At 69.5% G+C, this 229,000-nt stretch carries 189 protein-coding genes, 2 rRNA genes and 2 CRISPR repeat arrays (2 of these 193 only partly in view); of the genes, 83 read left to right on the forward strand and 108 right to left on the reverse strand.

Going from position 1 to position 229,000, the window contains the following annotated elements:
- Nucleotides 1-473, forward strand: the end of a protein-coding gene (locus BHS09_RS36785; protein ID WP_140796002.1) for an ATPase domain-containing protein. Its footprint begins 1,072 nt before the window's first position; the window shows 473 of its 1,545 coding nt (coding positions 1,073-1,545); its start codon lies off the left edge, out of view; it ends in the stop codon at nt 471-473.
- Nucleotides 470-838 (forward strand): response regulator, encoded by a 369-nt coding sequence (locus tag BHS09_RS36790; RefSeq protein WP_140796003.1) that lies wholly within the window; start codon nt 470-472, stop codon nt 836-838. The genes BHS09_RS36785 and BHS09_RS36790 overlap by 4 nt, the downstream gene beginning before the upstream one ends.
- Here BHS09_RS36790 and orn read toward each other — a convergent pair.
- Genes orn through BHS09_RS39075 form a run of 5 tightly spaced genes read right to left on the reverse strand, consistent with a single transcriptional unit; the run spans nt 835 to nt 4,519 of the window.
- The gene (gene orn / locus BHS09_RS36795) at nt 835-1,386 is read right to left on the reverse strand and encodes an oligoribonuclease (RefSeq protein ID WP_140796004.1); all 552 of its coding nucleotides are present in this window, start codon (nt 1,384-1,386) and stop codon (nt 835-837) included. The genes BHS09_RS36790 and orn overlap by 4 nt on opposite strands.
- A 39-nt stretch (nt 1,387-1,425) precedes the next feature.
- Nucleotides 1,426-2,622, reverse strand: a complete 1,197-nt coding sequence (locus BHS09_RS36800; protein WP_140796005.1) for a bifunctional alpha/beta hydrolase/OsmC family protein — start codon at nt 2,620-2,622, stop codon at nt 1,426-1,428.
- 3 nt (nt 2,623-2,625) lie between these two features.
- Nucleotides 2,626-3,078 (reverse strand): archease, encoded by a 453-nt coding sequence (locus tag BHS09_RS36805; RefSeq protein WP_237077825.1) that lies wholly within the window; start codon nt 3,076-3,078, stop codon nt 2,626-2,628.
- A 35-nt stretch (nt 3,079-3,113) separates the two neighbouring features.
- A complete protein-coding gene (locus BHS09_RS39070) occupies nt 3,114-3,806 on the reverse strand; it encodes a dienelactone hydrolase family protein (protein ID WP_140796007.1) in 693 nt (230 codons plus the stop codon).
- A 29-nt stretch (nt 3,807-3,835) separates the two neighbouring features.
- The gene (locus BHS09_RS39075; protein WP_140796008.1) at nt 3,836-4,519 is read right to left on the reverse strand and encodes a phosphoribosyltransferase; all 684 of its coding nucleotides are present in this window, start codon (nt 4,517-4,519) and stop codon (nt 3,836-3,838) included.
- Between the two features lie 135 nt (nt 4,520-4,654).
- On the opposite strand from BHS09_RS39075, the gene BHS09_RS36820 reads away from it, so the two are divergent.
- Together BHS09_RS36820 and BHS09_RS36825 are read left to right on the forward strand one after the other, a co-directional pair.
- Complete coding sequence (locus tag BHS09_RS36820) at nt 4,655-5,560, forward strand: ribose-phosphate diphosphokinase (RefSeq protein WP_140800403.1); 906 nt, start codon at nt 4,655-4,657, stop codon at nt 5,558-5,560.
- 135 nt (nt 5,561-5,695) lie between these two features.
- Entirely contained in the window at nt 5,696-6,448 is a 753-nt protein-coding gene (locus BHS09_RS36825) for an enoyl-CoA hydratase (protein ID WP_140800404.1), read from the forward strand.
- 66 nt (nt 6,449-6,514) lie between these two features.
- Here the strand turns inward: BHS09_RS36825 and BHS09_RS36830 are convergent, their stop codons facing one another.
- A complete protein-coding gene (locus BHS09_RS36830; RefSeq protein WP_140800405.1) occupies nt 6,515-9,268 on the reverse strand; it encodes a M1 family metallopeptidase in 2,754 nt (917 codons plus the stop codon).
- Nucleotides 9,269-9,363: 95 nt separating this feature from the next.
- Here BHS09_RS36830 and BHS09_RS36835 point away from each other — a divergent pair, with 95 nt between their 5' ends.
- On the forward strand, nt 9,364-10,407 hold the full coding sequence (locus tag BHS09_RS36835; protein WP_174259389.1) for a lysophospholipid acyltransferase family protein: 1,044 nt from the start codon (nt 9,364-9,366) through the stop codon (nt 10,405-10,407).
- Here BHS09_RS36835 and alr read toward each other — a convergent pair.
- On the reverse strand, nt 10,364-11,596 hold the full coding sequence (gene alr, locus BHS09_RS36840; RefSeq protein WP_140800407.1) for an alanine racemase: 1,233 nt from the start codon (nt 11,594-11,596) through the stop codon (nt 10,364-10,366). The genes BHS09_RS36835 and alr overlap by 44 nt on opposite strands.
- Nucleotides 11,597-11,801: 205 nt before the next feature.
- Here alr and BHS09_RS36845 point away from each other — a divergent pair, with 205 nt between their 5' ends.
- From BHS09_RS36845 to BHS09_RS36855, 3 genes are read left to right on the forward strand one after another with little or no spacing between them, the layout of a single operon-like run.
- Nucleotides 11,802-12,695, forward strand: a complete 894-nt coding sequence (locus BHS09_RS36845) for a sigma-70 family RNA polymerase sigma factor (protein WP_140800408.1) — start codon at nt 11,802-11,804, stop codon at nt 12,693-12,695.
- A 12-nt stretch (nt 12,696-12,707) separates the two neighbouring features.
- The gene (locus tag BHS09_RS36850) at nt 12,708-15,686 is read left to right on the forward strand and encodes a tetratricopeptide repeat protein (RefSeq protein ID WP_140796015.1); all 2,979 of its coding nucleotides are present in this window, start codon (nt 12,708-12,710) and stop codon (nt 15,684-15,686) included.
- A gap of 60 nt (nt 15,687-15,746) precedes the next feature.
- Complete coding sequence (locus BHS09_RS36855) at nt 15,747-16,412, forward strand: metallophosphoesterase (protein WP_140796016.1); 666 nt, start codon at nt 15,747-15,749, stop codon at nt 16,410-16,412.
- A 25-nt stretch (nt 16,413-16,437) separates the two neighbouring features.
- Here BHS09_RS36855 and BHS09_RS36860 read toward each other — a convergent pair whose 3' ends face one another.
- Nucleotides 16,438-17,730: a universal stress protein gene (locus BHS09_RS36860; RefSeq protein WP_140796017.1), complete on the reverse strand. Its 1,293-nt coding sequence runs from the start codon at nt 17,728-17,730 to the stop codon at nt 16,438-16,440.
- A 36-nt stretch (nt 17,731-17,766) separates the two neighbouring features.
- Nucleotides 17,767-18,783 (reverse strand): 2-hydroxyacid dehydrogenase, encoded by a 1,017-nt coding sequence (locus tag BHS09_RS36865; protein WP_140796018.1) that lies wholly within the window; start codon nt 18,781-18,783, stop codon nt 17,767-17,769.
- Between the two features lie 257 nt (nt 18,784-19,040).
- Here BHS09_RS36865 and BHS09_RS36870 point away from each other — a divergent pair, with 257 nt between their 5' ends.
- The 3 genes from BHS09_RS36870 (at nt 19,041) to BHS09_RS36880 (ending at nt 22,836) form a co-directional block, all read left to right on the forward strand.
- Nucleotides 19,041-20,387, forward strand: a complete 1,347-nt coding sequence (locus tag BHS09_RS36870; RefSeq protein ID WP_140796019.1) for a nicotinate phosphoribosyltransferase — start codon at nt 19,041-19,043, stop codon at nt 20,385-20,387.
- A gap of 65 nt (nt 20,388-20,452) precedes the next feature.
- Nucleotides 20,453-21,601, forward strand: a complete 1,149-nt coding sequence (locus tag BHS09_RS39800; RefSeq protein WP_237077826.1) for a leucine-rich repeat domain-containing protein — start codon at nt 20,453-20,455, stop codon at nt 21,599-21,601.
- Nucleotides 21,577-22,836, forward strand: coding sequence for a hypothetical protein (locus BHS09_RS36880; RefSeq protein ID WP_140796020.1), 1,260 nt, complete (start codon nt 21,577-21,579; stop codon nt 22,834-22,836). Before BHS09_RS39800 ends, BHS09_RS36880 begins: the two co-directional genes overlap by 25 nt.
- A gap of 15 nt (nt 22,837-22,851) precedes the next feature.
- Here BHS09_RS36880 and BHS09_RS36885 read toward each other — a convergent pair whose 3' ends face one another.
- Nucleotides 22,852-23,622, reverse strand: coding sequence for a YIP1 family protein (locus BHS09_RS36885; protein ID WP_237077827.1), 771 nt, complete (start codon nt 23,620-23,622; stop codon nt 22,852-22,854).
- Nucleotides 23,623-23,833: 211 nt separating this feature from the next.
- Here BHS09_RS36885 and BHS09_RS36890 point away from each other — a divergent pair, with 211 nt between their 5' ends.
- Nucleotides 23,834-24,265, forward strand: a complete 432-nt coding sequence (locus BHS09_RS36890) for an energy transducer TonB (RefSeq protein ID WP_237077828.1) — start codon at nt 23,834-23,836, stop codon at nt 24,263-24,265.
- Nucleotides 24,266-24,303: 38 nt separating this feature from the next.
- On the opposite strand, the gene BHS09_RS36895 is transcribed toward BHS09_RS36890, so the two are convergent.
- A complete protein-coding gene (locus BHS09_RS36895) occupies nt 24,304-26,529 on the reverse strand; it encodes a serine hydrolase domain-containing protein (RefSeq protein WP_140800409.1) in 2,226 nt (741 codons plus the stop codon).
- A complete protein-coding gene (locus BHS09_RS36900; RefSeq protein ID WP_140796024.1) occupies nt 26,526-28,007 on the reverse strand; it encodes a GDSL-type esterase/lipase family protein in 1,482 nt (493 codons plus the stop codon). The genes BHS09_RS36895 and BHS09_RS36900 overlap by 4 nt, the downstream gene beginning before the upstream one ends.
- Before the next feature lie 298 nt (nt 28,008-28,305).
- On the opposite strand from BHS09_RS36900, the gene BHS09_RS36905 reads away from it, so the two are divergent.
- The 5 genes from BHS09_RS36905 to BHS09_RS36925 all read left to right on the forward strand — a co-directional run bounded on the left by BHS09_RS36905 (nt 28,306) and on the right by BHS09_RS36925 (nt 31,721).
- Nucleotides 28,306-28,596, forward strand: coding sequence for a helix-turn-helix domain-containing protein (locus tag BHS09_RS36905; protein WP_328285490.1), 291 nt, complete (start codon nt 28,306-28,308; stop codon nt 28,594-28,596).
- A gap of 101 nt (nt 28,597-28,697) precedes the next feature.
- Entirely contained in the window at nt 28,698-28,994 is a 297-nt protein-coding gene (locus BHS09_RS36910) for a hypothetical protein (RefSeq protein ID WP_140796026.1), read from the forward strand.
- A gap of 134 nt (nt 28,995-29,128) precedes the next feature.
- Nucleotides 29,129-30,652, forward strand: coding sequence for a GspE/PulE family protein (locus BHS09_RS36915; RefSeq protein WP_237077830.1), 1,524 nt, complete (start codon nt 29,129-29,131; stop codon nt 30,650-30,652).
- Nucleotides 30,653-30,678: 26 nt separating this feature from the next.
- Nucleotides 30,679-31,359 carry a PEGA domain-containing protein gene (locus BHS09_RS36920; protein WP_140796028.1) on the forward strand — a complete coding sequence of 227 codons (681 nt, stop codon included), beginning with the start codon at nt 30,679-30,681 and terminating at the stop codon, nt 31,357-31,359.
- Nucleotides 31,356-31,721 carry a response regulator gene (locus tag BHS09_RS36925; RefSeq protein ID WP_140800410.1) on the forward strand — a complete coding sequence of 122 codons (366 nt, stop codon included), beginning with the start codon at nt 31,356-31,358 and terminating at the stop codon, nt 31,719-31,721. Before BHS09_RS36920 ends, BHS09_RS36925 begins: the two co-directional genes overlap by 4 nt.
- A 13-nt stretch (nt 31,722-31,734) precedes the next feature.
- On the opposite strand, the gene BHS09_RS36930 is transcribed toward BHS09_RS36925, so the two are convergent.
- Nucleotides 31,735-32,340 (reverse strand): hypothetical protein, encoded by a 606-nt coding sequence (locus tag BHS09_RS36930; protein ID WP_140796030.1) that lies wholly within the window; start codon nt 32,338-32,340, stop codon nt 31,735-31,737.
- A gap of 121 nt (nt 32,341-32,461) precedes the next feature.
- Entirely contained in the window at nt 32,462-33,922 is a 1,461-nt protein-coding gene (locus tag BHS09_RS36935) for a HAMP domain-containing sensor histidine kinase (protein WP_140800411.1), read from the reverse strand.
- A 274-nt stretch (nt 33,923-34,196) separates the two neighbouring features.
- On the opposite strand from BHS09_RS36935, the gene BHS09_RS36940 reads away from it, so the two are divergent.
- Entirely contained in the window at nt 34,197-34,580 is a 384-nt protein-coding gene (locus tag BHS09_RS36940) for a serine/threonine protein kinase (RefSeq protein ID WP_163783216.1), read from the forward strand.
- Here BHS09_RS36940 and BHS09_RS36945 read toward each other — a convergent pair.
- From BHS09_RS36945 to BHS09_RS36960, 4 genes are read right to left on the reverse strand one after another with little or no spacing between them, the layout of a single operon-like run.
- On the reverse strand, nt 34,570-35,628 hold the full coding sequence (locus tag BHS09_RS36945; protein ID WP_140796033.1) for a hypothetical protein: 1,059 nt from the start codon (nt 35,626-35,628) through the stop codon (nt 34,570-34,572). The two genes, BHS09_RS36940 and BHS09_RS36945, sit on opposite strands and share 11 nt — an antisense overlap.
- Nucleotides 35,628-35,987 carry a hypothetical protein gene (locus tag BHS09_RS36950; protein WP_140796034.1) on the reverse strand — a complete coding sequence of 120 codons (360 nt, stop codon included), beginning with the start codon at nt 35,985-35,987 and terminating at the stop codon, nt 35,628-35,630. The genes BHS09_RS36945 and BHS09_RS36950 overlap by 1 nt, the downstream gene beginning before the upstream one ends.
- Nucleotides 35,984-36,682, reverse strand: a complete 699-nt coding sequence (locus tag BHS09_RS36955; protein ID WP_140800412.1) for a hypothetical protein — start codon at nt 36,680-36,682, stop codon at nt 35,984-35,986. Before BHS09_RS36955 ends, BHS09_RS36950 begins: the two co-directional genes overlap by 4 nt.
- Complete coding sequence (locus BHS09_RS36960; RefSeq protein WP_237077832.1) at nt 36,679-37,593, reverse strand: hypothetical protein; 915 nt, start codon at nt 37,591-37,593, stop codon at nt 36,679-36,681. Before BHS09_RS36960 ends, BHS09_RS36955 begins: the two co-directional genes overlap by 4 nt.
- 113 nt (nt 37,594-37,706) lie before the next feature.
- On the opposite strand from BHS09_RS36960, the gene BHS09_RS36965 reads away from it, so the two are divergent.
- The gene (locus tag BHS09_RS36965; RefSeq protein WP_140800413.1) at nt 37,707-38,948 is read left to right on the forward strand and encodes a glycosyltransferase family 4 protein; all 1,242 of its coding nucleotides are present in this window, start codon (nt 37,707-37,709) and stop codon (nt 38,946-38,948) included.
- Here BHS09_RS36965 and BHS09_RS36970 read toward each other — a convergent pair.
- The 9 genes from BHS09_RS36970 to BHS09_RS37010 all read right to left on the reverse strand — a co-directional run bounded on the left by BHS09_RS36970 (nt 38,879) and on the right by BHS09_RS37010 (nt 47,982).
- Entirely contained in the window at nt 38,879-40,072 is a 1,194-nt protein-coding gene (locus tag BHS09_RS36970; RefSeq protein WP_140800414.1) for a glycosyltransferase, read from the reverse strand. The genes BHS09_RS36965 and BHS09_RS36970 overlap by 70 nt on opposite strands.
- 21 nt (nt 40,073-40,093) lie before the next feature.
- Nucleotides 40,094-40,183, reverse strand: a complete 90-nt coding sequence (locus BHS09_RS40405; protein WP_140800415.1) for a hypothetical protein — start codon at nt 40,181-40,183, stop codon at nt 40,094-40,096.
- A 21-nt stretch (nt 40,184-40,204) separates the two neighbouring features.
- Nucleotides 40,205-41,002 carry a hypothetical protein gene (locus BHS09_RS36980; protein WP_171410186.1) on the reverse strand — a complete coding sequence of 266 codons (798 nt, stop codon included), beginning with the start codon at nt 41,000-41,002 and terminating at the stop codon, nt 40,205-40,207.
- Between the two features lie 107 nt (nt 41,003-41,109).
- Nucleotides 41,110-42,174 (reverse strand): cysteine hydrolase family protein, encoded by a 1,065-nt coding sequence (locus BHS09_RS36985; protein ID WP_140796040.1) that lies wholly within the window; start codon nt 42,172-42,174, stop codon nt 41,110-41,112.
- 58 nt (nt 42,175-42,232) lie between these two features.
- A complete protein-coding gene (locus tag BHS09_RS36990) occupies nt 42,233-44,110 on the reverse strand; it encodes a hypothetical protein (RefSeq protein WP_174260621.1) in 1,878 nt (625 codons plus the stop codon).
- Between the two features lie 4 nt (nt 44,111-44,114).
- The gene (locus tag BHS09_RS36995) at nt 44,115-44,918 is read right to left on the reverse strand and encodes a protein phosphatase 2C domain-containing protein (protein WP_140800417.1); all 804 of its coding nucleotides are present in this window, start codon (nt 44,916-44,918) and stop codon (nt 44,115-44,117) included.
- A 207-nt stretch (nt 44,919-45,125) separates the two neighbouring features.
- Entirely contained in the window at nt 45,126-45,827 is a 702-nt protein-coding gene (locus BHS09_RS37000) for an NUDIX hydrolase (protein WP_335929638.1), read from the reverse strand.
- A gap of 59 nt (nt 45,828-45,886) precedes the next feature.
- A complete protein-coding gene (locus tag BHS09_RS37005) occupies nt 45,887-46,894 on the reverse strand; it encodes a diacylglycerol/lipid kinase family protein (RefSeq protein ID WP_140800418.1) in 1,008 nt (335 codons plus the stop codon).
- A gap of 83 nt (nt 46,895-46,977) precedes the next feature.
- Nucleotides 46,978-47,982 (reverse strand): SDR family NAD(P)-dependent oxidoreductase, encoded by a 1,005-nt coding sequence (locus BHS09_RS37010; RefSeq protein ID WP_140800419.1) that lies wholly within the window; start codon nt 47,980-47,982, stop codon nt 46,978-46,980.
- A 364-nt stretch (nt 47,983-48,346) separates the two neighbouring features.
- Between BHS09_RS37010 and BHS09_RS37015 the strand changes: the two genes are divergently transcribed.
- The 5 genes from BHS09_RS37015 to BHS09_RS37035 all read left to right on the forward strand — a co-directional run bounded on the left by BHS09_RS37015 (nt 48,347) and on the right by BHS09_RS37035 (nt 58,556).
- Nucleotides 48,347-50,149 carry an Ig-like domain-containing protein gene (locus BHS09_RS37015; RefSeq protein WP_237077833.1) on the forward strand — a complete coding sequence of 601 codons (1,803 nt, stop codon included), beginning with the start codon at nt 48,347-48,349 and terminating at the stop codon, nt 50,147-50,149.
- A gap of 49 nt (nt 50,150-50,198) precedes the next feature.
- Nucleotides 50,199-51,716 (forward strand): PEGA domain-containing protein, encoded by a 1,518-nt coding sequence (locus tag BHS09_RS37020; protein ID WP_418763974.1) that lies wholly within the window; start codon nt 50,199-50,201, stop codon nt 51,714-51,716.
- 156 nt (nt 51,717-51,872) lie between these two features.
- A complete protein-coding gene (locus tag BHS09_RS37025; RefSeq protein ID WP_174260129.1) occupies nt 51,873-53,291 on the forward strand; it encodes an IgA Peptidase M64 in 1,419 nt (472 codons plus the stop codon).
- A gap of 119 nt (nt 53,292-53,410) precedes the next feature.
- Nucleotides 53,411-55,375, forward strand: coding sequence for an Ig-like domain-containing domain (locus BHS09_RS37030; protein ID WP_140796049.1), 1,965 nt, complete (start codon nt 53,411-53,413; stop codon nt 55,373-55,375).
- A gap of 163 nt (nt 55,376-55,538) precedes the next feature.
- On the forward strand, nt 55,539-58,556 hold the full coding sequence (locus BHS09_RS37035) for a putative Ig domain-containing protein (RefSeq protein ID WP_140800420.1): 3,018 nt from the start codon (nt 55,539-55,541) through the stop codon (nt 58,554-58,556).
- 34 nt (nt 58,557-58,590) lie between these two features.
- Here BHS09_RS37035 and BHS09_RS37040 read toward each other — a convergent pair whose 3' ends face one another.
- The gene (locus BHS09_RS37040; RefSeq protein WP_140800421.1) at nt 58,591-59,121 is read right to left on the reverse strand and encodes a hypothetical protein; all 531 of its coding nucleotides are present in this window, start codon (nt 59,119-59,121) and stop codon (nt 58,591-58,593) included.
- Nucleotides 59,122-59,645: 524 nt separating this feature from the next.
- On the opposite strand from BHS09_RS37040, the gene BHS09_RS37045 reads away from it, so the two are divergent.
- Entirely contained in the window at nt 59,646-61,541 is a 1,896-nt protein-coding gene (locus tag BHS09_RS37045) for a hybrid sensor histidine kinase/response regulator (protein WP_174259010.1), read from the forward strand.
- A gap of 64 nt (nt 61,542-61,605) precedes the next feature.
- Here the strand turns inward: BHS09_RS37045 and BHS09_RS37050 are convergent, their stop codons facing one another.
- Nucleotides 61,606-62,352, reverse strand: coding sequence for an SIMPL domain-containing protein (locus BHS09_RS37050; protein ID WP_140796053.1), 747 nt, complete (start codon nt 62,350-62,352; stop codon nt 61,606-61,608).
- A gap of 169 nt (nt 62,353-62,521) precedes the next feature.
- Nucleotides 62,522-63,157 (reverse strand): hemerythrin domain-containing protein, encoded by a 636-nt coding sequence (locus tag BHS09_RS37055; protein ID WP_140800423.1) that lies wholly within the window; start codon nt 63,155-63,157, stop codon nt 62,522-62,524.
- Between the two features lie 279 nt (nt 63,158-63,436).
- Here BHS09_RS37055 and BHS09_RS37060 point away from each other — a divergent pair, with 279 nt between their 5' ends.
- Nucleotides 63,437-64,408 carry a PDR/VanB family oxidoreductase gene (locus BHS09_RS37060; RefSeq protein ID WP_140800852.1) on the forward strand — a complete coding sequence of 324 codons (972 nt, stop codon included), beginning with the start codon at nt 63,437-63,439 and terminating at the stop codon, nt 64,406-64,408.
- A 17-nt stretch (nt 64,409-64,425) separates the two neighbouring features.
- Here the strand turns inward: BHS09_RS37060 and BHS09_RS37065 are convergent, their stop codons facing one another.
- Nucleotides 64,426-68,550, reverse strand: coding sequence for a two-component regulator propeller domain-containing protein (locus tag BHS09_RS37065; protein ID WP_237080059.1), 4,125 nt, complete (start codon nt 68,548-68,550; stop codon nt 64,426-64,428).
- 411 nt (nt 68,551-68,961) lie between these two features.
- Between BHS09_RS37065 and BHS09_RS37070 the strand changes: the two genes are divergently transcribed.
- On the forward strand, nt 68,962-69,633 hold the full coding sequence (locus BHS09_RS37070) for a hypothetical protein (RefSeq protein ID WP_237077836.1): 672 nt from the start codon (nt 68,962-68,964) through the stop codon (nt 69,631-69,633).
- A gap of 31 nt (nt 69,634-69,664) precedes the next feature.
- Here BHS09_RS37070 and BHS09_RS37075 read toward each other — a convergent pair whose 3' ends face one another.
- Nucleotides 69,665-71,974 (reverse strand): serine/threonine-protein kinase, encoded by a 2,310-nt coding sequence (locus BHS09_RS37075; protein ID WP_140796057.1) that lies wholly within the window; start codon nt 71,972-71,974, stop codon nt 69,665-69,667.
- 349 nt (nt 71,975-72,323) lie between these two features.
- Between BHS09_RS37075 and BHS09_RS37080 the strand changes: the two genes are divergently transcribed.
- The gene (locus BHS09_RS37080; protein WP_237080060.1) at nt 72,324-74,057 is read left to right on the forward strand and encodes a S8 family serine peptidase; all 1,734 of its coding nucleotides are present in this window, start codon (nt 72,324-72,326) and stop codon (nt 74,055-74,057) included.
- A gap of 110 nt (nt 74,058-74,167) precedes the next feature.
- A complete protein-coding gene (locus BHS09_RS37085; protein WP_237080061.1) occupies nt 74,168-74,845 on the forward strand; it encodes a hypothetical protein in 678 nt (225 codons plus the stop codon).
- 59 nt (nt 74,846-74,904) lie between these two features.
- On the opposite strand, the gene BHS09_RS37090 is transcribed toward BHS09_RS37085, so the two are convergent.
- Nucleotides 74,905-75,363, reverse strand: coding sequence for a DUF2267 domain-containing protein (locus tag BHS09_RS37090; protein WP_140796060.1), 459 nt, complete (start codon nt 75,361-75,363; stop codon nt 74,905-74,907).
- A gap of 424 nt (nt 75,364-75,787) precedes the next feature.
- On the opposite strand from BHS09_RS37090, the gene BHS09_RS37095 reads away from it, so the two are divergent.
- From BHS09_RS37095 to BHS09_RS37120, 6 genes are all read left to right on the forward strand, one after another.
- On the forward strand, nt 75,788-76,198 hold the full coding sequence (locus tag BHS09_RS37095; protein WP_174259011.1) for a hypothetical protein: 411 nt from the start codon (nt 75,788-75,790) through the stop codon (nt 76,196-76,198).
- A gap of 173 nt (nt 76,199-76,371) precedes the next feature.
- Nucleotides 76,372-77,535, forward strand: a complete 1,164-nt coding sequence (locus BHS09_RS37100; RefSeq protein WP_140796062.1) for a cytochrome-c peroxidase — start codon at nt 76,372-76,374, stop codon at nt 77,533-77,535.
- A gap of 60 nt (nt 77,536-77,595) precedes the next feature.
- Nucleotides 77,596-78,126 carry an RNA polymerase sigma factor gene (locus BHS09_RS37105; protein WP_140800428.1) on the forward strand — a complete coding sequence of 177 codons (531 nt, stop codon included), beginning with the start codon at nt 77,596-77,598 and terminating at the stop codon, nt 78,124-78,126.
- Nucleotides 78,123-78,887 carry a hypothetical protein gene (locus BHS09_RS37110; RefSeq protein ID WP_140800429.1) on the forward strand — a complete coding sequence of 255 codons (765 nt, stop codon included), beginning with the start codon at nt 78,123-78,125 and terminating at the stop codon, nt 78,885-78,887. The genes BHS09_RS37105 and BHS09_RS37110 overlap by 4 nt, the downstream gene beginning before the upstream one ends.
- Nucleotides 78,884-80,416 carry a caspase family protein gene (locus BHS09_RS37115; protein WP_140800430.1) on the forward strand — a complete coding sequence of 511 codons (1,533 nt, stop codon included), beginning with the start codon at nt 78,884-78,886 and terminating at the stop codon, nt 80,414-80,416. The genes BHS09_RS37110 and BHS09_RS37115 overlap by 4 nt, the downstream gene beginning before the upstream one ends.
- A gap of 64 nt (nt 80,417-80,480) precedes the next feature.
- On the forward strand, nt 80,481-82,289 hold the full coding sequence (locus BHS09_RS37120) for an Ig-like domain-containing domain (protein ID WP_237080062.1): 1,809 nt from the start codon (nt 80,481-80,483) through the stop codon (nt 82,287-82,289).
- Nucleotides 82,290-82,343: 54 nt separating this feature from the next.
- Here BHS09_RS37120 and BHS09_RS37125 read toward each other — a convergent pair whose 3' ends face one another.
- From BHS09_RS37125 to BHS09_RS37140, 4 genes are all read right to left on the reverse strand, one after another.
- A complete protein-coding gene (locus BHS09_RS37125) occupies nt 82,344-83,750 on the reverse strand; it encodes a M24 family metallopeptidase (protein WP_140800431.1) in 1,407 nt (468 codons plus the stop codon).
- A gap of 121 nt (nt 83,751-83,871) precedes the next feature.
- Complete coding sequence (locus BHS09_RS37130; RefSeq protein ID WP_140796067.1) at nt 83,872-84,246, reverse strand: hypothetical protein; 375 nt, start codon at nt 84,244-84,246, stop codon at nt 83,872-83,874.
- A 122-nt stretch (nt 84,247-84,368) separates the two neighbouring features.
- Nucleotides 84,369-85,442: a Kelch repeat-containing protein gene (locus tag BHS09_RS37135; protein ID WP_237080063.1), complete on the reverse strand. Its 1,074-nt coding sequence runs from the start codon at nt 85,440-85,442 to the stop codon at nt 84,369-84,371.
- Nucleotides 85,443-85,738: 296 nt separating this feature from the next.
- Nucleotides 85,739-86,044, reverse strand: coding sequence for a DUF2171 domain-containing protein (locus BHS09_RS37140; protein WP_140796069.1), 306 nt, complete (start codon nt 86,042-86,044; stop codon nt 85,739-85,741).
- A 273-nt stretch (nt 86,045-86,317) separates the two neighbouring features.
- Here BHS09_RS37140 and BHS09_RS37145 point away from each other — a divergent pair, with 273 nt between their 5' ends.
- Nucleotides 86,318-86,515 (forward strand): hypothetical protein, encoded by a 198-nt coding sequence (locus tag BHS09_RS37145; RefSeq protein WP_140796070.1) that lies wholly within the window; start codon nt 86,318-86,320, stop codon nt 86,513-86,515.
- A 6-nt stretch (nt 86,516-86,521) separates the two neighbouring features.
- On the opposite strand, the gene BHS09_RS37150 is transcribed toward BHS09_RS37145, so the two are convergent.
- On the reverse strand, nt 86,522-87,535 hold the full coding sequence (locus tag BHS09_RS37150; RefSeq protein ID WP_140800433.1) for an ABC transporter ATP-binding protein: 1,014 nt from the start codon (nt 87,533-87,535) through the stop codon (nt 86,522-86,524).
- Between the two features lie 241 nt (nt 87,536-87,776).
- Between BHS09_RS37150 and BHS09_RS37155 the strand changes: the two genes are divergently transcribed.
- The 5 genes from BHS09_RS37155 to BHS09_RS37175 all read left to right on the forward strand — a co-directional run bounded on the left by BHS09_RS37155 (nt 87,777) and on the right by BHS09_RS37175 (nt 92,793).
- A complete protein-coding gene (locus BHS09_RS37155) occupies nt 87,777-88,574 on the forward strand; it encodes an ABC transporter ATP-binding protein (protein WP_140796072.1) in 798 nt (265 codons plus the stop codon).
- 70 nt (nt 88,575-88,644) lie between these two features.
- Nucleotides 88,645-89,418: a DUF3142 domain-containing protein gene (locus BHS09_RS37160; RefSeq protein ID WP_140800434.1), complete on the forward strand. Its 774-nt coding sequence runs from the start codon at nt 88,645-88,647 to the stop codon at nt 89,416-89,418.
- Entirely contained in the window at nt 89,415-91,649 is a 2,235-nt protein-coding gene (locus BHS09_RS37165) for a hypothetical protein (protein WP_140800435.1), read from the forward strand. The genes BHS09_RS37160 and BHS09_RS37165 overlap by 4 nt, the downstream gene beginning before the upstream one ends.
- Before the next feature lie 155 nt (nt 91,650-91,804).
- Nucleotides 91,805-91,996: a hypothetical protein gene (locus tag BHS09_RS37170; RefSeq protein WP_140800436.1), complete on the forward strand. Its 192-nt coding sequence runs from the start codon at nt 91,805-91,807 to the stop codon at nt 91,994-91,996.
- Nucleotides 91,996-92,793: a sterol desaturase family protein gene (locus BHS09_RS37175; RefSeq protein WP_237077841.1), complete on the forward strand. Its 798-nt coding sequence runs from the start codon at nt 91,996-91,998 to the stop codon at nt 92,791-92,793. Before BHS09_RS37170 ends, BHS09_RS37175 begins: the two co-directional genes overlap by 1 nt.
- Before the next feature lie 32 nt (nt 92,794-92,825).
- On the opposite strand, the gene BHS09_RS37180 is transcribed toward BHS09_RS37175, so the two are convergent.
- Together BHS09_RS37180 and BHS09_RS37185 are read right to left on the reverse strand one after the other, a co-directional pair.
- Complete coding sequence (locus tag BHS09_RS37180) at nt 92,826-93,653, reverse strand: alpha/beta fold hydrolase (RefSeq protein ID WP_140796077.1); 828 nt, start codon at nt 93,651-93,653, stop codon at nt 92,826-92,828.
- Between the two features lie 117 nt (nt 93,654-93,770).
- Nucleotides 93,771-95,012 (reverse strand): AAA family ATPase, encoded by a 1,242-nt coding sequence (locus BHS09_RS37185; protein WP_140800437.1) that lies wholly within the window; start codon nt 95,010-95,012, stop codon nt 93,771-93,773.
- 458 nt (nt 95,013-95,470) lie between these two features.
- Between BHS09_RS37185 and BHS09_RS37190 the strand changes: the two genes are divergently transcribed.
- The 8 genes from BHS09_RS37190 to BHS09_RS37225 all read left to right on the forward strand — a co-directional run bounded on the left by BHS09_RS37190 (nt 95,471) and on the right by BHS09_RS37225 (nt 110,361).
- Nucleotides 95,471-99,445, forward strand: coding sequence for a hypothetical protein (locus BHS09_RS37190; RefSeq protein ID WP_237080064.1), 3,975 nt, complete (start codon nt 95,471-95,473; stop codon nt 99,443-99,445).
- Between the two features lie 630 nt (nt 99,446-100,075).
- Nucleotides 100,076-101,557, forward strand: a complete 1,482-nt coding sequence (locus BHS09_RS37195; protein ID WP_140800438.1) for a TolC family protein — start codon at nt 100,076-100,078, stop codon at nt 101,555-101,557.
- Complete coding sequence (locus BHS09_RS37200) at nt 101,545-102,702, forward strand: efflux RND transporter periplasmic adaptor subunit (protein WP_140796081.1); 1,158 nt, start codon at nt 101,545-101,547, stop codon at nt 102,700-102,702. The genes BHS09_RS37195 and BHS09_RS37200 overlap by 13 nt, the downstream gene beginning before the upstream one ends.
- Before the next feature lie 9 nt (nt 102,703-102,711).
- Nucleotides 102,712-105,873 (forward strand): efflux RND transporter permease subunit, encoded by a 3,162-nt coding sequence (locus BHS09_RS37205; protein ID WP_140800439.1) that lies wholly within the window; start codon nt 102,712-102,714, stop codon nt 105,871-105,873.
- 69 nt (nt 105,874-105,942) lie between these two features.
- Nucleotides 105,943-107,805: a patatin-like phospholipase family protein gene (locus BHS09_RS37210; RefSeq protein WP_237080065.1), complete on the forward strand. Its 1,863-nt coding sequence runs from the start codon at nt 105,943-105,945 to the stop codon at nt 107,803-107,805.
- Complete coding sequence (locus BHS09_RS37215; protein ID WP_140796084.1) at nt 107,802-108,770, forward strand: 3-oxoacyl-ACP synthase III family protein; 969 nt, start codon at nt 107,802-107,804, stop codon at nt 108,768-108,770. Before BHS09_RS37210 ends, BHS09_RS37215 begins: the two co-directional genes overlap by 4 nt.
- Nucleotides 108,767-109,537 (forward strand): lysophospholipid acyltransferase family protein, encoded by a 771-nt coding sequence (locus BHS09_RS37220; protein ID WP_140796085.1) that lies wholly within the window; start codon nt 108,767-108,769, stop codon nt 109,535-109,537. The genes BHS09_RS37215 and BHS09_RS37220 overlap by 4 nt, the downstream gene beginning before the upstream one ends.
- Nucleotides 109,534-110,361 carry an SDR family NAD(P)-dependent oxidoreductase gene (locus tag BHS09_RS37225; protein WP_140796086.1) on the forward strand — a complete coding sequence of 276 codons (828 nt, stop codon included), beginning with the start codon at nt 109,534-109,536 and terminating at the stop codon, nt 110,359-110,361. The genes BHS09_RS37220 and BHS09_RS37225 overlap by 4 nt, the downstream gene beginning before the upstream one ends.
- A 70-nt stretch (nt 110,362-110,431) precedes the next feature.
- Here BHS09_RS37225 and BHS09_RS37230 read toward each other — a convergent pair whose 3' ends face one another.
- From BHS09_RS37230 to BHS09_RS37245, 4 genes are read right to left on the reverse strand one after another with little or no spacing between them, the layout of a single operon-like run.
- Nucleotides 110,432-111,304: a methyltransferase domain-containing protein gene (locus tag BHS09_RS37230; protein ID WP_140796087.1), complete on the reverse strand. Its 873-nt coding sequence runs from the start codon at nt 111,302-111,304 to the stop codon at nt 110,432-110,434.
- Nucleotides 111,301-114,927, reverse strand: a complete 3,627-nt coding sequence (locus tag BHS09_RS37235; RefSeq protein ID WP_140800441.1) for a serine/threonine-protein kinase — start codon at nt 114,925-114,927, stop codon at nt 111,301-111,303. The genes BHS09_RS37230 and BHS09_RS37235 overlap by 4 nt, the downstream gene beginning before the upstream one ends.
- 53 nt (nt 114,928-114,980) lie before the next feature.
- On the reverse strand, nt 114,981-115,649 hold the full coding sequence (locus BHS09_RS37240) for an exopolysaccharide biosynthesis protein (RefSeq protein ID WP_140796089.1): 669 nt from the start codon (nt 115,647-115,649) through the stop codon (nt 114,981-114,983).
- Between the two features lie 36 nt (nt 115,650-115,685).
- Nucleotides 115,686-116,228 carry a DUF2378 family protein gene (locus BHS09_RS37245; RefSeq protein WP_140800442.1) on the reverse strand — a complete coding sequence of 181 codons (543 nt, stop codon included), beginning with the start codon at nt 116,226-116,228 and terminating at the stop codon, nt 115,686-115,688.
- Between the two features lie 222 nt (nt 116,229-116,450).
- On the opposite strand from BHS09_RS37245, the gene BHS09_RS37250 reads away from it, so the two are divergent.
- Nucleotides 116,451-117,107, forward strand: coding sequence for an SDR family oxidoreductase (locus BHS09_RS37250; RefSeq protein ID WP_140800443.1), 657 nt, complete (start codon nt 116,451-116,453; stop codon nt 117,105-117,107).
- Nucleotides 117,108-117,143: 36 nt separating this feature from the next.
- On the opposite strand, the gene BHS09_RS38705 is transcribed toward BHS09_RS37250, so the two are convergent.
- Nucleotides 117,144-117,320 (reverse strand): hypothetical protein, encoded by a 177-nt coding sequence (locus BHS09_RS38705; RefSeq protein WP_161604948.1) that lies wholly within the window; start codon nt 117,318-117,320, stop codon nt 117,144-117,146.
- 122 nt (nt 117,321-117,442) lie between these two features.
- Here BHS09_RS38705 and BHS09_RS37255 point away from each other — a divergent pair, with 122 nt between their 5' ends.
- From BHS09_RS37255 to BHS09_RS37265, 3 genes are all read left to right on the forward strand, one after another.
- Nucleotides 117,443-117,664 (forward strand): double-CXXCG motif protein, encoded by a 222-nt coding sequence (locus BHS09_RS37255; protein ID WP_140796092.1) that lies wholly within the window; start codon nt 117,443-117,445, stop codon nt 117,662-117,664.
- A 129-nt stretch (nt 117,665-117,793) separates the two neighbouring features.
- Entirely contained in the window at nt 117,794-119,014 is a 1,221-nt protein-coding gene (locus BHS09_RS37260) for a hypothetical protein (RefSeq protein WP_140800855.1), read from the forward strand.
- Nucleotides 119,015-119,028: 14 nt separating this feature from the next.
- Nucleotides 119,029-120,642 (forward strand): hypothetical protein, encoded by a 1,614-nt coding sequence (locus tag BHS09_RS37265; protein ID WP_140800444.1) that lies wholly within the window; start codon nt 119,029-119,031, stop codon nt 120,640-120,642.
- Nucleotides 120,643-120,812: 170 nt separating this feature from the next.
- A CRISPR array of direct repeats spans nt 120,813-123,861; the repeat unit is 36 nt; unit sequence GTGCTCAACGCCTTTCGGCATCACGGCGAGCGGGAC.
- Between the two features lie 250 nt (nt 123,862-124,111).
- On the opposite strand, the gene cas2 is transcribed toward BHS09_RS37265, so the two are convergent.
- From cas2 to BHS09_RS37305, 8 genes are all read right to left on the reverse strand, one after another.
- On the reverse strand, nt 124,112-124,405 hold the full coding sequence (cas2, locus tag BHS09_RS37270; protein ID WP_140800445.1) for a CRISPR-associated endonuclease Cas2: 294 nt from the start codon (nt 124,403-124,405) through the stop codon (nt 124,112-124,114).
- A gap of 3 nt (nt 124,406-124,408) precedes the next feature.
- Entirely contained in the window at nt 124,409-126,070 is a 1,662-nt protein-coding gene (locus tag BHS09_RS37275; protein WP_140800446.1) for a type I-MYXAN CRISPR-associated endonuclease Cas4/Cas1, read from the reverse strand.
- 45 nt (nt 126,071-126,115) lie between these two features.
- Nucleotides 126,116-126,760 carry a type I-MYXAN CRISPR-associated protein Cas5/Cmx5/DevS gene (cas5, locus tag BHS09_RS37280; RefSeq protein WP_140800447.1) on the reverse strand — a complete coding sequence of 215 codons (645 nt, stop codon included), beginning with the start codon at nt 126,758-126,760 and terminating at the stop codon, nt 126,116-126,118.
- Complete coding sequence (gene cas7i / locus BHS09_RS37285; protein WP_140800448.1) at nt 126,757-127,665, reverse strand: type I-B CRISPR-associated protein Cas7/Cst2/DevR; 909 nt, start codon at nt 127,663-127,665, stop codon at nt 126,757-126,759. The genes cas5 and cas7i overlap by 4 nt, the downstream gene beginning before the upstream one ends.
- A gap of 31 nt (nt 127,666-127,696) precedes the next feature.
- On the reverse strand, nt 127,697-129,310 hold the full coding sequence (gene cas8a1 / locus BHS09_RS37290; RefSeq protein WP_237080067.1) for a type I-MYXAN CRISPR-associated Cas8a1/Cmx1: 1,614 nt from the start codon (nt 129,308-129,310) through the stop codon (nt 127,697-127,699).
- Entirely contained in the window at nt 129,307-131,547 is a 2,241-nt protein-coding gene (gene cas3, locus BHS09_RS37295; RefSeq protein WP_140800450.1) for a CRISPR-associated helicase Cas3', read from the reverse strand. Before cas3 ends, cas8a1 begins: the two co-directional genes overlap by 4 nt.
- Entirely contained in the window at nt 131,544-132,155 is a 612-nt protein-coding gene (gene cas6, locus BHS09_RS37300) for a type I-MYXAN CRISPR-associated protein Cas6/Cmx6 (protein WP_140800451.1), read from the reverse strand. The genes cas3 and cas6 overlap by 4 nt, the downstream gene beginning before the upstream one ends.
- A gap of 87 nt (nt 132,156-132,242) precedes the next feature.
- Nucleotides 132,243-133,712, reverse strand: coding sequence for an SAVED domain-containing protein (locus tag BHS09_RS37305; protein WP_140800452.1), 1,470 nt, complete (start codon nt 133,710-133,712; stop codon nt 132,243-132,245).
- 324 nt (nt 133,713-134,036) lie between these two features.
- Here BHS09_RS37305 and BHS09_RS37310 point away from each other — a divergent pair, with 324 nt between their 5' ends.
- Both BHS09_RS37310 and BHS09_RS37315 read left to right on the forward strand, forming a co-directional pair.
- Complete coding sequence (locus tag BHS09_RS37310; RefSeq protein ID WP_140800453.1) at nt 134,037-134,960, forward strand: DUF2381 family protein; 924 nt, start codon at nt 134,037-134,039, stop codon at nt 134,958-134,960.
- Between the two features lie 30 nt (nt 134,961-134,990).
- Nucleotides 134,991-136,847: a serine/threonine protein kinase gene (locus BHS09_RS37315; RefSeq protein WP_140800454.1), complete on the forward strand. Its 1,857-nt coding sequence runs from the start codon at nt 134,991-134,993 to the stop codon at nt 136,845-136,847.
- 12 nt (nt 136,848-136,859) lie between these two features.
- Here BHS09_RS37315 and BHS09_RS37320 read toward each other — a convergent pair whose 3' ends face one another.
- From BHS09_RS37320 to BHS09_RS39805, 3 genes are all read right to left on the reverse strand, one after another.
- A complete protein-coding gene (locus tag BHS09_RS37320; protein ID WP_237077848.1) occupies nt 136,860-137,948 on the reverse strand; it encodes an AI-2E family transporter in 1,089 nt (362 codons plus the stop codon).
- A gap of 149 nt (nt 137,949-138,097) precedes the next feature.
- Nucleotides 138,098-139,015, reverse strand: coding sequence for a hypothetical protein (locus BHS09_RS37325; protein WP_140800455.1), 918 nt, complete (start codon nt 139,013-139,015; stop codon nt 138,098-138,100).
- A 113-nt stretch (nt 139,016-139,128) separates the two neighbouring features.
- Nucleotides 139,129-139,449, reverse strand: a complete 321-nt coding sequence (locus BHS09_RS39805) for a MarR family transcriptional regulator (RefSeq protein WP_237080068.1) — start codon at nt 139,447-139,449, stop codon at nt 139,129-139,131.
- Between the two features lie 31 nt (nt 139,450-139,480).
- Here BHS09_RS39805 and BHS09_RS37335 point away from each other — a divergent pair, with 31 nt between their 5' ends.
- The gene (locus BHS09_RS37335) at nt 139,481-140,566 is read left to right on the forward strand and encodes an aldo/keto reductase (protein WP_140796109.1); all 1,086 of its coding nucleotides are present in this window, start codon (nt 139,481-139,483) and stop codon (nt 140,564-140,566) included.
- Here BHS09_RS37335 and BHS09_RS37340 read toward each other — a convergent pair.
- The 3 genes from BHS09_RS37340 to BHS09_RS37350 form a co-directional block, all read right to left on the reverse strand.
- Nucleotides 140,560-140,832, reverse strand: coding sequence for a hypothetical protein (locus BHS09_RS37340; RefSeq protein WP_237080069.1), 273 nt, complete (start codon nt 140,830-140,832; stop codon nt 140,560-140,562). The genes BHS09_RS37335 and BHS09_RS37340 overlap by 7 nt on opposite strands.
- A 114-nt stretch (nt 140,833-140,946) precedes the next feature.
- The gene (locus BHS09_RS37345) at nt 140,947-141,945 is read right to left on the reverse strand and encodes an SWIM zinc finger family protein (RefSeq protein ID WP_140796111.1); all 999 of its coding nucleotides are present in this window, start codon (nt 141,943-141,945) and stop codon (nt 140,947-140,949) included.
- Nucleotides 141,942-144,920, reverse strand: a complete 2,979-nt coding sequence (locus BHS09_RS37350) for a DEAD/DEAH box helicase (protein WP_140800457.1) — start codon at nt 144,918-144,920, stop codon at nt 141,942-141,944. Before BHS09_RS37350 ends, BHS09_RS37345 begins: the two co-directional genes overlap by 4 nt.
- Before the next feature lie 399 nt (nt 144,921-145,319).
- On the opposite strand from BHS09_RS37350, the gene BHS09_RS37355 reads away from it, so the two are divergent.
- Nucleotides 145,320-146,306 (forward strand): CHAP domain-containing protein, encoded by a 987-nt coding sequence (locus BHS09_RS37355; RefSeq protein WP_140801120.1) that lies wholly within the window; start codon nt 145,320-145,322, stop codon nt 146,304-146,306.
- Between the two features lie 75 nt (nt 146,307-146,381).
- On the opposite strand, the gene BHS09_RS39810 is transcribed toward BHS09_RS37355, so the two are convergent.
- The 18 genes from BHS09_RS39810 to BHS09_RS37440 all read right to left on the reverse strand — a co-directional run bounded on the left by BHS09_RS39810 (nt 146,382) and on the right by BHS09_RS37440 (nt 170,915).
- On the reverse strand, nt 146,382-146,717 hold the full coding sequence (locus tag BHS09_RS39810) for a hypothetical protein (protein ID WP_237080070.1): 336 nt from the start codon (nt 146,715-146,717) through the stop codon (nt 146,382-146,384).
- Nucleotides 146,693-147,907 (reverse strand): VWA domain-containing protein, encoded by a 1,215-nt coding sequence (locus BHS09_RS37360; protein WP_237080071.1) that lies wholly within the window; start codon nt 147,905-147,907, stop codon nt 146,693-146,695. The genes BHS09_RS39810 and BHS09_RS37360 overlap by 25 nt, the downstream gene beginning before the upstream one ends.
- Nucleotides 147,904-149,523: an AAA family ATPase gene (locus tag BHS09_RS37365; protein ID WP_140800459.1), complete on the reverse strand. Its 1,620-nt coding sequence runs from the start codon at nt 149,521-149,523 to the stop codon at nt 147,904-147,906. The genes BHS09_RS37360 and BHS09_RS37365 overlap by 4 nt, the downstream gene beginning before the upstream one ends.
- 120 nt (nt 149,524-149,643) lie before the next feature.
- Nucleotides 149,644-150,213: an imm11 family protein gene (locus BHS09_RS37370; protein WP_140800460.1), complete on the reverse strand. Its 570-nt coding sequence runs from the start codon at nt 150,211-150,213 to the stop codon at nt 149,644-149,646.
- Nucleotides 150,214-150,216: 3 nt separating this feature from the next.
- Nucleotides 150,217-151,533 carry an AHH domain-containing protein gene (locus BHS09_RS37375; RefSeq protein ID WP_140800461.1) on the reverse strand — a complete coding sequence of 439 codons (1,317 nt, stop codon included), beginning with the start codon at nt 151,531-151,533 and terminating at the stop codon, nt 150,217-150,219.
- A gap of 344 nt (nt 151,534-151,877) precedes the next feature.
- Nucleotides 151,878-152,177, reverse strand: a complete 300-nt coding sequence (locus tag BHS09_RS37380; RefSeq protein ID WP_140800462.1) for a hypothetical protein — start codon at nt 152,175-152,177, stop codon at nt 151,878-151,880.
- Nucleotides 152,178-152,586: 409 nt separating this feature from the next.
- Nucleotides 152,587-155,440: direct repeats of the CRISPR family, unit length 36 nt; unit sequence GTGCTCAACGCCTTCCGGCATCACGGCGAGCGGGAC.
- A gap of 398 nt (nt 155,441-155,838) precedes the next feature.
- Nucleotides 155,839-156,009 carry a hypothetical protein gene (locus BHS09_RS37385; RefSeq protein WP_237080072.1) on the reverse strand — a complete coding sequence of 57 codons (171 nt, stop codon included), beginning with the start codon at nt 156,007-156,009 and terminating at the stop codon, nt 155,839-155,841.
- Nucleotides 156,006-157,082 carry a type III-B CRISPR module RAMP protein Cmr6 gene (gene cmr6 / locus BHS09_RS37390; protein WP_140800463.1) on the reverse strand — a complete coding sequence of 359 codons (1,077 nt, stop codon included), beginning with the start codon at nt 157,080-157,082 and terminating at the stop codon, nt 156,006-156,008. Before cmr6 ends, BHS09_RS37385 begins: the two co-directional genes overlap by 4 nt.
- On the reverse strand, nt 157,075-157,482 hold the full coding sequence (cmr5, locus tag BHS09_RS37395) for a type III-B CRISPR module-associated protein Cmr5 (protein ID WP_140800464.1): 408 nt from the start codon (nt 157,480-157,482) through the stop codon (nt 157,075-157,077). The genes cmr6 and cmr5 overlap by 8 nt, the downstream gene beginning before the upstream one ends.
- Nucleotides 157,479-158,423 carry a type III-B CRISPR module RAMP protein Cmr4 gene (cmr4, locus tag BHS09_RS37400; protein ID WP_140800465.1) on the reverse strand — a complete coding sequence of 315 codons (945 nt, stop codon included), beginning with the start codon at nt 158,421-158,423 and terminating at the stop codon, nt 157,479-157,481. The genes cmr5 and cmr4 overlap by 4 nt, the downstream gene beginning before the upstream one ends.
- Before the next feature lie 2 nt (nt 158,424-158,425).
- A complete protein-coding gene (locus tag BHS09_RS37405; protein ID WP_140800466.1) occupies nt 158,426-159,634 on the reverse strand; it encodes a type III-B CRISPR module-associated Cmr3 family protein in 1,209 nt (402 codons plus the stop codon).
- Nucleotides 159,631-161,415: a type III-B CRISPR-associated protein Cas10/Cmr2 gene (gene cas10 / locus BHS09_RS37410; protein ID WP_140800467.1), complete on the reverse strand. Its 1,785-nt coding sequence runs from the start codon at nt 161,413-161,415 to the stop codon at nt 159,631-159,633. The genes BHS09_RS37405 and cas10 overlap by 4 nt, the downstream gene beginning before the upstream one ends.
- A 4-nt stretch (nt 161,416-161,419) precedes the next feature.
- A complete protein-coding gene (locus tag BHS09_RS37415) occupies nt 161,420-162,898 on the reverse strand; it encodes an RAMP superfamily CRISPR-associated protein (RefSeq protein WP_140800468.1) in 1,479 nt (492 codons plus the stop codon).
- A gap of 95 nt (nt 162,899-162,993) precedes the next feature.
- Nucleotides 162,994-164,823, reverse strand: a complete 1,830-nt coding sequence (locus BHS09_RS37420; RefSeq protein ID WP_140800469.1) for an SAVED domain-containing protein — start codon at nt 164,821-164,823, stop codon at nt 162,994-162,996.
- Between the two features lie 100 nt (nt 164,824-164,923).
- Nucleotides 164,924-165,787, reverse strand: coding sequence for a nucleotidyltransferase domain-containing protein (locus BHS09_RS37425; RefSeq protein WP_140800470.1), 864 nt, complete (start codon nt 165,785-165,787; stop codon nt 164,924-164,926).
- Nucleotides 165,788-165,877: 90 nt separating this feature from the next.
- Nucleotides 165,878-166,726: a serine/threonine-protein kinase gene (locus BHS09_RS37430; RefSeq protein ID WP_140800471.1), complete on the reverse strand. Its 849-nt coding sequence runs from the start codon at nt 166,724-166,726 to the stop codon at nt 165,878-165,880.
- Nucleotides 166,727-166,741: 15 nt separating this feature from the next.
- Nucleotides 166,742-167,518 (reverse strand): RNA polymerase sigma factor, encoded by a 777-nt coding sequence (locus BHS09_RS37435; RefSeq protein WP_140800472.1) that lies wholly within the window; start codon nt 167,516-167,518, stop codon nt 166,742-166,744.
- A 13-nt stretch (nt 167,519-167,531) separates the two neighbouring features.
- The gene (locus BHS09_RS37440) at nt 167,532-170,915 is read right to left on the reverse strand and encodes a serine/threonine-protein kinase (protein WP_237080073.1); all 3,384 of its coding nucleotides are present in this window, start codon (nt 170,913-170,915) and stop codon (nt 167,532-167,534) included.
- A gap of 180 nt (nt 170,916-171,095) precedes the next feature.
- Here BHS09_RS37440 and BHS09_RS37445 point away from each other — a divergent pair, with 180 nt between their 5' ends.
- Nucleotides 171,096-171,947 (forward strand): RpnC/YadD family protein, encoded by an 852-nt coding sequence (locus BHS09_RS37445; protein WP_174260622.1) that lies wholly within the window; start codon nt 171,096-171,098, stop codon nt 171,945-171,947.
- A 9-nt stretch (nt 171,948-171,956) separates the two neighbouring features.
- Here the strand turns inward: BHS09_RS37445 and BHS09_RS37450 are convergent, their stop codons facing one another.
- The 3 genes from BHS09_RS37450 to BHS09_RS37460 all read right to left on the reverse strand — a co-directional run bounded on the left by BHS09_RS37450 (nt 171,957) and on the right by BHS09_RS37460 (nt 175,040).
- The gene (locus BHS09_RS37450; protein WP_090495615.1) at nt 171,957-172,766 is read right to left on the reverse strand and encodes a carbohydrate ABC transporter permease; all 810 of its coding nucleotides are present in this window, start codon (nt 172,764-172,766) and stop codon (nt 171,957-171,959) included.
- Entirely contained in the window at nt 172,766-173,641 is an 876-nt protein-coding gene (locus tag BHS09_RS37455; RefSeq protein WP_140800473.1) for a carbohydrate ABC transporter permease, read from the reverse strand. Before BHS09_RS37455 ends, BHS09_RS37450 begins: the two co-directional genes overlap by 1 nt.
- Nucleotides 173,642-173,759: 118 nt before the next feature.
- Nucleotides 173,760-175,040 carry an ABC transporter substrate-binding protein gene (locus BHS09_RS37460; RefSeq protein WP_140796115.1) on the reverse strand — a complete coding sequence of 427 codons (1,281 nt, stop codon included), beginning with the start codon at nt 175,038-175,040 and terminating at the stop codon, nt 173,760-173,762.
- Between the two features lie 243 nt (nt 175,041-175,283).
- Here BHS09_RS37460 and BHS09_RS37465 point away from each other — a divergent pair, with 243 nt between their 5' ends.
- The 4 genes from BHS09_RS37465 (at nt 175,284) to BHS09_RS37480 (ending at nt 179,245) form a co-directional block, all read left to right on the forward strand.
- Nucleotides 175,284-175,703, forward strand: coding sequence for a SpoIIAA family protein (locus BHS09_RS37465; RefSeq protein WP_140796116.1), 420 nt, complete (start codon nt 175,284-175,286; stop codon nt 175,701-175,703).
- 94 nt (nt 175,704-175,797) lie between these two features.
- Nucleotides 175,798-176,211, forward strand: coding sequence for an STAS/SEC14 domain-containing protein (locus tag BHS09_RS37470; protein ID WP_171410306.1), 414 nt, complete (start codon nt 175,798-175,800; stop codon nt 176,209-176,211).
- 381 nt (nt 176,212-176,592) lie between these two features.
- Nucleotides 176,593-177,882, forward strand: a complete 1,290-nt coding sequence (locus tag BHS09_RS37475; RefSeq protein WP_140800474.1) for a cytochrome P450 — start codon at nt 176,593-176,595, stop codon at nt 177,880-177,882.
- 310 nt (nt 177,883-178,192) lie between these two features.
- Nucleotides 178,193-179,245: a fatty acid desaturase family protein gene (locus BHS09_RS37480; RefSeq protein ID WP_140796119.1), complete on the forward strand. Its 1,053-nt coding sequence runs from the start codon at nt 178,193-178,195 to the stop codon at nt 179,243-179,245.
- An 89-nt stretch (nt 179,246-179,334) separates the two neighbouring features.
- Here the strand turns inward: BHS09_RS37480 and BHS09_RS37485 are convergent, their stop codons facing one another.
- Nucleotides 179,335-180,351 (reverse strand): DUF4846 domain-containing protein, encoded by a 1,017-nt coding sequence (locus BHS09_RS37485; protein ID WP_140800475.1) that lies wholly within the window; start codon nt 180,349-180,351, stop codon nt 179,335-179,337.
- A gap of 117 nt (nt 180,352-180,468) precedes the next feature.
- On the opposite strand from BHS09_RS37485, the gene BHS09_RS37490 reads away from it, so the two are divergent.
- Entirely contained in the window at nt 180,469-181,068 is a 600-nt protein-coding gene (locus tag BHS09_RS37490; RefSeq protein WP_140796121.1) for a CDP-alcohol phosphatidyltransferase family protein, read from the forward strand.
- Nucleotides 181,069-181,079: 11 nt separating this feature from the next.
- Here the strand turns inward: BHS09_RS37490 and BHS09_RS37495 are convergent, their stop codons facing one another.
- Together BHS09_RS37495 and BHS09_RS37500 are read right to left on the reverse strand one after the other, a co-directional pair.
- Entirely contained in the window at nt 181,080-181,301 is a 222-nt protein-coding gene (locus tag BHS09_RS37495; protein ID WP_237077852.1) for a hypothetical protein, read from the reverse strand.
- A gap of 69 nt (nt 181,302-181,370) precedes the next feature.
- Nucleotides 181,371-182,009 carry a hypothetical protein gene (locus BHS09_RS37500; protein WP_140800476.1) on the reverse strand — a complete coding sequence of 213 codons (639 nt, stop codon included), beginning with the start codon at nt 182,007-182,009 and terminating at the stop codon, nt 181,371-181,373.
- A 273-nt stretch (nt 182,010-182,282) separates the two neighbouring features.
- Here BHS09_RS37500 and BHS09_RS37505 point away from each other — a divergent pair, with 273 nt between their 5' ends.
- The gene (locus tag BHS09_RS37505) at nt 182,283-183,602 is read left to right on the forward strand and encodes a DsbA family protein (RefSeq protein ID WP_140800477.1); all 1,320 of its coding nucleotides are present in this window, start codon (nt 182,283-182,285) and stop codon (nt 183,600-183,602) included.
- A 12-nt stretch (nt 183,603-183,614) separates the two neighbouring features.
- On the opposite strand, the gene BHS09_RS37510 is transcribed toward BHS09_RS37505, so the two are convergent.
- The 3 genes from BHS09_RS37510 to BHS09_RS37520 all read right to left on the reverse strand — a co-directional run bounded on the left by BHS09_RS37510 (nt 183,615) and on the right by BHS09_RS37520 (nt 186,769).
- A complete protein-coding gene (locus tag BHS09_RS37510) occupies nt 183,615-185,195 on the reverse strand; it encodes a carboxypeptidase-like regulatory domain-containing protein (RefSeq protein ID WP_140800478.1) in 1,581 nt (526 codons plus the stop codon).
- Between the two features lie 73 nt (nt 185,196-185,268).
- Entirely contained in the window at nt 185,269-185,637 is a 369-nt protein-coding gene (locus BHS09_RS37515) for a DUF2845 domain-containing protein (protein WP_140796125.1), read from the reverse strand.
- Nucleotides 185,638-185,677: 40 nt separating this feature from the next.
- A complete protein-coding gene (locus BHS09_RS37520) occupies nt 185,678-186,769 on the reverse strand; it encodes a 2-oxoglutarate and iron-dependent oxygenase domain-containing protein (protein ID WP_140800479.1) in 1,092 nt (363 codons plus the stop codon).
- A 275-nt stretch (nt 186,770-187,044) separates the two neighbouring features.
- On the opposite strand from BHS09_RS37520, the gene BHS09_RS37525 reads away from it, so the two are divergent.
- The gene (locus tag BHS09_RS37525; protein WP_237080074.1) at nt 187,045-187,200 is read left to right on the forward strand and encodes a hypothetical protein; all 156 of its coding nucleotides are present in this window, start codon (nt 187,045-187,047) and stop codon (nt 187,198-187,200) included.
- On the opposite strand, the gene mltA is transcribed toward BHS09_RS37525, so the two are convergent.
- From mltA to BHS09_RS38970, 3 genes are read right to left on the reverse strand one after another with little or no spacing between them, the layout of a single operon-like run.
- Nucleotides 187,184-188,419, reverse strand: coding sequence for a murein transglycosylase A (gene mltA / locus BHS09_RS37530; protein WP_140800480.1), 1,236 nt, complete (start codon nt 188,417-188,419; stop codon nt 187,184-187,186). The genes BHS09_RS37525 and mltA overlap by 17 nt on opposite strands.
- Before the next feature lie 9 nt (nt 188,420-188,428).
- Nucleotides 188,429-189,061 carry a HEAT repeat domain-containing protein gene (locus BHS09_RS39815; protein WP_237080075.1) on the reverse strand — a complete coding sequence of 211 codons (633 nt, stop codon included), beginning with the start codon at nt 189,059-189,061 and terminating at the stop codon, nt 188,429-188,431.
- Nucleotides 189,019-189,426 (reverse strand): hypothetical protein, encoded by a 408-nt coding sequence (locus tag BHS09_RS38970; protein WP_174260623.1) that lies wholly within the window; start codon nt 189,424-189,426, stop codon nt 189,019-189,021. The genes BHS09_RS39815 and BHS09_RS38970 overlap by 43 nt, the downstream gene beginning before the upstream one ends.
- A 312-nt stretch (nt 189,427-189,738) precedes the next feature.
- Here BHS09_RS38970 and BHS09_RS37540 point away from each other — a divergent pair, with 312 nt between their 5' ends.
- Nucleotides 189,739-192,426: a TonB-dependent receptor domain-containing protein gene (locus BHS09_RS37540; RefSeq protein ID WP_161605196.1), complete on the forward strand. Its 2,688-nt coding sequence runs from the start codon at nt 189,739-189,741 to the stop codon at nt 192,424-192,426.
- A 2-nt stretch (nt 192,427-192,428) separates the two neighbouring features.
- Nucleotides 192,429-193,622 (forward strand): hypothetical protein, encoded by a 1,194-nt coding sequence (locus BHS09_RS37545; protein WP_140800482.1) that lies wholly within the window; start codon nt 192,429-192,431, stop codon nt 193,620-193,622.
- 9 nt (nt 193,623-193,631) lie between these two features.
- Here the strand turns inward: BHS09_RS37545 and BHS09_RS37550 are convergent, their stop codons facing one another.
- The 4 genes from BHS09_RS37550 to BHS09_RS37565 all read right to left on the reverse strand — a co-directional run bounded on the left by BHS09_RS37550 (nt 193,632) and on the right by BHS09_RS37565 (nt 198,052).
- On the reverse strand, nt 193,632-194,396 hold the full coding sequence (locus tag BHS09_RS37550) for a hypothetical protein (protein ID WP_140796130.1): 765 nt from the start codon (nt 194,394-194,396) through the stop codon (nt 193,632-193,634).
- A 114-nt stretch (nt 194,397-194,510) separates the two neighbouring features.
- Nucleotides 194,511-195,332 (reverse strand): SDR family oxidoreductase, encoded by an 822-nt coding sequence (locus BHS09_RS37555; protein WP_140796131.1) that lies wholly within the window; start codon nt 195,330-195,332, stop codon nt 194,511-194,513.
- A gap of 64 nt (nt 195,333-195,396) precedes the next feature.
- Nucleotides 195,397-197,073 carry an isovaleryl-CoA dehydrogenase gene (locus BHS09_RS37560; RefSeq protein WP_140800483.1) on the reverse strand — a complete coding sequence of 559 codons (1,677 nt, stop codon included), beginning with the start codon at nt 197,071-197,073 and terminating at the stop codon, nt 195,397-195,399.
- Between the two features lie 94 nt (nt 197,074-197,167).
- Nucleotides 197,168-198,052 carry a LysR family transcriptional regulator gene (locus BHS09_RS37565; protein WP_140800484.1) on the reverse strand — a complete coding sequence of 295 codons (885 nt, stop codon included), beginning with the start codon at nt 198,050-198,052 and terminating at the stop codon, nt 197,168-197,170.
- Between the two features lie 88 nt (nt 198,053-198,140).
- Between BHS09_RS37565 and BHS09_RS37570 the strand changes: the two genes are divergently transcribed.
- A complete protein-coding gene (locus tag BHS09_RS37570) occupies nt 198,141-199,082 on the forward strand; it encodes an MBL fold metallo-hydrolase (RefSeq protein WP_140800485.1) in 942 nt (313 codons plus the stop codon).
- A 12-nt stretch (nt 199,083-199,094) separates the two neighbouring features.
- Here BHS09_RS37570 and BHS09_RS37575 read toward each other — a convergent pair whose 3' ends face one another.
- Nucleotides 199,095-200,081 carry an extracellular catalytic domain type 1 short-chain-length polyhydroxyalkanoate depolymerase gene (locus tag BHS09_RS37575; RefSeq protein WP_140796134.1) on the reverse strand — a complete coding sequence of 329 codons (987 nt, stop codon included), beginning with the start codon at nt 200,079-200,081 and terminating at the stop codon, nt 199,095-199,097.
- 32 nt (nt 200,082-200,113) lie between these two features.
- Nucleotides 200,114-200,929, reverse strand: coding sequence for an alpha/beta fold hydrolase (locus tag BHS09_RS37580; protein ID WP_140796135.1), 816 nt, complete (start codon nt 200,927-200,929; stop codon nt 200,114-200,116).
- 86 nt (nt 200,930-201,015) lie between these two features.
- Here BHS09_RS37580 and BHS09_RS37585 point away from each other — a divergent pair, with 86 nt between their 5' ends.
- Nucleotides 201,016-201,666, forward strand: a complete 651-nt coding sequence (locus BHS09_RS37585; RefSeq protein WP_140800486.1) for a TetR/AcrR family transcriptional regulator — start codon at nt 201,016-201,018, stop codon at nt 201,664-201,666.
- A 10-nt stretch (nt 201,667-201,676) separates the two neighbouring features.
- Here BHS09_RS37585 and BHS09_RS38710 read toward each other — a convergent pair whose 3' ends face one another.
- Entirely contained in the window at nt 201,677-201,850 is a 174-nt protein-coding gene (locus BHS09_RS38710) for a hypothetical protein (RefSeq protein ID WP_161604949.1), read from the reverse strand.
- A gap of 167 nt (nt 201,851-202,017) precedes the next feature.
- Here BHS09_RS38710 and BHS09_RS37590 point away from each other — a divergent pair, with 167 nt between their 5' ends.
- Nucleotides 202,018-202,779: an outer membrane beta-barrel protein gene (locus tag BHS09_RS37590; protein WP_140800487.1), complete on the forward strand. Its 762-nt coding sequence runs from the start codon at nt 202,018-202,020 to the stop codon at nt 202,777-202,779.
- 19 nt (nt 202,780-202,798) lie between these two features.
- On the opposite strand, the gene BHS09_RS37595 is transcribed toward BHS09_RS37590, so the two are convergent.
- The 3 genes from BHS09_RS37595 to mhpA all read right to left on the reverse strand — a co-directional run bounded on the left by BHS09_RS37595 (nt 202,799) and on the right by mhpA (nt 206,481).
- Nucleotides 202,799-204,415, reverse strand: a complete 1,617-nt coding sequence (locus BHS09_RS37595; protein ID WP_140800488.1) for a transglycosylase SLT domain-containing protein — start codon at nt 204,413-204,415, stop codon at nt 202,799-202,801.
- Nucleotides 204,412-204,813 carry a BlaI/MecI/CopY family transcriptional regulator gene (locus BHS09_RS37600; protein ID WP_140796139.1) on the reverse strand — a complete coding sequence of 134 codons (402 nt, stop codon included), beginning with the start codon at nt 204,811-204,813 and terminating at the stop codon, nt 204,412-204,414. The genes BHS09_RS37595 and BHS09_RS37600 overlap by 4 nt, the downstream gene beginning before the upstream one ends.
- A gap of 87 nt (nt 204,814-204,900) precedes the next feature.
- Nucleotides 204,901-206,481 carry a bifunctional 3-(3-hydroxy-phenyl)propionate/3-hydroxycinnamic acid hydroxylase MhpA gene (mhpA, locus tag BHS09_RS37605; RefSeq protein ID WP_140800489.1) on the reverse strand — a complete coding sequence of 527 codons (1,581 nt, stop codon included), beginning with the start codon at nt 206,479-206,481 and terminating at the stop codon, nt 204,901-204,903.
- A 228-nt stretch (nt 206,482-206,709) separates the two neighbouring features.
- Here mhpA and BHS09_RS37610 point away from each other — a divergent pair, with 228 nt between their 5' ends.
- Nucleotides 206,710-208,782, forward strand: a complete 2,073-nt coding sequence (locus BHS09_RS37610; protein ID WP_140796141.1) for a BTAD domain-containing putative transcriptional regulator — start codon at nt 206,710-206,712, stop codon at nt 208,780-208,782.
- Nucleotides 208,783-208,797: 15 nt separating this feature from the next.
- Here BHS09_RS37610 and BHS09_RS37615 read toward each other — a convergent pair whose 3' ends face one another.
- The gene (locus tag BHS09_RS37615) at nt 208,798-209,703 is read right to left on the reverse strand and encodes a LysR family transcriptional regulator (RefSeq protein ID WP_140800490.1); all 906 of its coding nucleotides are present in this window, start codon (nt 209,701-209,703) and stop codon (nt 208,798-208,800) included.
- Nucleotides 209,704-209,821: 118 nt separating this feature from the next.
- Here BHS09_RS37615 and BHS09_RS37620 point away from each other — a divergent pair, with 118 nt between their 5' ends.
- Together BHS09_RS37620 and BHS09_RS37625 are read left to right on the forward strand one after the other, a co-directional pair.
- Nucleotides 209,822-210,871: an NAD(P)-dependent alcohol dehydrogenase gene (locus BHS09_RS37620; RefSeq protein ID WP_140800491.1), complete on the forward strand. Its 1,050-nt coding sequence runs from the start codon at nt 209,822-209,824 to the stop codon at nt 210,869-210,871.
- 177 nt (nt 210,872-211,048) lie between these two features.
- On the forward strand, nt 211,049-211,342 hold the full coding sequence (locus BHS09_RS37625) for a FruA-associating protein, FapA (protein ID WP_090495641.1): 294 nt from the start codon (nt 211,049-211,051) through the stop codon (nt 211,340-211,342).
- A gap of 54 nt (nt 211,343-211,396) precedes the next feature.
- On the opposite strand, the gene BHS09_RS37630 is transcribed toward BHS09_RS37625, so the two are convergent.
- Complete coding sequence (locus BHS09_RS37630) at nt 211,397-212,647, reverse strand: acyltransferase family protein (protein WP_140800492.1); 1,251 nt, start codon at nt 212,645-212,647, stop codon at nt 211,397-211,399.
- 159 nt (nt 212,648-212,806) lie between these two features.
- Here BHS09_RS37630 and BHS09_RS37635 point away from each other — a divergent pair, with 159 nt between their 5' ends.
- Both BHS09_RS37635 and BHS09_RS37640 read left to right on the forward strand, forming a co-directional pair.
- Nucleotides 212,807-213,421, forward strand: a complete 615-nt coding sequence (locus tag BHS09_RS37635; protein WP_090495643.1) for an RNA polymerase sigma factor — start codon at nt 212,807-212,809, stop codon at nt 213,419-213,421.
- Nucleotides 213,418-213,906 (forward strand): anti-sigma factor family protein, encoded by a 489-nt coding sequence (locus BHS09_RS37640; protein WP_140800493.1) that lies wholly within the window; start codon nt 213,418-213,420, stop codon nt 213,904-213,906. The genes BHS09_RS37635 and BHS09_RS37640 overlap by 4 nt, the downstream gene beginning before the upstream one ends.
- A 16-nt stretch (nt 213,907-213,922) precedes the next feature.
- Here the strand turns inward: BHS09_RS37640 and BHS09_RS37645 are convergent, their stop codons facing one another.
- The gene (locus tag BHS09_RS37645) at nt 213,923-215,728 is read right to left on the reverse strand and encodes a S8 family serine peptidase (RefSeq protein WP_140800494.1); all 1,806 of its coding nucleotides are present in this window, start codon (nt 215,726-215,728) and stop codon (nt 213,923-213,925) included.
- A 234-nt stretch (nt 215,729-215,962) separates the two neighbouring features.
- The gene (gene glpD / locus BHS09_RS37650) at nt 215,963-217,660 is read right to left on the reverse strand and encodes a glycerol-3-phosphate dehydrogenase (protein WP_140800495.1); all 1,698 of its coding nucleotides are present in this window, start codon (nt 217,658-217,660) and stop codon (nt 215,963-215,965) included.
- Nucleotides 217,661-217,846: 186 nt separating this feature from the next.
- On the opposite strand from glpD, the gene BHS09_RS37655 reads away from it, so the two are divergent.
- The 4 genes from BHS09_RS37655 to BHS09_RS37670 all read left to right on the forward strand — a co-directional run bounded on the left by BHS09_RS37655 (nt 217,847) and on the right by BHS09_RS37670 (nt 222,611).
- A complete protein-coding gene (locus BHS09_RS37655; RefSeq protein WP_237080076.1) occupies nt 217,847-218,260 on the forward strand; it encodes a hypothetical protein in 414 nt (137 codons plus the stop codon).
- Nucleotides 218,261-218,779: 519 nt separating this feature from the next.
- Entirely contained in the window at nt 218,780-221,020 is a 2,241-nt protein-coding gene (locus BHS09_RS37660) for a TonB-dependent receptor (protein WP_335929646.1), read from the forward strand.
- Nucleotides 221,017-221,775, forward strand: a complete 759-nt coding sequence (locus tag BHS09_RS37665; RefSeq protein WP_140800496.1) for a hypothetical protein — start codon at nt 221,017-221,019, stop codon at nt 221,773-221,775. Before BHS09_RS37660 ends, BHS09_RS37665 begins: the two co-directional genes overlap by 4 nt.
- Nucleotides 221,772-222,611 (forward strand): hypothetical protein, encoded by an 840-nt coding sequence (locus BHS09_RS37670; RefSeq protein ID WP_140800497.1) that lies wholly within the window; start codon nt 221,772-221,774, stop codon nt 222,609-222,611. The genes BHS09_RS37665 and BHS09_RS37670 overlap by 4 nt, the downstream gene beginning before the upstream one ends.
- A 111-nt stretch (nt 222,612-222,722) precedes the next feature.
- On the opposite strand, the gene BHS09_RS37675 is transcribed toward BHS09_RS37670, so the two are convergent.
- Nucleotides 222,723-222,950 (reverse strand): hypothetical protein, encoded by a 228-nt coding sequence (locus tag BHS09_RS37675; protein WP_140796150.1) that lies wholly within the window; start codon nt 222,948-222,950, stop codon nt 222,723-222,725.
- A gap of 211 nt (nt 222,951-223,161) precedes the next feature.
- On the opposite strand from BHS09_RS37675, the gene BHS09_RS37680 reads away from it, so the two are divergent.
- The 3 genes from BHS09_RS37680 to BHS09_RS37690 all read left to right on the forward strand — a co-directional run bounded on the left by BHS09_RS37680 (nt 223,162) and on the right by BHS09_RS37690 (nt 225,054).
- Entirely contained in the window at nt 223,162-223,587 is a 426-nt protein-coding gene (locus BHS09_RS37680; RefSeq protein ID WP_140796151.1) for a hypothetical protein, read from the forward strand.
- A 118-nt stretch (nt 223,588-223,705) separates the two neighbouring features.
- Entirely contained in the window at nt 223,706-224,050 is a 345-nt protein-coding gene (locus tag BHS09_RS40150; protein ID WP_140796152.1) for a putative signal transducing protein, read from the forward strand.
- 47 nt (nt 224,051-224,097) lie between these two features.
- Nucleotides 224,098-225,054, forward strand: coding sequence for a tetratricopeptide repeat protein (locus tag BHS09_RS37690; RefSeq protein ID WP_174260624.1), 957 nt, complete (start codon nt 224,098-224,100; stop codon nt 225,052-225,054).
- Between the two features lie 18 nt (nt 225,055-225,072).
- Here the strand turns inward: BHS09_RS37690 and BHS09_RS37695 are convergent, their stop codons facing one another.
- Nucleotides 225,073-225,375: a hypothetical protein gene (locus BHS09_RS37695; RefSeq protein WP_140796154.1), complete on the reverse strand. Its 303-nt coding sequence runs from the start codon at nt 225,373-225,375 to the stop codon at nt 225,073-225,075.
- A gap of 70 nt (nt 225,376-225,445) precedes the next feature.
- On the opposite strand from BHS09_RS37695, the gene BHS09_RS37700 reads away from it, so the two are divergent.
- A complete protein-coding gene (locus BHS09_RS37700; protein ID WP_002640911.1) occupies nt 225,446-225,646 on the forward strand; it encodes a SlyX family protein in 201 nt (66 codons plus the stop codon).
- A gap of 3 nt (nt 225,647-225,649) precedes the next feature.
- Here BHS09_RS37700 and BHS09_RS37705 read toward each other — a convergent pair whose 3' ends face one another.
- The 3 genes from BHS09_RS37705 to BHS09_RS37720 form a co-directional block, all read right to left on the reverse strand.
- Entirely contained in the window at nt 225,650-226,093 is a 444-nt protein-coding gene (locus BHS09_RS37705; protein WP_026114287.1) for a hypothetical protein, read from the reverse strand.
- Nucleotides 226,094-226,483: 390 nt separating this feature from the next.
- Nucleotides 226,484-226,600: ribosomal RNA gene (rrf, locus tag BHS09_RS37715) — 5S ribosomal RNA — on the reverse strand.
- A gap of 160 nt (nt 226,601-226,760) precedes the next feature.
- Nucleotides 226,761-229,000: ribosomal RNA gene (locus BHS09_RS37720) — 23S ribosomal RNA — on the reverse strand (it continues 723 nt past the right edge of the window).

Consider the following 229,000-nt stretch of genomic DNA (forward strand, 5'->3'; position numbering starts at 1 on the left):
GCATCCAGCGGCTGGTGCTGGACGGACTGGAGTCCTTCTGTCAGGAACTCACGGACTCCGAGCGCACGCCCCGCTTCCTCGCCGCCCTCATGCACGAACTGCTCAACCTGGGCGTCACCTCGCTGGTCCTCCAACAGACGCGCGCGCTCGCCGCACCGGAGGCGGACGCGCGGCTGGACGTGGAGGCGCTCGTCGACAACGTCCTGGTGCTGCGGATGGTGGCGCTGCGCTCGCGGCACTACCGCGTGCTCTCCGTGCTGAAGGCGCGGGAGAGCGAGCATGACACGGCCCAGCGCCTGTTCTCCATGACGCCTCGGGGCATCGAAGTCGCGGCGGACAGTGAGGGCGCGGAGGCCCTCTTCAACGGGCAGGCCCCGTCTCACGCGGCGCCCCCGCGGAAGCCGAAACGCAAGACAGGGAGCAAACCGGTCCGGCGCGGCAAGCCGTCCCGGCGTGGGGGGCGTGGCGTATGAAGCGGCTTCTCATCGTGGACGACGAGCTGGCCATCGTCGAGGCCCTCCAGGACATCCTGTCCGTGGAGGGCTACGACATCGACACCGCCTTCAACGGCGCCGAAGGCCTGCACCGCATGGCGGACGCGAAGCCGGACCTGGTGCTGCTGGACTTGATGATGCCCGTCATGGACGGCCGGGAGATGCTGCGCCGCATGCGCGAGGACGCCGGCCTGCGAGGCATCCCCGTGGTGGTGATGAGCGCCGGCCGCATCTCCGACGAGGAGCGCCGCTCCAGCGCGCGCTTCCTCGCCAAGCCCTTCGAGCTGGACGTGCTGCTCGACACCATCGCCGAGCTGCTCGTCGAGCCCCAGCCCAACGCCTAGGCCGGCGTCCCGCGGAAGAGGGTGTCGCGGTAGTACTGCAGCTCAGAGATGCTGGCGCGCACGTCCGCCAGGGCGGTGTGCCCGCTGGGCGCCTTGCGCGGCTCCACCAGGTTCGGATACCAGGCGCGCGTCAACACCTTGAGGCTCGTCACGTCCACCATGCGGTAGTGCAGATAGCGCTCCAGCAGCGGCATGTAGCGAATCAGGAAGCGCCGGTCGGTGTGGATGGAGTTGCCGGCGAGGATGCCCTCGCCCAGGGCGCAGTGCTCGGTGACGAGCGCCATCACGTCCCGCTCCGCCACGCGCAGCGAGGTGTTGGAGGCACGCACCTTCTCCAGGAGCCCGTTGCGGGTGTGCATCTCCCGGACGACGGGCTCCATGCGAAGGAGCGACTCCTCCGGCTGCCAGATGACGCGCTCAATCTCCGCGAGGGGCCGCAAATCCGGACCGGTGATGATGACGCCCACCTCGATGATGGAACACGTCTCCGGGTCCAACCCGGTCATCTCCAGGTCCAGCCACACGAAGCGCTGCTCACTCGAAATCATGCGTCGGACCCTACCAGCCCGCGCGTATGCCCGGGGCGTTCATTGCTCCATGTCCGTGTGGACATCCACATCCGAAGCCAGTGTCCGGTGCACCGGGCAGCGGTCCGCGATGGCCACCAGCGCCGCGCGCTGCGCGTCCGTCAGCGGGCCCTCCAGCCTCACCGTGCGTTGCAGCCGGTCCATCTTCCCGTCCTTCGTCTCGCACTCCTCGCACGCCTTCGCGTGCACCTTCTCGTGGCTCAGCCGCACGTGGACATGCTCCAGCGGCCAGCCCTTGCGCGCCGCGTAGAGCCGCAGCGTCATCGCGGTGCACGCCCCCAGCGCGGCCGTCAGCAGTCCGTAGGGCGTGGGGCCGGTGTCCTCGCCGCCCACCGACAGCGGCTCATCCGAGCGCAGCCGGTGCGCCCCCACGCGGATGTCCTGGGCGAAGCGACCCTCACCCGCCTCGTGGACCTCCACCACGCCCGGGGGCAGGGGCGCCTCACGCTCCCGCACCGGTGTCACCTGCCGCGCGGCCCACACCCCCAGCACGTCGGCGGCATGGCCCGCGTCCGCGTCGTGGGACAGGAAGTGGTCCGCGCCCTCCAGCAGCATCAGGCTGGCCGGACGGCGGGCCATGGCCATCCACCGCCGGGCGTGCTCGAGCGGCACGTACCGGTCCGCCGGCGAATGCAGCACCAGCAGCTCGCCCGGAAAGGCGTTCAGCGCCCGCCGCAGGTGCGCCGCGTCGATGCCCTGGAGGAAGCGGCGCGTGAGGCGCAGACGGCCCGGCCCGAAGTCGAGCTCGCCCTCACCCGCCTCCCGCGCGGTGGAAGACAGCCGTTCGAGCAACGGTCCACCGCCCACCGGCGCATTCACCAGCGCCAGCGCGGCCACCTCCGAAAGCCGGGGCAGCGCCGCGGCCGCCGCCGTGCCGCCCAGGCTGTGCCCCACCAGCAGGCGCACCGGCGGGTAGCGCTCCCGCAGCCACGCCGCCGCGGCCTCCACCGCCTCCACCGAGGGCACCGTGTCCGGCCGCGTCCCGGCAGCCGCGGGCGCGGTGAAGTCCAGCGACAGCACCGCGAAGCCGCGGGCCACCAGCGCGTGGGCCAGCCGGGAAGGTGCCGGTGATGGCCCCAGGCACGCGAAGCACCCCACCCGCACCGCGCTGGCCACGGGCCTGCCGGGGGGTAGGTCCAGCCGCGCCGTCACCACCGAGCCCTCCGCGCCTCGCAGCGCCACGTCCCGCGCGCCCATGCGTCACAGCTCCACTTCGCACTCAGCCGTCCACAGGCCATCCGCGCCCTGGGACACACGCGTGTCCACCAGCGACACGCCCCGCACGTCTCGCGCGAAGGGGTGGCGCTCCCGGTCCAACGGCTCACCGAAGGCGTGGCCGAAGAGGCGCGTGCCGTCCATGCGCACCGCGAAGCACCGGAAACACAGGCGGCGCGCCGCCATCTTTTGGACGATGGCGCGCAGCCAGTCCGCCAGCAGCCGCTCCGGCGCCGTCGCCTCGCACACCAGCTCCACCTCCTCGCGCACCTCCACCGAGGCGGGGTCCACCACCAGCGCGCACAACGCCACCGCGGCCTGCTCGAAGGCCTCTTCCAGCGAGCGCCCCCGTCCCCGCACCACGCGCTCCGAGCCGCGGGTGAGGTGCTCCCACCGAGGCATCGCCTCGCGCGCCGCCGACGCCTGCCCCGTCTCCATGACACCTCCTTCGTTGGTATGTCCCGACGCCAGACTCACGCGCGCGCCTCCGCGCCGACGCCGCCGAGGAAGCGGAGGAACCACGCGGCGGCCTGCCGGGCCACCTGCTCCAGCGCGCCGGGCTCCTCGAAGAGGTGCGTGGCCCCCGGGATGATTTGGATGCCCTTCAGGCCCTCCAGCCGCGCGAGCGACGCCTCGTTCAGCTCCAGCACGCCCACGTCCTGCCCGCCGACGAGCAGCAGCGTGGGCGCCTGCACGCGGGGCAACACCGGTCCGGCCAGGTCGGGCCGCCCGCCACGCGACACCACGGCGTGGATGAGGTCCGGATGCAGGGCCGCCGCGACGAGCGCCGCCGCGGCGCCGGTGCTGGAGCCGAAGTAGCCCATGCGCAGCACGGCCAGCGCCGGCTGCCGCTGCGCCCATTCCGTCACCGCCGCCAACCGCCGGGCGAGGAACGGGATGTCGAAGCGCAGCTCCCCGGTGCGCGCGTCCCCCACCTCCTCCGCTTCGCTCAGCAGGTCGAACAGCAGCGTGGCCAGCCCCTGCGCGCGCAGCGCACGCGCCACCGCGCGGTTGCGGGGACTGAAGCGGCTGCTGCCGCTGCCATGGGCGAAGATGACCAGGCCTCGCGCGCCGTCCGGGATGCCCAGGCTGCCCCCCAGCAACACGTCGCCCACCTGGACCTGCACCTCCCGGACATCCGGGTCCGTATTTCCTCCCTGCCACATGTCGTCCGTGCCTCCTTGTCTGTCTCGCGTCACATCCAGAAGCCGCCCAGGTCCGTGGACTCGAGGACCTCGCGCGGCTGCACGGGCTCCCGGGCGCGCACGAGCAGCTGCCGCAGCTCCACGTCCGGCAACGGCCGGAAGTCGTCGTAGGCCTCCGACACGTCGCGCATCGCGGGCAGCACCTCCACGCAGTGCACCGCGTCCGCTTCCGGGCGCACCCGGGCCAGCCCGTGCGGGGTCCCCACAGGGACGCCCAGCACCAACCGGGCCGGGTGTTGCCGCCGCAGCACCTGGAGCGCGGCCATGGCCGTGGCGCCCGACACCAGCCCGTCATCCACCAGCAGCACCGTGCTGCCGCTCATCGAGGGCTCCGAAGTACCCCGCAGCCGCTGGACCTGATTGTCCACTTCCGAAGCCTCCGCCCGCGCCAGGCTCCGGGCCTCCACCTCCGGCAGACCCAGGCCCCGCAGCGCGTCCTGGTCCAGGTAGATGCCGCCCCCTTCCGACACCGCGCCCAGCACCGTCATCCGGCCCGGCACGTCAATGCGGCGGGAGACCCAGACGTCCAGTGGCGCCTCCATCGCGTGGGCCACCTCGTACGCCACGCGGAGCCCGCCTCGCGCCAGGCCCAGCACACGCACCTCGCCGCCCCGGTAGGGCAACAGCCGCGCCGCCAGCCGGCGGCCCGCATCTGCTCGGTCCCGAAAGCGCATTGCGTTCTTCCTCCTTCCCACAAAGAAGTCACGAGGCCCGCGACTGGCGGCGGAGGGCCATGCGGGGGCCGTCCCGGAGGGATGCTCGCGGGGGGACCGCCGGGGACGCGCCGTCCGACCGGCAGGCGCGCTAGGGTGCGGTCCATGGACCCTGTCCTCCTTGTTGGCACGGCGAGCCCCCACCTGGGGCGCGCGCTCGGGCAAGCCCTGGGCGTAGCGCCCGCTGACTGCCACTTCGAGCGTTTCCCCGACGGGGAAATGCACGTCGAGGTGCCCGAGCGGGTGCGCGGCCGCACCGTCATCCTGGTGCAGTCCACGACGCCACCCGCGGGCGAGCACCTGCTGGAGTTGCTGCTGATGGCGGACGCGTGCTGGCGCATGGGGGCCGCCCGCCTGGAAGCCGTGGTGCCCTACCTGGGCTACGCGCGGCAGGACCGGCGCGCCAGGCCAGGGGAGGCCCTGGGCGGCCGGCTGGTGGCAGACCTGCTGTCACAGGGCCGCTTCGCGCGCGTGCTGGTGGTGGACCTGCACAGCCCCGCGCTGGAAGGCTGCTTCGGCGCGCCGCTGGAGCACCTCACCTCGCTGCCCCTGCTGGCGGACGCGCTGCGCGAACATGTCACCGACACCTCCGTGGTGGTGGCGCCGGACCTGGGCGCGGTGAAGCGCGCGGAGGCCCTGGCGCGGCTGCTGAACCGGCCGTGGGCGGTGATTCACAAGGTGCGGCTGAGCGGAGACGAGGTCCACGCCAGCGGGCTGATGGGCGAGGTGCGGGGACGCCGCCCGATTCTGGTGGATGACATGGTGTCCACCGGTGGCACCCTGGCCGCCGCCGCGGGCACCCTGCGCGACGCGGGCTGCACGGAGGACTTCACGGTGGCGACGACCCACGCCCTGCTGGTGGGCCCCGCCGTGGAGCGCCTGCGCAACCTGCCACTCACCCGGCTGGTGAGCACCGACAGCGTGGAGCCTGTCCTGGGGCTGCCGTTCCAGCACCAGGTGGTGACGCTCGCGCCCCTGGTGGCCCGGGCTCTGCGGCCCTGACGGCCAGCGGACACTTCCCGCGCCCAGGCCCTGCCCGCCCGAGGGGGCCTGGACTGCTCGACAGCACCGATAGCCAGGGTGTGGGGTGCCATTCTCCCGCCCCAACGCACGGAGTCGGTTAGGCTCCCCGGCACCATGTCTGACACGCTGCTGACGAAGCTCGACTCGGGGGTCCTCACCCTCACCTTCAACCGGCCCGAGAAGAAGAACGCCTTCACGCATGCCATGTACGAGGCGGCCACCCGCGCGCTGAAGGACGCGGAGGGCAACGTCGACGTGCGCGCGGTGCTGCTCACCGGTGCGGGCAACGTCTTCACCGCCGGCAACGACATTGGCGACTTCATGGAGCACCCGCCCGCGGGCGAGGACAGCGCCGTGTTCCGCTTCCTGCGCGCGCTGGTGGACGCGGACAAGCCGGTTCTGGCGGCGGTGGACGGCCCGGCGGTGGGCATCGGCACGACGATGCTGCTGCACTGTGACTACGTGGTGGCCAGCGAGCGCGCGCGCTTCCACATGCCCTTCGTCCAGCTGGGGCTGTGCGCGGAGGGCGCCAGCAGCCTGCTCATCCCCAGGACGGCGGGCTTCGCGGTGGCCAGCGAGCTGCTGCTCTTCGGCGAGCCCTTCGACGCGGCCACAGCGCTGCGCGCGGGCATCATCAACAAGGTGGTGCCGGACGCCAGCCTCCAGCAGGTGGCCACCGAGCGCGCCACCACGCTGGCCTCCCGCCCCGCCGAGGCGGTGCGCGTGACGAAGCGGCTGATTCGCGAGCCCCTGCGCGCCCAGATTCGCGAGACGCTGGCCCGAGAGGGCGGCGAGTTCATCCAGCGCCTCCAGTCCGCCGAGGCGCAGGAAGCCTTCATGTCCTTCATGTCCCGCGGCCGGAAGTAGGGCCTAGCGGAACATCCGGGCCCGGACACCCCCCATAAGGGATGCCGGGCCCGGCCGCCCGCGCGACTACCGCGACGTGGGTGCCTGCGGCGGACGTGGCGGGGTGCCCTTCGCGAGGAAGGATTCGACGCTGGCCGCCTGCGTCTTCTTCAGCGCGATGCACTGGTCCACGATCTCCAGCACCTGCGCCAGCAGCCGGGGGCCACCCGGCGCCTTCGCGCTGCGCGCGGAGAAGAAGTCCTCCACCTGCTGACGCTTGCCCGCATCGCAGAAGTTGCTGCCGATGTAGGCCATGCGTCCGGCGACATCGAGGGGCAGCAGCGCCTCGGGTGAGTCCCCCACCAGCCGGTCGTAGTTCTCCTTCACGAAGTCGAAGGCCACGTCCTGGGTGCGCAGGCCCTGCGAGGCCGCGAACGCCATCCACACCGTCTCACGCGGGTCCAAGCCCTTCTCGAACACCAAGGCCAGGTTCTGCTTCACCAGCGCCGGGTCCGTGAAGCTGCTCAGCGCGCCGATGAGGTGCTGGCGCGTGCGCCGCTCCTTCTCCGAGCGCACCTCCGCGACGAGCTGCTCCCGGAAGGCCGCGTCGTTCTCGGTGGCGGCGAGGGCGAGCACCACGTCCACCATCTCCGGCGCCACCGCGCGCTTGTCCTTCATCCACTTGTTCGCGAGGGCACGCGCCTCCGCGAGCAGCTTCGGGTCCCTGCCGTCCCGTCCCGCCAGCCGCACCAGCCGGGGCCGGAGCAGGCGCGTGTCCTCGCTCTCGCCCTTGCGCGGGGCGAAGCCGAGTTGCCGCGCCCGGGGGCCGTAGGTCTCACGCAGGAAGCGGGCCCGGTCCTTCAGCTTCTCGTCCGGAAGCAGCCGCGAGCTGACCAACTCCAGCAGGTCCAGCGAGGCCAGGGTGACGACGCGGTCCGGCTCATTCGCCAGGCGGCTCGTCAGGGCCAGGGCCTCGGCGGCGGGAATTGCTCCGGCCAGGGCCAGCGCGCGCACGTCCGTCAGGAACGTCACCTGCTCGGTGCGCGACAGCCGCTTCATCCCGGACTTCGCCAGCTTCGCCGCCGCGTCCCCATCGAGCTGAACCCGGAAGTAGCCAGCGCCCTCCGCGTTGGGGAACACCCAGTCCGGGCACGTCTTCGCCTCGCTCAGGGCCACCTCCGCGCGCTCGCCCTCCAGCAGCGTGCAGGTCCGGGCCTCCTTGCCGCCCGCCGCGTACTCCACGCACACCGGCACCTTCCACGTCTGCGGGCCCGGCGACGCGGCCCCCAGTCGCAGGTAGCGCTGCTGCGTGAGCACCACCTTCGCGCCGTCCGCGCCGCACGCCAGCGACGCGGTGACGAGCGGCGCCCCGCTCTGGTCCAGGAAGGTCCCCAGCATGCCCGTCACGTCCTTGCCCGCCTCGGCGGACACGGCGTCCAGGAAGTCCTTCGCGGTGGCGTTTCCACCCGCGTGCTTGCGGAAGTAGCGCTGGATGCCGCGTTGGAAGACCTCCCGGCCCAGCCACTCCTCCGTCATGCTGAGCACCGCGGAGCCCTTGCCGTAGGTGATGCCATCAAAGGCGTTGTGAATGTCGTTGGCGCTCTCGATGGGCTGGCGGATGCGGCGCGCCGACAGGAGGCTGTCCGCGTCCAGGGCCCGGGCGCGGTCGTGCACACGCTCGACGGGGGCGTCCCAGGCGGGGCGCCACGTTTCGACGATGCGCGGAGTCATCCACGAAGCGAAGGCCTCGTTGAGCCACAGGTCATCCCACCACTGCATGGTGACCAGGTTGCCGAACCACTGGTGCGCCAGCTCGTGCACCTGCGTGTCGGAGAAGGCACGCTGGCGGCCCAGCGAGTCTTCCTCCGGCTTCGCGAGAATGAGGCGCGAGTTGAACGTCACCAGGCCCGGGTGCTCCATGGCGCCGCCCAGCAGCGGCACCGCCAGCACGTCCAGCTTCTCGTACGGGTACGGGATGCCGAAGTAGTCCTCCAGCGCGGCGAGGATTTCCGGCGTCACCTGCGCGGCGTAGGCGCCCTCCGCCGTGCGGCCGCGCGGGGTGATGATGCGCGTCTTCACCTTCTTCTGACCCGCGTCCGCGGCGGGGAGGAAGTCGAAGGGCCCCACGCCGAAGGCGATGAGGTAGCTGGGCAGCGGCTGCGTGCGCGCGAAGCGGTAGGTGCGGCCACCGTCCGGGCGCACCTCCTCCGACTCCTGCGGCGTGTTGGTGACGGCCACGACGCCCGCGGGCACGTGGAAGGTGAGCTGCCACGGCACCTTGAAGCCGGGCTCGTCGAAGGAGGGGAACACGCGGCGCGCGTCCACCGGCTCGAACTGGGTATAGATGTACCAGTCCCCGCCTTCATTGACGCGGAAGGCGCCGTCCGTCTCCTTCTCCGACGCGACGCCTTCATAGTTGATGACCAGTCTCGCCCGGCCGGCGGCCAGCGGCTTCGCCATAGAGAAGCCGAGGAAGTCCTCCTCGCCCTTCACGGGCGTCCCGATGAAGGCCGAACCGTTCTGGATGAACACGGCCCCCGTCACGTTGAGGCTCTTGGCGTGCAGCCACACCACGGACGTGGGCTTCGTCACGTCGAGCGTGATGTCCATCGCGCCCTGGAACGAGGACACCTTCGGGTCCAGCGTGAGAGCCACCTTGTAGCCGGTGGGGCGCACCTCCGTGGGCAGGCGCAGCTTCGGTGACGGCGGCGTGGCGGAGACGGCCTGTCGTGACGCCTGGGCCGAAGGGGGTTCAGCGGTGGCGGGAGGGTTCTGCCGGGCACCGCACGCACTGAGGAGGGCGACAGCGGCAAGTGCCGCTGGACGGAGCAGGTTGGGCATGGCGCGCAGTGTGTCCCATGCCGGGCGAGCAAGGTAGCGCGCAACAAGCAGGTGTGGCCTTGCCGTCATCTCCACTTCGAGGTGGAGTGCGTCACGTGTCCCAGATTGCGCCTGCATCCCCGCCCCCTGACTCACCCGCCGTGACGCAGAAGCTCCCGGCAGAGCACCTGCGCCGCATCGTCGGCACGCCACCCGGACGGGTGGTGGGATTCCTCACGCGCTTTGTCTGGGCGTTCTTGACGTGGCTGTCTCCGGAGTCGCGTGACGCGCTCGCTCGCTTCGTGGGCAACCTCGCATACAGGCTGGGTATCCGTCGTCGCGTGGCGTTGGAAAACCTGGCCATGGCGATGCCGGAGAAAAGTGACGCGGAGCGCCGGGAGATTGCGCGCGGCGCCTACATCAACATGTCGCGCGTGGTGCTGGAGTCGCTGCCCTCCGGCGACCGGCTGCCGCTGGACTGGGCCGAACAGGGCGTGGAAGGCGATGCGGCCTGGCAGGCGCTGAAGGCGCGCGTGGCCACGGGCAAGGGCGCGCTGATGGTGACGGCGCACTTCGGCAACTGGGAGCTGCTGGGGGACATGCTCATCCGCCATGGCATCCCGCTCGATGCACTGGTGCGTCCGCTGAAGGGCGCGCTCAACACGCGCATCGCGGAGAACCGCGTGAGAATCGGCGCGGGCCTCATCTATCCGCGAGGCGCCATCCAGGAAATCATCGACGCGGTGAATCGCGGCGAGTCCCCCTTCATGCTGCTGGACCAGGCGCTGCCGGCGAAGGGGGCGGCCTTCGTGCCCTTCTTCGGCAAGCTGGCCTCCACCACGCCGGCCATGGCGGTGGCGGCGGCGCGCACGGACGCCCCGGTGTTCGTGGTGATGAGCGTACGCAACGGCCGAGGCGGCGCCCGCTTCCGCATCGAAGTGGAAGGCCCCATCCTCCCGCCCGCGCCGGGTGAGTGCGCCGACCCGATTACGGAGCACACCGCGCGCGTGACGGCCGCGATGGAGCGCTGCATCCGCAAGTACCCGGACCAGTGGATGTGGCTGCACCGCCGCTGGAAGGTGCAGCCGCCACCGGAGGCCGCCCTGCCCGCCGGGACTACGCCACCACCGTCCGCTTCAGGTGCGCCCCCAGCCGGGTGACGACCTCGTAGTGAATCGTCTGGGCCCAGCCGGCCAGTGACTCGGCGGGCACGGACTCCTCGCCGTCGCGGCCCATCAGGGTGGCCGTCACGGGGCGCTCGTCGGACGTGGCGCGTGTCACGTCCACGATGAGGTGATTCATCATCACCCGTCCCAGCACCGGACACCGGCGGCCATTCACCAACACGTGCGCCTTGCCCGACGCGAGGCGCGGGTAGCCGTCGTAGTACCCCACCGGCAGCACCGCGATGCGCGTGGGCTCCGGACACCGGTACGTGCAGCCGTAGCCCACGTAGCTGCCCGCGGGCAGCCACTTCACCACCTGGCTGCGGCACCGCCACGACAGCACCGGCTTGAGCACCGGAACCTCGCCCAGCACCAGCCGCGCCGACAGCCGCGTCTCCGGCGACGGCCACAGCCCGTAGAGCGAAATCCCCACGCGCAGCGCCTCATAGCGGGCGCGGGGCAACACCAGCGTCGCGGCGCTCGCGGCGATGTGCCTTTGCAGCGGCCGGGCCGGCGCCAGTTGCTCGGAGAGGAACGCCAGCCCCTTCTCGAAGGCGTCCACCTGCGCCAATGCGTAGCCCTGCTCCGTCACGTCCTCCGTGTTGGCGAAGTGGCTGAGCGCGCCCACCACCTCCAGCACGTCGCGGGACTCCGAGAGGAAACGGGACTCCGTGGGCAGCCCCTCCAGCGTGAAGCCCTCGCGCCCCAGGCCGGTGTCGAGGTGGACGTGGACCCGCAGGGGGCGCTCCAGCTTCGCCGCGCGCAACACCGCCGCCGCGTCCGCCCAGCCACGGTCCGCCACCACCGCGTCCACGCCCTCGCGCGCCAGCACCACCGCCTCATCCGGCGCCACCGCGCCCAGGACGAGCACCTGCCGTGGCGCCAGTCCCCGTGCCCGCTCGTACTCCCGCACCTTCAGCGCGTCCTGCGGGGCAATGACATAGAGGAGGTCCACCTCGCCGTGGACCACGGGCAGCACCTGCGCCAGCCCGTGCCCATACGCGTTGCCCTTGAGCACCACTCCCAGGGCGCGCGGCGCCGCCCCCTGCCCCTCCAGGGCCCGGAACACGGCGACGTTGTGCCGCAGAGCGGACGCACTCAACTCCAGCCACGAGGAATGGACCGCGTCTCCTGGGCCACTGCCGATTGACTCCACGTTCACCTCCACCACGCTCGCAGCCATACCAGCAATGTGCGGGCCATGCGCCAGGCGCGGCCCGTATGCCACACCCGCCCGCGCGCGGAGCAGGCGGACGGCGGTGGCAACACCCCGGGTCCATGCCGCCTCGTTGCTGGAAGAGCCGCTGGGGAAGCATTGTCGGCCTTGACGGTTGAACCGCCCGGAGCGGTTTTCCGGAGGCAGTGCCATCGACTCGCGCGTGTCCCCCATGGACTTATCCCTGGCCCAGGCCTTCGTCGCGGCACGCGGTGGCACGGAGGCGTCTTCACCGGAGTCGCTGGCCCCACTCCAAGCACGGCTGGCCCAGGCCCTGGACATGGCGCGCGCGCCCTGGCCCGGGGTGGACCTGGAAGGCCGCCACTTCGTCAGTCACCTCGCCCGGCTGCTCCCCGGTGACGGCACTGCAGTGGAGACACTGAGCCTGCCGGACGTCTACCTCGCTCGCGCGGCGGCGGACGGGCTGCCCTCGGCGCTCTCCGCGTTCGAGGCGCGCTACCTCCCGGAGGTGAATCTCGCGGTGGCCCGGCTGAAGCTGCCGCCCTCGGGCCTGGACGAGGTACGCCAGCTCTTGCGTCAGCGCATGCTCGTGGGCAGCGCGGAGACACCGGCCCGGCTGGCGGCCTATCCGGGCACGGGCCCACTGAGTGGCTGGGTGCGCGCGGCGGCGCTGTGGCTCGCCCTAGACTGGCAGCGGCAGCGCGGCGGACCGGCGGACTCCACGGACGACGGCGACCTGTCGATGCTGGTGTCTCCCGAGGACGACCCCGAGCTGGCCTACCTCAAGCGCACGTACCGCGCCGAGTTCAGCGACTGCTTCTCCACCGCGCTCCTCGCGCTGGAGCCGCGCCAGCGCAACGTGCTGCGCCTCAAGTACCTGGACGGCCTGAGCATCGACCAGCTCGCCGCGCTGTATGGCGTGCACCGCTCCACCACGGCGCGCTGGGTGCTGGACGCGCAGGAATCCCTGCTCCAGCGGACGCGGCAACGGCTCACCGAGCGCCTGCGCCTCACGTCCTCCCAGCTCGACAGCGTGCTGCGCCTCATCTCCAGTCAGCTCGATGTGAGCCTCAGCCGCCTGCTGCGCTCGCGGATGAACGACTGACGCGCGCGTCCCATGGCCTGCTTGGATGAAAACACGTTCGTGGCGCTGCTGATGGGGGGCCTGCCTCCCGCGCGCGCGACGGAGGTGGATGCGCACCTGGATACCTGCTCCGCCTGCCGCCGCATGGTGGCCGAGGCCCTGCGGGCGCAGGCCCCCGACGACCACCCGCCCGGGGCCACCACCGTGCTGACGAACTCCCGGCCGCCCTCGGGAAAAGGGCCCTCGCTGGAGCGAGGCACCGCGGTGGGCCGCTACCTGGTGTTGGAGCGGCTGGCCTCCGGAGGCATGGGCGTCGTCTACAGCGCCTACGACCCGGAGCTGGACCGGCGCGTGGCGCTCAAGCTGCTGCGCGTCGCGGCCCTGGGCCTGGAGGCGGAGCAGGGCCGCGCACACCTGCTGCACGAAGCGCAGGCCATGGCGCGCGTCTCCCATCCGCACGTGGTGCCCGTCTACGACGTGGGCACCTTCGGGCCGCAGGTGTTCCTCACCATGGAGTTGGTGGACGCGCGGACGCTGCGCCCCTGGCTGAAGGACGCGCCTCGGACGTGGCGACAGGTGTTGGCGCTGTTCCTGGACGCGGGCCGGGGACTCGCGGCGGCGCACGCGGCGGGCGTGGTCCACGGGGACTTCAAGCCGGAGAACCTGCTGGTGGGCCAGGACGGCCGCGTGCGCGTCACTGACTTCGGGCTCGCGCGCAACGCCAATCCATTGGACGACGTGTCACCCCTGGCGGGAGGCACGCCCGCGTACATGGCCCCCGAGCAGATGGAGGCCCACGCGCCCGCGGATGCCCGAAGCGACCAGTTCGCCTTCTGCGTCACGCTGTACGAAGCCCTCTACGGCGAGCGCCCCTTCGCCGCCACCACCCCGCACGAACTGCTGACCGAGGTCCGCGCCGGCAAGGTGCGGCCCGCGCCCCGGGGCACACACGTCCCGCCCTGGCTGCGGCGCGTGCTGCTGCGGGGGCTGTCCGCCAGTGCCATGGGCCGGTACACGGACCTGAATGCCCTGCTGGTCGCGCTTCAGCACGACCCGGCCTCGCGCTGGAAGCGCTGGTTGCCCGCGGTGGGCGGCGTGGCGCTGCTGCTGCTGGCGGTGGGCCTTACCCACGCGGTGCACGCCAGCCGGGCACGGGCATGCCAGAGCGCCGACGAGGCCATGGCCTCGGTGTGGGGGCCGGAAGCGCAGCAGACCATCGAGTCCGCTTTCCTCGCGACGGGCAAGCCCTTCGCGCCCGCCGCATGGCTCCGCGTGCGGCGCACGTTGGATGCGTACACCGCGGAGTGGGCGTCGATGCGAACCTCCGCTTGCGAGGCCACGCGCGTGCGGGGTGAGCAATCCGAGCAGGTGCTCGCGCGGCGCATGCATTGCCTGGATGGACGGCTGGCGGAAGTGGCCGCCCTCACGCAGCTCTTCACCCGGGCGGACGCGGGCACCGTGGAGCTGGCCGCGCGCGCCGCGGAGGCCCTGCCGCCGCTGGGCAGGTGCTCGGACCTGGCGGCACTGGCGGCGCGTGAGCCCCAACCCACGGACGGCGCCTCTCTTGAACGGGCACGAGCGCTGGTGCGGGTGCGAGCAATGAAGGCCGCGGGCAAGTACACGGAGGCGGTGGCGCTGCTGGAGCCCGTGGTGAAGGCGGCGAAGGACGCGGATGACCGCCACGGCGGCGCGGACGCCCTGCTGCTGATGGGACAACTGCGGGAGGAGACGGGGCAGCCGCGCGACGCGGAGACCACCTACTTCGACGCCGTGTGGAACGCGGAGGCCGGACGCAACGACGTGACGGCCGCGCGCGCCTGGACGCGGCTGGTACATGCCTCCGGCTATGTGCTGAACCAGCACGCCCTGGGACACCGGTGGCGTGAGCGCGCGGAGGCCGCCATTGAACGGCTGGGCGGTGACGGCGTGCTGCGCGCGCAGCTCCAGGCCCGGGTTGGCGCGCTCCTCTTCGCGCAGGGGCGCTACACGGAGGCGGCCGAGCAGCAGGAGTCCGCCCTCTCGCGATTGGAAGCCACCTATGGGCCCGACAGCCTGGAGGTCACCGACGTCCGGCTGGAGCTGGGTGCCACGCGCATGGCGCAACTGCGCGCCGACGAGGCGATGCGGCTCTTCGAACAGGCGCTGAGCACGCGCCGCGCGGCCCTGGGGCCCAGCCATCCGGACGTGGCACGTGCCCAGCTGGAGCTGGCCTATGCGCACTGGCGCAGGTCTGACGTCGAACAGGTGGAAACCCTGGCCCGCGGCGCGCTGGAGGTCTTCGAGCGCGCGCTCGGCCCCGAGCACCCGGATGTCGCCTCCGCCATCAATCCCCTGGCCGCGGCCCTCCAACGGATGAACCGCTCCGATGAGGCGCTGCGGCTCCAGGAGCGCGCGCTGGACATCGCGCTCAAGGTCGAAGGCGCGGACGGCGCGGGGGCGCTCATCACCCTGGGCAACCTGGCCACGTTGATGGCGCGTGCCGGCCGCTCCGAAGAGGCCCTGACCCGCTTCCACACCATGCTCGCGCCGCTGGAGCAGCGGCTGGGCGCCCAGCATCCCTACGTGGCCCAGACGCTGCGGGCCACGGGCAAGCTTTTGATGATGGACCAGCGCTACACCGAAGCCCTGCCCTACCTCGAGCGCGCCCGCGCCATCCTCGATGCGCGCGAGGACGATGCCTACGGCTACCGGACGGGGACGCTGATGGACCTGGGCCGCACGCTGCTGGCGCTGCACCGGCCGCTTCAAGCCGCCGAACTCCTGGAGCGGGTGGTGGCCAGCGGAGCCCGGTCGCCGCAGGCGCCCAGCGAGCAGGCACGCGCGCGTTTCCTTCTGGCACAAGCGCTCTGGGACGCGAAGCGGGACCGGCCCCGCGCGCTTCAGTTGGCGGACGAAGCCCGTGAGTCATTGGTGACGCTGGGGACGTCAGGGCAGGAGGCGCTGGAGGAAGTGGATGCCTGGCGGGCACGCCTGCCCAGGCCCACACACATTCCCGCCGCGCGAGCCCCCTGAATGCCTGACATCCGACAGAGGGTTTCCGGATAGATGCAAAGCGCATTAAAGGGAGGGCGGATGCGAACGCTCTTCATTGGAGACGTGCACGGGTGCGCGGAGGAGCTGGACGCGCTGCTGACGCAGTGCGCCTGGCGGCCGGACGACCGCGTGGTGCTGGTGGGAGACCTGGTGGCGAAGGGCCCGGACTCCGCCGGTGTGGTGCGCCGTGCGCGTGAGAAGGGCTTCCTGGCGGTGCGGGGCAACCATGACGCCCACGTGTTGCGATGGCACGCCGGCCGGGGGCCGCGCGGCAAGAAGCTGAAGCCCGAGCATCAGCAGGTGCTGGACACCCTGACGCCCGAGGACTGGGCGTGGCTGGAGTCCCAGCCGCTGTACCGCTTCTTCCCTGAACTGAACGTGGTCGCCGTGCACGGCGGGTTGGTGCCAGGCGTACCGCTGGAGGCACAGAAGGAAGACGAGCTGCTCAACCTGCGCAGCATCCTGCCGGATGGGACGCCGTCGAAGCGCGTGGACGCGGGCGCGCCCTGGGCCAGCCTGTGGCAGGGGCCAGAGCTGGTCATCTTCGGCCACGACGCCATGCGGGGCATCCAACGGCACCCGCATGCGGTGGGGCTGGACTCCGGCTGCGTGTACGGCGGCAAGCTCTCCGCCTACGTGATGCCGGAGGGCCGCCTCGTGTCCGTCCTGGCGAAGCGCGCCTACGTGGACGTGGACGCCTCCTAGAAGAAGGAAGCGTCCACGCGCGTCATCACGTCGCCGGGGGCCGCACCACCAGCACGGGCCGGTCCGTGCGCAGCAGCAGGGACTGCGTCACCGAGCCCAGTACGGCGCGCTTCCAGCCCGACCGCCCATGCGTGCCCATGACGATGGCGCTCGCGCCCAGCCGCTCGGCCGTCTGCGCCAGCGTGGCCACCACGTCCTTGCTGCCGGGGATGATGTTCAGCCGCGCGTTCCGGTCATTCGCGCTCTTGGGGACGAGCGCCGAGAGTTGCTCGCGCATCTGGGCCTCCTCCTCGAGTGACGGCTTCGATTCCGTGGCGTGCACCAGGTGCACCGTGCCGCCCGGAGCCGTCAACGCGAAGGCATGGGCCACCGCGCGGTTGCCCGTCTCCGAGAAGTCCGTGGCCACCATCACCTCACGGTACTCCGGCAGCGGTGTGTCCGTGCCCACCGTCATCGCCTGCGCGGGCACGCACACCACGGACATCCGCGCCAGCCGCAGCGCATGGCGCGATACACTCCACAGCCGCCCCAGCGCGCGCCGGTGGTGCGTGCCCACCACCAACAGGTCCGCGTGCTCCTGCTCGGCCAGGTCCACCAGGTGGTCGGCGATGCGTCCCACGCCCACCTCCACGCGAGAGCGCACGGGCGTTCCGCCCTGGGCCAGCGGAGCCAGCAACTCCGCGCTCTCCCGCTCCAGCACCTGCTGCAGCTCGGGGAGGGCCTCACCGTAGGCCAAGGCATGCCGCAGCCCCAGGCGGCGGGCTTCCTCCTCGGGCCAGTAGACGCGTCCGCCCATCACGTCCACCCGGCCACCCTTGCTCAACGTCAGCACCCAGTCGCGCGCCGCCTCGAAGGGCAGCGAGCGGTCCACGCCGAGGAACACCTTCAGGGGCCGCTCGCCCCGGACCCACGCCTCCAGCGGTGCAGGGTCGCGCATGACGAGCAGGGGCACCGTCAGCGACTGCGCCATCCGGTCCACCGTGCCACCCTCGCCCCCGAAGGGCGATTCGTCCGCGGCTCGCGATGCCACCACCAGCGAGGCACCCTGCTCCCGGCAGAACCCCTCCAGCATCACCGCCGGCTCGCCGGTGAGGAGCACGGGCTCCACCTTCACACCCAGCTGCTCCAGACGCTTCGTCTCGTCGCTCAGCACCGCCTCGGCGGACCCCAACAGGGCCTTGCCGAAGGCGCGCACGGAGTCGGGGTTGAGGACATGAACCAGCCACAGGGACGTACCGGCCTTGCGAGCCAGCTCCGCGGCCAGCGTGGAGGCCCGCCGCGCGGTGTCGGAGAAGTTGGTGGCGCAGACAATGGACATGACAGCTCCAGGTTCGAGTGGGGCGTGGAGTGGAAATCAACGCGCGCGGAGCACCTGCTCGGCGCGCACCTCGTTCACCAGGGGCTCGCCACGTTCGAAGGCCTGGAGGCTCGCCAGCGTCGTCTCGGCGATGTTGGCGAGCGCCTCATGGGTGAGGAAGGCCTGATGCGACGTGACGAGCACGTTCGGAAAGGTGAGCAGCCGCGCCAGCACGTCATCCTGGAGCACCTGCCCGGAGAGGTCCTGGAAGAAGACGCCCTCCTCTTCTTCATACACATCCAGTCCGGCCCCGCCGATGTGGCCGGACTTGAGCGCGGCGACCAACGCCTTGCTGTCGATGAGCGCGCCGCGGCCGGTGTTGACGAGCATCACGCCCCGCTTCATCCGCGCCAGCGCCGCCGCGTCCACCAGGTGTCGCGTGCCCGGCGTCAGCGGGACATGCAGCGTGAGGATGTCCGACTCGGCGAAGAGCGTGTCGAGCGGTGCGTAGCGCACGCCCAGCTCGCGCTCGAAGGCCGCGTCCGGCGCCACGTCGTAGCAGAGCACGTTGCAACCAAAGCCCTTGAAGATGCGCGCCGCCACGCGGCCGATGCGGCCCGTGCCCACCACGCCCACCGTCTTGCCGGCGAGGTCGAAGCCCACCAGCCCGTCGAGCGAGAAGTTCCAATCACGCACGCGTAAGAAGGCGCGCGGGATGTGGCGGTTGAGGGACATCACCAATGCCACCGCGTGCTCGGCCACCGCGTGGGGTGAGTACTCCGGCACGCGCGTGACACGCATGCCCAGCCGCCGCGCCGCTTCGAGGTCCACGTGGTTGTAGCCCGCGGAGCGCGCCGCCACGAGCCGCACCCCGCCCGCGTGCAGCACCTCCAGCGTGGCCGCATCCACCTTGTCGTTGACGAAGGAGCACACGGCGGGAAAGCCCTCCGCCAGCGGCGCCGTCTGGAGCGTCAGCCGTGGCTCGAAGTAGGTAAGCGCATGTCCGAAACGTGCGTTGGCGGCCTCCAGCGCGTCCCGGTCGTATCGGTGTGTGTCGAAGACAGCCACCCGCATGCCTGCTCCCCTGCTCGGCGAGTCTATTTTCGCCGCGTACCGCCAGCGTCAATGCAAGGCCTGCTCCATGCAGCCCCCAGGCCGTGGGCCCTCGACAGCCGCGCAAAAGATGCGCAGCCAGGGGGCGCGCGGCAAAAGCTGCACGAACGGCGGACGCCCGCTCGCCCGGCAGCGGACTCGCGGGAGCGCGCGTCGAGGCCAGGGCCTAGCTTGAGTCTGAGGCGCCAGTGCCCCCCCTTTCGAGCGGAGCCCCCGACATGAACTGGCCGGAAGACACCGCGCTGCTGACGGACCTCTACCAACTGACGATGACGGAGGCCTATCTCGAGGAGGGAATGTGGGACGAGGCCGTGTTCAGCCTCTTCGCGCGCAAGCTCCCGCCCCGGCGTAACTACCTGCTGGCGGCGGGGCTCGACGATGCGCTGAGGTACCTGGAGCAGCTGCGCTTCGGCGCGGAGGCGCTGGACTGGCTGGCGTCTCAAGGCCGCTTCTCAAATCGGCTGCTCGGGTGGCTCGAACGCTTCCGCTTCAGTGGTGACGTGGACGCCGTCGCGGAGGGCACGCCGGTGTTCGCCGCGGAGCCCCTGCTGGAGGTCCGCGCGCCCCTGCCGGAGGCGCAACTGGTGGAGACGTACCTCCTCAACCAGGTGCACTTCCAGACGACCGTGGCCTCGAAGGCCGCGCGTGTGGTGACCGCCGCCGCGGGGCGCCACGTCATGGAGTTCGGCTTGCGGCGCTACCACGGCACGGACGCCGGGCTGAAGGTGGCGCGCGCGGCGTACGTGGCGGGCGTGGACTCCACCTCCAACGTGCTGGCGGGGAAGGTGTATGGGATTCCGCTCGCCGGCACCATGGCGCACAGCTACGTGCAGGCGCACGACGACGAACTCAAGGCGTTCCGCGCCTTCGTTGGCGTCTATCCAAACGCCACGCTGTTGGTGGACACCTACGACACGCTGCGCGGCGTGCAGCACGTCATCCGGCTGGCGCGGGAGCTGGGCGAGGACTTCCAGGTGCGCTCCATCCGCCTGGACTCGGGAGATTTGCTCGCGTTGTCGAAGGCGGCGCGGGAGATGCTCGACGAGGCCGGCCTGGAGCAGGTGCGCGTGTACGCGAGCGGCGGGCTGGACGAAGACGCCGTGGCGAGACTGGTGGCACGCGGAGCGCCCATCGACAGCTTCGGCGTGGGCACGGCCATGGGCGTTTCGTCGGACGCGCCCGCGCTGGACATGGCCTACAAGCTGGTGGCGTACGCGGGGCGGCCCCGCGTGAAGCTGTCATCGGGGAAGCTGCTGCTCCCGGGCGCGAAGCAAGTCTACCGGCGGGAGGTGGACGGCGTGGCGCGCGGCGACGTGCTCACGTGCAGGCAGGACGCGGCGCCCGGAAGGCCATTGCTCCAACCGGTGATGCGCGGAGGACAGCGGTTGCCCGAGGCCTCACCGACGCTCGAGGACATCCGCGAATACACACGACGCGAAGTCTCACGGCTGCCGCCCGAGATTCGCGCCCTGTCGCCTGCCCAGCCGCCCTACCCGGTGGAGCTGGGACAGGCGCTGCTGCGGGCCCGCGAGCACGAAGTGGAGCTGTGGTCCGCGGCGACGTGAGCCGCGGTGATGCGCACGGGCACGGAGTCCCTTGTCGGCATTTCTCCAAGGCGGTAGGCAACGCCATGGCGACCAAGAAGACCGCTCCACCACGAGCCTCCGCGGCGAAAGCGAAGAAGCCAGGCAAGGCGCCGCCTGTCTCCATTGAGACCGCGTGGCAGGACCTGGAAGCGAAGCTGCGGAACACCTTGGGACAGAACGCCGCGGGCCAGCACCCGGCGGACCTGGAACCCATGCACATGACCTTCGAGCATGCGCCCGACCTGAGCTCGCTCCTTCCGGAGAACTATCAGCGCTTCGTCGAGGCCTTGGGCTACCGCTGGGTGTCCACCGGAAAGAAGGGCCTGTCCTTCCTGCCCCCGCGCTGGCGCCTCCAGGCCTCACAAGGCATGGGCGACCCAGGCCGGCAGTGGACGACCGTCCGGGAAGAGCGTGAGGCGGGACAGCACACCTACCGCTTCGTGATGTTCGCGTCCGAGGACCTCAATGACGTCAACGGCTACTGCTTCGGCAGGAGCGCGCACGACGACGCGCTGGTCGTCTGGTCCGTGGAAGACAGCCTGCCCACGCTCGAACTGGGGCCCTTCTCACCATGGCTCACCAAGAAGCTCGCGGCGCTGAGCAAGGGCGCCTCCACGAAACCGAGCGGCAAGAAGGTCCCTTCGCTGGGCGATCCGCTGGGCCTGATGCAGGAGTCTCTCGGTGAAGCCACCGCGAAGGCCCGCGACCAGGGAGCCGCGGCCATCCTGGGCACCTTCCCCCGGGACACGAAGGACATCTTCCTCATGGGGCGGAAGCTCGGCGTCGTCCCGGAGCTGATCGGCGAGTTCTCCGAGCTGGAGCGCCTGACACTGAAGCACGCACAACTGACGCAGGTGTCCGGCGCGCTGAGCCGGCTCACGAAGCTGAAACAACTCGACCTCGCCTGGAACCCGAAGCTGGAGACGCTTCCCCCCGAGCTCGGACAGTTGGAGGGACTGGAATCCCTCAACCTGGACAACACCGGCGTCCGCGCGCTCCCGGAGGCGGTGGGCCAGCTCACGCGCTTGAGGTACCTGGGCCTCAAGGCCACGCCCATGACGACCCTGCCGCCATGGCTGTCCCGGATGAGCAGCCTCAAGAACCTGGACCTCTACCAGACCTCCCTTCCGCCAGAGGAAGTCGAGGCCCTGAGACAGGCGCTCCCCGAATGCAACGTGGGCTTCCGGACTTGAAGTGCGAACCCACCAGGAAGGCAAGCGAGGAGGTCCAAATGACCCCGGTGCGCCTTTCGGGTACTCCTGGGGTGGCTTCCTCTGAGGCCCAACCATCTGCCATGGTGGAGGGCCGTTTTTTCTCGCTGGAGCGCAACATGAGTCTCCGTCTCGGCCCTGCCGTCATCCTTGGCTCGGCGCTGCTTCTGGGCAGCGCCTGCAAGAAGTCTGAGGACCCCGCCCCCGAGGCTCCCGCCACTCCACCTCCGGCCCCCACCGAGCCCGCGCCTGGCTACACGCTGTCCTTCCTCGAAGCCGCGTCGCCCTCGGGCTGTACCTGGATTCGCCATGAGTCGTCGGGCACACGCAAGCCGCTCGCCACCGTGGACGCGGTGTGCGAGCGGCTCAAGCTGGCCTGGGGGCCGCGTGGCCGACAGGGCCTGGTGGTGGACCGGGGCAACGGCGAGCTGCCCCCGCGCGCCTGGCAGGTGGACTTCGAATCCGGCCAGAGCACCCGGCTCTTGCTGCCCGAGCTCGGCCACACCGACACGCTGGGCTTCGACGAAGCGGGCCACGTCGTCGCGCTGGTGTCGCAGCTGGAGGACCTGCCGCGGAAGATGGAGAGCGGCCGTGAGTACTTCCTCTTCGACGGCAAGCGCTTCCTCCTCCCGGAGGCGGAAGGCAGCCCGGGCCTGGCGCACGCGTATCGCCACGAGGCCGGCCAGTGGAAGCACCTGGAGACGGTGGCCACGCTGTACGAGATGGACGGCGCCCTGGGCACGGAAGCCCTGGCCACGGCCAGCCGGCTGACGTCCTCCACCTTCAGCCAGGACGCGGACCGGCTCTCCGAGTCGGAGTTGGAGGAAGGCAACGAAGACGCGGCCCGGCTGGACGCGGTGGTGAAGGACCGGGGCCACACGGCCTACGGCATGTGGGTCTCCATGGAGACACACCAGGGTCCGCTCTACGCCTGGGAAGCCGCGGGCGAGCTGCCCACGCTCATGCTCCCGCTGCGCTGGGAGGTGAACGACCGGCTGGTGGAGCCTGAGCAACTGGCGCTCGCGCCCACGTCGGCCGTGGCGCTGCGGATGCGCGGACGCCTGCTGCTGGTCTCCGCCGAGCAGGCCGCCCGCGTCTACGACGCGAAGACGAAGAAGCGCATCGCCGCGTTGGAGAACATCCACGGCACGCGCTTCTGGCCCCAGCAGCGAACCGTCACCGCCTCGGCGCCCGCCAGCACGGTGACGGAGCCGTAGCGCCCGCGCGGCGCACTACCCGCCGATACCGGCGGCCGCGCCCACGACCGCCATCACCGCGTAGGCGGCGAAGAACAGGCCACAGGAGAGCAGCGGCGCCGCCAGGGCACCCACCGCCGCGGTGCCCCAGCTCGTGCGGTGCATGCTCCGGTACGCGAAGATGCGCAGCCCTAGAGCCCACAGGGGCGCGCCGTACATGCCACAGAAGGGAATCAGGCCCATCAGGTAGGGCGACAGCGACAGGGCGTTGGCGCGCAGGGTGACCTCGAAGGGCTGACCGGTGCCGTCCATCCGGAACACGAGGTGGTCCAGCGCGGAGTTGATGAGCGCGACGAGCATGCCCATGACGGGCGCCATCACCATCATCGCTCCGAACATCCCGACCCCGACCAGCCGGAACCCGCGCGGGGAGACGTTGTCGCCCTCCATCATCTCACGCGGGATGGCGAAGATGAGGGCCAGGTAGAAAAGCGCCGTGGTGAAGGAGGCGGCCAGGTTGGACAGCGCCGCGAAGCCCAGGGAGCTGCCCACCGAACCCTCCGGCCGCGCGCGCTCGAAGGTGGCCGTGGGACGCAGCATCACCGCCACACACGTCTGCCAGTACGCCCGCAGCGTCCCCAGCTCATCGCGCCGGTCCCACGGCAGGGCATCCGCGGGCACGCGGTCATGACACGCGGCGCACAGGGGCTCGTCCCGTGGCCCCTTCCGCAGGCACTGCGCGCACGCGAAGCTGCCGCACCGGCCACACGCATGCAGGCTGAGCAGCTCCGGGTGGACGGCACACACGGGGTCGGAAGAGCCTGGCGTGGCCTCCTGCAGAAGAGACGCGCCGCACCACGCGCAGCTCTGCGCGCCTGGGACGACGAAGGCCTGACAACGGGGACACGGGATGCGCATACGTGCCCCCATTCTCGCACGGGTGCCCACCGGGAAGCCCGGGGGTCGGCGTCATGCTTTCGCCCCACCCCACTCACGCTTAAGAGGAGAGCCCATGCACATGCCCGGACTTGTCTCCCTCCTCCTGCTGTCCGCGCCCGCCCTGGCCGCCGAGCCCACGACGCAGGACAAGGCAGCAGTCGAAGCCGAATTCCAGCGCAACCTGGAGGCCGTCGAGAAGAACATGGACCGCGGCACGCCCATCCCCTGCGGCAACCCGCCGATGCGCCCCGAGCGAATCAAGGGAGAGGACCTCCAGTTCGCCCCCTCGCCGCTCACCCGCACCAAGGCGACCACCTATCAGATCAGGTGCACCTTCAATCTCGACGGGACGGCCACCGACTGCCTGATGCTCACGCCCGGAGTGGGCCTGGACGCGAAGAACCGGGAGACCATCAAGCAGTGGCGCTTCAAGCCGGCCCTCTACAAGGACAAGCCCATCGCGACGACCTGCACCGTGTTCGGCAAGCTGACGCCACGTCCCGCGAACTGAGCCGCCTCCGCCGGAGTCACGGGCTCCGGCGGTGACGCTCACTTCCCCGCGGGAACCAGCCCGTGGTCATCCGGCACGGGGCCGCTGGCGCCCGGCACCTCGGGGACGGAGGGCGCCGGCGCGGCTTCCGGCCTGGGCGCCTCGCGCGCCCGCTTCGCCTCACGCAGGGCCGCGGTGGCCGCCGCCTTCCGGCCCAGGGACTGCTCCCGCTTCGCCAACGCCTCCCAGAGCTCCGGCGCCTCCGGGTGCAGCGCCACGCCCGCGCGCAGCAGGCCCGCCGCCACCGCGGTGGACTCCGCGGTGAAGAGGCGCTTCAGGAAGTTCCGGGGCGCGAGCGCCAGTGCGCCCTGCGGCGAGGCCACGGCCTCGCGCAGATGCGGCAGCACGTCCTCCTCCGGGTTCGCCGCGAGCAACGCCTCGGACAGGGCCCAGCGCGCATCCAGGCCCCGGGGCTGCAACTCCACCGCCCGCTCCAACCAACGCCGCCGCGACGCGGGCTGCTTGCGCCAGGCGAAGCCCTCCGCGATGCGCAGCAGCTCGTCCGAGTAATCCGGATGGAACCCCGGCGACGCGGTGACGGACTTGCGCAGCGCGGCCCAGTGCGCCTCCGGGTTCTTCTCCTCGTCCAGGCGCAGACGTTGGAGCGCCGGCAACTGCGCGCGCTTCCAGCTCGCGGCCAGTCGGAGCACGTCCGCGCGCAGCGGCTCGCCGATGCGCGCCGCTTCGGGCACCTGCTTCGCGTCACAAGCGGACAGGTAATCCTCGAAGAACGCCAACGGTCCTTCGACGGTGTAGGCCTTCATCCGTTCCGCGCCGTGGACCTTCTCCAACGTGCGGGCCATGTGCGCGCCCACTCGGATGAAGAGGGCGCGCAGACGTGGGTCATGCCCGCTTCGGACGCGCTCCAGCGCCGCCCGTGCGTCCCGGCCAATCTCCTTCCGGCTCAGCATCGCCGACACCTGGGCGAAGGCGCCGGGCAGGTCCGTCTCCTCCGGCAGCACGCCCGGGCCTCGCGTGGCCCACTGGTGATAGGATAGCCCATAGCTGGCGACGCGGCTGAGCCCTTCGTGCACCACCGCGTCCACCGGGTCCGCGACATAGGCTTCGCGGCGGGTGTTGCCCTCTTCCAGCACCTGCTCCATCAAACGGATGGACAGCCGGCGCATGCGCCGCGCCTCGCCCTCCACGTTGGAGGCCAGGGCAATCACCGTGTCCTCGGCGGGGAGCAGCATCAGCAGCGTGGTCGTCTCGGGCTGTCCGCCCGCGTGCGCCACCACGTAGTGGCCGCGCAGCGGATACGTCGCGAAGCCCATGCCGTAGTCGGTGAGGCGCCCGTCGATGGTGGCCATGGACGTCTGCATGCGGCCCATCGTCTCGCGCGACACCAGGGTGTGCGACAGCACGGCGCGGCCGAAGCCCAGCATGTCCCCCACGGTGGCGCGGGTGCCACCACCGGCGAAGCGGCTGGACACGTCGAGGAAGCGCGACGGCTTCAGCGCCGCACCCTGGATGCGGTAGCCCTTGGCCTGGTGCTCATCGCGCGTGGCGGTGATGTCCAGGTCCGCGTTCGGCATGCCCGCGGGCTTGAAGATGTGCTCGCGCAGGTAGTCGCGGTAGGACTGACCCGAAGCCGTCTCCACCGCCGCGCCCAGCAGGTTGTAGCCCCACGTCGTGTACAGGTAGCGGGTGCGCGGCTCGAAGGCGAGCGGCTTGCCCGCGAAGGCGGCGATGGCCGCCTCCGTGCTCACCGCCTTCGCGTTGCGGGTGGACGCCACCCCGTCATAGGTGGGCACGCCGCTCACGTGGCCCAGCAGGTCCCGCACGGTGACGGGCCACTGCTTGGCCGGATAGCTCGGCACCAGGGTGGAGATGTCCGCGTCCAGGCTCAGCTTCCCCTGCTCCACCAACTGGAGCACCGCCACCGCCGTGAAGGACTTGGTGACGGACGCCATGCGGTACGTGGTGCGCGGCGTCGCGGGCAGCTTGCGGCCCACGTCGCGAAGGCCATAGGCACACACCCAGCGCTCCGCGCCGCGTGTCACGCCCACGGACAGGCCTGCGACAGGCCCCTGTGACAGCTCGGCGCGGACAACCGTGTCCAGCGCCGCGCGCACCTCCGTGGGAAAGGCTCGCGGTGTGACCTCGTCGTCGAGGCTGGCGGGCTCGCACGTCATCCCCAGTGCGGCCCGAGGCGCCGCCAGCGACACGGGCCCCGCGAGCCCCAGGAGCACCGCGGCCCCATACCGTACGAACGCAAGTCTCATGGCGTGGCCTCCGCGCTGGGCTCGGACACCCCGGAAGGCGCGGCTCCCGTCCCCGAGGGCGTGGGCATCACCGCCGCGACGCCCCGCGCGGGCGGCGGCGTCTCCACATAGGCGCGCAGCAGCGCGTCTGTGACCAGGTGGCCCAGCACGTCCAGCCCCGCGCCGCGCGGGTGCACCAGGTCGTCATGCATGAAGCCGGACGCGTGGAAGCGCGCGAGCGCCCCCTTTCCACCCATGGCGGCGTAGAAGTCGAAGAAGGCACACCCTTCGGCGAGCGCGATCTCCCGCTCGGCGGCGTTGACCGCCTCCAGCGAGGGACGTTGCGTCAGCGCCTGGGCCTTCGCGTCTGGCCCCTTCACCGCGTCCATGGGCCCCACCAGCAGGCACGCGCTCCCGGGCGCGGCCTCACGCGCGCGGAGCAGCAGCGCCCGCAGGTCCGCGCGCAGCTTCTCCATGTCCAGGCGCTTCCATTCGATGCGCTTGGATTCATTGCCGCCCAGGAAGAAGACGAGTAGCCGGGGCGCGCGCTCCGCGAGTTGGGACTTCAGCGTGGCGCCGTCGATGCGCCCATAGAGACTGGCATCCGAGGAAGGCACGCCCAAGGTGTCCAGGACGATGCCGGGCCGCGCGTGTTGCAACACCACGCCCTGCACCACCGCGCCCTGTCCCTCGGCCACCACCTCCAGCGTCTGCGCGTCCTCGGGCAGCTCGAAGTGGGTGGCGCGCGATACGCCGCTTCCCGTGGGCTCGGTCTTCGCCAGCACCGTGCCACCACTGGAGATGGTGAGCGCGCCCGCGTCCGGCACGTCCAGCCACCACAGCGTGCCGCGGGGCTCACCGTCCAACGTGAACCGGCTGCGCGCCCTGGCGCGGGTGGCCACGTGGTACACGCCCGTGATGCCGAAGGCATGCGGCGGCGCGCGCAGCTCGCCCAGCGTGCGCGGCTCCCAACCACTGCTGCTGGCGCTGGTGCGGCCTCGCCCGCCGTAGGGGGCCATGCGGTCCACCAGCAACACGCCACGGCCCGCGCTCCCGAACGCGGTGGACAGGTCATCCCGCAGGACGTCCACGATGCGGTCCCCGGCAATCAACGAATTGCCGAAGGCCTCGATGACCACGGGGCCCGGCTCGGTGCCCGTGGCCAGCGCATCCAGCGACGCGAAGAAGGGCGCCAGCGCCGTGCGCGCGCAGCCGTTGTCCACGGGCGCCACGCAGGGGTCTTCCACGTTCGCACCGGGCGCTTCCAGCTTCTCCGCCAGGGCCTGCACCTCCGCGGTCCTCGCGGGGCGGACGGGCATCTCCCGTCGGAACACAGGCGCGGATGTGGGCGCGGGCGGCGCTACGGGTGCCGTTCGCTCGGGAGCAGGGGGTGTGGCGGCGCGAAGCGGGGACCCGATGTCACAGGCGGTCAACAAGCCGCCGAGCAGGACCGGAAACCAGGTCCGCCGGCCGCCCCGCCCGACTTCCGAATGCGTCATGTAGGCGGCAGCGTAGACGAAAGCCCCTGGGCGCGCATGTTCCCGGCCGGCGTCTCCCCGCTTGCTGGAGGAGCGGCCCCACCACACACACTCCGCGTTCCTGGCCGCGGTGGAGTGGATGCCCGTGAGTCAACGGAAGTTGTTGGAGAAACAGCCCGGCGCAAATGCAAGGTCAAGCCCCGAACATCCTCCCTTCACTTGCGACCGAGATACCCCAAATTATCCGCTCCCTCTTATGGAGAAACGGAACAACAGGGTCGCCAACTGGACGCGCTTGCACCGACGGTTCGGCGACCACGTGCGCAAGCTTCGGACGACCCGGGAGCTCACGCAGGAAGCCCTCGCGGAACGCAGCGACCTGTCCGTGGATGCCATCCGCCGGATTGAGCGCGGTTCCTTTTCTCCCTCCCTGGACACCCTCGGAAAGCTCTCGAAGGGACTCGACGTCTCGCTGAAGACGCTCTTCCAGGGCTTCGAGCGCGAACGCTCCAACGCCGTGGCGGAGATTTGCGACTTCCTCTCCCTGCGCTCGGGCCGCGAGGTCGAGCTCGCCTGGCGCGTCATCCAGGCCATGTTCGAGGACCGCTGAGGCCCGCGCGGGCCTGTCACGCTCCCATCACCCTGTGTCGGTACACCTGGATTCGCGGCTCATGGAGAGCCGCGACGTGGCTGTCTTCCACAGGAGCAATCATGAACACGCTGACGAAGTTCCTCGCGGGCACCGCCTTCCTGTTCTCGCTCACCTTTGCCCCTGGCGCGCAGGCGCAGGAATGCTACGAGGCCTGCGGCTGCAACGTGCCCTGCAACAGGGTCTGCACGGATAACGGCCGGCCCTCCCGGTGTGGGCTCGCGGGCGCTACGTGCATCGGTGACTGCGCGAAGAACGACCCGCAGGCCTCCGCGAGCGACAAGAAGGCGTCCGACAAGGCCGCTCCCGCGTGCGGCCAGCAGCAGACGGACAAGGCCTCGGAAGAAGCCGAGAGCTGAGCCCTTCACGGGGTTTCCAGGGGGTCAGGACGCTCCCACCCGTCCTGACCTCCGCGGTCCGACATCATCCTCACAGGTCGTTTTGAGGGTGCGCCAACCCCAGTGGTAGCGTGCGGCGCCTGATGACTCCGCTGATGAATCGAGTCGCGAGCCTGCTGTGGACCCTCGCCATCATCGCGGTGCTCGGCGGTGCGGGCGTGTGGGCCTACCGGCACTCCTCACTGGAGGCCGCCACGCTGCTCCAGGAAGGCGGGCGCTACCTTCAAGCCGCGATGTCGCCGCTGCTCGCCGGGAGCGTGGCCCTGGCCTTCGGGCTGAGCTACGCCTCCGGCGTGGTGGCCCGCCGCGCGCGGCACCGCCCGGCGCCGTCGAAGCCACCGCCGGCGGGCCCCAGCCTCTCCCCGCTGGAGGTCCTCACCCCCGACACGGCCACCGCCGTCAGGACGCTGCTCGTGGACCTGGGGCAGCGGCTGCGCCGCATCGCCGCGAAGCCAGACCCGGACATCATCGGATTCAAGAACCTGTTGATGGATGGCGCCATCCGCCTGGGCGCCAGCGACATCCACATCCACCCCCTGGAGGCGGGGACGCGCATCGCCTTCCGCATGCACGGCGTGTTGGAGGAGGTCCTCTCCTTCCCACGCGAGCACCACTCGCGCCTCATCAACCGCGTAAAGGTGCTCGCGAAGCTACCGCTGTACGACCTGGACAAGCCCCAGGACGGGCACTTCCCCTGGACCACGCAGGACGGGCCCGCGGACATCCGCGTCTCCATCCTGCCCACCAACCACGGCCCCGCGGTGGCGCTGCGCATCGCCCGCACCGGCGTGCGGCTGCCCCAGCTTCCGGCGCTCGGCTTCCCCGAAGCGCTGCTCACGAAGTACCAGGAGCTGCTCGCGCTGCCGCAGGGCCTCATCCTGGTGGCGGGCGCCACTGGCAGCGGCAAGACGACGTCGCTGTATGCCTCGCTGGGCCACATCCAGCAGTCGCGCGGCGAGCTCACGCGCATCGCCACCATCGAGGACCCCATCGAGTTCGACGTCCCGCTCTTCGCGCAGACGCAGGTCAACGCCGCGCAGGGCTTCAACTTCGCGCACGGCCTGCGCGCGGTGCTGCGGCAGGACCCCAACGTCATCATGGTGGGCGAGATTCGCGACTCGGAGACGGCGCGCACCGCCATCCAGGCGGGGCTCAGCGGCCACCTGCTGCTTAGCACCATCCACGCCAACTCCGCCGCGGGCGCGTTCAACCGCCTCATCGACATGGGCGTGGAGCCCTTCCTCCTCGCCTCCGCGACGGCCGCCACCCTCTCCCAGCGCCTGGTGCGCAGCCTCTGTCCGCACTGCCGCGCGCCGCAGCCGCTGACGCCCGAGGAGGCGGTGCGGCTGGACGCGGCCGGGATTGCGCGCGGGAACTTCTTCGGCCCCGTGGGGTGCGAGCGCTGCGAGGGCAGCGGCTACCTGGGGCGCACCGCGCTCTACGAGATGCTCGTCATCTCCCAGGCCATCCGCGACGCCGTCAACGCCAAGGTGCCCAGCACCCGCATCCAGGAGATTGCCGTCCAGGAGGGCATGGTGCCCCTGCTGGCCGCGGGCGTCGAACGCGCGCGGGCGGGCGACACGTCCCTGCGTGAAGTGTTCCGCGTCGTTGGCGGCTGAGCGCTCTTCCCAAGGAAGCGACCCACGTGAACACCCCTCCCCATCCCCGCGGCACGCTCCCAGATGCGTCCTCGGAGCCCGATGCCTGGTCCCAGTCCCTGATGGGACGCACGGAGGAGCTGGCCCACCTCCAGGCGCAGACGCCTCGGGATGCCGACCCCCACGAGGCGCCCCGGGCCCAGCCCCGACTCGACGTGGCGGAGACGCCCCGCAGACGGCACGTGCCCGCCCCACCACCGCCGCCTCCGCCCAGTCCGCTGGCCGCCGTCCTCCGGCTCTGCGGCGCGGCCGCGGGCCTGCTCGCCGCCAGCATCCTCGTGCTCCCCGCGCTGAGGGACGCCGGTCAGCCGCCCCTCACGAAGGAGGAGCGGGTCACCACCCGCCCCGAGACGACGCTGGCCCCGAACTTCGACCCGCCGTCGGACGTCCAACCGGGCGAGGTCCGTGAGCAGCGCGCGTTCATGGAAGGCGCCAGCCTGCTCATGGTCGATTCCGAACCTTCCGGGGCGTCCGTGTCCGTGAATGGCCGGGCCGAAGGCACCACACCGCTGTCCGTCTCACTGGACTGCGTGACAGACGCGCCGGTTACGGTGAAGCTCACGCGCCGGGGCTACAGCCCCCTGGAACACACCCTCTCATGCCGGCAAGACACCATGACCCAGCTCTTCGGAAAGCTGCGCAAGGGGAAGAGCAGCGCGAAGCCGTGAGCATCGCGACCAACATCGTCCTGGTCGTGGATGACGACGCCGACATCCGCGAGGCCGTGCAGGACATCCTGTCCTTTGAAGGCTACGCCGTGACCCAGGCAGCCAACGGCCAGGAGGCCCTGGCGCTGCTGACCGGACCGAACGCGCTGCGGCCCTGCCTCATCCTGTTGGACTTGATGATGCCCGTCATGGACGGCGAGGAGTTCGTCGGCCGCATCCAGCAGGAGCAGCGTTTGACCGAGCTGCCCATCATCCTCGTCACGGCGAGCGGGCGCGGCCAGGTGCCCGGCGTGCGGGCCGTCCTCAAGAAGCCCTTCGACATGGACGTGCTGCTGAGCACGGTGGGCGAACACCGCCACTGACACAGCGCCCCGCTCAGGAGCGCCGCTCTCCCGTCAACATCGCGGCCACCTGCGGGTCCAACTGGAAGGACTCGAAGAAGCGGTCCGCGTCCTGGGGCGGCTTGCCCTCCGGGTGCAGCAGCAACTGCTGGTAGAGCCGGGGCCCCACCAGGAAGAAGCGTCCGCGCAGGTGGCGCGGGCCGGACACGCCCTCCACCTCCCAGCCCGGGAAACCACTCAGCACCAGCGGACGCGCGGACAGCCCGGTGGCGCCCAGTGCCTCCAGCGCCCCGTGGCTGGCCCGGGCCACCACGTCACGCGGGTCCGCCTGGGACACCGCGGCCGCGGGGAAGTCCGTGTAGGAGACGTAGTAGGCGGTATCCACCTCCGGCCGCACGGCGATGAAGGTGTGGAGTGTCACCGCGCCGACATCCGTCTCCTGCGAACGGCGCTCCTCGCTCACCGGCCCGGGAATCGCGACGGAGAAGCCCCCTTCCGTGGACTGGACGACAGGCTCGGCGGCCCGCGGGGCTTCGGGCTTCGCGGCGGCGGTCGGCGCCTGCTGGCGGGAGGCACACGCCCCCAGCCCTCCCAGGGCCAGGAGGGCGGCGAGCGGCGCGGCGCGGCGCGGGGTCTTCATAAGGGCAGGCGACTCCTGAAGGTTGGACCCCGAAGGTACGTCGGGCCTTGCGTGAACGCATCCGCCGTCTACGCGCGGACGCGTGCCATGCGACGCTTCGCGCCAACCTGGGGGCAGCCCCTCAGTGCAGGGGGTCTTGAGGGGCCGTCAGCCCCGCGTCCTCTTCGGTATGCCGCGCGGCCTCGGTGGCGATGGCCAGCCGCACGCAGAAGACGGAGCCATGGCCGGGCTGGCTCGTCACGTCGATGCTGCCCCCATGCCCCTCGACGATGCGCCGGGCCACCGACAGGCCCAGGCCCACTCCCGGGGCGCGCTGACGGGCGTTGCCGGCGCGCTGGAAGGGCGCGAAGAGCAGGCGCATCTCGTCTTCGGAGATGCCGATGCCCTGGTCCGTCACGCACAGGACAGCCGTGTCCTGTTCGCGGCGCACGGACACCTCCACGGTGCTGCCCGCTGGCGAGTACTTCAGCGCGTTGCTGACGAGGTTGTGGAGCACCTGCTCCAGCCGGGCCGGGTCCGCGCGAACCGGCACGGACACGTCCGGCAAGCTGAGACGGAGGCCATGGCCGGTGTCGCCGGAGCGGTAGAGCTCCACCACCTCGCGGGCCAGCTCACGCGCGTCCCGCACCTCCGGGCGCAGCTCCAACCTGCCGGCTTCGATGCGGGTGGCGTCGAGCAGGTCGCCCACCATCCGGTCCAGCCGCTCCACCTGCCGCCCTACCAGGGACAGGGTGCGGTCCATGCGCTCGGGCGTGAGCTGGGCGCGGCTGCGGTCCGACAGGCCTGTGGACAACTTGAGGGCGGACAGCGGATTGCGCAGTTCGTGCGCCACGCCCGCGAGGAACGCGAGCTGCTGCTCCTGCTGGTGGGCCAGGCTGTTGGCCATCTCGTTGAACGTGCGGGCCATGTCCCGTAGCTCGGTGGGCCCGGCCTCCGGGGCCCGGGTGCACTTGCTGCCCGCGCCGAAGCGGCGCATGGACTGGCTGATGTCCCGCAGCGGCTGGAGCGCCACGCGCCGCAGCAGCACGCTCACGACGAGCACCCCCAACAGCAGCAAGCCGCAGAGCACCACGCCCACGGAGTCCGCCATGTTGTTCCACCGCTCCGCTTCCGAACGGGCCTCGTGCGCGCGCTCCACGTTGATGGAGATGACCTGCTCCAGGCCATTCAACGCGGCGTCCAGCGCCGGGCCCGCCTCCCGCTCCGCGCGCACCAGGTCACGCTGGGCGGAGAAGTAGACGTCCACGTCCTCGCGGACCTCGTCGAGCCGCTCGCGCTCCGCATCCGTCGAGGCGATGCGCCGCAGCTCCCCAATCTGCCGGTACAGCGAGGCCTCCAGCTCGAACCGAGACAGCCCGCCCGGGCCACGGGGCACCCTGACGGGACCTTCCCGGACCATCCGGTCGTGCGCCAGCAGGCCCACCTCCAGCTCCTCGGACACCCGGATGCCCCCGACGGCGACACCCAAGGTCGCGGCCGAACGGTCGAGCACGCTCGTCAGGACGATGAGCAGGGTGGCGGCCGCCAACGTCACCAACGTCAGCACCCCCATGGTGGCGGCGAGCCAGGAGCGCAGGCTCATGGACCCGCCCCGGGCGGAACGAGGGCCATCTGGAACACGGGGTAGACCCGAAGAGACCTTCACGCACGCTCCTCACGGGGTTCCCAGACACGAGGGCCACCCCCATTCCTGAGAGGAGCAACACAGCCAATGCCCACGGGATTCGCGGACCGGACAGCAAGAGGGCACGCCTGACCCGTTCCCTGAAAGGGGACATCACCGGATGGCGCCAGCCGTGCTAGGGAGGGGCGATACGTGGCCGGCAAGCGCCCTGGCCGACGAGCGAGAGGTCTCCATGGACATCATCTCCCAGCCGGTACGCACCTTGAAATTCGATGGCTTCTGGCGCTGGCTCCAGGAGCACACGCACTGCATCCTGCGGTGCGGCTCCGTGGACGCCATGCTGTATGACCACGACGACTTCCACTGGGCCCTCCTGGAAGAGGAGCGCCAGCACATCGTCCAGGTCCTCAAGGGAAAGGTGCTGGTGGGCGAGCTGGTCATCCCCGGCCGCGAGGTGACGGAGGTGAACGTCGCCCCCGACCCGGACACGGGCGCCCAGGGCCACTTCCTGGTGGAGCTCATGGGCGGGCCGAAGGAAGACCCGCAGGCGCTCTACCACTTCATCATGGCGCACGGCATCGACCCGGCGCCGGGACACAAGGACCTCAAGCATTGAGGACGGTGCGCTCGATGAGCGTCACCGCGTCGTCCGTCCCATTGACGTAGGGCCTCGTGCTCCGAGCCGGTCGGGCACGAGCGAGCCCGGCAGCACGCGTCACCAGCGCCTCCACGGAGCCCGCCCGCTCATCGGGGCGCAGCCGCAGGGCCTGCCTGTCGTAGAGCCGGGGCCGCGCGAGCGCCACGAAGGGTGTTCCGGTGACGCGGGCCTCCTGCACGGTGTTGTACCCGCCCGCACCGACGAGCACGTCCACGCCGGGGAGCACCGCCAGCGCGGGCCACGTGGGCATGCGCAGGACCAGGCCCTCCTCCAGGGAAGCCCCGGCCAGTCTGCCCTGCTTCGCGCGCGGCGCGGGCGCATCCATCACATCTCCGGGCGGCACCAGCCACCGGACCACGGCCTCTGGCCCCAGCATCGCGTCCAGCCGGGCGGAGATATGCCCCGCCTCCCCTACTTCCTCGGGGGTGCCACAGCCCATCACCGCCACCAGGGCGCGCGTGTCCTCCGCGGGCACGCCCAGCCGCGCGCGGGCCTTGTCACGGGGCAGCAGCTCGCTGGCTCGCAGGAGCAGCCAGGGCGCGGTCCTCACGGCGCGAGGATGATTCGCGAAGGGCGCGGCCTCGCCCGGGACGAGCAGCAGGTCGAACGCGTCCACCGCCCGCGCCAGGCCGTACTGCTTCACGTACGTGGGATTCACGTCGCGGTGAATCAGCACCTTGCGCGCGCGCACGGAGGGCAGCAGCGGCGCCAGCTCGCCACCGAGCCCCCGGGGAAAGGTGTCCACGACGAACAGGTCAGGGCGCACGTCCGCCAGGCACTGCTCCACCACTTCGCCCACGGCCTCGCGCCCCAGTGCGGGGTTGAGCCGGAACACCTCGACACCGGTGCCCAGCACGTCCTCCAGCGGGAGCCCGCTCGCGAACGGGCTGTTGGTGAGCAGGACGACGGAGTGCCCGCGGCGAGAGGCCGCACGCGCCAGCGCGGAGGCACGGGTCAGGTGCCCCATGCCGCCTCCCAGCGCATAGACGAGCCAACGGCCAGCCATCAGCTCCCGCCCATGTCCTCCTCGAAGGAGGCGTCGTCCTCGTGGCGGAGGCTCTCGCCGTCAGCCTCGGTGAAATCGTTGGTGTCGTGGGCCCTGCCGCTCCCCGACGAGGCGGCGGCGCCGTAGTACCCGTAGTTGTCGTAGTAGTAGCTCGGGTGGTCCTCGTCCACGCCGTTCCGGTCCCCCGTGTAGTCCTCGTGTTGCCGCGCGCACGTCGCGCAGAGCATCTCCGCGCCCATGGACGTCACGTGCTGCTCACACAGCGGCATCGCGCACCGCATGCACGTCATGGCAGCGGGGTTCCCGCAGCCATGGGAGAAGAGGAATCCCACGTTCTCCTGGCAGACCAATCCACTCATGGCTGGGCCAGCTCCTGGGACGGCGGCGCCTGGAGGTGGAAGAGCAGCGCCATGCGCAGCGGCAGCTCCAGCGCCTCGAAAGCGAGACACGCGGCGGCCTCCGCCGCCAGCAGCGACTTGGTGGCGAGCAACGTGCGCCCCTGCGCATCACGCAGGGACACCTTGCCCTCGCGCACCTTCACGCGGGCCACGTCCGCGCCAGCGCCGTCCTGGATGCGAGCACCGTCGTCCTCCGGCCACACGGAGTATAGGAGCGTGCCCTTCATGTCGTTGAGGCGCCAGCCCGGCCCCTGCCGCGCGAGCGTGAACAGCACCTGCCGCTGCTCACCGTCCCGCACGGTGAGCGCCCCGCCCGCGGAGCCGACGACATATCCCAGCGCCACGTCATCCGGGCCAGAGACCTTCAGCGACGCGCCCTTCCACTTGTAACGCGCCAGCTCGCGCTCCTCGCCATCCACCAGCTTGGCGCCGTCATCCTTCGGCTTGAGGGAGAAGCGCTCGCGGTCGGCGTCGTCCTTGAACTTGAGCTTGCCCTCGAGGCCCTTCACGTCCGCGGCGGCGACGGGGGCGCCAACGGCCTCCTGAGCGCGGACGGCTTGCGGCGCCTCGGCGTCACCGGACTTGGAGCACCCGGCGGCGCCCGTGAGCGCGACCAGGGAACAACAGAGAAGGAACCGGCCCATGCCCATCATCACGAAGCCTTCGCCTGCTGACGCAGTTGTCTGGAGGAGTTGAGGACCTGGTAGAGGCTCAGCAGCATCATCACCACCGTCTTCGGCGCATCCACCGCGTTCCCCTGGACGTTGGGCCCGGCATCCCAGTCCTTCTCCACGAGGGTGCGCAGGAACATCCGGTCCTCGCCCAACTGAAGCTTGTCCACGGCGACGTCCTCCGGCAGGCGCATCGCCTGACGGGCCTCCGGCTCGAGCAGCGCCAGTCCCTGATGACGCTCCGCCTTCACGCGCAATTGGACCTGGAGCAGCGCCCAGCTGTCCTGCCGGTGCTTCGTCTTGTACTTGCCGCTGATGCTGCGCCGGGTACGCGACCGCTTCATGAGCCGCTGCACCATGGCGATGCGCAGGTGCGTGCCGTCCAGCAGCCGCGTCCGGAGGGTGAACCACGGGTCACCGAAGTTCTCCGCGTTCCAGCCGCTGGGCGTGGTGTGCTTGCCGAGCAGCTTCTCCGGGCTGTCCACGGGCGTGAAGTCGAGCTCCAGCCTCACCGGCGCGTCAGGGCCGATGTCACGACGCAGCCGATGGATGACCTGAGCGGCCAGCGTGTACCGCCGGTTCTCCAGGTCCAGGCGCCGGAAGCGAAGGTACACGACGAAGCACCCCACGGTCCCCGCGAGCAGCACGAGGCCCAACCACAGGGTGAGCCGCAGCGCGAGTGCGTCCTCGAGCCCCTCATGCAGCGTCATCCGGTAGATGAAGACGACGACGGTGGCGGCCAGACACACCCAGGCCGACTGCCGCCAGTTCCGCCGCGACTGCTCCACATCCATGTCCAGGAGGCGCAGCCGCTCGAGGTCGTCCCGCAGCTCCCGGATGGGTCCGCTGCACCTGTAGACGCGTTCCTTGCGGAAGCGGTCGATGTTGAATGCCACGGCGAGTCGCGCCCCCTCGGCGGAACGAAAGAAGGGGAAGCGTAAGGGGCCGTGCCGTAGGGGTCAAACCCTCCTGTTTGCCGGCCCGGCCGAGCCGCGATAGCAACGCGAGTGTGTCTCCCCCTCCCGGCACCGGCATCGTCTACGCGTCGTTCGACCGCTTCCCTTCGCCCAAGGGCGCCGCGGTGCACATCCGGGCCTTCGTGGAGTCACTGGGCGCGGCCTTTGGCCGAGTCGACCTGGTCGCGCTCCGGGACAACTCCGCCGCGCCCACCGGGCCGCTCGCGCTGGCGGAGGGCGTGACGTACCACCCGCTGGAATCACGCGGGAAGGACCTGATGGCCCAGGCCCTGTCGTTCCGCTCGCACCTGGCGGCATGGTGGCGCGACAGGCCGCGAGCCTCCGTCGTGCACGTGCGCTCCATCTTCGAAGGCTACCCCGTCGCCTGCCGGAAGGAAGCGCTGACGGACGCGCTCGTCTTCGAGGTGAACGGCCTGCCCTCCATCGAGCTGAAGTATCACTACCCGGACGTGGCGGATGACGCGGAGCTCTTGCGCAAGCTGGTGGCGCAGGAGGACGTCTGTCTCTCGCGCGCGGACCTGGTGGTGACCCCGAGCGAGGTGACGGCGGAGTACCTCGTGACGACACGAGGCGTGGATGCCTCCCGGGTGCGGGTGATTCCGAACGGCGCCGACCTGGAGGTGTTCCGGTACGCGCCGCCGCGCCCGATGGAGCCCGGGCGCCCCGTGCGACTGCTGTACAGCGGGACGATGACGTCCTGGCAGGGTGTGCACCATGCCATCGAGGCCTGCCGGTTGCTGCGGCGGGACATGCCCACGGTGCTGACGCTGGTGGGCCCGCTGCGCCGGCACACGCGACGGGCGCTGATGGACCGGTGCGGTGACCTGCTGCTGGAGGGCGCCGTGGAGTTGCTGGAGCCCCTGCCCCAGGCGGAGCTGGCGGCGCTGCACCATGCCTGCGACGTGGTGCTGGTGCCCCTGCCCTTCAACGACCGCAACTGTGTGCAGGGCTGCTGCCCACTGAAGCTGCTGGAGGCCATGGCCACCGGGACGCCCGTGGTGGCCAGCAACCTCCCCGTGGTGAGCACCCTGGCCGCGCCGGACGAGGTGATGCTGATACGGCCGGGCTCGGCGAAGGCGATTGCTGAAGCGGTGAGGGTCCTGCGGGAGGACCCCACCCTGGGCCGCGCGATGAGCGCGAAGGCACGGGCGCGAGTGGAGCGCGACTTCCCATGGAGCCGCGCGGGCGAAGCCCTGGTGAGCGCCTACGAAGAGCGGCTCGGGATGGCGCGGGCCAGCACGCGACGGAGCACCTCTGCCTCCGCGTGCGCCTGAAAGCGCTCCTCGATGCGCTGACGGGCGGCGGCGCCCATCGCGGCGCGCTGTTCGAGCGGCAGGGAGAGCACGTCCAGGCACGCCTGCCCCAGGTGATTGAGCAGGGCCTTGGAGACGAGGAAGCCGTTGCGTCCGGCGTCCACGGCCTCGGGGATGCCGCCAGCGTCGCTGGCGATGACGGGCCGGGCGCAGGCCATGGCCTCCAGCAAGGCGTTGGGCATGCCCTCCCATAGCGACGGCTGGAGGTAGACGTCACACAGGCGCAGGTGCGCGGCGATGGCCTGCGGTGTGTCCAGCGGTCCGGAGATGAGGATGCGCGCGGCGTCCTCGGGATGCTCGGCGCGGAAGGCGACCAGGTGCTCGGCGTCGCGCGGCCGCACCTCGCCGATGACGAGCAGGCACGCGGGCCGGACGCGGCGCACCTCGGTGAGGGCGGAGAGCAGGAAGGGCAGGCCCTTCTTGTGCCGGAGCTCACCGGAGAAGCCGAGCACGGCTTCGTCGGGCGCGATGCCCAACCGCTCTCGGAGCGCCGGGTCCGCGGGACCGGGGGAGAAGATGCCGGTGTCGACGGCGTTGGGGATGACCTCCACGGTTTCGTCCCGTCCCAGGAGCATGCACATCTTCCGGCCCAGGTCCGCGGAGGCCGCGGTGAGGACGCGGGCACGCTGCAGCGTCCACAGCAGACGCGCGAAGTCGCCCGGGGGGAACATGAGCTGGTCCACGTCGTTGCCCCGGGCGCTGACGGTGGAGGCAATGCCCACGGACTCGGCGAAGGCGACGGCGAGGAACCCGGGCGGAGACAGGTAGTGACCCCACACCAGGTCATAGCGTTGCTTCGCGTGCAGGTAGCCGAGCACGTCGAGCGTGTGCTGCATGGACAGGTCCGTGCTGCCGAACAGCCCCAGCCGGTGGAGCGTCACACCCCGCGCGAAGGGTGAGACGTCCCCGGCGTCCTCCACCGTCTGGAGCGCGCCTGGCGCCGCCGTGCGCGTCCAGGCCAGCACGTCCACCCGGGCGCCCAGCTTCACCAGCGAGCCCGCGGTGCGCGCGCCACTGCGGGCCAGGCCGCCGATGTCGGGAGGAAAGCGTTCAGCGATGAGGAGGACGCGCGGGCTGGCGGACATGGCCGAGCAACGCTACCTCCATCACGCGCCATCGCCACCCGCAACCTGGGCCTGGAGCCGGCCCAACAGGCGCGCGGCTGTCTTGCGTGAGGCGCCCAGGAGCACGGCCACCGCCCCCCTGGGGGTGTCCCCTCACTGCCCGAAGCCCCCTAGCGCCGTACGGCTGAAGCTCGCGGCACCCTGACTCACCCGCGCGGCGGACTGGCTGAACACCTGGAACGCCGCGCGAATCTCCTGTGCGCTTTGTCCCGGCGTGAGAATCCACTTGTCGTCGATGCCCATCTCGCGGAACACGCGCCGGAAGTCCGTGCTCCCGTCGTTGATGCCCATCGCCGCGACGATGTGATTCTCCGCGCGCTTCAGGTCATTCACCAGCGCCGCCACGTCCTTTGCCTTCGCCGACGTCGAGTGCTGGTCCGAGCCATCCGTAATCAACAGCGTCACTGTCCGCACCGGCACGCCGTTGGCGCTGAACTCCTGCGCCTTCGCCAGCACCGTGCCCAGCAGCACCACCGACTGGTCGTACAGCGGCGTGCCATGGTCCGCCCGGTAGTTCCTGGCATGCATCCGCACCACGTCCTCCACCGGCCGGTACGGGTTCAGCACGAACCCGTTGAGGTAGCGCGTGTGGAAGAGGACGCCGTCCTTCTGCTTGCTCGCCAGCAGCGCGTCCAGCACCAGGTTGTGCCCGTCACACACCGTCTTCGAATGCCCGGAGTAGTCGATGCTCCCCGAGTCATCCGGCATCACCGTCACCAGCACCACCTCGCTGGACTGCACGTCCTCCACGCAGACGCCGAGCCCCGCCTGAATCTGCGCGCCCAGGTCCACCACCGTCAGTGCCTGCAGCCCCGCCGGGCTCAGCACACCCTCCGCGTGTGCGTCATCGAAGAGCTTCCGGATGCCACTGCCATTCGCCTTGCTGCTCATGTCCCGTGCTCCTTCTCCCTCTCTCGAGGGCAGGGCTCCGCCTGTCCCGCGCGTGCGAGCGCAGGCGAAGCGATTGCGGTGTGTCGTCACGCCTCGCGCCGCGAGGCTCAGGCGATGCGCAGGTCCGGCCAGCTCGCCAGCGGGTCCGTGGACTTCACCAAGTGCATCCCCGCGTCCGCGAAGCGCTTCAGCGACGCCTCCGCCTGTGGGGTGAAGTCCGCCGCGAAGCCGCCCTTGCCGTCCGGCACCGTCACCGACGACATGCAGTCCGTCAGCAGGTACACCTTGCGAGCCAGCGCCGCGTCCTGCGCGACAATCTCCCCGAGCAGGTCGTCGATGGAGCTCTTCACGCAGTGGCTCGCCGCCTGCCCTGCGATCACCACCGCGTCCGCGGTGAGCAGCGTCTTGAGGAACTGGGTATTGCGCTGCGCCAAGGGCTGACCGTCATGCCGCCCCAGCACCTCCGGGCGCAGCACCGAGTAATTCTCCGTCAGCGGATTGCCGCCCTTCACCTCCGCCCACGACTGCATGCCACGCGCGAAGGAGTGGAACAGCCGCGCCTCCTGCACCACACCCGCCAGCGCGTGTCCGTCGCTTCCCAGCAGGCAGTGCGGCGGCCACAGGTACAGCGTGTACTTGCCCGCCCGCTCCAACTCCTCGCAGTAGTACTTCACCTGCTTGAGCAGCCAGGGGTAGTTGCCACCGCACAGCCACTTCGCCATCGCGGGGTTGGGCCGCGCCTGCCCACGCTCAATCTGCTCGCGCGTCACCTCGCGGTAAGGCGTCAGCGGCTGGTCGTCCTGGTCCACCCAGAAGGACGGGAAGAAAATCTGGTACGCGAAGTGGGTATCGAGCGTCGCCGTCACGTTCGTCAGCGAGCCCAGGTTGCGGTAGATGAACTCCGCGATGCGACGGCTGTCATCCACCGCGCCGCGCCCGCTGCGGCCCGCCACGAAGAGCGAGCCCTCCGGGAAGCAGAAGTCCTTCTGCACGTCGATGAGCAACAGGTGCAGGTTGAACGCGTCCGTCGCCGACATGGAGACGTCATTCGCCGCGCGCCAGCGCTGGGCCTCCACCTGGAGCTTCCCCGCGTCAGGGCTGTATCCGAACTGCCCGGCATGGGCCGCGTCGTAGAACCTCGGAAGCGGAAGCGCCTTCACTTGCGTCTTCATCGTCCTACCTCCTGTGAGGCGTGGAGGCACCCGCTCCACGCGGTTGTGAGAAGTCCCTTCAGTTCATTCGCAGCACGGTGATGTCCTGCCGCCCCACCACCGCCAGCCCCTGCCGCACGAGGAAGAGCGAGCAACCCGCGTCCACGAAGGGCTCGGCATCCGGGAACTCGCGCGCCGCCTCCAGGCGGCCCTGCCGAAGCTCCACACGGGTGAGCCCCGCATCGGTGGCGCAGAACAGCGCGTCGCCCGCCGCGCACCGTCCACGCGGCGCGTTGCCCAGCCACGAGCCGTCACCGGCCTCCGCCACCGCGCTCGCACGCACGGCCCCGTCAGCGCCCACCACCACGCAGTGATGCAGCGTGCGCCCACCGGCTTCCTCCACCAGGAACAGCCACGCGGAGGACCCATCGAAGACACAGTCCACGTCCACGAGCTTTCCCATGGGCCAGGGGAGCGACAGTCCATCCTTCAAGCCCAGGCGTTCCGCATCGAAGACGAAGGCGCCGCGCAGGCCACCCGCGCGATGGAAGCCCAACCCGAAGCGTGGCCCCACGAAGAGCCGCGTCTGTCCTTCGAGCACCGCGCCCACGTGCTCCGGCCCATACGCACCGTCCCGCCACAGCCCGCCGCCCACGGCCCAGTACCGGTGCCGCGCGTTGGTGGCGAAAGCGGACTGGCCCTCCGGCGCATCCACGCCCATGCGGTCCGGAGGCCGGCCGGGCGCCAGCACCGCCACCTCACCGCCCCGGCCCACCAGCGTCACGTCCCCTTGCAATGCCCAGCGCAGCGACGGGTCCAGCGCCCCGCGCAACACGACGCGTCCGTCCTCGCGCCGGTACGCGCCATCCGCGTGGTAGAGCCAGCGAAGGACGCCCGCCTCGTTGCTCGCGTGCACCAGCACGCCTCGCGTGGAGAACAACCGCGTCGCCGTCACCTGGCCTCGGACCGACGACACCGGCGTGGCGGCCGCGGTGGCGTGAGGCTGGCACGTCGGGCAGGCCGCTCGCGCATGCTCCACGCCGCACGACGCGCAGGAGGTGAAGCGCAGTCCTTCCAGCAGCGGATGCGGAAAGGCCCCGCGAAGGTCCTCCACGAAGACGCGGTGCAGGTGGTGCAGCACGTCGTCCGGCAAGGTCGCCAATGGCAGCGCGGGCTTCGGATACTGCACTTCTGGATGGAACACGGTGATGCGCTGGAGCACCCGGCCCGCGGAGGTCGTCCGCGCGGCCGCGCTCTTGGGCTTGTAGACGCCTCCGTGCGGCCCCACGCACAGCAGCGACTGCATCACCGCGACGGCATAGGCATACCAATCACTCTCAATGGACGCTGGCCGGCTGGGAACCAGCCCTTGCGTTCCCGTGCTCCCGAGCCGCAGCGGGTCGAGGAAACGCTCCGTGAACACCGGACAGAGGAACCCTCCGAACTGGAAGCTGTCCGCGTCGATGAGGTACGCCTCCGACACCCCCGCCACGAGCACGTTGAGGTCGTTGAAGTCCCCCACCACCACGCCCGACGCGTGCACCGCGTCGAGCGTCCGATGCAGCTCGCGCAGCATGTCCACCACCCGCCCCGACGCCGCGCCTGCCCTGCGGAACGACGGCTCTCCGAAGCGCCGCAAGGGCTCCACGCCGTCCAGCTTGCGCATGGCGTAGCCCAGGACCTCGCGCGCCTTCTTGTCCGTCGCCAAGGCCTGGGGCACCACCACGCGGCCGGGAAGTCCTGCCGGGAAGACGCGCAGCTTGCGCTGGTGCTCGTCCAACCGGACGCGCGCCGCGGCCTGCTCCGCGGGCAGGCCCGTGTAGTCGGGGTGCTCGGGTGGCTTGAACACCTTGAGGGCGCGGCCATCTCCCAGGTCGAATACGTCCGCCTCGCCGCCCTTGCCCAGCGCTCGGGCGGGGTTCAGCCGCACCTTCTTGCCTTCGAGCCAGACGTCCATGGCCTCACGCCCTCCCCATGCGGCGGCGCAGCACCACCAGCGTGGTGTCATCCGGCAGCAGGCCCGGAGTTCGCGACAGTTGCTGGGAGGCGAAGTCCGCGCGCACGGCTTCTCGGTTGAGCAAGGCCAACCGGCGGCGCAGGGCATCCGGGTTGGCGAAGTACCGGTCCTCCGTCCAGAGCCGCGACAGCGGCCCGACGAGTTCGTCCCGCGCTGGCATGCGTGTGGTGGCCAGCCGCTCCAGGTCCGCTACACCGTCGGTGCCCAGCAGCAGCGCGTGGACGTCCTCCGTGGGCACCAGGGCCCGCGGGGTCAGCGCGACGTCCTCTCCGTGCATCAACGCATAGGCGAGATACGGCGGCGCGTTCCCCGGAAATGGCCCGAGTGGATGCACCTCGCCATTGAGCGCCCACACGCCGTCTCCCGCGGAGAAGACGAGCGTCAGCGAGGGCGTCACCACCGCGCCCACCACGGTGAAGAGGAAGTCCCCCATCACCTCCCGCCCCAGGTCCGCCCGGAGCTCACTGAGCAGACACAACACGTCCTCACGAAGTCCTGGCAGGAAGGTGGGCTCATCCACGCGCTCACCGTCCGCGAGCCGCACCAGCGCGGCCCGCGCCAATCTGCGCGCGCCCAGCTGTGCGCCCAGCTCACTGCAGGGCTGGCTGCCACAGCCGTCCGTCACCACGGCCACCAGGCCATGCTCACTGGCGCGGATGCACAGCGCATCCTGGTTGTTGCGACCCGCTCGGGCGTGCTCCCGGCCCAGCACCGAGGCAGCGGCGATGTCGAAGGGCAGTGCGGACATGGCTCTCCCGTGGCCTTGAAAGGGCACGTGCGGCGAGACAGGCGGCGATACGGCGGCACACTTCGACCCGTGGACACCCCACGGGCAGCGGCCCCTCACGAACCTGGGTTGAGCCCATGTTCGTGTCTCAGTGACACCAACATAGTGTCCAAATGACACGATGTCAATGTCACGAGGTCCCGGGGCGTCCCTGGAGCCCGCAATGGGTCAGAGCTCGAAGTTGAAGCCCGCCTTCTCCAGCTGCTTGTACTTCTTGTGGTCGAACCGGTAGAGGCGCGCGGCCCGGTGGGAGACGTCCTGCTCCACCTCGTCCAGTTCCTCGAGCAGATCCATGGCGAGGATCTTCTTGCGGAAGTTCCGCTTGTCGAGCTCCCGCTCCAGGATGACCTCGTACAGCCGCTGGAGCTGCGTCAGCGTGAACTTGGGAGGCAGCAGCTCGAAGCCGATGGGCTGATAGCGGACCTTGCCCTTGAGCCGCTGCAGCGCCGTGCCGAGCACGTCCGCGTGGTCGAAGGCCAGCTTCGGCGTATCCCAGACGGAGAACCACGCCGCGTCCCGCGCGTCCGTCGCCGCATGCGGCACGTGGTCACTGAGCTTCACCAGCGCGAAGTACGCCACCGTGACGACGCGCCCGCGTGGATCTCTCCCCGGCGTGCCGAACGTGTAGAGCTGCTCCAGGTGGTTCGGCCGGATGCCCGCCTCCTCATCCAGCTCCCGGCGCGCGGCGTCGTCGAGCGACTCCTCCATCCGCACGAAGCCGCCCGGCAACGCCCACCGCCCCGCGAAGGGTTCCACCCCGCGGCGGATGAGCAGCACCTTCAGGTCCTCGTCATCCAGACCGAAGACGACACAGTCCACCGTCAGCGCCGGCCTCGGGTACTCATAGGTGTAGCTCACGAGTCCCGGCATAGTGTCCGGAACACACCCGGGTCAAGTCGTGGACGGAGTGGCCGCCGGGCCCACGCGGCCTAGGTCCGGACCATGCGCGACAGCTGGCGCCAGTCGACGAGCTGAACGCTCTCCTCGGCCAGGTCGAACTCCAGCGAGCGCCGCATGCCGATGACGTCGCCGCCCATCTGGAAGGGCACTTCCCGGTCGAAGTCCATGCGCAGGCGCTGGACGAACCAGTCATGCATGTGGGGCATCGGGTGCTCGCCGCGCCAGAGGCGGAACATGTTCCGGGTGGCCTCGATCACGCCGGCACCATAGACGCGCACGGACAGCCGGTGGGGCACCGCCTCCGCGAAGGGGAAGGCCTTGAAGCCGAAGCCCCACTCGGGCGTGGTGGCCGCGCCGGCGACGCCCGCGGGCCCCCGGTACAGGAGCGCGCCCTTGTCCCCATGCGGCACGGGCTGCACGGAGCCCCGCGCGTCCACCGTGAGGGCGGGGTCGCCCAGGTTGTAGACAGACACCATGGGGTTGCCCTCGCCGAAGACGTGGCGAGGCACCGTCCGGGTGAACATGGCGCCCAGGTAGCCGCGCAGGCCGGCCTGGGTGCTGCGCAGCGGACCGGAGGCGGCGAGCTGGTTCTTGAAATCCTGAATCATCTCCGCGTCCCAGCCGGTGCCGGCGAAGGGGGCCACCTTGCCCTCCACGCGGACCAGGGCGAAGGGGCGCAGGGGCGGCAGGCGCTCGCCCACGGCGGCAATCTGCTTCAAGGCCTCCGCGGGCCGGGGCGCGCCGGTGACGCGGGCCCAGGCGTTGCCGGTACCCATGGGGAGGACGCCAATGGCCGGCAGGGCCACCCCCGCGGTGCGCAGCTCGTTGAGCAGCCCGGTAATCGTCCCGTCACCACCGCCCGCCAGGAGGAGGGAGGGCGGATTGGGCCGGAGCGTGTCCGAAATCCAGGCACGGGCCTCCTCGAGCGAACGGGTGAGCGCCACGCGAGCCCGGGGCAGGAAGCGCTGGACCAGCCCCCCCATACCTTCGGAGCCCCGGCGTGCACGCAGGTTGACGAGGACGGCGATGTCATTCATGGCGAGCGGGACTCTCTCCACGCTTTGTCATGGCCCGGTCACGGCGCAGCAACCGGTGACGCGTCGTGACGCAATAATGACCCTCATACTCCCAGTGCATGGGCGAAACGGGCCTTCAGCCCCCGTGCCTCCCGCTTCTTTCCGAGAGAGAACGCCGCCGCGGCCACGCCCCCGGCGACCAGCAGTCGGCGCAGCCATTGCTTGCCCGCCGCGTGGTGGCCCCCCGAGGTCCCCGTTCCCTCCACCATCGGACGGAAGAGCGTCCCAGAGGTGTGGCCCTGGCGCTCCTTCTCGAAGTGATGGGCCTCGGTGACGCCGTTCATGGTGCGCTCGAAGGTGCGGGGCAGCAGGCCGTGCATGGCGGCGAAGCTCCGAGCGGCGGGGCCGACGAAGACCTCGTGCTTGGGGCTGCGGAGGACACGAAGGATGGCCCGCGCGACGCGCTCCGGCGTGTAGACGGGCTCCACGGGACGGATGCGCCAGCCGGTGTAGTTGGCGGTGTGTTGCCACAGCGGCGTGTCGATGGCCGCGGGGAGCACGGTACACACATCGATGCCGGTGCCGAGAAACTCCTGGCGGACAGACGCCGAGAAGCCGCGCACGGCGTGCTTCGAGGCCACGTAGGCGCTGACATACGGCGCGGCGACCGTCCCGAAGGTCGAGGAGACGTTGACCAGTGTGCCGTAGCCCTGCCGACGGAACTGGGCCACGGCGGCGCGGGCGCCGCTGACGGTGCCGAAGAAGTTCGTCTCCATCACCTGTCGGAAGGCGTCATCCGGCGTCTCTTCGAGACGGCCCATGAGGTAGACGCCCGCGTTGTTGATCCACGCATCGAAGTGGCCGAAGACCCTGCGCGCCTCGTCCGCCAGGTGCTGCACGGCGGCCGCGTCGGACACGTCCGTGGGCACGACGTGGGCATGGACGCCGAGCGCCTGACACTCGCGAGCCAGGTCCTCCAGCGGTTCCTCGCGCCGGGCGGCCAGGACGACGTGGGCCCCCTTGTTCGCCAGGGCCAGCGCGGTGGCGCGACCGATGCCACTGGACGCGCCGGTGACGACGACGACTTGGTTCTTCCAGGCTCGCTTCATGTCCGCGTTCTCCTTACCGGGCCGAGCCCCAGCGCATGGCCTGAGTCCCCTCGCGAAGATGGCGATTGCACACAGCGACGCACCGGGTCATCGAACACCTGGCTGGAGGGCAGGCGGCAGAGCGGCGCGAGGGTCCACGTCGCAGACCGCCGCCGGGGATGGGGGTCCACTGCTGGGACGGGGGCTGGGCGCGAAGCGGTGCGTCCACACGGGACGTGGAGGCGGGGTTCCACGCGGGTAAGGGGTGGAGATGGCTCGGCTTTTCGCGGAGCACGGGCGGGTTGGAGGAAGCGAAGCGGGCTTGGTATGTGCGAGCGACTGTCGGGCAGGAAACGGAACGCAACCTGCACTCGGCCCGCGAGCCATGAACATCTCCGAACGCTTCCTTCCGCCGCCCTGGACGGCGGCCGTCGTCCTCCTGTGCGCGTCCGCGTGCATCAACGTGCCAGCCGTCGAGCCCGCACAGGCAGAGGTGCGAATCACCGCGCCGGCGGGAACGGCCTACACGAATGGTGTGGTCGAGGTCCGACTCGACGTGACGGGCCATACGCCGGACCGAGTGGAACTGCTCAAGGACGGCGAAGTGATGGCGGAGTTGGCGCCGCCATACACGTACACCTGGGACACGGCGGGAGAAGCGGAAGGGACGTACCGGCTGGAGGCACGCGCGGCCCTGGGAGACCTCGCGTATGTGAGCGCGAGCCGCGAGGTGGTGGTGGACCGGACGCCGCCGCGGGTGGTGTCCCGTGTTCCGGAGCAGGGCGCCCAGGAGGTCTGGGTGCAGAGCCCCATCCGCGCCGAATTCTCCGAGCCCGTGAAGCGAAGCACCGTGACGACGGAGTCCGTGCACCTGACAGTGGGCGACGTGGCCATGGCGCACACTGTGTCCCTGTCGGAGGACGGGAAGACGGTGACGGTGGTGCCCGTGACACAGATGACCGCGCCGAGCGCCGTGGCGCTGGCCTTCTCTGGGACAGTGACGGACCTGGCTGGGAATGCCGCTGTGAATCTGGGGGAGGCGTGGAGCTGGGCTGTTCCTGAGTTCGTGCCGTATCCGGTGCATTCCAGGACACCACCCGGGCCCTATTCATGGACGACGGCCTACATCCAGCTAGACCCGAACGGGCACCCCATAGTCTTGACACCCGTATTCGATGGCCAGGACCATCTATTCGTGAGCCGCTGGGCGGGCAATGCCTGGGAGCAACTTGGGGCTGATCTCAAAACCAGTACAAGCGACTATGCACTTCATTCCCCAAACATCCAGCTAGCCTCAGACGGAACGCCCGTCGTTGCGTGGCAAGAAGACCTAGGCGCCGAATTCAACAACTATGTCCACGTCGCCCGCTGGACTGGACACACCTGGGAGCGCCTCGGGGGAGAACAAGGAATTCTTCCAGAGCGGCCGCATGCATGGGAAATCTCCCTACAACTCACCAGTCGAGACCACCCTCTTGTAGCCATCAAAATGGACCCAGAAGATCCCGAAGGCGGAACCATCCATGTATACCAATTATCCGAAAATCATTGGCAGCGCATCGGCCCTCCTGTTTCCGGCCCAGTGACCTCCGCACCAGGAAAACCAACACTTGCGACTGATCGCCTAGACAACCCCATTATTGCCTTCAGCCACGAGGACTCCAGCCCACAACTCTTTTCAAAGAGATGGACCGGAAGCACTTGGGAGTCACTAGGCAGCACCGTCAACCCAAGCAATATCCCTCACAGTGGCAGGGGGGACAGCCTCATCACTTTCACTCCAGACAACCGCCCCACAATCCTCTGGTCTGGCCGCAGCAACACATCAACAACGAACGACTTCTTCTCCAGCCAATGGAACAACAACGAATGGGTCTCTCTTGGCTCCCCACCCAAGCGGTCTGAGTTGAACCACAGAGGAATCTATGGCGCGCACATCACCTCTCAGGGGGAATTAATCACTGCCTCGCTGGAGAACGAAGACGGGAAATTCACTCTGAGCATCAATCGCCACAAGGGCGACTCCTGGGAGGAACTCTGGAATACGCGTGACGCCTTCAATGGAACGCGGCCTGACATCCAATACGCAAGCATGGCCGCGGACTCCCACGGGAACATTGCCATTGCATGGCTTGAGCAAAGAGGCGACCCGCGCCGAGAGGTCGTCATATATCGCCGCAACAGGTAGCCGCGCTCGCCCTTGCCCTATCAGCCATCTGTATCAAAGAGAGTCAACGATGAGGATCGCACCAGTAATCGCCACATGCCTTATATCAACACTGGCGTACTCAGCGCCCCGCCGCACGGTGGTGGCCAGCGGCGACTGCAAGGACGCGGAACTGAGCGGGCAAGCCAAGGCATTCCTGGGAGCCCTCGCCTCGCGCCCCGAGCAGGACACCCTCACCGCCAACCAGTTCAGCGACCGGCTCTTCCCGCAGCCCACCAAGAGCTATGAGGACCTCCAGCGGCAGCTCGAAGCTGCACAGGACCAGTTCTACGAAGGCCGCAACGCGAGGACGCTCCAGGCCGTCGACGAAGCCCTGCAGCAGATCACTCGGCTCCCCGCGGGAGACGCCCGCTGGAAGCTCTACGTCGAAGCCCAACTCCTCCACGGCCTTAACTACCGCGCCATGGGCAAGCCAAAGGAGAGCGACACCGCGTTCCGCAACGTGCTGCGGCTCCAGCCTGAGTACCAGCTCAACCCGGACTACTTCGCTCCGTCCGTCCGGCAGAACTTCGACAAGCTCCGGAAAGAACTCGAACAGACGCGCAAGGTGAAGCTGTCCGTGAAGTCCACGCGGCCCGCCGCGGACGTGTATCTCGATGGGCTCAAGCTGGGCCAGACGCCGCTGTCGCTTGATGCGGTCCCGGGCACCTACCACTTGACCCTCGTCAAGGGCACCACCACGAGCTTCCCACGGCACGTCCAGGTGCAGGGCGCTGAGACGCCGTTGCTCGTCGACGTGGCCTATGAAGGATCTGTCTCCGCGACCCCCTTCCCCTGCCTCGCCACCTCGGACGGCAACGACGAGCGCATGCTGAGCCATGCGGTCCGGCTGGGCGGCACGCTCGGCGTGGAGGAAGTCATCGTCGTCCGGCTCGAGCGCCCGAGCAGCGGGCCCAAGTGGTTCGCGGCCACCGTTCTCAATGTCGAAGGAGGCCAGAAGCTTCGCGAAGGCGGATTCAAGACCCAGGGCACGGACGCTCCGGACGAGGCACTCGCGGCGCTGGTCGACTTCGTCACCACCGGCCGATCACCCTCCAACCTCGTGGTGATGAACGCCAATGGAAAGGCCCCATGGGACGCGCCCGGAGGCGTGGGCCGGAACGGGAGCGCGTCAGCAGGCGGTATGGACCTGACGGCCCCCAACCTCATGTCAGAGGGCGACGCGTCCAGGACACGTTCCACCTCCGGACTTCGCACGGCCTCATATGTAGCGCTGGGAACGGGAGTGGCCGCATTCGGTGGCGCGGGCATCGTCCGCTTTCTTGCCCAGAAAGATGTGAACGCACTGGAGAAGCGGCTCGACAACGGCCGGATTCTGTCCAGTGACAAGGAGGCGATGGGGCTTCGCGACTCGCTGGTTCAGAAGAGCAACGTCCTCAATGGGTTGCTCATCAGTGGAGGCGCGGCGGTTGTCACGGGCGCGGTGCTCTACCTCCTGTCTCCTGATTCGAGCTCGGCACCGCCCGTCTCGGTCGGGCTCTCCGCGGACAGCCACGGCGCGGCGGCCTCACTGTCTGGTTCGTTCTGACGCACTATTCACGAATCCAAGGACACGCATTCCGCGAGAGGTGGACCATCCGAGTCAGTCCACCTCCTGAGCAGGCAAGCAGACACGTCGAGTGCTGGATGGGAAAGGCGCGTCAACACACACCCGCAGGCGACCACGGCGCATAGAGTGCCGCCCATGATGCGAGCCCTCTTCGTCCTGCTGCTGGCCACGAGCGCCTCCGCGGCCTCTCCCCGAACCCTCCGGGTCGACTACTTCCACACCGGGAACGCCACCGAGGAACGGTTCAGCCTCGACAAGGTCGTCGTCGAGCCGTTGCCCTGGCCCGGCCACCCGGAACGCGCCATCGACGAGACGAACCTCGGCAAGTACCTCTTCGAGGTGCGGGACCGGGAGAACAACCGGCTCCTGTTCTCGCGAGGCTTCGCGTCCATCTACGGCGAATGGGAGGTCACGAACGAGGCGCGCAGCAACAACCGCACCTTCCATGAGTCGCTCCGCTTCCCCGCGCCTGAGCGCCCCGTGCAGGTGCTCCTCAAGAAGCGGGATGCCCAGAATGCCTTCCGCGAAGTGTGGTCGCTGATTGTCGACCCGAAGGACATGTTCGTCGACGCCTCGTCACCTCCCGCGCCCGGGCCGCTGCTGAAACTGCTGGAGAACGGGCCGTCAGCGCAGAAGGTCGACTTGCTCATCCTGGGGGACGGCTACACGAAGGCCGAGCACGCCAAGTTCGAGAAGGATGCCCGGCACATGGTGGACATCCTCTTCACCTTCTCTCCCTTCAAGGAGCGCAAGTCGGACTTCAACGTGTGGGGGCTCGTCCCCGCCGCGGCCCAGTCCGGCATCTCTCGCCCTTCGACAGGAGTCCACCGGCGCTCTCCCATCGGTGCCACCTACGATGCCTTTGGCAGTGAGCGCTATGTGCTCACCTTCGACAACAAGGCCTTCCGCGAGGCAGCGGCCTTCGCGCCCTACGAGTTCGTGGAGATCCTGGTCAACGGCAACACCTACGGCGGCGGCGGCATCTTCGGGCTCTACGGCACCGTCGCCTCGGACAGCCTGTGGGCGCCCTACGTCTTCGTGCACGAGTTCGGCCACCACTTCGCCGGGCTGGCGGACGAGTACTACACCTCTGAATCCGTCTATGCGCCCGCCGCGGACCGCCTGGAGCCCTGGGAGAAGAACGTCACCGCGCTCCACTCCCCGGAAGACCTGAAGTGGAAGCACCTGGTGTCACCAGGAACACCCCTGCCTACCCCCTGGAACAAGGAGGGGTACGAAAAGCATGCCACCGCCGTGCAGAAGCAGCGCGGCCAGATTCGGGCCCAGCGAAAGCCCGAGTCAGACATGGACAAGCTCTTCCTGGCCCAGCGGGACTGGGAGGAAAAGTTCCTTTCCTCTCAGAAGTATTCAGGCCGGGTCGGGGCCTTCGAGGGGGCCATGTACGAGTCGAAGGGCTACTACCGGCCACAGGTCGACTGCGTGATGTTCACTCGGGATCGCGTCCCATTCTGCGCGGTGTGTCAGAGCGCCATCTCCGAAGTCATCGACCTGTATTCCGGCCCTCCGGCCAGGTCTCCTCAGGCCAGTCCCTGAACGCCTGAAAATCCGGGCACCTCTTGTGTGAAATGCCCATGTCACCAGGAGCGGACATTGGATTGCCCTCCGGTTCAGGTGTAAGGGGGACGCAACCTGCTTCCCATGGAGGGGAACTCATGCAGAGACGATTTTGGCTCCCGGCGGTCGTCACGGCCGTGATGGTCACGATGGGCACGGGATGTGGCGACGAGTGCGTTGACCTGTATGACTGCCGCACTGACAAGGGCCCGCCGGCCGCCGGCAAGCAGTGGACCTGTAACTCTGGCACGTGCGAGCAGCGCGACATCACCCAGGGCCCGGATGCGGGCACCGAGGAAGACGCGGGCACCGAGCCGGATGCCGGCGAAGGTGACGCGGGCACCGACCCGGACGCCGGCACGGAGGGCTGCACCAGCAACGCGACCTGCGGCCTGACCGAGACCTGCAACACCACGACGAGCACGTGCGAAGACTCGGGCTTTGTCACGCCGGTGGCGACGACCAGCACGCAGATCCAGGCGGTCCGGGATGCGGCGGATGGCGCGCTCGACCCCGCGCTGCCCATCGAGGGGGCGTTCGTCACGTTCATCAAGCCTGCCGTCACGGGCAGCAGCGAACTCCCCGGCTTCTTCGTCCAGGCCGAGGCCCAGGGCCCCGCCCTGTTCGTGTCCGACGCGACGGCGCTGGCCGCGGTCGCCGTGGGTGACCGGGTCAGCTTCTCCGTGTCGTCGAAGGCGACCACCGGCGGCCTGCGCTCCGCGGCCACCGTCACCGGGACCACGGTCATCAGCCAGGGCCACCCAGTTCAGACCCAGTCGACGGCCACCCCGGCCGGCCTCGCCGTGAACCGCTCCGCGGACACGTCGGACACGCTGGTGACCGGTCTGGACTCCGTGGAGTCCGAGCTCACCTACCTGACGGGCACGATTGCCGCGGCCGGCAGTGGCATTGGCGCCGGCTACACTGGATTCCAGATCACCACCGAGGGTGTCACCGCTGGCGCCGCCAACTTCCGGCTCCGCGTGCCCGCGACGCTCGCCACCGAGCTCGACATCACCCAGGGCTGCACGTTCACGCTGAACGCGGGCCCCATCTGGCGGTTCGATGCCAACGCCCAGCCGTCCGCGTTCACGGCTTCCGAGCTCACCCTGTCGGGCTGCACGGCCCCGGCGTTCGAGTCCGCCGCGGCGACTTCGCTGACGGAGCTCGTCCTGAACTTCAGCCGCAACATCTCCGCGGCGAGCATCACCAACGCGCAGGAGCAGTTCACGTTCACCGAGGGGCTGACGGTCTCCTCGGCCCGCGTTGAAGGCAAGCAGGTCTTCCTGACCACGAGCGAGCAGACACCGGGCACCAACTACTCTGTCACCGTTGCGAACACCGTGACGGACCTGGCGGGTGGCGTTGTGGCCGCCGAGGGCAGCACGCAGGCGTTCCGCGGCTTCCGTACTGCCGCGGTGCTCCGCATCTCCGAGGTGCAGCCGAACATGGCTGATGCCCGGGACTTGGTCGAGCTCGAGGTCGTCACGGGCGGTACGACTGCTGGCATCATCCTCCAGCAGGATGTGAACTCGTCCCTGGTACTTGCCGAGTTCGCGGATGTGACCGTTGCGACGGGCGACATCATCGTCGTCCACCTCAATCCAGCTGCGGGCTTCATTGCGGAGACTCAGGCAAAGAACGAAGTCCCCCAGAGCACTGCCTCGACTCACTACGACACGGCGTGGGACTTCCGAGGTAAGGACGCCAACGCCATTACGTTCTCCAGCCGAATCCTGCTGGTGAAGGATGTCGCCGGAAACATCCAGGACGCGGTGCCTTTTGCCAGGACGACGGGCACCCCGCCCGCGGCGTTCATCGGCAACATCCAGGCGGTTCAGGCTGCGGGCCACTGGCTCCCCGCGGACTGCGGTGGAGCGCCCTGCACGACGACCTCCACCCCGACCGCCGCGGCGGTCGCGGCGGACTGGACGGCCATTCCCGCGTCGGCCGGCAGCGTTACGCGCACGACCAATACCATCCGCCGCATCAGCGCGACGGACACCAACATGAAGGAAGACTGGGCGGTGGGTGCTCCTTCGTGGGGCGTGCCCAACCTGTAGTCTGACGGTTTCCACATGAAGCCTTCGGGCCGCGGCTCCTTGTGAGCCGCGGCCCTTTTCTTTGCCCTGGGTTCGGTGGGACCCTGTGCGCCGTCGTCACGGCTGCCTCTACAGTGCCGACACTTCATCCGTGGGCCCGACTCCTTCGCGGGCCGGAGTCTTCGTGCGCGCCCATCACGCCCTGCTCCCCATCCTCGCGCTGCTGCTGACCGCATGTTCTGACTCCGCGCCTCCCCGCACTGACGACACCGGACCGGGACTGGCCATCACCACGGAGGCGCTCCCCGTCGCATCTGTCGCGCAGGCCTATCGCAGCTCCCTCACCGCTTCGGGTGGCACCCCTGCCTATTCGTGGCGCGTCGCGCAGGGCGCACTGCCCACCGGACTCAGCCTCTCCACCCTGGGCGAAATCACCGGGACGCCCCAAGCCGCTGGCACCTCATCCTTCGACGCGGAGGTCCGTGATTCCCGCGGACGGACTGTTCGCGCCACGTTCGAGCTCAAGGTGCTCAACGCCGGCCTCCAGGTCGCGTCGTCCACGCTCCCCGATGCATACGTCGGCGACAACTACGCCGCGCAACTCGACGCTTCGGGCGGCACGGCGCCGTACACCTGGACGCTTGCGGAGGGCCCTCTCCCGTCGGGCATGCGCCTCGACGCACAGGGGAGCATCTCCGGCGTTCCCGCCAGCTCCGGCACCTTCTCCGTCACCGTCCACGTGCAGGACGCCACCGGGCTTTCGAGCCAGCGCGTCCTCTCGTTCTCCGCCTTCACGGCGCCCTATCTCGCGGGCGGCACGCTCCCCTTCGCCTCGCTCGGAGCGGCCTACTCCACGGAGCTTCACGCCGTTGGCGGGCGACCACCGCTCACGTTCCGCATCACCTCGGGTGCATTGCCCACGGGCCTCCAACTGGATGCCAGCCTTGTCCGAGGGACGCCCAGCGCTCCAGGAGCCGACTCCTTCACCGTCGAGGTCCAGGACGCCAATCGCCGTGCGGCGTCCGCCACGTTCAACCTCACCGTCCAGGGCGGCATCACCATCACCCCCAGCGCGCTACCGGATGCCTATACCGATGCCGCGTATCGACAAGGCCTGTTGGTGATGGGTGGACGCGCGCCTTATGCCTGGGCGCTCAGCGCGGGTTCACTTCCCGCCGGAATCCGGCTCACCAGCGCCGGCCTGCTCGAAGGCACCGCGTCAACGACGGGTACCTTCTCCTTCTCCGTCCAAGTCACCGACGCCGACGCACGCGTCGCCACCCGGGCGCTCGACCTTGTCGTGTACCGGCCTCCGTCCGCGAACGGACCGGCGCTTCAGCTCGACGGGTATGTCTCGCAGTCCTTCAGCGCTACGCACACCGTCACCGGCGGAAAGGCGCCGTATTCGTTCGCTCCAGCCAGCCCCCTTCCCTCCTGGCTGCAGCTGTCCTCCTCCGGACAGCTTTCGGGCACACCGCCCGCTCCTGGAACCACCAGCGGACAGGCCGTCGTCACCGACGCGAACGGACGGACGGGCACACGGGACTTCACCCTCACGGTCTACGAACTCCCCACCGTCGTCACCACGTCGCTGCCCGATGCGCGCAAGGACGTGCCTTACTCCACCCAACTGCAAGCATCCGGCGGCAAGGCGCCGCTTTCCTGGCACATCGTGTCGGGGATGCCGCCTTCGGGGCTCACGCTCTCAACATCAGGAACCCTCACCGGCACCCTCTCGGAGCTCGGGTACTCAGCATTCACAGTCACAGTGACGGATGCCACGGGCCAGCAGGGTTGGCACGCGATGGTCCTCCACGTGCGCACCGCGGGCACGTCCCTCACGGTGGGCCATTGGAACCTCGAGTGGTTCGGTGCCACCACCCAAGGCCCTCCGGACTCCACCTCGGAGGGCGGAACGCCGGACGACCTTCAGATTGCCCACGCGCGCGACATCATTCGCGACTCGGGCGCCAACGTGTGGGGCCTCGTGGAGATGGTGGACGCCGCGGACTTCGCCACCCTCAAGGCGCAGCTCCCCGGCTTCAATGGCTTCCTCGCCAATGACACGTCCTTCGTCCCCAACGGAACGGCCTACTACAGCAATAGCGAGCAGAAGCCCGGCATCCTCTACGACAGCACCCTCACGATTCAGGAGGCGCAGCTCATCCTCACCGCGAACGCCGCGGACTTCGGTGGTCGGCCGCCGCTGCGCGTGAACTTCACCACCACCGTCCAGGGCGTGAGCACCCAACTGGTCGTCATCGTCGTTCACCTGAAGGCGTTCGACAACGAGACCGCCTACGGACAACGGCAACGCTCCAGCGCGGCGCTCAAGTCGTATCTCGACACATCCCTGCCCACCGAACGCGTGCTCGTCATTGGCGACTGGAATGATGACGTCGACCAGTCCATCACCCGAGGCAGCGACGGCGACTATCTGCCCACTCCCTTCGCGCCGTTCGTGGCCGACACGCAGCGCTACACCTTCATCACCGAGCCCCTATCCCGGCTCGGCCAGCGCACCACCGTCGAATATCGCGACGCCATCGACCACACGCTCGCCTCCAACGAGATGGCCACGGACTACCTGCCCGGCTCCGTCGAAATCCTGCGGCCGGACGGGTGGATTCCCAACTACGGCAACATCGTCAGCGACCACTATCCCGTCATCAGCCGCTACGACCTGGGAGACTCCGATGGCGGCACGGCCCCAGAGCCCTTGTCCAACCTCATCATCAACGAGGTCCTGCCCAATGAGCCCATCCCGCCCGGGCAGACCGTGTCGGACACCCATTACGAATTCATCGAGGTGTACAACGCGGGGACCTCCACCGCGGACCTGTCCCGCTGGAGCCTGTCGGACTCCGCATCCGTGCGGCATGTCTTCGCTCCTGGCACCACGCTCGCTCCCGGCCGGGTCTTCGTCGTCTTTGGTGGCGCTCGAGGCTTCCCGGCCGGTACGCCCGCTACCGTGGCCGCATCCTCGGGCGGCCTGGGCCTCAACAACGATGGCGACATCGTCAGGCTCCTCGCGCCCGATGGGAGCAACGTCAATGAGATGTCCTACGGAGGCACCTTCGACAACATCTCCTTCAACCGGTCGCCCGACGCCACGCCCGACGCGGCGTTCGACTACCACCACCTGATATCCCCGGGTCTCAGCTCATCCCCGGGCCTCCGCGTGGATGGCCGCGCGTTCTGACCCGCTCCCGCGAAAGGCGCCTCCGACCTCGATTTCAGCGAAGTGAATCGAGCGGCGAGCCTGGGCCCGTGGTGTCCTCGCGTGGGGCTGACTCTTGCTGACGCGGTGGTTCGGCACCGGGCCCCGGCATCCCATCCACGAGGTGCGCCACCAGCCCTCCGGGACCATCGCCATAGGTGACGCGAACCTCGTCTCCCTCGTGATACTCCCGCAGGCCCGTGACGGGCTCGCCCTTCATGTAGAGGCGAGTCTGCTCATCCACTCCGACGTCGTACTCCACGCCGTCGTTGCCGCGGATGAGCAGCTCATTGTCACCCACCCACTCCACGCGGCCATGGAGCAGGTCCGTGGGCGCTGGCCGTCCCGAACCGCCCTGACCCGCCCCCAGCGTTCCCACGGGAACCGAGCCGGAGCCAGGCGCCCCGGATTCCGGGGGCCGCTCGCGTGAGGCCATGAGGCCGCGAAGAACATCCGAGCGGCCTTCTCGCTCGCTCGCGGACGGAGGCCCTCGGTTCTCGCTCCGCTGGCCGCAACCGAGCCACGCGGCGAACAGCCCGAATGCCATCAGCCTCCAACCGCGCGTTGCCCTCATCCGCTCGTGCCCCCGCGTGTGGAAGTTCATCGCGACGGCCGGCCCGCACCCGGACGCCTCCTGTCTCTTCCTCAACATGCGGATGGCCCTGTCGGGCGAGAACCCAGTGCTTCCCAAGGCGCGCCTTGATGGCGACCAGGAAAGCGGTAGAACGCTCCGTCGCACGGCCCCTCTGCCTGCGTGGACGCCCTGACCTCGAACGCAGCCGCCGGCCGTCCCGAACCAGCGCGCCCCAAGCGCCGCGGAACTCCGCATCAAGCCTGCCAGTGAAGGGCCTCCCGCCATGGGCGCCATCCATCCTCCTTTCGCGCTCCCAGGAAGAGCGGGATGGAGAGCAGACGCCCCTGCTTGAGAACTCGACGTACCTGCCGGGCCCTGCCTAATTTCTCGTCTGGCAGCACCCCTTGAGCACAACGGTCCCCGTACTCGTGAGCAAGACAGCAGCCTCCCTCCCAGTCTTGAAGGCTGGCCCGGAACATTCCGCGCCTTCATCATGCGTGTGGCTGGTCGATGACAGTCCCACGCAACTGGCGCAGGCCCGCGAACTGCTGTCGAAGCACTACGCGATTGAGACCTTCAGCAACGCCGAGCAGATGCTGGAGCGGCTGTCCCTGGGGCAGCCTCCCGAGGTGCTCCTCTTGGACTGGCAGTTGCCGGGCATCTCGGGGCTGGACGCGTGCCGCTACGTCCGCGAGCACTACGATGATGTCACCCTCCCCATCCTGATGCTCTCCACCTGGGGAACTCACGACGACTTCACGGAAGGGTTGCGGGCGGGAGCCAACGACTACATCGCCAAGCCCTTGCACGGCGCGGAGCTGCTCGCCCGAGTCGCCAGCCTCCTGCGCATCCATGCTCAGGGCGAACGGCTGAGAGAACGCGAAGCGTACCTGTCCACGACGCTCTCCAGCATCGGTGACGCCGTCATCACCACGGACCGCGCCGGACACGTCGTCCTCCTCAATCCCGCCGCCGAGCGCATCACCGGCTGGCGCACCACGGATGCCCGGCAGCGGCCCATGGCAGAGGTCTTTCGCATCATCGACGCCGCCAGCCGCCAGCCCATCGAGCTGGCGCCCGTTCTGGATACGGAGACGGGGTACGCGGGGCCGACGCTGCTCATCCGCCAGGACGGGACAGAAGTCCCCATCGAGGGCAGCGCCGCGCCGATTCGCACGGGGCCACATGAATTCGCCGGCGCCGTGCTCATCTTCCGCGACGTCACCGAACAGACCCAGGTGCGTCAGCGCAACGAAGCCCTCACGGAGCGACTGCGCGCCAGTGAGGCGGAGCAGGCCATGCTGCTCGATGCAATCCCCGTCCTGGTCTCGTTCGTCAGCGCGGACGAGCGTTACGGTCGCGTCAACAAAGCGTATGAGGACTGGTTCGGGCTTTCGCAGGAGCAACTCCGGAACCAGAAGATTCGAGACATCATCGGAGAGGCGGCCTACGCCGTGCTGAGCCCCTTCGTGAAGCGGGGGTTGGCGGGAGAGAGCATCTCCTTCGAGCAGCATGACGTGCCCTATCGGTTCGGAGGCAAACGGGACGTGAAGGTGTCCTTCATCGCGCACCGCGAGCCGGGGCAACCCGGGGCCGGCTACGTCGCGCTCCTCCAGGACATCACGGTGCAACGGAAACTGGAGCAGGAGCGGGAGCTGCACGCGCGAAGGCTCCAGGAGCAGGCGGAGTTCGAACAGCAGCTCATCGGCATCGTGAGCCACGACCTGCGCAATCCCCTGGGCGCCATCCTCCTGGGAACGGAACGGCTGAAGCGCTCAGAGGAACTGGATCCAAACGCCCTCAAGACCGTGGACCGCATCCACGCGTCGGCCTCCCGTGCCGTGCGGATGGTGAAGGAGCTCCTCGACTTCACCCAGGCCCGGCTGGGCGGCGGCATCCGGCTCGAGCGCAACCCCGTCGACATCCATGCGCTCGTCCGGACCGCCGTGCAGGAAGTGGAAGAAGCCCACCCTTCCGCCCACGTGAAGGTGGTGACGAGCGGCGATGGACAGGGCGCGTGGGACGCGGACCGGCTCTCCCAGGTGATTCAGAACCTGGTGACGAACGCCGTGAAGTACGGCCAGCCCGAGGCCCCCATCGAGGTGACGCTCAAGGGCGACGGCGACCAGGTGACCCTGCGCGTCCACAACGAAGGTCCCCCCATCCCGCCCGAGCGCCTTCCGAACCTCTTCCAGCCGCTCCAGCGAGGCACCGATGACGTGGACGTCGCGAGCCGCAGCGTGGGGCTGGGCCTCTTCATCGTGAAGGCGGTCGTCGACGCGCACCAGGGGCACATCGACGTGAGCTCCGCGCCAGGAGAAGGGACCACCTTCACCGTCACGCTGCCACGGCGGGCGGCGGTGAGCCCGGAACAGGCGGGGCACACCCGCTGAGCGGAGCCCCTCGACGCGCGCACTCCCATCGGGGGCACCGGTCAGCCCCCGACGGTCCTCGGAACTACTCGATGGCAAAGATGAGCGTCACCTTCGCCTGCACCGTCTGCTCCTCGGGCTGGATGGGCGTCGCCATCGCGCGGGCATCCGCTGCCTCGGCCATCGCGAAGCGCGCCGGGTAGAGCTGCGGCGGCTCCGTCACCGTGCTCGCGTCGAGCACCGCGCCCAGCTTCACGTTCAGCGACGCGGCCAGCACCTCCGCCGACTTGCGAGCCCGCGCCACCGCCTGCCGCAGGGCCTCGCCCTGCACCGCCTCCTGGCGGCTCAGCCCGAAGCGCACCGAGTCCACCCGGTTCGCGCCCGCCGCCAGGGCCTGGTCCAGCAGGTTCCCCACCCGCGACAGGTCCTTCACGTGGACGCTCACCAGGTTGCTCACCCGGTAGCCCTTCAGCTTCGGCTCCGTCTGGTTCGGCAGCGGCGGCGCGTACTCCGGGTACACCGAGTAGTTACGCGTCTGGATGTCCCGCCGCGCGATGCCCGCGGACGTCAGCGCCGCAATCACCTTCTCCATCCGCTTCGCGTTCTGCTCGCCCGCCGCCTTCGCGTTCGGCGCCAGCGTCTCCACCGCCACGTCGATGAAGGCCTCGTCGGGCTGCGCCTTCACCTCACCGGTGCCTTCCACGCGAATCGTCCGCACGCCCGCCGGGGCCTGCGCACGCGGCGCGGAAACGGGCTGGGGCTGCGCGAAGGCCGTCAGGCCAGTGAGCAACATCGCTGTCAGCAACAGGGGTCGAACAGGTTGAGCGAACATGGTGCCTCCTCAGGAATGGGCCGCTGCGGGTCGTACTGCAACGTCCTTACCCCTTGGAACGGCCGTCAGCGGGTGACATTCATATTTCTCGTGCCCGTGCCCGGGGCGCTCCTTCCCCCTCCTTGAAGAAGGAGCGCCGGACTGGCCGGAATCTGGTCCCGGCGGAATGTCACGGACTGGCGGCTTCGGCGCCGGCCATCTCCCGCATCACCTGACTGGGGCCCCGGCTCGCCACCGAACGCACCTTCGTGGTGGCCTTGCGCCGCGCGGCCCTCAGCGCATCCCGGCCCATGTCCATCACCGCCGACACCGCGCCGGCGACCAGGTTGGCGGGCGGCGTGTCGGGCGCCATCGGGTGCGGCCGCGTGGGCGCCGCCTTCCGCGACATCTCCAGGACGTCGCCCATCGTCCGAAGTTCCTGCGGACGGAAGACCTTCTTCAGCGCCGGGAAGAGCTCGCTCTCCTCCTGCAGGACGTGCGCGCGCACGTTCTCCATCAGCACCTGCACCTTCGCATCGAAGCGCTCCGCTTCCGGAGACATGCCGTCCAGCTCCGCCAGCAGCAACTTCACCACGTGGTGCTCCTCCAGCGAGCGCAGCACGTTCGGCCCCAACTCCTCCGAGCGTGAACGAACCGCGGGGTAGAACACCTGCTCCTCGATGGTGGCGTGCACGGACAGCTCGGTGACCATCTGGTCCACCAGCCGACGCTTCAACTTGTGGGCATTGGGGCCCGCCTTCTCGAACTTCCGGAACAGCTGCTCCACCGTCTTGTGGTCCGCCTTCAGCAACGCGATGGCATCCATGGGCTCACCTCCCTGAGAGTTCGTTGGCCGCCGGCTTCCTGGCGCAGTGCGGCATGCCGTGGATGGTGGGGATGACGCCGCTTGGATGCGCGGGCGGTGAACGGACGGCCTGGCCGCACGGCTGCTCAACGGGCAACCCGCCGCGCCGCTGGGGATGCGACGGGCTCCGAGACTCCCGGGCAATCACCCGTGGGCGTTTCGCGGGCCAATGTCCGTGCCACCGTACCTCGGGAGGATGGGGTGCGCCGCTGGTGGGACTGGGGAAGGGAGAGCACCGTGATGAATGACATCCTGCGCGTCCGGGTCGCGCGAGTGACTCGCGAGGCCGAGGACATCCTGTCGTATGAGCTGGTCGCGACGGAGGGAGGCACCCTGCCCCCCTTCGAGGCCGGCGCCCACCTGGAGGTCCGCGTCCCAGGTCCGGGAGACTTCCTGCGCTCGTATTCACTCTGCAACGACCCGGAGGAGACCCACCGCTACGTCATCGCCGTGGCCCGCGACGCCAAGGGCCGCGGGGGCTCGACTGCCATGCACGAGCGGGTGCACGAGGGCGACGTGCTGGAGGTGAAGCCTCCTCGCAACAACTTCCCCCTGCTGTTCGCGCGCAGCTACGTGCTGGTGGCGGGAGGCATCGGCATCACCCCCATGCTGTCCATGGCGCGCGCGCTCCAGCGCACCGGCGCGGACTACACGCTGCACTACTGCGCGCGCGAGCCCGGCCGCGCCGCATTTCACGAACTGCTCTCCCAGGCGCCCTTCGCCGAGCGCGTGCGCTTCTCCTTCGACGGAGGAGACCCGGCCCGGGGCCTGGACGTGAAGGGACTGCTGGCCACGCGACTGCCGGGGGCCCGGCTGTACTGCTGCGGTCCCACGGGGCTGATGAAAGCCGTGCGCGACGCGGCCACCCTGCACCGCTGGCCTTGGGAGAAGGTGCACTTCGAGTCCTTCACCGCCGAGGGCACCAGCGCCGCCACGGGCCGGGAGGAGCAGGGCTTCGAGGTGACCATCCGCAGCACGGGCCAGGTGCTGCAGGTGCCCGCTGGCCAGTCGGTGCTCAACGTGCTGCGCCGCAACGGGGTGCGCATCCCCAGTGACTGCGAGGCCGGGACGTGCGGCACCTGCGTCACACGGGTCTGCGCTGGCCAGCCCGACCACCGCGACAGCTTCTTCCAGGCGGAGCCCGCGGGTGACCAGCGCATGCTCGTCTGCGTGTCACGCGCCCGCTCCAAGCGGCTGGTGCTGGACCTCTGACACGGCCGGGCCGGGAGCTATGCCGCCCGGCCCGACGCCTCCCGGCGAGCACGCGCCACTTCGGACCGGACGAGCTGACGCAGGGCTTCCGGGTCGAAGGGCTTCTCCACGCGTGGGTTGCCCACGCGCTCCAGGAACGTCCGCGCGGTGGCAGTGAAGGCGCCGCCGGTGATGAACACGATGCGTTCCGCCGCTCGCGAGTCCACCTGCGCGAGCGCGTCGTACAGGTCCATCCCGGTCATCTCCGGCATCATCAGGTCGCAGAGCACCACGTCGTAACGGGCCTCTGTCCCGGTCAGCTTCTCCAAGGCTCGCCGCGCGCTCACCAACACATCCACGTCGTTCTCTCGCGCGAGGGTGCGGCGGATGGCGCCACTCACCAGGGCATCGTCGTCCACCACCAGCACGCGGCCTCGCGTTGCCGCCTCGGTAGGTGCTGGAGCCGGAGCGGACTGGGCGGAGAACCGTCCACCCTCGCCCACGCTGTCTGGAGGCGGCCCGTCCGCGCTCGCGTGGGTGGACGACGGCGCTCCCAGGTGCGAGCCCACGGTGCCCGCATCCGGTGACCGTGACATGCCGGATGTGACGCTGGCGTCCTGCTCGGCCATCCACCCTCCGTTCTCCTGGCTTGCCGCCAGGGCGTCGGAATCCGCTGCCCGGCCGTCCGTGGACTTCGCCTGTGGCGGAGTGACGCTCCCCCCAGCGTCTTGCGCCCGCTCCGGAGCAGAGGCCCGCGGCGTCGAGTCCAGTTCGGCACGCGGGGCTGCCTCGCCACGCAGGCGCATCGTGGTCGCGTCGCTCGCCGCCACACCGTGCTCGACAGACACGTCGGGCGTCGCTGCGATGTGTCCCGAAGACGCTGGAGTCTCGGGCGCCGCGGACGACGCCACGCCTCGCTCCGACGTCGCGGGAGTCTCCACCGAGGCCCCGTCCCCTCCAACCCGCTGCGCCTCCGCCGCGGCCCTCAGCGTCACGCGGAACACCGAGCCCCGCCCGGCCTCGCTGTCCACGGCGATGGTGCCGCCCATGGCCGTCAGGTAGGCGTGGCACAGCGACAACCCCAGCCCCGTGCCCACGCCCACCGGCTTCGTCGTGTAGAAGGGGTCGAAGATGCGGCCGAGCAACTCCGGCGAAATCCCGCTGCCCGTGTCGCGCACCTCCGCCACCACCCGCCCATCCAGGCCCCTGCGCGTGACGAGCCGCACCTCGTTCGACTCCGCCTGTCCCTCCGGCAGCGCCTGCGCCGCGTTGATGAGCAGGTTGAGGAACACCTGTGCCAGGCGCGCCTCGTTGCCCTCCACGCGCGGCACGTCGCCGTAGTCGCGCACCAGCTTCGCGCGTGGGCGCAGCTCGCCCATGGCAATCTTCACCGCCGAGTCGAGCACCGCGTGCAACTCCACCGGCCCCTGCTTCTCGTCATCCGGCCGGGAGAACATCTTCAAGTCCTGGACGATGCGCCGCACGCGGTCCGCGCCCAGCAGCGCGTCACGCAGTGCCTGATTCACATCCTTCAAGCGAGCGCCCACGTCGCGCGTCCCGTCCAGCTCCCGCGCGAGCGCGTCCGCCTCCTCGCTGGCGTGCTCCAGGTTCGACACGATGTACGCTAGCGGGTTGTTGATTTCGTGCCCCACGCCCGCCGCGAGCTGTCCCACCGCCGCCAGCCGCCCGGTCTGCACGAGCTGCGCCTGCGCCTGCCGGAGCGTGCGCATGTTCGCCTCCAGCTCCGCGTTGGCCCGCGCCAGCGCCTGCGTGCGGTCCTTCACCCGCTCCGCCAGCCACCGCTCGCGGTCCTTCAACTGCCCCACGCGCAGCAGGTACACGCTGACGCCCAGAATCCCCACGCCCAGCACGCACAGCAGCCAGAAGCCCGTGCGCTGCCACAGCTTCGGCTCCAACACGACGTCCAGGGCCACCGGCTCGGTCCACCCGCCGTCCCGGCCCTTCGCCTGGACCTCGAAGCGGTAGCTGCCCGGCCGCAGGCCGTTGTACAGCGCCCGCCGCGCCTCCGCGTGCACCCACGTGTCGTCGTGGCCCGCCAGCCGGTAGCGGAAGGGCAGCCGCGCCGTGTCCACTGGCGTGAAGGCCGTGAAGCGAATCTCCAGCCGCGAGGCCCCGGGCTCCAGCTCCACCGGCCCCTCCACCGGCACCGGCGTGCCCTGGACGCGCACTTCTTCAATCCGCACCTCGGGCGGCTGCCGGCTCGCACGCACCCGCACCGGGTCCACCACGATGGCGCCGCGCAGGTTGGTGAACCACAGCCGCCCGTCCTGCCCCCGCCACGCCGACGGCTGCGTGTTGCCGTTGCACTCCGCGCTGCGCATGCCGTCACGCGTGTCGAAGTCCAGCGTCGTCAGTCGTGGGCGCACGCCGTCCGCCACGTCATCCAGGTCGCGCCGGGACACGCGAGACACGCCCTTGTTGCTGCTCATCCACAGCGAGCCGTCCCCGTCCGACACCAGGCTGAACACCGCGTCGTCGTACAGGCCCTGCGCGACGGTGAAGCGCGCCCAGGTGTCCTCGCGCCACCGGCCCAGCCCCGTCTCCGTGCCCACCCACACCGTACCGTCAGGGTCCGCGTGCAGCGCCAGCACCAGGTCGCCCGGCAACCCGTCCTGCTGCGTGAAGCGCTGGAAGCCCTTCTGCTCGCCGTCCCAGCGCACCAGCCCCGTGTCCGAGCCGAACCACACCCGGCCGCGCGAGTCCTCCACCATGACGATGATGGGGTTGGTGAAGCCGTGCTTCGGGCCGTACACCGTCACGCCGCCGCCATGCATCCGCGCCACGCCCGCTTGCGTGCCCAGCCACGTGTCCCCCCGCGAGTCGACCAGGATGGCCGTCACCACGTCGTGCGGCAGCCCCTGCGCGCGCGACACCCGCGTGAAGCGCTGGCCGTCATACCGGTATGCGCCAGTGAGGGTGCCCACCCACAGCGTCCCGTCAGGCGCCTCGTGCATCGCGGGGATGACGCTCTCCGGAAGCCCCTGCTCGGCGCCCACGTGATGGAACGTGCTGTTCTCGTACCGGAACAGGCCGCTGGTGGTCCCCAGCCACAGCGTGCCGCGGCGGTCCTCCAGCACGGCGCTGACCGTCTCGTCGGCCAGGCCCTCGGGGATGCCATATGTGGCGAAGGGACCGTCACGCAGGCGCATCAGGCCCGAATAGGTGCCCACCCAGAGGTGGCCGTCCCGGTCCTCCAGCAGCGACAGCACCGCGGACTCCGCCATCCACTCCATGCCGGGCACCGGCTCGCTGAAGCCCTTCGTGTTGTGCCGCGTCAGACCGCCACGATGCGTGCCCACCCAGAGGTTGCCGTCACCGTCGGCGTACAGCGCGTTGACGGACAGGGACGGCAGTCCTTCATCGGTCGTGAAGCGCCAGGCCACCACGCCATTCCACGAATAGAGGCCCGCTTTCGTCCCCAGCCAGAGCACGCCCGTCGCATCGCGACGCAGCGCCATCACATAGGGCCGGGACTCCGGCCCGGGGAAGGGGAACGGCGCCGGCTCCACGCGCCCATCCACCCAGCGGGCCAGCCCCTCCGGCGTGCCCACCCAGAGCGACGTGCCCTCACCGGGCGTCAGCGCCGTGATGTGGGAGGCAGGCAGGCCATCCGCCACCGTGTACTGGCGCGCCACGCCCTCGCCCAGCGGCACCTGCCAGAGGCCCGTCGTCGTCCCCACCCAGAGCACGCCATCCGCCGCCACCAGCGTCTCCACCCGCGCGGAGTCCAGCGGCGCGGCGGCGCCCGGCGCGCGCTCGAAGTGGCCCTTGCGGTACGCCACCAGCCCCTGGCCCGTGCCCACCCACAGCGTGCCCGACGCATCCTCCGCGAGCGCCTTGATGGTGTGGTTGCGCAGCTCCGGCGCGTTGCGCTTGTCGAACACGGTGAAGCGCGCGCCGTCGAAACGGGCCAGCCCCTCCCACGTGCCCAGCCAGAGGTAGCCGTCGCGCGTCTGCACCATGGACAGCAGGCTGTTCTGCGGCAGCCCGTCGTCGCTGCGCCACATGTCCTGGCTGTACTGCGAGACACGGCGCTGGGGGTCCAGGGCCATGCCCGGCGTTGCCAGGACGAGTCCCACGACGAAGAACCACCCGATGAACCCCCGCCCGAGAGCGCGGGCTCGCTGCCCCGGAGTGCGCATGTCGCCCGCAGTGTCCGGCAGAAACGGCCCAGAGGCCACACGCCGCCGAATTCACCGGAGGTGGAACGTTCAGTGAACGGTCTTGGCGGCAGCGGCGAGGGACCGGCCTCCTCCCCCTGTACAGCCCCACCGACTTCCCCCCGCCGCTGCCGCCGCGTCCGCCACCACCTGTGAAGCCGGGAACCGCACCCCCGGCTCCATCATGGCCTTGGCCATTGCGCGTCCGGCGAGGAGGCCCCGGTGGTGGCGGAGGCCTCCGACGCGTCGCGCAGTGGTGAAGATGCGAGCCACGCCCCCACCGCGCCACTGCGGGAATGCGACACCCTGGGTGTCCCCCGGTCGAACCCAGTGGAGCCATGAGGCGCACGTCCTCCTGTCCGGTCTATGCTCCGCGCGCCGAAAAGAGGGTGGATGAGCAACGGGTCGTTGTTTGCGACGGACCAGGTGACCACGCAGGCGCGGTACCAGTGGCACCTGTGGGTGGCGGATGTGCTGGACCTGGGGACGTCCGTCCTCGTGGGCTGGGGCGCGTTGCGCGCGCTGGAGCAGGACCGGACCCCGCTATCGATGCCCCTGGCCATGGCCCTGGCGTGGCTCACCGCGTCCGCCGTGGGCGGGGTGACGGGCCGGACCTTCTGGCGACAGGTGGCCGGGGTGAAGCTGGTGCACGCGGAGCGCACGCCCGGGTTGCTCCGCGGCCTGGCCCGCGCCTTCACCACGCCGCTGGACCTGCTGCTGAACGGGGTGCTGATGCGCCGTCCCCTGGACACGCTGCTCGGGCTCCACGCGGAGCCCGTCGTTCCCGGCGCGGGCCCCCGCCTCAAGGGCGTGGCGCTCCAGTTGCCCTGGCTGGCGGTGCTGGCGGGCGCGGTGTGGCTGCTCGTCACCCCCACCAAGGCGGAGATGCTCCAGTACCTGGGCCGCACGCTGACGGGCTGGCACTGCTGCCACGGCACGCGCGAGGTGACGTGGCAGTGCCGCACGTCCCTGGACCGCGCGGTGCGCAATGCCCGGAGTGGGGACGCCGAGGTGAAGACGCTCGTCGCCGACTGCCCCGTCGCCGGCGCGCGGCTGGGGCCATGAGCCTTCCGCGCCCGTCACGACGCGGAGCGCCTCAGCGAACCTTCACCCGCAGCTCGCCTTCCTTGCAGATGACACCCAGGTAGCCGGAGCCCACGTCGAAGTTCGGGTTGTGGCGAAAACGGCTGGCCGTCTTCCGGTCCCCGGCCTTCACGACGCCCAGCCACGCCGCTTTGCGGATGTCCTTCACCACGTAGCAGTCAGACCAGTCGATGGACTCGTTGTTCTGGACCTCCACACCCGGGTCCAGGAAGCCGCCCACCCCGCCCTGCACGCTCACGTGCCCGCGCAGCGTGCGCTTCGCGGGGGCCGCGGCCACGACGGCCTCCACCTCGCCCTTGTCGGGCTCGGCGACCTGCGCCTGGGACTCCTCGGTCGCCGACGCGCCGGCGGGGGCGTCATCCCGTCCAGGCGCCGCCACGAAGAGGTCCACCGAAGCCGCCAGGGCACGGTCATCCAGTTCGATGAACGCCCGCGTGGGCCGCATCGCGACGCCGCGTCCCGGCCGCACCACCCGGGCCCGCCCCAGCACCTCGCGCTTGCCGTTCTTCAACGGCCCCAGCACGTCCATCTCCGCGCCCGGGAGGAAGCCCCGCCCGATGATGCCCCGGTCGACATAGTTGCGCCCGTTCGCGCTCTGAATCGGGAGCACCTTCGCCGGCGTGGCATAGACGACGGCGGGCTCGACGGGGACCGCCGGCTTCTTCGCGGGCGTCTTCACCGACGCGGGGCGCGGCGCCCGAGCCCGCTCGGGCTCCGCCTTGTCGTTCTCGGCGGCACCCGGCCCGCCCGCGGCAACCACCGCCGCACCGGCGTCAGCGCCCGTGCCCGCGTCGGACAAGGGCGCGGCTTCCGCGGTCGCCCCCTGCCGCGCGGCGGCGCCGGGCGCCTCCACCCCCTTGTCCGAGGCCAGGGGCGGCGCGACCTGCCCTGAAGCGCCGGCCACGGGCCCGGTGGCCACCGGCGCCACACCCGACGACTGGACGAAGAGCGCGGTGACGGCGGAGGTGGCAATCACCAGCAACACGGCAATGGCGGCATAGAGCCCCACCGGCCGCTTCCGGGACGCCCGTTCCTCCAGCGCCACCGCGGACACGACGGTGGGCGCGACGAAGGACTGGGACGCGGCGGGCTCGCCACCCGAAGCCACCACGACGCTGGAGGACGAGCCGGAAGGCGGCCGCACCGAGGTGGTCCCGGTGCCCAGGTCATCGCCGTCCGCATAGATGGCGCCGGGACGGGCCACGCCTCCCGAGCCGAACCCGGGCTGCGCCGCCGGGCCGCGCATCAGCGTGGGCTCGAAGCCCGCGGCCTGCTGCGGCCCGGTGCCATAACCCGGCGCGGGGGTGCGGCGGTGGTTGGAGGACGAAGACACCTTGGAGATGAGCTTGCGCTGGGCGTCGAACGCCTCCGGGCACAGCCCGCGCACGAAGTACCCCACCTCCTCGGCGCCCATCGAGGCACCCGAGCGCACCAACTCCGTGTTGAGCGCGCGCGCCAGCTCGTCCGAACGCATGTAGCGGTCATCCGGACGGGCCGTCAGCGCGCGGCGCACGACGGCGTCCAGCGCGGCGTCCACGTCCGGCCGCAGCTCGCTCAGCGACGGCACCACCGGCTGCGACATGGCCGCCATCATCTCGCCCACCGTCCCGTGGGGGATGAGCGAGCGGCCGGCCAGCATCTCCCACACCACGACGCCACATGAATAGATGTCGCTGCGGTGGTCCAGGGGCTCGGCGCGCACCTGCTCGGGGGACATGTACCCCAGCTTCCCCATCACCGTGGAAGGCAGCGTGTACTTGCTGCGCGCCGCGGACTTGGCGAGGCCGAAGTCGATGACCTTCACCTCGCCCTCGTAGGACACCATGACGTTGTGCGGGGACACGTCGCGGTGGACGATGCCCAGCGGCGAGCCGTCCGGCCCTGTCTTGCGGTGCGCGTAGCCCAGGCCCTCCGCGATGCGCTGACCCAGGAACAACGCCACCGGCACCGGCACCGCCACGCCCTGCGAGCGTGCCTGCTCCAACAGGTAGGCCAGATCCACGCCGGCCACATACTCCAACGCCATGAAGTACGTGCCGTCCGCCTCACCCATGTCGTAGACCTGGGCAATGGACGAGTGCACCAGGTGCACCAGCACCTTGGCCTCGTGGTGGAACCGGTCCAGGAACTGACGGTCCTTCAGCAGCGCCGGCAGAATCGTCTTCACGATGCACGGCTTCTCGAAGCCGGCCGCGCCGCTGATTTTCGCCAGGTACACCTCCCCCATGCCCCCCTGGCCCAGGGGGTGGACGAGCTCATAGCGCCCAAGGAAGCGGGAGGACTCTGTAGGGACGGTACTCATGGCGTCTGGCGGCAGCGAAGCACCCGAAAGCGGACGGAATCAAGCAGCGGGCGACTTCCTTCCCTCAGACACCGCCAGGGCCTTGGACGGAAACTCGCCCTCCGACAGTGCGCCCGCCGCGTACCCGTCGGGCAGGGTGGGTGTTCAGGAGAGCGGCGAATGCCGGGTGCGTGCGTGAAGGCAACCCCGACTTGGGCCGCGATTCCGCCGCTCAACACATGCGGTGTGAACCGCCGCACCTCAGGCAGGGGGGCGCCCCCCAGTCCGTTGCCACGCTTTCGCGAAATGCGCTCCCTGGTGGATGCGCGCCCGGTGTCTCCGCCGGGCGCCGTTCGAGAAGGAGCGGCTCATGAAGCGGTGGGGACTCATGGGGCTGTTGGTACTCGCGGCATGTGGGCCGGACGACTCCTCGGACAAGGGAGCCCAGAGCCAGGTCTGCCCGAACATCATCGCGGGCTCCCTGTCCGAACCCGTGGAGACACGGCACGTCCAGGCCCCCCTGACGGATGACGACGGCCGGCAGCGGGTCATCATCCGTTATCGGAATCAGGGGGTGATGGCCACCGCCCGCGTGCATCAGGTGGGTGGACAGGTGACAACCACCTTCCGCTCCACGCCCGCGGTGGCGGCGCGCATGTCGCTCCAGGAACAGCGAGCGCTCCTGGCCGAAGACCCGACAGTGGAGAGCATCGAGCTGGACCAGGAGTGGCGCGCCCTGGCCCCCGCCACCGTGCCGATTCATCCCGTCCTGGCCTCGGTGGCGCGGGGCGCCACGCCACGCGAGTTCACCCCCGGGCTGCGCAAGGTCCAGGCGCACGAGGTGTGGGACGTGGACGGGGACGGACTGCCGGACCCGGACCGGCCCACTGGCGCGGGCGTGCGGCTGTGTGTCATCGACAGCGGCCTGGATTTGGAGCACCCGGAGCTGCGCGACGCGGTCGTCGCCGGCCGCGACCTGCTGGAGAACGATGACGACCCCTCCGACTTCAGCAGCGGCCACGGCTGGGGCACCGGCCACGGCACACACGTGGCGGGCATCATCGCGGCGCGGCCAGGCCACGGCGGGCGCGGCTCACCCCAGCTGCCGGACACCGGGGTGATGGGTGTGGCACCGGGCGTGGAGTTGGTCATCGCCCGGGTGCTGGACATCCACGGCCTCACGCACATGAGCTTCGTCCTGGCGGCGGTGGAGTACTGCGCGGAGCAGGGCGCCAAGGTCATCTCCCTGTCGCTGGGCGGCGGCGTGCCCTCCAAGACGACGTTCGAGGTCTTCGAGGCGGCCCACGCGCAGGGCATCCTGGTGGTGGCCGCGTCGGGCAACAGCAACGCCCAGCGGGTGGACTACCCCGCGTCGGACCCGCACGTGCTGGCGGTGGGCGCGGTGGACGCCCTGGACCAGCGGGCCACCTTCTCCTCCGGCGGAAGCCAGCTGGCGCTGGTGGCCCCGGGCGTGGACGTGCTGTCCACCTTCCCGCGCGGACAGGGCGCGTTCTCCACGGTGGACGTGCGGGACACCCAGCCGCTGTCGCGCTCACTGCTGTATGCCCCCATCGAGAACAAGTGGGGCAAGCTGGTGGACTGCGGGGGCGGCGCGACGCTGGACTCGTGCCAGGGCAGCACGTGCAACGGCTTCGTCGCGTACGTGCGGCACGGCGAGGTGCCCACCGACATGGCCATGGTCAACGTGATGAAGCAGGGCGCGCGCGCCGTCATCTTCGGCAACTCGAGCTGGGAGGGCGGCGTGGACATCCTCGCCATGCCTCGGCGAGGGCAGTGGGTGCCCGCCGTCACCATCACCCAGGCGGGGGGCACCGTGCTGCACCGGATGCTGGGAGAGCTGGCCCGCATCAGCATGAGCCCGGCGGACTACGCCTATATGTCCGGCACCTCCATGGCCACGCCCTACGTGAGCGGCGTGGCCGCGCTGCTCTTCAGCGCCCGTCCCTCCGCCACGCCGGACCAGGTCAAACACGCCCTGTTGTCCTCGGCGAAGGACCTGGGGCCTTCCGGCCATGACGAGGACTTTGGCCATGGGCTGGTGCAGGCCCGCGGCGCGCTGGAGGTCCTCACCCAACTGCCCTGAGGGGTGGGAAGGACAGCCGCACCAGGTGCCCCACGGCCCGCGTGGGCCTGATTGCCAGGCCCTCCCGCGCGGACCACGTTGCCTTTCGGACGCGAACAAAGGAGTCCGTCATGAAGGCACTCGTACGTGGCGCGTTGTGCGCGGCGGCGCTCTGGGGCGGCGCCGCGCTGGCCCAGGCGGAGGACCGCCCCATCGCGGAGCCGCGCATGCGGTCCGCGGAGACGGTGGAGTTCAGCGACAGCGGGCGGAAGCGGGCCGACACCGGCATCTATGCCCAGCTGGGCGGCGGCCTGGAGGGCTACACCGGTCAGCTCGCCCCGGAGGTCACGCCGGGCTTCTCCTATGGCGCCGCGCTGGGCTACCGGCCGCACGCATTCTTCGCCGTCGAGCTGGGCTACAGCGGCGGCCTGAGCGACATCGACAGCCGCATGGGGCTGCTCGACGACGGCGAGGGCGGACCGGACATCGTCCGCAACGCCGGACAGGCCGTCGTCGTGGGCAGCTTCACCGACACCCGGCTCCAGCCCTACGTCCTGACGGGCATCGGCCTGGACCGCTACAACGTCCGCAACGACGCCCGGGGCGCCGTCCGCGGCTTCTCCGATGACACCAGCGGCTACGTGCCCGCCGGCGCGGGCCTGCGCTACCAGATGGGCAACCTCATCACCGCCGACGCCCGGGTGAACTACAACTTCCTGTTCGACCAGGACTTCGCCCCGGGCGGCCGGGCTCCCGGCGCGCTGGACGGCCGCTACTCGGCGATGCTCTCGCTGGGCGGAACCTACTGACGGCGGCGGCGGAAGCGTCCGGGGCCTTCTCCCCCGGGTGCCCCGCCCCTTGCACGGCCTCAGTAGGGCCGGTCGACATGCATCCGCGCGGCGGCCCACGTCCCCTGGAGCCAGGCGGGGAGCTGCTGCTCCAACTTCTTCGCCTCCCCTTCGGTGATTTGGGCATGAAGCGCGGAGAACACGCCGTGGAGTACCAGCCGCACGTTCTCCGGTTCGGCGTTCAGGTGGTTGGCCACCATCAAGTAGAAGTCGTCGCGGTCCAGCTTCGCGGGCGCCTCGCCGCGGTGCCTGTGACAACCGCGCAACAGCTCGCGCACGTCCGGCGAGAGCTGCTCGCGCAGGTGCTCCACCCACGAACCGGACAGGCGCTCCGACAACGCACAGAACACCGCCTCGGCGGCCTTGTCCGCCTCGTAATCCGGAATCTGGGAGGATATTGCGTCCAGAAACGATTTGCGGTCCGTCCCCACGCCCAGTCCCGTCCACGAAGGCGTGCGCTCCTGCTTTTGTATCGACATGGTGTCGTCTCCTCTCCCTGCCCTTCACCGTGGGGGTGCGCGGGAGCGCTGACAGCAGACCGCGCGGCGGAGGCAGGGCCGGCCGTCACGTGGGAAGATCCTCCGCGCGCCAAGACCAGACATGCCCGGATTCGGGATTTACGTGTCCGTCATTGGGACCGAGGTGGCAGCCAAACGCGTCAAGCGTTTGTGTTTGATTCGACCGATGATTCCATCTGATGGAGCGCCACGCGGCGTGCTTCGCCGGAAACACATGGCGTTCAAAACTGCCCGGAACTCCTGGGGAACTGTTCAAATCCCGGCCCCGCGAAGAATGCGAGGGGTGGCTGGAATGAATTCCCATCGCAATTGTCTTGGTCGCGCATCGTAGACCGCTTGCACGGCGACCTTGCCGCCATCTCAACCATCAAGAATTGAGGATTTCATGTATCGCATTGCCGTAGCCGCCCTGGTCCTTGCCGCGTCCGGTTGCGCCACCACGGGCGGTGGCGGTGGCCGTGAGGGCAACGCCACCATCGCCGGCGTCATCCGCCTGCCGGAGAGCGGGCTGCGTGCCGATGACGCTTGCGGGCAGCTCCAGGTCATCGTGGCCTCGCCGGACGCGCCCACCAACGGGCTGGGCCGGGCGATGGTGAAGCCGAGCCGCGGCAACCGCTGCTCCTTCACGGTGTCGGGCGTCCCCAGCAACACCGACCTCCAGGTCGGGCTCGCGGCGGGCGGCGGCCTGAAGTGCGAGACGGGCGCCACGCCGACCATCACCCCGGAGCCTTCCACGGTGAAGGTGAACGATTACGGCACCGCCACGCGCGACTTCGCCCTGAGCTGCGGCGCCTGAGGTCCTGAAGCACGCCTGTGACGCCGCCCGTCCAGCCCTCCCCATGGGGCAGGCTTGGCGGCGTCACGCCATCAGCACGAACTCGTCCGGCGGGCAAGGGGCCCTTGTGGATTGATTCGCGTCGAAGGGGACGCGAAGCTTCCCGGGTCCTTCGCAGAAAGACGAGTTGGGTGATGAATCCGTACCGCTTGCGCGCCGTGACGCTCGCCCTGGCCCTGGGCGGGTCGGGCATGGCGTGTGAATCCGAAGAGCCGTTCCCCAACCTCGACGAGTTGGACCAGCTCCGCAGCCTGCACAGCCTGGGGCGGCAGCCGCCGAAGGACAGCACCAACCGGATGGACGGGCTCGCTCGCGCCGAGGCGCTGGGCGACGTGCTGTTCCACGACAGCGGCCTGTCACGCTGCGGCACGGTGTCCTGCGCGAGCTGCCATGGCGGCGAGGGCCTGACGGTGCCCACCGCCAAGGCGAAGGGCTGCGACGGGCACCTGTCCGAGCGCAATCCCCCCACCCTGCTGAACGTGGCCTACAACCGCTGGTTCATGTGGGACGGACGGGCGGACCGGCTCTGGAGCCAGGCCATCCTGCCGCTGCTCAACCCGGTGGAGATGAACACGGACGCGCAGGTGGTGCGCGCCCGGCTCACCGCGGTGGAGTCGTACACCACGGAGTACCAGGCCCTCTTCGGCAAGGCGCCCGCGGACGAGACGGACCCGGCGCTGCTGGCCAACGTGGGCAAGGTGATGGCGGCCTACCAGCGGACGCTGGTGCGCATCGACGCGCCCTTCGACGCGGACGTGCGGCGCTTCATCACGGCGGCGGAGGCCGGCCAGGCGGATGCGGACCCGGCGTACCTGGGGCTGAAGACGTTCCTGCGCAAGGGCCAGTGCATCGTCTGCCACAAGGGGCCGGCGCTCACCGACGACCTGTTCCACAACATCGGCGTGCAGGACAGCAGCCCGGGCGCGGGAGGGCAGTGGAGCGTGCTGACGCCGCTGCTGGACTGGGAGTTCAACGCCGCCAGCCGCTACAGCGACGCGCCCACCGGCACCATCGCGGCGCGGCTCCAGACGCTGCGCACCCAGGCGGACCGGGTGACGCTGGAGGGCGCGTTCCGCACGCCGTCGCTGCGCAACGTGGCCCTGACGGCGCCGTACATGCACACCGGCGCCCAGGCCACGCTGGAGGAGGTCATCGACTTCTACAACGAGGGCGGCGATGCGGCCGGCAGCTTCGTGGGTCAGAAGACGGTGACCATCGTGCCGCTGGAGCTGACGAACGAGGAGAAGCGCGCGCTGGTGACGCTGCTCCAGTCCATGACGGGCACATCGCACCACTGACGGTGACGCGGGGCCCCGGCACCTTTTCACACGGGAAATGTCCCAGTTGTCCCGGCCCCCGTGTCCAAGGTGGCGAAGATGCCGCCAGGGTTGAGCGCCAGGGAGCTCCAGGACCTGTACGACCGGTATGCCCCTGGCATGTACCGGAGGGCCTTCGCCTTGCTTCAGCGGGAGGCAGACGCCTGGGACGCGGTGCAGGAGTCCTGCATCCGCGTCCTCCAATCCGCCGCCGCATTCCGGCGGGAGGCCCGGCCGATGACGTTCATCTACCGGGTGACGACCAACGTCTGCCTCAACATGCTCCGCACCCGGGCCCTGCGGGATGTCGCCCTGGAGGATGCCGGAAGCGAAGGCGCTGTGGACGCGCTCGCCGCCACCGAGTGCCGCGACTTCCTGATGAAGCTGGCGCGCGAGTTGGACGAGCGGGCCCTCACGGTGGCGACGCTGCACTACCTGGACGGGATGTCCCAGGAGGAGATTGCCCAGGCCCTGGGGCTCTCGCGGAAGACCATCGTCCGCGACGTCCAGCGCATTGGCGCCCTGGCCCGCGCGTTGGGCGAGCCCGAGGGGATTCGAAGAGGTGCTGGATGAGTGAACACCTGTCGGACCTCGTCTTGGACGAGGTGGTCGCGGGCGGCGCACAGCCGCCACACCTGACGCACTGCGCCACCTGCCGTGCGCGGCTGGAGCAACTGCGGACGCACGCGGAGGAGGTTCGGACCCGGGCGCACTTCTCCCGCGTCCGGGCCCACGTCCTGTCCGAGGCGGCGGCCCTCCCTCAGGAGCGCGCCACGCCGTGGTTCGCCCGGTGGATGCTCGTCCCCATCCTGGCCACGCTGGCGACGGTGGTGGTCGTCCGAGGCTCGATGACGGAGGTCCCCGAGACCACTCCCGCCGGCCCCGAGACGCCGCCTCCCCTCCTGGGCATGCGGGTGAAGGGACCTCCCCACGTAGAGCTGCTCCGGCTGAAGGACGGCGCGGTGAATCCCCTGCTCCAGGAGGGCGACGAGGTGGCGCTCCGACTCAGGAGCGGAGGCCAGCGCTATGCGCTGGTCGTCGTCATGGACGGCGGGAAACAGGTGGAGGCACTCTGGCCACAAGCGGGCCTGCAGAGCGGCGAGTTGGCCACCGCTCAGCCCGCCCCGTTGTTCCAGGTCACCCAGGGGGATTTCGTGGTGCACGCGCTGTATTCGGAGACACCGCTGCGGCTCGACACGGTTCGGGACTGGTTGAGCACGCTGCGTCCGGAGTGCCGCGCCGCGCCGATGTCCGCGGCCTGTCTGTCACTCACCAGCACCCCGCCGGGCGTGGCGCATGCGGCCGTGTCGCTCCAGGTAGAGGCCCGTCCATGACGCTCGCACTGCTCCTGGCGGCGGTGGTGGCGGCGCAACCCACGGCGGCGGACGCGGATGGAAATCCGCGCCGGTTCGCCCTGGCGGTGGGCAACAACCGGGGCTCCAGCGCGGACGCGGTGCTGCGTTACGCGGAGCGCGACGCGCGCACGGTGATGGACGTGTTGTACGAGGTGGGCGGCGTGCGGCGGGACGACGCAGTGCTCGTCCTGGGCCATGACGCGGACACGGTGCGCCAGGCGGTGGCCCGCTTCGAGCGCCACCTCCAAACACAGGCACGGAAGGGCGACCAGCTCTTCGTCTACGTCTCCAGCCACGCGGACGCGGGCGAGCTGCACCTGTCCGGCACGAACCTGCCCCTGCACGAGCTGGTGCGCTTCATCGAGCGCGCGCCCGTGAGCGTCGCGCTCCTCGTGGTGGACTCGTGTCAGTCCGGTGAGGCGGTGCGACTCAAGGGGCTGAAGCCCATCCCCGGCGTCCTGGTCAGCGTGGAGCGGCCGGAGCTGGCGGGACGGGTCATCATCACCGCCTCCGCCGCGGATGAAGCCGCGCAGGAGTCGGACGCGCTCGGAGGCTCCGTCTTCACGCACCACCTGGTCGCGGCGCTGCGAGGAGCAGCGGACGTCTCCGGGGATGGTCGCGTCACGCTCGCGGAGGCCTATACCTACTCCTACGCGCGGACGGTGGAGTCCTCGCTGATGTCCCGCGCGGGCGCGCAGCACCCCAGCTTCCACTTCGACCTCCAGGGAAAGGGAGACCTGGTCCTCTCCTCCCCCGCCCTGGCCACGTCGCTGTTGACGCTCGCCATCGACGAGCCCGGAGACTGGACCGTGTTCACGCTGGCGGGAGAGCCCTTCCTGGGCAACCTGCGCAAGGGCGCGGGCGCGGCCACGCTCGCACTCCCGGCGGGTGGCTACATCGTCACCACCCGCGGCGAACACTCCGCGATGACGGCGCGCGTGCAGGTGCCCGACGCCGGGCGCGCCCAGCTCACACGGGCCCAGCTCCGCCCTCAGCAGTTGGAGGTGAACGCGCTCAAGGGCGAGGCGTCTCCGGCGTGGCGGGTGCATGTGGGGCCCAGCATCGGCAAGCCGCTCGTCCCATCCTTCGGCGCCATGGTGGGTGGCACCGCCGCGATCCACTACCAATGGACCGCGCCCTGGGCGAACCTGCTGACCGCTGGGGTGGACGTGCGGCATGGGCGGCACCCTTCCGGCAACCTCCGGCAGAACGACCACACGCTGCGGCTGGGCGTGGGACATGACGCACGCGTCTGGCGGAACCTGCGGCTTCACGGCGCGGTGGAGGTCGGCGCCACCCTGTCCCAGCAGTGGCAGCCCAGCAATGGGGAGAAGGCGCTCGCCCTGCAGCCCACCGTGGGCGCAGTGGGAGGTGCGTGGCTCCCTGTGTACGGAGCCTTCGGGATGTCGCTGCTCGTGAACGCGGGACACACCTGGGTGCGTGAGGAGGCGGGCACCGCGTCCGCGCTGTCGCTTGGGGGCAGTCTCGGAATCGGCTTCATGCGCTGAGTCCCAACTCAGAGGCTTCGCGTGTCCAAGGCATGACTCGCGAAAATCCTCCGAGAGGTTTCTCATGCCCCCCCGCAGCACTCGCGTCCGCTGGGCGATCCCGTTGCTCTACCTGGCCCTGGGAACCGCCGCTTGTGACACCCTGAAGTCAGAGCCCAAACCTGGCCAGCCTCCGCCCATTGGCGAAGAGGAACCGCCTCCCGAGCTGCGCGTCACGGTGCGGACCGAAGGGCCCGAATTCTGCCGGGAAGGACAGTGGACGCTCTCCGTCACCGTGGAAGGCGGCACGCCAGAGCGCGTGGAGCTCCTCACGAACGAGCAGGCGCCCATGACACTGGAGGCGCCGTACCGGCACGTCATCGACTGCGCCACGCACGCCGAGGGCCGCGTCTCGTTCCTGGCGAGAGCCGTGGGCGAGGAACAGAACTTCGAGGCGGAAGAGGCTTCCGTGGTGGTGGACCGCACGGCGCCCACCATCGTCTCCCGTCGCCCGCTCCTCAGCCACCCGTCGGTGAGCGCTCCACTGGCGTTCGTCTTCTCGGAGCCGCTGCTCCCAGGCTCGATTCAAGCCTCGCCCACCCAACTGCGCGACCAGGACGGATTCTCCGTCGCCCATCAAGCGGTCCTCAGTGAGGACGGAACGGTCCTTGAGTTGGTGCCGTCGTCGCCGCTCCGCCCGCCCGTCACGCTCCATGCGGAGCTGCTCCAGCGGACACTGACCGACCGGGCTGGAAACCTGCTCGAACCCAACCTGACAGTCTACACCCGCACCCACAGCGCCACCTACTGGCCGTTCAGCCGCGTCACCGAGCATGAGGGCCCGCTCAACACCTACTATCCCGTGTCCCTCGCACTCGGAGGTGTCTTTCCCAGGACGATGCCCGTCGTCGGATTTGCCAATCTTTACTCACCGGAATCGGACGAGCCATCCGTCGCGCGGTGGGATGGCCATACATGGCAGCAACTCCCTCCGCTCCGAGCGGCGACTGAACGGACTCGGCCCGCCCAGAATCTTCAGGTTGCCGCGCACGGCGAATCCATCGTCGCGACCTGGCTCGAGCGGGATGAAGAAACCGGGTTCGACCATATCCATGTGGTGCGCTACGTCGGGACGGACTGGGAACGCGTGGGGATGCCCCACGCCGTTGAATCCGACTCCACCCAGGTCAAGATGACGTTGGGCGAGTTTGGAAGGCCCGTCCTCGCAGTGGAGCGGCTCATCGACTTTCTCGAGACCGAGTTGCGCGTCATCCGTTGGACAGGCACGGAGTGGTTGGCCTTGGGGGACGCGCTCGGCGAGAACCCGGAGCGATTCAGCTCTTCGCAGCACGCAGCCATCGTCGCTGACTCGAAGGTGGTCGTGAGCTGGGTAGAGCGATCCGTCAGCGGCGACACCCTCAACCTCCACGTCCGCGTCTTTGAGGACGGAAGCTGGTCTCCCGTGGGCGAGCCCCTCCCCATCACGGAAGGCACACTCGTGGAGCGAGTCGAGCTCGCGCTTCGAGACTACGACCGCGTCGTCATCGCCTGGAGCGAGCGTCACACCAATGCAAACGTCAGCACCCTCCGGCTCACGTCCGCGGCCCTGGACTCCTGGCGAGCCGAGTGGGCCCCTATCGACCAAGTCGAGGTCTTGAGCAGAGTCAGCACCCATGACTCGCTCAGGCTGGTCGTCGATCGCGACAACGAGCCCTGGTTGGCCTGGAGCGAGCACACGCCGGCTTCTGACACCAAGAGCTACTACCGCAAGCGCCGCGCCACCGGCTGGGAGCCCAAGCAAATCATTTCAGGAGAGACGTTGTCAGGGTTCCTGCTTGATGGGAACGCATTCCCCTGGGCCTTGTCGGGCGGCGCCGTGGTTCGCCCACAGTAAGACGGCGAGCGGCGCCACCCTGGTGCCGCTCGCCATGCCTCACGCGCCCCGTGCTCAGCGCACCAGATGGAAGTCCGTCTGGCGCTTCCAGCCCCAGTGAACGCGGCCCTCGGCGTCGATGGTGATGTCCTCTTCCTGCGCCGAGCGCACCCGCTGACCGTTCCACTCCGGCACCGCGGACGTGGCCTGCAGCTCGATGGAGTACCACTGGTTCGCAATCACCTTGTGGTCTCCATTGCCGGGCACGCCCTCCTGGCGGTCCCACAGGCCCACCATGGGGCCGGCGCCGTGGCCGTGCAGGCCAATGGGATGCGAGTACACGGTGCCGTCGATGCCCTCGGCGCGCATCCGCTCGAGGGAGGCGCGGAGGATGTCGTTGCCCGTGCGGCCGGGACGCAGCTCCTCGAAGACGATGTCCTGCAGCCGGTTGGACGTCTTCAGCGCGGCCTTCAGCCCTGCGGGGACGTCCTTCTCGCCCTCGCGCAGCACATAGCCCATGTGCTGGGTGTCCGTATTGAGGCCCAGCGCGGTGACGCCGTAGTCACAGTGCAGCACGTCGCCACGCTGGATGATGGGGTCGTCGCCCAGTTCCTGCTCCGTGACGCCCTGCCGCTGGATGTCCACCGAGGGCTGGAACCACGTCTCCAGGCCCAGGTCCGCCAGGCGCTGGCGCATCCACCACTCCACGTCACGGGTGGTGGTGACGCCCGGGGTGATGACCTGGTTGGAGAAGGCCGTCTCGATGATGTTCCACGCGAGTTTCGTCTGCTCCTCGTAGAAGCGGGCCTCATCCGCGCTGCGCCAGGCGATGAGGTCCACCGCCAGCCCGTCCACGGAGGTGAAGCGCTTCACCCAGTCGGGGCCGAGCGCCTCCGCCATGCCCTCGTATTCGCCATGGGTGAGGCCGTCCGCGAAGGCGAAGGTGCGCGACACGTTGAGGGCAATACGCTTCGGCTGGCGCTCCTCCACCACCTGCTTGAGCACCTGCCACTGCTCGGGGCCCCACAGCTCCGCCTCCCGATTCACACCGCCGCCGTCCACCTGCCGCTGCGCGCGGCGGGGCGTGTAGATGCCTCCCTGCGAGCCACCTCCCAGCGCGAGCCGCTCCACGCCCTGCTCCGGACCTCGGTCGAAGAAGACGTAGATGGTCCGGCGGCGCGCGGCGAACGTCGTTGGCGAGACGAGCGCCTTGAAGACAGGGTCCTCGTTGTACTCGCGCATGGGGATGACCCACATGTCCACGCCGTGCTGGCGCATGAGCTGAGGCAGCGCCTTCTCCACGCGCTCGGCCAGCCATGCCTGCTGGCGCTTCGCCTGCTCACGCAGGGTGCCAAAGGGACGCTCGGGTGCCGGGGACTTCGCCTCGGCGGTGGTGGCGTCCGGTGCCTGTGCCTTCGGAGAGACGGTGGCGCAGGAAGTGGAGAGCAGCAACGGGGCAAGCAACAGGGTCCGAGTGCGCATGGCCGCGCAGTCTGTCACGCACCGGCACGCGGCGCGCGCGGAGTCCGCACGCCGTCAGCGGCTCACGCCCCGAGAGGCCCGCGACTCCGGAACGCAGGGAGCAGCCGTGAAATCGCCGGAGTCAGGGCACGCCCGCACAGGCCGCGCCATCCACGCCGCACACAGCGAGCAGACGGGCTTCGTCGATGGATTGCAGGCAACCGCTCGCGGTGACCGCGTCGAGTTCATCGATGCGCACGCGCATGCACTGCACGCAGCCCGCCTTCGCACCACTTTCGGTTCGCGACAGGTCCGGCTCCACCGCCGCGTAGGCCGCGATGCGGTCAGCCTCACACTGCTCGCGTGACACCGTCAGGGTTCCGCACTGTTCCTCATACGCGCACGCGGATGCCGCCACGCGCTCCGACCAGCCAGCGTAGGAGCGCTGCGGCGCCTCCGAGCCACCACACGCCACGAGCCACACGCACACCACCAGCGACGCCTTCCACGGGTTCATGCCCCCATCTCACCCGGCGCTAGCGCTGGAGTCACCCTCAACGCCTGCCTGCCCGTCCGCCCCCCAGCGACCTCGAGCCTCGCCGCGCTCGCCCACACACAGCGAGGCCCGCGAGACGCGCGTCACTCGACCTGCCCGGCCACGGAGAGTTCCATCACGGCCTCGGCGCCTCCCATCTCTCGCGCAGCACACGGCACCACGCCACAAGCATCAGGGACATAGCGCTCGCTCTCGGACAGCATGCCCGCCGCCTCGTTGCCACCGCCCATCACCAGCACCGCGCCATCTCCCAGCGCCAGGGCGCCCAGCTTCTCGCGCGGCTCGTCCAACGCGGGCGCGGAAGACCACGTCTCCGTCTTCAAATCGAAGCGCTCCACCGACGCGAGCGCCCCCGTCGTGTAGTGCTCGCCGCCCATCATCAGCACCGCGCCATCCGGCAGCACCACCGTCGCATGATGCTCACGAGGCACCTTGGGCGCGCCCACCAGCGTCCACACACCCGTCTCCGGCGAATACACCTCCGCCGTGGCCGCCGCGCGGGCCGTGGTTCCACCCACCACCAACACGCGCCCATCCGGAAGCAACGTCACCGAGTGCGCCAACCGGTGCGTGCCCGCCGCCCCACCGGTGAGTCCCGCCTTCTCCCAGAGTCCCGTCACCGGGTCATACAGCTCCGCCTGCAGGCCACTCACGAACAGGGCCTTGCCGTTGGCCAGCACCACCGCCGTCTGGGCCCCACCCCGTGAGAAGCCCGGAGGCGACGCGGCGCTCCACATCCCCGTCGCAGGATCGAACAACTCCGCCGAACGCAGCGGTCGCTGGTCCACATCCGTCCCACCCGCCACCAACACGCGCCCATCCGCCAGCAGCACCGCGGCCGGGTCATTGCGCGCCACGCCCATGGGGCGCACCTCCGTCCACGTCCCGGTGTCCGGCGCATACACCTCCGCGTCCGCAAGCGCGCCCATCGCCAAGCCGTTGGAGCCGCCCATCACCAGCACTCGGCCGTCCGTCAGCCGCACCGCGGCGTGGTTGCGTCGGCGCGTGTGCATGGCCCCCGTCTCACGCCAGCGGCCCGTCTCCGGCTCGAACACCTCGCAGCTGCCCAGCGTTCGGCTCCCGTCATGCCCGCCCGAGGCCAACACACGCCCGCTCTCCATCACCACGAAGGGCAGGAGCTTGCGGGGTGTGGACAAGAACAGGCCCTGCTCCGCCGCCCCGTTCCCCCCGTCCTCCGCGCGCGGACCCGCGCTGCAAGCGAACGAGACAGCGAAGAGAATGACCGTGACACATGATGCCGAAAACCGTTGCATGACCCCACCTGGAATGCCCGTCGAAGCAGTCATGTCTAGACTGACCGTCTGACATTCCAGGGCGGCCCAACCTGAGTGATTCCCGACGCTTACCCGGGCCCCCAGGGCCTGTCCGGCGACCTGTCCAGAGCGGGCCGGAGCGAGCGTGCAACGCCTTGCGTCACTCATTTTCTCGCGGCTCAAGACTCCACGTCGACATTCACGGGCTCGCGTTCCAGTCCGTTGGAATGGCGAGGTGGGAGCGCGCCGCCGTCGTCATCCACCTCCAGCGTGAGGAGCGGATGGTCCGCATTGACGAGGTAGACGTCGTGGCCGCGGATGAAGTCCACGTCGGAGAACTCCACCAGGTAGTCGCGCCGGGGAATGGGCACCAGCCCCTGCTCCAGTTCGAAGTGTGTGTCCCCGATGCCCGCCACGCGCCCGATGACATGGCCTGTCGCCGTCCGCACGGTCATGCCTTCGTGTACGTCGTCTGTCCGAATCATTCCGGCCTCCTCGCGCTCGGGTGCCCGGCCCGTCCGGGACTCCCAGACAACAGTGCGAGCGGGCATGACGGGACGCACCTGCAACGGTGCACGCGGAGGAGCGCTCGCGACGACGGCCCGCCGCTCCACCACCGCGCGAACGCGGGGACCGCCGGTCTTCATGTCCTGCCAGGAGAACGCGAGGCGCCAGGCCGCCAGCCCTGGCGTACTCCGGGCAGGCGTCGAGGCCACATGGACATGTGCGTGCCTAACGTTCCAGGCAGGAGGTGCACCATGTTGCTGGAACTGTCCGCCGTGGAGGCGCGCGAGATGAAGCAGGCGCTGGACACAGCGCTGCTCGCGCTCTTGGAAGAGATGGCCCATGCGGACCCGCGCGCCCATCGCGACCTGCTGCGCGAGCGATATGAGCGGCTGGACCAACTCAACCGCCGGCTCGATATGAGCCTGGAGGGAGAACAGGTCTACGCCTGAGGCCCGCTACAGGGCCCGGCCCGACTTCGCATCGAAGCGCCGCGGCTTCGCCGCGTCATACCGCAGCCACACCGGAGCGCCCGTGGGCACACGGAAGTCCCCGGCGGCGCGCGCCACCATGCGCTCCCCGGCCACGTCCACCGTCACCCAGCTCTCCGCGCCCATGAGTTCCACCAGGTACACGCGGCCCTCCAGCGCGTCCGGTGGCGGCGTGCCCTGCCCCACCTCCAGGTGCTCGGGGCGCAGCCCCAACACCACGTCCGCGTCCGGCAGCCCCAACGTCCGGGGCCTCACCAGGTTGATGCGCGGCGCGCCGAAGAAGCCCGCCACGAACAGGTTCGCCGGCGCGTCGTACAGCTCGCGCGGCGGGGCCACCTGCAGCACCTCGCCCTGGTTCATCACCACCACGCGGTCCGACAGCGTCATCGCCTCCGCCTGGTCATGGGTGACGTAGACGAAGGTGGCCTTGAGCTGCTCGTGCAGCTTCTTGATTTCCCCCCGCATCTGCGTGCGCAACGCCGCGTCCAGGTTGGACAGCGGCTCGTCGAAGAGGAACACCTTGGGGCGGCGGACCAGGGCGCGCCCCAATGCCACGCGCTGCCGCTGGCCTCCCGACAGCTCCTTCGGCCTGCGCGACAGCAGGCCCTCCAGCCCCAGCAGCGAAGCCACCTCGCGCACGCGCGCGTCGATGTCCTCCTTCGCCATCCCCGCCACCTTCAGCGGGAAGGCGAGGTTCCGCGCCACGTCCAGGTGCGGGTAGAGCGCGTAGCTCTGGAACACCATGGCGATGTCCCGCTCCCGCGGTGACATGTCATTCACCACCGCGCCGTCGATGCGCAGCGTGCCGCCCGACATCTCCTCCAGCCCGGCGATGAGGTTCAGGGTCGTGGACTTGCCGCAGCCCGACGGGCCCACCAGCGAGATGAACTCGCCGTCCGCGATGTCCAGGCTCACGCCCTTCACCGCGACCACGCCGCCCCGGTACACCTTGCGCACGTCCTCCAGGGACACCGTCGCCAAACGCCTTGCCTCCCGGGCGCCCGGCCTCTGGACGCCCCATGTGTCATTCCGTCTCACCCACGGGGCCTCGAAGCATCGCGCCCCCCGCTCCCAGGGCAAGCCCCGTGGCGAGAGGCAGCCCCGCCTCTGACCGCCATTCCACACCGGGATGGAAGCCGGGCGGCCGGGCGCCCCTTCCCCACGCCAGGCAGCCGCTTCTTGGAGGCGGAAGGCGGCGGACGCGCACTATGTTCGCGCGGCCATGAGTCCCTCGAGCCCACCGTCCTCCCGCAAGCTGGCCATCGAAGTGCGGGACCTCCACAAGTCCTTCGGAGACCAGCACGCGCTGCGTGGGGTGAATCTGGAAGTGCCAGAGGGCACCACCTGTGTGCTGATGGGCGTGTCTGGGTCGGGCAAGACAGTGCTGATGAAGCACATCATGGGCCTCTTGCGGCCGGACCGGGGCACCGTCCAGGTGGATGGCGAGGACATCGCGCGGATGAACGAGGCCGCGCTGGACCAGATGCGCCGCAAGCAGGGCATCCTCTTCCAGGCGAACGCCCTCTTCGACTCGCTCACCGTGTTCGACAACGTGGCCTTCCCCCTGCGTGAGCGCACCCGCATGCCCGAGGCGGAAATCGCCGAGACGGTGAACAAGACGCTGGAGCGCGTGGGCCTGTCGCATGCGACGCAGCGCTTCCCCGGCGAGCTGTCCGGCGGCATGCAGAAGCGCGTGGGCTTCGCGCGCGCCACCATCCTCCAGCCGAAGATTCTCCTCTACGACGACCCCACCGCCGGACTGGATCCGCTCACCACCGCGGCGGTGAATGAAATCATCACCAGCGGCAAGCAGCAGCTCGGCGCCACCTCGCTGGTGATTACGCCGGACGTGGCCTCCGCCTTCGGCATGGCGGACCACCTGGCCCTGATGCACGAAGGCCGCATCGTGGAGTACGGCCCGCCAGACGCATTTCGCGAATCGCAGCACCCCGCGGTGAAAGCCTTCCTCCGCAACTGGCTCCAGCGTCGCGCGCAGAGCCGTCGCGCGGCCCAGGCCTGAGACGACACACGTTCGGAACGCGCGTTGCACACAATCCGGTCCGCCGCGCGAGTGCGGCCCGACGACCACGATGAGTCTCCCATCTCCTTCGCCCCACGCGGCAGCACGAACACGGCGCGGCCGGCTGGCCACCCTCGCCGTGCTCATGTCGTGCAGCACGCCCACGCCGCCAGCGCCTCCACGCGTGGTGCTCTGGGCCTGGGAGCGGCCGGAGGACCTCCGCTTCCTCGCGACGACGGAGCGCCCGGTCAGCGTGGCCTTCCTGCTGGCCACGCTCGCGCTCACGGAGACGGAGGTGCGCGAACACCCGCGCAGGCAGCCGCTCCACGTTCCGCCCGGGACACCCTTGAGGGCCACGGTGCGGATGGAAGCCCAGCCGGGCGCGTCGCTCGCGAAGTACCCGCCCGAAAGACTGCACGCGCTGGCGGACCGGCTCGCCACGCTGGCGCGCCTTCCGGAGCTGACGGCGCTCCAGATTGACTTCGATGCCCGCGCGTCCGAATACGACGCCTACGTCGCGCTGCTCCAGGCGCTCCGTCAGAAGCTGCCCCCATCGATGGCGCTGTCCATCACCGGCCTCGCCTCATGGTGCACGCCCGGAAGCTGGCTGACGCACGCGCCCGTGGACGAGGTGGTGCCCCAGCTCTTCCGTATGGGCCCGGAGGCCCCCACGTGGCGGGCACGCTTCGCGCGCGGCCTTCCCGCCCCATGCCGGGGCAGCGTGGGGCTGGCGCTCGATGAGTGGCAGCCCGTGCCCCCTGGCGTCTCCACCCTCTACGTCTTCAACCCCCGGCCCTGGACGCCCGAGGCGTTCGCGCGCGCGGTGGCGGAGCTCCATCCATGAAGAAGCTACTCATCACCGTCACCAGCGGCCTTGCGTTCCTGCTCACCCCCACCGAAGCGCGGGCGTGTGCCTACGATTCCGCCGGGCCCGTGTTCGTCACCAGCAGCCATCCCGACTGGCCTCTCTCCACCTTCGCGGCCGGGCGGCTGGGCGTGGTGCACGGCTCGATGCGCACCGCCTACCTCGCGTTCGCCTACCGGACGATGATGGGCATTCCCACCACGCCCGAGGAGCAACAGCCCCTGGTGACGCGCTGGGAGCTCATGCACCAGGCGTTGCCGGAGCACCTCTCCCTGACACCTGGATTCCAGCGCTGGCTGGCGGTACGGAAGCAGGTGGCGCCTCAGCTCCCGGAAGCCTCGCCCGAGCATTCCCGGCAGGTGAAATACGCACAGGTCCCCCGCATCCAGGGTGACGCGTTCCAGCGCGCCGCGAACACCGCCACCGACCTGGCCCAGGCGTGGAAGAAGCACCCCCCGCTGGTGGAGGAGTGGGTGCGCAACCAGGACACCGTCTTCGGCCCGTGCGCCATCCTGCCGGAGCCCGACCCGCGGCTGGATGAAGGCGTGAGCGCGCAGCACCAGGCCCGCCGGAGGGACGAGCGCGCCTACCAAGAGGCGGCCTCCCGCTTCTACTGCGACGACTATCCCGGCGCCCTGTCCTCGTTCCAGAAGCTCGCTGCGTCGAAGGAATCGCCCTACCGGGCGCTCGCCGCCTACCTCGTGGCGCGCACCCACGTCCGGCAGGCGCTGATGGAGAAGACGGGTGAGTATCACTTCGAGTCGCGGGAAGACGCCGTCTTCCTCTCGCGGCTGAGCGAGGCGGACCGGGTGCTCGATGGCGTGCTCGCCTCCCAGGAGCTGCGGAGCGTCCATGCGCCCGCGCGCGGCTTGCGGAGCCTGGTGCGCTACCGGCTGCGACCCAAGACCTGGCACTGCGAGCTGCTGTCGCACGTGCTCGAACCCGGGACGGGAACCGCCCTCGCCGCGGAGCTGGGCGACCTCGACCTGATGTCGCGGGAAGCGAGCACCTGCGAGGGCCTCCCCGCGCCCGCCGAGGCGCTCCAGGCGTGGCTCCACGCCATGAAGGACACGCCCTACAGCGCGGCGCCCGATGCGGAGCGCCGCGCGCAATACGACGGAGCCCTGGCCCGCTGGAAGAAGACGGCGCACATGCCGTGGCTCGTCGCCGCGCTGCGCAAGGCGACGCCGGACGCTCCGGGCGTGCCGGAGCTGCTCGCCGCCTCCGCGAAGGTCGCGCCCACGTCTCCCGCCGGCCTGACGGTGGCGTACCATGCCGCGCGGCTCTTGCATGGCCGAGGCGAGGTGGAGGCGGCGCGGGCGCGGCTCGCGACGGTGCCCGCCGAGCTGACCCGGGACCTTCCCTCCACGGACAACCTGCTGCGCGAGGAGCGGCTCGCGGTGGCCAGAGACCTGGACGAGGCCATGCGGGAAGCCGTCAACATCATCGCCGACTATGAAATGAGCAGCAGCTACTCCGAGCCCTACACCACGCCGCTGGCCGAACGGCCCCGGCTCTTCAGCCCGCGCGCAGTGGCCATGCTGGAGCCCCGGCTGACAGCGAAGCGCATGGGTGAGCTGGCTGCGGGGGACACCCTGCCTCCGCCCCTCCGGCGCCAGCTCATGTGGACCGCCTTCGCGCGCGCCACCGTCGCGGGTGACGACGCGACGATTCAGGTCGTGGCGAAGCGCCTGGCGGAGACGGAGCCCAAGGCCAAGGCGGAGCTGCTGGCGCTCGCCGGGAAGCCCACGCCCGAGGAGCGTCAATTCGAGGCCCAGCTGCTCCTCATGGGACTGCCCGCCGTCTCCGCGCGGCTCCACTCGGGCGAGGACCGGCTGGCGAACACGCATCCGAACCTCAGCCTCACCATGGACATGTCCTACCAGCGCAATTGGTGGTGCGGCCCGAAGCCGGACGCGAGCGTGCCCACCGTGCACTTCGAGGACACGCCCGACGCACCGGACGCGGCGCGGGAGTGGAAGGCCCTCCAGGACGCGGGCAACTCGGTGCCCTACTTCGCCCGCGTCGCCATGGCCTGGGCCCAGGCCCACCCGGATGACCCGCGCTCGCCCATCGCCCTGTTCCGCGCGGTCCGCGCCAGCAAGCGCGGCTGCGGACAGGCCACGCGCGAGGCACGGGATGCATTCCGATATCTCCACAAGCACTACGGCAAGACGAGCTGGGCGAAGCGCACGCCCTACGTGTACTGACGGCCCGCCTACAGCACGCGCCGGGTGGCCTGGCGGATGCGTTCGGGATGTGGGGGGACTGTCCGGACCATCTTCTCAGTCACTGAGCTGTTGTGCGTTTACGTTCGAATGACGCGCGTGGTGTAGCCTCCCGGACAACGGGAGTACGCGTGTCCATGCAAACACAAGGCAGCAAGGTTCTTCGTACGGTGACGGTGCTCCTCGCGGTCCTCCTGCTGGGTTTCGTGGTGGCGACGGCGGCTGGAACCTTCTTCGGTGGGACCAAGATCCGCCCGCTGTTCGGCATGCCGGAGGGCGGCCCGCCGGCCCTCGATGACGGTGACGCGGCGCCCCCGGCCACGCCGTGATGAGCCTGGAGGTCCTAGGCGGGGGGGCCGCGATTTCCTTCGGGGTGCTCGCGTGTGTCTTCTGGCCCTTGGAGAAGGCCTGGGCCGCGCGACCGGGCCAGCCCCTGCTGCGGCCCGCGTTCCGCACCGACCTCGCCTACTTCGTCGCGCAGTACCTGGTGCTCGCGCCACTGGCGCTGCTCGTGCTGAGCCGCGTGAAGGCGCTCTGCCATGTGGACGTCCTGACCGGGTTCCAGGCCGCCGTGGCACGCCAGCCCTGGTGGCTTCAGGCACTTGAAGCGGTGGTGCTCTGCGACCTGCTCGTCTACGGCTTCCACCGCCTGTCCCACCAGGTGGGCTTCCTCTGGCGCTTCCACGCCGTCCACCACTCCGCCGAGCACCTCGACTGGCTCGCCGCGCACCGCGAGCACCCCGTGGACGGACTGCTCACGCAGTTGGTGGTGAACCTTCCCGCGTTGATGATGGGCTTTCCGCTCGAGACGCTGGCGATGCTCATCGCCTTCCGCGGGATGTGGGCCATCTTCATCCACTCCAACGTCCGGCTGCCGCTGGGGCCGTTGGGCTTCCTCTTCGGCGCGCCGGAGCTGCACCACTGGCACCACGCGCGCGAACGGCACACGCGGCACAACTTCGGCAACCTCGCGCCGTGGACGGACTGGCTCTTCGGCACCTACCACCGGCCCACTGGGCCCGAGCAGTATCCGCTCGGGCTCGTGGAGCCGTTTCCCCGGCGCTTCTGGGCCCAGCTCTTCTCGCCCGTGGCGCGGGCGACTGACAGCAGGAATACGCAACGCTGAGCAGGAATTTCGTTCCCGCTGACGGCAATCCGTCACCCCGCCCTGGAGGTCCGCGTCTCTGATTGCGCGTCCAGGAACGTCCCCAAGGTGGCATTGACGAGCGCGGGCTCCTCCACGGTGGAGGAGTGCCCTCCGCGCGGCAGTGTCACCAGGCGTGAGCCGGGGATGAGCCGGTGCAAGCGCTGCGCCTTGGCGGGGACAGTGGCCGTGTCCTCGGCGCCGACGACGACGAGCGTGGGCACGCGGATGTGTGGGATTTCGTGGGCCACGCCGCGCCGTTCGATGACGCCGTTGACGGCGCGCCAGATGTCGCGGCGGTTCTCCATGAGGCGCGTGCGCCAGCGGCTGCGCTCCTCGGCCCGATTGGGGTCCGTCATGAAGCTGCGGCCGAACATGATGCGCATCACCGGGTCCGCCACCGGGCGCAGGCCCGCCAGGCGCGCGGTGAGGTTGAGCAGCGTGTAGCGCGGCACGTTGTGAAGGGGCTCCGGGTCGGCGGACGTCTCCATCAGCACCAGCGAGCGCAGCAGGTCCGGCCGCCGCGCGGCGATGCGCATGCCGACGAAGCCGCCCATGGACAGGCCCACGAAGTGACAGGGCCCCACGCCCAGCCGCTCGATGAGTGCCACCGCGTCCAGGTACACCGTCTCCATGTCGATGACGCGCGCCGGAGGCACGGCGCTCTGGCCCTGGCCCCGGTGGTCATAGGCGATGCAGCGGTAACGTCCGCTCAGCGCTTCCACCTGCGGATCGAAGAGGCGGCAACTCCACAGCAGGCCGTGGCTGAAGACGACGGGCACGCCCGTGCCACCCGAGTCCTCGTAGTACAGCTCCGTTCTGTTGACGGTCAGCATCGGCATGCGCGGCACCCTCCCCGGCTGGCGAGGATAGGCGAGCGACTCGCACGAACGGGTACGCCCCTTCGCGGAGCCGTTGGCCGGATGACGTCCCGCTGCCCTCGGGGCCCACGCGACTGGCTACCAGAGACCCTTGGCTTGAAGCAGCTCGCCCACGCGGCGGGGCTCGGCGCGCCAGGCGGTGAAGAAGTCCCCGGCGGCGTCGGGGGACAGGTTCTCCCAGATGAGGCGGCCGGTGTCCTCCTCGCGGCGGCAGCGCACGAAGGTGGAGCGCACCTGCTCGGGCGAGTCGAAGGTGAGGCTGTCGAGCAGCTCTGGGCTTTGGCTGGTGAGCAGGGCCTGCCGGGGTTCGAGCTGTTCGAGGATGGCGCGGACCTGCCGGGGGTGGAAGGCGTGCGCGACCTCGTCCGCGATGACGACGGCGCGGGCGTGGGCCAGGTAGTGGAGGAAGGCCACCAGGCGCTTCTGACCGTAGCCGAGCTGACGGGCGGAGAGGCGCTGGCCGGCGGCGGTGACGAAGCAGAGGTCCAGGTTGCCCAGGGACAGCGTTTCGTATTTGCCCTGGGGTTGGGTCTCCAGCGGGGACAGGAGCGCCTCCGCGGACGCGAAGCCGAGGAGCCGGGCGGCGTCACGGAGGAAGGGGACGTTCTCCGAGGACAGCACATAACGGGCGGCGCCCCACTGCGCGGCGGCGACCTTGCGCAGGCCGTCGAGCAGGTCCTCCGAGGCCACGCCCGTGCCCGTGGCGAGCACGCCCTCCGCGCGACGGGAGAGCCGCAGCTCGGCGCGCCAGAGCTGGTCGAAGTGGGCGAGCCCCTCGTCGAAGCGGCGGAGGTCGGCCTGCGCGGAGACTTCCCGCGCCATGGCCAGCATCGGCTCGACGGCGGCGGTGCCCTCGCCCGTCTTCTCCACCCAGGCGATGCCGCCCGTCATCAGGACGAGCCAGAGCCGGCCCCCGACTTCGGGAGCGATGCGCTCATGCACGACGTCGGTGGTGTCGTCCTCACGGGAGACGCGGAGCTGCTGGCCCTCGCGGTGGATGACCAGCGGCCAGGCCATGTCGCGCGGGGCCACGGTGATGTCCATGGAAAGGCCGCTCGTGCCTTCCGCACCCGAGGGCACGTTGCGCACGCGCACGGTGATGCGGCCGGTATCCGCGGCCAGTGCATATTCGAGGTCGAACGCCTCATGTCGCAGCGGCGTGAAGTCCGAGCTGACGACGGCGGCGGCGAGGTCCAGCAGCATGGACTTCCCGGTGCCGTTCTCCCCGAGCAGCACGTTGAGGGACGGGCTGAAGAGCAACCGCGTCCCGGACTTCACCGTGCGGAACTGGTGAACCTGGAGCCACTGGAGCTTGAGCATCAGCCTGGAGACTGGCGCCCGGGGCGCTTCAGCGTCAACTCGCGCCGCACGGCGGCACGTCCTCCTGGGAGCCCCAGATGTGCCGGCGCTCGTCCACCCACGCGAACACCTTTCTGGAAAAGGCCGAGTGACTGAGTCCGCTCCGACCCCGGAATGTCCACACCGAAAAAGCCACAATTTCCAACAAGGTCATATAAAAACGATAAAGCTGAAATCACAGACCCAGTCCATCACGAACTGACACCGCGCTACTGGAGCGCCGAAGAAAGCACATGAAAGAAGTCGACCTGCAAATCCCTCACGAAACACATGTTTCAACACATCCGCCCGCGAGAGTGCGCGCCCTGGCACAAACAAGTGTCGCGGCCTCTCCCCGTAGGCAATGGGCGCGGGGCTGGCTGGCCGCCCTGGGGCTGTTCGCCGCGTGCGCTGTCGAACCAGCCACATCAGACGAGGCCGTGAGCCAGAGTTGGGCGGCGATAGAGGTGCCACGAGGGTTGGATTTCGGCGGGGCCTTTGGCTACTTCAACAACGGTGTGCTGTCGCCGAATCCGGCGACCGGCGCCGCCTCCTGCCCGGAGGGCTACACCCAGACACAGACCTATGGGAAGACAGGGCTGGACTGGCCGGTATACATCTGCCACCGACCCTCCGAGGAGGGGCGCGCCTCCCTCTACGACTTCGGCGGCATGTGGGGGCACGTCAACAGGAACCAGGTCCTCAACCCCATCACCCAAGCGGCCCGGTGTCCGGCTGGCTATACAGAGCAGAAGTTGCTCGGCACGAACCAGCAGGATTACGGGCTGCATCTGTGTTACCGGCCGCATGTCCCGGGAGTGCCCTCGGAGTACCGCTTCGGCGGCGCACATGGGCACATTGAATCCGCGGCCACGAAGAACCCCGCGACCGGTGCGGCGTCATGCCCGAATGGCTTTGAGCAGACGCAGGTGCTCGGCACCCACAACGTCGACTACCCACTCTATTTCTGCATGGCCCGAGCGTCCCATTGGGACTTCGGCGGCTTCATCGGCACGCGCAACGGCGGTGAGCCTGTCCTGAACCCCGCGACGGACGCGGCGACCTGTCCGGACGGCTATACGCGGACGCAAGTGCTGGGCACGGGCGCCGTCGACCAACCGCTCCACCTCTGCGCCCGCCCCAATTGGGATGGCACCGAACCGGCGCTCGACTTCGGCGGACTGTGGGGCTTCGTCAACGACACCGCCGTGAACAATCCGTATACGAATGCGCAAACCTGTCCGGCAGGGTTCACGGCCCAGAAGGTCCTCGGGACGACGGGGCAAGATCACGACCTCCACGTCTGCTACCGGCCCCATGTCCCCGGAACGGGCCCGACGCTCCCGTTTGGTGGCCTCTGGGGTCACGTCGAGGGCACCCAGGTGCCGAACCCCGTGACGGCCGCCGCGTCGTGTCCCAAGGGATTCACTCCGAAGCAGGTGCTTGGCACGTCCGGTGTCGACGCGGCACTGTACCTCTGCGAGCCGCATTCTGATGCCTTGGAGTTCGGCGGAGCCTTCGGCTACTTCAACAACGGTGTGCTGTCGCCGAATCCGGCGACCGGCGCCGCCTCCTGCCCGTTCGGGTATACCCAGACGCAGGTCCTTGGGACCTGGGGGACCGACTGGGATGTCCACATCTGTCAGCGGCCCGCACGCGAGGGGAGCACTCCCCTCTATGACTTCGGCGGCATGTGGGGGCACGTCAACAGGAGCCAGGTCGTCAACCCCATCACCCACGCGGCCCGGTGCCCGGCTGGCTATACAGAGCAGCAGTTGCTCGGCACGAACCAGCGGGATTACGGACTGTATCTGTGTTACCGGCCGCATGTCCCGGGGCGGATTCCCGAGAATCGCTTCGGCGGCATGCATGGACATGTCGAGCGGCTCCCCGTGGCCAACCCCGCGACGGGCACGACGGCATGTCCGCCTGGCGCGGTAGAGGCGCAGGTACTGGGGACCCATGGCATGGACTATTCGCTGCACTACTGCATGACGCGCGCGCCGAAATGGGACTTCGGTGGAGTCTTTGGCTATCTCAATGGTGGCAGCCCTGTATCAAACCCAGCGACGGGCGCCCCGTCCTGCCCGGGCGGATATGTCCAGACACAGGTGCTGGGCTCCAGCACCATGGACGCCCCGCTCTTCCTCTGCTCCCGGCCGAACTGGGACAACGCTGAGCCCGCGCTCGACTTCGGCGGCATGTGGGGCATCGTCAACGCCGCCTGGGTGAACAACCCATACACGAATGGGCAGTCCTGCCCGGCGGGCTTCGCCGCGCTGAGAATACTCGGGACAGCGAGACAGGACTCGGACCTCCATGTGTGCTACCGGCACCACGCGCCCGGGACAGTGCCTCCGTATCCATTTGGCGGCATGTGGGGCTACGTCAACGACGCTCCGGTGTCGAACCCCACGACGAGCACCGCCTCATGCCCCACGGGCTTCATCCCAAGGCAGATACTAGGGACCGCGCACATCGACCACCCAGTGTACTTCTGCGAACTGCCGGCCAAGAGCCTGGACTTCGGCGGAGCCTTTGGCTTCGTCCACAACGGCACGCTCTCACCGAACCCGGCGACCGGCGCCGCCTCCTGCCCGGAGGGCTATACTAAAACACAAGCGTATGGCACCCATGGGCGCGACTGGAGCGTACACTTCTGTCATAGGCCGTCCCTGGAGGGAGAGGCTCCGCTCTACGACTTTGGTGGCATGTGGGGCTATGTCAACAACACCCTGGTGAGGAACCCAATCACAAGCGGCGCCAACTGCCCGGCTGGATATACCGACCAACTCCTGCTCGGCACGAGTCGCCTCGATCATGAGCTGCACGTCTGTTACCGGCAACATGTCGCGAACTCACCGGCGGCCGCCCGTTTTGGTGGCATGTATGGATATGTCGAGCAAGCCCCTGTCCCGAACCCCGCGACAGTCACCACGGAGTGCCCGAGCGGATTCGAGCAGACGCAGGTGCTCGGCACCCACAACATCGACTACCCGCTCTACTTCTGCATGGCCCGGGCGCCCCATTGGGACTTCGGTGGCTTCATCGGCACGCGCAACGGCGGTGAACCTGTTCCGAACCCCGTGACGAACGCGGCGACCTGCCCGGACGGCTATACGCGAACGCAGGTGCTGGGCACGAGCGCGGTCGATCAGCCGCTCTACCTCTGCACGCGTCCCAACTGGGGGGATGCCGACCCGGCGCTCGACTTCGGCGGAATGTGGGGCTACGCCGACGGCGTCGCGGTGAACAACCCCTATACGAATGCGCAGACGTGTCCGGCGGGGTTCATCGCCCAGAAGGTGCTCGGGACCACCGGGCAGGACTACGACCTCCACGCATGCTACCGGCCCCACGTTCCCGGGCAGGCCTCTCCGTATGCGTTCGCGGGCCTGTGGGGCCATGTCGAAGGAGCCCAGACACCGAACCCCACGACAGGCGCCACGTCGTGCCCTCGTGGGTTTGCCCCAACGCGGGTGCTGGGCACCCAGGGCACCGACTATCCGTTGTACTTCTGCGAGCTACTCCAAACGAAGTTCGCGCCCCGGCTGCGCTTTGATGGGTCCGCGCGCGGCTACCCCATGTCGGCCCAGGACTTCTATGACGCGGCGGTCGTGAACCCGCAGCAGGGCATCATCCAGAACACGGACGCCACGACACTGGGGACGGGGACGATTCCCACGTACTACCAGCTCATTGAGTGCGGCCAGCAGGTGCGCATCAAATACTGGTGGTTCTACGGCTACCAGAGCACCTGCGACGACTTCGGTAATGGTGCCCACCACGGCGACTGGGAAGATGTCACGGTGACATTGAGTGAGGACAAGACGACCATCGCCGCCGTCACCTTTTCGATGCACGGTAAGTCCTATACGCGGCTCGCCAGCCGTGGAGGCTTCCAGGTGGAGAACGGCACGCATCCCGTTGTCTACGTAGGGAAGAACTCTCATGCCGCCCACTACAAGCAAGGTGGGAGCGGCGTGACGGACAACTGCCTGCCTTGGGAGGAGTACCGCAACAACTCGACAGGCACGCACCTGGATAGCTGGCTGAACCTGGTGAGCCTCGACACAGGAGCCGAGCCCTGGATAATGGCCGACCGCATCAACAACTTCGCGTGGGGGTACAATGGAGTGAATACCCACCCGACTCGCTCCGGCCCCAGTTGCCGGATGAATGCCGCCAATTGGTCCGCCAATGTACCGACCTGGTGGCACAGCCAGTGCAAAGCGGGCGACCGCGACGACGGGACGACTTGCCACTCCGCGTGTCGCTCCGGGTATACAGACATGGGGCTGACGTGTACGAATTGGAGCATCACCTCGCTCCACACGTATGGGCAAAACATCTATCGGTATGACTACACACTGCCGACGTCGGACCGCGGACTCTTGATTGGAGATCCGCGCTGATGCTGCCGTGGGCGGCCCCTTCAACACCGAGGCGCGGCCCGCAGACCGTTGACCAGGACTTCAACGGCAACTGACGCCGCCTCACTGGCGTCCAGACCAGCGGGTCGCGGTCCGCAATCCATCTTCTCATGGCTGTCCATCCTCCCAGAGGCAGCCATGAGAAGATGCTTCATCCAGACACGACGGCCCAGACGGAGTCGTCGCCGAGCAGGAAGGCGGCGCGAAGCGCCCTCTGGCGGCCTCCTGGATGCACTCGGCCACCGGAGTGACTTCTTCGGTGGGTACAACAATGAGCACCACCATGGCGGCCGGGCGCCCCGGGCCGAGGTGCTCGTCGAGTCCTACGCCGCGCCCCCTGAGCGATTCCTTCGCGGCGTCCCCATGTCGAAGGCCCCGCCAACCGTCATCTGGATGAACGCCCCCCGCGCGACGCGCCTCCTCGCAGGGGCTGCGCAGTGCTCTTTCGGGCTCGCTGTCTCACTCGCGCTGACAGGTTCCGCGGTCGCCCATGCCTGTCCGCCGTCCATCACTGGCGGACAGTGACATCCAAGAATCTGTCCACCAGACGCAGGGCAGCCCCGCCGGCCGTGGTGGATGGGCAACGCGCTTCCTACCTGTGCGCGCGCTCCCATGAATGCCCTGCTGCTCGCAGCCCTGCTGTCCCACGCCTCCAGCCTCCTGCTGGCCCAGGCGGGCCCCGGCACCGACGCGGGCGTGGAGCCACCCGCGACCCGCGCTCCCGTCCTCTCCCCGGAGACACCCGAGCCGCCGCGGTTCCCGGTGTCCGACCCGCTGCTGGAGCCCATTCCCCCGGCCGAGATGCAGGTGGCGACCTGGGACGAGGCGCTGCACCTGCTGCGTCAACGCTCCACCAGCCTGTACACCGCGCTGGCCCAGGTGGAGTCCGCGGCGGGCGTGCAGCGAATCGCCCTGGCCGCATTGCTGCCCACGCTCACCGGCACTGTCTCCGTCCAGTACAACGTGCTCAATCCCAACGCGACGCCGCTCCTGGGTGGTGGCGGCGGTGGCGGCGGCGGCGTGGGAGGCGGTATCGGCGGGGGCATTGGCGGCGACGTCGGAGGCGCCCAGTCACCGGGCCTCACCCGCCCGCCTTTCCTGGGACTGCTGAACGCCACCCAGCCCCTGTTCAACCTCCCGTCCATCATCGCGCTGGGCACCGCGCGCGAGGCCCGGCGCACCGCCAACCTGTCGCTGGCGGAGACGCGGCGCCAGCTCACCAGCGCGCTGGCCCAGTCACTGGTGCTCGTCGCCGCGCAGGAGCGGATGGCCGAGGTCAACCGCGTCAACCTGCGCACCGCCCTGGAGCGGCTGGCCCTCACGGAGCGCCGCTTCGAGCTGGGCGCGGGCACGCGGCTGGACGTGGTGCGCGTGCAGCAGGACACGGAGACGGCGCGCAACCTCGTCGTCCTGGGGGACGAGACCCTGCGCAAGGCCCGTGAGACGCTGGGACTGGTGCTGGGCATTCCTCAAGGCGTGGGCCTGGTCCGGGGCGTCCAGTTGGAGACCCTGCTCCAGCACTCGCGGCGGGACTGTCAGCAACTGGAGTCGCTCGACCGGCGCGCGGACATCGCGGTGGCGCGCTCGCGGCGCACGCTGGCCGAGCGGCAGGTGTCGGAAGTGAAGGCGCGTTATGCCCCGACGCTCGCGCTGACCAGCACCACCCTGGCCCTCACCGTGGAAGAGGGCTTCGTGACGGTGCCGGTGTGGAACATCGGCGCCAGCCTGGTGCTGCCCTTCTGGGATGGCGGCGCGCGTGAGGGCCAACTGTGGCAGACGCGCGCGGGCGTGGAGGTGGCGAAGCAGGGGCTGGTGGAGCTGGAGCGCACGGCCTCGGTGGAGGTGCTGCAGGCACGGCGCGCCGTACAGGTGGCGGACGCGGCCGCGCGCATCGCGGGCCGGGGACGCGCCCTGGCCGAGGAGAACGACCGGCTCACCCGGCGCAGCTTCGAGGTGGGAACGGGAACCAGCCTGGAGCTCATCCAGACAGCGTCGGACCTCCGCCAGGCGGAGTTGCTGCTGGTGGTGCGCGAGTTCGAGCTGGAGCAGGCGCGGGTCGCGGCGTTCCTCACGGAGGCGGCATGCGATTGGTGAGGACGTGGAGCACGGGGCTCGCCGTACTGCTCCTCGCGGGCTGCCGCTCGCAGGGCGACTCGGGGCCGCAGGGGGGCCAAGCGGCCACGAACCAGCCCATGCCGGTGGAGGTGGAGCGCCTGGTCCCCGCCGAGGTGCGCGAGTCCAACGAGTACCTGGGCGCGCTCATCTCCCGCAGCAGCATCACCGTCTATCCGCAGGTCGCCGGCTACGTGAAGGCGATTCCGCTCGAGCCGGGAGCACGCGTCGAACAGGGGGAAGTGCTGCTCGTGGTGGACCCCCGGCGAGAAAGCGCGGGCCTGCGCGCCACCCAGGCGCAGCAAGCCGCCGCCATGGCGCAGCGAGAGTACGCCCAACAGACGCGCAAGCGCAGTGAGCAACTGCTGAAGGAGGGACTCCAGAGCCGCCAGGACTATGACCAGGCGGTGGCGCAGGCACTGCAAGCCGAGGCCAGCGCGCGCGCCATCGAAGCCCAGGTGCAGGCCCAGGAGGTCCAGCTCGGCTTCTACGAAGTGAGCGCGCCCTTCGCCGGCATCGTGGGCGACTACCCGGTGAACGTGGGCGACTTCGTGACGCAGCAGACGGCCCTCACCACACTGGACCAGAGCAACACGCTGGAGCTGTCCGTCCAGATTCCCGTCGAGCGGGCAGGCACCGTCCGGGTGGGCACCACGCCAGTGGAGGTGTTGGACCCAGAGGGCCGGCTCGTGGTGTCGGCACCGGTGTTCTTCGTGGCGCCCACGCCCAACGCCACCACGCAGTTGGTGGAGATACGCGGTGTCTTCGAGAACACCGTGGGCCTGCGCGCCGGACAGTTCGTGCGCGCCCGGGTCGTCTATGCCACGCGGGAGGCTCTGCGCGTCCCGACCTCCGCCGTCACCCGCATCAGCAGCCAGTCCTTCGTCTTCGTGGTGCAGGACTCGGACGCGGGCACCGTGGCGCAGCGGGCGCCGGTGAGCCTGGGCCTCGTCTCCGGCAATGACTACGAGGTGACGGGCGGACTGGACGCGGGCACGCCCGTGGTGCTCAGCGGCATCCAGATGCTCCGCGATGGCCAGCCCATCCAACCCAAGGCCCCCTCGCGCAAGCCACCTCAGGGCGTGGGCGGCAGCGGGACCGACGGCGGCACCCCGCCGGCACAGTGAGGGGCCGCCATGTTCACCGACTTCTTCATCCGCCGTCCCGTCTTCGCCAGTGTGGTGTCCATCATCATCACCCTGGTGGGGGCCATCTCCATCCCCAACCTCCCCGTCGAGCAGTACCCGGACCTGTCCCTGCCCGTGGTGCAGGTGACGGCGACGTACATCGGCGCCTCCGCGGAGACAGTGGAGAGCGCCGTCACCACCGTGCTGGAGCGGCAGCTCAACGGCGTGGAGGGCATGCGTTACATCGCCTCCACCAGCAGCAACACGGGCGTGAGCACCATCACCGTCACCTTCGACCCGGGACGGGACTTGGACATCGCCGCGGTGGACGTCCAGAACCGCGTGGCCACCGCGTCCGCGCAGCTCCCGGCCGCCGTCAACGCGCTGGGCGTCACCATCACCAAGGCCCAGACGCAGCTGCTCATCGCCTTCGGCCTGTTCGACGAGGAGAACCGTTACGAGACGGGCTTCCTCAGCAACTACGCGGACGTCTTCATCCGGGACGCGCTGCTGCGCGTGACGGGCGTGGGCGACGTGCGGATTTTCGGTGAGCGGCGCTTCGCCATGCGGCTGTGGCTGGACCCCACGGAGCTGGCCCGGCGCGGGCTCGCCGCCACGGACGTGGTGAACGCCCTGCGCGCGCAGAACGTTCAAATCGGCGCCGGACAGGTGGGCCAGCCGCCCGCGCCGCCGGGACAGACGTATCAGTTCACGGTGCGCGTGCTGGGGCAGCTCACGTCGGCGGAGGAGTTCGGCAACATCGTGGTGCAGCAGGGGCCGGACGGCTCGCTGGTGCGGCTGAAGGACGTGGGCAGCGCGGAGCTGGGCGCGGAGAACTACGGGCAGCTTCTGCGCTTCAACGGCCGCGAAGCCGTGGGCCTGGGCATCTTTCAGCTCCCCGGCTCCAACGCGCTGGACGTGCGCGACGGCGTCGTCGCCGAGCTGGAGCGGCTCAAGGGAAACTTCCCACCAGGAATGCGCTATCAGCGCGCCTTCGACACCACGGCGGCGGTGCAGGCCTCCATCGAGGAGGTGCTGGTGACGCTGGGCGAGGCCATCTTCCTGGTGGTGCTGGTCATCTTCATCTTCCTGCACGGCTGGCGCAGCGTGCTGGTGGTGGCCACCACGCTGCCCGTGTCGCTGGTGGGCACCTTCCTCTTCGTCAACGCGTTCGGCTTCTCCATCAACACGCTGACGCTCTTCGGCCTCACGCTGGCCACGGGGCTGGTGGTGGATGACGCCATCATCGTCATCGAGAACGTCGAGCGCACCATGGAGCAGGACAACGTGGGCCCTCGCGAGGCCACCCACCGGGGCATGAAGCAGGTGGCCGGCGCGCTGGTGGCCATTGCCCTGGTGCTGTCCGCGGTGTTCGTGCCGGTGTCCTTCTTCCCCGGCACCACCGGCATCATCTACCGGCAGTTCGCCCTCACCCTGGCCTTCTCCATCAGCCTGTCCGCGCTGGTGGCGCTCACCCTGTCCCCCGCGCTGTGCGCCATCCTGCTGCGGCCCCACGAAGGCCAGAAGTGGAAGGTCTTCCGCATGTTCGACCGGGGGCTCGACGCGTTCCGAGACGCCTACGGCCGGATGTTGGCGAAGCTCATCGGACCGCTGCGCTGGCCGGTGGTCATCGCCTTCGTCGTGTGTCTGGCCGGCACCATCCTGGTGTACCGCCTCACGCCCACGGGCTTCATCCCAGGCGAGGACCAGGGCTACCTCATCATCGCCGTGCAGGGGCCGGAGGGCACGTCGCTGGACTACACGCGCAATGTGCTGCTCCAGGCGGAAGACGTGCTGCGCCAGCAGCCGGAGGTCGCGGGCATCTTCACCGTGGGCGGCTTCTCGCTGCTGGGCACGGGCGTCAACTACGGCACCCTCTTCGTCAACCTGCACCTATGGGATGAGCGCAAACGGCCGGACCAGAGCGTGGCGGGACTGGTGGAGCGCCTGAGACGTCCGCTGAGGGCCATTGGCGGCGCGCGCGTGTTGCCCTTCGAGCCCCCCGCCATCCGCGGCGTGGGCAGCGTGGGCGGCTTTGAGTTCGTGCTGGAGGACCAGCAAGGTGGCCGAACGCTCGCTCAGCTCGCGCAGACGACGGACATGCTGGTGGGCGCGGCCAGCCAGGACCCGGGCCTGCGCGGCGTCTTCTCCTCATACACAGCGAACACGCCCCTCCTGGACGTGCAGGTGGACCGGGAGAAGGCCCTGGCGATGGGCGTCCCGCTGGATGGCGTCTTCTCTACGCTGCAAGTCTATCTGGGCAGCCAGTACGTGAATGACTTCACCTTCGCCAGCCGCGTGTACCGCGTGTACGTGCAGGCCGCCGTTCCGTTCCGCAACGAGCCACGCGACATCGACGCGCTCTACGTCCGCTCCGCGAAGGGAGAGATGGTGCCGCTGGAGTCGCTGGTGCAGGTGCGGCCCATCACCAGCGCGCAGAACATCCAGCACTACAACCTGTACCGCTCGGCGACCATCAACGGGCAGGCCGCGCCGGGCTCCAGCTCCGGGCAGGCCCTGGACGCGATGGATGCGGTGGCGCGCAAGACGTTGCCCGTGGGCTACACCTTCGAATGGACGGGCCTGTCTCAGGAGCAGCAGGAGGCGGGCCGCAGCGTGCTGCTCATCTTCGGGCTGGGCGTCGTCTTCGTCTACCTGGTGCTGTCCGCGCAGTATGAGAGCTTCGCCCTGCCCCTGGTCATCCTCCTGGGCGTCCCCGTGGCCATGCTGGGCGCGCTGGGGCTGCAGAATTTGCGCGGCCTCCAGAACGACGTGTTCTGCCAGGTCGGGCTCGTCATGCTGGTGGGTCTGGCCAGCAAGAACGCCATCCTCATCGTCGAGTTCGCCGAGCAGCTCCGCCACGAAGGTCGGAGCGTCGTGGACGCCGCCATTCACTCCGCCCAGACGCGCCTGCGGCCCATCCTGATGACGTCCTTCGCGTTCCTCATGGGCGTGGTGCCGCTGATGCTGGCCTCGGGGGCGGGGGCCTCCGCGCGCAAGTCCCTGGGCACCACCGTGTTCGGCGGCATGCTGCTGTCCACCTTCGTGAACCTCATCTTCATCCCCGTGCTGTACGTGGTGCTGGAGACCGCCAGGCTCCGCGTCCGCCGGCATGGCGATGTCAACACGCCACCGCCCTCCGTCCGCCCACCGGAGCCCCACACACCCTGAGTGCTGACCAGGAGCCTGAGGGGCCCCTGGATGCCCCGCCGGAGGGGCTTCGTTATCCTGCGGGGTGCCATGTCTCACTTCCCGTCACGCGACGACCGGCGGCGCCAGCGGCTGTATGCGCTCAAGCGTGCGCCCGGGCTCCGTCACCATGGCAACACCGCGCTGCTCCAACTGCTGGGCAAGGGCCAGGACGTGTCCTGGGCTCGCGGCCAGGTGCTGTGCCGGGAAGGCGAGCCCCCCGAGGGCTTCTCCCTCCTCCTGGAGGGCGAGTTGGAGGTCATGCGCGGTGACGCGCTCCTGATGACGCTCCAGCCCGGTACGCCCCTGGGACTGGAGGCGCTGTCGAGCGGCAGCAACGCCTTCACCATCCGCGCGACGACGGACTCCGAGGGCCTCTTCTTTCCGAAGGACGCTGTCGCGAGCCTGCTGCACGCGCCCACCGGCGTGCAGGAGCGGCCCCGTCCGCCAGCGGAGGTCATCGCCTTCGAGAGCAACGTGCGCGGCGCGCCCCTGGCCTCCCTCATCGAGCTGGTGGCGAAGGTCATCCACCGCGACTTCGGCGACCGCGTGCTGCTGCTCCGGAGCGCACCGGGCGGGCATGACGCGCCCGTCACGAAGGGGGCGGATGGCGTCCTGCGCGCCACGCTGCCTCCAGCTGAAGCTGGCGGTCCCGGCCTGCTGACCCCATCGGTGCTCCAGCGGCTCACGGCCGAGCACGGCCTCCACTACGTCCTGCTCGACGGCTGCGGCGTGGCGGACGTCGGGATGACAGGCAAGACGGCGCGGCTGGTGACGACGCTGGACGCGCGGCAGACGTCGGCTCCTCGCGTGCTTCCCACCGTGGTGGTGGACCCCCGCCGTGCGTCACGCGAATCAGCGCTGAGTGGCCAGTCCCTGCATCCCCAGTGGCTGCCGCCCTGCCCCTTGCGGTTGAGCCTGGACAGGATGGCGCGGGTGCTCGTGGATGACCGACCGCTGGACACCACGATGCTGAGCCCCGCCGAGCAGGACGCCCTCTCCCGCTGGGCCCGAGCCCTCACCCACCGGCGCGTGGGCCTGGCGCTCAGTGGCGGTGGCGTGTGGGGCTTCTACCACGTCCACATCCTGCGCTGGCTGGTGAGCCAGGGCGTGCCCATCGACATCGTCAGCGGCGCCAGCATGGGCTCGCTGGTGGGCGCGTACTTCTGTGGCAGCGCGCTGGATGGGCACGACGGACTGGAAGGACTGCGACGGCTGGAGGAGCGGGCCATGAGCCGGCAACTCACCCTGGCCGCCACGGCCGCCATCGTGACCACGTATTCGCTGGAGCGCTTCGTGGAGCAGGACCTGGGCCGGCTCTGCCTGGAGGAGCTGGCCATCCGCTTCCTGCCTGTCACGACGGACCTGACCAGCGGAGACTGCGTGGCGCTGGAGCAGGGGCCGGTGGCCCTGGGGGTGCGCGCCAGCGGCTCGGCGCCGGGTATCTGGGGCCCCACGGTGGTGCCTCCCGCGCGGTACGTGGACGGGGCCTTCACCAGCATGGTTCCCGCGCACGTGCTGTTGAATGCGGGCGCGGACGTCATCTTCTCCAGCAACATCTTCCCCTTCGGCGTCCGGCATGCGTCCCCTCAGCGGCGGTCCGGCCTGGGGCGCTTCCTGGCGGGACTCAATCCGGTGGCCCGCGCGCTGGACCTGGCGGCCAGTGGCGTGCTGCTATTGCACCGCAGTGGTGACGTGGAGAGCCTGCTCGCGGACGTCCGCTACGACATCCAATCCGCGGAGGCACCGCTGCTGACCGCCATGGAGTTCACCAAGGCCCGGGACATCCTCGGACGGGCGGCGGCGGATGCGTCGCTCGCGAAGCGGCTGGAGGAGATGAAGCAGCACTGGCTCCAGGTCAAGGCCCGGGGTGCCCGTGCCCACGCGCATCCAGGAGGACAGCAAGCCGCATGATTCCCGTTCGCATCCTGGGCACCGCCAGTGTCCTTCCCGGCCCCGCAGTGACGACCGCGGAGCTGTGCGCGCGCGTGGGACGTGACGCCGCGGAGGTGGAACGGAAGACAGGCATCCTCACCCGCCACTTCGCGCCACCAGGGACGAAGGCCGCGGACGTGGCGGCACAGGCGCTGCGGGGCGCGCTGGACGCGGCGGGGCTGGAGGCCCGGGCCCTGCGCCGAATCCTCTGCGTCACCTCCATGGGCGGCGACGTCACCACGCCCGCCACCGCCAACCGCGTGGCCGCGGCGCTGGGCCTGTCGGGAAGCTGCGACGCGATGGACCTGAGCAACGCCTGCATGGGCTTCCTGAGCGCCTTCGACCTGGCGGCCCGCTCGGTGGCCACGGGGCTGGGGCCGGTGGGCATCGTGTCGGTGGAACTGCTGTCGCGCACCACCACGCCCGAGGAGCCCCGCCCCTACCTGGTGCTGGGCGACGCCGCCGCCGCCGCCGTGATGGGCACGGGCCGTTCGGGAGAAGGCGTCCTGGGCGTGGCCCTGGGCAATGACGGCACGCTGCCCACGGACGTGGTGCTGGAGAACCCGACGGCCACCGGCAAGCTGGAGCGGATGCGCTTCCTGACGCCCAGCCAGGAGATGACCCGCGTCGCGCTGGGCGCGCTGGTACGGGCGGCGCGCGCGGCGTTGGACGAGGCGGGCGTGGCCCTTCGCGACGTCGAGTGGGTGCTCACGCACCAGCCGAATGGCAGCATGCTGGAGGCCATCCTCCAGGCGCTGGAGGTGTCACCGGAACGCAGCGTGCGCGTGGTGGACACGGTGGGCAGCGTGGGCTCGGCCTCGCTGGGCACCAGTCTGGACCGGCTGCTGCGCACGCGTCCGGTGAAGCCAGGGCACCGCATCCTCCTGGTGGGCGTGGGCGCGGGCGTGGCCCACGGCGCGGTGCTGTACCAGGTGGGCGGATGAAACAGGCGGGCGGTTGGCCCCTGACGGCATGGCTGACCACGTTCCGGCTGCTGCGCCGGTATCACCGCTACGAGGTGGTGAACCTGGAGCCGCTGCTCCGTCCCGGCGCGAAGCTCATCGTCGGTTACCACGGGCGGCCCCTGGCCGTGGACCTGTGCATGCTGACGGTGACGCTCCACGAACGCCTGGGCTATCTGCCGCACGGCGTGGCGCACGGCGCGTTCAATTCAATTCCGGGCATGCGCACGGTGGCGGACGGGCTGGGCTTCGTCACGGGGGATGACCCGCGGCTGGCGGAGGCGGTGGCGCGCGGCGAGCACGTGTTGTTGCAGCCAGGAGGCACGCGCGAGGGCTGCCGTGACTTCCGCCACCGCTACCGCGTCGACTGGGGCGAGCGCATGGGCTACCTGCGCCTGGCGGTGCGCTACCGGCTGCCGATTGTCCCCGTGGGCGGCAGCGGCATGGACGACGCGTACGTGGGCCTCAACGACGGGTACGCGCTCGGCCAACGGATGGGGATGCCCGCGCGGCTGCCGCTGTGGCTGGGCGTGGGCGCCACGGGCCTGTGGCCCTTGTCGCTTCCCTTCCCCGTGAAGATGACGCAGTGGGTGGGCGAGCCGCTGACGCGCCACCTGGAGCCAAACTTCGACGCGGGCAACCGGGACGCGATGCGAGCGGTGCATCAGGAAGTGGCGGACGCGGTGCAGGGGCTGCTCGACAGGGCTCGCGACGTGGACAAGGGCAGCACACGGAAGGCGGTGCAATGAGGGAAGGTGAGGGTTCCGAGGCGCGACAGTGGGCGCTCATCCTGGGAGCTTCGTCTGGCACGGGCGCGGCCATCGCGGAGGCGGTGACTCGGAAGCCCGGGTTGAATGTCTTCGGTGTCCACCGGGGCCGGTACGCGGAAGGTGCCGTGCAGTTGGAGCAGCGGGTGCGGGACGCCGGTGGACTCGGTGTGATGTGGCAGGCGGACGCGTCGTCTCCAGAGGCTGCTGAGGCAGGCGTGGCGGCGCTGCGGGAAGTCGCCGGGCCCCGGAGCGTGAAGCTCTTCGTGCATTCGATTGCGGGGGCATCGGTGGGGCGATTCCTGTCCGAGGGCGAGGACCGGCTGCACGCGCGGCGCATCCGCCGGACCTTCGACACGATGGCGCACTCGTTTGTCTTCTGGGCGCAGGCCCTGGTGAATGAAGACATGTTGGCGCCGGAGGCCCGGCTTCTCGGTCTACAAAACCCGCTGGATGAAACGCACCTGGGGAACACAGGACTCATCAGCGCGTCGAAGGCGGCGCTGGAGATGTACGTGCGCTACCTCGCCATGGAGCTGGGCCCGCGAGGACACCGCGTCAACCTGCTGAAGTTCGGCACGGTGATGACGCCCGCGCTGAAGCACGTGTACTCGCCCGGGGCCCTGGCGCGCCTGGAGGCGGCCCACGCGAGGATGAATCCCGCGGGACGCATGGGCACCGTGGAGGACGTGGCCCGCTTCGTCACGGTGCTCGCCGGCGAGGAGGCGGGCTGGTTCAACGGCGCCACCATCGACTTCACCGGTGGGATGACGCTGCGGCTGTTGGACCTGGTGCTGAATCCGTGAGGTCAGCCCTGTCCGATGGCCGAGAGACAGGGCTCGGCATCTCCCCCAAGACAGACATGCACGTCGGCCGTCAGGCCCGTGCGTCTTGCTCCGGCATCCGGAACGACAGACAGTAATAAAACGGCGCCACCTGCTCCTCGGTGACGTCGAACGCTCCCGGAGGCAGCAGCTCCCGGGGGCAGCGTGGCTCCCACGAGTAGAACGTCATCGCGCGGAACGCGGCGCGCTGGAACAGCGAGGGCCGGAAGGCCGGGTCCATCTGCTCGTCCACGACCACCAGCGGCGTGCTCGGCTTCGCCACGCGCGCCATCTCCGCCAAAGCCCGCTCGGGTGCCCGGTAGCCGCCAATGCCGCCCACGTGAAACACCCGGTCGAACGACGCATCCGGGAACGGCAGCGCGTGCGCATCCGCCATCATCAGCCGCACGCCCGCATAACCTCCAGACCGCAGCCGCCGCTTGCAGTGCTTGAGCATGCCCCCGCTCAGGTCCACGCCCCACACGTCCACGTCGAGCCCCGGCGGCAAGCCATCACGCAGGAGCGGCAGGTTCGCCCCCGAGCCCACGCCCACCTCCAGCACCCGCACCGGGCTGCCGTCCTCGTGCGGCGTCAGCGCGCCGAGCTCCACACGGCGCATGTACCCCGCGCGCATCCGCGCTTCCGAAACGGATTGAAACAGCGGCGTCAGCAGCGTCGTCAGCGGGTCATGCAGCACCGGGAGCCCATCGTAGATGACGCGCATCAGCCGGTCCGTACCGCGCACCGCGTCCTCGCGATACAGCCGCGCCATGCCCCGCGCCACGCTCCACGCCTCGCCGCATCCACCGCAGCGCAGCCACCCGTCGCGGATGCAGCCATCCGCCTCGAGCCCGTGGAACACCAGCGCCCCACCACAGGCCGGGCACGACAGCAACGCCACGTCCCGGACACTCACACCGTTCATGAACGCGCGTGCGCCTCCGCGCGGGCCTGCTCATCCCGCATGCCCAGCCGGGTGAACGACTCCACCGCGCGCTGCTGATGGACACACCGCGCCGGGTCCTCCGATGGCAAGTGCCTGGCCAGCGCCAGCCGCGCGTGGGCCTCCTCGAAGGATTGTCCCTTTCTCGATGCGACAGCGATACACCGTCGCCACGCCTCGAAGGCCCGCGTGGCGTCGCCATCCAGCCAGGCCTCCCGCCCACGCCACAAGCGCGCCGCGGCCTCTCCAAAGGGGAACACCTTGGCGAAGACCTCCGCCTCCCGGCGCGCCGCCTTGGCGCTCGCCACCAGCGAGGCATCCGTGCCCCGCTCCCACAGCGTCAGGAGCACCTCCGCCACCGACATCACGCCGAAGTAGACGAAGTGCGCCACTGGCTTGCCGGACGACATTCTCGCCAGCGCCTGCTCCGCCGCGGCCCGTGCCCCTTCCGCGTCACCTTCACGCAGCCGCAACAGCGCCAGCGTCCCCTCCACGATGATGCGGTCCGTCTGCCCGCCCTGCGCCTCCGTCCACGCCAGCGTCTGGGCCAGCGCGGCGCGAGCCTTCGCGTAGTCGCCCAGCCGCAAATGGATGTGCGCCTGGTAGTGCAACGCCCAGTGCTCCGTCTGGAGCGCCCCGCGCCGCCGCGCCGAGTGCTCCAGCCAGGCCATCAGCGGCAGTCCTCGCGCGAACTTCCCCTGGTAGCACGACACCACCGTCAGCAGCGCGCGGCACTCCTCCGCCAATCGCACGTCGCCCACCGAGTCGACGATGCCAATGGCCCGCTCCAGCCACGCCTCGGCCTCCGCCCACCGCGCCACGTACGCGCCATACACGGCGTTGCGGCACAGCACGAAGGCCAGGTCCGCGGGGTTGCCCACGCGCTCGGCCACCTCCAACGCGCGGCGGGACCACGTCTCCGCCACCGACCGGATGGGCAGCGTGCCCGCCACCACCGCCATGCTCGTGTAGCCCCGCGCCAGCTCCGGCGACGCGCCCGCCGGCTCGCACAGGTTCAACGCGCGAAGGCCGGACCAGAGGACGGGCAGCGCCTGGTGCGCATAGATGAACGCATCGAGCAGCCGCATCAACAGCCGACCCGCCACGCGCCGCACCCGCCGCCGCTCCTCCGTCTCCTCGTCGTAGTCCTCCGGCCGGGAGCTCTGCGCCAACCGCAGCAGGCCCTGCCCAAGCGTCCCCAGCGCCCAGCCCATGCGGCTGGATGGCACGGGCCAGCCGAAGTGCCGCAGCGCACGCTCCGCATGCTCACGGAAGGACTGGAGCTCCCCCAACTGGAAGCGCGTCTCCGCCAGGAGTGCCTCCAGGTGCCCCAACGTCATGGCGTCGCCGCCCACTTCGGTCACCCGCGTCAGCGCCCGGGTGAGGAAAGGCAGTGCTTCGCGGCAGGCGCCCACGCGAAGGGCATCCTCGCCCGCGCGCTGCGCATAGCGAGCCTCACGCAGCGCGTCCCCGGCCATGCCCCAGTGGTAGGTGAGCGCCGCCGTCCACTCCGCCCGCTGCCCATGCGCCGCCTCCATCGCCAGCGCGGCGCGCCGGTGCAGCGCGGGCCGCGCATCCACGGGCAAATCATCCAGCACCCCTTCGCGCAGCTTGTCGTGCGCGAAGCGCCAGCGCCCATCCGCCACGTCCAGCACCGCCGCCGCCGCGCAGTCCGTCAGCCAGTGCTCCACGTCCACATCCGGCGCGGCCTGTTGGAGCAGCGGCACATCCACCTGCCGCCCGACGATGGCGGCCACCTGCAGCAGCTCCCGCGAAGGAACCGGCACCTTCTCCAGCCGCCGCTGCACCAGCCTGCGCACGCCACCAGCGAAGACTCGCTCCGGCAGTGCCATGTCGCCAAGCCGGTCCAGCCCTCCCGCCTCCTCCGCCAGCGCCCGCACCACCTCCACGAGGAAGAAGGGATTGCCCTCCGTCTCGCGCAGCAGCAGGTCCACCAGGTGGGGCCGGGCTCCGGGTGCCCCCATCATGGACTCACTGAGGATGGAGACCTCCTGAGCGTCCAGCCGCGGCAGCCGCAGCAGCGGCAGGCCCGGCAGCGCCGCGGGAAGCGAAGGCGCCTCATCGTCACGGAAGCTGCCGATGAGCAACAGGCGCAGCGCCAACGCCCGGGTGGCGAGCCGAGAGAGCAGATGCAGCGACTCATCGCCCGCCCAGTGCAGGTCCTCCAGCACCACCACCACGGGCTGGGTCAGCCGCGCGAACACGTCCTCCACCACCTGGAGCAGCCGCGCCTGCACCACGTCCGCGCCCACTTCGGCGGGGTCCGCGACGGGGTGCCCCAACAACGCCTCGATGTCCGGCACCAGCGGCTTGAGGATGCTGGCCTCGCGCTCGCTCAGCGTGGTGAGGATGGCCAGCCAGCGCAGCACCGGGCGCCATTCCTGGTACGGACTGCCGCCCGCCGCCACGCCCTGGCCCCGCAGCACCACCGCGCCCTTCACCAGCGCCAGCGCACGCAGCTCCTCCAGGAGCCGCGACTTGCCCACGCCGCTCTCCCCACCCACCAGCCACGCGCCGCCGCGGCCCACCATCGCCGACTCCAGCACGGTGGACAGCCGCGCCTGCTCCGCCACCCGGCCCACGTAGCGCGCGGCCTGGAGGAAGCTCTCGCGCGTGGCGGCGGACTCGGGCGGCACCGGCTCACCGGTGGCGGCGCAGAGCTCGGCAATCACCGCGTCCGCGCTGCGGGGCCGCAGCTTCGGGTCCGGTGACACCAGCCGCTCCAGCACGGCCTTCAGCTCGGGCGGGAAGTCCGGCGGCGAGGGCACCTGTCCGGCATGCGGCAGCCGGCCGAACATCATCTGGCTGGCCATGGCGCCCACGCTGAAGAGGTCCGTCACCTCCGAGGGCGGCTGCTCCTCGAACAGCTCCGGCGCGAGGTAGCCCGGCGTGCCGCCCGGCTGCGCGTGGTGGACGTGCTCGCGACCCACCGCCAGGCCGAAGTCCAACACCTTCACCTGCCCGTGGGCCACCAGCACGTTGGCGGGCTTGAGGTCGCGGTGGATGATGCCGCGCCGGTGCAGGTACGCGAGCGCCATCAGCGTCTGCACCAGCAGCCCCACCTGCACACGCAACGGCTGCCCCGTGCCCGCCTGCACCAGGTGCCGAGCGTCCTCCAGCAGGTCCATGGCCAGATAGGGCCGGTGCTCGGCGTCGAAGCCGTAGTCCAGCACGCTGATGACATGCGGATGGCGCAGCGAGGCGAGCGTCTGGAACTCGTGCGCCAGCGACAGCGCCAGCTCATGCCGGGCGATGGAAGACGGCGTGTACTCGCCCTCGGGCAGCCGAGGCAGCCGCGCCAGGTCCTCCAGCGTCTGGTGCAGCCGCTTCACCGCGACGGGGCCCGCCAGCAGGTCCTGCGCGCGCCACACCGTGCCCGCACCGCCCCGGCCCAGGAAGTCGAGGATGCGGTAGCGCCCGCCCACGACCTCGCCTTCCGCGTGGCGACGCGTCGCATCCTCCGGCCGGTGCCGGGTTTCATGAGGAAATTGCCGCATCAGAGGGGGGCCGCCCGCCCCCGATGATAACGGGAACCCCTGGTGGCGGTAGGACTGATTCCAGACGCACCGTAATCCCCGGCTCACCGGGCAAATAAGGCGAGCCTGGGCGGCAGGTCAGCCACTACCCAGGCGCGGGCTCAGCCCCCGCCGAAGACACTGGCCAGGCTGCGCCCCCCCTGCACGGCGCCGTAGATGATGACGATGAAGTAGGTGAGCGACCCCACCGTCATCCCATGCCCCATGAGGATGAAGTAGCCGTCGCGCTGCAGGATGCCGATGGCGAAGAAGAGCGCGGCCAGCGCGGGCAACGTGTTGCTGAAGGGAATCAGGCCGAACGGCATCATCAGCAGCACGCCCGCGAAGAAGAGCATGAAGCCGTTGAAGCGGTTCGTGCTGGAGCCGTGCGTGAGCGCCAGCAGCCGCGGCTTGCTCATCTTGTCCACGTACTTGGTGAAGACGTCCGCGCCCTTGTCCAACGCCGGGGCCAGGTTGGTGCGCAGCAGCGGCTTGTCCAGCAGCTTCCGGGGCAGCCAGGGCGTCCGGTTGAACGTCACGCCCACGCCGATGAGGACGATGAGCAGGCCGAACACCGTGGACACGCCCGGAATCGACACGGGCAGCAGGAAGGGGAAGGTCAGGATGCAGCAGAAGAGCAGCAGGCCTTGCTCACCACACGCCTGCATCAGCTCCCGCACCGTCAGGGATTCGGGCAACCGCGCGGACAGCGCGCGGAGGGTGGCGGAGAGCTGGGCCTGGGTGTCCGAGAAACCCGTGGACGAAGAGGGGGTGGGCGAAGGCGTCGACATTTCAGGCCGTCACTACCACGCCCTCCCCGTCAATGCTCAGCTCCAAGCGATGTCGTACACCGCTTCCTCGCCCTCCCTCCGGACAATCTGGACCGAGGGGTGTTTGGCCCCGCTGGCCTCCAGCCCCGCCAGGAAGAGCCCCACGTAGAAGCCCGCCACCACCACGGGCCGGCAGGTCAGCTCATACCGGGTGGGCCCCAGCTGCTCCATGTGCGTCTCCAGATAGTTGGTGCCCGTGCGCAGGTTGCGCGTCATCCGCGCCAGCATGCGCTGCGGCCCCAGGAGCCGCACGGTGCCTAGCAGCGCGTTGCCGATGAGCGTGGAGCTGAAGCCCTCCACGAAGCGCCGCCCCACCACCGCGGCGGCCTCGTCCAACGGCGCCTCCGGTGCCAGCGTGGCCGCCGCGACCTTCAGCGCGGCCACCCAGATTTTCAAGGGATAGGCCAGGGCCAGTGAGCCCCGGGCGTCGAGGCCCACCTCGCGCAGCCGGCCTACACACGCGTCATCCAGGTCATCGCCCAGGGCGCGAAGCAGTCCCTGGAAGCTCTGCTGGAATACAAGGGGTTCGGGATTTTCCAAGGCGCGGCAATGTATCGCCTGGATGACAGCGCCTCAACCCGGTGGGTGACTGTCTATCGATGGTTATTCAACACCCGGCTTGGGGCGCGGCGTGTGCCTCATTCGACACGGAGCGCCACGCCGCGCTGGGCTCTCGCGACGCAGTGTGATGAAGAGCCGACGGCCCGCGTCATCCCGTAGGCTTGCTCGACACGCCGCCCGTCTTCGCTGGAGTCCGCCATCATGAACACGCCCCCTCGTCACCTCTTCGTCGCTGGCGCCACGGGTGCCACGGGCCGCACGCTGATGCGACAGGCGCTGTCGCGCGGCGCGCCGCCGGTCCTCGCGCACGTCCGGCCGAAGAGTGCGGACAGCGATTTGGTACGCCCGTGGCCCCACAAGGCCGTGGTGGAGCTGTCCGACGGTGAGACGCTGGTGGAGATGATGCGCGGCTGCACCACGGTGCTCCAGTTGATTGGCACCATGCGCAAGCGCTTCGGGTCGGGCGACACCTACGAGACGAGCGACATTGGCACCACGAGGCAGCTCGTGGAGGCGGCGAAGCGCGCGGGTGTGGACCACCTGGTGCTGCTCAGCTCCGTGGGCGCGGGCCGGCCGGTGGGCGCGTACCTCAAGGCCAAGGCGGAGGCGGAGCGGCTGGTGCGCGACAGCGGCATCCCGTGGACCGTGGTGCGCCCGCCCGCCTTCGAGGGCGAGTACCACCACATCAACCCCGTGCTGCGAGCCCTCACCCGCCTGCCGCCATTGCGGAACATGCGGCCCATCCACCTGGAGCAGCTCGCCGCCGTGCTGCTGCGTGTCTCCGAGCAGCGCGCGCCGCTGAACCAGGTACTGGAGGGCGACACGCTCTGGGCCGAAGTCGCTGCCGCGGGCGCCTGAGCCGTCCTCCGGCGCAGGGCCTGTGGAGTACGTGTTTCAGCGCAGCGAGTCCCAGTGGCACATGGGGTTGGAGCCGCCGGTGAGCACGCGCCAGCCATGCATGATGACCCACAGTTGCCGGTACTGGGAGGGGTCCTGGTTGGACCACCAGAACGGTGACGCGTTGGGGCGCTTGTTCAGCTCGTGGAACGGGCGGTACAGCACCTGCGTCAACGACCGACTCAGGCAAAGCAGGAACAGCCAAACATTTGCATCCGGCGTCATTTCTCGATGCAAACGTTGATTGCTGAGGGCAGCGCGGCGAAAGGAGTACCACCAGGATCAACTGCGGACGAATGACCCGCTACTACTTGCTGGAAGAGGACAGCGCCGCGACGGCCCGCCACACCGGGGACTTCAACGCGACACACCGGTGGAAGCTGCCAGGACTCCTGGCCTGCCCTGGCTGTGGCGCAACGTGGGCGAGCGTCGGCCACTACTACCCCGCTGACTGGAGGGCATTCGCTTCCGCGAACTTCCGTTGCGATGAGCATGGAGTCCAGCGGGAAGGCCCTTGAAGCGAGCTCCGGCGACCGGCTGGCACAATGCCTTGCTCCTCGCTCCCCGCACCGGCAAGGTCATGCGCCGAGCCCGGGCGCCGTGCCGGGTGCGCCAGTCCCCCTTCACGGCCAGGAGGACACTCGGTGATGGTGAAGGCCGTGTCACACAAGTGGGAGTTCAAGGCGCGCTTTCGCCGTCACGCCTTTGGCTGGAAGTCGCAGCCGGCCATCACCCGAATCAAGCAGGCGGTGACGGAAATCAAGCAGGCCGCCAAGAAGTCCCCCGTGCTCGCGGCGGAAGGCGCGGTCCTCTTCATCGAGCGCGTGTCCCCCGCGCTGGCGCACGTCGATGGCTCATCGGGTGCCATTGGCGCGGCCGTCAACCATGCCATCGACGCGCTCGTGCCCCTCATCGCGAGCGCGCCCGTGGATGCGGTGACCCGCGACGCGTGGCTGGAGCGGCTCTGGGAGGCCTACCAGGCCGACGACATCCCCTACATCGAATCGCTCGGCAACCACTGGGGCGCGCTGTGCGCGGCGCCAGACGTCGCCTCGGCCTGGGCCGACAACCTCATCGGCACGGTGCGGCTGTCCTGGTCGCCTTCGCCCGACCTGCGCGGCTTCTTCAAGGGCACCACGAATTGTCTGAGCGCGCTCGTCGCCGCCGGGCGCTACGACGAGGTGCTCGCGCTGCTGGAGCTGGCGCCGTACAAGATGTGGCATGACCGCCAGTACGGAGTGAAGGCGCTCGCGGCGCAGGGCCGGACGGAGGAGGCCCTCCGCTACGCCGAGGCGGAGCGCGGGCTGAACGACGCCCCCTTCGCCGTGGCGCGCGCTTGCGAGGCCCTGCTGCTCGCCGCGGGGCGCGCCGAAGAGGCGTACCAGCGCTATGGCCTCCTCGCGAACCAAGGAGGCACCTACCTGGCGACCTTTCGCGCCGTCGCCAAAAAGTATCCTCACAAGGCCGCGGGCGAGGTGCTCGCGGACCTCGTGAGCAGCACACCGGGGGACGAGGGCAAGTGGTTCGCGGCCGCCAAGGACGCGGGCCTCTACGACGAGGCGCTCGGCCTCGCGCGCCAGACGCCTTGCGACCCGAAGACGCTGACGCGCGCGGCCCACGCCTTCGCGAAGACGCAGCCCACCTTCGCCCTGGAAGCGGGCCTGCTCGCGCTCCATTGGCTCGTGCAGGGCTATGGCTACGAGGTCACGCGTCTCGATGTGTACGACGCGTACCAGGCGACGCTCGCGGCGGCGGAGCGGCTGGGCGACACCGCTGGCGCGAGTGCCCGCATCCGGGCACTGCTCGCGGCGGGAGGACCGGGGCAGGACTTCGTGGCGAAGGCGCTCGCCAGGGAGCTGGCTTCGTAGAGGCCCTGGACACCATGCAACGACGCCCCCGATACCGAGGACGTGCCGTGCGCGGGGAGCGCGCCTCGACGCTCGTGGAGGCCCTGGCCGCGCTCTCCACGGAGGAGCTGCGGACCTTCGTGAGCGATGCGCTCGACCGACTCGATGAGGGGCCCCGCGCGGACCTCGAAGACCTGCTGCTCCAGCGTGCTGCCCGGAGCGCCTCTGGATGGAAGCCAGCGGCGCCACCTTCAACCTTCGTCGAGGAGGCCACGGCGTTCGTGGCCGCCGCGCGCCGCGCTGGAAAGGCGGAGCCCTCCGCCGCCGACCATCACCTCCGGCAAGCGCTCACGGCCTCACTCGCGGGTGACTACCACGCTGCCCGCGTGGTGTTCGCGGCGCTGCTCGAACCCATTCGCAACGGAGACATTTATCTCGGGCAGGATGAGCTGGCCGATGAGGTGCTCTCCGCGAATCTCCACGAATGCAATCGTCAGTTCGTGACCGCCGTGTACGTGACGACTCCGCTCGCTGAACGTGCCGACGCGGTGCTTCAGGCGCTCGACGCGGCCCAAGGGCTCTCCTTCGTGGATGACCCACTCGACGAAGTCGCGGCCTCGCTGGGCGGAAACCCTCCGGAGCTCGCCGACTTTCTTCCCCTCTGGATCGCGCGCCTCGAGCGCGACGCCAGACCTGGCAGGGAATGGGAGTCCCCTCGCGAGCGCTGGCTGCGCGCGGCGGTTGTCCGGCGAGAGGGGCCCTCGGGCCTGGCGCGTCTGGCCCGGGCGACGCGACAGCCCTCGATGGCACACGCCTGGTGCGACGCGCTCGTCGCCGCTGGCGACTGGGCACAGGCGCTGCGCGCCTTCGAGGAATGCGCCGCGCTCGTCCGAGACAGCGCATCCCGTGGCGACTTCCTGGATGGAGCCGCGCTGTGCGCGCAGCGGCTCGGCACGACGGACCTCATCGACAAGCTGGAGGCGGCCTGGCTCGGCGCACCGTCGCTCCCGCGGCTCTTGCGCTGGCTGGTCTCCGGTGCCGCCTCGGCGGCGACCATTCGCGACCTAGCGGCGAGGGCGCTCGGGAAGCCGACGACGAAAGTACCCAGCCTCATCGGACTGCTCCACCTGCTCACCGGTGAACTGAACGACGCCGCGAGGCTTCTCTCTGAGGCGCCAGGGCTGGGCTGGTCACAGGACGAGCATCCCGGTCACGTGCTCTTTCCCGCGTTCGCCTGGTTGCTCGGAGACGCGCGTCCCGGCTCGGCCCATGAAGCGCTGTCGTCGGTGCTACCTGTCCCCACGCCGTCCCCCCCAGAGCTCCCCACCCCGACGCTGCGCGACCTGCTTCAGCGCGCAGGGGTCATGAGCGGATGCTCGGAAGCGGACCGCCGGACGCTGCTCGAGGCGATGAAGGCCGCCGCCACGCGAAGGACCGAAGACATCCTCCGTGAGAAGCGGCACGGTCATTATCGCCAGGCGGCGATACTCGTGGCGTGCTGCGTGGAACTCGAGGCCGACCCCGTGACGACAGCCGCGCTGCCCGCGTGGGCCGAAGCCCTGCGCACGCGCACCTCACGGTTTCCGGCATTCCAGAGAGAACTGAACGAAGGGTTCGGCAAGGCCCTACGGCTACCGTCCACGAACTGAAGCATTGAAGGGGGCCACCTGGGGTCAGGGCCGCTGCTAACGGCGTCCACAAGGCGACAAGCGGGGGCGCGGGCAATAGGCGTCCGGTCAACGACTCTTTCAGACGCTGGGATGTGCCCAGGGCGCCCCCATCACGACCACTTCACAGAGTCCCTGACGTTCTCGCAAAATTACTCAACGCCTTTCGGCATCACGGCGAGCGGGACCGCGCATCATCGGCGACGCCAAGGTGGACGGACTGTGCTCAACGCCTTTCGGCATCACGGCGAGCGGGACATGCGCGCCGTCGCCGCCTTGCCCAACTCCTCCATCTCGGGTGCTCAACGCCTTTCGGCATCACGGTGAGCGGGACCTCATCGCGCCACCATCAACGCCACGACAGGGTAGTGCTCAACGCCTTTCGGCATCACGGCGAGCGGAACCAGCACCACCGTGGCCTCGAAGAAGCCCTTGGTGAAGTGCTCAACGCCTTTCGGCATCACGGCGAGCGGGACCTCTGCCAGCGCCTGGAGCAGGCGAACAGCGGCAAGTGCTCAAAGCCTTTCGGCATCACGGCGAGCGGGACGTAGCAGTCCTCCCAGTTGGTGACGAGCTTGTCATAGTGCTCAACGCCTTTCGGCATCACGGTGAGCGGGACTGAAGAAGGGCCAGCGCATCACCGAACATCAGGCCGATGTGTGCTCAACGCCTTTCGGCATCACGGCGAGCGGGACGATGACCCAGGCTGCTCTCGCAGACATCGCCCGTGGTGTGTGCTCAACGCCATTCGGCATCACGGCGAGCGGGACGTCGGTGTGCTGGCGCTGTATCACGGCGGCACCCTGAACTTGTGCTCAACGCCTTTCGGCATCACGGCGAGCGGGACGATGGACTCCACGAGTCCGGCCGGCGCGTTGAAGGGGTGCTCAACGCCTTTCGGCATCACGGCGAGCGGGACGGGGCCATGTTGGCGCCACTGCGGCTGCAGCAGGGGTGCTCAACGCCTTTCGGCATCACGGCGAGCGGGACGGGCACTGGCTTGACGCGCTCGCGCTGGAGGTCCGGTGCTCAACGCCTTTCGGCATCACGGCGAGCGGGACAACGCGGAACCATCAGAATGCCGCAGGTGCCTGAGAAGTGCTCAACGCCTTTCGGCATCACGGCGAGTGGGACTGACCTCCAAGTGGTGTGCGGAAGCGTATGAACGGTGCTCAACGCCTTTCGGCATCACGGCGAGCGGGACAGATGCACTCAAGCCACATGAAGCGGCGTATGACTTGTGCTCAACGCCTTTCGGCATCACGGCGAGCGGGACAGATGCACTCAAGCCACATGAAGCGGCGTATGACTTGTGCTCAACGCCTTTCGGCATCACGGCGAGCGGGACCCAAGAGGTGACGCTGCGCCAGGGGCTCCTGGGGTGCTCAACGCCTTTCGGCATCACGGCGAGCGGGACGCGCGGCGTCGGCGTCGGCAAGTTCGCCGTCGAGCAGATGTGCTCAACGCCTTTCGGCATCACGGCGAGCGGGACGTGGCCTCCGGTGTCCCCTGATTCTCTTCGGCGTGCTCAACGCCTTTCGGCATCACGGCGAGCGGGACCCATCATCCGCAACAGCATTTCCCAAAGGAGCGAGCAGTGCTCAACGCCTTTCGGCATCACGGCGAGCGGGACCCCCTGGATGCCCGCCCCGAGGTACGGCAGGAAGTGCTCAACGCCTTTCGGCATCACGGCGAGCGGGACCCGCAAGGTGCCCCAGCGCCTGCGCAAGCTGCTCGTCAAGTGCTCAACGCCTTTCGGCATCACGGCGAGCGGGACCCCGAGCTGTACCTGCGGGACCGCGAAGGGGCCACGTGCTCAACGCCTTTCGGCATCACGGCGAGCGGGACAGGTGGTGCAGGGCGACCAACGCGGCTGGAAGTGGGTGTGCTCAACGCCTTTCGGCATCACGGCGAGCGGGACGGAAAGCTGCTGCCCACTACCCCGATGCTCAACTGTGCTCAACGCCTTTCGGCATCACGGCGAGCGGGACCTTGAAGATGTTCAGGATGGGCACGTCAACGAGGAGTGCTCAACGCCTTTCGGCATCACGGCGAGCGGGACAGGCGGATTCACTCGCCGCTGGACGCGCGCAGACAGTGCTCAACGCCTTTCGGCATCACGGCGAGCGGGACACGTCACGCACTGACACACTTCCGAATGCGGGTGCTCGTGCTCAACGCCTTTCGGCATCACGGCGAGCGGGACGGCCCGCGCCTTTCATCGAGAAGGCCATGGCTGGGAGTGCTCAACGCCTTTCGGCATCACGGCGAGCGGGACACGTCCTGCATGCCGTCCTGAAGCACTGGGGCGCCGTGCTCAACGCCTTTCGGCATCACGGCGAGCGGGACAGGGCGCGGCGTTGCTGTCGTACCGCGCGCTCGTGTGCTCAACGCCTTTCGGCATCACGGCGAGCGGGACTCTCGCCCGTCTTCCCCTCGGCCAGGGACTCCAGGTGCTCAACGCCTTTCGGCATCACGGCGAGCGGGACCCCCTACGCGCTCTTGATGGAGGCGCTGGACATCAAGTGCTCAACGCCTTTCGGCATCACGGCGAGCGGGACGAAGCACATCCGCCGCGCCGCCGAAGAGGTTCGAGACGTGCTCAACGCCTTTCGGCATCACGGCGAGCGGGACGATGCTCCCTGCGCTACGTGAGCGCCGGCCCCGAGGTGCTCAACGCCTTTCGGCATCACGGCGAGCGGGACCTTGACCCGGAGGGTGTTGAATTCGGAGTGCTAGAGTGCTCAACGCCTTTCGGCATCACGGCGAGCGGGACCTGGTGGCTCAGGTGCGGGCTGAGGTGGCTGGGAGTGCTCAACGCCTTTCGGCATCACGGCGAGCGGGACTCCTGTGCGTTGCGTTGCTGTTCAGCTAGTCGCGGGGTGCTCAACGCCTTTCGGCATCACGGCGAGCGGGACAACCTCCCGGAGGTTGCGTCCGCCCGCGAGCGCATGTGCTCAACGCCTTTCGGCATCACGGCGAGCGGGACGCCTGGACGCGCGCGGTGTCATACATCCACCGTGTGCTCAACGCCTTTCGGCATCACGGCGAGCGGGACGGTCGTAGACTTGGCCGATTGAACAGTCCTGTCCCGTGCTCAACGCCTTTCGGCATCACGGCGAGCGGGACCTGGCACCTCTGCCGCTGCGCGGTGGACCTGCGAAAGTGCTCAACGCCTTTCGGCATCACGGCGAGCGGGACAGCCCGCCTGAATTTCCCAGCAATTCCGGCACCTTACAAGCCCCCTTTCAAGCATCTCCCCCTCCTTCCCCCAGGTTGGCTGTCCCAGGCCCTACCCAGAATCGCCAACTCCATGAAACCACTCGGCTTTTCATCGATCATGCACCTATTCACCTGTCAAAGAGCCCCAACCCCATGAAACCACAAAGAAATCCGCCGTTTTCGCCGTCGCGGGCCTCCGCCACGGCGAGGTGCTTGATTGTCGCCTACTTCACAGCACCTTGAACGGTGCGGGCTCCTCCGGCCAGTCCTCCTTCGCGTTGATGGTGCGCACGCGCTCCACGCACCCGCCGCACAGCCCAATCACCAACAACGTATCCACGGCATCCATCCGCCGCGACAACTCCCAGCGCAGCTTCTCCCGGTCCCGGTCCGTCAGCGAGCAGCGGAACACGGAGAGCTGCAACCACTCCCCATAGCCCTTGAGCAGGGCATGCACCTTCCGCCACCGCCGCGGGTCACGGATGTCATAGGTAATCAAATACCAACGCCTCGGCTCGGCCATGGCTCACCTCAAGCGGAACGTCGCGAACAGTCCCGGCTTGCCGGTCCACTCCTTCTCCAGCAGCCGCACCTCCAGCTCCACCAGCCGCGCGTAGCTGAGCGAGTACCCCAGCACGTTGTGCTTCCACGTCTCCCGCTTGCGCCGCTCGTACAGCTCGATGGCCTTCGCCCGCCCCGCCTTCCTGAGCCAGACATGCTCGGACGTCACCTCGAAGTCCGCGTCCGCGTCCCACGCCCGCCGGTTCACCGAGGCCACCAGCGGCATGTCCGCCAGCGGCACCCGGAACAGCTCCATCACATCCAGCCCCAGCGGCCCCGCCGTGCCCCGGGGCTGGTGGTAGAAGCCAAACGCCACGTCCAGCCCCACCGCCCGGATGGCCGCCTCCACCTCCCGGTGGACCAGTCCATACAGGAAGCCGAGCACCGCGTTGAACCGGTCCCTCGGAGGCCGCCGGTTGCGCCCGTCGAAGCGCAGCCGCGCGTCCACGTCCTCGCCTTGAAGGTACGGCAGCGCTCCGAAGTACCGCGCCGCGCCCGTGCCCTCCAGCCCCAGGAGCACCTCCAGCGATGGCGCCTCCGCGCATTTCGGCAGCAGCGCCCGGAGGTCCCGCACCGCCGAGGCCAGCACCTGACGCGACTCCGAATCACCACGCGAGGCGCGAAGCAGGAAGCGGAGCTGCCCCTCCAGCTTCGCCGCCACCAGGCGGCGGGCCAGCCCCAGGCACACGTCCTGCTGCCGGAGCGCCTCGAACTGCCGCAGCCGCCGGTGGACGTTGCCTCCCCCTCCGCCCAATCCCCCCAGATAGCGCCCCCCGGACGTGAACCAGTGCACGCCGATGTCGTTCTCCACGCAGTACGCCAGCGCCTGCGCGCTCACCTGCACCGCCCCATGCGCGATGAGCGCCGACACCATGCGCCCTGGCTGCCTCGACGGCGCGCCCTCCCCTTCCGGTGGCGTCACCACCAACTCCTCCGCCGCGCGCCCCACCCGCGTCCCAGGCGTCGCGACGTGCAGCACCTGCCGCACGTCATCCTCCGGGAAGAGCCGGGGCCGCTCCTCCCCCGCCACCTGCCGCTCCTCCTCCGGCAGGCACACGGGCGCCAGCGAGCACTTCGCGCACTTGCGCTCCTCCTGTGTCACGGGCGGCCGCTCCCGCGACGCGCGCAGCAGCCGGGCCCGCGCCACGGCCGCCGCCACGGCGCCCCGCAGCGCCGTGTCCAACGGGAAACGCACCGTCGTGTCCGTCTGGTGGTAGCGGACCCGGCACTCCACGGGCGCCCCCGGGAAGCGCTCCTCCACCAGGAGCGCGTAGGCCCCCGCCTGGAGCCGGTCGCTCGGCCACGCCTCCGGCGCGTCCTGTCCAGGCGCGTGGCGTCCGCGCTTGTGCTCGTAGACGACCAGCGTCCCCTCCCGCGTCCTCACCGCGTCCACCCGGCCGTGCAGCCCCAGGGCCTCGCTCGCCAGCTCCAGCTCGACGCGCTCGCCCTCCTCCTGGAGCTGGACGTGCAACCGCCGTCCCGCGAACACGGCGGCGTCCGCCACGCGCAACTCCTCCACTTCCTCCAGGTAGAAGAGCCGCTCGCAGTACGCCAGCGCGTGCAGCGCGTGCGTGCGGATGGACGGCTCGCCGACGACAGGCTTCGAACTCGTGGATGATGCGTTCATGCCTTGGGGCCCCCCGCCCCGGTACCGCGTGACAACGACAGACAACTATCCAGCGCCCTCCGCGAGCGGGATGCGCGGAAGCCGTTGGACCTCGGGCACGCCCGAGACGTCTTCGAGCAACCCCACCTCATAGCGAGTGCCACGAGTGCCCACGTGGTCCACCCAGACCGGCAGGGTGAGGGCGCCGGTGGACGCGGTCAGGAAGGCCCGACAGCCCGCGGGCGGCCGCCCCTCCGGGAGCAGACGCGCGTCATTGATGAGGTGCGTGGACTCCCCGAGCGACCACGCCCCAGCCCGCGTCACGGAGCCGGGCTCACGCATCGCCCGGACGACGCGGTCCTCCAGCGATTCACCCGAGTCCGGCTCCTCCCGGCTGTCGCACCAGACCACCAGCCGCGCGTCGATGACGAGCTGTTGCTGGTCCGGCGCGGCGTTCTCGTCATTCCCCTTCGCGACCTTCAGGTTCTTCGACCGCCAGAAGGTGCGAAGCACCGTGCTGATGACAGGTGCGTTCAACAACCCCGCCGTCACGCGGCAGCCCCGGTGCCGCTCCCGGTCCTGCTCACCGACGAGCGATAGCAACGCGCCGTAGCACGTCGCGGGCGGCGGCAGGACCTCGGTCTCCACCAGCTCGCGCGCCCGGCCCTTGCGCCAGCACGCCACGGGCACGGACAGTTCGAGCGCGATCACTTCTTCCTCACCTCCAGCCGCTTGCACGCCGCGCGGCAGGCGGCGACCACGCCCGCGTGGAGCTCCGCGCCCGAGAGCACCTCGCGCTCCTCCGCGCCCAGCTCCTCCACCACCTGCCCGCCCAACACCAACTCCTTCGCGGGGACGTCGCCGCTCTTCACCTTGCGCAGCAGCGCGGCGAGCTCCACGCCCCCCGCGCGGGAGGACGGCTCGAAGGCATACAGGATGCGCGGCGCGGCCTCCTGTGTGAGCCGGAAGACGACCGACTCCGGACTGAAGTCGAAGAGGAAGCGGCCGTGGTTGCCCGCGACGGGCCCCAGCGCGCAGAGCTGGTTCAGCGCCGTCACGGCCCGGGCCGGAACTCGCAGCGCCTCCGGCGTCAGCGCCACGCCGTACTGGTAGCGCGTCGCGTGCATCTCCGTCCCGTAGGGCACGGGGTTGCTGCCCTTCTTCTGCGCGGAGGGCGTGGCCCCGGGGCTCGCGGCGTTGAAGGTGACGTCCCCGGACCACGGCGTGAGGCTCACCGCCCGGGACACCTCCAGCACCGCGCGACGGACCTTGGCCGTGCCCTTCTCCTTCTCCTGCTTCGCCCCCTCCGCGGACATGAAGCCCAGCAGGTCATCATCGATATAGGTCTTCTCCTTCGACTTCCCCGACCAGGCGCTGAAGGCGGCGTCCTTCCACTCGTTGGCGCGTGACGCATCGTCATAGGTGCGGTTGCACGGCTCCTGCTCATTCAAGCGCCGCCGCAAGGCGAAGCGGATGGACTCGGCCGAGACGGTGGTGTGGACCTGTCCGTTCCACACCAGCTTCTGGAGGCTGGTGATGTTTCCCTCGGTGAGGCCCCGGTTGTTGGCGGCGGTTCCCAGCGGCGTGACGAAGGCGGCGAAGACGTGAAGGCTCATGAATGGACTCCGGGAAAGTGTGTGGAGCTGCTCAAGACTGCGCGGACGCGCCAGCGGCCTCGTCCGCGTCCTCAAGTTCCGCGGCCTCGCCCCCCTTGCCCTGGTAGCTCGCCAGCGCCACCAACGCGAGGTCGCGGGCCGCGCGCCACCGCTCGGGCCCCAGCAGCGGGAGGATGTCCCTCCAATGCTCCTGGAGCTCACGGTTGGTGCCCGCACGGCTCCACAGGTCCGCGAGCGCCGCGCGCACCTGCTCCGGCGTCTTGGCCCCCGCGAAGCTCAGCCGCAAACGCTCACGCTCACCCTTGAGCCGATTGGAGCGCGTGGCCGGGGCGCTCTCCTTCGTGTCCGCATAGATGCTCTTGAACCGGCTCCGGAGCGCGAGGTGAACGCTCTGGACGAGCCACTGCTCGGCCTCTCCCAGGTACGGATGCATGGCGATGAGTCCCTTCCTTTCGTGCCACAGCAGCGCGCCCAGGTTGTCCCGGTCGCGATAGTCGTGAATGAAGCGGCCCTCGGCCGTCGTCGCGGTGGCGAAGTCCGCGTACCAGGGGCGTGAAGCCGCGAGGTTCTCCGTGATGAAGGCGCGCAGCGCGCTGGTCGCGATGAAGTAGCTCGCCTCGCCCTTCGCCTTGCCCTCGGGCTTGCGGACTCGCAGCGTGTGCGGCAGCGCGGCGGCAGCGGCCTCGTAGCGGTCCAGGACCTCCTCGCGCACGGCGTCCTGCCGCACCACCGCGCCGCGAATCTTCTGCTGCGCGTTCCACGGCATCTGCCGCAGCGCCACGGCCTCGGTGGTCCCCAGCACGGCCCCCAGCCGCTTCTTCCCCGCCTCCTGCGCCATCACCAACTGAGCCGCGAGCACCGCGTCCGACGCCCCCGCCACCGCCACGTCACGCAGCCGCTTGGGTGTCAGCCCAGGGCGCAGCTCCGCGAAGCGGACCAGGTTCGTGGGCGCCAGCGCCACGAAGGCCCCGCCCCGGAGCTGCGGCAGCTTGTAGGAGACACACCCCACCAGCGCGAAGCACGCGCAGAGCGCCTCCGCCGCCGTGTACTCCACCTTGGTGACGCGCACACCGATGTGCCGCTCCGCCGCGCCCGGATAGGCCCAGCTCGCCAACGACGTCGCTCCCGCCTCCAACGCCTCGAGCACGCTCTGCCAGGCCGTCTGGTGGACGAAGGAGTCGTAGCCCTGGGACTCGACGATGACGGGCCGCGCGTCCACCTCGAAGGTGACGCGCCTTCGCGCTCCTCCCTGCGTCGACTTGCCATGCTGGAGGAACGTCACCTTGAGCGCGTCGTGGAGCGCGGCGGCCAGCTCGGGCGGTGGCTCCGGCGCTCCGGGTGGACGCGTGCCCGGTAGGTCGATGAAGCCCTGCTTCACCTGGAATGACGCGCCGAACAGCGCTCGGAGCGTGGCCTCCGGTGCCTCGCCGCCCCAGTCCAGGTGGATGGCTTCCGGCTCCACCGTCGCCAGCCCAGGCCCCAGCCGCACCGGAGAGGGCCACGGCGCGGCGGGTGAATCGCTCCCAAGGATGGCGCGGAGCGATGCCGCCAACCCGCCCGCGCCCGCGCGCAGCAGCGGCGTCATCCCCGGTGCGTACAACCGGATGGAGAGCGGAGCGGGCAAGGCCTTCTTCCGTGGGCTCACGGCTTTCGCCATCGCGCACCTCGCAGACCGTCGTAGTCCAGCGCGTTCGCTGGAGGGATGGGGTATGGCAGCCGGCCCGCACGGGGCCATGCACGCCACTTGAAGGACTCAGGTGGGAGGTTCATGGTCAGAGTGACCTGGTGAGCGCTCACCGCTCCGTCCAGGACGGCACGGGCGTCCTCTTCCAGGAGGACCGTGAGGCTGGGGCTTCCGTCGCGGCACGGCGCGGGCCAGGTGTCGAAGCGTCCATCCAGCCAGGTGCTGGATTGCCGCCGCGGCGCATCCGTCATCCCGGGCGGCACCCATGCGTCCACCAGGTCCCGCTGGCTCAGCGGCCCCGCTCCCAGCCACTCCAACCATGCACGCGCGTCCCGCAGGTCTGGCGCGGCGTAGGGCGGCCCATCGAAGGGGAGCACCACGAAAGGCCGCACGGGCGCGGGCCGATCCGGAGTGCTGCGGCGGTTGAGCCGCCCCAAGCGCTGGATGAGCGCCGGGATGGGCGCCAAATCCGTGACGAGCAGGTCCGCTGACAGGTCCAGGCTCATCTCCGCGACCTGCGTCGTCGACGCGAACGCCGCGCGGCCCTCGGTGGCGAAGGCCTTGATGACGTCACCATGGCGATGGACGCGGTCCTCGTAACGAAAGCGGCTGTGGTACAGCAGCGCGCGCGCACCGTGCGACGTGCCGGCCTCGGCGGTCCGCATGCAGCGCTCCACCGTGTTGCTGACCCACAGCACCTTGCCATGGTCCCGCAGGCACTCCGCCACGAGGGACCACGGCTCCGCGACGTCCAGCCGCTGGTAGCGCGGCAGTGTCTCCAGGTCCTCCGGCCCTTCGACTTCCGCGAGGCTCCGGCCATGAACGCGCGCGCACACGCCGCGCAACGCGTCGAGCCGCATGGCGGGCAGGCTGGCGGTCATCAGCAACGCGGGGATTCCCGGCAGGGCTTCCAGGAAGCGCAGCAGGCAGCCGAAGAGCCGGTCGTCGTAGGCGTGGACTTCGTCGAAGACGACACAGGCCGCGCAGAGCGCGGGCCAGGCATAGAGCCCCTGCCGCTGACTCTGGACGAGCCCGAGCACCGTGTCGGCCGTGCAACTCATCGCGTCCACGCCCCAGGAGCGGAGCGCGTCGAGCCGATCCTGGTCGCGGGAGCCCGTCCCCGGCGCAGCGCCGTCGCGGAGTCCGAAGATGTCGAAGTCCACCTCCGCGCGTGAGTGCTGCAACCGGGCATCCACGTCCGCACCGTGGAGGTAGTCGCGGAAGCCCTCCGTGGCTGTGCCCATCGTGGGATACGTGAGCCACAGCGGACGGCCGGGGTGTTGTCTCGCGGCCCAGAGGTAGGCGGCAGCCGTCTTGCCACTGCCACAGCCCGCGCGAACCAGTGTCAGCGGCGCGGCGCTGCGAGCCACCTCCTCCTGAAACGGTCGTGGTGTGCGTCCCGCGAGGCGGCGCTCGACCACGGCGTGCAGGGCCTCGGCGGGATGGGGCGCCGTGAGCTGACGGTCCACCCAGTCCTGCTTCTCGCCGCTCCGGGGAAGCGCCGAGCCCGCGACGTCCGCCGCGAGCACCAACGCCTTGCACACGGCCAGGAGCCGCGCGTCCACGGAGCCGGCGTGCACGGTCCGCTCGAAGTCGTCCTGCCATGACTGGAGCGGGTCGCGCGGGTGCTCCTTCCGCGTGGCGCGAAGCACGATGGGCGCGGTGAACAGTGGCGGAGCGGACAGCGCCAGCTCCTCGGCGATGCGCCCCAGCGTCCGGGCGAAGTCTTCATGCTGGACCAGCAACTCCAGCGACAGCCCCGCTCCGGTGCCGTCGGGCGCGAAGGCCTCTGTCTGGAACTTGCGGTGGTGTGCGGCCACGCAGACCAGCCCCAGGCACAGGTCCAGCTCGCTCACGTCCCGCAAGAGCCATGCGGAGAGCGGCTGCCCTGGCCAGCAAAGCCACAGCGAGAGCGCTTCGTGGCGGACAAGCTGCGGCGCGTCGCGCTGGCGGCGCAGCATGGATTGGAAGTGCTCGCTGCACTTGCCCAGGTCATGAAGCGCGGCGGCCAGCAGGACGATGCGCCGCAGCCGGGGCTCCAACGCCAAGTCCAGTCCCGCGGCCAGGAGCGACGCGCGGCCCCGGTGCGCCAGGAGCCGACGCGCGGCCGACAGCACCAGGGCGGTGTGTCCCAGCAGCGTGGCCTCGCCCTCGGGTCTGTCGGGCGTGGCCGTGCTCTTGGCCAGCAGCCGCTTCACGCGGCCTTCCCACGGGACTGCACACGCGCCGCCCGGCCGGGCGGGAGGAAGAGGCCACATCCCATGTGGCGGCGGCCGCCCAGTCCCTGCTCCTGCACGCGGAGCGAGTGCTCGGCCGACAAGCCATGGAGTTCGAGCGCGAAGCCCACGACCTTCTTGCCAGCGATGCACACGATGCGCCGCCGCCCCACCTTCAGCGTGGCCCGAACGCCAAGCGCCTCCAGTGCCTGGGAGGCAGCCACGATGAACGAAGCCTCATCCATTGCGTGCTTGAAGGTGACCAGCCGCGCGGACAACGAGGGCACGGGCTCCAGCGCATAAAGCGAGGGCGCGCCCAGGGACAGGCGCCTTCCCGCGACCTCCAACGGCGCGCTCACCAGCGGCAGCAGCGTGGCCACGGCCTCGATGGGGCACCGCAGGCGCATCGTGCCTCGCCCCAGGTAGAGCAACTCCCGCGTGTTGCTCACGCCTCGAAGCGCAAACACCCCCATATCCGTGCGTTCATGCAACGCGGGGATGTGGCGGGAGAGCGCCGAGAACAGGAGATAGGCGTGGTCGAGCGGCACCGGGCCGCCCTGCACGGGGAACAGCAGGTCAATGGCAGGCATGTGAGGGACCTTTCCGGAGCGGCGTCATGAAGCGAGGTGCGCTGAACGCGGTACGAAACGTGCGGGTGGAGATCGGCGGCATCGCGTTCACCCCGTCTGCAACGTGAGCGTGGACGCATAGCCACCAGCCCCTGTGCGCTCGTAGGCCACGACCGGGCCCACTGCGTTGAGCCGCTGGCCCAGGAACAGACAGCACGCCGCGGGTGCGTAGAGGATGAGATGCGTGACCGAAGTGCGCAGCTCGTTGCGCGCGCGCCGGAGCTGTTCACGCGCCTGGACGGCGAACGCCACCGCGTCCGCGTCCGCGCCGACGGCGCCGTCATGGGGCCCGTCCTCCGGCTCCAGGTAGAGCACGGCGCGGAAGTGCCCCGGCCGCTCGGCCATGAAGCGCTCCACGTCCGCGCGAGCATCCCCAGTCATCTGGAACACCACCAGCAGCCCCGCAGCGCCCGAGTCGCCCTCGTGCCCCGTGACACGCAATCGGCGCGGAGACGGCTTCGCGTCCGAGCGCCACAAGAAGGTCTCTCCCCTCGTGGGCTGCTCGACGCGAAAGCGGTAGCCGCCCACCTCCGGGAAGTGGAAGCCCACCGCCAGCACCGTGCTCAACGGCAGCTTGCCCCGCAGATCAATCAACGCGCCGTCAGGCCGCCTCGACAGCCGCTGTCGCACAGCCAGCAGCGAAGGCAGCAGCACGTCCCGCCACACTGCCTCCGACGGCACCGCCCGCGTGTCGCGGTCAAAGTGAGGCGTCCAGTCCAGCTCCTCGGTGGGGGGCTGCTCCCACACACGTCGCGCCCACCCATGAATCCAGAGGCTCACGGCGGGCACGTCCTCCCGTGAGGTCAGCAGTCCCCACGCGCGAATGGCCTCCCGCAGCGACTCCGGGGTGACGTGCTTCCTGCCACCGCCGACCTCAATCCACTCCCGGAGCCCGTCCACCGCGATGGCGCGCGGCTGCCGTCCCATGCGCAGGCCAAGCCGCCCCATCCGGTCGTCCACCTGCTCTTCCAAGTCGGCGATGCCGCCCACGCCGAGCCGCAAGCGCAAGTCCTTGCAGAACGCCCGCAGCATCTCAGCCGATACACCGAGCCGTTGTTCCCACTCCGCCCAGTGTTTCTTCAGGGCGCCTCGCGGCGGCTGCTCGAAGAACGCGTCTGTGAAGCAGTAGTCCCTACCATGCAGATAACGGCCCAGGTCCGCCGCCGATGCCCAGTTGCTCAACAGCCAGATTTCGACGGGCCCCAGGGGCCGCAGCAGCAACCAGCTCTCCAGGAGCTTCCGCAGCAAGGAGTTGCCCACCCGAGGCGGCGTCACCAGTCCCGCCAGGGAGTAGGTATCCCGGTGGTCGACGTGCCACTTCACCTGCATGTATCGGCTGGCCACGCCGGAACCGGGCCGGGTGTGCAGCGTCACGTCATCCGCCGAGCCCGCCGCCGGGTGCTCAACGTAGCCGTGCTGAAAGGGACTGCCCGCGTCGAGCAGCCGGAGCAGCTCGTACCAGCTCAACAGATGCTGATAGCGGTCGCCCTCCAGGCGAGACGCGCTCTGCTCTCCCATGACGCTCCCTCATAGCGACGCCAGGGACGGCGGTGGATACCTCTCCAGGGGTATGGAAGGCGGCGCTCGAAAAGGAAGACGCCAACGCGCGGGGCAACCCATCGCGGGCCCGGTGATTTTTCTTCCGGCGCATGGAGGGAGTGCTCCCGATGCCCCCTGAACGTCCTGCGTGGTTCTGACTACCTTTCAGGTAGACATCGCCCATCCCGAGGTGCCAGACGGAAGCGCGTTCTTCCTCGAAGACAACGGGACATTCGCGCTCCTCCAAGCGTCCCGCAGTGTCATCCCCGTCGAGTAGGTTAGAACCCTGGAGGTTGCCCCTGCGTGTTCCCCCCTGGCTCGTTGGCAATGACGGCGGTGGTGCTCCTGCTGGGCACGGCGGCGCTGGCCCAGACGCCGGACACGAAGCGTTGGCGGCGTATCGAGCGGGCCATGGTCCTGAGCGCGGGCGCGGGCGAGCCCGTCCAGCGACTCCGGCTGGCGCCCGGCGTGGTGACGACGGTGCTGCTCGACTCGGACGCCGTGCTGGAAGGTGAGCTGCCCGAGGTCCTACGCGGGCTGTTCACCCGGCTGGATGTCACGGGGACGCATCTGCTGCTCCAGCCCGCCGTCGCGATGCCCGCGCGGGGCGTTCCGCCGCTGGTGCTGCGCTTCACGGACGCAGCCGCGCCCCAACGGCTCGTCCTGGAGCTGACGACCGAGGCCAACGTGGTGGACTCGGTCGTCGATGTCCGGCGCCACCCCGCCACCGTGGCGCAACTGGAAGCAGAGCTGGTGGCGCTGCGTGAGCGCAACGCATTGCTGGAGGCCCGGCTGGCCACGGCGCGCCGGCAGGTGCCACACCCGGGCATCGCGGGCGCCATTCTCTCTGGCGCCATCGGCATCACGGGGGTTCTCGGCACGTGGATGGATACCCCAGCCAGTGAGGCGGAGCTCAAGGTCCGCCAGCTTGATAGCTATCGCTCCGGCTCGTGGGTAGCGCTCGCGGTGAATCTGGAGAACCCGCCGGGCGAGGCGCCCTGGCAACCGGGCATTGCGCGGCTGACCTCGCTGGACTCGAACGGGCGGCCAACAGGCGAGCCGATGGAGCTGCCCCTGTTGCTGCAAGAGCCGCGTCTGTTGCCTGGCCAGAGCGCGGTCGCCGTCGTGCAGTGGCCCGCCCCCACGCGCCCGCCACCCGCCTACGCGCTGGAACTTTGGGACACTGACCGGCGCCGCGGCGCGCGATGGACGCGACTGAAACCGTAGACGTGCTCGATAGCCTCAAAGGAATCCGTCATGCGACTGGAGTCGAACGCAGCTTCCCCAGGCCCCCTCGTGCTGTCTCCTCATGCCCTGCCTGCCGGCACGCGCGTGGAGCGCTGGCGCGTGGAGCGCCGCATCGGCGGCGGCGGCAATGGCACGGTGTATGAAGTGCGCTCACGCCCCAAAGGCCGCAGCTATGCGCTCAAGCTGGCCCACGCTCCCGGCGATCCCCGCTTCCAGCGCGAGGCACGGACGCTTCACCTGCTCCGCCACCCTGGCGTGGTGCGGCTGCAAGCAACGGGAACCTGGCGCGCCGGGGCCTCCGCCTATCCCTACCTCGTGATGGAGCACGTGCGGGGCAGCACGCTGTACGACTGGTCTCGGGCACGCAATCCGACGGCGCGGCACGTCGCCAGTCTGTTGGCGCAGGCCGCGTGGGCCTTGGACGCCGCGCATCGCAGACAGCTACTTCACCGCGACTTCAAGGGGGAGAACCTTCGCGTCGAGGAACGAGGAAGGCTGGTGGTGCTGGACTGGGGCGCGGGCTGGCATCCCCGTGCCGCCCCCATCACCTCCGCCGCGCGGCTGCCGCCCGGGACCGGGCCCTATCGCAGCCCCCAGGCCATCCTCTGGAGCATGCAGGCTCCACGGCAGACCGCCCGCTCCGATCACTACCTCTACACGGTGGCGGACGAACTGTACGCGGTTGGCGTCACCTTTCACCGGTTGGTGGTGGAGCAGTATCCGCCGCTCGTCCTGGACAAGGCGCACTCCCCAGTGACTTCCGCCACCTTGAGAGCCCTCAACCCACGTATGCCCGAGCCGCTCGCGAGCTGGATTGAGGGACTGCTCGCGTTCGCCCCCGAAGCCCGGCCGCGCAGCGCGGGGAGCCTCGCCCGGGAGGCCCAACAGGCCCAGGCGCACGCGGGACCGGACTGGGACATCCCGCTGTTCGACTGGTACGAGGGGCCCTCCACGGCGACACGCACGACACGCGACGAGGACACCTGGGGCCTCGTGGCACCGGGAGAAGAAGTGGCCCTTCTCCATGCGAGGGCCCTGCGCGCGGCCCGGGTTCAGCACTATCGAATGGGCCGCTGGCTGCGGCGCCGGGTGTCCTCGGAGGTCCAGACGCAACCTCGCACGGAGCCAGCGGGCCCGCCGGAGCCGCGGCACGAGAGCCGGTGGATGCGAGTCGCTGGAGCCCTGACGTTGGTTGCGTGCATGGCCTGGGGACTGACGCTCGCGGGCCCGCATCATGCCGCCCCCATTCCGTCTCATCCCGTTCAGCAACTGGCGCAGACCGGAGGACCAGCCGACACTGGCTCGCCCGCCACGGCCCTTCCGTTTTCCACCGCCGAGCCGCCATGGCCGGAAGATGCCATGTCCACGACCGAGCCACTCGCGCGCTGTGTCCCCCGACTCCACCGTTACCTGCTGGCTGCATTCACCGCGGCCAGTCTCAATGCCTGCTCAGGCACGCAGCTCCGGCCCGAGCCCGCGCGCTGCCCTTCCGAAGCCCTGGAGTCCATGCGTCAGCTCGGGCTCGACCTGAGGTCCCGCGGGCACATCCAGCTCGACATCCAGCAGCCGGACGACTCGTACCAGACGAACTACAGCATCGTCGTCAGCGACGGCCCCATCACCAGCCGGCTCGATGGGCCCATCGACCGCCTCCCGGCCAACACGCTCTTGTACGGGCGCATCTGGACCGGCGGCGAGAAAATCCAGGGCCGCTACACACGCGCGCGGACGCCAGACGGCAGCGAGTACCCGGTGTGCTTCATCCTGGGCAACGAGACAGGCATGTCCAAGTACCGGGGCTCACGGCCCGGCCATACCCGCGCGCACCCGTGGTCCAACGCCCAGGTGGTAGACCACTTCCCCTGACGCAGCGCCGGCTCACGGCGGAGCAACCGTCGAAGGCTTCTCCAGGACACGCGCCTCGTTGCGCAGGCGCAGCTCGTTGCCCGCGGCGGAGAGGACCGCGGCGACGGGCACGGAGAGAAAGGCCCCGGCCACGCCGAAGAGCACGCCCCCGGCGGTGATGGACAGCAGGATGACCACCGGATGCAGCGGCACCGCGCGCCCCATCACCACGGGCTCCAGGACGTTGCTCTCCAGTTGCTGCACGCCCAGCACCACGACGAATGCCAGGAGCGCGTCGAGCGGCCCATTGGTGACGAGTGCGACCAGCACCGCGACCCCGCCCGCCAGGGTGGCGCCGATGACGGGAAAGAACCCGCCCACGAAGGTGAGCGCCGCCAGCGGGAGCACCAGCGGCACGCCGATGATGGCCAGGCCCGCGCCAATGCCCACCGCGTCCACCAGCGCGATGGTGACGACCCCGCGCAGGTAGCCGCTGAGCGTCTTCCAGGCGCGCAGGCCCACCGCGCGCACGGTGTCCCTCCGCTCCGGCGAGGCCCGCGCCAGCACCCAGCCTCCGAGCCGCTCGGTGTCCTTCACGAAGAAGAACAGCAGCGTCAGCGTCAGCAGCCCGCCCGCCACGGCCTGCGCGGCGAAGTTGGCGCCCGCGAGCACGCCGGTGGTGATGCGCCCCAGGTTCGACTTCAAGAAGTCGAGCCCCTTCTCGAACAGGCCGTCGATCTGCTCCCGGGACACGGGGAGCTCCTGCGTCATCCACCCGACGAGGCCCTCCATTCCCTCCTTCACGTTCGAGCCCGCCGCGCCGACCTGCTGGACGATGCGGGGCACGAGCAGGAACACCCCGGCCGCCACCACCAGGAGCAGCACCAACACCGCCAGCAGCGTCGCGAGCGCCCGGGGCACCCGGTGGGCGGACAGCCACCGGACGGGCGGATACAGCAACGTCGCCAGCAGCAGCGCCGCCACTGTCGGCAGGACGATGAGGTAGAGCCGCGCCAGGAGCAGCACGAGCGCCACCACCGCGGCCGCGATCACGAGAAGCTTGCCGCTGAACAGCGCGCCGCGCGTGAGCCAGGAAGCAGAAGGAGGGTCCAGGGTGGCCATACGTCGTGCGCACCCTATGCACGAAGCGGCGCATGGCACCGGGAGGCCACCTGCCGGTGTGGCCTCATGAACGGACGCGGTGGACGCGCGGCTGGAATCCAACGGATGGCCAGGGCGGCCCGTCCCTCAGCGGCGCGCCTTGCGGAAGCTCAAGGCACGTCCACCGGGATGGTCTGCATGAGGGGCACCTGGAGGTCCGTGGGGCGCATCAGCTCGGGGCGGCCACCCGCGGTGCCACCATTCTTGTAGGTGTTGAGCTGACCGGCGATGGTCCACTGCCCCGGCCGGTTGCTGGACCCCTGGGAGTAGTGGATGAAGGGCGTGGCGCCCGTCGGGTCGCCATACTTGCCGGTGGGGTGCGAATAGTCGCTGGGCGTGAAGCTCCCCGCCGGCTTGAGGTTCGGGTGCTGCGAGAGGAAGCCGTCCAGCTCCGCCTTGCCGTTCTTCGAGTAGTCCGCGTGGTGGAGAAAGGACAGGCTGTTGTTCTTCGTGTCGTGCAGGGCGTGGACGGCGCAACCGTTGAGCGCGCCCGTCACCACCGTGGTCGGCTCGCCCGGACGCGGATGCAGCGGCACCCCCTGGATGCCCGCGAACTTGCCCTCACCCGTGGAGAGGTAGTGCATGTAGTGCGCCGGGATGCCCTGACCACCGGCGGGCGAGACGGACAGGTTCGTGTTGCCCTGGTGCTGGTGGGCATTGAGCGTCACCACCGAGTCACTGGCGTTGACGAAGGGCTTCTGCGCGGTGGGGAGGGCCACGCCCTGGGGCGCGCCGCCTGGGAACATGTTGTAGGCGTTCAGGACGTTCTGCCCCGAGTAGCCCAGCGGGTTCGCACCGAACGACGAAGTGACGTCCTTGCCCGGCTGCTGCGTGGGCTGGGGGTTCACCTTGCTCGTGGAGGGCTTGCTGCCCTGCGCGTCGAACCCGTCCTTGATGGGGCTCGGCTTGGACGCGGGCTTCGACTCCACGGGCGGAGGGGTGCTCGGCTTGTTCGTCCCGCTCCCGGAGACAGCGGGGCTCTTGGGGACGGAGGGGCTCTTGAAGCCGCCGAACTTGATGCCTTTCATGGGGGATTCCTGTCGTTGATGGGGGTTGAGGGCGTATCGGGGGAGACTGACTGAACCCCACAGCAACTCTCAAGCCAGGCGAAGAGCCAAGCGCCCCCTCCAGGGATTTCCTGTCAATACCAGCGCTTGCGGGCCGCGGATGAAGACAAGGCCCCCACCCGAGGCCGCGCGAACTGGTGACGGGGGTTCGTGCCCTGGTGAGTCCAGTCACCACCCCAAGGCCTCGCTGCGCTCCTTGTGGAGGTGTCGATTTCACGGCGCAGGAAGCCCGCCGCCTCGAGCCGCTTCACGTACAGCGTCACCGAGGGCTTGGGGATGCACAGGACGGCCGCCAGCTCGGCTGGGTAGGGGTGTGCATCCACCTCCGCGAGCACGAATAGTTCCTTCGTCTCGAGCCCCAGCGCGGCGATGTCCGCGGCGACGCTGGAAATCACCGCCCAAGGTAGCACTCCCCAGGAGCCCACCATGCCGCTCAACCACTACGTGACGCTCGGCCGTTCCGGCCTGCGCGTGAGCCCGCTGTGCCTCGGTGCCATGACTTTCGGTGAAGACCTCGGTTGGGGGTCCAGCGTCGAGGAGTCACAGCGCATCATCGACCGGTACATCGAGCTCGGGGGCAACTTCATCGACACCGCGAACTTCTACACGAAGAGTCACTCCGAGAAGATCATCGGCGACCACGTTGGCCGACACCCGGCCCGGCGAGACCGGCTGGTGATTGCGACGAAGTTCAGCGGGAACCTCTATCCGGGGGACCCGAACGGCGGCGGCTCGGGCCGCAAGTCCATCATCTCGGCGGCGGAGAACTCGCTGCGTCGCCTGCAGACCGACTACATCGACCTGTACTGGCTGCATAACTGGGACATCCACACGCCCATCGAGGAGACGATGGCCGCCCTGGAGGACCTCGTCCGGGCTGGCAAGGTCCGCTACATCGGCGTCTCGGACACGCCCGCCTGGAAGATTGCGCAGGCCAACGTGATGGCGCACTTCCGGGGCTGGTCCTCCTTCATCGGGTTGCAGATTGAGTACTCCCTGCTCGAGCGCAGCGTGGAGCAGGAGCTCGTGCCGATGGCCCTCGAGTTCGGGCTTGGAATCACTCCGTGGTCACCGCTGAAGAGTGGCGCGCTCAGCGGCAAGTACACCCGCGCGAACGCCGGGCAGCAGAAGGCCGACCGGAGCGCCTTCCTGGACCAGGTCCTGAACGAGAAGACCTACGCCCTGGTCGACGAGCTGGGCGCCATCGCCCGCGAGCACGGGAGCACCGTGGCGCGTGTGGCGCTGGCCTGGGTGCAGGCACAGCCGGGCGTGAGCTCGACCATCATCGGCGCGCGGCGGCTGTCGCAGCTGGAGGACAACGTGGGCGCCCTGGAGGTGAAGCTGACCGCCGAGCAGCTCGCCCGGCTCGACGCGCTGACGAAGCCGACCTTCGGGTTCCCCCAGAGCATGCAGCCCATGTTCCCCAGCATCCACAACGGGGGCACCACGGTGAACGGCGTCTTCGCGGAGCCGTCCAACTTCGGGGTGGAGAAGGGCGACAAGGTCTACTGACCCTCCGCCGCGCCCGGGCGCCAACTGGACTTACGGATGCAGATCTTCTTCAAGGTCGCCGCGTAGGTGTTCTCCAAGGCCTTGTCGCTCGTCTTGTCACCGACCAGGACGGTGTACTCCGCGTTCATCGTGTTGAAGCGGACGCAGTCCGTGGCGGCGTGCTCGCTCTCTGCCTTCCCCTTAGCGGGCAGCGCTTCGCAATCCGAGGCGAAGGCCGGGCTGACGGCGAGGCACACGACAGCAGTGGCCATCCAGACGTTTCTCATGATTTCGCGTTCCCCCCTCAGGTCGCTTCCCCATGCGTTCACGGCGACCGTGTCGACCTGGCCCCCACCATCGCGTCGAGATGTTGAGGGAGCGTGGAGAGGCTGCTGAGACGGCTACGTTGAGGGCCCACGCTTCGCGCGCCGGGCCGGCTGCTTCGCGCGACTCCGGCCACGCGGCGCCCTGTCTGGCGCGCTCGCATCCCCCGGCTCCCGAAGCGCGATGCGCCGCGCCACCTCCGCCGCCGCGCGGACCGGCGGCGCGAGCACGTCCTCCGGCGAAGCCTTCGCGCCCCATGACGCCGGCGCCCCCAACTGCCGCAGCACCGCGCCATGGGTGGTGGGCGCATCGAACGAGAAGCTCAGCGCCGGCAGCGGCTCGCGAGGGACGTCGTAGCTGTCCCGCGTCAGCTTGCCCGGCTTCACGCTCGGGACCTCGGGCGCCACCGCCTTCGCGTCCCGCGCCGCCCGCTTCCGCTTCGCCGCGCCGCGCGGCTTGAGCGTCGCCCCGGCTGAGCCAGCCTCACGCGCGGCCCGCAGCGCGCTCAGCACCTGCTCCTTCGTCCGGCCGCGCAGCTCGAACAGGAGGAACGGGTCGCGGTCCAACGCCTCGCCCAGGACGTAATGCGTGGCGGCGACGTGCTTGCACGGGTCTCCCCAGTCCGGACACGAGCAGTCCGTCACCAGTTCCTCGCGGCTCCGCGGGAAGAGGCTGACACCCGCCGCGTGGAAGACCTCGTCGATGGCCTGGGGCATCGTCCCAGCGAGCAACTCCGCCGTGTACTGCGCCCTGCCAGCCATCCCCGCGATGGCCTTCTCCCAGGCGTCCTCGCCGTGCGGCCTGAGCGCCAGCGACACGGCGTAGGGCGTCGGGCGCGAGCCCGTCACCCGCGCGGAGACCTTGCCGCGCCGGATGACCAGGTCATGCGTGCGTCCCGCCCGTGCATACGTCCGGCCCCGGGCCAGCCGTCCCGACTCCCCCTTCAGGACGCGCTCGAGCGCCTCCAGCCACCGCTGGCCCCACCAGGTGGCGCCGGCCTTCTTCACCTTGATGCCATGCGCGGGCGGCGGCCGCTTCGGCGCGGACGTCCAGCCCCAGAACTCCCGGTAGCTCATCGCGACACCGCCTTCTCGTTCGCACGGCCGCGCCGTCGCGGGGCGCGCACCCGCGCGTCGTCTTCCCCTTCCGCCTCGCCATCGTCCGCCACGGCGCCCTCGGACAGCGAGAACAGCTCGCGCAGCGCCGTCGTGTCCAGCTCGGTCACCCAGTGCTCGCCCGTGCCCACGACCTTCTCGGCGAGCTGGCGCTTCTGTTCGAGCAGTTGGTCCACCTTCTCCTCGACGGTGCCCGCGCACACCAGCTTGTGGACCTGCACCGCGCGCGTCTGCCCGATGCGGTACGCGCGGTCGGTGGCCTGGTCCTCGACGGCCGGGTTCCACCAGCGGTCGTAATGAAACACATGGCTCGCCGCCGTCAGGTTGAGCCCCGTGCCCCCCGCCTTGACGGACAGCACGAACACGCGCGGACCGTGGGCGTCCTCCTGGAAGCGCCGCACCATCTCGTCGCGCGCCTTGCGGGACGTGCCGCCGTGGAGGAAGAGCACCTCGTGGCCCAGGTGCTCCGACAGGTGCGCCACCAGCTTGTCGCCCATCTCCCGGAACTGCGTGAAGACGAGCGCCTTGTCGCCGGCGGACAGGGCCTCCTCGAGCATCTCCACCACGCGCGCCAGCTTCCCCGAGCGCCCCGGCAGGGGTCCGGACTCCCCGAGGTACTGCGCCGGGTGGTTGGCGATCTGCTTCGTGTACAGAAGCAGCGCGAGCACGCGGCCCCGGCGGGCCATGCCGTCGGCCTCCTCGATGCGCCGCAGCTCCTCGTCCACCACCGCCTTGTAGAGCGAGGCCTGCTCGCGCGTGAGCGTGCAGACGACCTTCATCTCGTTCTTCGCGGGCAGGTCCGTGATGATGGCTGGGTCGCTCTTGAGGCGGCGCAGGACAAAGGGGCTCACGAGGCGGCGCAGCCGGGCCGCGGCCTCTTGATTGCCATGGCGCTCAATGGGCAGCGCCAGCTCGCGCCGGAACGTCTCCAGCGGCCCGAGCAGGCCTGGGTTGGCGAACTCGAGGATGGACCACAGCTCCGCCAGGCGGTTCTCCACCGGCGTGCCCGTGAGCGCGAAGCGCTGGCTGGCGCGCAGCGCCCGGGCCGCGCGGGCGGTGGCCGACGCCGCGTTCTTGATGTTCTGCGCCTCGTCGAGCACCACCGCGCCCCAGTCCACGCGCGCGAGCAGCGCGGCGTCCCGGCGCAGCAGGCCGTAGGTGGTGAGCACGACGGCGCCCGGCGCGCGGGGGAAGCGGTTCGCCGCGCGGGAGCGCTCGGCGCCGTAGTGCGGCGTCAGGCGCAAGGAGGGGGCGAAGCGGGCGAGCTCACGCTCCCAGTTGCCCACCACGGAGGTGGGGGCCACCAGCAGCGTGGGGTGCGCCTCGTCGGGCGCCTGTTCGAGCCGCCGCAGCAGGAAGGCCAGCACCTGCACCGTCTTGCCCAGGCCCATGTCGTCCGCGAGGCAGGCGCCGAGCCCCAATGAGGCCAGCGTGTCCAGCCAGTGCAGACCGCGCGATTGGTAGGGCCGCAGCGTGGCGCGCAGTGCGCGGGGGGCGTCCTGCGCGGTGGCCCCGCCCTCGCGAAGCAGGCGCAGGCGCTCCTCCAGCGCCCCGGTGGCGAGGACTGTGACGGGAAGCTGTCCGTGGCGCGTCTCGCCGAGCAGGGACACCCGCACCGCCTCGCTCAGCGCCATGCGGCCGGGGCCCTGGGCGAGGTGGCGCTGGATGGCGTCGAGTTCGAGGGGATCCACCGCGACCCACTCGCCGCGAAAGCGCACGAGCGGGGCCTTGCGCTGGGCCAGCAGCGCCAGCTCCTGGGCGGAGAGGGGTTGGTCGCCCAGCACGGCGTCCCAGTCCACGCGCAGCAGCGCGTCGAGCCCGAGTCCCGCGGTGCCACCCACGGCCCCCGCGGCCTTCGTGCTCGCGCCCACGCGCATGCGCAGGCGCAGGCGGCGCCGGCCCGAGGTGGTGAGTTCGCCGGGGACGATGACGCCGAAGCCGGCGTCGGAGAGCACGCGGGCGCCCTCCGAGAGGAACGTCCACGCGGTGTCGGGCTCGAGCAGGAGGGCCTGGGGGCGTGGGCTCTCCAGCACGAGCGCCAGCAGGGGAAAGAGCCGGGCGGCGCGGCCGAGCGCCTCGAGCAGGGACTCCTGCGGGTCACGGAAGGCGCGGCCGAGCTTCTCCAGGCTGCGCCCGCGCGTCTTCCAGACCTCCGCGGCGGGGACGAGCAGGCTCGGGTCGTCCGGGGATTGGAGGTGAAAGCTCAGCACGAAAGGCTCGCGCTCCTCCGTCGGGGGCTCCAGCCGGAAGCAGGCGCGCAGCTTGTCCCGGGCGCCGAGCGCGGGTTCGCTCCAGCGCGTCAGCTCGTCGACGACGGAGCGCTCGGCGAAGCCCTCCGGCGCGAAGTCGCGTCGCGCGCCGGTGAGCGCGTCGCGCCAGCGCTCGTCCCACGAGGCCGCGCGCCGGGCCGGCAACGAAGGCGCACCGCGCGCGGCGCGCACGAAGGCGTCGACGGTGGCGTCGAGGAAGGCACGCAGCAAGGCGTCCGGGGCCCAGACGGCGCGGCCTGGCCTGGCGCCCGCGGGGACGGCGTGCGCGCCGGGCGGCATGCTCCTGGCGAGCGCGGTAACGCGGCTGGCGTCCTCGGTCGCGGAGAGGGCCGCCGCCCAGCGCGCCTCGATGCGCTCGCCCCGCCGCAGGAGCGTTGGCACCACGCGCTCGCGCGCCACCAACTCCAGCGCGAGCTTGCTGGCCAGCGTCCACAGGGCGATGGAGCCGGGAAAGGACTCGGCCTCGGAGGTTTGCACCACCGCGAGCCGCTCGACGGTGGCGGCCAGGGGCAGCCCGCGCCCCTCGCACTCACGCAATCCCTCGGGCGTCACGAGCAGCGCGGAGGCGCGGTCCCCCGTCTCCGGAAGGCCGGCGAGCTCGCGCGGCAGCGGGTCGGGCCCCCAGAGGAACAGCGTCTCGGCGTCGGGCAAGAACACGAGGGGCATCGATGCGAATGTAGCCCCCGACCTGGCAAGTCACAGGCGAAAGCATGTCGGCGGATACCCGCCCGCCCCGGCTTGTCAGCGCCGTACCGGGCGCCTCGCGCCGTGCCCCCAGCCCCCCAACAAGGAGCCTGGCACCTCGCCCGCCCGCCGGAGGGGCACGAACTCCCAAAGCATCCATCCGCCGGGCGGGCCCCTCACACCCCAGGGTGGCGAGAGGCACACGAAGCCGTCTCCCGCACGTCCAGGTGTCGGATGGCAGACTCGTTCAGGGCAAGGATGAACTGTTGTCTGCTCGCGCTTGGGGTGCGGGCAAGCGGGGCCCGCGCCTCGCCAGGGGGATGACACATGTTGAAGACGGGTGGTCCGAAGTCTCCATTCGCCAGTACGGCGCCTCCAGCCGTGCGCAAAGTCGAGCCAACTCCAACGGCTCCCGCCGCGTCGAGCAGCCGGAGCCAACGCACGGACGTCAGCAGCTTCGAGGTGGCGAAGAAGGACCTGCTTCAGCTCCAAGGAGAATCTCTCGGCTGGGAAGGTCCGCCGACAGGCACCGCGACCCGGGTGAACGGAGAGGTGTCCTCGCCACGAACGGAGTCCGCGCCGTGGAAGGTGCGCGTGACGTCGCCATCGTCGTCGACCCTGAGTCCCACCACGCCGCTGAACCTGCGCTCGTCCACCAACGCCGCGGCCAACGCCGGCAACATCATCACCGCCCTGCCCGTGGGAGCGGAGCTGGAGGTGACAGGCAGCCGGTACGTCAAAGGCGACCAGGGCTTGGAGCTGTGGTTCGAGGTGGAGACGGCCCAAGGCGAGACAGGCTTCGTCAAGGCCGGGCGCTTCGAGACACAGAGCGGCGTCGCGACCTTCCCCCCTTACGTCCTGAGCGATGGGCGGGATGGAAGTACTCGCAGCGCGAAGGCACACGCCTCCAGCCTGGTGGGAGGGGGAACGAACTACGGCAACCCGTCCAACGGCGACGGCCCCCTGTGCCTGGGCTTCGTCAATGACTGCTTTGGCATCGCGCAGGCGCCAGACCGCTGCCCGGAGATGAGCAATCCGGATCCGTATGCCGGTAATGCATGGGGCGCCTACAAGAAGCTCCAGGACAACGGCCACATCATGACGGCCAGGCCCATTCCCGATGGGGCCATCGTCTTCTTCGAGCGAACCGAAGACAACGGCCAGAATGGCCACGTGGCCATCGTCACCGGGGACATCGCGCCGGATGGCAGCCCCTATGTCCTCACCTCCGGCTGGGAGAGCTCCCCCGAGGTGAAGCGCATGTCCCTCAAGGAACTGGAGGCGGCAACGGGCGCCGTCGTGGGGTACACGACGCCGGAGGTCGCCTTCACGCCAGGCACCTACGGTGGCGGGGCGCCGGAGGCCTGAGCCAGTCTGTCTTCGGGTGACAATGCACTGCGCTTCTGGGCCGCACGGGGCAGTCACTCCGTGCGGCCCCGGGGCCTACCACCCGCCAACGGCCGCCCAGTCCTGGAAGACGTGGACCGGGTCGCAGATGGCGTGAAGGCCGGTGCGGCCCCTGTTGCCAATCTGGACGCCGTGAAACCGGGTCCCCGCCTCGCGCGCCTGCTCGACCAGGAAGGGGAGGCTGACTGGCACCGGCCACTCGCCGTCGCTGACGAAGAGCACGTCCGCCCGCTTCCAGTCCTTCTCTCCGAGGCGCTGGACCACCTTGGCCGTGACCTCGGAGACGTCGCTGCCGCCTCCGAAGGATTGGCCGAGGAACGCCAGCAGCCGTCCGAGGCCACCCTCGGTCAGCGACAGCTCGAACTCCAGCACCTGCCCCGGTCCACTGTAGGCGTAGAGGAAGCACCGGCGCTTCTCCGCATGGGCGGTCCGAAGAGCCTCCAGCACCAGGGGGCCTTCCCCACCTGTTCCGGAAGACCGTGCATCGAGCCGGACGTGTCCATGACGGCGATGATGGGACCGCGCCGCGGGCGTGGACTTCGTTGCTCGACGGCCTCTTCGCTGTCACGCTCGACGAGCGTTCGCTCTACTTCGAGCCCTTCGACGCGATACGTGAGCAACGCGCGCTCGGCCCGGCGCGCGTGCCACAGGTAGCGGAGCTTGGGATGCCCGAGGTTGACCGCTTCCACAGGCAGCATTCGCGCCAGCTCCCCGCTCCGCTCGATGCCTCGCGTCTCCGCCGGAACGCGCCTCGTCCAGACCTCGCGACGCTCCTCCTCCAGCCGTCTCATCGGGACGAAGACTGTCTCCGCGATGGTCTCTTCGGCGTCGCTCGCGTGGAGCCGTCCCAGCGAGCGCACCACTTCGGTGAGCTGCGGCAACTGCTCGACGAGCGCACGAAGACGAACGAGGTCCGTCCACCCCATGTGCCTCAGCACGCCGATGCTCAAGTCCCAGCCGCGCCCCATCAGCTCGCCGAGGTCACCGAACACGTCCGAGATCGCCGCCCAGATGCGCGTCCGCTCCTCCCAGCCCGCGAGGAGGTCCGCGTCTTCCTTCACGGGCCGTTGCGCGACCTCCCGTTCGGCCTGCTGGCGCAGCCGCGCGAGCGTGACCTCGTCGAGCTGCCTGGACTTGCGAGCCCGTCGCTCTCGCTTCGCCGCCTGGGCCTCCTGCGCATCCATCCGCTGGCGTTCGAGTTGCTCCAACTCGCGGAGTCGCGCGACGACCTCCGCGCGGACCACCGACGCCTGACGCGTGAACGATGTGAGCACGTCGCGCAGAAAGGCGTCCACCAGCTCGGGCTGGCCCTTGCAGAAGCGCAAGATGCCCAAGGGCTCGGCGACGAGCCGCGCAGGCGCGGCGATTCCGGGCGGCGGCCACGTCACGTCCGGAGGGAGGCGGCCGTCGAGCAAGGCGTCACGCCATGCGCGAAGGCCGCGGACCCGCTCGGCGAGCGTTCCTACAGGAAGCGTGATGAGGTCGGGAAGGAACTGCTCGGGGCAGTCGTCGAGGAACGCATAACCCCGCTCCAGGGCGCCTGCGTCAAAGGCCTCTTTCATCGGGCTGCTTCCTCGCGAGGAAGCAGCTCGAAGCCCTGGCGGAGCTTCTCGAGACGCCCCAGCAGCGTGTCCACTTCACGCCGCGTCCCCTCCAGGCTTCGCGCCGCGGGCTCGGCGAAGTCGTCGGTCACCCAGAGGTGCGCGCGGATGTCCGCGTCCAGGCTGGCGATGTGGGCGAGCAGTTGCGTCTTGTAGGTCTCGACCTGCTGCCCGAGCGTGGTGAGCTCCTTGAGGCAGGCATCCACATGCGCCGCCTTCTGGCGGGTCGGCTCCATGAAGGGCGGAAGGTCAACGTCTTCCATGTGCCAGTTCGCCTGGTTCGTAAGGTAGGCGTCGCGGTTTGCCCAACGATCGAACTGTCGAAAGTTACGGGAAGGGTCATGAATCCAGTATGCGTTCAGCTCGCCGCGCGTGAACCCAGCTCCCGCGTTGGTTCGATCCGTGATCTTCGAATTGTTGTACCCAGTCCCGTAGGAGCCAGGATCCTTCGCATAGGCATCGTGAGGAGCGAGGTACAGCGGCTCCCCGCCGCGCCTGGCCTGCGCCCTGCCTCCCTTGTTGACCGTGGGCTTCCCATCAGTGTCCTTGAACAAGAGATTCCCCTCCGCGTCGCGCGCTTGGGAGCGGCTGTCCTGGTCCTGCTTGAGCCGGGCCTCCCAAGACACCACGATGCGCGTCAGCCGAGACGGGTCCATCGCCGCGCTCGCGCCGGCCCTCGCCTCGTACCAGTCGTGGACCTTGGCGCGCTGCTCGGGCTCGCTCCACAGGCAGTGCTGAAGCAGCCAGCAATCCCAGATGGACACCCGGTCCCGGCCGTTCGTGAGGGCCGCCGTCTGGAGGAGCTTCACGATCTTCCGCCAGCGGCGGTCCGACACCTGGATTCCCTCCGCCGTACACCAGTCGCGCAGGTCCGCGAGCAGCGCCACGACGTCGCCGGGCACGGCCACAGCGGTCGCCGCCTGTCGAACCTCCGCCAGGTCCTCGTCGCTCAACCTGAGCTGCCGAGAGAACTCGGCGACCACGTCGCCCCGGAGCTCCAGCAGGGAGGGGAAGCCCGCCTTCGACACGGGCCCGACGTGACAACGGAGCAGGAACCGGTCGAAGAGCGCGTCGAGTTCCTCCCCCTCGGGGAGCTCGTTGCTCGCGCCCACCACGGAGATCAGCGGGGTGGACTCGCGGCGCTTTCCGTTGTCGAACTCGCGCTCGTTGAGCAACGTGAGGAGCGCGTTGAGGATGGCGCTGTTCGCCTTGAAGATTTCATCGAGGAAGGCGACGGACGCCTTGGGAAGGTACGCCTCCGTGAGGCGCTCGTAGCGGTCCTCCTCTAGCCCCTTGATGGACAGGGGCCCGAAGAGCTCCTCCGGCACCGTGAACCGCGTCAGCAGACGCTCGAAGTAGGTGGCCGGATGGAAGGCCAGATGCAGGCGCCTGGCGACCAGACTCTTCGCCGTCCCTGGCGGCCCGATGAGCAGCAGGTGCTCACCCGCGAGCGCGGCGAGCAGCGCGAGCCGGACCGGCACGTCTCGCTCGACGAGCCCGGTCAGCAGCGCATCGCGGAGCGCCTCGATGCGAGAGGTGAGGTCGGACGGCAGTTGCTTCTTCAAGGGTTCAGCCATGGCGTCTCCGTTCAGCGAATCGGCGCTGTTCAGACAGACGTCACGAACGGCCCGGAGCCATCGGTCGCCACGGAAAAAGATGCGAAAAGAAGAGCCAGCAGCAGCCCGGCGGCTACGCGTTCAGACCTCTTCGAATTTGCCACCAAAGATGCCGTTCGCTTCGAGGGCATCCTTGATCTCCTCGTCGACGATAAGCGGCACACGCCATCCCCACAATCGGAACACCCTCGCCGCGCCTACCTTCGACTTGTCTATTCTCAACCCCATTACAGAGCAGTATTCTCCAATCCGGTCCGTATACTCCTCTGCGGTTCGAATCTGCACCTCTTCCGAGGCCTCTTCATCAATACAACGAATTTTCCGGGCAACATTGAGCAAGAAATAGGGCCTCGATTCCCCCGCCACATCGACAGGAAAGAGCTGAACGTCGTCAGGAGCCAATTCGCGAAAGACGGATGCAACACGTTCTGTGACAACCGGAGCAAGCCCTACACCTGCAAAATCAATATCGAGCGCCACTCCGGGTCGTCGGACTGGAAACCGAAGCCTCTCAAAAATCTCAACGGCATTCCCGTCTGCGAACTGCCAGACGTCTTCGATTTCCTTTCCATTCATGCCAGTCGGGTCCCCAAGATACCAGCGCCCCTTAACGTACTCGTCCGCTCCCAAATCAAAGAACCTTCGCTCCACAGCTTACTCCTCGGCATTCTTCGTAATGAGCTTCCGCAGCGTCGACCCCTGCCTTATGAGGTCCCGAGCAATTCTGGCAAGTTCCCTCTCAAGCGCAACGCGGCACGCTGCGGGGGAACCACATCGCACCGTTGCATCGTTGACCCGCGCGAAAACAGCCTTGTGATACTCGGCAGGATGCGGCCCCTTATGACCTCGAACCCGAACCAGATTCGCGGGGTCACCAAGCGTCATGCCAGCTCTATCAAAAATCGCCTGAAAGCGTTGGGTCCACGGGCCACCGGTCACATCGGAAACGGTGTTCTTATCCGTGCAGATGTGATGAACTTTGCCATCGGGGTCACCTCGGATACCGCCGACAGCGCCCACCACAGCCCCAGCGCCCTCGCCCATTGCGACTGCGGCGACCGCCGTCGGTGCGAGCGTCACGTTCAGCACCCCAGCCGACGAAATCGAGATTGCCTGAACCTCTCCGGCCAGCGCACCCGCTAGCTGGAAGCCCCCTTCAAGCTGCGCCCGGGAAGCCGCCTGGGCGAAGCCCGGCATCTTCGGCCCCTGTGCCGCCATCGCGCTCTTCCCGCCAAGCGCGGACAACGCGACTATCACCAGGACGCGGGCCCCGTTGTCCCCCAGCACCTTCCCGAAGCGATGCCCGGCCCTCTCCAGGTCCGCGAAGCCCGCCGCGTCCCGGGACTCGTCGAGCAAGCGCAAGAAGCCCTGCCCCAGATTCCACACCGGCCCCGTCCCAAGATAGGCGATGAGAGAGGCCGTCAGGGCAATCGCGATGACCTTCGTAATGGGCTCGGGCGCGACCAACATCACGAGCGCCGTCCCAATCATCGTCGTAACCATCGCCCGCAGAGCAGCAGGGTTCACCATGTCGCGAATCGCGTCCTCGACGCCCTCCCACACCGTGTCGAGCGCGAAGTAGAGCGCGAGCATCCGCCGCTCCGAGGGGCCCAGCGAAAACCCACCGGACAGCATGCTCAGGCAGCTATGGGGCTCGTCCTGCCGCTGGCAGATGCGTTCGTATGCCGAAGGGACAGACCGGCCTTGAGCGCCGTCAACGAGCCCTCCGGAAGACGCGAGCAACGAGCGGCGACCGTCCTCCTCAACCTCCCTGAAGGCGACGTCGAGCCTCATGTCGAGAACGAGTTGTGCGACAGCACGCTTGAACGCGTCGTTGCCTATCTCAACAGGGTCGGACTCAACCGGGGTGAAGGCGATCGGCTCTCCGCGCCCAGTGTGCAGATGCACGACACGAGTCGACGCGCACCCGCTCGCAAAAAGCAACAGTGCAGCAATTCCTAAAGCTCTCATGCAGCCCCCGGGTCAGCCGCCCTGACATCGGCAAGCAAGGGACCACATAGCAACCGCGTCTGACAATCTCCATGGTCCTACGAGACGATGGAAACCTTGCAGGTCCACTACTGCATCACCAGCCTCTACCGCGCTCAGGACGGACTAACATGGCAGCCTGACGAGCAGCGCCGCGAACCGCAGGCCAGGTCGCCCCATGCCAAGCCCCTGGGGCGTTCCGGCGGACCTACTTTACCATTCACTGTCGCTTATGCATGAAGGCGGCCGGGCGACTGCGGTGAGTACGCAGTTCATGGCGTTGCGAGGTCCCAGACCAACCGCGCCGATTCCGCAGCCGCCCACTGTCAGTTCGCCAGCTTCGCAGCGGTGAACCCGGCCCCGAGCCCGACAAGCAAGGCCACGACAGCGACCGTGAGGGACACGTCCCCCGCCTGCTGGCGAAGCGACTCATTCTCGGCGCGCAGCCGCTCAATCTCCGCTGCGGTTCGAATGCAGCGGCTCTCCGACAGCCAGCAGCTGCCCTCCACCTCGACGGCTGTCGCACCTCCATCCGGGAAGAGCTGAGCGCGCTCGACGCCGATGACCTCCGCGCCCGACGCGGGAAGCGACACCAGCCGGGCCAGCACGAGCGCGCCGAGCTTCACTTGTCGCCCCAGGAGTCGAACTGCTCCAGCACGGCAATCGCTGAGGCCTTCTCCGCGACCTGCCCAGCGGCAAGCGCCCCCGCCAGCCCGGCGCGGGCGATGGCGGGAGCTCTCCGCGCTCCAAGTGCTCAACGCATTCCGGCATCACGGCGAGCGGGGACCTCCGAACGTCAACGTCCAAATCGTGGGCTACGAGTGCTCAACGCCTTCCGGCATCACGGCGAGCGGGACCCATCAACTTCCCCATTCAGGGGGAGGCAGCGGCAATGTCCTCAACGCCTTCCGGCATCACGGCGAGCGGGACGGGAGGAAGCATGGTCTTCGTTGTACTTTCGTGTGGAGTGCTCAACGCCTTCCGCATCACGGCAAGCGAGCCCATCTTCAACATCCCGTTCAAATACACGCTCGAGTGCCCAACGCCTTCCGACATCACGACGAGCAGGACAAGCTGATGCTCAAGCTGGCCAGCCAGTACGTAAGTACGTGCTCAACGCCTTCCGGCATCACGGCGAGCGGGACCGGCAAAGTCGCGATATGACGTCACCCCGCTTCGGTGCTCAACGCCTTCCGGCATCACGGCGAGCGGGACCTGGCACCAGCGGCATCCGCACCGCCACGGACTTCCTAGTGCTCAACGCCTTCCGGCATCACGGCGAGCGGGACCCCAGGGGCGGGCGGCTGTCGACTTGCGCTACAAGTGCTCAACGCCTTCCGGCATCACGGCGAGCGGGACCAAGCCGGTCAGCCGACCCCGGCGAGGTGCTGTCTGTGCTCAACGCCTTCCGGCATCACGGCGAGCGGGACTTCCGGAGCGCGACGAGGACACCGGGCAAGTGGTGCGGTGCTCAACGCCTTCCGGCATCACGGCGAGCGGGACCGAATTGACCAGCCCTGCGAGACGGAGCCGCCCACGAAGTGCTCAACGCCTTCCGGCATCACGGCGAGCGGGACTGAAGTCCTCGCAGGACTATCAGGCAAACGTTTTTAAGTGCTCAACGCCTTCCGGCATCACGGCGAGCGGGACATCTCCTCCTGCCCCGAGACCTGGAGCGCGAGGCGTGCTCAACGCCTTCCGGCATCACGGCGAGCGGGACGGCTTACGTGCCTGACCGCTGGCCAGTGCCGCGAATGTGCTCAACGCCTTCCGGCATCACGGCGAGCGGGACAGAGATGTGCTGATGGCGATACGGGATGCGAGGGAGAGTGCTCAACGCCTTCCGGCATCACGGCGAGCGGGACCCAAGCTGGATGTCTGCGGCGACTGCACGGACCCAACGTGCTCAACGCCTTCCGGCATCACGGCGAGCGGGACCTCCTGGATGAAGTGGAGAAGTTGTTCTCTGGGGAGTGCTCAACGCCTTCCGGCATCACGGCGAGCGGGACTTGTGCATGATCCTTACCTTCCTTTCACTGCTCCCAGTGCTCAACGCCTTCCGGCATCACGGCGAGCGGGACAATCACCTCGCCACGCGAATCGCCCTTCTTGCGCAGGTGCTCAACGCCTTCCGGCATCACGGCGAGCGGGACGAAGTTCTTCCGGACGCTCCGGAGCGCACTCAGGGGGTGCTCAACGCCTTCCGGCATCACGGCGAGCGGGACCTTCCAGGCGGCGTAGATGATGAGCCCGATGATGGCCAAGTGCTCAACGCCTTCCGGCATCACGGCGAGCGGGACCTGCTGTGGCTCGCCGGGCGGTCCGGCGTGAACCGGTGCTCAACGCCTTCCGGCATCACGGCGAGCGGGACCAGGCGCACTGGGTGAAGATGGCAAGCCGGTGATGAGTGCTCAACGCCTTCCGGCATCACGGCGAGCGGGACGCGACCATCCCCACGGACCTCAACACAACGTTCAAGTGCTCAACGCCTTCCGGCATCACGGCGAGCGGGACCACCTTGATTGGCGCCATCATCATCCTGAGCGCGAGGTGCTCAACGCCTTCCGGCATCACGGCGAGCGGGACCCAGTCGTGGCCATCCTCGCACCACGGGCGTGGGGACTGGTGCTCAACGCCTTCCGGCATCACGGCGAGCGGGACTGGGGAAGCTCATCAAGGATTTGGGGGTGTTCAGGTGCTCAACGCCTTCCGGCATCACTGCGAGCGGGACCCGAGGTCCCCAGCACCTTGTGAAACTTGCCGGTGCGGTGCTCAACGCCTTCCGGCATCACGGCGAGCGGGACTCTGGAATGCGCCCTTGGTGGTGCCCCAGACGTGTGCTCAACGCCTTCCGGCATCACGGCGAGCGGGACGGCTTACGTGCCTGACCGCTGGCCAGTGCCGCGAATGTGCTCAACGCCTTCCGGCATCACGGCGAGCGGGACAGAGATGTGCTGATGGCGATACGGGATGCGAGGGAGAGTGCTCAACGCCTTCCGGCATCACGGCGAGCGGGACCCAAGCTGGATGTCTGCGGCGACTGCACGGACCCAACGTGCTCAACGCCTTCCGGCATCACGGCGAGCGGGACCTCCTGGATGAAGTGGAGAAGTTGTTCTCTGGGGAGTGCTCAACGCCTTCCGGCATCACGGCGAGCGGGACTTGTGCATGATCCTTACCTTCCTTTCACTGCTCCCAGTGCTCAACGCCTTCCGGCATCACGGCGAGCGGGACAATCACCTCGCCACGCGAATCGCCCTTCTTGCGCAGGTGCTCAACGCCTTCCGGCATCACGGCGAGCGGGACCCCGAGAAGACGGTGTCCGCCGTCACGTCCCGGGCCGGTGCTCAACGCCTTCCGGCATCACGGCGAGCGGGACCCGCCTGCTGCCCTCCGTCCTGGTGTGCCACCGCTGCGAGTGCTCAACGCCTTCCGGCATCACGGCGAGCGGGACCTCGGAACTCCTCAAGGGACGCATCACCCCGGAGAGTGCTCAACGCCTTCCGGCATCACGGCGAGCGGGACGTGATCTGTGCTTTGAGATGGATCAGCTACATCCGCAGTGCTCAACGCCTTCCGGCATCACGGCGAGCGGGACACCTCAAGCTCTGGATTAAGCGGTATCTTGGACTCGAGTGCTCAACGCCTTCCGGCATCACGGCGAGCGGGACCCCGGGCGCGCAGACCGCGAGCCTGGCGGGCCTGGTTCGGTGCTCAACGCCTTCCGGCATCACGGCGAGCGGGACACCAGGGCGACAGCGTGGTGATTCGCCGCGGCGGGACGTGCTCAACGCCTTCCGGCATCACGGCGAGCGGGACTTACCAACGTGCTGCCCTGCATCACCGACAGCTAGTGCTCAACGCCTTCCGGCATCACGGCGAGCGGGACAGCCCGTCTGAATCTCCCAACAGTTCCGCCAACTTACCACCCCCCTTTTCAAGCACCTCCCCCGCTTTCACTCAGGTTGTGGCTCCCGGACCCTACCCAGGAATCCGAACCACCTGAGATCACTCAGCTTTTCATCAATCATGCACCTATTCACCTGTCAAAGAGCCTCAACCCCACGAAACAACAGGGGAAATCGTCCACTTCGAGGGCGCGGGCCTCCGCCACGGCGAGGTGCTTGAATACCATCCATCGCACAACTCCCCCGCGCCGCCCCGCCGGGCGGAGTTCTGCAAGGCCCCTGCCCAGCCGACAATCCGCTCAAGCGGCGTTCGCGAGCTCCCCACGAAGCGGGGCGCCCCGAGCCACGGGCCGCGGCGGCAGGAACGAGCCGCAGCCCATCAGGCGCAGCGCATCCCCCGCGGCGCGCTCACCGCGCAGCGTGAAGACGCCCAGGTCCGCGCGCGTGCAACGAAGGCCCCCCTGGCACAGAGCACGGAGAAGAGCGCGGAGCCATGGTCCAGCGGCACCGGACCACCCCTCACGGGGTGGAGCAGGTCCATGGACATCATCGGCGTCCCTCCTCGGCCGCGCCCATCCGGGCGAGCAGCGCATCCCTTCGCCCCTCGAGCTTGGGGCTCTTGACGAGCGACCGCAGCGCCCTGGCCCCGACGTCGTGAGCCTCGGGGGCCAGGGGGACCAGCCGCGGCAGCCACTCCGCCTCGAAGACGGTCAACACCTGCTTCTGCTCCAGTTTGTCCGCGCGCCGGGCCTCCACCCACGCCAGGAACTCCGTCAGCGCCGGCGAGGCGCGAACGGGACGCCTCGGCGGCTGGATGGCGCAGGGCCCTTCCCGCACGAGCCTGCCGTACCCCGCCGCCGTCTTCCCACCCACGCCCCAGTAGCGCAGCGCCTCGTCCAGTCGCCGCGCGGTCCACGCCAGGAAGTCCTCCGCCTGCGCGTCCGCTTCCGTGCCCGGCGCCAGGCTCAGCGCCACGAGGAACCAGCCTCCGGGGCGCACCGACAAGAAGGCCACGGGGTTGGGCGGCTCGTAATCGCTCGGCCACTCGGCCTTTCCGCCATACCAGCCGGAGTGATGTACCGTGAGCACGTCCCGGGCCAGGAACGACGGCGCGCGGTCCAGTCCCGTGACGCGCGAGCACGGCACCCACTGCGCGTCATGGAAGATGACTTCGCCCGCGTGGGCCTGCTCCGGCGCGCCGTCCTCCCCTGCCACGCCGAAGAGCCTCCGGCGCTCCTCCGCCGCGCCATCGCCATACACCGCGCGCAGGTAGCCCGCGAGCACGCCCTTCAGCGACGAGCCCGGCACCACGGGCACGCCCCACGTATGGTGCAACGTCAGCCCCACTCCGGTGGGTGACGCGTTGCCATGCCCCACCAGCAGGCGGCTCTCCGCGCGCGCCGTGAAGGTCGCAGTATGGGACTGCCGGAGCGCGTCCTCCCAGCGCCTGAACGCCTCCGCGTAGTCGTCCGGCTCGGGGTGCGCCTCCAGGCGGGACAGCCACTGCTCCCAGGGGCCGTCCTGTCCGTCGTGCTTCTTCTCCGGGGCATAGCGCTCGTACACGAGCCCCGCGTGCGCGTTCTTCCCGATGGTTCCCGCCACCCGGAGCAGGTCATCACGCATGGCCGTGCTCCTCCGAGGGGAAGGTGGCCTGCACCGCGCGGCGGAACCACACCAGCAGCCGGAGCGACTCCCGCGTGGCCAGCATGTACGCGTCCAACTCCAGCGCGCGCACCGCGCCCGGCAGGTTCTTCTTCTCCTTCAAGTCCCGCGCGGACAGCCCCGGGAGCCGCGCACGCTCCAGGCACCACGTCAGGTCCTCCAACAAGCGCTCGGCGGCCGTGTTGCTTCCGACCTCCCGCTCCAGGAAGGCGAGCGCCGCCGCCAGCCCGTCGCGCAGCACCGCGGCGCCCAGGCCATTCACCCGGGGCTTGTAGTCCGCGCGCAGCGCCGGGCCCTCGACCTTCCGCACCCGCGCATAGGCATCGAGCGCGCGCTGCTGCTCCCGCGTCGGGCCCGTCATCGCCCACCTCGCGCATCCGGAGCGCGCCACGTCAGCAACCGGCAACGCCCCCGCCCCACGGTGGCCTTGCCTCCCAACTGAAGCACCGTGCCCTCGCCGCCGAACGCCGCATCCAGCACCGCGTCCGCCGCCAGCTTGCGCGGCGCCGGGTTGAAGGTGCCCGTGGCCCCCATCACCCCCACGAGCAGCGTCTCCGCGGGCAGGCTCTCCTCCGTCCAGAGCTGCCCCTTGGCCGCAGTTCCCGTGTCCGGGTCGATGCTCACGCGCGTGTCCACCTGCGTGGCCGTCTCCCAGAGGAAGGACATCGTCTCGTCATCCACCAGCACCAACCGCTTCGTCAGCAGCGCGCGCTCTGCCTCTGGCAGCATCCCGGCCAACCCCTGGGCCCAGGCGTCCAGGGCCGCGTCGTCCTCCGGCGACACCGGCAGGTCCAGGTCCTCCAGGTACACGCGAGGCTCCGCCGTGCCGGCGCCGTAAACGACGGCGCTGGTCTTCACGGAGGCCACGCGCGCGCAGCGCCGGGTCAGGGGCTCCACCTTCGGCCAGGCGCCCTCCTCCCCGCCCAAGTCCCGCCGCGCGAGCGCGAGCAGCATGGGCGAGGTCACCAACGCGAAGGTGCCCACGAAGCTGCGCACCGGCAGGGCGAGCAGCCGCGCGTCCCCTACCACCAGCGCGCCCGCGTAGTCCCCGGGCTCGTCGCCCGCCGGGCCCGCCTTCGCCCGTCGAGGCCCGAAGACGGCGTCGTGCAGGCCACACGCGTCGCTCGACTTGTCACGAGGCCGCCGCAGCTCGCGCAGCACGCCCTTGAGGGACGAGCCCGGGACGAAGGGGATGCCCGTGGCCTTCAGCCGCGCCAGGGGCAGGTCGATGACGCCCACGCTCTGTCCGGTGCCGACGTGCAGCGGTGACAGCGCGTGAAGAAGATAGGGTCGGCTCTCCATGCTCAGGCTCCTTGTCCGTGACGGGGCGGTTGCCACACGCCGGGCAGCACCTGCCCCAGCGCCTCCGCGTGGCCGCCGCCCCAGGAGGCCAGCCACAGCTTGCACAGCTCGCCGGCGGTGAAGTCCTCGCCGCCGAGCTTCTCGAAGAAGTAGACGGCGCCCGCGGGCACCCACCGCCGCGTGGCGCGGGGCTGGCGCCGCACCATGTCCCAGCCCGACACCTCCAGCGGCCGGGGCACCAGCGCGGCGCGCAGCACCACGGGCGCGTCGATGCACGGCAGCCGGCCCACATAGCGCGGCGGCGCCCCGGCCACGCGCGCGAAGTCGTCCGGCAACCACCCGCGCTGGAACTCCGCGGGCGTGGCCAGCACCAGGCGCAGGCCGCGCGTCGCCCGGGCCAGCCCCTCCGGCGCGACGAAAAGGTCCGAGTCCAACCGCTCCACATCCGACAGGCGGCGCCGTCCGCCCACCCCCAACTGGCCATGAGGCAGTCCCTTCACCGAGTCCGGCCACGCGCAGGACACGCCGAGCGCCCACTCCTCCAGCGTGAGGCGCCCCGCGTCCCGCGACTGGACGCGCAGCCACTCCACGACCTCGCGAGAGTGGAGCATCGAGTCCTGCGACGCCTGCGTCTCCACGTCGATGGCCAGGTGGATGTCCGTGCGCGGCGGCGGCGCCTCCCGCTCCGGCGCGAGCGAGTCCGACGCGCCGCTCAGCCACGCCACCATCGTGGCCTCCGGCCAGAACAAGGGCTGCGTCAGGGGCTTGCCGCGCGTGCTCCGGCAAGGGTGCCACAGCGCCTCGCGGGCATCGTCCTCGTCCGGCCCCAGCGTCGCGGCGCCGCCGGGGTGAGGCTCCAGGCGCACCAGCCGCTCCGTGCCCGCCTCGTCGAGGACACGCACCGCGTCGGCGGGAATGGGCCACATCCGATGGGCCCGCGTGAAGACCGGCTCGCCCAGCGCGCGGCGCAGCGCGATGAAGCGCCGGAGCACCACCCGCGCGGAGTCACGCTCCCACGTCTCCGGGGACAGCGTGATGCCCTGGTCCGCCATGCGCTCATGGCCCCAGGCGGCGCGCAGGGCGCCTCTCACGGTGGTGGGCAAGGGCCACGGCAGCGAGTACCCACGCCCCACCTCCGAGGTGTACCAGCCCCGCCCGTCCTTGGCCGACAGCCCGTCGCGCGGCAGCAGCGCGAAGCACGCGTCACTCATCTCGCAACCTCCTTGTCCTGTGCTGAAGCAAGCCCGCGTCCCGCGCGCGCGAAGGTGTCGGCGACCAGCAGCCGTGACGCCCAGCGCTCCAGGGCGTCCTGCGGCGCCGTGGCCGAGGACAGCTCGAGCCCCACGTCCGCCGGGGTGAGCGGCTTGGGCGCGCGGCCCGCCTCGGCCCGGGCGAGGATGCGCCCGGCCTCGTCCCGCAACACCTCGGCCAGTTCGGGCGCCGAGGCGACGCCAGCGGGGAACCGGCGCGCGAGGGCCGCCACCTCGTGGACCTTGCCCAACGGGAGGGGCTGGATGTCCCGCGAGAGCAACGCCATGTCCGACTCCAAGCGCGCCACCGGGTCGGTGCCCCAAGGCGCCGTCCACAGCCGCTCCCGGCCGGCGTGCTTCGCTACGAGGATGCCCAGCGCGTCGCGGCCCGCCTTCTTCGCGGCGGTCTCCGCGCGGCGCCCCAGGGCCAGCAGTTCGCCCAGGCTCTCCAGCACATGGCCGATGCCCAGCCCCACCGAGAGCGTGGGCACCTCGGCGCCCGTGCCCGCGAGCGCCCCCTCCAGCGTGGCGCGGAAGGCGACCGCCAGCGCCCGGGCGCACGCGGGCGCGTCCAGGGGCGTGACGAAGGCGAGCACGTCGTCCCCACCCGCGTAGACGAGCACACCTCGGTGCTCCACCTCGACGATGGCCCTCGCCTTCCGGGTGAAGTCCGCGAGCGCCTGGGAGACACGCTGGTGCGCCAGATGCCCGTCGGGCCGCTTGGCGAGCGACTCCAGCGCGCGCCCCATCCGGTCCCCGTCCGCCACCAGGCACGCCACGTAGGGGAAAGGCTCCGCGTCCGCGCCCATGGCCTGACGCAGCGGCGCCACGAACTCACTGCCGAAGCGGGCGGCGGCCTGTCGGGGTTCGGGGATGGCGCACTCCTCGAAGTACGGCTGCCAGCGCTCGGGGAGCAGCAACTGGCCGTCGAAGGGGAAGGACTCCACCCAGGGGCGCTGCTTCACGCTCACGGACTGGAAGTTCCGCGCCTCGCACGCGGCGCGGAGCCGGGCGAGCAGCTCCGGGTGCCGCGTCCCCGCCACCTGGAGCCAGGCCGCCAGCCCGATGGAGGGCACCGGCACGAACTGTCCTGGCTGGCCTCCCGCACGCTTGAGCACGCCGAGCGCGTCCAGCTCCTCGCGCAGGCCAATGCGGAAGTCACGCCAGAGGTGGCCCGTCTGGCGCTCGCGGCGCAGCAGGGACGGACGAGCGCCATCGAGGCTCGACTTGTGCGTTCCCTCCGGTGGCCGCTGCTTCCACGGCGCGAACTCGCGCAGGCCCCGCCGGGACTCCAGGGCACGCTCGGCCTCCGCCAGCGCGGCGGCGTAGCCCATGGGCGCGTCCTCCACTGGAGCCCAGGCGGCGTGGACCTCCAGGAAGGTGTCCAGTTGCTCCGCGGCCAGCGCCTCCGCGCCAGGGATGAGCATGGACTGACACTTGTTGAAGACGCGCTCCCACTCGGCCCGCAGCCGGGACTTCGCCGCCTCCCGGGCGCGCCGGGCCGCCTGCTCCGGCGCGTCCTCCACCAGGGCGACGACCTTGTTGGCCACCCCGGCGCGCGCGTCCCGCGTCTGGTCCGGGTGTGGGAAGACGAGCGTGGCTCCGGACTCCAATAGGGAGACAGCCATGGCCCGGGCCAGGTTCGACAAGACCTGGCTGCCGTACCAGAGGTCCCGCGTGCGGCGAGCCTGCGCGATGTAGCCCTGCACCGGGCCCACCTTGAGAACGAGGACGTGTTTCATGGGCTCACGCTTCCTGCGCCTTGCGGGTTTCCTTCAGCCACAGGAAGAAGGCGTCGCGCAGGTTGTCGGCGCGCTGGAGTGACTTGAAGAGGGGCTGGTCGTCCTGAGCACGAAACGCGCGTGCGAAGGGCACACGGGTGCGCGGGTCGGCCTCCTTGAACTGCGTCATGACGACCTGGCCTCCGCTGGGCGTTCCGCGCTCCAGCCACAGGGCGATGGGCTCGAAGCGGCCATCCGCGAGCGGCAAGGCCTTGACGATGAGCGGCGATGCGAGCCGGTCCATCGGCTCCCACCGATTTCCCACCTGCCGTTCCCACTGGAGCTGGACGTCGTCTGGCTCCTTGGGTTGGTAGTCGCCTCCCTCTCGCTGCTTCTGCTGGAAATGAAAGACAATGGGCAGCCCAAAGCCAGCGCGCGGCCAGGCCGGTGTCGCCGAGTGCTGTGGGCGCGGGGCGTGGACCTCTGGATAGGCATTGCCCGCGCGTCTGGATTGCCGGGACGGTCGCGCGAAGCGGCGAATCTTGTCGGCCTCGGGCCAGTTGGAGCGGCCCGCGCGCTTCCCCTCGCCAGGGCTCCGCGCCACGCCCAACAGGTCGGCGCTTCCGGAGGACGTAGGCTGCGTGCCCTGACGAAAGTCACGCAGCCAGCCCAGCGCGGCCAGCCAGGCCTTTTCGCCGTCACGCTGCCTCGTATTCGCGTCTCCCCGGAGGAGGTGCGCGCCCCTGAGCAAGGGCATGTCACAGGGATGCTCCGCCAGCTCGGGAGCGAAGAGCGGCACGTCTCCGAAGAGGCGCCGCAACGAAGCCCGGTCCGCCGAAGCGGGCAACCATTGGGCGATGTCGGGAGCCGAAGGCTCCAGACAGACGGAGCCACAGCCGCGCCGACCTCGCGAACCATAACCCCCGAACAGAATCCAGGCGCGGACCGCGTTGCGAACCTGCGCCATGGCGTCACCTTCGGGCGCGGTCACCTCCAGGTTGAATCGGAGCCCCGGCTTCCAGCGAGGGACATCCGCCTCGTCCTTCCCGTTGCGGGCCGGCCACAGCGCATAGGCGGGCGGGGCACCGAGGTCGATCTTCCCTGTGTCTGCGCCAGCGGGCTGAACCGCCGTCACCCGGACTTCCACCTGGGAGCGCCAGGCACGCGCGGTGGCGTCATCAGCCGCGCTCCTCGCCCGTCCCATGCCACCCCAGAGCTGGCGCTCCCGAAGCGCCAGCTCCTCCGCGCCCACTGCGCCCCGCGCGACGTAGGCATGGCCATACAGCGCGCGCCACCAGAAGCGCAGATGCCCGCGCACGGTGGGGACGCGGATGATGTCCACGGAAGGAAGCTCAGGGCTCCGCGCCACCGGCCCGCCCCCCAGAATGGGCGTGACGGTCTTCAGCGCCAACGTGAAGGACGCCAACCTCGGCGCCGAGGCGGAGCGCCGGCGCAAGTGGCTGGCTTCGGTTGAAGGAGGTTCAGGCAGGTCCAACGAGGACATGGCGCTCCCTTGTCAGGAGGTAGGGCAACAGCGTGAACGAGGCGTGTGAGCACGCACGGAGGGAGCCAGCCCCACCGTGCCTTCCTGGCGCGCGGCTACCGCGTGCCCGGCCGGCGAGAGGCCATCAACTCCGGGTGTCTGTCGAAGAGACGCTCGAAGAGCAGCCGCACGCGGTCCTGGAGCGCCTCGCGGGAAGACGCCTCCCAATCACGAAGCGCCTGGAGCAGGTCCTCCACCCAGGCGCGCGGGTTGTCCATGCGCACCAGCCGGTGCCGGAAGTAGAGCGCCAGCATCACCTCCTCGCGCGAGTCCTCCAGCGACAACCGGACCCGCTGCTGGAAGTAGCTCTCGTGCGGGTCCCTGAAGGCCGGCAGCCCCACCAACTCCACCGTCACCCGCTCCAGCTCATCCCGCACCTCGGCCTCCGGCGAGCGCGACGCGAGCATCGAGAACCGGCCGGCGTGGAAGAGCCAGATGAGGTAGCGGCGCAGCCTCCGCTCGGCGAGCTCCCGCACGGGGCGCTCGGGCTCGAAGACGCGCAGAATCTCCAGCGAGTTCCAGACGATGGACTCGAGCGTCTTCACCTGCCCCACGTCCTTCACGGTGCCGCCCTGCTTGGCCTTGCGCCACGCCAGCGCCACCTCGACGCCCACCGCATCCGCGTCATAGTCGGCGGCCTCCAGCACGAAGCCGGCCCGGCCGATGCCCCGGTAGTTGTAGGACGTCAGCCCGCCCTGCCGGACGTGGAAGGCCTCGTGGATGAGGAACAGCCGCAGGCACTCCTTCCAGTCCTCTTGCGACTGGAGCCGAGCACGCAGCGTCGAGAGCCCCAGCAGCAGCTCCCAGTCGAGCTTCCACTTCCCCGCCCCATGGCGGAAGAGCGGCGTGGGCTCGAAGGCGGGGTCATCCTCGATTTCACTCCGCAGGTAGGCCTGTCCATCGAGGTGCTCGACAAGGGACTGCTGCTCGGGCTCCTTGAGCCAGGCGACCAGTTCCTCGTGGACCCGCTGAACCTCCCGGAGCACCCGCGTGGCGTTGAGCTTGTCCTCCGCCGAGGGGACCCGCTGCGCCACGGCGCGGCGGGCACGGATGTCATGAACCCTCTCGTAGAGTTGCCGGTCCGCGTTGAAGTGGAGGAGCGTCAAGGGATGCTGCGTGGTCGAATTGACGGCAGTCCCCAGCGCCGCCGCGAGGCTGACCGGCGCGTCGATGGCCAGGACCACGGACTCGGCCCCCTCCAGCAGCTCATGCAGCTTGTCGAGCACCTCCCGGAACTGCACCGCCGCGCGCGCCACCTGCCGCGGATTCTGGACCGCCATGTGAGACGGCCCCGCCACGGGACGGAGGCAGACCGTCGTCAGGATGGACGTCTCCGGCAGCCACGCCGACACCTTCGAACGGACATTGTCCCTGATGGCGCGCGTCACCTCGACGACCAGCAGGACATGGCCCCGTCCACCCTGACGACCGGTGGGGAGCCCCTCCACCTGGAAGAAGTCCTCCGTCGCGGGCGCGGTCATCCGGTCATACCCCAGCGACCAGGAGCCGTCCTGCGCCTGCTGATAGACGCAGACGGGCCGGCGCGGCAGCCGCGACGCCAGCTCGAGCATCAGCGCCAGGGGCGCGCATCCGAAGATGTGGACGGGGAGATGTTCGAGATGCAGCTCCGCTTCCCGCTTGAGCAGCGCCGCCGCGAAGCGCTCGTGCTCGCTGAAGGCCTCGCTCCAGTCCTGCCCCGGGAGGCTTCGGGCAGCCCGGGACGGGTCGTGCGGGTGCAGGACGACGGAGGCCACGTCGCGGTCCCCCTCTTGACCGTGCCGATTCAGGGTGTCGCGCGCCGTGGCCTCGACGACGGGCCGGTCCTGCTCGTAGCGCACGATGAGCGCGCGCGTCCTCGGGGTGATGGGGATGTCCTCGCTCCGCATGTCCGCTCCTGGAAAAAGGCTTCACCCGAGAGGACGCGAAAAAGGTCTGAGCCCCATCGCTGCGCCGTTCATTTTTCCGGAGGCCCGCCGAGCCCAGGGCTCAGCGATACCGGTACAGTTCGCCGAAGAGCGCACGGAACCGCTGGTGGGCCTGCTCCGGGCGCACGTCGCGCTCGCTCAGCGCGAGATGCACGGCCCTGGCCGCGCCCTGGAGCGCGTTGCGTGCGGCCATCCGCTGTCCGCTGCTCATCCGCGCGTCCACGTTTCCGCCCAGCCCAGCGGGGTCACCGGTTGGCCGGTCCACGCGGCCCGCCATGAAGGCGTAGAGCGCTTCGAGCCCCTCCAGGTAGCCGACGGGCGCCTGGGAGAACGCCTCGTAGCCCATCACCTCCAGATGAAACGAGCGCAGGGGGCTGGAGCCATGCTGGCGGTTCCAGTGCTTCACGGCCTTGATGAGCGGTTTGAGCTTCTTGCCCGCCCGCTCGTTCGCCGCGGTGCTCAGCTCCTTGTGAATCCGCGGGTTGGTGCGAATCCACCGCCCCGTGTTCCCCTCGGGAATGAGGAAGAGGTCCTGCGTGGGGTGCTGGTAGGCGGGGACGACATCGAACTCGATGCCGGACGTCGTGAACTCCAGGTGCACGGAGTGCTGCTGGAGGATGGGCAGCTCCTTGTTCGGCCAGGTCTCGTGAAGCGCCTGACGCACCCGCTTGAGCGCCGCATCGGGCGTCTCCGGAGGCGTGGAGGATGCCCGCCCCACCACCGTGAAGATGTCGATGTCGTGCAGCGGCCGGATGGCGGTGCTCCGGCTGTAGGAGCCCGACAGGAACGACGTCTCGCACCCCGCGAGTCTCCGGCTCAGCGCCTCGCGAACCAGCGTGTGCTGCCTGCTGACCTCGTCCCGCTGTCCCTCGGTCAACTCCAGTGAGCTGATGAACCGCTCCAGTGCCTCGCCGACACTCCACATGATGGCGCCTCCCGCGCTGTCTTCCCCTGAGGACGCTCCCGGCGCGGAAAAGGCATCGCGGCCAGCGTGCTTTCCTGGAGGCAGCGCGGCTCAGCCCAGGCTGGAGGTCAGCGCGAGCACGTCGGAGAGCGGGGGACGCTGTCCCGCCACCTTGTCGAGCATCCGCGAGACCATCGCGACGGTGGCCTCGGGCGCCACACCTTCGAGCCACTGCATGGGCGGGCGCTCCACCACATGCTGGTACATCAGCTCGCGCTCGGCCTCGCCGGGGAACGGCAGCCGCCCGGCGAGCATCTGGAACCAGAGGACGCCCAGGGCATAGACGTCCACCTCGGGCCCCACCCGCTTGGCGCTCACCCACTGCTCCGGCGCCATGTAGTGCCGGCTCCCCAACAAGGCCTCTTCCACGGTCGACAGCGGCAAGCGGGAGTCTGTCTCCGCTGGCTCAGCCATCCGCTTGGCGAGCCCAAGGTCCGACAGCCGGACGTCCATCACGCCCGGGGTGTCACACGCGAGCAGCACGTTGGCGGGCTTCAAGTCCCGGTGGATCCAGCCTCGCGCGTGGAGCAGGGACAGCACCTCCGCGAGCTGGTGGACGACGCGCGCGCAGTCAGCCGCCGCGAAGCGGCCTCCCTCCGCCGCGAGCCCCTGCTCCAAATCTCGCGGCAGCCACTCCAGGACGAGGTAGGGATGCCGCTCCTCGATGAGGCCGAACGCCAGCCCCCGCACCAGATGCGCGTGCCGCAAGGCCAGCAGCGACTGCGCCTCCTGAAGGAAGCGCGCCACCATCTCCGCGTGAACGCCCCACCGGGCCGCGAGCACCTTGATGGCGACCCGCCCTCCGTTGGCGTCGTGGCCCTCGTAGACATCGCTCGTCGCCCCCACCGCGGCCCGGCGTCCGATGCGGTATGCCCCCGCCAGGGTCCCTTGCGGCAACATGCCAGACACGCCCCATCAAGTACGGGTGGAGGGCTTGAGCGCACGCAACCGCGCCACCCAGTCCAAGGCCTCCCGCAGTTCGCCCGCGCATGACGGGTACTCCGCGATGAAGGCCTCCATGTTCAGTCCCGCATCCCTCCGGCGGAAGTACACCGCCAACGCGGCGCTCACGTCGGTGTCGTCGTGGATGGGACTCGCCTCGCCCCGCATCTGCTGCCGCAGCGTGCTCATGCCCCGCTGCAACAGCGATGACACGGCGGCATGTGACTTCTCCATCCGCAGCGAGGCCTCTTCCACGGTGAGTTCCTCCAACCAGAAGAGCGAGAAGGCCTCACGCTGGTCCGGTGTCAGGAGCGCGAACTTCGTCAGCAACCTGCGCCAGTCCTCGTGATGGGCGGTGACCTGGCTCGGCGTCCGCTCCTGGGAGGGGACGGCCTCGGACTCCTCTCCGGCGGGTATCATCCCCCCGGGGACGTACTTCGTCTCTCTCGCCTCCGCGCGGATGACGTCCATGGACTGCGTGAAGACGACCTGCTTGAGCCAGGTGACCCACTCCCCCTCCGTCTGGCCTCGGAAGGACGCCAGCTTCTCGAAGGCGCGCAGCGCGGATTGCTGGAAGATGTCTGAGGGGCGCGTGGCCCCCTGGAGCCCCAGGGCAGGGCTCTTGGACGCATGTCGCTCCAACGCCGTCCAGCTCTGGCGAAACAACGCATCCATCGCCGCGTGCTCGCCGGCCCGTGCCCGCCGGAGCAGCTCTTCGAATGACGCTCCCTCAGTGGATAGCGGAACCATCACATCCCCCTCGTTATGGCGTGTTGTCTTCACATGACAGGGCTCGGAAGCGCACGTCCTCCGGGTCCTGCGCCAGGAAACGCTTCACCAGGGTACACCGCCGCTGACGCGACGCCTGCCCCTCGCCATCCTGTCCCATGGCGCGCCCCACGTCCTCGCTGCCCTGGAGCGCGCCTGCGTACATGAGGGCGAACCGCTTGTTGGGGGGCTCTCCCTCGAGCAACTCCTGACCCAACCGCCGTGCCTCGGCGTAGCTCGCCGCCGCCTCGGCCAGACGACGCCTCTCGAAGTGCAGCCGTCCCTCCGCCACCAGGGTCCGCCCCAAGGTCCAACGAAAGAACTGCTCGCCACCTCGAACAGCGAAGCATTGCTCCGCGGTCCGCCGCGCCCTGCGGAGGAGTTGCTCCGCGGCAGCGAACTCCCCGGCCTGGATGGCAACCTCGCCCCGCTGCGCGAGCGCCACCGCTAGCAGCGCCTCGTTGTAGGGTTCAGTGTTCAGCTCGTGCAGCGCGATGGCGCGGTTGAACAGGGCGGCGGCCTCCTCCAGGCGCCCCTTCGCCCATTCGAGCTCCGCGCGCTCCGACAGGCTCACCGCGAGGCTTCGCCGGGCATCAACCGCGGAGGCCCCCTCCAGAGGCTGCGCCTCCATGTATCGCAGGGACGCCAGAAGGTGCACACCCGCCAGGTCCCAGTCTCCACGCGCCATGGCGACCTTGCCCAGCTTGGAGTCGTTGAGCGCGAGTTCCCATTGCAGGTCTTCGTCAGCGGGCCAGTCGCCGAGCCCGGCGCGAATCGTTCGAAGCGCACCGGTCAACCGGCTTTCGGCTTCGGCCAGGGAGCCGTCGTAGTAGGCAACATCCCCCAGCCGGTGAGTGACGCGAATGGAGGCCAGGCGCGCCTCACGCCGCGCCTGCTCGGACATCGGCAAAGACGCCAGGGACACATTCAGGTCCATCAGCAGCTTGTGACGGAGGGCGAGCGTGTGGGCCAACCGGCTCAAGTTCCAATCCGCTCCCCCAGAGATGCTGTCGGCCACCTGGACGAGCCGCCGGAGGTTCGCCTCCGCATGTTGCCGCTCCTGCTCGGCCCGCACCGCGTAGAAGAGGATCGCCACGCTCGCGAGCGCCGCCAGCCCCAGGAGGAGCCGCCGGCGGTGGACGCGACGACGGGACAGTCGCTCCGCCGCCCGGAGGAAGTCCTGAGCGCGTTGGCTGAGGGCGGGCGCGTCCCAGCGGACTGGGGTGTCGAAGCCTCGCCGGTAGTGCTCCAGCAACGTCCCGGTGGGGAGCCCCTCCAGAGGCCGCCGCGCCTGCTCCCAGGCGCTCGCCACACCTTCCAGGTCCGACTGCCGCTCCAATAGGACTCGCTCCTGCTCCAGCCAGGACGCGAGCGATGGAACCCGGTGCAGCAAGGTCTCATGCACCAGCTCCACACGCTGGAGGGACGGAGTGACCTCCCCCGAGAGCATGATGAGTCGAAGTCCCGCGTGCTCCGAGGGGGACGGCCCCGACGGGATTCCAGACAGCCGATGGAGCACCTCTTCGGCCAGGGCGTCATTTCCCGCCGCCGCGAGCACGTCTTTCCGGGAACGAGGGCGGCGTGTATCCGCCGTGCCGCGCCCCACCTGCACCAACTCCAGGAGGAGCCACTTCGCCCGCTGCTTGCCCTCCACGCCCAGTCGCTCCAGCAGCGCCTCCGCCTGGAGGGCCAGCGCCCCTCCGACGCCCCCCAGCCGCTCGTAGTGCTCGTGCGTCAGCGGCGCGCCTCCGCTGAGCGTCCACATGCTCTGCAAGGTGTGCCCCAGCAATGGGAGGCGTCCGCCTTCGCTCCGGACGTCCCGCACCATCCGCTCGGCGAGCCCCTCGCTGAGCCGAAGCCTCGCACGGCTCGCCATCCCCAGGACGACCTGCGACAAGGCCTCGTCGCCCATGGGCAGCAGCGGAAGACGAGCCGCGGCGTGGAGGTGGTGCGGGAGCGAAGGCATCTGCTCGATCCGGTGGATGAAGTCGCTGCGAAGGCTCGTGAAGAGCCGCAGCGGCGTCTCCGGCGCGGCGAGCGCGGTCGAAAGCAAGGCATCCACCGCTGCCAGTTCGGCGCTGCCCAACGTGAACAACTCCTCCATCGGCTCCAGGACCAGGAGGAGACGGCACGCCTTGGGCGTATGCGCCGTGACGAAATCGTGGAGGGCGACCGGACCGCTCCGAAGGGACGCCTCGATGTCGTCGCGCAGCCCGGCGACGCCAACGGCCGCATACGCGGCGGAGAGCGCCTCCGCGAGGTGACGCAGCGGCGTATCCGAAGGCCGCATGGTGGCGATGAGCCATCGTGGCCCCGCGTCGGAAGACAGCGTCTTCAGCTCCGGCAGCAGCGCGGCCTGGATGAGCGAGGACTTCCCAACCCCGCTCGGCCCCTCCATCTGCACCCAGCGCAGGGTCCCCAGCCGCGCCTCCTCCACGCGTTCGAGCAACGCCCGGGTCTCCTCCTTCCGGCCGAAGAAGAGCTCCGCGTGCGCCTCCGTGAAGGGCGCGAGGCCAGGGACCGGACACACGTCCGCCTCCCACGTCCAGGAGCGCTCGAACATGGCACGGCAACGCTTCATGTCGGGGCGCGCCGCGGGCTGCTTCTCCAGCATGTCCGCGACGAACGAGGCAAGCGCCGCGGGCACGGCCGGCACGAACTGCTTCAGGGACGGCGGCACCTCACGCTGATGCGCGGCCATGACCAGCACCGGCTCGTCCGCGTCGAATGGAGCCCGGCCCGCGAGTAACTCGAAGAGGACGACGCCCAACGCGTAGACATCCGCGGCCCCCTCCACCTTCGCGGCGCTCAGGAACTGCTCCGGCGCCATGTAACGGAACGTCCCGATGAGCGCGGCTTCGTGCGTATGGACCTGCGTGGCCTGCAGGTCCTCCGGGCCCTCCGGAACCTTGGCGATGCCGAAGTCCAGCAGCTTGACCTGATGGCCAGACGCCAGCGTGGGGTCCGGGCACAGGAAGATGTTCTCTGGCTTCAAATCCCGGTGGACGATGGCGTTGGCGTGAACATCCACCATGGTGGCGGCGATCTGCTCACAGATGGCCAGGGCGGAGGACAATGGAATGCTCGACTGAGCTTGCATCCACTGCCTGAGCGACTGGCCCTGCAAGTGCTCCATGACCAGATACGCTGTGTCGTCGACGCGGTCGAAATGGAGGATGCGGACGACGCCCGGATGCTCGAGCAGCGCCAGTGCCCGTGCCTCTCGAAGGAAGCGCGCCAAGCGCTGTGGGTTCTCCTTCGCCGCCGAGGAGGACAGCACCTTCAAGGCCACCTGATTGCCCACGCTCTCGTGGACCGCCGCGAAGACCTGTCCCATGCCACCACTGCCGATCAGGCGCAGCAGCCGATAGGGGCCCATCCGGGTTGGAGCTGACTGAATCAAGACTGCGAGAGCCTGCGCCGCATGGGCATTTCCAGTCCAGTCCTTGACACCTCTGGATTCACGCTCAATCCAGAAACCAAGCCAGGGTCTTCCGCACCCCGCCTGTACTTACGAAGGAGCCCTTGTCAGCCCCTACCTTTAGGGTCTCTACACTTCATGACCACCGTCTTCGACCTCATCCTGCGCAGGCTGGTGCAAGGCCATCCCGAGCAACTGTTGCTGCTCCTCTTCGGTGGCCAGCCCCCGGACTTCATCAGAATGGCGGACTCCAGCCTTCCACAGTCCGAGCTGCGCGCGGACACGGTCATAGTCGTGGAAGCCCATGGAGCGCGCTTCGCGGTGGACGTTGAAATCCAGGCCCAGGCAGACCCGCACTTCGCGGCGCGACTGCTCGACTACACAGTCCGCATCCACCGCCGGGAAAAACTCCCCGTGCTTCCGGTCGCCATCTACCTCACGCCTGAGGCAGAGGGTTCGCCACCTCCATATGGTTTCGAGTGCCCCGGAATCCGCGTCCTCACCTTCGACTTCCAGGTGGTCCGCCTTTGGGAAGTGGACTACCTCCAGCCCACCCTGCAAACGGCTGCCGCCCTGCTTCCCCTCTCTGTCCTGGAATCATGCACGGGGCCCGAACGAATCGCCTGGGCCGAGTCCCGGATCCGTCAGGCACCGAGCCTTTCGACGGAGGAACGCCTAGACTTGCTCGTGGTACTCGGCACGCTGGCATCCCGCCGGTTCGGGCAGGACAGGCTCAGTCATCGCCTGAGGGACATCATGATTGATTCACCGTTCTGGGAAGAGCAACGCGCGAAGGAGAGAACCCGCCTTTGGAGTCAGCTCCTGCTGACCTTCGCCGAAGCCCGAGGCCTTACGCTTCCTTCCGATGCCAGTGAGTTGCTCGCACTGTTGGACGCGCCCGCCCTCGAGTCCCTCGTCAACAAGGCCGTCACCACCCCGGACATCGCGGCCACCGAGCTGCGCGCCATCCTCACGCGCCAGGGCCACTGAACCCGCCCGCTACTCCTTCACCGCCCCCGCCGTAAGCCCGGACACAATCCGCCGCTGGAACAGCACCGTGAGCGCCACCAGGGGCAGCGTGGCCACCACGGAGGCCGCGGCAATCTCCCCCCAGGGCTCACGGTACTCGCTGGCGAACAGGCTGATGGCCACGGGCACGGTGCGCTTCTCCGGCGTGGAGAGGAACGTCAGCGCGTAGAGGAATTCATTCCACGCGAAGATGAAGACAAGAATGGCCGTCGTCGCCAGCCCCGGCGCGGCCAGGGGCAGCAACACCTGCCGGAAGGCCTGGAACGGCGTGCAGCCATCCACGCGCGCGGCGCGGTAGAGCTCGTCGGGCAGCGCCCGGAAGAACGACGTCAGCACCCACAGCGTCAGGGGTAAGGCAAACGTCGCATACGGCAATGCCAGTCCCACCAGGCTGTCTCGCAGCCCCACCGTGCGTAGAATCAGATACAGCGGACTCACCGTGGCAATCGGCGGGAACATGCTCACTGCCAGCGCCGCGCTCAGCAGCAACCCCTTGCCACGGAACTCCAGCTTCGCCAGGGCGAACGCCGCCGCGGCGCCCACCGTGAGACAGAAGCCCGTGGTCAGCGCCGCCACCACCAGCGAGTTCAACACCACGCGCAGGAAGGGCCGCCCCCACAGGACGCTCGCGTAGTTCTCCAGCGTCAGGTGCGAGGGCCACGGCCGGGTCAGCTCGCCATCCGGCCACAGGCTCGTCAGCACCTGCCAGCAGAAGGGCCCCAGGAAGAAGGTCAGGAACGCCACCACCGCCAGCGCGGTGCCCAGTCCCGGCCTCTTCATCACGCCGCCTCCTCTCGCCCCAACAGCCGCAGCCACACCGCCGCCAGCAACACCACGCACAGGAAGGTCGCCACCGACAGCGTGCTCCCGTACCCGAAGTCCCCTGAACGCATCAGCGTCTTGTACGCGTAGATGCTCAGCGTCTCCGTCGTGTTCGCCGGCCCGCCCTCCGTCAGCACGTAGATGGCGTCGAACACCCGGAACGCATCGAGCGAACGGAACAGCAACGCCAACAGCAGCGCCGGTTTGAGCAGCGGCAGCGTTATCGAGACAAAGGTCCGCCACGGCGAGGCCCCGTCCACCCGCGCCGCCTTGTACAGGTCCTCGGAGATGCCTTGCAGGCCCGCGAGCACCAACAGCGCCACGAAGGGCGTCGTCTTCCACACGTCCACCAGGATGGCCGCGTGCAACGCATACCCTGGTGCCCCCAACCAGTTGATGTCCTGCCCGGGCAACAGCCGGTTGATGACGCCGTACTCGGGGTTGAACATCCACGCCCACAGCCGAGCGCTCACCACGGTGGGAATCGCCCACGGCACCAGCACCGACGCGCGCAGCAGCCCCCTTCCAGGGAACGCCTTCTGGAGCAGCAACGCCAGCGGCACCGCGAGCAGCAACTCCACCGTCACCGCCACCGCCGTGAAGTACGCCGTGTTTCCCAGCGCCGCCCAGAAGCGCGAGTCCCCCATCAGGTACGCGTAGTTCTCCAGCCCCGTGAAGCGCCGCTCGCCGAAGACGAGGATGAAGCGGTGCAGGCTCAGCCACACCGCGGCGAGGATGGGGTACAGCGCCACGCCCCCCAACACCAGCACCGCCGGCGCCACCAGCAGGTACGCCTGCCTCCGCTCCCGCGCCAGCGAGCCCCTTGGATTCATCGCCGCGCCTCCCCCGGAGGGGCCATCCCCACCCGCGAGCCGCACGCACGCAGGGCGCCACCACCCGCCGTCATCGTGCCAGCGCGCCGCCGCCCTCCTCCGCTGAAACGGTGCGTGCTCACGGCCCCTCCCCCGTCAGGTGGTCCACCTGCCGCTGCGCGCGCTTCAGCGCGGCCTCGGGCGTGCGCAGCCCGGCCACGGCGGCGGAGAACTCGCTCTGGAGCACATCCGAAATCAGGTTGTAGTACGGCGTCACCGGCCGAGGCTTCGCGCGCTCCACCATGGGCAGCAGCCCGGCGATGAACGGCGCCTCCTCGCGCAGACGCGCATCCTGGTACACGGCGGGCCGAGGCGGGTTGCGCGCGTAGTTCAGCGCCAGCACCCGGTTGGCCTCCGGGGACGTGAGGTGCGCAATCAGCCGCGCCGCCAGCTTCCGCCGCTCCGGCGACACATGGGCATTCACGGCCAGCTGCCACCCGCCCAGCGCCCCCGAACCCGGCTCACCGCTCACCGTCGGCAGCGGGGCGATGCCCACCTTGCCGCGAATGGGCGAGTCCGGCTTCTGCGCCTCGCTCCACGCATACGGCCAGTTGCGCATGAACACCGCGCGCCCTTCCTGGAACACCCGCCGCGACTCCTCCTCCGAGAAGCCCGTCACCGTCGCGGGCGACACCCCGCGCTCCACCAGCCCTCGCAGATACGCGAGCGCCTCGCGCGCGGGCGCGTCATCCAAGAGCACCCGCCCATCCTCCGACAGCGCCCGGCCGCCGTGCCCCCACAGCGCCTCGTACACATTGCAAGACAGTCCTTCGTACTGCCGCCCCTGCCACACGTAGCCCTGGAGCCCGGGCGTCTTCGCCATCGCCTCGCGCGCGAAGCGCTCCAGCTCCGCGTAGGTGCGCGGCGCGCGCGGCACCAGGTCCGTGCGGAAGTAGAGCACCCCCACGTCCAGGTACCAGGGCACCGCATACGTGCGCCCCTCCACCACCACGGCCTCCACGGGGCCGGGGAAGAAGTCCTCACGCAGTTGCTCGGGCGGGAACTCCGCGGACAGGTCCGCGATCCACCCCGCGCGAGCGAACTCGGGCACCCAGACGACGTCCGCCACCAGCACGTCGAAATCCCTCGCCCCACCCTCCAGCGACGTGAGGAAGAACTGGTGCGCCAGGTCGGACGCGTTGGGCAGCGCCTCCGTGACGAGCTCCACCTCCGGATTCTCACGCTCGAAGCGCGCCAGCAGCTCGCGGAACGGCTCCGGCGGCCCCCACAGCGGCTGATACTTGAAGACCAGCCGCGTGCGTCCCCCGGCCTCGCCCGACGCGTCCTGCCGCCGGCAGCCCCAGACGCCCAGGCCCACGACGAGGCCCAGCGCGAGCACGATGGAGGAGACGCGTCTCATGCGCGGGCATGACTCCAGCCACCCCCACCCCCGTCAAGCCCGGGAATCCGTGGTCGGTCCGCGCGTCAACATCCCGGAAGTCTGGCGCACTGAATGAAAACAAACTTTCCAGACATCCAGGCACGTCGCGCAAAGACAATCACGCCCGATGAGTCATCATGAACCAAGGGAGAGCCACGATTCGCTTGGAGGCTGCCTGAGCGGTATTCTCCCCCAGGCAGGAACAACTGGGAGGGGGAAGCGATGAAACAGCAGCCTCGGGATTGGCAGTGCGGAGCCCACCGGGCCCACTTCGAGGAGCCAGACACCCTGGTCGCGGAGTTCAACGGCCTCATCACCCTGGAAGAGGTGAAGGAGACGGTGACGCTCTACCAACAGACGGCCACCGACCATGGCCAGTACTACCTCATCGCGGATATCGGCCGCTCGCAGCTCGAAGCGGCCGGACGCCGGTACATGTCGGAGAAGGCCAGCTCCGACTGGTACCACGCCATCCTCTACGTCGGCGCCGACATCGTCATGCAGACCTTCGTCAAGGCCATTGCCCTGGCGCTGCTCTTCACCGGCAAGTCGACCTTCGAGACGGTGTTCGTGAAGACGCAGGACGAAGCCCGCGCCTGGGTGGCCCAGCACCGGCTCCGCCTCAAGAGCAAAGCAGGCTAGCGGGTCAGGAATTCCACGCCCAAATTGACAGGCATGCATCTCGCGCTATTCCCTGGTGGGCGTTATGCTCACCAGGGTTTCTGGAGGGAGTGACATGCAGCAACTGGAATGGAAATTCGGTTCCCACTCGGTGCGCTATGAGGCGCCCGACGTCGTGCAGGCGACCTTCGTCGGTCCCATCGACCTGGATGAAATCAAGCGCGCGGTCGACGTGTACGGGGAGATTGCCCAGCAATACGGGCCCTACTACCTGATCGCCGACATCGGCCGCTCCCAGTTGGGCGCGGAGCCTCGGCGCTACCTGTCGGAGAACGGCAAGGCGGACTGGTTCAAGGGCACCGTGTACGTCGGCGCGGACGTGGTGCAGCAGACCTTCGGCAAGGTCATCGCGCTGGGCATGCTCTTCACCGGCAAGGCGCGCTTCGAGACGACCTTCGTGAAGGACCACGAAGAGGCGCGCGCCTGGGTGGCGCAGCACCGCCAGAAGAACAAGAAGAAGCTGGGCTGAGCCTCCGCCCTATTTCCCCCCTCATGCCCTGGAGTCCTGACCACCCCACCCGGTGGGCACGCTCCAGGTGCGCCCTCAGTCCGCCCGAATGGCACGCTCTGAGTGAACTTCCGCACACTGTCCGGCCCTGGTCGCATTTTTACTGGAATCAAACGTCAATACTAAAAACCAGTGAAGATGAAAAAGTGTGCCCTTATTGGCAATAAAGCCAGGATTCGTTGTATAGGCGGATTAGGGGAGCCCCACCCTGCCCGGTCGTTCCTCGCTGGCTCCCCACACCCCTGACCCACCGCCTGTAGGGGCCTGGCCCCTCCATTGCCATTCACCCGTTGCAGACGAACCGCGTGCCGGGGGGGCCGCGCTCGTCTGGCGAGCCACGCCATGCCTGTGTCCGTGCAAAAGCAGGAAGAGACCGGAGTTCCAGCCCACGCGTCCGCGGGCCGTTGTCCCCACCTGGGTGCCCAGTACAACCCGTTCACGGGCCCCCACGCGGAGGACCCGCACGCCTTCTTCGAGAAGCTGCGCAAGGACGAGCCCGTCAGCTTCAGCCCCATGCTGAACATGTGGCTGGTCAGCCGCTACGAGGACATCTCCCAGGTGCTGAAGAGCCCGGCGCAGTACTCCAACCGGGACATGCTGGCGAGCGGCACCCACCTCACGGACGAGGCCAAGGCCATCCTGGACCAGGGCTTCCCCACCGCGCACGTGCTGCTGGGCATGGACCCCCCCGAGCACACCCGCCTGCGCCGCCTGATGAACCGGGGCTTCACCGCGCAGCGCATCGCCGGCATGGGCCCCTTCATCCAGGAGATGGCCACCACCCTGGTGGACCGCTTCGCCCAGGACGGTCAGGCGGACCTGGTGCAGCAGCTCGCCTGGCCGCTCCCCGTCCACGTCATCCTCGGCGTCATGGGCGTGCCGCAAGAGGACGTCTGGAAGATCAAGCGCTGGAGCTCCGACTGGCAGCAGCTCGTCTTCGAGTACGTGGCCCCCGAGCTCCAAGTGGAGATGGCGAAGGGCGTCATCGAGTTCCAGCAGTACTGCATCCGCCTCATCGAGGACCGGAAGAAGAACCCGCAGGAGGACCTCACCAGCTACCTGGTGGCCGTGGAGAGCGACGGCGAGGCGCTGAGCATGCACGAGCTGGTCATGGCCGTGGGCGCGTCCATGCTGTCGGCCGGCCATGAGTCCACCACCGCGCTGATGGCCAACGCCTGGAAGCTGGCCCTGCAGCATGGCCTGTGGCAGCGGCTGCGCGACAACCGCGACCTGGTGCCGAAGTTCCTCGAGGAGTCCAGCCGCTACGACTCCGTCTCCCACGCCATGATTCGCACCGCGAAGGAGGACGTGGAGCTGAGCGGGGTGAAGATTCCCCAGGGCTCGCGCCTGCTGCTCCTCTTCGCCGCCGGCAGCCGGGACGAATCCCTCTGCCCCCATTCCAGCAAGCTGGACGTGGACCGGGAGAAGGTGCCGCAGCACCTCACCTACGGCCGCGGCACCCACTTCTGCCTGGGCGCACCCCTGGCCCGGCTCCAGTTCGAAATCACGACGAACATCCTCCTGGACCGGCTGCCGGACCCGAAGCTCGTCCCCGGCCAGGACTTCGGCACCTGGCAGAGCCTGGTGCTGCGGCAGATGAAGCACCTGAAGGTGGAGTGGACCCCCACCTGAGCCCACCCTCCCGGGAGTGAACGAGGGCCTGGCGACCGACACCGGTCTCCAGGCCCTTGTCATGTCCGGAGCCCCATGACTTCCAGCGCCGAGCGGACGATTTCCTACAAAGAAGGGTAGAAACCCACCCCACTTGGAGTGAATGGGCGGGACAAATCAGACCCCCATGGGGTACAGGATGACCCGAACAGGCGCGCTCACTCTGGAATGCGTGCATTCCAGAAAGAATTTTCTTGCCTCACCACCCGTTTCCGCGCGAAAGAGTCCAGGAACACCCTGCTTCCGAGTAAAGCAGAAGGAGCCCCCCGACATGTACGCTCAAGTGGTGGATGAGGCAGACATTCAGTTCGCGCACCGAGTGGACCGCAAGGCGCTGGCGGCCATCACCCGGGAGATGTCGAAGGTGAACAATGGTCGGGCGCTGTGGGCCATGGCCTGTCAGTGGCTGGTCATCGCGGCGGCATTTGCCTTCGTTCTATTCGTGGACCGCTGGTGGGCCTGGCCGCTGGCGGCGGTGCTCATCGCCACCCGGCAGCACGCGCTGCTGGCGCTGATGCACGAGGCGGCGCACTACCACTTCCTGTCCAACCGCAAGGTGTCGGACGTGGTCAGCGACCTGCTCTGCGCCTTCCCGCTGAACATGACGACGGCGGGCTACCGGCACGAGCACATGCTGCACCACCGCTACGTGAATACGCCGAAGGACCCGTACCTGGCCGGCCAGCTGGTGGACGCCTCCTGGCACTTCCCCCGCACGCCGGTGCGCGCCACGGCCGTCTTCCTGGCGGACGCGCTGGGCCTGTACGCCCCCAACCACCTGAAGGTGGTGCTGCCCTGGACGTACTGGGGCCGCCTGGTGGGCCGCGCCCAGCCCCGCATCTCCGCGGGCGAGCACCTGCGCTACTGGCTGTACGTGGCCACGCTCGTCACGGTGCTGGTGACGACGGGCGCGTGGCTGCACTGGCTGCTCTTGTGGGTGCTGCCGACGACGACGGTGATGATGGCCTTCTTCCGGATGCGCGCCCTGGGTGAGCACCCCATCGAGGAGACGACGTCCGGTGACGAGACGCGCGAGACGCGCGACGTGCTGGGCACCGCGCTGGAGAACTTCTTCATCGCGCCGCTCAACGTGAACCTGCACCTCACCCACCACGCCTTCCCCTCCGTGCCCTTCTACAACCTGCCCGCCATGCACGCGCAGCTCGACAAGGCCGGCCTGTTGGAGGACGGCGTGAATCAGTTCGACACGTACCTGGGTAGGGAGAACAGCCTCATCCAGTACCTCACGCGTGAGCCGGAGGCCTCCGCCGCCGCGGCCGCCGCGGCCCAGCCGTCGCGTCTGAGCCAGCCGCTCCACTCGTGAGGGTTGCCGCGAGCCAGGCCTCGCCCCGTGCCGTCCAGGTGTAGCCGGGGGGCTCCACCCAGGACGGCCGGCGAGGCTTGGGCCCGCGGTCAGAAGCGCCGCAGTGAGGACCAGGGGAAGGGCTTCCAGAAGGGCGTCACCACGTCCTCGCCCTCCAGCGGAAACCAGGGTCCGGTGTCGCCTCCCGCGGAGAGCACGTGGAAGTCCTGCGCGGGCATGAACCCCTGCCCCAGCAGCGCCACCTTCTTCCCCGCCGCGTTGGCCGCCACGTCCAGCACCAGCACCGCGTGCCCGGGGCTTCCACCCAGCACGAAGAAGTCCCCGGGCCGCACGTCTTCGCGCGAAGGCCGCCCCTTGAGGGATTCCAGCGAGTGCGTGCCCGCGTAGGTGAAGACCATGTCCAGCCACGTGCGGAAGCTGGCGCGTGAGGCATCCGGCGCCGCGCCGCGCACCCACGACACCTTCGAGCCCGCTACCCGCGCCCGGTCCCCTTCCGCGTACCGAGGCCACTCCGCCAAGTGCCCGCTGGTGAAGCGGTAGGCGAGGCGCTCCCGCTTGCCGCTGGCCCAGAGCCACTCCGCATGGAGGCGGATGACGGAATCCGCGCACTGCTGGAGGTTCGCGGTGCCCACGTCCAGCTCCGCCACCGCCGCCAGCCGCGCGTCATCCGACGCCAGAATCCGCCCACCCTGGTGGCTGAGCACCGGCGTGCCGTCCGGCCTCAGCGGAAGGCCTCGCAGCCAGGCCCCGAAGGACCCCTTCACCACCGGCACCCGCGTGTAGCCCTCCGGCGGCGCCACCGCGGCATCCAAGGGGCGCACCACCGCCTGGGCCGGCAACCATGCGTAGCGCGCCAGCTCCTCCCGCGTCGCGGGCCGGGGCTGGCCCTCCTCCGCTGCCCCCTCGGATACAGGGAGCAGGCACAAGGCCCACAAGAGCGCCCAGGCCCACGGACGAAAGCGGCCCTCGGTGGCGGGCCAGGACGAGGAGGACGAGCACGGCGAGCAGTCGAACGCGGACACGAAGCAGCCATCTCCAGGAGTCAGGGCGGCACGACAGGTGGCGCCGTGGGTTGGAGGTTTCTCACGGACCTGGAGTTCCCTCATGCTCGCTCGAGCCCAGTCGCTCCCTGACTGCCCCGCGTTCCCGGGGGTGGGTCTACCGCTGAACGCTCGCCGCCCCCGGAACGTGCGCGGCTGGGACCGAGCACTACCTTGAGTCGTATGCGCCGACAGGCGAGCCTCGCGCTGCTCAACACCTTGTCGCTGACCCGGCTGCCCCTGGCGGTGGCCTTCATCCTCGTCCCGGATGCCTGGGTTCGCGCGGGGCTCGTGGTGCTGGCCGCGTTCACGGACTTCCTGGATGGGTGGATTGCCCGGCACAAGGGGCTCGCCACGCGGCTGGGCGCGCTCATCGACCCGGTGGCCGACCGCGCCTTCATGGTGACGGCCATCCTCGTCTGCTACCTCGACGGGCTCATCAGCGGGGTGGCGGTGCTGCTGCTGGTGCTGCGCGACGTCGGCACCACCGTGGGCTTCTTCGTCGCTCGCCTGGCGCCCAGGTTGCGCTCGGTCGAGCTGAAGGCGCGGATGCTGGGCAAGGCCGTCACTTCCTTGCAGCTGGTGACGCTGCTGTGCGTGCTGCTGTTTCCTCCCGCGGTGGTGCCCCTGGTGGCGCTCATCGGCGTGCTGTCCTTCGCGTCGGTGGTGGACTACTCCCACGCGGTGCTGAAGGCCCGGGAGCGGGACGCCGGACCGCGGCGGATGAAGCCGGAGTCCGGCGCGGCATCCTCGGGTTCCTCCCTGCCGCCGGTGCGCAAGTAGGGCCGCGGGCGTCAGGGCTGCGCCGCCGAGTCCGCGGGCTGGGCTTCGGGAAGGCCCAGCACCCGGGCCCTTTCGATGGCGATGGCGGAGCGCTCGCCCTCGCTCATCTCCATCCAGACTTCATCCATGTCGTCGAGCAGACCGTCCTCCTCGGGTGAGTCGCCTTCTGGGTGCCGGGTGCGGACGAGCCGCAGCTTGTTCAGGAGTGCACGGTAACGGTCGTAAGCAGACATGATGGGAACCTCCCCCTCGGGGACGAGCATCGGGCGTGCGACTGACGAAGCGTGGATGGGCCTGGCACCTCACTTCCCAGCCGGAGTGGAGGGGAGCACGGAAATCTCCATGGTCCGCTCTTCATCCAGCAGGTTCACCACTGCTCGGACGTGCTCGCCGGGCTCGAGCTTCCGCAAGGCGATGTTGCGCCCGTCCCGGAACACCCGCGTCCGAGGGTCCACGCGCAGCGTCAGCGGCGGACCATCCCCGACGGCGATGGCCACCTCCGTATCGCCCACGGAGCGCACCACGCCGGTATAGACGGCATCCACCACGGCCGTCCCCGGAGGCGACGGCACGTCCGAGCCCTCAGGTGGCACGTCATTGACGACGCCCGCAGCGCCGGTGCCTCCCGTGCCCTGCTGGGCAGCCGTTTCCCGCTGAGGACTCACCACCCTCGCGCCTGGAGGAATGCCCGCGCCGCCCGTGCCCGTGACTTGCCCCCGGAGCTGCGTCACCTCCTGGCGGAGCTGCAACAGCTCGGCGCGCAGCTGGTCCACTTCGCGCTGGAGCGCCGCGGCGTCCGTCGAAGTCAGGGCTTGTCCTGCTGGCGCCTGTTCCGTCCGCGCGGGCACCTGCTGTGTGCCTTGCGCCGTCGCCACGCCGCCACAGAGCAGCATGGACAGCCCCACGATACCCAACACCCACAAGCTTGCTTTGCGCAGCATGAAGCCCTGACCTCCTTTCCGCTTCAAAGGTGGGGCCTGCCGGGTGACGGACAACCACCGGCCCGGCCGGGATGCGCTGGGAGAGCCACCCACCTGCCGGGCCACCGCCTGCTCCCATGGGGACCGCCCGCAGCGCGGAAATTCTTCGAGGCCGCGCTGAAACTCCAAATCGCCTCGCGTCACTCCCTGGGCGCCGGGCCTGAGCAAGCCTGGTCCGGTGGTGTCACGCGGCGGACCGCGGCGCCACGGGTGTGTCTTTTCCTGGAGAACACCATGTCCAAGTCGTCTGTCTGGGTGAGCCTGAGTGTCGGTCTGGCGTTGGGTTTCGTGGGGGGGCGCGTGGCGCGTCCCACGGAGCTGGCCACGGGAACGGCCCATGCGGCCAACCTCGCGGCGAAGACGCCCGCCCCCGGCGCGCGTCCGCGTGCGCCGATTTCGCCCACCGTCTACAAGGTGCCGGTCAATGACTCGCCGACGGCGGGAGCGGAGGACGCGCTCGTCACGCTGGTGGAGTTCTCCGACTACGAATGCCCGTTCTGCGCACGTGCGAATGGCACGGTGAAGCAGCTCCAGGAGCGCTATGGCCGCAAGCTGCGCGTGGTGATGAAGCACCACCCGCTGGCCAACCACCCGCGCGCGCGGCCGGCGGCGCTGGCGGCGCTGGCGGCGGGTGAGCAGGGCAAGTTCTGGGAGATGCATGAGGCGCTCTTCACCAACTCGCGAGCGCTGAGCGAAGCCGACCTGGAGCGTTACGCCATGAAGGTGGGCCTGAACATCTCGCGCTGGAACCAGGACCGCGCGGACCCGCGGCTGGCGGAGCGCATCCGCCAGGACGAGGCACTGGCGATGCAGTTGGGCGCCACCGGCACGCCGGCCTTCTACGTGAATGGCCGCTTCATCAGCGGGGCCCAGCCGCTGGAGGTCTTCACGGGCGTCGTGGACGAGGAACTGAGCAAGGCGGAGGCCCTGGTCCGGACGGGCGTGCGGCCGGTGGAGGTCTACGCACGCACCATCTCCGCCGGAAAGGACAGCCAGCCCACGCAGCAGATGATGCCCGAAGAGCCGGCCATCCAGCAGGTGGACGTGGGCACCGCGCCGTCCCGGGGCCCGGCCGACGCGCCGGTGACGGTGGTGGCCTTCTCAGACTTCGAGTGCCCGTTCTGCGCCCGCGTGGTGCCGACGATGAAGGCGCTGGAGGCCGCGTATCCCGGCAAGCTGCGCGTGGCCTTCAAGCACCAGCCCCTGGCGCAGCACCCGAATGCGCAGATTGCGGCGGAGGCGGCCATGGAGGCGCACGCGCAGGGCAAGTTCTGGGAGTTCCACGACGTGCTCTTCGCCAACCAGCGCAAGCTGGACCGGGCGTCGCTGGAGGACTACGCGCGGCAGGTGGGCCTGGACGTGGGCCGCTTCAACGCGGCGCTGGACTCGCGCAAGCATGACGCGCACGTGTCCGCGGACGTCGCCCAGGCCATGCGCGTGGGCGCCACGGGCACGCCCACGTTCTTCATCAACGGCCGTCCGGTGACGGGCGCCCGGCCGGTAGAGCACTTCCGCGCCATCATCGACGACGAGCTGCGGAAGGCGGCGCGGTAGTCACGCGGCAACTCACGGCTCCGAGGCCGCGACCTCTGAATCAGAGACCGCGGCCTCCGGCTCCGGCGGCCGTCTCAACACGCCCACGTTCGTCACCTCGCGGGCGTTGACGTTGAACTCCACCGTCCCAAGAGAGGTGCGCAGCACGTGTTTGCCCGGCTTCAGCCCCGGCACGAAGATGCGGCCATCCAACAACGTGTAGTGCGACGCACCGACCCACTCATGGTTGACGGTGATTGCCTCGCGGGAGCCCCAGAGGTGGTCGTCGCCGAAATCCATCATCCCGGCGACGGCGCCCGTCTCCTCCAGGTGGATGTCGACGGACACGCGCTCCCCCTTCCCGCCTCGGACCACGGCGCTGCCCGCGCGGCCATCCGGCAGCCACGCGAAGATTCGCCCCGCGCCCACCCGGGGCGTCACCACGAACTCGGGGCCATCGAAGCGGACGTGCGCATGCTCATCGGCTGAGTTGCCACACCCCCGCCCCCGTGGACCGGGCGTCTGTGCCCCAATCCAGGCCCCCTTCACCGGCGAGCCGTCCGGGAGGAAGACGCGACCGGAGACCTCGAAATCGCCAGGGTCGCTGGAGAACCACGGCCACACCTTCCCTCCTTCCTTCATTTCGGAGAAGGGGAACGCGATGACCGCCGGAGCACCGGGCGCCAGCGTCACGTCCTTCCGTGCCGACACCGCCCGCCCGTTCCGGCGGCCCCACACGGAGACGGAGTGGCGCCCCGACTCGGTGATGCCCGTGAAGGTGCCGTCCTCCTGGGGCCGGAGCTGGACATTCACGTGGACGGACTCCACCGACTCCGCCCCACGCCGGCGCCCCATCACCGGCTTGACGGTGACCGGAACGAACGCGCCCAGTTGGAAGTCGAACCGCCGCACCTCGCCGGCGGTCAGCTCCGCGCCCACGGACCGGCTGAGCCCCTCTCCCTCGGGGGAGAAGGGCGTCATGCTGACGGAGTAGCCCGGCGTCACGCCATCCAGCGTGTAGCGCCCCTGTGCATCCGTCGTGGCCCAGACAGGCGTCATCTCCAGCAGCATCGCGTCACCGTGCGCGACCAGCCGGACACCCGCCGCCGGCCTCCCGTCATGCTGGAGGACCTGCCCCTCCACGGCGGCCCCTGGCGGCAGCTTCAACTCCACGAAGAGCGAGCCCCCGGCAACCACGCCCACGTCCCGCTCACAGAGCTCGGCGTGTCCGGCCCCTCGCGCACAGACGGTCATCACGCCCGCGCCAGGCGCCATGAAGGTCGCCTCGCCCGACGCGTCCGTCAGCGCCGTCTCGTCGGGCAACTGATGTCCCAGGCCAGTCGTGAACAGTCCTCGGAGGAGGGATACCCTGGCGCCCGCCAGCGGCGTGCCGTTGTCCTTGGAGACGGCCCGGACCCGAATCGAATCCGCCGCGCCATCCATCGTCGGCGGCGGCAGGGGGAGCGGCGGCAGGGAGGGGAGCCGCGCGAACTCCGGAAAGGGCACCTCCACGAGCACCGGCTGCGCCGCCCGCTCCGCGCGCCACATGCCCAGGCCTCCGAGCACCGCCGCCATGGCACTCAGGCCAATGCCCCAGCGAAACCCGTGCATCATTGAACGGCCCCCAGCTCCAGCAGTGGAACCGGGAGGCTATCACTGTCCGTCCGGGTGGCACATCCCGGCCCGGCTACTCGCTGCCGTAGCCCGCGCTCTGAACGTCGATGAGGCGGCCGTTCTCGAACGTCACCACCTGCATGAAGCGGCGCGGCCCGAAGTTGTAGGTCCACTCCTCGTACTCCCGGGTGACGGAACGCCGCTCCGTCGTGACGCCCCCCGTATTCCTGTCCGGCGTCACCGAGCCCGCCGAGTCCGTCACCGTGCGGAAGTTCTTCGCCGCCGGCTCCCCGCACTTGGCGAGCACCTCGGTCTTGAGCGCCCCATCCGCCACCAGCGCCTGGCCACAGCGGAGCGAGGCCGCCTCCGCCGCCACCGGCATCCCGGCCATTGAAAGCACGACCGCCAATCCGAGAGCACGCATGAGTTGTCTCCTCTCCATTCAGGTCAAAGGGGCAGGATGTCCGCGGGGGCGGAGCACGCTACGCGTAGGGGTTGTAGAACTTCGCGAACGTCGCCTTGGCGAAATCGCCGAAAGTCATTCCAGGCTGGAAGGCGCCCACCTTCTGCTCGGCGGGGTCCACGCCCTCCGGCGGACGCAGGTGCATGTCATTGTCCGGCTGCATGAACACCGCGAAGGTGGCGCGGGAGATGTTGCGGCTGGCCGGATGGGCCAGCGCCTGCACCGCGTGCGGCGTGGACCGCAGCAGCCCGCCGGTGACAATCTGGGAGCTTTCGCCAATCTGGAAGGCCAGGCTGTCCTTCGGGATGACGACCTTGCGCTCCTCGCCCGTCCGCGTGCGCACGTACAGGCCCGCTTCCGGGTCGGGCACCGGGATGTCCTTGCGCGCCGGCTGCTGCGCGCCCGGCTCGGCCTCGAAGTACATGGCCGGGCAGAGCGCCGTGAGCGAGCCGTGGTCGCTGTGCCAGCCGCACCACGAGTCCCGCGTGCGCGGCGTCGCGTCCTCGTTGATGGCGAAGTAGTAGAGCAGCCGCGCCTTGCACGCGCGCGAATCGCGAATCGTCCGAGCCAGCGCCGCGTCCGGTGCCAAACGGCTGCCCAGCCTGGACTGCACGTACTTGTCGCATTGCTCGGCGACCAGCACGCCCACGTCCACCATCCGCTGGCCCAGCGCCATGAAGGCGGGCCGCAGCTCCGGGAAGTCCGCCTCCGGCCACACGTTGGGGTGGTAGTTCTCCGGGTGCTTCTCGATGAGCGCCGCGTCGGTGTGCGGCACGTCGTACTGCGGGTTGTTGTAGTACGAGCCCTTGAACTCGTCGAACTGGCCAGGGCGCAGCAGCTCCTTCCCGTGGCTCCAGCCGAACGAGTAGCTGCTGCGCGCGTGGACGTAGCGGTCCTTCACCTCGGTGGGCAGCGCGGCGAAGCGGAAGCCCAGGGGCAGCAGGTTGTCGCGCAGCTCGGCCAGCTCGGGAATGCCCCGGACGACGAGCAGGCCAATGCCGTCATGCCCGTAGGCGCGCTCGATGGCGGCGCTCAGGTCCGCGCCCGCCGCGAGCTGCGCATAGTCGAGAAGAACCACTCCGTCTTTCGTTTCCGCCACGTCGCTGCTCATCCCAGGTGCCTCGTGTCTTCTCCCCACGGTGCCACACCGGCATCCGCGCCGGGCAGGGTGTGCACAGGCCACCCGTGACAAGGGAGACGGGTGCCATACTGCCCGGTTTGGGCGCATGCGTGCCACCTGCGTCTCTCGGTGGCGGGCGGAAAGCCCCTGCCCCCTCCCTGCTCCCGTGCCAGGCCCCGCGCCCTCGTCCCCGAGGGCAGTCGCGCGCGGCGGCAACCAGGCTTCACATGGGGGGACGTGTTTCCTCTCACGAGGAGAACCCCGCGATGGAAAGCCCGCTGTATACCGGAGAGGTCCGTACCGTCGGAGAGAGCATGGCGCGCGGCACCACCGACGCGGGCGCCTTCAAGATATTCATGGACGAGCCCGTGAAGCTGGGCATCCCGGTGACGTTCGCCGGCAAGGCTACTTCGGGGGCGTGACGGGCACCGGCGCCACCAGGGGCGCGGCGCGGCCGGGCCGGGGGACGAGGAAGAGCAGCCGCCCCTTCTGCTTCATCATCCCCGCCGCCAGCTCCGCCTGCGGGCCCGCACCCCAGAAGACGTCCACCCGTCCTGCGCCCCGGATGGCCCCGCCCGTGTCCTGGTTGAGCACGAAGCGCGACAGCGGCTTCCACTGCACGGAGCCATCCGCCATGCGCACCGGGCGCTCGGTGTGGATGAAGGCCAGGCCACCCTTGGGGAACAGCCGCGCGTCCGTCGCGATGGAGCGCCCGGCAGTCACCGGCCGCCCGAGCGAACCCACCGACGCGGTGTTGAGGAAGCGGAAGAACACGTAGGACTCGTTGTGGTCGAGCACCCGGTGGCACTGCTGAGGATTCGCGGCCAGCCACGCGCGCAGCGCCTGCATCGACATCTCCTCCTTGGGGATGGCGCCCTCCTGGATGAGCAGCGAGCCGATGCTGCGGTACGGCTTCCCATTCGACGCGGCGTAGCCGATGCGGCGCCGGCTCCCATCAGGCAACAGCAGTGAGCCGCTGCCCTGCACCTCCAGGAAGAAGAGCGCCACCGGGTCCTTGGCCCATGCCAGCTCCAGCTTCCGTCCGCTGAGCCGCCCCCCACGGATGTCCCCGCGCGACCAGTACGGCACCACCTTCCGCCCGTCGAGCCGGCCGAAGACTCGCTCTGACTTGAAGCGCTCCGCGAAGGGCTCCAGTGGGACTTCAATCAAGTCGGACGGAGGCCCGTGGATGGGCACGTTGTACACGTCCGTGCGCGTCAGGCTCGCCTCGATGGTCGGCTCGTAATAGCCGGTGAAGAGCACCTGGCCGTCCTCGCCTCCGGCGGCCTCCAGCGGCTCGAAGTCCTCCAGGACCAGGGCCCACAGGGCCTCCTGCGTGAGGTCCTCGCGAAGCCGAGCGTGCAGGCGCTCCAGGGCGGTCCGCAGCTCGGCGATGGAGACCTGCCGCGCGCCGTAGATGAAGCGATGGTCGGATGGGCGGCTGCGCAGCCACACGAGGCTCTCCGCGACGGCGGTGCGCAGGGACGCGACGTCACCGTCGTCCCGGGGCTCCATCTTGCGGGACAGGCCGACGAGCGCGTCCTCGGGCTTGGTGACGGGAACGCGGGTGGGGCTCGGACAGGCCGAGGCGAGGAGCCCCAGCGCCGACAGCAGGAGGATTCGGAGGTGCCGCATGTCCATGTGGCTCCTCTACCTATCGCACCTGCCTCGGTGCGCGAATGGGGACTGGCGTGTGCCGGAATGAGCGAGCGGCCAGGCGTCAGCGGCCCTGGCCGACCGACTTCGCGGCCCGGGCCACCTCCTCCCGAGGCGGTCGGCGGGGATGTCGCCCAATCGTGCGGCCATGACCCACTCTTCGCCCTCCACCGCGCGGGCGAAGATGGCCCAGGTGGGCTCGCGCTCCAGATGGGCCCAGAGCGCGCGCAGCAGGGCGATGCGCACGTCCCGGTGCAGCCGCGTTCCGTCCAAGGCGATGAGGCGCTCGTAGGCGGCGTCGGAGCGCAGCTCGCCCAACAGGCGCACCACCTCCTTGGCGCCCCTGACCCGGGTGAGCGGCACACGCGAGAGCAGGGACAGCACGCGCTCATCCTCCAGGCAGCGGAGCAACGTGGGGAGCCCCTCGCCCTGCTCACACCGGGCCAGGACCCGAATGGCCTTCTCCCGCACCACGGGCCGGGCGTCATCCACCAGCGCGAACAGCGCCTCCTTCGGTGCCCCATCGGAAGCGCCGGACCGTGGCGCCCACGGTGGACTCGAAGCCCGCGCGGATTGCCACTGGGTCATCGCCTGCGCCTGCGAGGGCAAGGGCGACGCATCGCGCATGGCCGCGACGAGCTCCGGCAGGCCCGGCACCAGGCGCACACGCGCGCCTGGTTCCGGGCGACCTCCAGAAGCCAAGGCGCGGAGGCCCGCACCTCGTCCTCGGTGAGGTGCTCCCCCAAGCGATGCTCGCTCAGGAGGCCCCGCACCATGGGGAGCGTCGCCAGCCACGTCGCGCCCCAGGCGGTGTCCCTGGCGAAGATGCGCAGCACCAGCGCCCCCAGGAACCGCGATGTGTGTTCGGACAGGTCAGCCGCGTCCAACGCATCGCGCAGGATGCGCCCCAGCTCCACCATCTGGCGGACGCGAGCATCATGGTCGATACCAGACAGCTCGGCGCGCAGCTCGGCGCGGCGAATTTCAGGCATGGCCGCGGGGGATTGCCCTTCACGCCCAGGCCTGACAAACGGCCATATCCCTCTCAAATGGTTGATCAAAATCACGCGGTCGAGCGTCTTTGCGGCCCGGGACGACCCGGATGTGAGGCTCGGCGCGTATGACACGGTGTCCCAGGGTGTAGGCAGACCCGCGGCGCGCATGGAGCGCGACCCCGGCCACGGTGAGTGGGAGCAGGCCAGATGGGTGGGTCACCCAGTCGAGGAATGCCGGCGCACGCCTCGCATGTGGGAGCCCGGTCTTCGCGTCGCTCATGGATGGGCTGGCCACGGTCCGTCCGCCGCATGCAAGGCATTGGCCTCGCGGCATCTGCCTTGCTCGCGCTGTCGCCGGTAGCGCAATCCCAGGCGTCCCCGCTCACGGACGAGACGCCCCCTGCCGCGGCCTCCGGCGAAGTGCCGGCCACGAGCGCCCCACCCGTTCCGCCCAGGCTGCTGGAGAACTCGCCGGCGAAACTGCCCGAAGGCTTCCCGCTCACCCACCCCGTGGAGGTGGAGCTGGAGCTCACGCTCGACGAAGCGGGCGAGGTCACGGACGTGGGCGTCGCGCGAGACGGCGCACCGCCCGAGTTCGTCCGCACCGCGCTGCATGCGGCCACGGGCCTGCGCTTCCACCCGGCCATGTCCGGAGACACCCCGGTCGCGGTGCGACTGCCCTTCACCTACCACTTCGAGCCCGCCATCCGAGCCGCCGTGCTCACCGGCCGCATCCGGGCCAAGGGCACACGTAAGCCGCTCTCCGGCGCCGTCGTGCGCAGCGGCGAACACGTCGCGGAAGCCGACCCCCAGGGCCACTTCGAACTGTCGCTCCCGCCCGGCGAGCACACGCTGCACATCACCTCGCCCGGACACCGGCTGCTCTACTTGAAGGAGACCCTGGAAGCCGACCAGCGCCTGGAGGTCGTCTACGCCCTGGAGCCGCTCGCGCTGAATCCCTACGAGACGGTGGTGCGAGGCGACCGCCCTCGCACCGAGGTCTCCCGCATCACCCTGCATGACCAGGAGCTGCGCGAGGTCCCCGGCACCATGGGCGACCCCTTCCGCGTGGTGATGCTGATGCCCGGCGTGACGACGCTGGCCTCGGGCCTCTCCTACCCCGTGGTGCGCGGCGTGCAACCCTCCGCCAGCGCCTTCTATGTGGATGGCGTGCGCGTGCCCTTCCTCTACCACCTCATGGTGGGCGGGGCGGTGGTGCACCCGGACCTCATCGAGACGCTCGACTTCCAGGTCGGCGTGCCCTCCGCGCGCTACGGCAGCCTGCTGGGTGGCGCGGTGGACGCGCACATCAGCCGGCCTCGCGAGGACGGCATCCACGGCAGCGCCTACGCGGACCTCATCCACAGCGGCGTCTTCCTCGAAGTGCCGCTGAAGGACACGGGCACGGTGGTCGCCGCCGCCGCGCGCATCAGCTACACGGGCCTCATCATCACGCGCGTGGCCAACACCCTCACCGCGCCCTCTTCCTTCACGTCATCCGATGGCAGGCAGTTCACCAGCGGCGGCGACCCGAAGATGTACGCGGACTACTGGGACTACCAGGCTCGCGTGGACCAGCGCGTGGGACAGGGCCAGCTCCGGATGCTCGCGATGGGAAGCTCGGACGCGGTGGGCCTGACGGCGCGCGCGCCCAATCAGGACTCCGGCGGCGTGGGCCTGCTGTTCCACCGGGTGGACGTGCGCGGCCGTCACCCCTTCGCGGGCGGCGAGGCCGAGCTGGGCCTGACGTTCGGCTACGACAAGCTGGGCATCGACTTCGCAGACGACGGCAAATACGACGGCGAATACACCCTGAAGCAGGGCAACGTGGCGCTGCGCGCGGGCTTCACGCGCGAGCTGTCGGACGCCGCGCGGCTGGAGCTCTTCGGGCAGCTCGAACGGCGCAGCGCGGACGTGGTGGCCATCGGCATCTTCAGGCCCGTCGGCCCCGTGGAGGGCCCAGACGCATATGACCGGCCCGACATCCTCGCCACCTTCGCGGGCGTGGGCGCGCAGCTCACGCTGAAACCGTCCGCGCGTTGGGCGCTGGTGCCCGGCGTGCGGGTGGACAGCTACCACGGCTTCGGGAGCCCCACGATGCTCGCGGTGGAGCCCCGGCTCGCGGTGCGCCACGCACTCACGGACACCGTCACCCTCAAGACGGGCGCGGGCCTCTACCACCAGCCCGCCACCGTGCTGCTGCCAGTCCCCGCCGGGGAGATGCTCGCGCTGGACCGGGGGCTGCAACGCGCGATGCAGTTCTCCGCGGGCGCGGAGTGGCGCCCGAGCCCGGAGCTGGAAATCCTCGCGGAGGCCTACTTCAACCCGCTGCTGCGCACGCTCGAGTTCAACTTCGAGGACGTCCTGAGCAACCTGCGCCGCCGGGGCCTGGAGGCGGACGACATCCAGGGACGCGGCCGCACCTACGGCGTGGAGCTGATGGTGCGCCGGCCCCTGGGACGCAACTGGTTCGGATGGGCCACCTACGGCTTCAACCAGAGCCAGCGCTTCGAACGCTACGCGCGCGTGGGCCCCGACGGCGAAGAAGTGGGCCAGGCCGAGGGCTACCTGCCCTACGCCTTCGAACAAGCCCACACGTTCAAGGCCGCGCTCAGCTACCGCTTCCCTTTCGTCACCGTGGGCGCGGTGGCGCACTTCAACACCGGCCGTCCGGAGAGCGGCCAGTTCGGCTACCGCACCATGCAGCCGGGGACCACGGAGGACGGCACGCCGGAGTGGCGACCCGTGAGCCGCGACGCCGTGGGGCGCCTGCCGCCCTTCTTCCGGCTGGACGTGCGCGCCTCCCACAGCTGGGCCTTCAACAACTTCGTGCTCGACGTCTACCTGGACGTCTTCAACGTCACCGCGCGCAGTGAGGTCATCAGCCGCAAGTACGGCTTCGAGGAGGCCTCCACGGGAGCCATCGACAAGCTGCGCGTCAGCACCATCGACGTGCCGGTCATCCTGCCCACCCTGGGCGCGAAGGGGACCTTCTGACCATGACTCGCCTCACGCCCCTGCTCCCCCTGTGCCTGTCGCTCCTGGCGTGCGCGATGGAGCCGGATGCCCCCGTGTTCCTCTCCGGCACCGCGCAGGAAGCGGATGGCGCGCCCTGGCGAGGAGGGCCGCTCCTCCTCACCCGCCCGCTGCCCGTTCCCGTCCCAGCGAATACACCGCCCCGCGTGCGCTTCGAGCCCTGGGCCGAGGTGACACCCGACGCGGACGGCCTCTTCCTCCACCGCCTCACCGCGAGGGAGACCGGCGCGGACGAGATTGTGCGTCCCATCCCCTGGGCGGCACCCAATGCCTTCCAGCTCCTGCTGCCACCGCGCGCGGACGGTGGCAGGGACCTGATCGCCATGGAACTCAACCGGGACTCGGACGTGCCGCCCCTGCGCCTCTGGAACAGCAACGTGCGAGCGGCCGAGGCCCCAGGCGGCGTCATGCTGGCGTGGAATGACATGCCGCAGGTGGCGGACATCCCCGAGCCCCACTACTTCGTGGAGGCGCGCGGCCCCACGGGACGTGCGTGGCTCATCCGGACCGGAGAGCAGGAAGCGCCCTGGCTGGGCCCGGAAATCCTCGAGGACTTCACGGACGGACACGCCCACGTCCAGGCCTTCTCCTCGGGCGCGCGCGTCTGGGTCCACACGTCGCTCTACTACTTCGCCGTCCACGACGCCCCGCCCTTCCGGCTGCCATTCGAAGGACGCGTGCCCATCAGCCGTGGCGCGGACTGCCGCGGCGGCCGGAACGTCGTGAGCCCCTGCCCCTTCACGGATGGCCGGCTCGAGGCCGTCAACGTCCCAGGGCCGCCTCAAGCACTGGCCACGGAGCTCACGCTCATCCTGCCCCAGCCTCTGCGGCCCCGGCAGGTCGTCATCCGGGGTGCCCGGGTGGTGGGACCTCCCGAGCAGGTGCTGCACGTGGAGGGCTCGGTGGACGGGAATGACTGGCAGCTCCTGAGGACGAGCCCCGTGCTTCCCGACCCGACCTCCGGGCCCTACCTGGACGAGACGAACTCGGACTCAGGTAGCCAGGAACTCTATGTGCGGCTGGAGCTTCCGGTGGACGTGCCCGAGGTCCGCGAGGTGCGCGTGTGGTTCGGGAAGCCGCTTCCAAACGGCGGGCCGCCTCCCTTCAAGCAGAGCATCAGCACGCTCCGAGAGGTCTCCCTCTTCGGAGCGCCCTGACGTCGCCGCTCAGTTGGGCGGGGCGGGCACGACGAAGCGCCCGTCCGCGCCCAGGCGCAGCCGCGTGAGGTAGCGCTGCTGGATGTCCAGGTAGAGGTCCTTCCCATTCGGGAAGAGCTTCACCGACGGCACCAGCAGATGGTGCTGCGGAGGCGTGCCCAGGGCCGCCCACGCGCGACGGCCATCCGTGCCCAACACCACCCAGCGGGTGGTGTTCGCCAGGGAGTCCTCGGTCGGCGCCAGCTTCATCAGGAAGATGGCGTGCTTGCCATCCTGCGCCGCCCAGGTGTCCACGAGCGACGCCTTCCCTTCCATACCGCCCAGCCCCCAGGAGCTCACGATGCAGTGGCCGCCCTCGAAAGGCCGGGCCAGCGTGACCAGAACCCAGGGACTCGGCTTGCCCTCGTCGGTCGTGTGTCGATGAACCACCAGGTCGAGGGGACCACTGGCGAGCGTGAACTGCTTGTGGAAGTCCCGTGGAATGGGGTCCTTTTCGGACCGCGGACTCAGCAGGTCTACGTTCGCATGCCAGGTGCGCGCCTCGCGCCCCTCGTAGGCCTTGTCCTCCAGCGCGGGCTCGTCCGCGATGTCATCCGGACACGCCTTTCCCGAAGGCGCCACGGTGGCCGCCGAGGAGCGCTCACCGGGCAGGTCCAGCTCAATGGGTCCCGACCTAGAGCCCTGTGGCGCGGACGACGTGCCCGAAGACGTGGCACACCCCGACCACCAGCAGCCCAGCACCAGGCCACCCAATCCCAACCACTTCCTGTTCATGAAAGACAGCCCCCTCGGCGCGCGCGGCGCCCCTGACAAGGGCCGTGAGCATGCCACGCCCTCGCGCGGGCTACAGCGACTCCGCGCGCGAGGACGGGCTGGGGCGATGCAGACTCAGATGAAGTAGTCGGGGAGCAGCTCCGCCCCGGGCACCAGCTGGTACTTGTCGAAGTCCGTCACGCCCACGCCGCGGAGGACTTCCTCGTCGATGCAGAAGTTGCCGGTGAACTCGCGGCTCGGCTTGGTGAGGATGGCGTAGGCCGCGTCCGCCATGATTTCCGGCGTCCGGCAGCCGCGGATGGTCTCATCCCCGCCCAGCAGGTTCTGCACCGCCGCGGTGGCGATGACGGTGCGCGGCCAGATGGCGTTCACCGCGATGCCGTCCGAGCGCAGCTCCTCCGCCATGCCCAGCACGCACATGCTCATGCCGAACTTCGCCATGGTGTACGCGACGTGGGGCGCGAACCAGCGCGCCTCCATGTTGAGCGGCGGCGAGTTGTTGAGGATGTGCGGATTGCTGGCCTTCTTCAGGTACGGGATACACGCCTGCGAACACGCATACGTGCCACGCGTGTTGATGCCGTGCATCAGGTCAAAGCGCTTCATCGGCGTCTCGAGCGTGCCCGTGAGGCTGATGGCGCTGGCGTTGTTCACCAGGATGTCGATGCCGCCGAAGGTCTCCACCGCCTTGGCCACGGCGGCGGCGATCTGCTGCTCGTCGCGGATGTCCACGACACAGGGCAGCGCCTTGCCACCCGCCTTCTCGATTTCCTCCGCCGCCGTGTAGATGGTGCCGGGGAGCTTGGGGTGCGGCTCCGTCGTCTTGGCGGCGATGATGATGTTGGCGCCATCCCGGGCAGCGCGGAGGGCAATGGCCTTGCCGATGCCACGGCTGGCACCGGAGATGAACAGCGTCTTTCCCTGGAGATTGGACATGGGGTGTTCTCCTATCACGAACGGGCGTATGGCTTCCGCAGCGCCACCTTGGCGAGGGACCCCATCACTTCGCCTCCTCGGAGAAGGCACGCTCGATGAGCATCTGCATGGGGGCGTGGGCCGGTAGCGTGCCAAACGTCTGTCCATGCGCCCCGCCCAGGCGGGACTCGCAGAAGGCATCCGACACAGCGGTGTTGCCCGCACGAATCAGCAGCGACGCTTGGAGCGCCAGCGCCAACCCCTCCACGATGGTGCGCGAGCGCGCCTCCATCGAGTCCGTGTTGGCCAGCTCCTTGCCCAACCGCGCGGTGGCCTCGTCGTAGGCGGGGTGCCCGCCCTGCGCGGCCAGAAGCTCGGCGAAGAGGGCTTCCCGGCTGGCCGGCTCTCGCGACGCCGCGCGCAGCACGTCCAGGCACTGGATGTTGCCGCTGCCCTCCCAGATGGAGTTGAGCGGGGCCTGCCGGTACAGGCGAGGCAGGTTCGTCTCCTCCACGTAGCCCGCGCCGCCCAGACACTCCTGCGCCTCGTTGACGAAGGAGGGCGTGCGCTTGCACACCCAGTACTTCCCCACCGCCGTGGCGATGCGGCAGAACGCGGCCTCCTTCTCATCCCGAGGCGTGGCGTCCACCGCGCGGGAGACGCGCCCGGTGAGCGCGACATGGGCCTCCAGCTCCAGCGCCAGGTCCGCCAACACGTTGCGCATCAGCGGCTGGTCGATGAGCCGCTTGCCGAACGCCACGCGGTGGCGCGTGTGGTGGATGGCCTGCACCAGCGCCTGACGCATCTGCCCGCTGGAGCCAATCATGCAGTCCTGCCGCGTCAGCGCGACCATCTCCAGGATGGTGGGGACACCGCGGCCCTCCGCGCCCACCATCACCGCGTAGGCACCGTGCAGCTCCACCTCCGAGCTGGCGTTGCTCCAGTCGCCCAGCTTGTCCTTCAACCGCTGGACGCGGATGGCGTTGAGCGCGCCGTCCGGCGTGAAGCGCGGCATCAGGAAGCACGACAGGCCACCCTCCGCGTGCGCCAGCACCAGGAAGGCGTCGCTCATGGGCGCGGAGAAGAACCACTTGTGGCCCACCAGCGCGTAGGGCTGACCGGGCCCGCGGCCTTCACCCAGGCGGTGCGCCTTGGTGGTGTTGGTGCGCACGTCGGAGCCGCCCTGCTTCTCCGTCATGCCCATGCCAATGGTGGCGCCTGACTTCTGCGCGGCGGGGATGAAGCGGCTGTCGTAGGACGCCGAGCTCACGCGCGGCAGCCACTCCATCGCCACCTCTGGCTGGTGGCGCAGCGCGGGCACCGACGCGTACGTCATCGTGAGCGGACAGCTCGTCCCCTGGTCCGCCTGATTGTGCAGATAGAAGAGGGCCATGCGCGCCACGTGGGCGCCGGGCTTGTCCTCGTTGCGCCAGGCGAAACCCGAGACGCCGTGGGCCATGCCCAGCTCCATCAGCCGGTGGTACGCGGGATGGAACTCCACCTCGTCACGGCGGTTGCCATAGCGGTCGAAGGGCCGGAACTTGGGCTTGTTCTCGTTGGCGAGGAACGCCAGCTGCTGCATCTCCCCGCCCACCACGGGGCCGTACTTCGCCAGGTCGGCCTCCGCCCAGCCGCCGCCCTCGCGGGCCACCACCTCGCGGAGCACGGTGTCCGTCGTCCACGCGTCGTACACGAGCGGTGGAGGCTGGTTCGTGACTTCGTGCGTGAGGAAACCGGCGGCAATGGCGTTGCGTTCAGTCATGGTGAAGGTCCTCCTGGGGACAGTGCCCTGTTCCCCTGGATTACCGTGAACACGAGCGGCAGGCCATCGCAACCCGAGGGGCGGATGCGGCGTGTCACCGCTTCTTCGCCTGCTCCAGCTCCTCGACCAGCAGCTCCGAAACCTTCCGCACACGCGGTATGTCGAGCGCAGACTTTGCGCACACCAGGTGCAGCTCGCTGGTGGCGTAGGGCCCCAGGTCCAGGTCGAGCGGCACGAGGCTCCGCTCCCGCACGAAGCGGTGCCGCAGGTCGCCCAGCACCATGGCCCCCACGCCCGCCTCGGCCGCGGCCAGCATCACCAGGTAGTTGTCCGCGGTGAACACGGGCGAGAAGCCGGGGATGATGGACTCCAGCTGGGGATTGGGCGGCGTCGCATCGAACGGCGGCGCCCAGGCCACCCACGGAATCTGCTGGAGCGTGGGCCGCTTGGGCAGCTTCGCCTTGAGCGACTTCGCCACGAAGACGGCGTTGCGAATCTGCACCCCATACACGCGCTTCAAGTCCGCGTTCGGCGGGCACCGGGCCCGCAGCGCGAGGTCCGCCTCGCCGCGCCCCAGGTCCAGGTACTGAATCCCGGAGAGCACCTCCAACCGCAGCCCCGGGTACTTCTTCGCTACCGCCCCTGAGAAGGGCGCGAGGAAGTCGAAGCACATGTACGGCGCCGCCGTCACCCGCACCAAGCCCCGAGGCGACGTGTCCGACGACTCCGCCGCGCGGTGCAGCTCTCCCGCCCACTCCGCCATCTTCTTGGCCGGCGGCACCAGCCGCTCACCCGCGGCCGTCAGCACCGCGCCGTCCACGCCTCGGCGAAACAAGGAGGCGCCCACCGCGTACTCCAGCGCCGCCAGCCGCCGGCTCACCGTGGGCTGACCGATGCGGAGCCGCCGCGCCGCCCCGCTGAAGCTGCCCGTCTCCGCGATGGCGAGGAACAGCCGCGCGTCATCCCAGGAGATATCCATGAATGCATGACCTCATGCCTGAATCGCCATTTTCCATCCATTCTCGCATCGCTACCTTGCGCCTGTCTCGACGTGCAGGAGCCCCACCATGCGGAACCGTTCCCTCGCCCTCTCGTTCGCCGCCGTGTTCGTCACCGCCGCCCTCACGGGCTGCGCCGTCACATCACACGGCGTGCAGCCCTCCGCCCTCGGCAAGGCGCGCCCTTCGTCGGAGCTGCTGCCAATGCTGGCGCAACCCGGCCCGGTGGAGCTGGAAACGGTCGTCTCTTGCGACTGGGCGGTGGAGCGCGGAGGCCTCATCAACCTGGACCACCCCACCGCGAAGGCGGCGGGTCTGAAGGACGAGGACGAGCCCGTCCAGGTCTTCTTCCACGTCCTCCGCCACCCGGAGAAAGGCCTCTTCATCGTCGACACTGGCGTAGAGACGGCGCTGCGGGACGCGCCGGAGAAGGCCGCCATGCGCGGGCTCGTCGCCAGCGCCATGAACATGGAGAAGATGACGGTGCACGCGCCGCTGGGGGAGTGGCTGGCGAAGCAGCAACAGCCGCTGGCGGGCGTGTTCCTCACGCACCTGCACCCGGACCACATCACCGGCATGGCGGACGTACCCGCCGGGACGCCCATCTACACCGGACCGGGTGAAGCGTCCGACCGCGCCTTCGTGAACATCGTCGTCCAGGGCAACAGCGACCGGGCCCTGGCCGGCAAGCCGCCGCTGTCGGAGTGGACCTACGCGCGGGAGGACGCCGGCCTGTTCGACGGCGCGGTGGACATCTTCGGGGACGGCTCCGTGTGGGCGCTCTGGCTGCCCGGCCACACGCCCGGCACCACCGCGTACCTGGTGCGCTCCACGAAGGGCCCGGTGCTGCTCGCGGGGGACATCAGCCACACCCGCTGGGGCTGGGAGCACGACGTGGAGCCCGGCTCGTTCAACAACGACGCGGACCGGGCCACGGTGAGCTTCAAGAAGCTGCGCGCGTTCGCCCAGGCACACCCCGAGGTCGAGGTGCGCCTGGGCCACCAACACTGACGCGCAGGTGCCTCAGTTCCGGGTGTGCTGCCGGAAGAAGTCCCACATGATGCTGGTGCCGTCCGGTCCGGACGGGTCGGCGAAGGGATAACGCGAATCCCCACCGGGCCAGGCGTGGTCCATCCCCTGGATTTCGATGTGCCGCGCCACCAGCGAGCCACCGTAGACGTAGTCCTCCACGGTGTACCCGCGCCCGCCGGGCACCGTCGCGCGCGTCACCTGCGTGGCCACCGGACGGATGCTGTCATTGGCCACGCCGTCATCGCCGTAGTCACTGGTCTGCAGGAACTGCCGCACCGCTTGCCGGCCGTTGACGGAGTCGACCACGCTGTCCTTCGTCCCGTGCACGACAAGCACCGGCACCGTGTGACGCGGACGGCCCGAGCACACCCACGCGTCCCGGCCCCGGTCATCCGGGTGGTAGATGCTGCCGAAGAGCATGGCGAAGCCCGTGCCCGAAATCGTGGTGGCCGCCTTGTACATGGCCCCCGCGCCAATCATCCCCGCGGCGAACACGTCCGAGTAGCAGGCCAGCAGCGTCCCCGTGAGCACCGCGCCGGAGCTGACGCCGCCCACGTAGATGCGGCGCGCATCCACCGCGTAGTGCCGCTTCACCTGCTCCACCATGCCCACAACGAGCGCGGGCTCACCGTGGCCCCGCGTCTGGTTGAGCACCAGCATGAAGTTCCAGCACTGCGTGGGGTTCGCGAACGTCGCCTGGTTCGGGTACAGCACCAGGAACTTCTCGGCGTCCGCCTTCTCGTTGAGGCGCGAGAGGCCGGCGAACTGGCTCGGGTTCTGGAAGCAGCCGTGCAGCGCCACCACCAGGGGCAGCGGCGTGTCAGCCTGGTACCCCGTGGGCACCCAGAGCTGGAAGCCCCGGGTCCCTTCGATGCCATGAACCCAGGTGCCGGCGCGTGCGGGCGCAGCGGCGGTGAGCGTGAGGACGGCGAGCAGCAACAACCACGTGCGCGAGCACGCGACAGTGTTCCGCTTCATTGGCTGACTCCTTCGGGGTGGGGGAACCGCGCTCAGCCCGGCTGCCGCGCATCCACCGCGGCGTCCTCGACTCCGGCCAGGAAGGCCTCCACGGCTTCGGCGACCTTGTCGGGCTGGTCATGCGGTGACGCATGGCCGGAATCACTCAACACCTGGAGCCGCGCGTTCGGCAGCAGGTCCACGTAGGCCTGCTTCGTGGACACGGGCGTGTAGTCCCTGTCGGACGCGAGCACCAGCACCGGGCAGGTGATGCCGCCCAGGTGCCGCATGACGCTCCACCCCACCAACCCCTTCGTCGCGCGCAGGTACGCGTCCGGGTCGTTGGCGCTGAATATCTCCAGCGCGCGCTGACGAAGCGCTTCCTGTTCGGGCTTGGGAAAGAGCTTGGGCGCCAGGACCTTCGCCAGCACCGAGGGCCCCAGCAGCTTCAGCAGCGTCAGGCGCAGCCCGAACTCGAACTTGCGGCGCAGCGTGCGCGCCACCAGCTCCGGCCCGCTGTTGACGATGACCAGGCTGCGCACCAGCTCCGGCCGGTCCACCGCGAGCTGGAACCCCATCATCCCGCCCATGGACAGGCCCACCACGTGGACGCCGGTGAGTCCCAGCGCGTCACACAGCCCGGCGATGTCCCGGGCGAAGCGCGGCACGCCATAGGCGCCCGGCGGCTTTCCGCTGCGTCCGTGGCCCCGCGCATCGGGAACGATGACGCGATGGCGGCCCGTCAGTCTGGGTGCCACGGACTCCCAGTCCCGGCCTGAGGAGCCAAGGCCGTGAAGAAGCAGCACAGGGGTGCCCTCACCCGATTCCTCGAAGTAGAGGGAGAGCGCCTCGAACTGGAGCAACGGCATGTTCGGACCCCAGATTCAGGTAGGAAGCGTGTCGAACCGCAGGCCCGAAGCTACATGAACGAACGTTCGTTTTTCAAGAGTACCCCATGAGCACCTCCCCCCGCTCTCGCCTGCGCGCCACGGCCGCCCGCCTCCCCCCCACGGCAGCGGCGCCCCCCGAAGGCACGCGCCGGCGCATCCTGGAGACGGCCCTGCAGCTCTTCGCGAGCCGCGGCTATCACGACACGTCCATTCGGGACCTGGCGTCGGCCCTGGAGCTGCGGCCCAGTGCGCTGTACGCCCACTTCGCGGCCAAGGACCACGTGCTCGCGGAGCTGGTGCGCATTGGCCACGAGGCCCACTTCGAGGCGTTGGAGACCGCGTTCCAGGGCGCGAAGCCCACGCCGGCGGACCAGGTGCGCGCGCTGGTTCATGCGCACACGCGCGTCCACGCGGAACATCCGCAGCTCGCGCTGGTGGTGAACGAGGAGTTCTACGCGCTGTCGCCGGAGCTGGCGGCGCCCGCGCAAGCGCTGCGGGACAAGGCCAACGCCATGTTGATTGACGCCATCCGGCGCGGCATGGCCCAGGGGCAGTTCTCCCCGCTCCATCCCGAAATCACCGCCGCGGCGATTGTCGGCATGGGCTCTCGCATCCCCCACTGGTTCGAACCCGGCGGCCCCATCGCGGTGGAGACCCTGGCGAAGACCCACGCCGAGTTGGCGCTGCGGATGCTGGGAAGTGTCTCCGGCGCGTGAGGCCGCGCGACTAACCGCGCATCTGCCTGCGGCCGGACGCCACCTGGAACGCGTACACCGCCAGCGCGGCGATACCCACGAGGAGGACGACCCACAGCAAGCCGCCCACGACGGCGCGAGTCACGGTGAGCACGACCCAGAGCGCGAGCAGCCCCAGTCCCACGTAGAGCAGCCCCTTCATCATCGGCCTCCATGCCACGGGAAAGTCTCTTCATGGTAGGGACGCCCCGCGCGCGCGACAGGGCCCGGCTGCACGGTTGGTTGCTGACCGTTGAATTTTCCAGGCAGGCTCGCGTCAGAAGGCGCATCCACCGCAACGGCGAATCCTTCCTCACGCTGGATACCCTCACCATGACCACTCGCATGCTCTGGAAGCTCACGGCGCTCTCCCTCACCCTGTCCGCTCCCGCCTTCGCGGCGGACTGGCGCAAAGACGGCAACTTCCGGCGCAAGGAGGTCAAGAGCACCGAGGACATCGGGCAGGCGCAAGAGGACCGGGGCTTCGCGCTGGGTCTGCGCGCCGGCTACAGCCTCCCGCTGGGAAGCGCCGTGGCTTCCGAGCGGGGTGAAAACCCCAAGATGAGTGACGCGTACAGCGGCGCCATCCCCTTGCAGGTGGACCTGGGCTACTTCTTCAACTCGAACGTCTACCTGGGCGCCCACTTCCAGTATGCGCCCGTGCTCCTCGCTGAAGACTGCCGCTCCGAAGTCAGCTGCTCCGCCAGCCAGATGCGCTTCGGCATCAACGCGTCCTACCACTTCCGCGCGGGTGAGAAGTTCATGCCCTGGCTGGGCCTGGGCATCGGCTACGAGATGCTCAACATGAAAATCTCCGCGAGCGAGGGAGACATCGAGACCACCATCGGCACGGGCGCCCGCGGCATCGAGTTCGCATCCGTCCAGGCCGGCGCCGACTACCGCGTCAACGACACGTTCTCCATCGGGCCCTACCTGTCGCTGGCGGCCGGCGTCTACCAGACGGCGACCAGCAGCATCGAGACGAAGAACGTGCCCATCCTCGGCGACATCTCCGAGTCGGACTCGGAGAGCATCGACAACAAGGCGGTCCACGCCTGGATGTCCGGCGGCGTGCGGATGCAGTTCCGCTTCTAGGCCACTCCCGCGGTCCGCATCAGTCCAGCAGGTGCGGGTTGCGCAGGATGAGCAACCCCGCCTGCACGGTGGCGGCGTAGTCGTTGAGATGCCCGGCGTCGACGAGCACCGTGGCATCCCGGCTTCCGCCCGCGACCAGCGCCGCATCCACCTTCTTCGCCCCCTGGTTGTACGCGGTGAGCGCCAGCCGCCAGTCGCCATAGCGCGCGTGCAGGTCCGACAGCAGCGAGGCGGCGGCCTCCGTTTCACGCGCCACGTCCAGCCGCTCGTCCCGCGCGTCGCTCACCTCCAGCCCGTAGCGCCGCGCCGTCTCCGGGATGAACATCCACACGCCCGCGCCACGCATGCCCGGTGCCAGCGAGGGCCGGCCATCCGTCTCCGGCATGTTCGTCGCCGCGGATTCGACGACGGCCACTGCCAACAGTCCCTCGGGCAGGCCCTTGTCACGTAGCGGCGCGGAGAGCGCCTCCCGCTGCGTCACCAGGTTGGCCAGTGCGCGCTTCATGAACGCGCGTCCCTTCTCCGAACCGGTGAGCGTGTTGAGCCGAGCCAACACATGCGCGTCCACCACCACCGGCAAATCTCCCTCCGGCTGGCTGGACCGGGCGAGCGCCTGCGCCTCCGCGAGCGTCACCGCGCGGCCCTGCGCCACGCCTTGTGACAGCGCCGCGAGCGGCACCAGGACGAGACACAGCGCGGCCAGGAGCGCGGAAACACCCTGGGCACGGGCGGGACGAGGCTGGAAGAGCATCTGGATTCTCCGGGTGGTGGGGTGGGACATGCCGGTGACACCGGCGGGAAGGGAGGACTCGGGCCGCACCGACAAGGCCGCCTGGAGCAGACACCGCGCGTAGGCCTGCGCCGGGGCCCGGCCACTGGCCACCAGCGCTTCGTCACACGCCAGCTCCTGCAGCGAGGCCATCCACCGGGACAGGGCATATGCGCCCGGATGCCAGAAGAAGGCGCCCGTGAGGACGAGCCGCGCGAAGGCCCGGTGTGTGTCGCGCTGACGGTGGTGCTGAAGCTCGTGAAGCACCGTCAGCCGGAAGGACTCCGCGTCCTCCAGCAGCGCGGGCGGCACCACCACCCACGCGGAGGGCTGACGCCCGGCGCGAGGAAACCACGCGGAGAAGGCCGGCATGCCCACCTCGCCCAGCACCACGGCGACACGCCCCACGCCGCGCACGCGGGGCAGCGACTCCAACTGGCGCAGCATGCGCGCGTGCCGCACGAGCGCCCGCGCGATGAAGGCGCCTCCTCCCACCAAGAGCGCCAGCGCCGCCGCGGGCAGCACGGGAGGCAGCGCGGGCGCGGACTCCCGAGCCCGCGCAGGCTCCGCCACCGGACGCGGCTCCCACAAGGGCGCGGGCAGCCGTCCCGCGTGGCGCGCCACGGAACGCTCGAAGGTGAAGCGGGGCCCGGTGGGAACCAGCGCGTGCACGGCCGCGGCCAACAACGGCAGCACCAGCGTGAGCAGCAACACGCCGCGCGCAACCTTCAAGGACTGCCGCGCCGACAAGGGACGCCCCAACCATGCCAGCAGCGCCAACGCCAGCCATGCCAGCGGCGGCGCCACGGCGAGCAGCAGCGCCTGCGTCAGATAGAGCGACGCGAGCTCACGCAGCACGGCGCTCACGGCTTGCGGCCCTTCGCGTCGAGCAGCTTGCGGAGCTGGTCCACATCCGAGGCGGACAGGGGCACCGCCTCCACCAGCCGCGCCACCAGCGCGGAAGGCGTGCCGTCAAACACCGTCTCCACCAGGTGGCGCACGCTCTGCGCCTCATAGGCGTCGCGCGGCAACACCGCCGAGTACAGGTGGCCACGGCCCTGCTTGCGGCTCTCCACCACGCCCTTCTGCTCCAGGATGCGCAGCACCGTGGAGACGGACGTGTACGCCAGCGCGCGCTCCGGCGGCAGCGCGGCGAGCACGTCCGCCACACTCACCTCACCGAGGCGCCAGACGATGTGCATCAACTCCAGCTCCACCGGCGTCAACGGCCGTGGAGCCACTTCGGGCTCAGGCTTGCGAGTCACGAGCGAACCTCCGTGACGCGCAAACTACTAAGGACTTAGTTTCAAATCAACTAACCATTTAGTTCTCCACCGGCGGAGCACCCGGCCCTACACACCGAGCGCCTCCCGCAGCTCCGGCAGGCGCCGCGACTGCACCGCGCCGTAGACGAACCGGTCCGGCCGCAGCACCACCACGTCCGCGGCGCGCTTGGAGAACCAGTCCGCCAGCTTTCCGGTGACGTCCACCAAGGTGGGCGCGTCCTCCTCGGCGCCGTCCACGGCCTCCGCCGGAGGATGGAACGTCAGCATCCGGCCCCCCAGCGACTCGGCCAGCTCACGCGCCGCCTCCAGCTCCGCCGACGGCGCGTTGCCCCGGCACAGCACCGTGAACTCATTGCCCAGGGTGTCGTCCAACAGGACCTCCTCACCCGACGGCAGCTTCACGCGCGGCTGGATGAAGTACTCGCCCTTGTCGCCGAAGTAGTAGCCGCTCGCGTGCGCCGGGGCCTCCTTGAACTCGAAGCCCTCGATGAACTTGCGCACCCGGGGGATGCGCTGAAGGGTGCGCATCAGCGCGTCACGCGCGGAGGCCACCAAGGGGTTGCGCGCCAGGAACAGGTGCCCCACCCGGACACACAGCTTCTGCACCGCCTCCACGTGCGGCCGGCGCTCCTGCTCATAGGTGTCCAGCAGCGACGCGGAGGACTGCCCGTGCAGCACGCGTTTCAGCTTCCACGCCAGGTTGGACGCATCCCGCATCCCCGACACCAGGCCCTGGCCCATGAAAGGCGGCATGGTGTGCGCCGCGTCGCCCAGCAGGAAGACGTTGCCCTGGCGCCAACGCGCCGCGTTGAGGCAGTGGAAGGTGTAGACCTGCGCCCGCTCGATGCGCACCCGCTTGGGGTCCACGTACGGCGCGATGAGCTCGGCGATGGTCTCCGACTTCTCCAACTGCTCGCGCGTCTCGCCGGGCATCATCATGAACTCCCAGCGAATCTGATTCACCGCGCCGGTGGCCACGAAGGCCGGACGCTTCGGGTCGCACACGAAGCGGCAGATTTCCGGCGCCTCCCCGTCCACCACGGTGCCGGACACCGCCAGCCAAGGCTCGCCGTAGGCCCGTCCCGACATCGGGATTCCCATCACCTTGCGCACGGTGCTGCGCGCCCCGTCACACGCCAGCAGGTACTTCGCGCGGATGGAGCGCTGCTCCCCGGTGAGCGAATCGCGGTAGCGCACCGTCACCCCGTCGGAGTCCTGCACCACGGCCTCCACGCTCACGCCCTTGCGCAGCTCCACGTGCTCGAAGCGGTTGAGCCCGTCGCGCAGCGCGCCCTCCAGCAGCGGCTGGTGGAAGAACCACAGCGGCGTGTGGCCGAAGCCGAAGTCCGTCTCGCCGGTGTGAATCTCCGCGAAGCGCTTGCCCGTGCCGCCCACGTACTCCGCGAAACGGCTTTCCCGCATGTTGCTTTGCAGCAAATCCAACAGTCCGGTGGACTGGTAGATGCGCAGGCCTTCGTCGTCGCACGAAAAGGCCCGGGGCTCGCCGTGCGGCGTCACGTCCCGCTCCAGCAGCAAGGTGCGTACACCCATGAGACCCAGCAGGTTGCCCGTCAACGCTCCCACCGGACCACACCCGCTGATGATGACGTCCACCTGCGTGTCCGTCTGCTGACTGTCACAACCCATGGATGCCTCCCGGGGCAATGTCTGGCATTTTTAATAACGAATCAGGTGTGACCACGGTGTGACGGGTACGGAAGTCTGGATCAGCATCCGCTCAGAGCGGCGAGCTGCCGTGTGACGGAAAAACCACACGCAAAAATTGTCACTACTGGGGCAATCCCTACCCGTGACGGAGGTTTTCGGCGGACGTGTTACCTTAGGGCCCCGCCCATGCGAGGAATCCCGGAGGACATGGCAGCCGACGGCCTGGTAAATACACAACGCTTTCACCTGGAACTCTTGGGCGAAGCCCGGCTCCGGGTCGGCGACACACGCATCCCGCTGGAGCGGCGGACCGCGGGCGTCCTCGCATGGCTGGCATTGGAAGGCCCTCACCCGAAGTACCGCCTGGCCGGACTCCTGTGGGCAGAGTCCGGGGAGACGACCGCGCGCAACAACATGCGACAGCTGCTGCGCCGGCTGCGGCTCGCCTGCGGCTCGGAGCTGGTGCAAGGCACCGACGTCCTCTCGCTGTGTGAGGGCGTTGTCTCGGACGCCGCCGAACTCCAGGCCCACGTGCTCGCGGGGCGATTCTCGGAAGCCCTCATGCTGGATGGCGTGCTCCTGGGCGCCCTGGAATACGAAGATTGCTCGGAATTCCAAACATGGTTGGAAGGCGCGCGTGAGCGATTGGACAAGCTTCGCCGCCGGGCCGCCGTGGCGGAGTCGGAGTCGCGGGAGAAGCGGGGGGACCTGACGGGTGCGCTGGCGCTCGTGGAGCAGCTCCTCACCATGGACCCGTATTCGGAAGAAGCGTGGCGCCGGCTGATGCGGCTGCACTACGTGGCGGGCGACCGAATGGCCGCGCTCAACGCCTTCGAGCGGTGCCGCCGCCTGCTGCGCGAGGAGCTGGACACCACGCCGCTGCCGCAGACGGTGGCCCTGGCGCGCGAAATCGAGCGGGGCCCGCCCGCCCCCAAGCAGGTGCCCCCACCCACGAGCCGGCTGCCCCTGTCCGTGCTCCGGCCACCCGTCCTGGTGGGCCGCGAGCGCGAGTGGGCGAGGATGGAGGCCGCCTGGGAGGCGGGGCAGACCATCTTCATCTCTGGCGAGCCGGGCGTGGGCAAGACGCGCCTGGCCCATGACTTCGCGGCGTCGCGGGGCAGCTACCTGCTGCTGGAGGCGCGGCCCGGCGAACAGAGCGTGCCATACTCCTCGCACGTGCGGCTGGTGCGGCAGATGCTGGCCCGGGTTCCCGATCCAAACCTGCCGAGCTGGGTGCGGCGCGAGCTGGCGCGCCTGCTGCCGGACCAGGCCGGGCAGGAAGGCCTGCCCCCGCCCATGGCGGACGAGGCCGACCGCAGCCGCTTCCTGGAAGCGCAGTGCCAGCTCGTCTACCAGCTCGCGGCCAGCATGGACGCCATGGTGGCCGACGACCTCCAGTTCATGGACAGCGCCACCGCGGAGTTCGCGGTGCTGATGCTGTCGCGCCGCCACGCGCCCGAGCCCGGCGGCCGTTTCCCGCGCTTCATCGACACCTACCGGACGGATGAGCTGTCGCCCCAGGCCACCGTCTTCGTCCAGCAATTGGTGACCGCGGGGCTGGCCATCCTGGTGGAGTTGCAGCCCCTGGGCTCCGCTGCGGTGGGCGCGCTGCTCCAGAGCCTGGAGCTTCCCGGCGCGGAGAAGCTGGTGCAGGACGTGACGCGGCACACCGGTGGCAACCCGCTCTTCATCACCGAGACACTGAAGTACCTGCTGGAGACCGGCGGCCTGGAACGCGGCTGGCCCGAACACGTCCCCGCCTCCGGCCGGGGCCAGCAGCTCATCCAGCAGCGGCTGGAGCGGCTGTCCCCCTCCGCGCTGCTGGTGGCCCGGCTGGCGGCGCTGGCGAAGACGGACTTCACGCTGGAGCTGGCCAGCGAGGTGCTGGAGATGAACCCGCTGGCGCTCGTCACGCATGTGGCGGAGCTGGAAGGCGCGCAGATTCTGAGGGGCGAGCGCTTCACCAATGACTTGCTCTTCGAGGTGGTGCGCCAGGGCATCCCCGGCGCGCTGGGCACGCTGCTCCACCGCCGGCTCGCCGTGGCCCTGGAGCAGCGCGGCGCCGCGCCCGTCGTCGTGGCCCAGCACTGGCTGGACGGCCACGAGCCACGCCGCGCGGCTCCCTTCCTCGTCTCCGCCGCCAACGCGGAGGCCGCCGCCCTGCGCCACCTGGAGGCCGCCCTGCTCTATCACCGCGCCGCCGCGCTGCTGGACGAGACGGGCCACGCCGACGAAGCGGCGCTCGTGCGGGGCCGCGTGCGCAACATCCCCACCGCGTAGCTGGGCCGGCTCGGCTCAGCGAGGTGCCGCCGTCACCTCGCGCGCCACGTCCAGGAAGGCGCGGAAGGCGGGCGACACCTGCGCGCGGCTGGGGAAGTAGAGGAAGAAACCCTCCACACGCGCCGCGTAGGGCTCCAACACCAGGCGCAAGGTGCCGCGCGCCAGCTCCGCCTCCACGGACGGCTCGAACACGTAGGCGAGCCCCAGGCCCGCTTCCGCCAGCCCCACGTGCGCCTTCCAATGCGCGCTGACGAACGGCCCGCGCACCGGCACGCGCCAGCTGCGCTGCCCGCGCTCCAGCTCCCACTGGTAGATGGAGCCCGTCGTCTCGGAGCGGATGCAGAGACAGTCGTGCGCTAGCAAATCCCTGGGCCGCTCGGGCGTGCCCCGCCGCTCGAGGTACGCGGGCGCGCCCACCACGACGAAGCGGAAGCCGCCCGACAGGCGCACCTGCACCATGTCGCGCTCCAGCGCTTCCGACATGCGGATGCCGGCATCCAGCCCCTCCGCCACCACGTCCACCAGCCGGTCCTCCACGCGCAGGTCCACCTCCACGCGCGGATGGAGCTGGAGGAAGCGCGCCAGGATGGGCGTCACCACGGGCGTGACGGCGACGGTGGGCACGGTGAGACGCACCGAACCAGACACCTCGCCCGGCTGGGCGGTGGCCGTCTTCAGGGCATCGAGCGCCTGCTCCACCGGCGGCCCGGCGGACTCCAGCAGGCGGCGGCCCGCGTCCGTGAGGGACACACTGCGCGTGGTGCGGGTGAGCAGCACCACGCCCAGCCGCGTCTCCAGCTGCCGGACTGACTGGCTCAGCGCGGACGCGGACACGCCCAACTCCGTGGCTGCCGCGGCGAAGCTGCGCTTGCGGCCTACCACCAGGAAGGCATTCAGGGCGTTGAGCGGCGTGAAGGCCATTGTGAAGATTTCCTAACCAGCGCGTCCCGATTTCACCTGTTTCGCGCGAGCGAGAGCGGGCGCATATTCCGTTCCGCCGAGCAGTGACAACACTTCAAGCGCCAGGAGAGCACCCCTCATGATTCCCGTTCGCGGCTACGCCGCCCAGGACGCGAAGTCCCCCCTCGCCCCGTTCCAGTTCGAGCGCCGCGAGCCCGGCCCCAGCGACGTGCAGATTGAAATCCTCTACTGCGGCGTCTGCCACTCCGACCTGCACCAGGCGCGCGACGAATGGGGCGGCTCCCTGTTCCCCATGGTGCCCGGCCACGAAATCATCGGCCGCGTGGTCCGCGTGGGGGACCAGGTCAAGAAGGTCAAGGTCGGAGACATGGCGGGCGTCGGCTGCATGGTCGACTCCTGCCGCACCTGCCCCAGCTGCCAGGAAGGCCTGGAGCAGTACTGCGACAAGGGCAACATCCAGACGTACAACGGCAAGGAGAAGGACGGGCGGACGGCAACTCAGGGCGGCTACAGCGAGGCCATCGTCGTGGACGAGGCCTTCACGCTGAGGATTCCGGAGAACCTGGACCCGGCCGCCGCCGCGCCGCTGCTGTGCGCCGGCATCACCACGTACTCGCCGCTGCGGCACTGGAAGGTGCAACCGGGTCAGCGCGTGGGCGTGGTGGGCCTGGGCGGGCTGGGTCACATGGGCGTGAAGCTGGCCAAGGCTATGGGCGCTCACGTCACCGTCTTCAGCCACACCGACCGCAAGAAGCAGGACGCCGCGCGCCTGGGCGCGGACGCCGTCGTGGTGTCCTCGAACAAGGAGGAGATGGCCGCGCAGACGGGCAGGTTCGACTTCATCCTCGACACCGTCTCCGCGCAGCACGACCTCAACGCGTACCTGCGGCTGCTGCGCCGGGACGGCCACCTGGTCCTCGTCGGCGCCCCGGAGAAGTCGCTCGACGTCCGCCCCTTCTCCCTCATCCCCATGCGGCGGAGCTTCTCGGGCTCGATGATTGGGGGTATCCAGGAAACACAGGAAATGATAGACTTCTGCGGCAAGCACAACATCGTCTCCGACATCGAGCTGATTTCCATCCAGCAGGTGAACGACGCCTATGAGCGGCTGCTGAAGGGAGACGTGAAGTACCGGTTCGTCATCGACCTCGCGAGTCTGCGGAAGTAGCCGCCCGGGAGCTCCGGCTCCCACCTCGCGGGACAACAGCCGCCAGGCAACGACTGCCCCGGCTCGAAGTCGCGCCCCGCCCACCGGCCTTGGAGGGCAGGACAGTGCACGCCATTGCACATCGTCCTGCCCCACTGGTCAGGTGCCTGCTCGCCGTTCGGTGCGAATTCTCAGAGCATGACTACGACGATTGCGCAGGCCGGTTTCGTGAAGGTGACGTCCCCGTACCCCGAGGAGCAAGAGCTGCTGGATCCGGCGCTCGCCGCCCCCACGCCCCAGAAGGCAGCCCAGCTTCGCCAGAAGGCGAGCCATTGGCTCAGCCGTGCACAGAAGGAGCTGCACGACGCCATCTTCGCGCGGGACGGCTCGGAGGCCGGACTGGACCGTTATGCCAGCGCCCGCGCGGAGCTCGACTCGGCGGAGACGTGGGCCCTGCGCGTCGCGGAAGCCTTCTCCATGCGCCGTGATTGACGACGAGCCGGGAGCCCTGGCGCCGGACCGTGGCGCCGGGCACCCCAGCGGACGTTACGCCACCCGGGCGGGAGCCTCTGGCCTTTCGGCCTGGGCGCCCTCCGTCAGCGGCGCCGTCAGCGGCGCCGGAGCGGGGCGCTGGCCGTAGGGGAAGTGGTCCTTGAGCTTCAGCATGTGCTTCTCGAAGAGGTTCCAGCTCACCAGCGCGAGCCCCAGCGAGAGCCCCGCGGCCACCACGTAGAACACCAACTGCATGGGCATGTCCGAGCCCGCCACCGTCTTCAGCGGCGTCTTCAGCACCGTGCGGCGCAGGATGGCGTCCAGCGGCGAGTGGATGAGGTAGATGGCGTAGCTGTACTTGCCGAAGGTGAGCAGCAGCCGCGTCGTGAGGAAGCGGTGCAGGACGTGGCCCTTGGAGACGGCCACCGCCTTGTACACGCACACGGCGTAGAGCACGGCGATGGCGGTGTAGCCGCCCGTGCGCTTCACCAGCTCGAAGGTGGGGCCCACCGGCAGCACCACCAGCGCGAGCACCACCGGCACCGAGGCCCAGGCCGCCCAGCGCATCCACGGGAACGCCTTCAGGCCCAGCCCTTCCGGGTGGCGCAGCGCCATCGCGAGCAGGCCGCCCATCGCCAGCGAGTCCACGCGGCAGAACGTCACCACGTAGGTGCTCTCGATGCTGGCCCCGTACAGCGTGAGCCCCACGCGCACCAGGATGGCCATGGCGATGGTGCCCAGGCACAACCGGATGGCGCCCCGGTACGACACCGCGGCGATGAGGAAGGGCCAGACGATGTAGAACTGCTCCTCGATGGCCAGCGACCACACCACGCCGAGGATGGGGTGCGTGGTGTCCACCCACAGCTGGTAGAAGTTGGAGAGGTACAGCAGGTACCAGACGGCGCCGTCGGTGGTGATGCGCTCGTCCAGGCCCAGCCGGCCCGCCAGCGACGGCAGCACCAGGAACGACACCGCCAACGCCAGGTAGTAGAGCGGGAAGATGCGCAGGAAGCGGCGCATGTAGAAGTTGCGGAAGAAGTACGGCTGCCCCTTCGCCTCCCAGAGGATGCCGGTGATGAGGAAGCCGGAGAGGACGAAGAACAGGTCCACGCCCGTCCATCCGGCGCCGGCCAGCCACCACGTCACGCGTCCCGCCACGCTCTGGTCGCTCAGGTGGGTCGTGTGGAAGAACACCACCAGCAGGACGGCGAGGCCTCGCACACCGTCCAGCACGGGCAGGTGGCCCTGCAGGCGCGGAGCGTGCGCCGTGGGTGCATCCACACGGCCAGAGTTCAAGGACATGAAAGTTCTCTTACCAACAACGACTGTCATTCAACAAGACCACCACCCGGCGTGCGTGGGATTGCGATGCGGGGTGTCCGTCCTGCCACCAGGCAGCCATGCGCGGGAAAAATGCACGCGCGCGTGAAACTCCCGGGCCGCTCGTGACACCTTCGTGCCGTGGCCCTCCTTTCCGCGATGAAAATGGTGCTAGCAGGTGCGCCCCCGTCCGACACGGACCGGGAGCGGACGCTGCTGCGCCGGGCGCGCACGGGTGACCCCGCGGCCTTCCGCTGGTTGTTCGAACGGCACGCCGCGGGGGTGTGGCGCTTCTTGAAGGATTTGCTGCGCGACGAGGCCGCGGCGGACGAAGCCACGCAGGAGACCTTCGTCCGCGCCCACGCGCGGCTGGGCGCGCTTCGCGACGAGGACCGGCTGGGCGCGTGGCTGCTGGGCATCGCCCGGCACGTGTACCTGGAGTCACTGCGGCACCGGGGCGTCCACGTGGACATGGACGATGAAGTCCATGGCAGCCAGGTGGAGGCGGTGCTGCCCACGCCCACGCCAGAGGACCTGCTCCTGGACCGGGAACTGGAAGGACTGCTGGCGGGCGCGCTGGGGACGCTGCGCGAGGACCGGCGCGCGGCGCTGCTGCTGCGCATCGACCACGGCCTGCCCTACGAGGAGATTTCAGCGGTGATGGGCTGGTCGCTCCAGAAGGTGAAGAACGAAATCCACCGCGCGCGGCTCCAACTGCGCGAGCACCTGGCCGCACACGTTGGAGGCCACTCATGAGCGCTTGTCGCGAAACCGAACTGGACGCGCTGCTGGCCGACGAACTCTCCCCCGAGGACGCCGCGCGCGTCTGCGCTCACACCCAGGCCTGCCCCGCCTGTCAGCACGCGCTGAGTTGGCTGCGCGCGGAGCGGGGGTGGATGGCGCAGCGAGCGCGGCGCATGCCGGCGCGGCCCGCCCTGGACTTCGCCGCGTTGGAGTCCCGGCTGCGAAAGCCCGTGGTGCCCGCCGCCCCGAAGGTCAGCTGGATGCACTGGGGGAAGATGCTGACCGCCGCCCTGGCGTCGGTGGCCTTCGTGAGCATCACCACGCTCCAGGTGACGCGCCTCCCAAGCGCCGACGAGCCCTGGTCCCGGAACGACGCGCGCACCACCGCCACCCGGACCGTCGACTGGTGTGACGACCCTTCACGGGAAGCCGTGGCGGCGCTGGAAGCCCTGGTGGGGGCGTGCCTGGTGGCCTCCCCCTTGATAACCCTGCGCTGACGCCGGCCGCGGTGACCTACGGCGCCGGAGGCAGCCGGCTCTCGGCATAGTCGATGGCCTCCACCGCCTGCACCAGGCCGTTGCCGTAGTTCGGATCCCACCCGGTCGGCCCCAAATCCCTGGCCGTATTGAGCAGGGCGTCGCGCACCATCTCCGCATTGAGCCGCTGGGGATTCACGCTCCACACCAACGCCGCCACCCCGGCCACGTGCGGTGTCGACATGGAGGTGCCCGTCTGCAGCGTGTAGTCCAGGCCGGAGACGTCCAACGTCACGTCCTGTCCCATGAGCTCGCGGAGTACGTTGGCCGACTCCAAGGACACGGAGACGGTGGGCACCCACAGCTTGGACGGCCCGTTGAGGGTGAAGTTGCCCGTGCCCTCCTCCGCGGTGTGGTTGCCGATGATGACGGCCTTCGCTCCGGCACGGATGGCGTTGCGCACCTTCTCCTCGAAGAGGATGCCGCCGCCGCGGTCCACGTAGGCGACGAAGCCATCACAGGTGGCGGCCTCTCCACAGTCGGAGACGCTGCTGCCCAGGCCGCAGTTCACCAGCCGCCCCGAATAGGCGCCCACGGCCGAGAACTCCAGGGGGTTGGACACGAACTGCTGGCTGCTCGCGGCCACCTCGCCATACGGCGCCCCGCCGATGATGGTGGCGCTCAACACGCCCACGCCGGGGGCCACCAGATTGATGCCCAGGCCGTACTGGGAGAAGCTGGCCCACTCCTCTGCGAAGGTCACCGCTCCCACGCCCACCACGGAGTCGTACCTGGCCGGGAAGGCCACCTCGCCCGCGCCGGAGTTGCCCGTCGCCGCGATGGCCAGCACGCCATTCGCCTTGGCCTGATTGAAGGCCAGCTCCTCGGCATCGCTTTTCGACCCGGCGCCCAGCGACAGCGACACGATGTTCGCCCCCTGCTCCTGGCACCACTGAAGCGCGGCGATGACATTCACGGTGTCACCCGTGCCGCGCTCGTTCAGCACCCGCGCGATGAGCAGCGACGCGGTGGGGGCCACGCCCACCGTGCCGTTGGGGTCCTCGCCCAGCCGCACCCGGCCGCCCCCGCCCAGCTGCGCGGCGATGGTGGCCGCGGTGTGCGTGCCGTGTCCGCCGCCCCACAGCAGCACGTTGCCCTTCGAGTCGACCTGCGCGTCCAGCGCCAGCGAGTTGGCGGACCCGCTGATGAAGTCCTTGCCCCCGATGAAGGCGGCCTGCAGCTCCGGGTGGCGGTTGTCCCAACCACTGTCGATGACGCACACCTTGATGCCCGTGCCTGAAGGCCGGCCCGGGTCAAGAGCCCCGTCGTTGTCGGCGTCCCAGACCAGGTTGGCCTGCACCATCTTCAGGCCCTCGGTGTACTCCCCCACGGAGCCCACGGTGTTGGGGGGCGGCCGCGGCTCCGCGCCCAGCCACGACTGCGCGGGCAGCGGTGGCCGCGACATGCCGAGCGCGTACACCGGACGGTTGGGCGACACCGACACCACGTCCGGATTCCGGGCGAGCGCCGCGCGCGCCTCGGGAGATACCCGGGCGGACAGCATGTTCAGCGACGGGACGCGCTGCTTCACCTGGCCTCCAGCGCGCGTCACCTCGTTGGCGAAAGCATCCGTGTTGGCCTGCGCGGAGGCGAAGACGCGCTGCCGGAAGGCGATGATGACGTCCTCCGTGCCATCGTCCGTCAGGGCCGCCTCGCTTCGCGCCGCGGACACCACCGTCGGCAACTGGGACATCCCCTCGGTACCGGGGCACGCCTTGGGCTCCTGCTCCGAGCCACATGCCATCAGCCCCCCGACCAGACCCAGCCAGACGCAACGCTTCATTTCACGCTCCTCGAGTGCCCGTCCAGCAGGCGTCGTACGTCACGGCGCGGCTGATGGATTTCCAGGGACGCGCATGAACGGAAGGACACCTGCTTCCGTTCCCGGAGCGCAAGTTAACCACGTCAGCGAATCGGCCGCTCGCGCCCCTGTTCGTGGCAGGACGTGCTGGGCAAGCAGCCGATGGGTGCGGCCGTGAGCCAGCGAACGCTCCACTGAGGGGGAGCGTCCGCCCTTTCACGCCTCGGCCGGATCCACGCCAAAAAGGCGGAGCGCATCGGCGGCATAGACGTCCAGCTGCCGCTGCGTCTCCGCGGCGTCCCAGCCCAGCCGGGGCGCCATGACCTCGGCCGCCACACGCGCGGCCGCGTGCCCCTGGTCGCGCGTCTCGAACGCCACCTTGAGGCGGCGGATGAGCAGGTCCGACAGGGTGTGCACCAGTTCGTGGGTGACACCCCAGGCGGCCTCGGCGGCCCGATAGGGAAGCCCCTCGGCGAGCGGCCGGGACAACGTGGCGTCCTCTCGCGTCAGGGCCCACACGCGGCGCCAGCGGCTGCCATAGGCGCGCACCAGGTGGACGGCCGTGGCGTCGTCCCCTACCTCGGCGCGAGCCGCGGCGAACTCGGCGTCCAGCGCGCGGATGTCTCCACCCGGCAGGGGCAACGCATCCGTGGGCGAGCGGCGACGGGGCTGGCCCAAGCGTCGCTCCACGGCGTCCACCACGTCGCGCGCCATGACGCGATAGGTGGTGAGCTTGCCACCGCTGATGGCGAGCACGCCGGAGGGGCTCACGTCGATGGCGTGCTCGCGGCTGGCACTGCCCGCGTCGGCCTGCGTGCCGTGGTAGCCGCTGGCCACCAAGGGACGGATGCCGGCCCACGCGCTCACCACGTCCGCGCGAGTGAGGCGCGCCTCGGGGAAGAAGGCGTTGGCGGACTCCAGCAGGTAGGCCACGTCGGACTCGCTGGCGCGGACCTCCGCGGGGTGCGCGCGCGTGGACGTTTCCGTGGTGCCGATGATGGTGAAGTTGTCGGCGGGCAGCACGAACATCACCCGGCCGTCCTTGGGGGACAGCAGCGTGAAGGCGTCGCGGTGGTTGATGCGCTCGCGCGGCACGGCGAGGTGGACACCCTTGCTGCCGCGCACGGCCGGGCTCGTCCCATTCGGCGCATCCAGCCGGCGAATCTCATCACTCCACGGGCCGGTGGCGTTGACGATGACCCGTGCGCGCACGGTGACTTCCTCGCCGGTGAGGTGGTCCACCACCGTCGCGCCGTGCGCTTGTCCCTGCTCCAGGACGAGCCCCTTCACGGACGCGTGGTTGAGGACGACGGCCCCCGCCTCGGACGCGCCCACGGCATTGGCCAGGGTGAGGCGCGCGTCGTCCGTGGCCGCGTCGTAGTAGCGGGCGCCGCCCTTGAGGTGGTCGGTGCGCAGGCCGGGCTCGGCCGCGTGGACCTGCCGGGCGCTGAGCCGCCGGTAGCCCTTCACGTTCCGGAAGAGGGAGAGGGCGTCGTAGAGCATGAGGCCCGCGTTGAGCTTCCAGCGGGGCACGCGGGCACCCGCGTACACGGGCCAGATGAAGGCGAGCGGACGCACCAGGTGCGGGGCGAGCCGCAGCAGGCGTTGGCGCTCGATGCTGGATTCGAAGACGAGGCCCAGGTGGCCGTGCTCCAGGTAGCGGAGGCCGCCGTGGATGAGCCGGGACGAGCGGCTGGAGGTGCCACTGGCGAAGTCATCACGCTCGACGAGCGCCACCTTGAGGCCCCGGAGCGCGGCATCCCGCGCCGAGCCCGCGCCGGTGACACCGCCCCCGATGATGAGGACGTCGAAGGTCTCCGTGGCCAGGGCCCGCAGGCGTGCTGCGCGGGACGGAGGCGGGGGCACATCTGCTTCGGAGACAACACGGCTGAGCGCGACGGATTCAGAACGCACGGCATAAGTGTAGCGACGTTGGCCGGCGAGGGCAGCGGAAACCAATGCGCTGCGTCAAGCGCGCTACACGGAGCGAGGCTACATGTGTCCGCGAGGCACCCATCCGAGGGGGGACGGTGCCTTGCGCGTCCGGATGAAGACAGATAGGAGGCGGCCGACCCTCCCCTCACCCCGGGCTCCACGGCCTTGTTGAACCCCCACGACCGACGCGACCTGGCCTGCCTGGGACTGATGGTCCTGGTGTACGGGCTCGTGGTGGCGCCGGTGCTGCACGCGGTGGTGGAGCACGGCGATGGTGGTCATCACCACCCCCATGCCCATTCACACCCGCACGGGCACGCCCACGCGCACGGTGCGAGGAACGAGCACGCACACCGTGGCGACGAGGGCGCGGGGGAACCCGCACCCGACGGTGAGCGGAAAAGCGGGCACGAGCACCTGACGGGCTCCGTGGAGCACCTGCAGGCGGTCGCGCTGGCCTGGGCGGTGATGAAGCTGCCGCGCGTGCGTGAGGTGTCGTGGTTGGCGGAGCTCCAGCGAGGCCCCACGAGGGCCCCCGGCTCCGCGGTGCGCCCGACGGCGATGCCCCAGGGCCCGTAGCCGTCATCATCCTTGCGCAGCCAACGCAGGGAGCCACGCGTGCGGGGCACGCATGGGTCCGTGTGTCCTGCTCGCTGACTCACTTCTAAACCCGTCCCGGTGGGGTCACTCCCTGAGGCGTCGTGCGCCGCGCGAAGTCCGAGCGTGCGCAAGACGCCCCAGCAAGGGGCCTGCGCCGCCGTGTGCCCGTACGTGCCCGTGCTCCTCGTTGCCGCAATGTCGTCGTGTGTCCTCGCCCTATCGCCCTCGAACCGTCCGCCAGATGCGGCACGAGAGCCACCTCCCGCGTCCAAGGCCGCGGCAGTCACGGGCACGAGCGCACATGACGACGTGCCGCCCTCTGTCAGCACGGAGCGCCAGGCATCTGGCTGGTCAGCACAAGCCCAGTCCGCAGCGTCCGCTGGCGAATCCGCCGCCCGTACGCCCCAAGCCAATTTGACGGCCCAACTGCCTGCCGCGCCGAACACGCAGACGCGTGCACCAGAAGCGACGCGACACGGAGCCGCGGAACTTCCCGCCGTGCAGCCATCCAAGGCCATCCAGCCCACGAGCACGGTCGCGCAGCCACCCCACCCACCCGCAGCCAGCGCCATCACGTCCGTGAACTCTCCGGCGGAAGCGGACACATCCCCAGCCAACGAGCCCGGACAGCTTCCCAAGGAAGCATCCCCCCCTCACTCCATCGCCCAAACCGCCGACGAAGTCTCGTCGGAGGCAGGCCCTCGTCCTCTCCCTTCGGAGCAGGAGGCGTCCCTCACCAGCGCATCCGCTCTCGAGGCCAAGGAGCCGCCGTCAAAGTCCACGGTGGTGCGCGGCGCGCGTCCCGCGCAAAGCGCGTCCGAGGTGACGCTGGGCCGGGACATCCTGGACGCGGCGCCACGCAGGAACGCGGTGGACCTCCTGCGAGCCGTCCCTGGCCTCGTGGCCTCGCAACACAGCGGAGAGGGCAAGGCCCAGCAGCTCTTCCTCCGAGGCTTCGACGCACTGCACGGCCAGGACGTGGAACTCGACGTCGGCGGCCTGCCAGTGAACGAGGTGAGCCACATCCACGCGCTGGGCTACGCGGACATCAACTTCGTCATTCCAGAGGTCGTGCAGGCGCTCGAAGTGACGGAAGGTTCCTACCGCGCCGCGCAGGGTGACTTCGCCGTCGCGGGAACGGTCCGCATGGACCTGGGCGTCGCCGAGCCCGGCGTCCAGCTCTCTGGCACGCTGGGCCAGTACGGCCAGCGCCGGCTCGTGGCAACAGTGCGGCCGGGAGAAGACGCGGGAACCTTCGCCGCGGTGGAACTGGGTGAAGGCAGAGGCTTCGGCGCGCAGCGGGGCTACGGCCGCGCCTCTCTCCTCGCGCAGGCCAATGCGACACTCGGAGATGGGCTGACGGTCCGCGCACTCGGAGGCAGCTACGTCACGCGCTTCGACTCTCCGGGCGTGGTGCGCGAGGACGACCTGCTTTCGGGCCGCAGCGATTTCTTCTCCGCCGCCCTGGGCCGCCAGGGCGGTTCGGTGTCACGGCACCAATTGCTGCTCGGCGTGGACCTGCCGCGCACGGGGAACGGGCGCACGAAGCTGGAGGTCTTCGGCATCCTCTCGGACCTGCGGCTGCGCAACAACTTCACTGGTTTCCGTGTCGACGAGCGCGGTGACGGCCTGGAGCAGACGAACAACGCCACCACGCTGGGCGCCCGCGCCGAGCATCGGAGGTCCGTGACGGCCTTCGGTCGCCCGGTCGCGCTGGAACTTGGATTGGGCGCACGGCGAGACAGCGTGGAGCAGACGCAGCGGCGCTACCGCGAATCCGACGGCACCTTCTTCTCCGACGAGATTGACGCGGCCTTCACCCAGACAGACGTCTGGGGCTGGGCCGAGGCCCGCATGCCGCTGGGCCGCTGGAGCTTCCGGTTGGGGGGGCGCGCGGACGCGTTGGGTGTGGAGGTCTTCGACGCGCTCGCCTTCCGGGACCCGCGCTACTACGACGGACAGGGCTATTCGCGCAGTGCCTTCGGCGTCCACCTGGGCGCGAAGGCAGGCGTGGAGTACGCGCTGGGAGATGACGCGGACGCCTGGCGCCTGTTCGCCAGCTACGGTGACGGCTTCCGCTCGCCGCAGGCACGCAGCCTCTCGGAGGGCGAGCGCGCCCCCTTCGTCTCCATCCGAGGCGCGGAGCTGGGCTCGCGCAAGGACGGCGAGCACTGGGCCCTGCAGCTCAGCCTCTTCGGCTCGCAGGTGGACAACGACTTCTTCTTCGACCACACCGTGGGCACGACTGTGTACACGGGCCAGACGCTGCGCTCGGGCGTCTCCGCCGCGCTCCAGGCCCGTCCACTGTCAGGGCTCGTCACCTCGGTCAGCGCCACGTTCGCCCACGCCTACGTGCGAGCCTCGGACACACTGCTGCCCTACTTCGCGCCCTTCGTCGCGCGCGCCGACGTGGGCTGGGACGGCCCGCTGACCTGGACGGGGTTCGGCGGTAGCACGCTGTCGCTGGGCACGGGGCTCACCTTCATCGGTCCACGCCCGCTGCCCTTCAGCGAGCGCAGCGCCACCGTGTTCCTCGCGGATGCGCACGTCGCCATCCGCCGGGGCGAGCTGGGGCTGAGGCTGGAGGTCTCGAACCTGCTCGACGCGCGCTGGAGGGATGGCGAGTTCGTCTACGGCTCGCGCTTCGACCCTGCCGCCGCGGCGAGCCTCGTCCCGGCAAGACATTTCACCGCGGGGTCGCCTCGGATGGCCTCGCTTTCCCTGGAGGTCCACCTATGAATCGCAGACACATCCTCACCGGCGCGCTGGCCCTGGCCGCCGCGGCCACGGTCCTGAGCGGCTGTGGCAGCGAAGCCGAGCGGCGCACGTTTCCCGTGGAGGTGACTTCCACGCCCATGTCGGGCGCCAACGAGCGAGGCTGGACGGTGACGGTGGAGTCCGCGCACCTCTCCGTGGGCCCGGTGCGCTTCTTCGAAGGCCGCGCGCTGACGGCCCGCCGCTTCGACTGGTACACGCTCATCGGCGGCACGGCCCATGCGCACCCCGGACACTACTCACCAGGCGACGCGCTGGCCGAGGTGCTGACCACCCGCACCGTGGACCTGCTCACCGGCGCCACGCTGGGCGACGCGAGCGCGGTGACCGGCGAGTACGGCTCCCTGGAGCTGACGCTGACGGCCCCCACGCAGGCCACCGACGCCCAGGGCGTGCTGAGCGGACAGGCGATGCGCGTTCGCGGCACGGCGCGCAACGCGGAGGGCGTCGAGCGGCGCTTCGACGCGCTGACAAGCCTGCCCAAGCCCATTGAGGGCGTGCGCTTCGAGAAGTCGCTGGGGATGGAGGCGGGCCGTGTGCGCATCGCCGTGAAGCTGGGGACGTGGCTGGGCCGCATTGACTTCGCCACCGCGACCGATTCGGACGCGGACGGCGTCTACACCTTCCCCGCCGACAGCCAGGCGCAGAACGCGCTGGTGCGCGGCGTGGAAGACACCACTGCCTACGTCGTGACGTGGGTGGAAGGAGCTGCGCAATGAAGAAGTGGATGCTGGGGCTTTCCTGTCTGGGACTGATGGCGTGCAGTGACGGCGCGGGCACGGTGACGTTCACCACCTACGGCGAGGACTACATCGAGAAGGAGATTCCCGCGGCCGTGGGTGACGAGGACGGCATCGTGGACGGCTGGACGGTGCGCTTCAGCAAGTTCCTCGTGGTGCTCGGCGAGGTGAAGGTCGGCAACCACGACGAGACCGCCATCGAGATGACGCAGGCGCGGGTATTCGACGTGCACAAGCCCGGCCCGGTGGTGGTGGAGACGTTCCGCGACGTGCCGGCGCAGGAGTGGGACCACGTCAGCTTCGCCATCGCGCCCAACGCCAACGCAGTCGCGGGCAACGCGGATGCCGCGGACGTCACGCGGATGAAGGACGGCGGCTACTCCGTCTACATGGAGGGCACGGCGACCAAGAGTACGACGACCAAGCGCTTTGCCTGGGGCTTCACCACCAACACCGTCTACGAGCACTGCAAGAGCCCGGGCCTGGGCGAAGGTGTGACGGTGCCCAAGGACGGCGAGGAGACGGTGCAGCTCACCATCCACGGCGACCACCTCTTCTTCGATGACCTGCAGTCGCCGGACGCGCAGATGCGCTTCGACGCGCTGGCCGCCGCGGACAACCTGGGCATCGCGGGTCCCGACGGAGAGGTGACGCTCGAGGAACTGGCGGCGGTGGACCTGACGGAGCTGCCGTCGGGGCAGTACGGCACGGGTGGCGTGGGCAACGTGCAGACGCTGCGCGACTTCGTCACGGCGCTGACGCGCAACCTGGGGCACTACCGCGGCGAAGGTGAGTGCGAGCCCCGGGCGCGCTGACCACGCGGTGGGATGCTGGCGCGGTGGCACGGGCACGAACGGCCGGCCACCGCGCCAGCATGAGCCCCCAGGCCCGGGGCCGACCCTCCCCGGGCCTGGAGCCTTCAAGGCTCAGCTCTTGTTGTGCGAGGAGCCAGACGAGTTCGCCGCGGAGTTACCCCCCGCCGGGTTGTTCCCGCTGTTATTGCTCCCGCCATTCGGGTTGTTGCCCGACTGCCGAGGGCTGTTGGGGTTCATTTGGTTGGAGCGGTTGTCCTGCGACGCCTTGTGCGCGGGGTTGTTGGGATTCTTGGAGTTGGCGCGCTGGTCGTTCTGGTTCTTGCCGCTGTCCTTGCTCATGGACCTACCTCGGGAGTCCCCAAGCGAAAGTGCCGGGGAGGCCTGAAACTAGGAAGCGGCCCAGGTGGAGACACTCGTGCGGAGGTGTTCGTCCGGTGTCGGGAAGCACACGACATCGCGCGGAGCCGGACACGGAATGCGCGAGCCGCCGCTTTGCCGGATGCGGCGACGAGCAAGGGTGCCTACCTCGTGCCCAAGGAGGTGACGCGGCGTGAGGACGGTCACGTACGAGCGCAGTGGGCGAACGAACACGGGCGCACAGGCGCTCCGGCTGGAAGGCATGAAGCACCTGAAGGTGCTGGAGCAGGGTGAGGTGGTCAGCGAGCGCGACCTCACGGGAGCGGAAGTACAGCGCCTGGGCCCGCTCTTCGAACAAGCCAGCCGCGCCCCGGCCCCCGTCGTCATGGTTCCGCAGGCAGGTGGGCCGGACGGTCTCGCGGTGACGCTCGCGTTCGAGGACGAAGAGTCTCCTCGCGTGCGCGTCGCGGCCGAGCGACTTCCAGCCCAGGGCGCTGGCCCCCTCTACGACACCCTGCTCGAGGAACTGGACCGGCTGCTGACGACCGAGCTGCATGCCCGGGCTCCGCGCCACGCACACGCGGTGCTGCCGCACCAGTTGCGCGAAGAAGAGCAGTAGCGCCTCAGGGCCCGACGCCTCGTGCCGCCCGTCGTCCAGGCAAGCCGCTCATCGGGCGGGCGGGAGCGAGCCCGTAGCCGGGGTTGCTGGCGAGCTCGGCTTCTGTGAAGACAGGAGCATGAGGCGCGTGCAGTTGTCCGTGCATCGCACGGTGGGAGAAGCACGGCTTCTGGCGGGTGCGCTGGAAGCCATGGGAGTGTCAGTAGAGGTACGCGGAGAAGCCCTTGCCCCTTTGAGCGGCGAGATTCCGAGCGCGGAGACCTGGATAGAGTTGTGGGTGGACCCGCGAGACCTTGAGCACGCGAAAGGCCTCCTGGCGGAGCTCCAGGAGAATCAAGAGCAGGCCGAGCGGTCGGTGGAGTGTCCACGGTGCCGCGAAGAGAACCCCGGCAACTTCGAGCTGTGTTGGAGCTGTGGCCTGGAGCTGCCCTCGGGGCTACGTCCAAGACTGCGGGCAGTGTAGTAGCTGGATGCAGGGTGAGGCGGAGCGCGCCTCCAGGAGAATCGGAAGTGCAGGAAGCAGAGGGAGCGCGTCGCCGCAGGCTGAGCCGGGGGACCCGAAGCCTGCTCATCGTGTGCACCGTCGTGACGCTCATCCACCTCATTCCACTCTTCCTCCCCAGGAACATGCCCGAGCAGCAGCTGTCCATCGCACGGGCCATGTCGAGCGTGTCGCAGCGTGTCCCTTTCCTGCGGCCCCTGAAGGACGACGCCACGGCCACGCCGGCGGAGCTGAGAGAGGCCGCGACGCTGCTGCTGGATGGGGCGCCAGATGACGCTCATGCGCTGGCCCTGGAGGCGGAACGCCGCAATCCCCAGGAGGTCGAAACCCAGCTCCTGCTGGCGAGAATCTGCGACGTCGAGCGGATGAGCCGGTGTGTGAGCACGGCCCTGTCACGAGCAGAGACGCTGGCCCCACGAGACGCACGGCCGGACCTGCTCCGAGCGGAGCTTCAAGAGAAGGACGGGGACGTCGTGGGCGCGGCCGAGTCGATGGGGCGGGCGCATGGAAAGGCGCCCGGCGACCCGCTGGTCGGACTGCGTTACGTCCACCTGCTGAGCGCGGCGAAGCGGGGCGAAGAGGCGCTGGCCGTCCTCCGAAAGCTTGAAGGGCGCCTGCCGCATGCCAGGCTCCTGGTGGAACTAGGCCGGGTGCACAGCCGGGAAGGGCACGACGCCGAAGCGGTGGAGCTCTTTCGCGCGGCGGTGGCCGAAGACCCGAAGCTCAGCATGGGCTTCTTCGAGCTCGGGCTCGCCTGGCATCGGCTGGGCAAGGTGGCCACCGCGGAAGAGGCTTTGCGCCAGGCGGACCGGCTGGACCGGGCAGACCCCAAGGCGATGGCGGCCCTCTGCGCGATTCAGGTCAAGGAGCGGCGCATCGACGATGCCCGGCTCACGCGAATGGACCTTGAGCGGCGCTTTTCCGGCCAGCCGGAGCTGATTCGGAAGTCCTGCAGCATCCCCTGACGCGAAGGGGCCGGAGACCTACTCCCGAGGCTCGATGCCGCGGATCTGTCGGAGCATGCGGGCGGAGGCCTTCACCTCGACGTCCACGGCTCCATCGACGCGCTCGGTGCGCACGACGGCCTGCAGGTAGGGAACCGCCTCCGCATCGCGCGCTTGCTGGAAGAGCAGCTCCCCCAGGGCGAAGCGAGCCCGCGTTAGCAGGACGATGTCCTCGGCGGCGACAGCGGCATCAATGGCGTCGCTGAGAGCGGACTCGGCCATCTCGGGCTGGTTCCGGGCGAGCAGCTCACGAGCACGCTGGATGTGTTCGTCGACGTTCATGCGCAGAGAGCAAGGTTCAACCAGGTGGGGACGCAGGCCGCCTCGCCGGGATAGATATGGGTGGGTGCCCATGGACGAGAAGCGAATCGCCGAGCTGGAAATCCGATACATGCACCAGCAGGAACTGCTGCAGGAGCTCAGCGGCGTGCTGTACGAACAACAGAAGGTCATCGACCAGCTACGAGCAGAGGTGGACCGGCTCAAGCAGAAGCTGGAAGCCGAGCCCGGCCTGGTGGACGCCCGTCATGACGAGCGTCCACCGCATTACTGAGGCTCAGAACTTGTAGCCGAGCCGCAGACCAATGGTCGGGTTGGGCTCCAGGTAGCCCACCTCGAGGCCGATGCTCGCGGCCTTGCCCTGAAGGCCAAAGCCAAACGCGGCGTGCGCCCGGAAAGTGTCGCCACGGCCAAACACGAGCCAGGGACCGACCATGCCTTCGATGTAGACGCCGGACTTGGCGAGGTTCGCACGCAGGACCAGGTCCAACGGAACACCGATGTCGTTGCCCTCGGTGATGAGCATTGCACCGAACCGAGCCCCAACAGACAGCGGCCCCGCGAGCGGCGTCTCAACGCCCAGCGTGAAGTTGAAGACCGCGCTGTCATCAATCCAATAGTCAGCCCCAAGCCCGACACGGACCGCAGCCTCGGAGTTCGTGGGAACGAGGAAGAGGCCGGCCGCGAGCAGCGCGCCAAGGCAAGGACGAAGCAGCTTCATTCGAGAGGCTCCTCTCAACACAGCGGGGGAGCCCACACTCAACCAAGCCGAGCGCGTCGATGCCAGCCACACGGAGGTCCAAATCGTCAAAGGCAGTCGTAGCGGAAGGCAGCGACTCTCAGCGGACGAAGGGCGTTCACTGCAATACGACGCGCGACTCAAGTATCCGCGTCGCAGCTATGGAACCGGTTGGCGTCGTGACAGGAGCAGCGCGGGCCGAGCACCTGCTGGTGCTGGCCACCACGGCGGCCCTGCTGGCGGTGGGGGGCGTGCGCCGGCTGCGCACGCGGCGCCTGGCCCAACGCCCGCGGTGAGGCGCCGAAAACCCAAGACGCCCAAAACAGAAAACCCCCGGTGTCCACGAGGGACACCGGGGGTTTCTCAAAAAGAATCCGGCAGCGACCTACTCTCCCGCGCGGTTTCCCGCGAAGTACCATCGGCTCTGGAGGGCTTAACTTCCGTGTTCGGGATGGGAACGGGTGGGACCCCTCCGACATAGCCACCGGAAAACAAGCGACAGTGCATACAAAGGGTAAGTTTCGAATTTCTACTAAGCGAAGTCTCGCTGTGCGTATTTCAGTCTTCCAGGCGAGTGCGTGAAGCACTCGAGCCTCGGCCTTGGCCCCGAGTCCCTTACTCCCCTTGAGGGGGCATGCAAGAGAATGGGGAAAGTAAGCCTCACGACCAATTAGTACCGGTTAGCTGAACGTGTTACCACGCTTACACACCCGGCCTATCAACGTCGTAGTCTTCGACGGGTCTTCAGGGGCTTGCGCCCGGGATACCTGGTCTTGAGGTCGGTTTCCCGCTTAGATGCTTTCAGCGGTTATCCAATCGGCACATGGCTACCCAGCGATGCCTCTGGCGAGACAACTGGTACACCAGCGGTGCCTCCAACCCGGTCCTCTCGTACTAAGGTCAGAGCCTCTCAAGTATCCTACGCCCACAGCAGATAGGGACCAAACTGTCTCACGACGTTTTGAACCCAGCTCGCGTACCGCTTTAATTGGCGAACAGCCAAACCCTTGGGACCTGCTCCAGCCCCAGGATGCGATGAGCCGACATCGAGGTGCCAAACCTCCCCGTCGATGTGAACTCTTGGGGGAGATAAGCCTGTTATCCCCGGAGTACCTTTTATCCGTTGAGCGATGGCCCTTCCATTCAGGACCACCGGATCACTATGACCTGCTTTCGCACCTGCTCGACGTGTCCGTCTCGCAGTCAAGCTCCCTTATGCCATTGCACTCGACGCCCGGTTTCCAATCGGGCTGAGGGAACCATCGCGCGCCTCCGTTACTTTTTGGGAGGCGACCGCCCCAGTCAAACTACCCACCAGACAGTGTCCCAATCCCGGCTGACGGGACATGGTTAGACACCAGAAATCAACAGGGTGGTATTTCACCGTTGCCTCCACCGAACCTAGCGGCCCGGCTTCAAAGGCTCCCACCTATCCTACACAGTCAATCCCTAGTGTCACTGTCAAGTTATAGTAAAGGTTCACGGGGTCTTTCCGTCTTGCTGCGGGTAAACTGCATCGGCACAGCTATTTCAATTTCGCTGAGTCCCTCTCCGAGACAGCGCGGAAGTCGTTACTCCATTCGTGCAGGTCGGAACTTACCCGACAAGGAATTTCGCTACCTTAGGACCGTTATAGTTACGGCCGCCGTTTACTGGGGCTTCGGATCATCGCTTCACCTTGCGGCTGACGAATCCCCTTAACCTTCCAGCACCGGGCAGGAGTCAGACCCTATACGTCGGCTTGTCGCCTTCGCAGAGTCCTGTGTTTTTGGTAAACAGTCGCTACCGCCATTTCTCTGCAACCTCTCTCAGCTCCGGCTGTACGCCTTCACCTACCAGAGGCCCACCTTCTTCCGAAGTTACGGTGGAAATTTGCCTAGTTCCTTGGAGGAGAGTTCTCTCAAGCGCCTTAGGATTTTCTCCTCGCCCACCTGTGTCGGTTTACGGTACGGACACCCTGCAAGCTCCCTACGGGACTTTTCTTGGAAGCAGAGCATCAGCGACTTACCCCTTACGGGGCGCCATGGAGTCTCGGGGATAACTGCCGCGCCTTTATTCGTACGCGACACCCCTACACCTTTAGACTGACACAACCACCGGTCAGCTCGCCTAGCTTTCTCCGTCCTCCCTTAGTTCAACGCTCACAAGATGGTGCAGGAATATTAACCCGCTTTCCATCACCTACGCCTTTCGGCCTCGGCTTAGGTTCCGACTAACCCTGGGAAGATTAACTTGACCCAGGAAACCTTGGGCTTACGGCGAGGGGGTTTCTCACCCCCTTTATCGCTACTCATTTCGGCATCAGCACTCCCAGTCGCTCCAGCCGCCTTTTCAGTCGACCTTCGCTGCAACTGGGACGCTCCCCTACCGCCACACGCTTTACGTGTGACCCGAAGCTTCGGCACTAGTCTTGAGCCCCGTTACATTTTCGGCGCGGCCTGTCTTGACCAGTGAGCTATTACGCTTTCTTTAAAGGATGGCTGCTTCTAAGCCAACCTCCTGGTTGTCAATGACCTGCCACATCCTTTCTAGTGTTCACTTAGACTAGATTTGGGGGCCTTAGCTGTCGGTCTGGGTTATTCCCCTCTTGCCAATGGACGTTATCACCCACTGACTGCGTCCCGGGATAACAATTGCCGGCATTCGGAGTTTGGTACGGTTTGGTAATCTGGTGAGACCCCTAGCCGTTCCAGTGCTCTACCTCCGGCATTGAATTGCCCGAGCCGATACCTAAATATCTTTCGGGGAGAACCAGCTATCACGGAGTTTGATTGGCCTTTCACCCCTACACACAGCTCATCTCAGAAATTTTCAACTTTCACGAGTTCGGTCCTCCATGCGGTGTTACCCGCACTTCAACCTGGCCATGTGTAGATCACCCCGCTTCGG

The sequence above is a fragment of the Myxococcus xanthus genome (genome assembly GCF_006402735.1).
GTDB lineage: Bacteria > Myxococcota > Myxococcia > Myxococcales > Myxococcaceae > Myxococcus > Myxococcus xanthus_A.

Bases quoted from the DNA above. Each gene is read 5' to 3' on its own strand.
- BHS09_RS37550 (WP_140796130.1), bottom strand. From the start codon at position 194,396: ATGAACAGGAAGTGGTTGGGATTGGGTGGCCTGGTGCTGGGCTGCTGG.
- BHS09_RS37325 (WP_140800455.1), bottom strand. From the start codon at position 139,015: ATGAAAGGCATCAAGTTCGGCGGCTTCAAGAGCCCCTCCGTCCCCAAG.
- cas6 (WP_140800451.1), bottom strand. From the start codon at position 132,155: ATGCCTGCCATTGACCTGCTGTTCCCCGTGCAGGGCGGCCCGGTGCCG.
- cmr6 (WP_140800463.1), bottom strand. From the start codon at position 157,082: ATGCGTGATGACCTGCTCCGGGTGGCGGGAACCATCGGGAAGAACGCG.
- BHS09_RS37415 (WP_140800468.1), bottom strand. From the start codon at position 162,898: ATGTCCTCGTTGGACCTGCCTGAACCTCCTTCAACCGAAGCCAGCCAC.
- BHS09_RS37705 (WP_026114287.1), bottom strand. From the start codon at position 226,093: ATGAAGCTGCTTCGTCCTTGCCTTGGCGCGCTGCTCGCGGCCGGCCTC.
- BHS09_RS36850 (WP_140796015.1), top strand. From the start codon at position 12,708: ATGGCCTGCTTGGATGAAAACACGTTCGTGGCGCTGCTGATGGGGGGC.
- alr (WP_140800407.1), bottom strand. From the start codon at position 11,596: ATGGCTGCGAGCGTGGTGGAGGTGAACGTGGAGTCAATCGGCAGTGGC.
- BHS09_RS37480 (WP_140796119.1), top strand. From the start codon at position 178,193: ATGTACGCTCAAGTGGTGGATGAGGCAGACATTCAGTTCGCGCACCGA.
- BHS09_RS37180 (WP_140796077.1), bottom strand. From the start codon at position 93,653: ATGCCGATGCTGACCGTCAACAGAACGGAGCTGTACTACGAGGACTCG.
- BHS09_RS39075 (WP_140796008.1), bottom strand. From the start codon at position 4,519: ATGCGCTTTCGGGACCGAGCAGATGCGGGCCGCCGGCTGGCGGCGCGG.
- BHS09_RS37665 (WP_140800496.1), top strand. From the start codon at position 221,017: ATGAATCGCAGACACATCCTCACCGGCGCGCTGGCCCTGGCCGCCGCG.
- cas7i (WP_140800448.1), bottom strand. From the start codon at position 127,665: ATGAGCCTTCACGTCTTCGCCGCCTTCGTCACGCCGCTGGGAACCGCC.
- BHS09_RS37575 (WP_140796134.1), bottom strand. From the start codon at position 200,081: ATGAAGCGGAACACTGTCGCGTGCTCGCGCACGTGGTTGTTGCTGCTC.
- BHS09_RS37510 (WP_140800478.1), bottom strand. From the start codon at position 185,195: ATGATGCACGGGTTTCGCTGGGGCATTGGCCTGAGTGCCATGGCGGCG.
- BHS09_RS37015 (WP_237077833.1), top strand. From the start codon at position 48,347: ATGAACATCTCCGAACGCTTCCTTCCGCCGCCCTGGACGGCGGCCGTC.
- BHS09_RS37205 (WP_140800439.1), top strand. From the start codon at position 102,712: ATGTTCACCGACTTCTTCATCCGCCGTCCCGTCTTCGCCAGTGTGGTG.
- BHS09_RS37515 (WP_140796125.1), bottom strand. From the start codon at position 185,637: ATGGAGAGGAGACAACTCATGCGTGCTCTCGGATTGGCGGTCGTGCTT.
- mltA (WP_140800480.1), bottom strand. From the start codon at position 188,419: ATGGACATGCGGCACCTCCGAATCCTCCTGCTGTCGGCGCTGGGGCTC.
- BHS09_RS37695 (WP_140796154.1), bottom strand. From the start codon at position 225,375: ATGAACGTCGACGAACACATCCAGCGTGCTCGTGAGCTGCTCGCCCGG.
- BHS09_RS36790 (WP_140796003.1), top strand. From the start codon at position 470: ATGAAGCGGCTTCTCATCGTGGACGACGAGCTGGCCATCGTCGAGGCC.
- BHS09_RS37495 (WP_237077852.1), bottom strand. From the start codon at position 181,301: ATGTCTGCTTACGACCGTTACCGTGCACTCCTGAACAAGCTGCGGCTC.
- BHS09_RS37345 (WP_140796111.1), bottom strand. From the start codon at position 141,945: ATGAGCTACCGGGAGTTCTGGGGCTGGACGTCCGCGCCGAAGCGGCCG.
- BHS09_RS37360 (WP_237080071.1), bottom strand. From the start codon at position 147,907: ATGAAAGAGGCCTTTGACGCAGGCGCCCTGGAGCGGGGTTATGCGTTC.
- BHS09_RS37250 (WP_140800443.1), top strand. From the start codon at position 116,451: ATGAACACGCCCCCTCGTCACCTCTTCGTCGCTGGCGCCACGGGTGCC.
- BHS09_RS37210 (WP_237080065.1), top strand. From the start codon at position 105,943: ATGTCTCACTTCCCGTCACGCGACGACCGGCGGCGCCAGCGGCTGTAT.
- BHS09_RS36945 (WP_140796033.1), bottom strand. From the start codon at position 35,628: ATGGCTGGCCGTTGGCTCGTCTATGCGCTGGGAGGCGGCATGGGGCAC.
- BHS09_RS37255 (WP_140796092.1), top strand. From the start codon at position 117,443: ATGACCCGCTACTACTTGCTGGAAGAGGACAGCGCCGCGACGGCCCGC.
- BHS09_RS36845 (WP_140800408.1), top strand. From the start codon at position 11,802: ATGGACTTATCCCTGGCCCAGGCCTTCGTCGCGGCACGCGGTGGCACG.
- BHS09_RS37185 (WP_140800437.1), bottom strand. From the start codon at position 95,012: ATGCTCAAGCTCCAGTGGCTCCAGGTTCACCAGTTCCGCACGGTGAAG.
- BHS09_RS37670 (WP_140800497.1), top strand. From the start codon at position 221,772: ATGAAGAAGTGGATGCTGGGGCTTTCCTGTCTGGGACTGATGGCGTGC.
- BHS09_RS37675 (WP_140796150.1), bottom strand. From the start codon at position 222,950: ATGAGCAAGGACAGCGGCAAGAACCAGAACGACCAGCGCGCCAACTCC.
- BHS09_RS37430 (WP_140800471.1), bottom strand. From the start codon at position 166,726: ATGTTGCCGCAAGGGACCCTGGCGGGGGCATACCGCATCGGACGCCGG.
- BHS09_RS37000 (WP_335929638.1), bottom strand. From the start codon at position 45,827: ATGCCGGGACTCGTGAGCTACACCTATGAGTACCCGAGGCCGGCGCTG.
- BHS09_RS37100 (WP_140796062.1), top strand. From the start codon at position 76,372: ATGAATCCGTACCGCTTGCGCGCCGTGACGCTCGCCCTGGCCCTGGGC.
- BHS09_RS37305 (WP_140800452.1), bottom strand. From the start codon at position 133,712: ATGGGAGAGCAGAGCGCGTCTCGCCTGGAGGGCGACCGCTATCAGCAT.
- BHS09_RS37450 (WP_090495615.1), bottom strand. From the start codon at position 172,766: ATGAAGAGGCCGGGACTGGGCACCGCGCTGGCGGTGGTGGCGTTCCTG.
- BHS09_RS39800 (WP_237077826.1), top strand. From the start codon at position 20,453: ATGGCGACCAAGAAGACCGCTCCACCACGAGCCTCCGCGGCGAAAGCG.
- BHS09_RS37215 (WP_140796084.1), top strand. From the start codon at position 107,802: ATGATTCCCGTTCGCATCCTGGGCACCGCCAGTGTCCTTCCCGGCCCC.
- BHS09_RS36880 (WP_140796020.1), top strand. From the start codon at position 21,577: ATGCAACGTGGGCTTCCGGACTTGAAGTGCGAACCCACCAGGAAGGCA.
- BHS09_RS37120 (WP_237080062.1), top strand. From the start codon at position 80,481: ATGCCCCCCCGCAGCACTCGCGTCCGCTGGGCGATCCCGTTGCTCTAC.
- BHS09_RS37475 (WP_140800474.1), top strand. From the start codon at position 176,593: ATGCCTGTGTCCGTGCAAAAGCAGGAAGAGACCGGAGTTCCAGCCCAC.
- BHS09_RS37470 (WP_171410306.1), top strand. From the start codon at position 175,798: ATGCAGCAACTGGAATGGAAATTCGGTTCCCACTCGGTGCGCTATGAG.
- BHS09_RS38710 (WP_161604949.1), bottom strand. From the start codon at position 201,850: ATGATGAAGGGGCTGCTCTACGTGGGACTGGGGCTGCTCGCGCTCTGG.
- BHS09_RS37005 (WP_140800418.1), bottom strand. From the start codon at position 46,894: ATGAATGACATCGCCGTCCTCGTCAACCTGCGTGCACGCCGGGGCTCC.
- BHS09_RS37275 (WP_140800446.1), bottom strand. From the start codon at position 126,070: ATGAACGCATCATCCACGAGTTCGAAGCCTGTCGTCGGCGAGCCGTCC.
- BHS09_RS36860 (WP_140796017.1), bottom strand. From the start codon at position 17,730: ATGTCCATTGTCTGCGCCACCAACTTCTCCGACACCGCGCGGCGGGCC.
- BHS09_RS37420 (WP_140800469.1), bottom strand. From the start codon at position 164,823: ATGCGGAGCGAGGACATCCCCATCACCCCGAGGACGCGCGCGCTCATC.
- BHS09_RS37240 (WP_140796089.1), bottom strand. From the start codon at position 115,649: ATGTCGACGCCTTCGCCCACCCCCTCTTCGTCCACGGGTTTCTCGGAC.
- BHS09_RS37030 (WP_140796049.1), top strand. From the start codon at position 53,411: ATGCAGAGACGATTTTGGCTCCCGGCGGTCGTCACGGCCGTGATGGTC.
- BHS09_RS36910 (WP_140796026.1), top strand. From the start codon at position 28,698: ATGAACACGCTGACGAAGTTCCTCGCGGGCACCGCCTTCCTGTTCTCG.
- BHS09_RS37425 (WP_140800470.1), bottom strand. From the start codon at position 165,787: ATGTGGAGTGTCGGCGAGGCACTGGAGCGGTTCATCAGCTCACTGGAG.
- BHS09_RS37625 (WP_090495641.1), top strand. From the start codon at position 211,049: ATGACTACGACGATTGCGCAGGCCGGTTTCGTGAAGGTGACGTCCCCG.
- BHS09_RS37545 (WP_140800482.1), top strand. From the start codon at position 192,429: ATGACTCGCCTCACGCCCCTGCTCCCCCTGTGCCTGTCGCTCCTGGCG.
- BHS09_RS36930 (WP_140796030.1), bottom strand. From the start codon at position 32,340: ATGAAGACCCCGCGCCGCGCCGCGCCGCTCGCCGCCCTCCTGGCCCTG.
- BHS09_RS37435 (WP_140800472.1), bottom strand. From the start codon at position 167,518: ATGGTTCCGCTATCCACTGAGGGAGCGTCATTCGAAGAGCTGCTCCGG.
- BHS09_RS37505 (WP_140800477.1), top strand. From the start codon at position 182,283: ATGTCCAAGTCGTCTGTCTGGGTGAGCCTGAGTGTCGGTCTGGCGTTG.
- BHS09_RS36990 (WP_174260621.1), bottom strand. From the start codon at position 44,110: ATGGACGTCTGGCTCGAAGGCAAGAAGGTGCGGCTGAACCCCGCCCGA.
- BHS09_RS37040 (WP_140800421.1), bottom strand. From the start codon at position 59,121: ATGGCATTCGGGCTGTTCGCCGCGTGGCTCGGTTGCGGCCAGCGGAGC.
- BHS09_RS37315 (WP_140800454.1), top strand. From the start codon at position 134,991: ATGCGACTGGAGTCGAACGCAGCTTCCCCAGGCCCCCTCGTGCTGTCT.
- BHS09_RS36870 (WP_140796019.1), top strand. From the start codon at position 19,041: ATGAACTGGCCGGAAGACACCGCGCTGCTGACGGACCTCTACCAACTG.
- BHS09_RS39070 (WP_140796007.1), bottom strand. From the start codon at position 3,806: ATGTGGCAGGGAGGAAATACGGACCCGGATGTCCGGGAGGTGCAGGTC.
- BHS09_RS36950 (WP_140796034.1), bottom strand. From the start codon at position 35,987: ATGAGTGGATTGGTCTGCCAGGAGAACGTGGGATTCCTCTTCTCCCAT.
- BHS09_RS37385 (WP_237080072.1), bottom strand. From the start codon at position 156,009: ATGATGTCCATGGACCTGCTCCACCCCGTGAGGGGTGGTCCGGTGCCG.
- BHS09_RS37085 (WP_237080061.1), top strand. From the start codon at position 74,168: ATGAAGGCACTCGTACGTGGCGCGTTGTGCGCGGCGGCGCTCTGGGGC.
- BHS09_RS37160 (WP_140800434.1), top strand. From the start codon at position 88,645: ATGAGTCTCCCATCTCCTTCGCCCCACGCGGCAGCACGAACACGGCGC.
- BHS09_RS37175 (WP_237077841.1), top strand. From the start codon at position 91,996: ATGAGCCTGGAGGTCCTAGGCGGGGGGGCCGCGATTTCCTTCGGGGTG.
- BHS09_RS37440 (WP_237080073.1), bottom strand. From the start codon at position 170,915: ATGGGCCCCTATCGGCTGCTGCGCCTGATCGGCAGTGGTGGCATGGGA.
- BHS09_RS36915 (WP_237077830.1), top strand. From the start codon at position 29,129: ATGAATCGAGTCGCGAGCCTGCTGTGGACCCTCGCCATCATCGCGGTG.
- BHS09_RS37075 (WP_140796057.1), bottom strand. From the start codon at position 71,974: ATGAGTACCGTCCCTACAGAGTCCTCCCGCTTCCTTGGGCGCTATGAG.
- BHS09_RS37110 (WP_140800429.1), top strand. From the start codon at position 78,123: ATGAGTGAACACCTGTCGGACCTCGTCTTGGACGAGGTGGTCGCGGGC.
- cmr5 (WP_140800464.1), bottom strand. From the start codon at position 157,482: ATGACGGGCCCGACGCGGGAGCAGCAGCGCGCGCTCGATGCCTATGCG.
- BHS09_RS37465 (WP_140796116.1), top strand. From the start codon at position 175,284: ATGAAACAGCAGCCTCGGGATTGGCAGTGCGGAGCCCACCGGGCCCAC.
- BHS09_RS36995 (WP_140800417.1), bottom strand. From the start codon at position 44,918: ATGTCCGCACTGCCCTTCGACATCGCCGCTGCCTCGGTGCTGGGCCGG.
- BHS09_RS36865 (WP_140796018.1), bottom strand. From the start codon at position 18,783: ATGCGGGTGGCTGTCTTCGACACACACCGATACGACCGGGACGCGCTG.
- BHS09_RS36805 (WP_237077825.1), bottom strand. From the start codon at position 3,078: ATGGAGACGGGGCAGGCGTCGGCGGCGCGCGAGGCGATGCCTCGGTGG.
- BHS09_RS37560 (WP_140800483.1), bottom strand. From the start codon at position 197,073: ATGACTGAACGCAACGCCATTGCCGCCGGTTTCCTCACGCACGAAGTC.
- BHS09_RS36895 (WP_140800409.1), bottom strand. From the start codon at position 26,529: ATGAGACTTGCGTTCGTACGGTATGGGGCCGCGGTGCTCCTGGGGCTC.
- BHS09_RS37365 (WP_140800459.1), bottom strand. From the start codon at position 149,523: ATGGCTGAACCCTTGAAGAAGCAACTGCCGTCCGACCTCACCTCTCGC.
- BHS09_RS37700 (WP_002640911.1), top strand. From the start codon at position 225,446: ATGGACGAGAAGCGAATCGCCGAGCTGGAAATCCGATACATGCACCAG.
- BHS09_RS37350 (WP_140800457.1), bottom strand. From the start codon at position 144,920: ATGCCCCTCGTGTTCTTGCCCGACGCCGAGACGCTGTTCCTCTGGGGG.
- BHS09_RS36800 (WP_140796005.1), bottom strand. From the start codon at position 2,622: ATGGGCGCGCGGGACGTGGCGCTGCGAGGCGCGGAGGGCTCGGTGGTG.
- BHS09_RS37615 (WP_140800490.1), bottom strand. From the start codon at position 209,703: ATGGCCTTCACGCCGCTCAACGCCCTGAATGCCTTCCTGGTGGTAGGC.
- BHS09_RS37570 (WP_140800485.1), top strand. From the start codon at position 198,141: ATGCGGAACCGTTCCCTCGCCCTCTCGTTCGCCGCCGTGTTCGTCACC.
- BHS09_RS37080 (WP_237080060.1), top strand. From the start codon at position 72,324: ATGAAGCGGTGGGGACTCATGGGGCTGTTGGTACTCGCGGCATGTGGG.
- BHS09_RS37335 (WP_140796109.1), top strand. From the start codon at position 139,481: ATGCCGCTCAACCACTACGTGACGCTCGGCCGTTCCGGCCTGCGCGTG.
- BHS09_RS37230 (WP_140796087.1), bottom strand. From the start codon at position 111,304: ATGAACGGTGTGAGTGTCCGGGACGTGGCGTTGCTGTCGTGCCCGGCC.
- BHS09_RS37610 (WP_140796141.1), top strand. From the start codon at position 206,710: ATGGCAGCCGACGGCCTGGTAAATACACAACGCTTTCACCTGGAACTC.
- BHS09_RS37590 (WP_140800487.1), top strand. From the start codon at position 202,018: ATGACCACTCGCATGCTCTGGAAGCTCACGGCGCTCTCCCTCACCCTG.
- BHS09_RS37025 (WP_174260129.1), top strand. From the start codon at position 51,873: ATGATGCGAGCCCTCTTCGTCCTGCTGCTGGCCACGAGCGCCTCCGCG.
- orn (WP_140796004.1), bottom strand. From the start codon at position 1,386: ATGATTTCGAGTGAGCAGCGCTTCGTGTGGCTGGACCTGGAGATGACC.
- cas2 (WP_140800445.1), bottom strand. From the start codon at position 124,405: ATGGCCGAGCCGAGGCGTTGGTATTTGATTACCTATGACATCCGTGAC.
- BHS09_RS36940 (WP_163783216.1), top strand. From the start codon at position 34,197: ATGGACATCATCTCCCAGCCGGTACGCACCTTGAAATTCGATGGCTTC.
- BHS09_RS37220 (WP_140796085.1), top strand. From the start codon at position 108,767: ATGAAACAGGCGGGCGGTTGGCCCCTGACGGCATGGCTGACCACGTTC.
- BHS09_RS36830 (WP_140800405.1), bottom strand. From the start codon at position 9,268: ATGCCCAACCTGCTCCGTCCAGCGGCACTTGCCGCTGTCGCCCTCCTC.
- BHS09_RS37620 (WP_140800491.1), top strand. From the start codon at position 209,822: ATGATTCCCGTTCGCGGCTACGCCGCCCAGGACGCGAAGTCCCCCCTC.
- BHS09_RS37055 (WP_140800423.1), bottom strand. From the start codon at position 63,157: ATGGATGCCATCGCGTTGCTGAAGGCGGACCACAAGACGGTGGAGCAG.
- BHS09_RS37195 (WP_140800438.1), top strand. From the start codon at position 100,076: ATGAATGCCCTGCTGCTCGCAGCCCTGCTGTCCCACGCCTCCAGCCTC.
- BHS09_RS37340 (WP_237080069.1), bottom strand. From the start codon at position 140,832: ATGAGAAACGTCTGGATGGCCACTGCTGTCGTGTGCCTCGCCGTCAGC.
- BHS09_RS37090 (WP_140796060.1), bottom strand. From the start codon at position 75,363: ATGTCGATACAAAAGCAGGAGCGCACGCCTTCGTGGACGGGACTGGGC.
- BHS09_RS37095 (WP_174259011.1), top strand. From the start codon at position 75,788: ATGTATCGCATTGCCGTAGCCGCCCTGGTCCTTGCCGCGTCCGGTTGC.
- BHS09_RS37500 (WP_140800476.1), bottom strand. From the start codon at position 182,009: ATGCTGCGCAAAGCAAGCTTGTGGGTGTTGGGTATCGTGGGGCTGTCC.
- BHS09_RS37050 (WP_140796053.1), bottom strand. From the start codon at position 62,352: ATGTTCGCTCAACCTGTTCGACCCCTGTTGCTGACAGCGATGTTGCTC.
- BHS09_RS37405 (WP_140800466.1), bottom strand. From the start codon at position 159,634: ATGAGTGACGCGTGCTTCGCGCTGCTGCCGCGCGACGGGCTGTCGGCC.
- BHS09_RS37200 (WP_140796081.1), top strand. From the start codon at position 101,545: ATGCGATTGGTGAGGACGTGGAGCACGGGGCTCGCCGTACTGCTCCTC.
- BHS09_RS37165 (WP_140800435.1), top strand. From the start codon at position 89,415: ATGAAGAAGCTACTCATCACCGTCACCAGCGGCCTTGCGTTCCTGCTC.
- BHS09_RS36980 (WP_171410186.1), bottom strand. From the start codon at position 41,002: ATGAGCAGCAAGGCGAATGGCAGTGGCATCCGGAAGCTCTTCGATGAC.
- BHS09_RS37455 (WP_140800473.1), bottom strand. From the start codon at position 173,641: ATGAATCCAAGGGGCTCGCTGGCGCGGGAGCGGAGGCAGGCGTACCTG.
- BHS09_RS37140 (WP_140796069.1), bottom strand. From the start codon at position 86,044: ATGATTCGGACAGACGACGTACACGAAGGCATGACCGTGCGGACGGCG.
- BHS09_RS36935 (WP_140800411.1), bottom strand. From the start codon at position 33,922: ATGAGCCTGCGCTCCTGGCTCGCCGCCACCATGGGGGTGCTGACGTTG.
- BHS09_RS37540 (WP_161605196.1), top strand. From the start codon at position 189,739: ATGCAAGGCATTGGCCTCGCGGCATCTGCCTTGCTCGCGCTGTCGCCG.
- BHS09_RS37125 (WP_140800431.1), bottom strand. From the start codon at position 83,750: ATGCGCACTCGGACCCTGTTGCTTGCCCCGTTGCTGCTCTCCACTTCC.
- mhpA (WP_140800489.1), bottom strand. From the start codon at position 206,481: ATGGGTTGTGACAGTCAGCAGACGGACACGCAGGTGGACGTCATCATC.
- cmr4 (WP_140800465.1), bottom strand. From the start codon at position 158,423: ATGGAGAGCCGACCCTATCTTCTTCACGCGCTGTCACCGCTGCACGTC.
- BHS09_RS37065 (WP_237080059.1), bottom strand. From the start codon at position 68,550: ATGCGCACTCCGGGGCAGCGAGCCCGCGCTCTCGGGCGGGGGTTCATC.
- BHS09_RS37520 (WP_140800479.1), bottom strand. From the start codon at position 186,769: ATGAGCAGCGACGTGGCGGAAACGAAAGACGGAGTGGTTCTTCTCGAC.
- BHS09_RS36855 (WP_140796016.1), top strand. From the start codon at position 15,747: ATGCGAACGCTCTTCATTGGAGACGTGCACGGGTGCGCGGAGGAGCTG.
- BHS09_RS37630 (WP_140800492.1), bottom strand. From the start codon at position 212,647: ATGTCCTTGAACTCTGGCCGTGTGGATGCACCCACGGCGCACGCTCCG.
- BHS09_RS36970 (WP_140800414.1), bottom strand. From the start codon at position 40,072: ATGTCCGCCAGCCCGCGCGTCCTCCTCATCGCTGAACGCTTTCCTCCC.
- BHS09_RS37490 (WP_140796121.1), top strand. From the start codon at position 180,469: ATGCGCCGACAGGCGAGCCTCGCGCTGCTCAACACCTTGTCGCTGACC.
- BHS09_RS37375 (WP_140800461.1), bottom strand. From the start codon at position 151,533: ATGAGAGCTTTAGGAATTGCTGCACTGTTGCTTTTTGCGAGCGGGTGC.
- BHS09_RS37060 (WP_140800852.1), top strand. From the start codon at position 63,437: ATGAATGACATCCTGCGCGTCCGGGTCGCGCGAGTGACTCGCGAGGCC.
- BHS09_RS37020 (WP_418763974.1), top strand. From the start codon at position 50,199: ATGAGGATCGCACCAGTAATCGCCACATGCCTTATATCAACACTGGCG.
- BHS09_RS37445 (WP_174260622.1), top strand. From the start codon at position 171,096: ATGACCACCGTCTTCGACCTCATCCTGCGCAGGCTGGTGCAAGGCCAT.
- BHS09_RS37640 (WP_140800493.1), top strand. From the start codon at position 213,418: ATGAGCGCTTGTCGCGAAACCGAACTGGACGCGCTGCTGGCCGACGAA.
- BHS09_RS36985 (WP_140796040.1), bottom strand. From the start codon at position 42,174: ATGAAGACGCAAGTGAAGGCGCTTCCGCTTCCGAGGTTCTACGACGCG.
- BHS09_RS37265 (WP_140800444.1), top strand. From the start codon at position 119,029: ATGCAACGACGCCCCCGATACCGAGGACGTGCCGTGCGCGGGGAGCGC.
- BHS09_RS39815 (WP_237080075.1), bottom strand. From the start codon at position 189,061: ATGCGCGATGCGTCGCCCTTGCCCTCGCAGGCGCAGGCGATGACCCAG.
- BHS09_RS37145 (WP_140796070.1), top strand. From the start codon at position 86,318: ATGTTGCTGGAACTGTCCGCCGTGGAGGCGCGCGAGATGAAGCAGGCG.
- BHS09_RS37070 (WP_237077836.1), top strand. From the start codon at position 68,962: ATGAGCAACGGGTCGTTGTTTGCGACGGACCAGGTGACCACGCAGGCG.
- BHS09_RS37580 (WP_140796135.1), bottom strand. From the start codon at position 200,929: ATGCCGTTGCTCCAGTTCGAGGCGCTCTCCCTCTACTTCGAGGAATCG.
- BHS09_RS37525 (WP_237080074.1), top strand. From the start codon at position 187,045: ATGGAAAGCCCGCTGTATACCGGAGAGGTCCGTACCGTCGGAGAGAGC.
- BHS09_RS40150 (WP_140796152.1), top strand. From the start codon at position 223,706: ATGAGGCGCGTGCAGTTGTCCGTGCATCGCACGGTGGGAGAAGCACGG.
- BHS09_RS37260 (WP_140800855.1), top strand. From the start codon at position 117,794: ATGGTGAAGGCCGTGTCACACAAGTGGGAGTTCAAGGCGCGCTTTCGC.
- BHS09_RS37130 (WP_140796067.1), bottom strand. From the start codon at position 84,246: ATGAACCCGTGGAAGGCGTCGCTGGTGGTGTGCGTGTGGCTCGTGGCG.
- BHS09_RS37645 (WP_140800494.1), bottom strand. From the start codon at position 215,728: ATGAAGCGTTGCGTCTGGCTGGGTCTGGTCGGGGGGCTGATGGCATGT.
- BHS09_RS37155 (WP_140796072.1), top strand. From the start codon at position 87,777: ATGAGTCCCTCGAGCCCACCGTCCTCCCGCAAGCTGGCCATCGAAGTG.
- BHS09_RS37555 (WP_140796131.1), bottom strand. From the start codon at position 195,332: ATGTCCAATCTCCAGGGAAAGACGCTGTTCATCTCCGGTGCCAGCCGT.
- BHS09_RS37170 (WP_140800436.1), top strand. From the start codon at position 91,805: ATGCAAACACAAGGCAGCAAGGTTCTTCGTACGGTGACGGTGCTCCTC.
- BHS09_RS38970 (WP_174260623.1), bottom strand. From the start codon at position 189,426: ATGCCTGAAATTCGCCGCGCCGAGCTGCGCGCCGAGCTGTCTGGTATC.
- BHS09_RS37010 (WP_140800419.1), bottom strand. From the start codon at position 47,982: ATGAAGCGAGCCTGGAAGAACCAAGTCGTCGTCGTCACCGGCGCGTCC.
- BHS09_RS37485 (WP_140800475.1), bottom strand. From the start codon at position 180,351: ATGAGGGAACTCCAGGTCCGTGAGAAACCTCCAACCCACGGCGCCACC.
- BHS09_RS36825 (WP_140800404.1), top strand. From the start codon at position 5,696: ATGTCTGACACGCTGCTGACGAAGCTCGACTCGGGGGTCCTCACCCTC.
- BHS09_RS36890 (WP_237077828.1), top strand. From the start codon at position 23,834: ATGCCCGGACTTGTCTCCCTCCTCCTGCTGTCCGCGCCCGCCCTGGCC.
- BHS09_RS37585 (WP_140800486.1), top strand. From the start codon at position 201,016: ATGAGCACCTCCCCCCGCTCTCGCCTGCGCGCCACGGCCGCCCGCCTC.
- BHS09_RS37225 (WP_140796086.1), top strand. From the start codon at position 109,534: ATGAGGGAAGGTGAGGGTTCCGAGGCGCGACAGTGGGCGCTCATCCTG.
- BHS09_RS37565 (WP_140800484.1), bottom strand. From the start codon at position 198,052: ATGGATATCTCCTGGGATGACGCGCGGCTGTTCCTCGCCATCGCGGAG.
- BHS09_RS37115 (WP_140800430.1), top strand. From the start codon at position 78,884: ATGACGCTCGCACTGCTCCTGGCGGCGGTGGTGGCGGCGCAACCCACG.
- BHS09_RS37460 (WP_140796115.1), bottom strand. From the start codon at position 175,040: ATGAGACGCGTCTCCTCCATCGTGCTCGCGCTGGGCCTCGTCGTGGGC.
- BHS09_RS37320 (WP_237077848.1), bottom strand. From the start codon at position 137,948: ATGGCCACCCTGGACCCTCCTTCTGCTTCCTGGCTCACGCGCGGCGCG.
- BHS09_RS36900 (WP_140796024.1), bottom strand. From the start codon at position 28,007: ATGACGCATTCGGAAGTCGGGCGGGGCGGCCGGCGGACCTGGTTTCCG.
- cas10 (WP_140800467.1), bottom strand. From the start codon at position 161,415: ATGAAACACGTCCTCGTTCTCAAGGTGGGCCCGGTGCAGGGCTACATC.